This window comes from Furfurilactobacillus curtus (genome assembly GCF_054657915.1).
The window spans coordinates 861,815-1,092,500 of record NZ_BAAHXU010000001.1 but is presented as its reverse complement, the minus strand read 5'-3'; the positions used below and the strand labels follow the sequence as shown (position 1 = coordinate 1,092,500).

The window sequence follows — 230,686 nt, the reverse complement described above, 5'->3', positions numbered from 1 at the left end:
CATAATGCCCCCTTGAAGTGGGTCACTGATTGTTAAATGAAAGTCAATGATATAGGCCAACATAGTCTTGGCCCAAAACAGAAAAATCAACAGCCAAAATAGGCCAATTCGAGTATTTAGTTTTGCTTGCAACTTACGCATCGCATTTCTTTCCTCGTTCCGGTTCGTGATTAACATCGATTAAGTGTACCACGTGAGTTGGTGACCAAGATAAAAACAGCTTGTGACCTTACATAAACTTTAAATCGTTGACCGTCTTGCTCAGACAACGATCGTGTATAATAAAGATAAATTAATTTGGAAAGGGTGATGGATGTGGCTCGAGTAACGTTGTATTTAGTCCGCCACGGGCAAACGTATTTTAACATTTATAACAAATTACAAGGATGGAGCAACTCGCCATTGACAGCGATGGGTATCGCTGACGCCAAGGGTGCTGGTCAGCGGCTGGCTGAAATTCGGTTTGCAGCAGCGTATTGTTCTGATACGACCCGAGCCCAACAAACTGCCGCGATGATTTTGGCCGCTAATACGTTATCAAATCAAGTCAGTCCATTGAGTAGCCCCTTTTTTAGAGAACAGTTCTATGGCTCTTTTGAAGGCGAAAATATGAACTATGTCTGGGATCAAGTGGGTCGCCCACACGGCTTAAACGGGTTTAAAGCGATTGAAGAAAAGTACTCTATCGCCAAAGCCAAAGACTTAATGAAAGAAGCCGATCCCTTTCATGATGCAGAAAGTAACGACGAATATTGGGCCCGCATTGACCGTGGCTTTGATTTGATTCGCAATAATGCTGACCTTGACGATGACGACAATGTGCTCGTGATTAGCCATGGCAACACACTGCTTAGTCTTATGGAACGTTATGGTCAAGGCAAGTTCGATCTATCCGAACGACCAGCAAATGGGAGTGTAACACGGCTGTTGTTGGATGACCAACAGATCACAGTACTGGGTTACAACGAGAAATAAGCTGGTGAGTGCACAACCGCTACTGCGCTAGTGCTATTACCTGCGCCTAACGGGACTCAGTAGCTACCGCCCCAGTTCCACACTGAGTTTTATTGTCGTGATGCACTGGTGCAGAGGTCTGTGCCTAACCTGAGATTTCCCCTTGGCAAAATGCGCCAACTGGCAATCTCTTGTTAGTGCTCGACCTCTACCGCCCCAGTTTCACACTGAGTTTTTATTGTCGTGTTGCACTGGTGCAGAGGTTTGTGCCTAACCTGAGATTTCCCTTTGGCAAAATGTGCCAACTGGCAATCTCTTGTTAGTGCTCGACCTCTACCGCCCCAGTTCCACACTGAGTTTTATTGTCGTGTTGCACTGGTGCAGAAGTCTGTGCCTAACCTGAGATTTCCCCTTGGCAAAATGCGCCAACCGGCAATCTCTTGTTAGTGCTCGGCCTCTACCGCCCCAGTTCCACACTGAGTTTTAAAAAAGGAGAATTTATTTAGATGGCATTATTTGGTTTTGGTAAGCGGAAGAAGCAACAAGCCGCGATTGATTTTGAAAAGCAAACTGGCGAAGAAGGTAAGATTTACGACGACGCCAAAGCAGTTCGGAATGCAGTGTTTGTCGACGAACAGGGCATTAGTCAAGATCTAGAATTTGATGGACATGATGATCAGGCTACCCATTATGTTGGCTATGAGAATGATGCGCCAGTTGTAACCGCGCGTGTCACAAAATTGGACAAAGACATCTTGCAAATTCAACGGGTTGCCACCATTGATTGGGCGCGCAATAAAGGTTATGCACGGGCATTGATGGATCAAATTACCGAAGATGCTAAAGCCGATGGTTATCGTTCTCTTTACTTGGAAGCACAAGAGACGGCAGTTAGCTTTTATGCCAAACAGTCCTTTGAAGTTTTCGGCCAACCCTTCCTGGAAGCCAACATTTGGCATCGTAAAATGGAAAGAGAATTGTATCCAGAAGACTAATGTAGAAACAAGGTGAACCTATGAATCGGCCGAGCCTACGTGAATCGAATAGTGGCCATATCTTTAGCACGGAAAAGTTAATTTTTGGTATTGGAGAAATTAGTCGGATGACCGGTGTTTCGACGCGACAATTGCGCTACTGGGAAACGAAAGGGTATATCAATTCTAAAGATCGACAGGACGAACAACAGCAACGTGTGTATGGGTATGCAACGTTTTTGAAAGTGTCTGGGATAAAAACGATGTTGGATGAAGGATACACTTTGGCTGCGGCTTCAGCACAGACGGATGCTTTAATACAAGAAGGCTTGACGTTACGCAATTTTGTTTTAGATGCTTATCACGGCCTTGAAGAGATTAATGGACGAATGATGCTTGATTTGGGTGACTTTGATGATGCTGGACAGCTACGGCTCTACGCCTATGTTGAGGATCATCACGTTCATTATCAACAAGTATTAGTCAGTAAGGATCGCCGCCAATGATCATGTCAAAAGCACGTTTGGAAGCATTCAGTGACGGTGTGTTTGCTATACTGATTACCATTTTAGTTCTTGAATTTAAGGTTCCTAGTTATCGAACCGGTCACCTGTGGCAAGGAATTATGCACCAATGGCCTGAATTTTTAGCCTATGGCGTGTCGTACTTTTATGTTGGAACACTCTGGCTATTCCACCATGATTATTTTGCCAGCCTAAAAGTCATCGATCGGAATCTTAACCTATTAAATTTACTCTCAATGTTCAGCGTGACGCTGTTAGATTATCCAATGATTCTTGTTGCTACCGCTATTGCTAGTGGAAATTCGACTGACGTTCGCACTGGTTTCATGATCTACGCGACGGTGGCACTATTTATCTCAGCGGTCTATTATTGGCTGTATCGCTATCTTCATGATCATCAAGAATTAATGAGTACAACTAATTTAGTGATTGACCACAGTGTCCAATTGGATCCTGTGCGGTCTATGATTCTATATGGGTTAGCCATTATTGGTGCCATTTGGTCCAATTGGGTCGGCGGATTATTATTACTCGCCGGAATTATTTTTCATTTTATCGCCTATCTACACTTAAGTAAGCAGCACCAATCAACCAAGAGTACGGAGGCATAAATGTGTACCAGTATTTTTCAAATTGCCGTTGATGGCACGCATGTTTTATCGCGGACTATGGATTGGCCCACGCTCGATAATACACCGGCATTTGTACCCCGTGGTTATCAGTGGCAAAGCGATTTTGATCATCGCCAATATACCAATCAATATGCGATGGTAGGTGGGGCTTTTCAACGTCCAGAACGCATTGATTTGTCCGACGGTGTGAACGAATGGGGATTGACGGCGCAAAAACTAACGTTTGCAAATGGTTTTAAACATGCAGAGATAAAGCGGACCGACCGTGTCCAATTGGCGCCCTATGAATTTGCATTTTGGCTGCTGGGAAACTTTCACTCGATTGCGGAAATTGAAGCGCATATCAATGAAATTGAACTAATGGCAGACACTTTCAGCGATCATAAATTTGGACGTCCTGAGTTACACTTTGCGGTAGCCGATCGTACAGGCCGGATGGTCGCGATCGAACCCACGACGATTCCGATGCGAATTGTGGATGATCCTCTTGGTATTTTAACCAATGTCCCCAATTTTGAACGGCAAATTGATCGATTGAATGATTACATGACTTTTACACCAGCTTTTTTGGCGGAACAAGTACCATTAAATACGGCGAAAGTGACAACGGGGAATTTGTCAGGCAAATCAATTCCGCCTGGTTCCTACAGTCCTTCCTCTCGTTTTATTCGCGCTGCTTATTTTAAAGAACGCGCTAATCAACCGCTGGATGAGGCCGGCGCCATTATTAGTAGTTGGCACTTACTTGACGGTGTTGCCGTGCCTCGAAATACTGATCATCAGCAGACGTATTCAGTGTATCGGGCGGCAGCGGTCTGTGAAAGTCGAGCGTATTATTTTGAACCGTATAATCGTGAGACAATTACAAAACTTCAATTAACAGATGACATGCTAACGTGGAAGGAGCCAGTCTTTTATCCAGTTGAGAACGATTTAACAGTTGAGACGCTGAATTAGTCCAAAAATTGAGAGCGGGACATAAGTCGGTAAGTGACGAGCACTAAGGGTGACCTACGAATGATGATGGTTTATTCATCATTCGTAGGTCGCTTTTAGGCGGAGCCACTTGGCTTATGTCCCGTATTTTGGCTATTTAGATTTTAGTTTTGTCCCAGACTCTTTGGCTGTGGCGGACGATATGTCACTGCCTGATTGTCTTACCTGATTAAGATCAGGTACCAATATCATTTACTTGACCGCCTTAACGATCGAAGAACCGATAATGGCGCAAAACGGCATACACCAGTGCACCAAGGATAATCATAATTACAATTGTAATTTGCCAACCAAAGGGATGTGTTTCAAATGGCAGCTTTACATTTTCGCCAAAGAAACCCGATACGATGGTGGGAACAGTCATGATGATGGAATAAGCAGTCAAGAATTTCATCGTGTTATTCAAGTTATTGTCGATTAAATTTGAGTAGGCGTTCGAGACCCGTTCAACCACGTCTGAAGCCATTTGAGCCATCTCCAAGCCTTGTTGAGATTCAACAACAATATCGGTGATATGTTCGCGTTGGTCGTCGTTAACGGGCACGACCGGAAGCCGTTGAAGATCTTGCAGCATATCTGTGTTGGTCTTTAGAGAAGTCAGATAGTAAACCAAGCTCGTTTCCAAATCCATTAAATCATTAATTGCGCTATGTTCAGGATTTGTCTTCAATGCTTTTTGAATTTGGGCGCGGCGGCGGTCTATCTGGTTAATTTTGTCTAAGTAAGTGGTCGTTAATTTGTACATCAGTCCCAAAATAGCATCAATGGGTTGCTGTTCTTCAATGACCGGCAACTTCAAAACTGTATTGGCATTAATCACAATATTGTGTACATAGTCAGTGTCGCCACTGGTAAACGTAAAGACACGCCGGCCCTTAAATAAAAAGCCGACTGGTGCTGTAGCAGTTTCTGGTGATGTATCCGTGATGACGTTAAAGATAATTAATGAAATTCCATTTTCTTTATCGATTTCAATACGGGCTCGTTCATTTGGATCGGTGGCATAGCCATACATCTCTTCCGTTAATTTATAACTATGAATGAGGCGTTGATGTTCAGCGTCTGTTTCATCTTGCACGTCGATCCATTCAAAATGATTATTGATCTCAATCGGTGTCAGCATAATGTATCTCCTGTAAGTGACTTAACCGTAGAACCAAGGAATTGCGATGGTCAAGATAAGAACCACTAACAAGGCAATTTCATGGCGGCGTTTGTGGAGCCAGGTTAACGCGGCATATTCGCGAATTAGCCCACGAACGTAATAGTTGGAGCCGGTTGGTGCACCAATCCCCAAGCTAGGCAATTTAAGACTCGCGGCAATGATCGCAGCTCGAAATACGTGAAAGTTATTTGTGACAAAATCAATAACTGGTTTACCTTCATGAATTTCATCTAAGGCGTATTGGAAATTTTCGAAGGTACTCGTCGATTTTTCTTCCCGGCGAATAGCCGTTTGTGGATAACCGTGTTCAATTGCATAATCTGCCATGGCACTAGCCTCACTGACGGTTTCATCGGCACCTTGACCGCCAGACATGATGAGCATAGGCCACTGTTGAGTGCGTTGCTGTTGAGCAGTTGCCGCTTGAATGGCCACGTCGATACGAGATTGCAATAATTTGGAGAGTTGGTTGCCATGCAGTAGGCCACTACCTAAAACAATCACATAATCCGCGCCTTGTAAGTGTTGGCGGCGTGGATAAGTCCAAGTCGCGACTAAAAAATCGGCGATGGTGATCACCATATAGCCACCAAGTAAAGTTAGGGCGGTATTAATGTAGCGTAGCGGGGTTAGCCACCCATGAGGCCAGACATTGCCGGGGATAAAAGGAATCGCAGCTAAAAGAAGCGCGATGATGATCGTCAGATAACCAATTAGGCGTAAATGATGCCGCCAGCTTGAGACATGCCAAGCTAAGAGCATTAACCAGTCAAATAAACCTAGCGTTAACGCACCATATCCCAACAAACCTAATAACCGCCAACCAAGCTGATGGGTATCAACTAGTGACGTGAGCAAGATAATTGGTAAGCCTAACAAAATAGTGGCGCCGGTTACGATAAACCACGAATTTAGTAAGCGTCTGGGTTCACGACGATAACCAATGATGGCTAAGGTGATAGCAAGGATAAAGACAATCCCAGGGAAGTAGATTAGAAACGCAGTGACTTGATCTAATGAAAACATGAAAACTCCTTACTGAATAGACGAATTAGTGAGGCTCGGTTCTGGTTTGATGTAACTGATTGGCTGCTGGTCGATAAGATGAAACGGTTGTCGTTTGGCTCAGTCGTTCAAAAAGCAAGGGATAACGGGGCATAATTACGGCCAACAGACTGTCGAGTATAAGCGTTAGGAGGATTGCTCCGGCAAGTAATAGTTCACCGTTACTTGCCGGTCGACTGAACCATGGTTGTGCCAGAGCGATCAGGCCGATAAGGGGAATGTAACAAATGAGATTACGTACCGCAATTTGCCAAGGCCGTGGTGTTTGCCATTTTAGCGAGCAAATTTGTAGATGGACAGCGCGTAGCCCAATCGTTCGACCATTGAAAAGTTGTTCAGGTAACCAAATTAATCCCAGAACGCCGACTGCACTTAGTAGCCATCCGGGGACGACATAATTAAAGACGCGCATCACCAATGTCACGATCACGACGCCAATGCCGATCAATAGCCAATCTAAAACAAAGGCGGTGAGGCGGCGCATCAGGCCCACTTGCACGGCATGCCGACGATTAGTGGCCGCAATTTGAGCTTGAGTTGGTAACAACCAAGTAAATAAAGGTGCTAATAACCAACCCACGAGACCACCTGTCGTATTTAAAAGTAAGTCGTCCACATCAAACAGTCGATATGGGCGGATATAGAAGCCGTATAAGCCAGAAAGCTGAGTCAATTCAAAAAAGAGGCTTAGACCAAAGGACAGCATGACACTGGTCAATACATTACGTTTGAAATAATAGTGCAGGTAAAAGCCGAAGGGAATCGTTAGAACAATATTGAAGAAAGGCTGTTGAAACCCAGGTGCGTGAAGCGTAGTTAACCAAGTGGTCGGTTGATGTAGACTGAATCCCGTCGCACGAAAATTATAATAAACCAATAATGGATGTAGATTAATTGTCGGGGTGGTGAGAGCAGCGTCAGCCGCGCGCGTTGGTAAAGGTAAAATAATCAGAAAATAAGCGCATAGTAAATAGAAATAAAAGCTGTAATTGACGAACACTTGCCAGGCTGAAATTGCCCCATATCTAGCATAATGATACACCAATAAGGGGAATGCCATGCCAATTGCTAATAGTGGAAAGACAATGATGGCGACATGAATTGGTTCCAAATATTGGCCCATTTATTAGCCGCCTCCCTCGGTGAGTTTACCGCTCATTTTAGCATAATATTAGCGGTGCTAGTTATTATTCAAACAAGTATCAAACGTTCAGCTACCCTTGCAACAATTGATTTAAGGCCGCTAAGTAAGTCGCGATCAGTTTGCGTTGCTTTTTGTCAAAATGATTGGCTAATGTCTCCAATTGATTCAATTGCTGTCGTTCGATAGCTTGCCCATCTTTAACCGCGTTTTGGCCACTTGGTGTTAAGCAAAATTGTATGATGCGGTGATCATTAGCCACAGGTTGACTCGTCAATAATTGTAGTTTAATTAGTTTAGCGGTCGCTTTGGTCACAGCTGGTCGAGAAATGTTCAGGGCTGTTGATAGATCGTGATTGGTGACGGGTGGTGTTAACTGCTCGACTAAATGCAGTAAATGTCGTTGAGTTCTACTCAGCGCGACAGCATCTGTTTGCGATAATGACGTTGACTGACTGCTTTGGGGTAGATGTTGCAGTGTATTAATGAGGTCGCTGGTTTGAGTGGCTAGTGCTTTGGTCGAAATTTTAGCCATTACAGTATCTCCTATCGAGTGATGTTAGCAGATTAGATGAGATGAAAGGCTGTCGCATAGATTAATTGGCCAGTTAAGCAATGAGTTGTGTTTGAATTAATAACGTGAAGCATAAAATTTTCATCAGGAATTTGAAAGGGGGCCGTGAGACCATAATTGATTGCCGGTTGATAACCAAACCGTTCATAATAGGCAGGATCGCCAATGACGCTAATTGCGGTAAAACCATTTTTCAGCGCGCGCATTTCTAGTTCTGAAATCAGGCTGCTGCCGATGCCCCGTCCTTGAAAGGCTGGTGACACAGACAGTGGTGCCATCACGGCGATTTTAGTCGTTGGTTGTTCTTGAATGGTCGCCACAGAAAGGGCGGCGTGTCCAATAAGCGTGCCAGTCCTATGCTTAGCCACAATTTCCAAGGTGGGTGAATAATTTTTGTCATGGCGCAGGGCCATCGTCAATTCAGCCTCATTTCCATCTGAATGTGGTGCGCTAGCAAAAGCGATTTTAATCAACTGGTTAACTTCATTGTAATTTTGCGGTGTGATGGTTTGCAGTGTAATCACTCAATCGACCTCCTGTAGATATTCGGTTAATTTTAGCATACATCTGTGAAATGCCTTGATTTGATAATTGACAACTGACTGTGGCAGTCGTGACCAGCGACAAGTTTAATTCCAATAAAAAAACAGGTCCATGAACAAAACGTAATCGTTTGTCATCGACCTGTATCCGTACAATTTATATTGGAATTAACCCCGCAGAATTTCACCTAGAGAAGGTTGCTGTTTCGTGTCAATGCCATAGTGTTCAGCATAAGCCTTAACGGTGTCTTCGCCGAATTGTTGTGGATCAAGTGGCATAAATGCTGTTGCCACAGGATCTTCCGGATCGATCACGGCGTTCAGCACAATCGGCTTTTTGTTGCCGCTGGCTTGTAGTGATTTGATTTGATCGAAAGCTGCGTCTAATTCTTTAAGATTGGTAGCAGTGAGACCAACTGCGCCAAGTCCCTCGGCGACCTTTGCCCAATCGGCACCAGTTAAATCAACGCCGTAGAAGTGTTGTTTGGTTTCTTGTTGTTCGTACCAAATAAAGCCATAACGTTCATTGGAAAAGACGATGTTAATGACTGGTAATTGATAGCGTGCTTCAGTGATTAGGTCTTGAACGACCATTGAGAAACCACCGTCACCAGAAAAGCTCCATGCTTGGCCTTCTGGAACGCTCAGTGCGCCGGCCATCCCTGAAGGAACACCGTAACCCATGGTGGCAAATAATCCTGAGATGGCGAAACGCTGGTTTTCCGTCATTTTGACGCCACGAACCGCGAATTCAGATACGTTTCCAGTATCAACACCATATGTGTCATTAGAGCCGGCCAGCTCACGGGTCTTTTTCATGACTGCCTCTGGTTCAAGTCCTTTACTGTCATCACCGGCGAGTTGATCGAGCCAAGTGAGCCAGTTTTGACGGTTCGTACGGTTAGCACGCATCCAATCCGACTCTGGCATTGATTCACCGCTATCGAGGAGTGCTTGTAGATACGTCTTGCCATCTGAAATAACTGCATAATCAATTGGCACAACTTTCCCAATATCAAATGAATTATCGTTGACTTGAATGATTTTGACGTCAGTTGGCCAGAAACGAGCAAATGGATACTCGGATCCAATGAAGAGCACTAAGTCAGCGTGTTGCATGGCTTCAAAACCAGGCTTAGTGCCTAAACGACCGTTGGTACCTAAATAATTACGATGGTCGTTTTCCATGATGCCAGTGCCGGGAACTGTAGAGATAACTGGAATGTTAAACTGTTCAGAAACGCCATCGACCTGTTGACGGGCACCTTTTAACCCAGTCCCAATGTACATCAAAGGATGTTTGGCGGCTTTGATCATTGCTAGCGTGTCGCTCACCGCTTTCGGATCAACAACTTGCGTAAAGTTATTTGAAACGACGGTTGGCGTCTTAGTCGGCTCATAGTCAATTTCTGTGGCAGATAAGTTTTCAGGAATGGTGACAACGGCAACACCCTTTTGTCGGTAAGCTTCTCGAATAGCTTGGTTGACGACGTAAGGCAATTGTTCAGCGGTCGTAACAGTGCGATTATAGACGGATACATCAGCGAACATCGGATCTTCATCCATTTCTTGGAAGTAGTTGGTGTTCATGATAGATTGACCTACTTGGCCAACGAGGGCCAATACTGGTACATGATCCATCTTTGCATCGTATAAACCGTTGAAAAGATGTGTCGCACCCGGGCCTGCGGAACCAAAGGCGACCCCGATCTTGCCGGTGAATTTGGCGTCCGCAGCGGCAGCCATTGCCCCGACTTCTTCATGACGAACTTGAATATATTGAATTTTATCTTTTTCAAGGTACAGGCCTTCAACCGTGTGGTTAATGGACCCACCTGGGATTCCATAAATGTGATCCACATCCCAGTCTTCCAAAACCTTAACTAATGCTTGTCCTGCAATCATTTTTGCCATTTGATGCATCTCCACTTCGTTAAAATAGTCGATAGAAAGATAAAAGTCGTGACTAACTACAATGTCTATGATAATTCCGATAGAATGAAAGTGCGACTATTTGCACTTGATGCCGTTGAGGATTGTGAATGAAGGAAAAGGAGCATTGATCATGACTAAGTGGACTAGCAAATATTCTGTCCCTGCACCACTTGCTGGCGTGAGTGTCCGTCAGCTATTGAACGCTTGGCTCATTCCTAAGCGGATGCAGCACGACTTACGCGTGAACCACGATGTCGTTGTCAACGGGCAGTACCAGCCTTACAGTATGTCGGTACATACTGGCGATCAAGTGTCCTTGACCGTGCGAGCAGAAAATTTGGGGACACCGGTGCAAAGGTATTTGCCCGATGACCACGTTTATCTGCCAATATTATATGAAAATAATGATGTGTTAGTGATTAATAAACCCAGTGGTATCAAAAGCCACCCGAATCGCCCCGATGAGTCGGGAACTGTCATGAATTTTTTGACGGCCCAGTTGGCTAATGTCAACCAAACACCAGCCATGGTCCATCGCTTGGACATGGCGACGAGTGGAGCAATGATCATCGCCAAGACGCCATTAGTGGTGCCTATTTTAGATCGATTAATTGCCGACAAACGGATTTCACGTACATATCAAGCGTGGGTGGCTGGTCATTTTGAACAAAGTGCTGGTCAATTTAATGACCCGATCGGCCGTGATCTGAATGATCGGCGTAAACGTCGAGTTAACGGCGATCACGCTCAAACGGCACAAACAAGCTATCAAGTTTTGAAGACAACTACTTCCGCTAGTTTGGTGAGATTAACCTTAGGGACAGGACGAACGCATCAATTGCGTGTTCACTTGGCTGCCCACGGGCATGCAATTTTAGGTGATCCATTGTATGCTTCGCCAAAAGCTCTTCTGGCTGCGCCGCGATTGATGTTACACGCATATCAGTTACACTTGCTGTTACCGCTAGATGAAACCGATATGATGATTACGGCCCCGTTGCCCAAAGATTTCTCGTTGCTAGTTTGATGAAAAGGGGCCTGACTGAGTGCTGGATGTAATTAAGCAATTATACGGTCCGTTTTTTGACGGACAGAATTGGGCGACGATTTTAACCAGTCGTAGTGATTGGCTCATCGTTGGCTCATTGGTTTTGATTGAATGCCTCTTATCAGTGGATAATGCAGTCGTGTTAGCGGCACAGACGACCGGCCTCGATAATTTACAAGAACGAGAAAAATCGTTATTCTACGGCTTGTGGGGCGCCTATGTGTTCCGATTTTTCATCATCGGGATCGGAACCTATTTGATTCGTTTTTGGTGGATTAAAGTGATTGGGGCTAGTTATTTAATGTATTTGGTTTATCGCTATTTCCGTCACTTAATGACGCAACAAAAACGTCATCCACTGGGCCAAACGATCACCTCAAAAAAGCGGCGATGGTTTGGCCTATCACCATTTTGGACGGTGGTTATTCAAATTGAATTGATGGACATTGTCTTCTCGATCGATTCTGTATTAGCGTCCTTGGCAATTTCAGATAACGCTGTAATTGTATTAATTGGCGGGCTAATTGGTATCTTATGTATGCGTGGGATTGCAGAAGTGATCATGAATTTGATGCGCAAGGTTCCAGAGCTTGAGACGATGGCGTATGTCTTGATCGCACTGATTGCAGTCAAATTAGTCTTGTCTGTCCCACAGATTGATATTGAGGTTTCTTCACGTGCGTTTGGCTTGGTCATCTTAGCAGCTGTTTTAGTCACGTTACTGATTCATTGGCTCCGATCACGATTTCACCGTTGCTCAGATCGCAGGAAATAATAAACATTTCACAAGTAGTCGGCCATCGTGTTGGTCGATTTTTGTTTTATGATGACGTTATACAAAGAAAACAATGATGTTAGAGTGGAGATTATGCATTTTTTGAAAGTGAGGATAGGATCATGGCTGAATATCAAGCAAGTACTGCAGAACAAACGCTGAAGATCGATGACTTAGCGGCCTTGGAACCCTTGGTTAAGGCGAACATGGAGCCAGGTGCTTTTGGTTATATTCAAGGTGGTGCAGAGACGGAATGGACCATGGCCGAAAATACGCGAGCTTTTGATCATGCTCAAATTGTGCCCCGCGTGTTACAGGATTTAGAGAATCCAGATTTGAAAACATCATTATTTGGGATTCCCCTACAAACACCATTGATTGATGCGCCTGCCGCCGCTCATGGGTTAGCACATGAACATGGTGAATTAGAAACGGCTAGTGCGGTCGCGGCAGAAGGCACGATTATGTCTGCTTCAACCTATTCAAATGAACGAGTGGGCGATATTGCGAAGGCCGGTCACGGTGCCCCACAATTTTTCCAACTCTATATGAGCAATGATGATGGCTTTAATCACTGGATTTTGGATCAAGCAGTTGCCTCTGGTTACCGAGCAATTATTTTAACGGCTGATGCCTCATTAGGTGGATATCGTGAAGCTGACGTCAAAACCGGGTTTCAGTTCCCACTACCGATGATCAATTTAGCTGATTATTCAGCTAACGACGGCAGCGGCGAGGGGTTAAATATCATGCAGATTTATGCTAAGGCTAAGCGTAAATTGAGTTTAGCGGATATTGATGCAATTGCCAGCTACACGAATTTACCGGTTATTGTCAAAGGTGTTCAGTCACCAGCAGATGCAATGGCTGCCATTGGTGCCGGTGCTAGTGGTATTTGGGTTTCAAATCACGGCGGTCGTCAGCTCGATGGTGGACCGGCTTCATTTGATGTGCTGCCAGACATTGCCAGCGCAGTCAATCATCAAGTGCCGATTATTTTTGACTCAGGAATTCGTCGTGGCGAGCATGCCTTTAAAGCGTTAGCGAGCGGGGCTGATGTCGTGGCCTTCGCACGGCCACTTTTCTACGGTCTAAACCTTGGCGGGATCGATGGTGTTCGTTCAGTTATTCAGCACTTTAATCAAGAGCTGACGATTACCATGCAACTAGCAGGTACAAAGACTATTGAAGCTGTTAAACAAACAGAGTTGCTATGGCGGTGAGCATACTGTGGGTATCCAAAAACACTTAGGCGCACCCAGTCTTGTTCTTCTTCTGAGGTTAACGTATACTAACTTCATTCAAAATGAAAGAAACGGAGGGGAACATGGATGGCGCAAGCAGTCTCTTCACAAGCACAAATTGACGCGGCAACAGCTAGTGGTTTAGCAGTTCTGGATGTTTGGGCTCCTTGGTGTGCCCCTTGTAAAATGATGGAACCGGTACTTGCACAGTTAGAGCATAGCTATGGCGATCAAATTCACTTTTTGAAATTGAATGTGGATGATCATCAAGCATTAGCTGAACAATATAAGGTAATGAGTGTGCCTAGTCTGGTGATCTTTAAACAAGGAAAAGCCGCGGAAAAAGTTGCTGGTTACTATCCAGAAGATAAGTTACGGCGTTATCTGGACGCTAAATTGATGGAACTTTAATTAAAAATTGAGTTTAGTCAGCGCCTCTTCCTCGTGGGAGGCGTTTTTTTACGGTTCCGTCACTCGATTGATTGGTTGCGGTATAATGTAGTTCATCGTAAAAGGAGATGTCACTGTGAGTAAACGTCAGAAAGTTGCAAAGTCGTCGACTCGACGCCAGAATCGTTTCGTGCGGTGGCTGATCATCTGTTTATGTGCCATTCTAATTCTAGCTGGTGTGGTAGTGGGCTGGGAAGCAAGCGAGCAAAAAGAATTAGAGCATGTTCAAGTGAACTATAGTGATCGGCCGACCGTCTTTGTTTCGGGAGATTACAGTAACTGGCTGACGTTTGGTCCGATGAACCAACGTTTACAACGTTATGGATTAGCTCAAGCAGTATGGACGATTCACGTCGCTAAGAACGGTCATGCGACTATTGATAAGCATCGACCACTGGGCCATCGGAATCCGCTGATTTTGGTACTCTTTGCTGATAATCACAACGCCAAGCGAGAAGCTCACCAATTAACCGGTGTTATGCACCTATTAAGGCAGCAAGAGCACATCGACTCGGTTAATTTCGTGGGCCATTCGTCAGGCTGTAATATTATTTATCAATACTTAACTGGTCCGGCGGCCAATCATCGTCAACGATATCCACAGACAAACAAATTCATTAATATCGCAACAACATTTAGTAAACGTGAACAGGAAGCAGCTAATCGATTCCCTAGAGCGACGCGAGTTTTAAATATCGCCGGTAACTTTGCGAATACCGGCGGTGATTTAGGCGTTTCAGTGCATGGTGATCAGCAATTAGGTCGACTATTGCAGGACCGGGTTAAAACATATCGAAGCGTTACATTAAATGGTGGTGTGTCTGTCATTCATTATTTGTTACATCAAAATCCGCGAGTAGATCGGCTAATCGTTGAGTTCTTGTGGGGAGGGCGGTCCTAACCGCACACACGGCGCCATTGATTAATGAATCGCAATGACGAGGCTGTTATTGTGTTCTAAAAGTGAAACATTTTTATCGAAAATGTTTCACTGCTGCTGACAATCAAGGGGTATTAGCATAAAATAATAGTTTGTAAAGTTAGATTAGGAACTAACCAACCATAATTAAGAATGTGAAGGAAGGTAGTCATGGAAAATGATGATTTAATCAGTGACTATGAAAATGTGTATTTCTACGTTGGCCAATTTTTGAGTCAATATATTTCGCAACCGGACCGTCCCCATGGTTTATCTTACGGACATTTTCTTGTCTTAAAAGGGATTGCGGCAGATGAAAATTGCTTAATGACTAATTTGGCAACACGATTGGAGACTTCGCAATCCACGGTGGTCAGTGAATTGAAGCGATTGTTAAAATTAGGATTAGTCCGCCAGGTGGAAAATTTAGCTGATCGGCGACAGAAATTTCTTCAACTTACTGATGAGGGTGTGACGGTGTTGGCAGAATTGGAGGCTGAACACGCACACTTATTCGATCATATGGTGGAACAAGTCGGCTATGAGGAAGCTAAGCAGTTCATTCAAACTATCAAAAAGGCGCGGACAGTTCTAGCGGTATCTTAAGATGTCTTGAACTAAAAAATAAAATCCTGAGCGAAAAAGTGTGGCATATAAGCTGAATGACTGACTTATATACCACACTTTTTCGCTTTAAATTTAATTGTCAGTTGGGTTGGTCTGGATATTGATGAAGTTAAATACCATCTGCGCCATTTGTTCAGGAGATTGGGGAGGCTCATTTTGTAACCAGAGCAGAATCATTTCGCTTAACCCGCCAGCCAGATAAACAGTCCAATATTTGGGATTCTGGAGCGTGGTTTGCAATAACTGAGTTTCTACAAGGTTCTTGAGCCAGTCACGGAAATGAAAATATAAAATGTAGCGTAGATTGGCATTAATGAGTTGTTTAGCAGGTTCGCGAAAGCTATTAAAGAGTTCAAAGAAGCGAACAGTTTGAGCGAAAGGGTCGTGAATCTGTTCGCGAACGAGGGTATGCAAATATTGATCTCGACGGCGGGTGAATTCGCTAGCAATGATGTCTTCTGGTGATTTAAAATGACGGTAGAAAAAAGTTCGTGAAATGCCAGCTTGCCGGCATAAAACAGTGACCTTAATTGATGCTAATGGATGATCCGCCAATAAATCAACCAATGTTAAAAAGAGCTGCTGTGTTTTTAATTCACGATTAGATAAGAACATAAAATCCTTGGTCATCAGACACCTCAAAGGTTCAAGCGGCATAGCCATTAACATGCTATTTGATTACTTGTGTATTTGTCTACACCCGTTAACTATTCAGCAGTATCTTATCATACATTGATCAATTAACGTCAAGCATAACATTGGCTGTGTTTGGTGGAACTTGCTAGCTGTTAGTAATCAGTGATGCACAGCTAGTTAGGCGAAAGTTCAACAAAAAAACACGTTGAAACTAGCTCTTAAGTGAGATGGTTTCAACGTGTTTCTCGTTAGCTTGGTTGAGTCGACTACTCGTGAAAATTTAAAAAGCGAAGTCTAAGCATCACTGCAGACTCATTCGGTTGTTCTCTCGAGCGGCTTCTAAAAGGGCCATGAGTTCTTTTGAATAGTCTGTCAAATCGTCATAGATGAGTGCTTGGCTCTGATCACTGGCTTGCAGTGTATATAACCAATTAATTAATTGAGCATCGTCATCGTTTACATTAATAATCCATTGTTTCATTTTGATGCCTCCGGTTTAGTTGCTTACAACTAAAATGTCTACAATTAAATTTACCACAATTTGAATGAGAAGTGTCTGAATCCTTGAAAAAAATCGGCGCGTTCGGTCGCTTTTTTTGAAAGCGAATTGAGAAAATGTGGGACTAATTGAATCGACTTGTCATCGGTTTGCTTTGACATATTGCTTATGAATTAGATAAGATTATTGTTAAATTAAATGGAGGACAAAACATAGTGGAAAAGAATTTTTTTGAGCGGAAGGATGATCGACGACCAATGCCAATCATCGATGATAATGTTTCGATTGGTCGACTTTGGGGACTGTTTATTTTTCCGATTGGCGTTTTTACTTGCGTTGTATTAGTTTCAAAGTATTATCCGATGAATAGCGTATGGCTTCAATTCGTTGTACTGGCGTTAGTACCGACAATTGTTTTATTGAGTTCATATCGGCTAATTAGTGGGCAACGACCATGGGCATTGTTCGGACGTGTGACTGGTAAGGAATGGCGGCACACATTGATGATGTTTGTTTTGCAGGTTGTTTATGCCGTCGTCATGCAGTCTGTCTTTAGAGCACTTAATGTGACGACTGCTAAAAACCCAGCGGGGATCGGGCTGAATGGTGAACATCGTTGGTCGGTCTTTTTCCAACAGGCGTTTAATGATTTATTTGAACTGATGAATGAAGAGTTTTTAGGGATTTTTATTTTCTTGGCTTTTGCGGCCGTTCTAATGAAGCAATTTCATTTTAGACGTAATGTGGCAATCTGGGGTTCCTTGGCGGTTTCAATTATTGTTTTTGGCATGGTTCATTTTGCTGTCTATCAGTGGAATTTAATTCAGATGTTGGTTTTAATTGGCGTTACTCGTCTTTTTTTGACAGGAGCTTATTTGTATTCAAAAAGCATTTGGACTTCATTTGCAATGCATTATACTTTCGATACGATGTTCTTTTTAATGCTGGCGGGAGCGACATGGTTCAGGCACTTGTAGTAGTTGACATTAATGAGATTGTTTTAATACGCCCGCTGGTTCATCGACGAGAAAGATTGTAAAAGCACCCATAAAAAATAAACACTGATTGTTGCTCCATCGGCAACGACCAGTGTTTATTTTTAATCACAAAGCTACTATATAAATAGGCTAATAAGTGAGTTGTTTTGAATTAGATAGCTGGTTTATTGTTAAAAATAGTTAAGTGAACGGCCTTAACTTGTTGCCACAATTAATCAACTGGCATCCGTATCGTTAAGCGCTTTCAATAACTTTGAGAATTCAGCTTCGCGTGTCTGGCGAGGGATGAAGGTCCGAACCTCATTGATTGAAAAGCCAGTTTGAAGAAGGTGGTGTTGGTAATCGAATATAATCGGAAAATGCAATAATGTAGCATCATCATGAATAAAAGATAAAAGTTCATGGAGTGGCATTTCATCAAGATTATGGTGTTGTGTTAAGGCTAAGTATGAAGAAGATTGATGGGATAAAAGGCCGTCAACGCCATTTTCAGAAGCGGCCAACATTTGCTTTAAATCATTTAGATCAATTTTGGTACCAGTGCGGCTGATTGGATGTTCACGAAATTCAATCCCGTGTTCATTAAGAAAATTCACTGCCCGTCTAGAAGGTAAGTTAGAAGTAATAGTGTATAAGTCAATCATAATAATGGCCCCCTCATATTTGATTAACCTGAGTATAATACTTTTAGTAAACCTTGTACATCATTTAAGTTGTACAAAATAAATTTTTTTATGGATGGTTAAGACTGGTATAGAGCGGTTTAGACCAATGCTGCCATCAAGAAAATATAGTTCACCCGGTTTAGCATATATGGTGGAACTAGTTATCATTGGATATTTTTAAGCGCGAAAATGATGAAGAATTTCCAAAAAGAATTTATTCGATCAGTTGTATATACAGCAAAGTGGTATAGTATGGCTATCGATTTATTGATATACCGGCTTAATATTTTTTGTACAGTGAAATTGTCTAATGATTTTTAAAACCGGTTTTAGTTAAGTGAAATGTTTGGGGGAGTAACAAATGACAGATTTAGAACTGATGCGTGCATTTGATGAGGAATATCTTTTCGTGGGTCGCTTTTTGAGCGAGTTTATTTCCGCTCCAGATCGTGAATATGGTTTGTCGCACGAGCAGTGGCTGATTTTAGAAGCAATTGAAGAACATGATCGGTGGTTACTCGCCGATTTAGCTGACATGCTGCATGTAACTCGGCCGGCGGTTTCTTCGAAAATAAGTGTGTTGGTACGAATGAGCCTCATTGAACAACAAGAGGATCCCGAAGACCGGCGTAAGAAATTTCTGAAGCTCACCGACAAGGGGAGAAAAATCTTAAAAAAGCTCCGAGATATCCATGCCCAACGTTTTCAAGAATGGCTAGCGGTATTGGGACGCGAAGAAGCGCAACGAGCATTGCTTATTGTACAGAAAATTGAAAAAGAATTAGTACCGAATGATCCATGGACAAATACGCAACATTTGCGAAACCATGAATAAACAGTCAATGATAACGAATAGAGCCATATATAGAAGTAGTGTTTGGAATTAACCAGACACTACTTTTTTTGTTGCAAGTAAGCCAAGTGACGTGGCATACCAGGAGTGATGCTACAAAATGATTTAAAAAACATTGTGATAAAGATACCATTTATAAAGATGATGGTGTAATATTTAATTGATTATTAGCAATATAATATATTTTGAGTAACTTTTTTAGCGTGTAACATAGCTTTGGTATACAATTTAACAAATAATTTATTAAGGATGAAACGTTTATTTCGTTAGTCTTGATGGTCGTATCCTCAGATAAATGAGGTTAAAAATGATTGATTAGGAGAGTTCTTTATGACAGACAATGAATTATTTTCAGCTTTTGAACAAGAATATTTTTTTGTTGGACAGTTTATTAATGACTTTGTCGGGGTGCCGGACAAGGCCGCAGGAATTTCACATGAACAGTGGCTTATCATGAAAGCCATCAAGACACACGAACAGTGGCTGTTAGCGGATTTGGCCAAGATGCTACGGGTCTCTCGCCCGGCCGTATCGGCTAAAATCAGCGGCCTGATTAAGTTTGGTTATATTCGTCAGCAGGAGGATCCGACTGATCGACGTAAGAAATTCTTATACTTAACGGACAGTGGCGAAGCGATTGTTGAAAAGCTAGATCAAGCTCATCAAGATCGGTTTCAAAAGTTGGCTAAAACGCTGGGGAAGCAACGGTCAGAAAATTTGCTGAGCGCGATTCAAACGATTGAGTCAGCGATTACTGCTTGAGAGGCAGAGTTTCAAACGGACAGTGATGATCGACAATGGAATGGCCGAGCTTTTGCGATTTTACTGGAAACGATCAATACAGCTGGCGATCCTTGGCACCATTTCTTATTTGGCACCAAGCAATATTAATTCGAAGCAAAAAACGGTTTGATTTCCGATAATTCCAGGAAAATCGAACCGTTTTTTTGCTACTAACTAAGCGGGCCCCTAGCTCATTTTTTACCCGATAATTAATGACCTAAAATCAGATTTACGAGCTCTTCAACCGGCATGTTGCCGATATTGCTCTGATAGTCACCGGCAGTTAGGGCAGCTGTGAGACCTTGCTGAGTGAATGGCACACCAAGCATGACTGCATCAACGATCGCCGGATCGCCACCATTGATAAAATCACCATACGTTTTGAAAGCGGAAATTCGCTGATCGTTTACGCTAAAGTTGAAGGCCACCGTGCCAATATCAAAATGGTGACTGCGGTACTGGTCGTAACCAGGGTTCTTGCCGAAGTTCCAAGCATCAGTGTCATATTTACCGGCGAGACGCTGATCAATGATCGACCAGTCATGGTCATTAAGGTGGTAAGTTTCGATCTTTGACAAATCGTTAACGTTAAAAACACGTTTCAATAATTCTGTTCTAAATTGTTCAATGGACAGATTTTGAAATTCAGGTCGCAAATAAGACATGATATTAGTCACCCGACTATTCACTGAGCCAACTCCTTTGGAGGCTAATTTCTCCGCATCCGGCGTCAAAACAGCGGAAGCAGCTTCAAGATTCAAGTTGTACATTAAGGTGCCACCAGCTGCGAAGGCATCGCCAGCTTTAAACATCGTCATCCCAGAGAATTTTTGGTTGCCAAGCACCATATCATTTCGGCCACGAAGCTGTGCTTGAGTGGCCCCCATGGCTTGTAAGGCTTTTAAAATTGGATCTGCGAAGACATTGAAATGGCCAAAATCACTGGTGTCTCCGATAACAATATTTTCAAAAATTAAATTTCCGAAGTCGTGATAGACAGCGCCACCACCAGAAGTGCGACGCACAAGTTTGATGTTGTGATCTTTTAGGTAAGGCAGGTTGACTTCGTTATAGGCATTTTGATGAACGCCGATAATAACTGCTGGTTGGTTGACATAAATCATTAGACCATGGCCGGATAAGTGTAAATCATTGACTAGATAGTTATCTAAAGATTGATTAACGATGGGATCATAGACCGGTTGACCATTGCGCGTTACATCATATAAGAACATCTGTGTCCTCCAATTTAAAAATGTATTCGCTTACACATTTTATTCTACGACTTTTGGGAGTCATGAGACTAAATTAAATGAAGCTCATGGAGCAAAAAAAGCATGTTGACCAGCCCCAACATGCTTTGCTTGCGTGTAGCGTAGCTCGCAAACGTTCTTAGTGTACCATATTTAAATATTTGTTCTGCACATTTTCGTGCAGAAACATTTTATAAATAGTACAATTTGTTTGATGTATTAATAAAAATTAATGTGATAAGGCGTGATGGGATCATGATTTTGGAGATGAATGTGCATGCAAAAAGAAACTGAACGAGCCCGACCAGGCTTGCAGCAGTTAACAATGATGATGCTAGCGGTGAGCGGTGTTGTTTTTGCGACAACCGCCAAAGTGTTGGCTGATCCGATGATGCAAACGACTGTGTTAACTAACCAATCGAATACATTGTTTGGTAAAACCAGCCTAGGCGATACAAGTGCATCCAATCAGAGTGGTGAAACCGTAAATCAAAATCAGTTAGCCATCGAGCGCCAGGCAATGGCGTCAGCTGCTGAGGTTGTCAACCAAGCCCAAGCTACGAATAGTTCTGCCCAACAAGTTGTCAGTCAAGCGGTGAGTGAAGTAACCCAAACAACTAGTTTGGCTGATTCGGCCGTCAGTGCTTATCCAGAACAACCAGCATTGCAGCAGACTGCAATGCAAGCAAGCTCACAACAGCAACAAGTTGGTAGTGAGACGGTTAAAATTAGTCAAGTAGCTAATGCGTTAACTTCCCGGGCGACAGCTTTTGATCGTTTGGCACAATTCAGCGGAGACGATCAATTACTTGTAAGTGCTGTTAAGCAGGCAACTTCGATGGCTGGAGATTTAAGCTTATTGGCCGACCAAATGCGGTCGTTTGCCATTATTGCAAATGGTTGGCGAGTGATGGCTGGAAATAATGTTCAAACTATTCAACAGTTACTGTTGAACCTTCCAGCCCAGCAGAGTGGTTCCTTGACCGGCCAACCAGTCATGCTTTGGCAGCCGAACTTTGAACATTTTATGCCAACGGTCAGGGAGCCAGGGGTTAAGACATCTATCCTGAAGGCTTCGTCACCTCAAAGTTCGAGCAATCAAATGTACGTGAACGCTGTGACGATGCAATCACAAGCGATGCCTAAGGAAACTGGTGAACATTCACAGGGCATTCGGTTATCTGAACAGACAGCTGTTCAAAGACCAGGTGAGAGAAAGGCACATGTCAACAAACAGCAGGGGATCTCGTCAAAGACCCACCATCGACATACGAGAGTCATCAATCGAATAGTTAAATCGAAAAAAGTAAGCCGCCTGAACGAATTGAGACAAACACTGCAATTTATGGGCGTCTTAGCAATGATTCTAGCCGTAACATTGATTTATCGAATGATTATTCGCAAAGTTATTGTTATTAAAGATGGCCAGTATCTCATTTCCCGTAATGGTCAGGTTAGGTTTGCATCAGTTAGTGTTAATTCAGCAACTGTACTTTCGAGCTATTTTGCAGCTAAACATTTATTGAGTGGTGAGCATGGATATGTGATTGTTTCTGCTCATAAATTCAAGACAGCGATTCGTAAAAAAATTAGAAAATAAATTTTTAAAAGCCTGTCAAATAGGTCACGAAATCATTTATACAACTATTTCTTTTAAAAATAGTTTTGCTAAGGAAAGATATTGTTGTAGTATTGTTTTTATAAAATGTTTACATTTCTGTTGTGTAGGAGATAGTGGGATGAAACTTTTCGGTAGAAAGAAATATGATAATCTCGTTGATTCACTAGCCAAACGCGAAGAAGATGATACATCGGCCCAAACCAAGGATGCTGTTGCCAAAACGGTGGCTGCTCCTGATGCGCCTGAAAAATCTGCGGAGAGTGTGCAATCGCAAGCAAAGTCAAACGCTAAAGAGGAAGACTCCGTCGCCTCATTGTCTGGCTCTTTTGCCATGCTTGGTGGTGCCGAGATTGTTTTCGGTGGCGATCCGAGGTCGTCACAAACGACCATTAAAATTGACGCAGATCAGGATCAAGCAGAGGCAGTTAATCAAGCAGACGCCGATTCATCCGCTGAGCCAAGAGATGTACAGGACCAAGCAAGTGCTAGTCCGTCTACGGGTACTGATACTGGTAGTGATAGTTCCACTGAAGCTGAGTCAGTGGAGACAAAAGATGAGCCACAACAGCAGGAAAAAGATAACGAAGATGAAGTTCTTGCTGCGGTTAGAAAAGCGGCTGGTTTAGCGCCAAAAACGGATGAAAATACATCATCGATTACAAAAGCAGATGCAAGCGATGATCAACAACAAGAGGATGCCATGACAGACGCAGAAAAAGCCGCTAGTACGGCGACTAGCAACGTAGATTCAACAGAGCCAAGTGATGAAAAGGTAGCAGCCAGCCAAGTAAGCGAAGCAGCTAGTCAGGTTGATGATGAGAGCAAAGACCCTTCTGCCACGGTTAAATCGGAAAATGACGGTAGTGAGTCAGCTGCTGATATGGATCGAGATTTATCTGATCAGGATAGTGAGACAGAAGATCAAGTTATTGATGCTAGCAACGTGGATTTCAGTGCGTTGGAGGCCGAGGTAGTTGAAAGTGATGAAATTCACCCCATCGATTCTGATTTGGATGAAGAAAAGCATACTGACGATGATACATTGACATCAATCGACGAAGCTGTTGATGAAACTAATACTGATACCGCAACAGTCGATTCAATTGATCCAGCCCCAGAAGAAATTTCGGATTCGGTTCAAGCAGGTCAGGATGGCGTTTCCCAAGACACGGCTGCAAGTTCTAGTGTGGAACAGCCAACCCCATCAAAGGAACAGCCGGTCGCCAGCACCGCAGATTCTGTGGAGGTAACCATTCCGGAGGATCCGGATCGTGAACTGACGGAACCGGTTGCCCCAAGTGATACTGAGAATGAAGAGCAACCAGTGAGTGTTCAACAGAGCCAAACACTGGTTAACGCCACCATTTCTCAGCAATACAATAACGTGCTTTCACAAAATAGCTTATTACTCTCGCAAATTGAGCGGATGCAAGGCGTCAACGATAAGCTCAATAAGCAAATTAGTCGGTGGCAGGAATATCGTAATGAGGCGACTGGCTATATCAACAACATTACGATTAAGAGCCAGGATCAAGTCCTGAAGTTAAAGAAGAACCAAGAAAAAGAACTTGATGATGTTAACGAAGCCTGGTTACAGAAATTTGATGAACGGTCAGCAGAAGTCGATCGAAAGTATCAAGAGTTTGAAAAGCGGATTCAAGGCATCATCGCTACTGAAAGCCAAGAAAAGGCCGATCTGCAAGATCAGATTACTAAACTTCAAAAAGATAACATGACGCTCGACAGTGAAGTCACTACGCGCGGTTTTAAGATTAATGAACTCACCGCAAGCCTCGATGAGTTGAAACAAAGTAATGAAGACTTAGAGGCGGCCAAGCGTGAATTGACGGATGAATTAAGTAAGGCTGTCAATGATTTGAATATTGCGGCAGAGCGTTCACAGTCTGCAACTAACGAGGTAGCGGTACTCAAGAAGGAAAATGCCGACTGGAAGGACAATTTAGCTCAAGCCAAGGTTGAGTCACTAAACGCCTTTAATAAGTCAGAGAGTCGTATGGGCGCTACAATTGCTGAATTGACAGAAAAATTGGCTAAGGCGGAAAGCGATAAACAGCAAAGCCAGAATAAGTATTCAGCCAGTTTACAGCGGCAACATGAACTTGAAAGTACGGTCAGTGATCTGAACAAGCAAAATAAGACGTTGCTTGATCAAATCAGCGAAATGGAAGCCGGCGACACGAAAGACTATATGAGTGTGCCAACGTTTGAAAATGATTTTCCACAAATGTAAAGCCACGTTTAATTCATTATTCTTAATTAAGAAAGAGGTTTTTTTGTGAATTACTTTGTTAATGAAAACATTTTTTCACTCAACTCAGGGACAGAATTTTCTGCCGCAAAACGAATCCAACTGTTTAAGGAGCATCAAGTTCCCGCAAAAATGCTAACGCGCAATTATAATCCGCAGCTGGTTGATGATACACAGCGCATTGGTTTAGAACCAACGGATGTGTTGAATATGTACAATTACTTTCAAGAAGTTACTGATGTCGCCAAACAAGACGTTGATGTCCGTTACACAGAGGTTATCGACAAGAATACCTATCAGATTGAAGGCGTTGATCCTAATGAGTCAAAGCTGAACTATCATGGTCGTACCATTGGTAAGGTGCTTATCGCACCGGCAACAGTGGGTTTGGTGGGTGCCTTTGAATATTACAATGAGATGAATGATACGGTGGCCAAGGACATTTGGGACCGGCGGGGATTCAAATCGTCCACTCAGTATTACCATCCGGATGGTCAAGAAGGCCCGCAAGTATTCTTCGATTTAACGGGGAAACCTAAAATTGAAAAAACCCGCATGAACATCAATGGGGACTTACATACCACGATGTACAAGCTATTAGATTACAAAGGGCGGGCTTGGCGGTTTAACTCGGAAAATGAGTTCTTCGGTTTTTTCATGAATGAATTGGCGCAACAAGAACCAAGCGTCTTTATTAATGATCGTCCCTCGCTAATCAATGAGGTTGCCGGGATTAAGAATGCGGTTGGTAAATGGCAGTACTTGCATAATGCTCACGAAATTAATACGGCCCAACGAGGCGGCTCAAACAAGGTCTTTGACTACATGGAGCCACTCTTCAAGACCCATATGAATGATTTTGATGGTGTGATTGTACCGACACAGACACAGGCTAAAGAAATCACGAAATTTTTTGGTTTCCACCATGTGGCAGTGCTGTGGGATACTTTTAGTGAACCGCATGAACCTAAAGCTGCGACTGAACGGGATAAAAACAAAGTCATCTTCACTGGTCGCATTTCCCCTGAAAAACAACCCGCTCAAGCAATCGAAGTATTTGCCCACGCTAAAACCAAACGGCCTGATTTACAGTTAGAATTCTATGGCTATAGCGCAGATGAAAAATTGAATCAAACGCTAGCTGACTTAGCTGCCAAGTTGGGCGTTAGCGATGCTGTTCATTACAATGGTTATCAAAATGCGTCACAGTTTGCTGAAAAGATCGCCGATGCCGCGGCAATGATTAGCGTCTCGATGACGGAAGGCTTTGGTGATAACATTCTTGAGGCCATGAGTTATGGCATACCGGTAGTGGCTTATGACGTTAAATATGGTATTGCTGAATTATTAGATAAGACTACCGGTGCGACTGAGCCCTTAAATGCTAGCGAACCACTGGGTGAAGATTTGGCCAACTTATTAGCCGATGAAAACGATGCTAAGTGGCAAACGGCAATTGAGCAAACTCATGCTAAGGCGCAAGAGTTCAATGAAGAGCACGCTTGGCAACAATGGGAAACGACCCAGGCCAAAATCAAAAATCTGTTTGTGAAGTAGGGGAGTTAACGGATGATATTTTTTATTAATTCAAGCTTTAATAAAAAGAATTCAGGGATCGAACATGCCCAGTTAAAACGGGCCGGGCTTTTTCGTGACAATAATGAACCATTTAAATTAGTTTTTCGTGATTGGAATCCCCGGATCCACGACTTTCTTCACGATGTGGGTGTTACGGATGCGGAAACGCTGAATATGTTTGATTATTTTCAAGGGACTGAAACGGTGCCAACGAAAATTCTCCATGTTGAAGACCTTGATTTTGGTTTAACTGATTTGAGTTTCCTAAAGGAATCAAATAATCATCGTTATATCGTCACTCACGGTGATCAATTTATATCGCGTGTCAATTATTATGGCGATGATGATGCCGAACGCATTAGCTCTGTAGAACAATTCGATGGTTTTGGCAATTTGTATCGCGTTGACAATTATGACTTCCGCGGTTTTAAAACGTTATCTCAATGGTATACACCCGATAATAAGATTGGCACCGAGGTCTGGTACGATTTAGATGGGCGTCCCGTCATCGAAACGTTCAACCGTTATGACGGACGAGGTCAATATATCAAGACTGGCTGGCGTTTAACGGAGACTAGCGGGGCAGTTTATAGTTTCGCTAATATTGAGGAGTTAACCCTCCATTTCTATAATCGTCTCAATGAGGATTATTGGAATGAGGATGAACCAAACGTCTTTATTATGGATCGGACTCATTTAGCAGACTGGCACTTACTTAATTTAGACCGGCAAGCCTATACGGTCTTACATTTGCATAATTCTCACGCTGGGGATGCACAAGATCCAATGCACTCCGTGATGAATAACTTCTATGAATACGGGTTAACGAACGCTAATCACTATGATGCGATTATTTCTGCCACCAAGAAGCAGACTAATGATGTCCGTCGGCGCTTTAAGCCTAAGAGCAAGTTGTTCACAATTCCTGTTGGCGTCGTTCCCAATGAATTACTTGAACGAGAACGGGTGCCGATGGCAGATCGAGTGGCTGGTAAAGTCTTAGTCACTGCACGAGTGGCACCGGAAAAGCGGATTGATCATATTGTTGAAGCGGTGGGGATTGCGAAGCAACAAGTACCCAATATTTCCCTTGATGTTTATGGTTATATTGACCACCGAGACAATGATCAAGCCATTAAATCGATCAATAAAATGATTGAAAAATATCATTTACAAGATAGTGTGACAATTAATGAATATGCGGATAATGTCGGCGAATTACAACGGCAAGCGCAAATCTATGGTTTAGCTTCGATTATGGAAGGATTCAACTTATCCCTGATGGAAGCCATTAGCAATGGGATGGTTGGCGTCACTTACGATGTCAATTACGGCCCTAACGAACTGATTGTCGACGGTGAAAATGGCTACGTGGTGCCATACGAAGGCATTCAAGCAATGGCAGATAAATTTGTTGAATTATTCAGCAACCCAGATGAATTACAAGCGATGTCAACGCGTTCTTATGAATTGGCAGAACGTTATTCTGAGAAGAATGTGTGGCGTGCTTGGCAACGATTACTGGTGGACGCCAAAAAGAAACACTTAGAATACGTTGAAAACATCGATCACGGATTAGGTGATCAACGCAAAAAGTAATACGAATTTAGCTTTCCGGATTAGGCGATTCGTTTAAAAAGCAGCTCCATTGCCAACTAGCAATGGAGCTGCTTTTTGAATTTGCTTAGATTATTAAGGTTCTTAGTCTTTCAGGTAAAGCTTTTTGGCATCTTCATAGGATTGGCGGTAACATTCGAGGTTCTCCGCCTCGCTGAGGGACTGTTTGTTTTGCATGAGTAACTGGACATTCAATCGAGCGAAGGCCAAGGCAAAATCGTGAGATCGTGCGTCCTTTAGTTGTTGAGCTTGCTGGTCTTTTTGACTCTCAGCCAGTTTGGTTAGCTGTTCAAACGGATTGGGATTAGTGCTCGGAATATTGTTGTCAGGCATAGTGAATTTTCTCCTTAACTAAGTATTTTTATAACGCACTTATCATACATTTAAAATTATCTTTAAGCTACTACTATAATTTAAACTATTTTTTGGTCCCAATCCTATTATGAATTGTCTGTAAAATCGTGATAAAACGTCGCTTTTGCAGCTTATATTAAGAAACTATTATCTAAGAACATAGTGTACGTGTATAAAATTGCCGATAAAAAAGCTTTAAAATATTATAGATTTCGCTATAATATGTTGTGTACCATGCAATAAATCTTTTTTAAGGAACGTGGGGGCTATGAAAAAAATTCGCGAGAATAATGATCAGCCTGAAACGAAGAATACTCATTTCAGGAGTTACAAGGCTGGTAAGCAATGGATGTTTGCTTACAGTATCATCGCTGTCTTAGCCGGTGGTGGTATGGCCGTGACACAAGCAACTGCTGTTCACGCTGATGTGACGTCAACAACATCAAACGTCTCAGCCGTTCAATCTACTACTGGGGGCAACTTTGCTAAACAAGCAACCGCAACTTCCACAACACCGACTAGTGCTGCACCAACCAGTGCAACACAGTCAACAAGTTCAGTAGCACCAAGTAGTGCTGCTACGTCAAGTGCGACACCTTCGAGTGAGACCCCATCTAATGTTGTGGCCTCAACAACTTCTACTGGAACCCAGGCGAATGATGTGAAAGTTACTACGACTTCTTCAAGCCAATCAACCAATCAACAAACGACTGTGGAGACGCCAACAGCAAGTGACACACCAACAAATTCCACGCCAAGTGCAACTTCTCAAGCTGCAGTGCTAGCCGATATGACTAATGCAACTAGTCAGACTTGGACTTCAGATACTGCGGAAGGCGGAATTGTTACAACCGCTAATAATGTCACCATTTCTGCTGGTGATACATCGTTGGATATGTTAGCACCCGCCGATAAAGGTAATTGGGTTGCTGCCACTGGAACTGGCAGTCTGGCAACGGTTAACCCTGCGTCAGGAGTCTCCGTGGTTATTAGTGTTGCTGCTAACGACATTGATTACACGCAAGCTTATCCTGGTACTACCAAAGTTGGACCAGTTTGGCAGGTTAACGATGGTACGGACCAGACATTAAATGCGACAGCCGCCGCAGCCGCTGGACATCCTGAATTAGCCGGCACACCAATTTGGAATCCTGACACTGATCGCAATACACCAGGAACTTATGCGGTAGAGTGGCAAATAAACGGTAACCAGCCGAACATTGGTCACTCCTTGAGTGTGACTCTTGCTGGGTTCACTTTGATTACTGTGGTGCCAAATGGGCCAACTTCCAGCGAAATCAGTGATACAGCCAGTCAGGCCAGTAGCACCGCTGATTCAGCGTCGGTCGTTGCTAGCACTGCTTCCACTGTAGCCAACAGTGCCAGCCAAATTGCCAGCACAGCTAGCTCAGTCGCTAGTTCGGCAAATACGATTGCTTCGAGTGCTGCTAGTCAGTATCCAGACAACGGTAGTTTGCAAAGTTTAGCTACAGTTGCTTCCGACGCAAACAGTACAACAGCAAGTTATGCAACAAAAGCCAGCTCTGATGCTAAAGCTGCCAGTGATCTAGCTGCAACAGTTAGTGCAGCTGACACGCAAGCCGTTTCTGCCGCTGGTGCTGCTAACAGTGCCATTGCCGCTGGTGACCTTTCTGCCGCTTCTGGCTTTGCAAGTACAGCATCAGTTGCTGCTTCAGTTGCTGCTTCCAATGCAACCTTAACCAGCTCGGCGGCTAGTCAAGCAATGAGTGAAGCTCTCGAAGCTAGCAAGGCAGCGATTATTGCTTCTGCTGCTGGAAGTTCAGCTGGCAGCATTGCGGCTGGCTTGAATGATGATAGTTCGGCTGCTTCAGCTAGTTCGACTGCCAGTGATGCTAGCAGCACAGCTAATTCAGCTTCTGTTGTTGCTAGCACTGCTTCCACTGTAGCCAACAGTGCCAGCCAAATTGCCAGCACCGCTAGTTCCGTCGCTAGTTCAGCAAATACGGTTGCTTCGAGTGCTGCTAGCCAGTACCCGGACAATGGTAGTCTGCAAAGCTTAGCTACAGTCGCTTCCGACGCAAACAGTACAACGGCAAGTTATGCAACAAAAGCCAGCTCTGATGCTAAAGCTGCTAGCGATTTAGCTGCGACTGTTAGTGCTGCTGACACGCAAGCCGTTTCTGCAGCCGGTGCTGCTAACAGTGCCATTGCTGCTGGTGACCTTTCTGCCGCTTCTGGATTCGCAAGTACGGCATCAAGCGCTGCCTCTGTTGCAGCCTCTAATGCAACTTTGACCAGCTCGGCGGCTAGTCAAGCAATGAGTGAAGCTCTCGAAGCCAGCAAGGCGGCAATTATTGCCTCCGCTGCCGGTAGTTCAGCTGGTAGCATTGCAAGTGGTTTGAGCGATGCTAGTTCCGCTAGTTCGACCGCGGATTCTGCTAGTTCAACCGCTACTTCAGCAAGCAGTAAAGCTAGTTCCGCTGCTGTCGTTGCCAGTGCGGCATCAACTACGGCTAACAGTGCCAGCCAAATTGCCAGCACCGCTAGTTCCGTTGCTAGTTCAGCAAATACAGTCGCTTCCAGTGCTGCCAGTCAGTATCCGGACAACGGTAGTTTGCAAAGCTTAGCTACAGTTGCTTCCAGCGCTAACAGTACAACTGCTAGTTATGCGGTAGAAGCTAGTTCTGATGCTAAAGCTGCTAGTGGTTTTGCTTCAGCCGTTAGTGAAGCTAACTTGTTAGCTTCAACAGCTGCATCGATGGCGAATAGCGCGATCTCTGCTGGTGATATTCCGGCAGCAAAACAGTACGCTGATACCGCTTCTAACCAAGCACAAGTTGCTGCTGATCAAGCTGATTTGGCTAGTTCAGCTGCTGCCCAAGCCATGACTGAAGCCCAAGCGGCCAGCAACGCGGCCAAGATTGCCCTGGGTGCTGGGGATTCAGCAAGTAGTATTGCAGCTGGTTTAAGTGATGCCAGCTCTGCCAGCTCACAGGCTAGTTCAGCAAGTAGTCAAGCAAGCTCAGCTTCTGTTGTTGCCAACAATGCTTCAACAGTTGCTAATAATGCGAGCCAAATTGCAAGTACAGCCAGTTCCGTTGCTAGTTCTGCTAATAATGTAGCTAGTTCAGCTGCTAGCACCTATCCAGATAACAGTTCATTACAAAGTTTGGCACAAGATGCCTCAAGTGCTAATAGCGTAACCTCCAGTTACGCAACGGCGGCTAGTTCCGATGCCAGTCATGCAAGTAGCTTAGCCAACGACGTTAGTGCGGCCAACAAAGCCGCCTCTACAGCCGCTTCCTTAGCTAACAGTGCAATTGCAGCTGGGGATAATTCTGCAGCTTCTAATTATGCTGATTCTGCTGCCAGCGCGGCTGTTAAGGCCTCTTCTGATGCAGTATTGACCAGTTCAGCTGCTAGTCAAGCCTTAAGTGAAGCTAACAAGGCTAGTGATGCTGCGCAAATTGCTTCTGCTGATGCAAGTTCAGCTGGTAGCTTAGCAACCAGCATTGCTTCCTCAATTGCTAGCTCAATGGGATCTGATGCAAGTTCTGCCAACAGTACAGTTACTTCAGCTAGCAGCAAAGCTAGTTCAGCAGCCGTAGAAGCAAGTAGCGCTTCAACTGTTGCTAACAGTGCCAGCCAAATTGCCAGCACGGCTAGTTCAGTTGCTAGCTCAGCTAACTCGATGGCTTCGACTGCTGCCAGCACCTATCCATCAAACAGTGCGTTACAAAGTGCTGCTAAGGATACTTCAAGCGCTAACAGTGAAGCTTCCAGTTATGCTGTCTCAGCCAGTTCTGACGCAAGTGCTGCCAGCAGCTTAGCGACATTAGTTAGCTCGGCCAATGCTGACGCTTCTAATGCGGCTTCCTTAGCCAACAGTGCAATTTCAGCTGGCAACATTTCAGCTGCCCAATCCTATGCTTCAGACGCATCCACGGCAGCTTCCGTTGCCGCTTCAGATGCAACATTAACGAGTTCAGCTGCTAGCCAAGCGATGAGTGAAGCTGTTAAGGCCAGTTCCGCTGCTAGTGTGGCTGTTTCAGATGCAAATAAAGCTGGGAGTATTGCTTCTAGCATTGCTTCATCAATGGCCAGTGGCGCTAATTCAGCCAGTTCAGTCGCTAACTCAGCCTCTGTGTCAGCCAGTTCTGCATCAGTTGTTGCTAATTCAGCAAGCAGTATTGCTAGCTCAGCCAGTTCAACTGCCAGTTCTGCTAATGTGATTGCTTCTAGCGCAGCTAGTGCGAACCCGTCAAACAGCGCTTTACAAAGCTTGGCTAGTGATACTTCTAGTGCGACAAGCTTAACTTCAAGTTATGCTTCACAAGCAAGCTCTGATGCCAGTGTAGCTAGCAGCTTAGCCTCACAAGTTAGTGCTGCTAACAGTGTAGCTTCATCAGCGGCTTCACAAGCTAATAGTGCAATTGCAGCTGGTGATAGTTCCGCGGAATCTAACTACACGAGTGTTGCTTCTAGTGCAGCATCAGTTGCTGCTTCCAATGCCAACTTAACGAGTTCAGCTGCTAGTCAGGCGATGAGTGAAGCTCAAAAGGCAAGTTCTGCTGCCAGTGTTGCATCATCAGATGCTGATAAGGCAAACAGTATGGCCTCAAGCTTAGCTTCATCTAACAGCACGGCCAGTTCACAAGCAAGTTCTGCAAGTGACACGGCTAGTTCTGCCAGCTCAACTGCAAACTCAGCATCAGTTGCTGCCAGTTCCGCTTCTGTGGTTGCTAACAATGCAAGCGACATTGCCAGCACGGCTAGTTCCGTAGCCAGCTCCGCTAACAATGTTGTGTCGAGCACGGCTAACAACTATCCATCAAACAGTGCATTGCAGAGTGTTGCCAGTGACGCTTCTAGCGCTAACAGTGCTGCTTCTAGCTATGCAACCCGTGCCAGCTCTGATGCTAGTGTTGCCAGCAGTCTTGCTTCACAAGTTAGCTCTGCTAATAGTGTTGCTTCCTCTGCTGCATCACAGGCTAACAGCGCAATTGATGCCGGTAATGAATCAGCTGCACAATCTTATGCCACTAAGGCTAGTTCCGCTGCTTCAGTCGCTGCCTCAAATGCGACATTGACCAGCTCTGCTGCTAGCCAAGCTATGAGCGAAGCCCAAAAGGCAAGTTCAGCTGCAGCAGTTGCTACTTCTGATGTTACTAAGGCTAGCAGCATCGCTTCAAGCTTAGCTAGTCAAGGTAGTAACTACGCTAGCAATGCTAGTTCAAGTGCTTCATTAGCCAGCTCCGCTGCCAGTCATGCCAGCTCAGCCGCTAGTGAACTCGGTTCTAACAGCGCAATGTCAAGTTTAGCTAGTGATGCTTCGTCTGCTGCTTCACAAGCAAGTTCCGCTGCTTCACAAGCAAGTTCAGCCGCTAATACTGGTGATGAATCAGCCGCTTCAAGTGCCGCTAGTGTTGCTTCAAGTGCCGCCAGTGTTGCCGTATCTGATGCTAATAAAGGTGACAGTATGGCTTCAAGCTTAGCTAACCAAGGTAGTAGTTATGCAAGCAATGCTAGTTCTAGTGCATCTTTGGCAAGTTCCGCTGCTAGTCATGCTAGTTCAGTGGCAAGCAACAATGCTTCGAACAGTGCGATTTCAAGCGCCGCAAGCAATGCTTCATCTGCTGCTTCAGTTGCAAGTTCGGCTGCTTCAGTTGCTTCGTCTGCTGAGCAGACTGGTAATGAATCAGCCGCTTCGAGTGCTGCCAGTGTCGCTTCTAGCGCTGCAAGCACTGCCGTATCTGATGCTAGTCAAGCTGATAGTTTAGCCAACAGCGCTGCTAACCAGAGTCAAGGTAGTAGCTATGCCACGAATGCTAGTTCTAGTGCATCCTTGGCCAGCTCCGCTGCTAGTCATGCTAGCTCAACAGCAAGTAACCATGCTTCGAATAGTGCTTTATCTAGCTTAGCTAGTGACGCTAGCTCAGCCGCTTCAGTTGCAAGTTCGGCTGCTTCGGTCGCTTCTTCAACTGGTAATACTGGGAACAGTTCTGCTGCTTCAAGCGCTGCCAGTGTCGCTTCAAGTGCGGCTAGTGTAGCGGTATCTGACGCCAACAAGGGTGATAGCATTGCTGATAGCCTTGCTAGTCAAGGCAGCAGCTATGCTAGCAACGCTAGTTCCAGTGCTTCAGAAGCCAGCTCAGCCGCTAGTGTAGCAAGTTCTGAAGCAAGCAATCATGCTTCGAACAGCTCGTTATCTAGCTTAGCAAGCAACGCGTCATCAGCTGCCTCAGTCGCTAGCTCAGCTGCTTCACAAGCAAGTTCTGCAGCCGGTGCAGGTGATCAATCTGGTGCTTCGAGTGCTGCCAGTGTGGCCTCAAGTGCTGCTAGTGTAGCTAGTTCTGACGCTAGCCAAGCAACTAGCATTGGTTCCAGCTTAGCTAGTCAAAATAGCAGTTATGCAAGTGATGCAAGCTCAAGTGCTTCATTAGCCAGCTCAGCAGCCTCAACCGCCAGTTCTGATGCAAGTAACAATGCTTCGAACAGTGCAATCTCTAGCTTAGCAAGTAACGCTTCGAGTGCTGCTTCAGTTGCTAGTTCTGCTGCTTCAGTCGCAAGCTCGGCTGCCAGTGCAGGCAATGATTCAACTGCTTCGAGTGCTGCTAGTGTGGCCTCAAGTGCTGCTAGTGTGGCCGTATCTGATGCCAACCAAGCTAACAGTATTGGCTCAAGCTTAGCTAACAACAGTGCTTCAGCAAGCAATGCTGATTCAAGTGCTTCATTAGCTAGCTCCGCTGCTAGTCATGCTGGTTCAGTAGCAAGTAACAATGCTTCAAACAGTGCATTATCTAGCTTAGCAAGTAATGCTTCATCCGCTGCTTCAGTTGCTAGTTCGGCTGCCTCAGTTGCGAACTCTGCTGCTAGTGCCGGTAATGGCTCAGAAGCTTCTAGTGCTGCGAGTGTTGCTTCCAGTGCTGCAAGTACGGCTGTTTCTGACGCGAATGCCGCAGATAGTTTAGCTTCCAGCTTAGCTAATAACGGTTCCAATGCTAATGGCAACAATGGTAATGGTTCAAATGGCAGTGGCTCCAATGCTAACGGCAACGGCGAGAATGGTAATAATGCTAATGGTAACGGTACTGGTACAAACGGTAACGGAACTAACGGCAATGGTTCAAATACTAATGGCACCGGTGCAAATGGAACTACTGGTAACGGTTCAATGACCAATGGTGCTTCTGGTATGGGTACAACAGGAACTGGTGCAACCAGTAACGTCGCAACAAATGCTGCAACGACTGGGAACGCGGCCTCAAGCAAGACTGCTAATACCAATGCTTTACCAAATACTGGTGAATCAGACGAAGTTAATGCGGTTGCCCTCGGTGGGTTAGCATTAATGGCAAGTCTGACCATGTTTGGTGTTGCCCGTCGCCGTCGCGAGGACTAGGAACAAATTGATTTAGATAGTTTAGCCGACAATCAAGAAATCATTTTATGTAGAGAGTGGATGAAATTATGTTAAACAAAGGAATTAATAAGTTTAATTCAAAAAATATTCAGGCTAAAAATACACACTTCCGTTCATGGAAGAAGGGGAAAGTCTGGTTGTACGCTTCAGCAACGATTTTATCAATTGTTGGTGCTGGCGCTGCGACAACTAGCAAAGTCCACGCGGACACAACGGCAACAGTCGCGACAACATCAGCGGCTTCAACTGAAGCTACCAGTGCTGCGGCTACTTCAACGGCGCCAAGCTCAGCTGCATCAAGCTCAGCTGCGTCAAGCTCGGCTGCAACCAGTGCAGTGGCTACAGTAACCCCACAACTACAAACTAAGCCGATCACCCTTACTAAAGGGAGTTCGTTTAGTCCAGTACAAGCTTTTGTCGGAGCTACAGACAGTCAAGGCAATAAAGTAGGCCTCAATCAAATCTCAGTTGCCGGTACGATTGATCCTAATGTGCCAGGGGCATACAACTTGTTGTTTAGCTTTGTTGATCCAACAACCAAAGCGACAATTACTGGTGCGGCTCAAGTAACGGTTCAGGCAGAGGAAGTTGCCACAGCAACACCAGCAGTTACACCTGCTACACCTGCAGATGTTCCTGCCCAATCAGTGACTACGCCTACACCGGTTGACACGCCCGCAAGCGCAGCAACAGAAGCAACCTCAAGCGTAGCTTCCGTTACTGCGACTACCGCACCAGCCGGAATGAGCTTAGCTAGCAATGCGACAACGACTACGGAACAATCTTCTGTGGCAGGGATCAGTCTTGCTTCTTCTACTGCTAGCGAAGGATCTTCATTAGCCCTATCTAGTTTGGCTTCTGAAGTATCTAGCTCATTTGCTTCAGCAACGAGTGAACTTTCGTCATTCGCCCAAACTTCCCAAGGGAAAGTTGCTGCGAGCCAAGTATCTGACTTAATCAATTCTGCAGTTAGTACGTTGTCTTCAGCCGCATCCTTGGCTAGTGACCCAACGGTCGTTCAATTCCAGTCCGCTTTGTCTGCTGCCGTTGCAGCTTCCAACACGGCCTTAGCACAATCACTCGTGGCTTCCTTTAACGCAACTTCTCAAGGAGCTGCTTTGAAGGACTTGGCTGCGACTAGTGCTGCTGCGGAAGCAGCTGCCTCAGACAACGCTTCATTGGCTTCTTTGAAGGCCGCTATCGCTAGCTTGGCTTCTGGTGCAACTGTCAATTCCTCTGCTGCATCGGCTGCTTCCAGTGCTGCTACTTCATATATGGCAACTAGTGATGGACAAGCTCTGCTAGCTAATGCAAAATCTGCGGCTTCAGTTGCATCAGCTGCTAGTGCTGCTGCAGTTTCTGCATTTGCTAATACAGCTGATGGTAAGGCGATGTTAAACGCCTTATCTTCATATGCGGCTAACCCTGAATACAGTGCATTTAATGTGGCAATGTCTTCAGCCATTGCGGCAAAAGATACGACGTTAGCTTCTTCACTAGCATCCTCTTTCTATGCGACTGCCGAAGGTTCACAGTTTATTGCAGACATGAACTCATATGAGGCGACGGATGCCTATAAGACAATGGCTGATGCTATTTCAGCTGCACAGACAAAGGCATTGACCAGTGTGCAATCTTCTGTTACTTTAGCTAGTCAAACGCTTGCAGCCAGCGGATTTGATTTAACAGCAATCATTGGAAATATTACCGGAGGAATTTGGAAAGCTGTTTCCTGGTTCGCTACGAACATTAATCCGATCAAGTTAGTACCTAATTTAACTGGTATGGGACAATTCGGTGAAGCATTAGAGTCGATTTTAGGTTCTGCTGTAGGTTCTGCATTTTATGGAGCAATCGGTGCTGGAGTGGCGGGACAAGTTTCTAACTTAATCGCGGTTGTCCCATCCACCATTGCTAACACACTGTTTGCTTTAATCCCAATCCTTGGCTGGTATGGGAATGCCGGTGCTTGGTATGTCATGGGTGCAGTCGGTGGTATTGCTGGATGGTTCGGCGGTGCTGTGTCCTCAGCGCTAGGCGCCTATTATGGTGGGACTATGTCTGCTGGCCTCAGTAAAGATGGTAAAGTTGACACGATGACTAGTGCAACTGTGATTGGTTCAACAATAGGAGCTCTTATAGGACAAGAAGCCAATGCGTGGGTTTTAGGTTATCTATTGGGAAACTTAGTTTTAGGAGTTCCAGGATTCTTTACCGTTATTGCGGGGACTATCGGAACTATTTCTGCTATTTTTCCACCATTGTCCCTACTGATATCATTTTGGTTTGAACCACTTGTTCAGCTAATTGCGGCTGGAATAGGGTCTCCAGTTGGGTCAGTGATTGGAGGAGTTGTTGGTGCTGGTGTAGGGGCACTTGCCAATTTATTAAAACTCCAAATTAATTTGCCAGATGCAGAACAAGTAGTTAAAAATATTGCTGCTTTGCCTGGACTTTCAGACTTGCTTAACACCATCCAGACTGTTACTGAAAAGGCTGGTACGATCGTAACAAAGGCTGTTTCCGTTGCCAAAGGTGCTAGCTTTAGTCAACTGAGTGGATTCACTAGTGCCACTGATAGCAATGGTGCGACTGTGCCACTAAGTCAAATTTCCTTCAGTGGTTCAGTAGATCCATCGGTTCCAGGAGCTTACATTGTCGATTACAGCTATACCGATGCTGGCACACAGAAGGTTGTCAATGGCTACTCAATCGTAACGGTTACTGATGATGCAACAGCACCAGTAACAACACCAGTAACAACACCTGCGACGGTATAGACAAATGAATGGTTTGCTTAAATTAAAAAAGATAACATTGACCCAAGTAGGTCCCTTTGTTCCATTACATTTAGTTGTTGAAGCGAAGGATTCTCATGGGGAAGCGGTTAGTCCAAAGCAAATTACGATGGAAGGCTCGGTGGATTTACAAGTTCCTGGGGAATACCCAATCTTGCTTCAGTTCATTGATCCTTATACTGAAACTCCAGTTAAGGCCATGACGATGGTAACTGTCGTTCGAGCTTAATAGACTAATAAGCGCAAATTAAGAGTGCTACTAAATTTCGATTTTTGAATTTAGTAGCACTTTTTTTAATGGATATAATGAATTTGTGGCTCGGTGATGTTATTCTATAAAGGTACAATATTAGTTATTTCATAGATGCATTGTTCGTTTGGAGAAGTACTCAAGTGGCTGAAGAGGTGCCCCTGCTAAGGGTATAGACCGTGAAAGCGGTGCGAGAGTTCGAATCTCTCCTTCTCCGTTCAAAGAGAATCAAGCTGAATTATCAAATCCGGCTTGATTTTTTTTGCGTTTATCAACTCACAACGCAAGCTTTGTCAGCTTTAATGTGTCTGGTCCGAGCCCTAAGTGTAGTTGAGGACAATGGAAAAACCAGTGACGCTATTTTTTAAGGCGCTTACCATAAACATGGATGACCACGATATTCGGACTAAAATTTATCATTTGGCGTGTAAATAGCCTTTTTTTGCTTTAACATCGTTCGTAATCGAAACAATGTCTAACAAATAAAATGCTTTTACCTATTTATTAAATTCAAAAACTATAATATCATTAAGATGTTAACACTAAATCAATTACTCGGGTTGATCTGCGCTGGGCTGTTATCGAAATCGGAGTCGTCAACCCGTTAACTTTGATGATGTTTTTCACGAATTAAGTGAAAGAGGAAAGTAAAAATGAAAAATTATCTAGAAAAAAAGCACTTACATAGACAGAGCAAAATAACCAACTTTAGACGATGGAAATCTGGTAAGCAGTGGTTGTACGCGGCAAGTATTTTAACTTTAATGGCCGGTGGGGCCGCCGTTGAGCAGATTGAAACAACGAGTGTGCATGCTGATACGATTTCGACGACTCAATCAAGTGTTGCTTCTTCATCAGTGGCAATTAATAATCTTTCAAATAGCAGCGCAACAACTAGTCAAGCGAGTGTTGCCGTTAGCTCGGCGATAATAAGTTCTGATCCCGTTAGTTCGATGGAGTCAGGCACAGCAATTACGAGGTCTTCAGCAGCTACGGTAGCGGAGGTTAGCAGTTCGGCCGTGGAAAGCTCAGCGACTGCGGTCAACGTTTCTTCAACGGCACCCAGTCAAGTTAGCACAAGTGAGGCGGCTTTAAACAATAACGAGCCTGCTTTAAGTCAGTCCATATCACAAGTTGCTAGTTCAGGCCAAACCAGTGTACTCGACACGCCAATTAGCCAAGCGGATATCGCCTTGGCAACCGTAAGTAGTACGGCTACAGCAACTTCTAGCGCCGTTAGTTCGACCTCAGTAGTTGCCCCCGATCTTAGCGGTGTTGTAGCAGGAATTGGTGCTGCTTATAATGAGACGCTTAGCGGTGTGATTACGCAACTTATCGGAAGTGCTGGCGTTAGCAATGCTGTGACGTTATTAACTAATGTCATTTCACAAGCGGGATCATTTTTTAGCAGCGTTCCAGGGATTAGCAATGTGGTGACGGTTGCTAATGGTGTTTTAAATGGCGTTACTCAAGCGATCAACCTTGCAAATGGTTTAGGAATTGATCCCAGTGGGCTAGTGGTTACAGCAATCACCAATGGCATGAATGGGTTAGGGCAAGCGGCTCTGACAGCGCTGACTCCAATAATTAATAACATTCCAGTCATTGGATCAGGATTACTGTCGGTCGTTAAGCCGATTCTATCGAATCTATCTAACGTCAGTCCATCATTAGTCGTGTCTACCTTAGCCAGTGCTACTGGTCTAGGTGGTGTGTTGTCAACAGTTTCAAATATTGCAGCTAGTGTAGCACCACAAGTTATTAACGCCGTTCAAGGTGTCTTGAATACGGCCGTCAATGTGATTAATGGAGTGAAGGGTTTCATCAACAATGCTATGAATGTAGTAGCCCCAATCCTTCAACCAATTGAAAATGTTATTAATGGATTGATTGCGCCAATTCAAACAGTCTTATCTAATATTATATCTTCAATTAAAAATGCAATTTTTCCCAATACTTCATCTAACGCTACGACAAGTTCAAGCTCAGCAACGAATTCTAGCTCCAGTGCAACGACGAGTTCTAGTTCATCTGCAACATCTAGTAGTTCGGCTGTTTCAGTAAAGCCAGCTTTAGTTACAAAAGCAACGACCATTCGTCAAGGTAGTAGTTGGAATGCCTTACAAAATTTCGTGAGTGCTACAGGATCTAATGGACAAAAAGTCTCATTAAGTGAGATCACAATGCAGGGAACGATTGATCCACAAGTTCCGGGGCTGTACTATATCATGTTTCAATTTGCGGATCCTGTTACTAAGGCAATCATTCAAAATATGGCTGCCGTCACGGTTCAAGCGATCGACCCAGTAGCAGAAAGCTCGGCCGCAAGTGAGGTGGCACTTGCAAGCTCAGCCGTGGCACAAGACATCGTTGCGGTCAGTGCAGCAACAAGTGCTATCAACGCGTTACCACATTCAACAAGTAATCTAACCTCATTATTCCCATCAACGAGTAATTATCCAAGTTCACAAGTTGTATATTTATCGGCCGCTAGTTCGGCAGCCACGCCAGATGTGAGCGTCCTTGGCAGTGATGTGATGCAGTACGTTAATGAATTACGCTCAGCTAACGGACAGCCAGCTTTAACGTATTCAAGCAGTGAAGCCGCATTTGCTCAAACCCGGGCGCAACAAATTGTGACTGATTTTAGTCATGATAAATCTAATGGATCAACGGAAGACATCGGCGGTAGTCGCGGCATCACGGATCAAATGCAATCGCCACAAGAAATGGCTTACTTTATTGTCATGGATTGGTACGATGAGTCTGATAACCCAGAAGCAGTCGGAAATGGCCATTATGGTCACCGTGCCAATTTATTATTTGGAGGCCCAACTATGGGTGTGGGTTTTGTTAGAAGTACTGATCCGACCACTACATTTACTGATTATTACAGTTTTGAAGCGCCAGCTTATCAAGACGTCACGCTATATAACCAGGCGGAGGCGATGGCAAATGCCAAGAGCAATCCATCGACGATCCCCCTACCAAATATCACCTTTGTCTATGTTGATTCACCTGATTTTGATCTGTTGTACAACAAATTAACTCAGTTACAGCAACAACTAGCTAGTGATCAGGCCGCTTTGGCAGCCGCACAGAACAAATTATTGACGGTGTAATTTGTAAAACAGACTTTGTTGACAAAGACGAGTTCAGAAAAGTTTGGTTCAACATCCAATTTAAGATAAAGGACACTTTGCGGAGTGTTCTTTTTTTGTATACAGACTGATCCTAATGGATTTAGTGTTGTCGAAATTTTAAAAAAGCAGCGAATGACATTCAGTCGACTTTATCTTATTGCAAAACAATGATCTGACGACAGTCCTCCACAGCAGATAGTGAATGATTGGCTCAAGCTTGGCACAGTTCAGACTGTTCAACGTAAGGATTTATAACACGATTATTTATGAATAATGTTATAAACGAAAAATATACAAAAGAAAAATATAACTTTAAAAATACTTTATAAAGAATATAATTAAAATTAAGTGTTTATCAATTAGGTTGTTATCAATTGATAAATATAAACATCATAGCAATAGCTAAAAAGCAATAAAAAAAGATGTCTGAGGGGAGCAATACAATGAATTCAGAGACACACTTTAAAATGTATAAAGCCAAAAAAAGATGGCTAGTTGCCGGAATGGCAGCTGCAGCATTCTACTTGGCGGGGCCTACTGTAACTCAAGCGAAGGCGGACGCTCCTGAACAAGATCAAGCAGCGACATCATCGGCGGCAACAGCTAGTGATCAGTCAGCTCTGATCGCAACTTCAAATGCTACTAATAGTAGTGCAATGGCTAACTCAAATTCCGTAAACCCTGCAACTATCAGCAATTCGTCGACAAATGATAGCAGTGTGAGCCAATCGGATAACGCCGCGGTTGTAACAACAAGTAATGCAATTGCAACGGATCAACTCAGTGACGCGGCAACGATGGTGGCGAGTTCATCGGTGGATAGCTCGTCGTCGGCTAGCGGATCATCCCAAAATGTATCAGTTAGTTCAGTAGCAAATGCTACACCAACTAGGGCGTTGGTAACTATGGCTCCGACGGCTAGCGATGCAACGATTGGTGAAACGGCTGCTTTGACGGATATTACTAGTGAGTTTAGTAATCAAGAACCTGAAGGTGGTCAAGGTGTTGGTGCCAATGTCTTGGCAAATTTAACCGCTAATTATCAGGGTGCAGATTTTATAAACTTGACCGCACCACAACAGTCTGCTTATGCACAAACTTTGAGTGTCTATGCAGCGGGGATTAAAGCGGCGGAGAGTGATTTGATGACCTCAACGGCAGCCGGTTTTGCAGGGAACTATGCTGGTGTTACACCAACTGAGCAAAGTACAGGACTTAGCGTAGAAGGTCTAACAAGTCGCTTTGAACAAGTGAATGGCAATCTTAATCAAGCGTTTACATATGGCTATAATTTTGCTGCTTTTGGTGATCGTTATTTAAGCTCAACATTTGGTAATGTTGATGCTATTTCACCGAAAGATCTCGGTTACTATGGAATTGCCCTTGAGATACGCCAATTTTTAAGCAATCTCACGACTAATGTGTCGTATCAAGATGGTCCCAATCTTAATCTGAATTTGCAAAATCCAGTCGCATACCCGATGCCAAATGGGTTGGCTGATCGAACCCAGTTATTCAATAAAGTTCTGGCCCAACTAACACCAATTTATGTGGCTGGTGGTGAAGATGGTGTTCGAATAACAGCCGAAAATGCTTCACCTGTCGCCTTTGCTGACTACGCCGCCGCTAATTCAACTCAAGCTAGTGTTAAATTATTGGGCCTTGATTATGCATCAGGTATTTATACGGCTGCACAAACTTCTTTTGAAAATGATCGGATGAGTATCTATCCGATCATTGAAGCGGATGCCGAGGCAGATGTTCAAGCTGGGTTAACTGAATTTTCTGATAATTCTTGGTCTGATGTCTTGATCAAATGGGCGGCAAATGCAGCTAATAATCCGCTCTCGGTGACGATTCTAAGAACAATTGGATCGGAAATGGTGACAGTCGGTCGACAGGTATTTAGCGATTTAATTAGTACGGCAAAAACAGCGTATAGTGATTCAACAAGTTTTAACATCTTAACTAACAAGATCTCAATAGCTAATCCCTATGCTGATCAAAATGAGCTTAATACAATGTACCAAGACATTTTGGCCGTCATGCTTGGCAGAATTAAAAAAGTTGCAGCTTTGACTGATCCAACCGGCTTAACGGAAATTCAACAACAAGCCATTAATTCCGTTGAAAGCTTATCAGCACAACAAAATTTGGGCGCGGATCAGTTAGGGACCGGTACGACTTATGAACCGAATTGGTTCCCATATTATAAAGCCAATATTAATTCTGGTTTAGCCACAGAATTTGCTGGTGATCTATCAACCTTAGCTGCAATCGGACAGAATGCTTATACAGACGCGTTAGGTACTCGGCCGGCGTCAACTCCTACTACAACAGGCAGTCAACCGCATACCACCATTGGGGCCTGGGATGACGGCGTTCTATTTGCCGAACAACAGCTCAACCCACTAGCACTTGATGCAAACAGCGCCTTAGCAACTGATCCGACAACTTATGCCAGCTTTGCTGATGTTTTGGCTGCTTATAAGGGTACCGATTATGATTACACGAGTGTCGTTAAAGCGGCTTACAATTTCCAGCGCTCAAAATTAGGTCAATTGGATCTGAACTATGTGCGTAAGTTAGATGGCCAATCGATGATAATCGATGGCAAAGGTAGTGTCGATCTATGGGGCTTTGTACCAGATACGCTGTCTGTCAACAGTGATGGACAATCAGTTGAATTTACCAATGGCACGACTCAGACGAAGACAGCGTTGGATTTACCACCGGTTGACGGTGTGGTTTACACAGCCATTCCTTCAGATGCCGATAATCCAGCAGCTCAGTTATCTGGCAATCGGACAGCTACTGGTTATTACGCAAACGTTAAGACCATTAATTCAACGTTATGGTTAAAAGCAGCCAATACATTAGCTAAGGTGACGGTACTAGGAGACTTGACGAAAGGGCAATTGACGCTAACTGTAAGTCAAATCACTGCTCAACCAACTTTTGCAACGAATGGTACAACACAGACAACTGGCTCCCAAGTCTTTGATTGGACTTCGGCGACCTTGCCAGCCGGGTGGACCTTTGCTAACGGTAATTTGACTTACAGTGGTGAAATTTTGAATCCACAGGGCACGACGTTAAATTTGATCGATAAAGTCGGGGATACATTAACAGTGACGATTGGCTTTACCAACACGCAGACCGCAATTTTTAATTTTGTCGATGCGACAGACAATAACCAGTCAATCAATTCATTGACCAATGTGCCAACGGATGCTGATCGAACTGTTAGTGGCACGTTCAATCAACCAGTCGTGCCAACATTTAACAATGGTGCAACGTTGCAAGAGATTGTTAATCAGTTAACGGCTCTGCATTATCATTTAGTGACTGATTTAACTAGTCTGCCATTGACCTATGATGAAGATGATCAAACAACCCAATCCTTTACGATTGCCTTTGTTCATGATCAGACTGTTGTGACGCCCGATAATCCTAGTCAACCAGGACAGCCAATCGACCCAGCTAATCCGAATGGACCAAAGTGGCCAAGTGGAACTGACTTAGCCTCATTACAAACGATTGGCCAACGAACAATTACCTATGTTGACGCCAATACGTTAGATCCGATCAAAGTTGCACAGACCAATAATGGTGAAGTGGTTCAAAAAGTTACTTTTGATCGGCACGCTGTTGTGGATGAAGTGACCGGGACAATCCTTGGCTATGACACCAATGGTGATGGGGCAGTTGACGTTGAACCAGACAATGGCAATCAGGCTTGGCTACCAAAGACCGGTACGTATGCGGCAGTAACGAGCCCGGACTTAAGTGAATATGGCCTGATTAATCCTCACGACATCACCTCACCAACGCCCACTGGTTTACCTAATGTGCCAAGTGCTACCGCGATGCCAAATGATCAGTTATCGGTGACGATCGCTTACGATCATCAGTTAGTACCAGTAACGCCAGGTCAACATTTGGTTCCTGGTGATCCGATTAATCCTGATAATCCTAATCAACCAGTGTGGCCTGCTGGGGTTGCTGACAGTAACTTGACCAAAACCGTGACGCGGACGATTCATTACGTTGACGCTAACGATCCAAGTAAGTCAGTGGCGCCTGATGTAATTTCAAGTGTGAGTTACAACCGGACAGCGGTTGTTGATGCTGTGACTGGCCAACTATTAGGTTATGCACCTGATCCAACTACCGGCAAGCCAACGCAAACGGCCAGTGATGGCGGCTGGGAATTAGCCAGTGCTAGTGACACACTTGGCGCAGTATTATCACCCGATTTAACTAGCCAAGGGTATTCAGCGCCCGATCAAGCGATCGTTGCAGACCAAGTGATTATGCCAGACTATTCAGGCGCTGATCAATTTGCGGTGACAGTTATGTATGCACATGGTACGGTCCCAGTAACACCAACTCAGCCAGGCCAACCAGGGCAACCTCTTGATCCTCAGAATCCTGATGGACCAAAATGGCCTACTGGTACTGCTGCTACTGATTTAAGTCAAATTTCAACTCGGACGATTAACTACTTTGACCGGCAAACGGGTGCAGTGGTGGCTAAACAAGTGCAACAACAAGTAAGCTACTCGCGAACCGCAATTGTGGATCAAGTCACTGGCGCATTGTTAGGTTATGATACCGTTGGCAATGGACAGGTGACGACCACTGATGCCAACCAGGCGTGGGTATTAACCAGCCCTGATGATACTTTTGCGGCTGAAGTTTCGCCTGATTTAACGGCAGCGGGTTATCTACCTGCTTCACTGAGTCAAGTCGCTGCGCTCAAAGTGACGCCAGATAATGGCGGTCAAAGTCAGGTGGTCAATGTGTATTATGATCACGCAACGACGCCAGTCACCCCTAACCAACCACAACAACCTGGTCAACCAATCGATCCCGCTAATCCCGATGGACCAAAATGGCCGGCTGGGACAGATATTAACTCACTGACCAAGACGGTTACGCGAACCATTAACTATTTAGATCAACAGACTAATGCTGTAGTGGCCCCTGCGATTAACCAAGCCGTGACCTTGACCCGCACCGCGATTGTGGATCGAGCAACCGGGGTCTTATTGGGTTATGATCTAGATGGGAATGGTACCGTTGACACAACGGATGGGACAGCAGCTTGGCAACCGAGTGGATCTGCTGTGTTGGCAGCTGAGACCTCACCAGACTTAACGAGCCATGGTTACCAACCGGCAACGCTTAAACAAGTCCCAGCTCAAACCATCACTGGTGACTATGACGGTAACAGCAACTTAGTGGTGAATGTCTATTATGCGCACCAGTTGCAACCTGTTACACCGCAACAACCAGGTGTACCCGGTCAACCAATTAATCCGAACAATCCAAATGGACCAAAATGGCCAACCGGAACGGACGCTGATTCACTAAGCCAGACGATCACGCGAACGATTAACTATCTTGATAAGCAGATTAATGCGGTGGTTTCACCGCAGGTTAATCAGGCCGTTACTTTAACGCGTACGGCGATTGTCGACCAAGTTACCGGTAATATTGTCGGCTATGACACGACCGGCGACGGTAATGCCAATGTGACTGATGCTGCACAAGCGTGGGTCATTAAGGGTACGGATCAATTAGCTGCGGTAACCTCACCAGATTTAAGCGATTTAGGCTATCAATTAGCCAATCCGACTGTAGTAGCCGCTCAAACGATTGCAACCACCTATACAGGTACACCGCAGATTACAGTGAACGTCTACTATGATCACCAAACGACGACTGCGACGCCAGCCCAGCCGGGCGTACCAGGCCAGCCAATTAATCCCGATGAGCCAAATGGGCCAAAGTGGCCAGTAGGAACGGATCAGGCGGATTTAAGCAAAACTGTGACTCGTACGATTAACTATTTGGATCGACAGACAGGTCATTCAGTCGCTACCGCAGTGACCCAACAGGTAACTTTTGTACGTACTGCAATTATTGACAAGGTAACTGGTGCGTTGTTAGGTTATGACACCACTGGTGACGGCCAAGTCGATACGTCCGATGCAGATGAAGCTTGGCGGATCGAAGGATCTAACCAATTAGCCACGGTAGTTTCACCGGATCTCGTTGCTGATGGCTATCAGGCCGCTGATCCACAAAGTGTGAATGCATTGACACTAACGAATAGCTACAGTGGTGATCCGGCCATGATTGTGAATGTTTATTATGACCACGCAACACTGCCGGTAACGCCAACTACCCCAGGTCAGCCTGGTCAACCAATTAATCCGAATGAGCCAAATGGGCCAAAATGGCCAGCAGGAACGGATCAGGCGGATTTAAGCAAAACTGTGACTCGTACGATTAACTATTTGGATCGACAGACAGGTCATTCAGTCGCTACCGCAGTGACCCAACAGGTAACTTTTGTACGTACTGCAATTATTGACAAGGTAACTGGTGCGTTGTTAGGTTATGACACCATTGGCGACGGCCAAGTCGATACGACCGATGCAGATGAAGCTTGGCGGATCGAAGGATCTAACCAATTAGCCGCGGTAGTTTCACCGGATCTCATTGCTGATGGCTATCAGACTGCTGATCCACAAAGTGTGAATGCATTGACACTAACGAATAGCTACAGTGGTGATGCAACTATGGTTGTGAATGTTTATTATGACCACGCAACACTGCCAGTGACTCCAACAACACCAGGTCAGCCTGGTCAACCAATTAATCCGAATGAGCCAAATGGGCCAAAGTGGCCAGCAGAGACTGCTGCTAGCGATTTAAGCGAGACAGTAACGCGAACAATTAACTATTTGGATCAACAAACCGGACAAGTTGTATCTACGCCGGTTGTTCAACAGGTCAGTTATGACCGGACGGCGATTATTGATCAGGTTACTGGGCAACTTTTGGGTTATGATACGACTGGTGACGGAAAAGTGGATACGACAGATGGCCAGCAAGCATGGGTAAGCGTCGGAGCGACTCTTCTAGCCGCAGTGACTTCACCAGATTTAAGTGCTCAAGGTTATCAATCAGCTACACTTAAGCAAGTCGCGGCTCAAATGATTTCGGCAAATTACAAAGGAGAGATGAATCTCGTTGTGAATGTTTATTATGATCACGCAACCACTTCAGTAACGCCATTCTGGCCGGAACAGCCCGGTCAGCCAATTGACCCAGCGCAACCTAATGGACCAAAGTGGCCACAAGGCACAGCTGCTGATGATTTAACGCAGACGGTTACGCGAACCATCAACTATCTCGACCGGCAAACCGATTTGCCACTGGCTACACCAGTCGTGCAAACGGTCAGTTACCGTCGAACGGCCATTGTTGATCGGGTTACTGGACAGTTACTTGGTTATGACATCAATGGTGACGGACAGGTAGATACAGATGATGGGACTACTGCCTGGCAGGCGGACGGTTCAACTGAATTGGTGGCCGTAGTTTCACCAAACTTACAAAGTCTCGGGTATTCGGTAGCTAGTCAGTATATGGTCGATGAATTACCAATTCCAGCTGATTATCGTGGAGCGCGTCAATTAACTGTCAACGTGTATTATGATCATCAGGTGGTATCCACGACTCCAACTCACCCTGGCAACCCCGGTGAACCAATCAATCCGGCCGATCCAAACGGACCAAAGTGGCCAGCAGAGACCAGTCCTGATCAATTGACAAAGACGATTACACGGACGATCACTTATTTGAATCGGTCAACAGGCACTCCGGTAGCAACCCCAGTGGTTCAGACGGTCACTTATCATCGAACCGCGTTAGTTGATGCCGTGACTGGGCAATTACTTGGCTACGACATCGATGGGGATGGGATGGTTGATACGACAGACGCATTAAATGCTTGGGTCGTTGATGGAACGGATGTCTTAGGGACGGTTACTTCACCACAATTAGATGGTTTTGGTGAACCTTCCCTACCAGTTATCGGTGAAAAGGTCATTCCTGGTTCATACAATGGTGATCGAGCAATGCATGTGATTGTCTACTACACACCATTAACTCAGCCGGTTAACCCAGTTGAACCGACTCAACCAAGTGAACCAACAACACCGGTTGAACCGACTCAACCAAGTGAACCAACAACACCGGTTGAACCGACTCAACCAAGTGAACCAACAACACCGGTTGAACCGACTCAACCAAGTGAACCAACAACACCGGTTGAACCGACTCAACCAAGTGAACCAACAACACCAGTTGAACCGACTCAACCAAGTCGACCAAACAAACCAACGACACCAGTTGAACCGACTCAACCAAATCAACCAAGTGAATCAATCACCCCAGTTGAGTCAAGTGTTCCTGTTGAAGCAGTACCGGTTCAAACGAGAATGCAACGGTTTAATCACCAACCGCAACCAACTGCACCACAACGTGCCAGCTTACCGAAGACAGATGCGCAACGGCATGGCTTATTAACAACGTTATGGTTAGCAGTGCTTAGCTTATTCGGTCTGGGTAGTTTGCGGAGAAAAAAGAACGTTAAGTAATTTGTTTTTAAGGCTTAAACGTGTTACCAAAAAGACGTCGACTTATGCCGGCGTCTTTTTGGTAACATAAGACTTGAGGGAAAGTGTCTTTCCATATGATTAACTAAAATCTTAAAAGATAGTCTTTTTCGTGAATGTACAGTATTATTATGTACAGAATTTAACGCCAATGGTGTTTATAAGGGAGACAGAATTTGATTAGGAAAATAATTCGCGGGTTGCTGCTTTTAATTTGTCTCGGATCCCTCGGCTACATTGGGTATCAATACAACTGGCTCAACGTGCGTAGTAACGTGACACGGTATCAGACCACGCATCAAGTCGCTAAATTAAGCCACAGCAAGGTTAGCCAAGGGACACGTCAGCGTATTGAACGCCAAATCATGCGACAAACGCAATCTGATCAAGACTTAACTAAACAAGGATTTGTCAGCATTCCTAACGTTGGCATCTTGCAACCAATCTTTAATGACGCGTATTCAGATAAAGGCTTAGCAGCTGGGGCTAACTATGCGAATCGAAGCGCTGTTGATCCAGATGGCAAGACGGTTCCTGTCATGGGTCAAGGTAACTATGGCTTGGCCAGTCACAACTTTAATGACGGTAAAACGGGTTTTAGTGCGTTACAAGATAAGTTAAATGAAGACGCGCCATATTTAGTCAACGGTAAATTAAAGGGTAGCAATTGGTTAAAGGGCAAGATGTTGTATTTGGCCAATGACAAGGGGATCTACGCCTATAAGATTGGTCGGCAAACGTTGGTTAATGAAGATGACGTTAGTGTCTTGAATCCAACCAAGAAACCAGTCGTGACGATCATCAGCTGTCTGTTTCCCAGCACGCAGTATCGTATTATCACGAATGCCAAACTGACGAAGACCTATACGTGGCAGAAAGCGCCGGCCAAAGTGGTTAATCTATTTGACCTTGAGAAGCAAAATACCAATGTTCACGCCAGTTGGTTTAATCCTGGCACTGAGGAAGGTGCTAACGGGGACGCTGGTGGCAGTAAATAATTAAATCATGCTCTACGAATCATCGTGTCGATCAATTTGGTCGGCACTTTTTTTGTGGATTAACTGCTCCAACGACCAATTTTGTAGGTATCGGTCAAGCTGTTTTATGAAATAACATTATTTGACGAGCGACCTAACAGTGGACGTCGGGGAGGATTACAAGTGACAAGAGAATTGGCAAAGAGCATTCTAAGTGATTCATTTAATAGAATTGATTAGGCGCAAAAAAGCTGCCTCTCAGATTTGAGAAGCAGCTTTATTATTTCTAGTTGGGGTCAATGATTAGTGACGGCGCCGGTAGAAGCTCAGTGTAAACAGGGAAGTCAAGAAGAGTCCGATGCCAACCAAGATGGAGGTCTTTCGTGACTGTTGTCGGCCAGTATCAGGCGTTTTTTCAGCAGCCGGCTTTGATAATGATGAAGCGTTTTTATTCGCTGCCGGTGTTGACTTGCGATTGGTTGTAGCCAGTAAGTCTTCAGTGAGGCCAGTGCTTGGTGATTGGACCGTGTTCGCAGTTGCAGTACCGGTTCCACTTGGATCTGCTGGCGCGGTCGGATGCTCAGGACTTGTTGGATCAGTTGGACGGCTTGGGTCAGTCGGACCCTCTGGATCAATCGGATTAGTTGGATCTTCGGGCTCCTCAGGATTACCAGGTTCCGGATCAGCCTGTGCGTAAACGTAAATGACGGTTTGCTCATTAGCAGTAAATTCCCCGTTGGCATTGGCTGGTTTTTTCACCAATTGATAGCCTGGAAGCGGCGATGTGGTATAAGCGTCGCCGACGATACCGCTAGTCCGGTAATCGTGAATGAGGCTACCATCTTCATATTGGTGAATAACGTGAACTTGTCCCAATTGAACAGGTGGTTGTGGGTCTGGATCACCGTTACGGTAGACATAAGTTACCGTTTGCGGTTGATTCGTGTACTGTCCCTTTGCATTAGTAGGTTGAGTTACTAATGATAATCCAGCAATTGGTTCAGTTTGATAAGCTTCGCCCACCGGACCAGCCAATTCGTAACTGTGGATTAACGTACCATCTTCATATTGATGATTAACGGTAACTTGTCCCAGTTGAACTGGTGGCTGTGGATCTTCTGGCTTTTCATAGATGTAGGTGACTTGGATTGTCCCATCAATAAATTTACCAGTTGCATTAGCTGGTTGTCCATTGGCAGTTAAAGTGTAATCTGGCAATGGTTCCGTTAGGTAATCCTGGCCGACTGCTCCGGCCATTGAATATTCAGTGATTTTAGTGCCATCCTCATATTGATGGACCACGTTAACCGTTCCATTCGTCACCGGCGGCTCTGGATCAACATCCTTGTATTCGTAGACAATGGTTTGCGTCTCAGATGCGTAAGTTCCGTTCGCATTGTCCGGTGTGCTAATTAAGTCATAACCAGCTAAAGGTTCTGTCTTGTAGCTAGCGCCTACGACATCCGAAGAAGTGTATTCAGCGATAACTTCGCCGTTTTGATAACGATGAATGACGTGAATGGAACCGATCTCAACAGGCGGTGTTTCCCTTACATACGTGTAGGTCACCGTTTGCGACTCCGAGGTAAAGGTACCATTAGCATTGTCTGGATAACCATCGTCGGCCAACTTATAACCGGTCAATTGTTTAGTCGTATAGGCGGTTGCTACATCACCGGTTAGGTCTTCGGTTGAAATGGTTTCGCCATCCTCATATTGGTGAACGACGTGGACGGTTCCTTTTTCAACTGGATCTGGTGTCTTGGTATAAACGTAAGTCACCGTTTGTGGATCAGAGGTAAAGGTACCGTTGGCATTTTCGGGTTGACCATTTTCAGCTAATTGATAGTTCTCTAAAGGCTTAGTATTATATGGTTCACCAATGTCGCCAGTTAACGTTGCTTCATCAATTTTAGTGCCATCTTCATATTGGTGAACGACGTGGACGGTTCCTTTTTCAACTGGATCTGGTGTTTTGGTATAAACGTAAGTCACCGTTTGTGGATCAGAGGTAAAGGTACCGTTGGCATTTTCGGGTTGACCATTTTCAGCTAATTGATAGTCCTCTAAAGGCTTAGTATTATATGGTTCACCAATGTCGCCAGTTAACGTTGCTTCATCAATTTTAGTGCCATCTTCATATTGGTGAACGACATGGACGGTTCCTTTTTCAACTGGATCTGGTGTCTTGGTATACAAAATGTAAACGTCGCGTTCTTCTTTTTCAAAGAAGCCGGTTGCCTGGCTCTGATCGTAAATTTCATAGCCATCGATATCCTCGACATCGGCTGAATACTCATCGCCAGCAATACCAGTCAACCGCTTAGATGCAATGAGGTCAACGTCTTGTCGGTCTTTGTCCACGTAATGAACGGTGACAGCAGATGCTTGTGGGATTTCATCGTAGTAGTAGATCAGTGTTAAGGTAGGTGTGGATAAAGTACCCTGTTCAATGGGGTAATCCACGAGTTGATAGCCAGGGACTGATTTGCGTAAGTCAGTGATGTTGTATTGAGTGGATAGGGGAACCTCAAGAGTCTCAGGAGTAGCTACTTCTTCGTTAGTTTGTCGGTTACGATATTCAACGGTAATTTTTCCGTACTCAATTGGGTCATTTTGTTCATAATAGTATTTTAAAACAGTGGGTCCTGTTATTTCTGGACTTGCGTAAATGCCAGTTTCGGTTGTAGGACGTTCAACAAGATGCCATCCAGGAATTGCTTTGGGGGTATCAATGTAAGGACTGGTCCAAGTTTCACCTACAAAATCGCTCATTTCCTCTTCACTAGTTAATTGAATATCAGTTCCTTGTTTGAGGAATTGCATTCGCACGACATTACGTAGGCTATCTGGATCGCGAAGATAGTAATAAGTGATTGTTTTGACATTTTCGGAATCAAAAATTTCAGTGGCATTATCTGGTAGACGTGATTCATCCAATTTGTACCCTGAAACAACGGCTGGTTTTGAAATGTATTCTTCGCCATCTTCGCCGATAGCTTCAGTCATTGGTGAGACTTCTCGCTCATTTCCTGAGGACGGATCAACATAGACGTATTTAACGTTAATCTTTGCAGGGGCTTCATTGTCTGGTGTATAAGACATTTTAGTGAATTTGACTTGCTGCAAATTACTCATCGCACCGGTACTGGCTGCAATTGTGAAAGCTTTAGCAACGTCGGGCTCCGAGACGGTCTTCGTCCAAGTGTGAGCACCATAGGTAATTGTCAGTTGATTTCCAGCGGCAGTATAGGTCATTTTGAAATTCTGGAATTGGCCATTCATTTCTGTATCTGGGATTGCTTGTGCTTGGTTGAAGTCATAGCTTGGGTTACCGCTAGCGTCGGTTTGAACCCAGGCACCATACTGATTGGCTTTATCGATTCTTAAGTCAGCTGGCCAACCGAAGAAGTGAGATTCATCGTTTGAATTAGGATCTGGAGCACTATAGTCATTGAAAAAGGTATCCAATTTTAAACCAAAGGTATTCGGTAAGTTCATACCTAATAAAGCGCCATAATTTCCGATTGCTGATGGCTCACCAGCATGAAAGAAGAAGGCGATACCATCCGCGCCACTTGGACCAACTTTTGAACCCAAATCAACGGCGCCTTCAAAGGTGAAGTCTTTGGTAAAGTCTACTTTGTCCTTTAAGAACATGCTGCCTTTTTGTTGTGTTTTATCGGGGGTTAAGGTGACGACACCATTATTATAAGTAGCATTTGATTGGAGCCCAAAGTGATCCAAAAAATTTTCAGGCGTCACTTCGACAATGGATTTGCTTGCCTGATTAGAAATTTCTTGGCTAGTAGCTTGTTGTTTTGACAAAATTAATTCGTTTAACACAGAACTTGTCTTGGGCTTAAAGATCTGAGCGTGTGGCTGCTTATCGGTTTTGTCAGCACTAACAATTAGGGCTGGCATACCCGTTAAGCAGCTACCTGCTACTAATGGCAAAGTGGCAGCTAAAATCGTCTTTTTCATGTAGGCACCTCCACGGTGTTGGCATAATATTATCCTTTTTATAAGAAAAATGTAACATATAGAAATTGAAAACCCAAAAAATAAAACCGCTTTCAAAATTATTGTGATTTAAAACCACTGGTAGAACTTGTTACATGTAGTTTGAATATAAATAAAAAAATCTGCCAGGTTTTGTGATAACCTGACAGATCTAAATTGAATTAAACGCGCGGTTCTTTTCTTTGTGCGACATCATAATAAGCGCCAGCTGCCGTCGTTGGTGCCCCTGTGTGGAAGTGCTCTGTACTGAGGCCCGGACGTTTGACTGGTTCAGGATCCTCTTTAAGGCATTCGAACCGCCGACCTGCGCCATCTTCAATGAAGAAAACGCGGGCATAGTGATTTTGACTGGTTACTTTATGGCAGTCCGTATGGGCCGTCCCAAAAATATCATAGTAAGTCGTAAGGGTAGATCCTTTCTTTATCGATAATAGTTATTTAACAACAGTGACGGTCTTTGCTGATTGGCGAATGACGTAATCTGCCACGGAACCAAGTAGATTACCAGTTAGTCGGTGAGTTCCCAGCGCCCCCATCACTAACTCGGTGACATCTGGTTCACTGACTGCGTCAACTAGACGTTGTTTAGTATTACCCTCTAGCACTTGAATATCAAGGTCGCTTGGATTTAAGCCTTGATCATGGGCAAGTTGTTCTAGGTAATTGTGCGTGTTTTGTAATAAGTGGTCATTTTCGTGTTCAATTTCACCGTTCATTGTGACATTGCGGGTAATGATGTCATTGGCTGTCACACTAATATTGTAAGGGTTACTAGTGGAATGGATAACACTCAATAAACGCAAATTAAGACCATCCAATTTGGCTAGCTTAGCGGCATAGCTCAACACTTTACCAGCTTCAGAAGAGGCATCAACGGCCACAAGAATTACTTTATTCATAATAAAGACCACCTTATTGTTAGTTTGTGAACAGTAGAAAGCTTCAACTTCAGTATAGCATTGCACGTGCCTGACGAATAATTTTGGGGTTCTAAGGTTTAGTCCTGAAGGGTAAATGAAGCATTTTTGCAACCGTCCTCTTATAATGCAGGTGACAATGTTTTATAAAAATCTTGACAAGGGGGTCAGAAAAATGAAATTAATCTTTCATGGTCATTCATGTTTTGAATTGGTGCTATCAACAGGCCAGGTATTAATCTTTGACCCATTTATTACAGGCAATCCGCAGTCCGATCTCACACTGCCCCACCACGTTGACGCAATTTTTGTGTCTCACGGCCATGCCCATCATGTCGGGGATATGATTGAACTTTCGATTGCTAATCAAGCACCAATTATTGCGGTAACCGAACTAGCTAATTATGCTGAGGCGCACGGTGCCATCGCTTATCCCATGAATTTAGGTGGCAGTGCCTCATTGCCATTTGGTTTTGTTAAATTAATGCACGCACAGCATAGTTCTAGTCTAACGCTGAACGGACAGACCCATTACGTTGGCGATGCTTGCGGTTTTCTTATTCGTGCGGAGGGTAAAACCGTCTTTTATGCAGGCGATACCTCTAATTTTGGTGACATGGGCTTGTTCGGTAAGGCCTTTGATATTGACGTAGCAGTGTTGCCAATTGGCGGACGCTTTACCATGGGTCCTAGTGAGGCAGCAATGTGTGCGACAAGGTTGCAGGCTAAAACAGTAATTCCCGTTCATTACAACACTTATGACACGATTCGGCAGGATCCGAAAGATTTACAAGCAAAATTGCCAACTGGTGTTGTGCAGGTGCTTAAATCTGGAGAGACGTTTAACCTTTAAAAGTAAGGGAAGTGTGTAAACGATTATAACTCGTACAATGTTTCGGTGCTGTATAATTGGCTGTTGGAGCATAAAAGATGAGGAGAAACTATGGCAAAAATAATCGCTTATGTACGAACGAGCACCAATCATCAAGACCTTGGCATTGAATTTCAGCGGCAGGCTGTTTCCAAATTTCATCCTGAACAAATTTTTTCAGAACAGGTTTCTGGTCGGAAATCCAGTCGCCCGGAACTAACTAAAGCCTTAGCTTGTTTAGAGGAAGGTGACACATTACTCGTCTACAAGCTTGATCGTTTAGGGCGTAGTGTCCGACAATTGGTAAATATCGTGGCTGAGTTAGATGAGCGTGGGGCACGCTTTCGATCGATTCACGATAATTTAGATACCGGGACAACGAATGGTCGGTTTATGTTTAATATGCTATCAGCTGTGGCGGAATTGGAAGCCGATATGATTAGTGAACGAACTCGGGATGCCTTGAAGGTGACTGATAAGCCACTTGGACGGCGGCGAAAATTGTCGCCAGAGCAAGAAGATAAAGTTTGCAACTTACATGCCAAACGAAGAGTGTCTGTCAGGGAGTTGAGTGAACAATTTGGGGTCAGTGAATCATATGTTTATAAACTTTCAAAAAGTCGTGAACTGAGATAGAACGAAGCTTGATCATTTTTGAATCAAAATATAATCAGTTCGACATTATTAAGGGTTGAGCGGATATGCGAAAAAGTTTATAATAGCAAAGTATAAAGATAGTAATGATTCGGCTGGAAAAAACCAACGTTTTTTCGATTACGGACGTGACAAGATTTAATGAGGGCTAAATGCCGTTATTATCAAGTTGTCTTTTAATGTCTGACGGTAAAAGAATAGCTGGAAAAAACGTTGGTTTTTTCCAATTATATTGGACGGGCTAGAGCCGTGATTCACTACCTTTTACATACGAGAGTGGTTGTTAGCTGGCCAGTTGACGAAATGAGGGAATGATTATGACTGCAAGAGATTATATTGGACGTTACTACGAGCTTGGTGCATTAGTAAAACAAGCGAATGTGATTGATTCCGGTGATTTGAATGAGAGTGCCTGGCGAATTTTGTTCACGGTCTATCAAAATGATAGTGTATTTGGTGTCAGTGAATTGGCCGACAAGTTACAGGTTCGTCGTTCTGTATTATCTAGCCAATTAAAGCGTTTATTACAAAGTGGTGCGTTAATTACAGAGCGTAGTGAAGTTGATCGTCGACGTGAGCAAGTTCATTTAACCGATGATGGCAAAGAATTAGTGTTGGATGGAATTAAGCGAACAGATGCGCGGTTGAATCAATTAACTGAAGATCCTCTTCAGCCCGTCGCTGATTATATTGGTAAATAGTTATTGAATATAGATAGATTGAATAATAAACCGCCCACCATGTGTGGACGGTTATTTGTTTAATCGGGTTAGATATCTTTCCTAAGGAAACAATTAATTAAGAAAGGGTAAGGGTTTGCGATCTCGTGGTCGATTATTTGTTTACCAACGGTGAGTTTGCTACTGTTAATGTCAATGGAATTTTAAACTTATAAAGGATTGTGAGGGCAATATTGTGAGCTTTCTGGAATTGAAGGACATTCACAAGTCCTATTATGTGAATAAAGAACCATTTCCTGTCTTAAAAGGCATCAGCTTAAAATTCGAACGTGGCGAATTTGTGTCGATTTTGGGTGAATCCGGTGGTGGGAAGTCAACGCTGATGAATATCATCGGTGGCTTAGACCGTAATTATGAAGGCGACGTGTTATTAGACGGAAAGTCAATGCATGCAGCTAATGATCGAGAGCTGGATAACTATCGCCGGCAAACGATCGGGTTTGTTTTCCAAAGTTTTAACCTTATTAGTCATCTGACACTCTTAGATAATGTCATGGTAAGCTTGGAAATGACGAATCTATCACATAATGAGCAGGTCAAACGCGCGACAGGTTTGCTAGAACAAGTCGGTTTGAGCGAGCACATCCACAAATATCCAAATCAAATTTCCGGTGGTCAAAAACAACGAGTGGCGATCGCTCGGGCATTGGCATCTGATCCAGACGTCATCATTGCTGATGAACCAACTGGCGCGTTAGATTCACAAAACACCCAAGAAATTTTGGAGTTGATGGACGGGATTGCTGAAAGCGGCAAGTTAGTCATCTGTGTGACTCATAGTGAAGCGGTAGCGGAACATGGGACGCGCATTGTCCACATGGAAGATGGCAAGATCAATGAAGATCGAGAATTAAAGCCGGCCTTTCCAGTTGAGGGTAAACAATTATCGACCCAGACTAAACATCTGAGTTTCCGTTCAACATTAAAGATGAGCTTGAAACATATGCAATATAATACCAAGCGCAATCTGTTGATTATCTTTGGTGGTTCAATTGGGATCTTTAGTGTCATTTTGATGTTGGCACTTGGCAACGGGGTCAAGGCCTATATGAATGATCAAATAACGAGTCAGATCAATCCAACGACCATTCAAGTGGCGAAGAAGACAAATCAAGAATCTCTCAAAGCAGTGGAAATGACTAAGGCGGATCGTGCTCGAATTGATAAAGTTAGCGGTGTCACGAACGTTGTGCCTGGTAGTTACGTCGCTAATGGGGTTCAAGTTGCTTATCAAGGCAAGACTCAAAAGATTTTCCAGTTCCAGACATGGAATAAAACGGAAAAAGTTCGCGATATCAAATTAGGTCATAAACCAGGAACCAATGAAATTTTGATCACTAAGACGACGGCTAAAAAGTTGAGTAAAGACTATAAATCGTTGGTTGGCAAAACTTTGAATTTCAGCATGACAACTGTTGATGATAATAATCAACCCGTTGGCTTACAACGCAACTTAAAAGTTTCGGGAATTATTAATTCTGGTACCGATGCTGTTTCTTATGGGACATTACAGAACATGTATACGGAAAAGCACGTGACTTTGCGGCCAAACTTTGCGGCTGTTTCTACGAAGGATGTGCAAACAACAAAGTCCGTTCAAAATAAGATCAAAGCATTAAAGACTAACGGTAAGACAGCCTTTACGATCACTGGGGTTGGGGCAATCTTAGATAGCCTAAATACCTATATTTCTTTAGCCTTCTATGTTTTGGCAGGGATTGCAGCTATTTCGTTGTTAGTTTCTGCGATCATGATTATCGTCGTGCTTTACATCAGTGTTTCCGAACGAACCAAAGAAATTGGGGTACTACGGGCATTGGGTGTTCGACGCAGTGACATTCGGAATTTATTTGTTTCAGAAGCCTTCTTTATTGGGTTATTCAGCGCTATCCTGGGCGTTATCCTCGCCTGGCTGGTTGAGTTGTTGATTAATCACTTTGCCAGTGGTGCCATCCACTTCGCAATCATTCAGATGACAGGTGGTTATGTGATCTTCGGTCTGTTGATTAGCGTCATTATCAGCTTGTTGGCTGCTTTGGCACCATCACATCAGGCGGCTAAGCTTGATCCGATTGAATCATTAGCTGTGGAATAAGCAAAGTTAACATTTTTAAAACGGCACTCGATCCAATCACCACTGTTAGTGGGGTTCAAATCGAGTGCCGTTTTTAATTTGAGCAAATGAAAGAACATTATTTTCGACCATTGTGGTAAAAAGTAGCCTACAATACCAGCAGAGGTGAATGATACATGAAATATTTAGCGAGCCAAAGTCGCGATATTCGTGAGAACTTAGCGATTGAAACCTATTTAATGGAACATGCTGACTTATCAGAGCCGATCCTTTATTTTTATATCAATGATCCTTGCATTATTGTTGGACGTTACCAAAATGTGTTGGAAGAAATTAATCAAGACTATGTTGATCAACACCACATTATTTTGACCCGGCGAACCTCCGGTGGTGGTGCTGTGTATGATGACTTGGGGAATGTGAGCTTTAGCTTTATTGCCCAAGATGACGGGGACGCGGTCGGTAACTTCAAGCGGTTCACTGATCCAGTGATTAAGGCACTCCATGAACTAGGCGCCACTGGAGCAGCGATGACAGGGCGCAATGATTTGACGAACGATGGCAAGAAGTTCTCTGGCAATGCGATGCACGCCGAAAACGGGCGAATGTTTTCTCATGGAACACTGATGTACGACGTGGATCAGTCGGTCCTAGCTAAAGCGTTAAAGGTGCCGGCGGATAAAATTGCGTCTAAGGGAATCAAATCCGTCCGGAGTCGTGTAACTAATCTAAAACCATACTTCAAACCGGCATATCAACAACTGACGATTGAATCATTTCGTGACACACTTGCTAAGCAAATCCTTGGTGTTAGCGATTTAAGTCAAGCCACGCCTTATGAATTAGACGCGCAAGGCCAAATGGGGGTACAACAACTGGTAACCGATTATTTCAAGAATTGGGATTGGATTTACGGCAAATCACCAGTGTTTAGCGTTCAGCGGCGCCGTCATTTTCCAGCAGGTACGGTAGAATTTTCATTTGACGTGGATGAAGGTCGCATCACCCAGATGTTGATTAGTGGTGATTTCTTCGGGCAGGCAGCGATCGGTGAAGTAGAAAAGCAGTTAGTCGGGACTCGCTATGATCGGCAAAGTGTTGCTGACGTTTTAAACAAACTGCCATTGACTAATTACTTCGGCAAGATTAGCGCTGATGAGTTGGTGGATTTATTGACAAAACAAGCACCGGTCGTTTAAAGCGCGATGGGTGACCAAAAAATCCGTTTCTTCGTCTTAATTACATTGCGAAGGAAACGGATTTTTATTTTTGCCAAAGTAATTGTTGTCCATATTGGGCTAACAGTTGTTGATGGATGACCTGCATCATTTTGGTCGTCGTAGGCGCTGTTGCTAAAGACTTATTTGCGACCACACACAAGGTGCGGTAGTGAGGCTCATCAAAGGGATAAATATTAACATCGCCAGTCACTCGCTTTAAGGCTAGATCAGGCAATACACCAAAGCCAAGACCAGCTTCGACCATGGAAATAATCGAGGCATCGTCGACTGAATAAGTGAGTGAGTTCGGGGTCACATTGTAACGATCAAGCGTCAGCTTTGTGTCACGGTCATAATCGGACTGCTGTAAAATGAAGGTCTGATTCGCAACGTCATTACTGGTCACGACCTGACCATTTTTGGGGACATAGTCTTTTGGGGTGATACAAAAAATTTCATCCTTAATTAAAGCGTGAATTTGCACGTTTTCTTCAATAGGAAGAGCAGAAAAGCCCACATCTAACGTGCCTAAACGAACTCGTTCGGCAATGTCATTGAAATTACCTTGATAGATACTGACATTGATTTCTGGATAAGCTTGATGAAACTCACGGATGATTCCGGGTAACCAATTCAGTAAGACCGATGAGAACGCACCTAGACGCAATGTCCCTTGGGTTAAGCCGTTGATGTTAGCCGCCTCTTGAGTCAGTCGATGTTCAGAATTAAGTATATCCTGAATAATCGGATAGACCGTTTCACCATCTGCGGTCAGCGTGACACCTGTTCGTCGTCGAATAAATAGTGGAAAGCCAAGCTGATTTTCCAACTGGCTGATTGAATGGCTGACAGCGCTAGGGGTAATATTGAGCGCTGTTGCGGCGGCTAAGAACGTATGCCGCTCAACGACTGTCGCAAAAACTTGGTACGCAAAAGATGAAACTGCCATGATCTGCCTCACTTGTCGTTTGTTTTCCTGATCATACCAAGAATGAGCGTAAACAAAAAGCCCTAGGATTTATATTTCCCAGGGCCTTTCTTAATGACATCAGTCACCGGTGTATCGGCCGAATTAACGAACGATAACCTTCACGTTGGCTGATGCCTTAAGATTATCTCCAATAGTCAAAGGGCATCACCTCCTTTTTTGATGTACACACTGTAACGCGTGGATGAATGGAAGTCAATTGATATGAACTCAGAGAGCGTGAACCAGTACGGGTGAGCCCGAGCACCAACGGACAATCGCAATTGGGCGCATTTTGCCCGGTTGTGGTTGTTGGTTGGACACAGGACTCAGGCCTAGCGAGCACGTTTACATTTAGGTTAGTGCTGGATTACTTAGATTGGCCTGCTACAGTTTTATTCACTGCCGACCAATCTGAACTTCACGGGCATTCGGCTGGAACGCCGTGGGCCTGCTATGAACCCGGAAGTACACCGGTTTCACAGTCAGGCCTTATCGTAAGCGAAGACCGCTAACGATAACGACACAGGCTGAGCCGATACCCGCTCCGTTCAGATTGGCCTACTTTTCGGTTTACTAACTTATATTTTGAAGCTAGACGCCATTTGAAGTCTACCAAGATTGACGCATCCTTGTGTCTGCAAAATAAACTGATCAGCGACTCAGTTGAATATTTTGCCAATTGAGCCTGGAGAATATAGATCGGGCAGAGAGTTCCCAACATTGGTGAAACGGCTTTGCTTTATTAACAATCATGAATTTCCATCACATACCTCAAAGATAAACATAACAGGTGAGTTGCGACGGATAAGCTCATTATTAACGGAGTTGTAAGTTTGGACAAATGTTAAAAATAAATGATAAAGGGCGATACTTGCCTTAGTTCGGAAATTACTAGTCGCAAGCGGTTTCAAACGGCTTTTTGGGCCACCAAAAATGGCTAGTCGTTAAAAAATGAGGGCACCCCCCGAATCAATGTTTACACATTCTGAAAATAACGGTACTATGAATTGGTCAGGATGGGTGTATCAGTTACTTCTTTACGGCGTGAACGACCTGCCATTATTTTGCTTTTTCTGATACGGTCATCTGTTCAAAGAGGGGTGAGATCTAAGCTGCGGTAGTTAGCTTGAATGGGAGCATTCAAGTGGAACATATCTCCAATCATTTTAGAAAGAAGGATATATTGATGTACTTAGTTGTTAACATCATTGGTGTGCTCGTTTACCTCTGTATTGCATGGGCACTTTCCAAGAATCGTTCCAAGATTAAGTGGCGTTCAGTTGGGATTATGGTGGTCTTGAACTTAGTCATTGCTTGGTTATTGACGAGTTTCACCGGTGGTCGTGATGCGGTTAAAGGTGCTGCTGACGGCTTTAACTGGTTGGTTCAAGTGGCTTACCAAGGGATTAACTTTGCTTTACCTAACTGGGTTGGGGCAACCGGGACGCATCCAGCACCGGTTAACTTCATCACTAGTGCACTACTGCCAATCTTATTGATTGTGCCAATGTTTGATATTCTGACTTACATCGGGGTATTGCCATGGATTATCAAATGGATTGGTCGTGGCTTAAGCTTTATTACAGGCCAACCAAAGTTCGAATCATTCTTTGCCGTTGAAATGATGTTCTTAGGTAACACTGAAGCGTTAGCCGTTTCAAAGTTACAATTGACAACCATGAAAGCAGAACGTGATGTCACTTTGGCAATGATGTCCATGAGTTGTGTGACAGCTTCCATTTTGGGTGCTTATACGCAAATGGTTCCAGGTCAATTTGTTTTAACGGCCGTACCGTTGAACTGTATCAACGCGTTGATCGTAACGAACATGTTGAACCCTGTTGACGTTGCACCAGAAGAGGACACGATTGCTAAAATCGGGAACGTTGCTGACGAACCTGGCGAAAGCGAAGCTGCTGCGCAAGAAACTGGCGCTGTAGAAGCTAACGGCAAACGTGAACCATTCTTCTCATTCTTAGGGGATTCGATCCTCGGTGCCGGCACGTTAGTATTGATTATTACTGCTAATGTTATTGCCTTCGTGGCTTTGGCAGCTTTAATCGATCGCTTATTGGGTTTGATTTGGAAGCCATTATCACTAGAAAGTATTCTTGGGGTTGTGATGTTTATTCCAGCTTGGTTGATGGGATTAAACGTTCACACTGCCTGGGACTTCTCTCAATTAATGGGTTTGAAGTTAGTAACGAACGAATTCGTTGTTATGGGTCAAGTGACTGGCAAGATTAACCATTTTGCTCCTCACTACCGTGCCGTATTAACGGTCTTCTTAACCTCGTTTGCCAACTTTGGGACTACCGGGATGATTATCGGTGCCTTCAAAGGAATGGTTGATAAAGAAAAGAACGACATGGTTTCCAGCAATGTTGGTTACATGCTCCTCTCAGGGATTTTAGTTTCACTACTTTCTGCCGGGATGGTTGGTTTATTCATCTGGTAAACTGATTTTCGTTAAGCTTAGATCAAAACTTACTCGTCAAAAATGTCCTCGATTATGGAGGGCATTTTTTGTTGGCTCAAATTAGGACAATCTTTTAACTATCAACCGCTGAAGTTAAATAATTTCTCAAAGCCAGACTCAAATTCAGACATTTTTAGGGACACGCGGTAAGCTTGAATTGTGGAAACGCGCTCGCCATCACTGAAACCTGTGCCCAACCCAAAATCCTGTTCGGGCTAAGACCGCCCGCTCATGATTTCCCGTTGGTGCTCGGCTTCACCCGTGATGGCTCACGCTCTAAAAAACGCGCTCGCAAGTCTTGAGTCCTGTGCACAATCAACAATTACTACTGGGTGAAGCCCAGCCGTCCGTAATTGTCCATTGTTGCTCGGACTCAAGGCGGTCCTGCTCACGCTCTAATCAAAACGCGTTCGCAAGACCTGAGTCCTGTGCCCAACCAACAATCACTACCGGGTGAAGCCCACCCGTCCGTGCCTGTCCGTTGTTGCTCGGACTCAAAGCAGCCTTGCTCACGCTCTAAAAAATGGAGGTGGCATCATGACCATTTTTAATGAACACGGAATGATCACGAGTGCCAGCTTGTGGTTGCCTTTAGGGATCTTATTTATTGGACTCGTCGTCATGGACTGGCGACACCAGCGGATCAGCTTCACGCGCTTGCTATTTGAAGGTTTGCTTTGCGTGTACTTATGGGTGTTGTTCGACATGACCTTGTTCCCGATTAATATCAGCCGCAGCACCGCCACACTAATTGCCAGTGGTGAAACATTTCAAGGGGCGATTGCAACCCATCCTTTGGCGCTTTGGTATAATTGGCAACAGCCAAGTAGTTTGTACCAAATTATTGGCAATGGTTTGATGCTAGCACCTCTGGTTTTGTTAGTCGGTGCACTTAGCGTCCGGATCCGGCAACTTCGACGAAGCCTGACACTGGCCTTCGCGACTTCATTATTTATCGAATGTACCCAACTATTGATGAATTATTTCAATCTTGGCGATCGAACTTTTGACGTCAATGATTTAATTTTAAATACCTGTGGCGGCCTAATCGGTTGGTTATTCTTACAGCTCGGGCTGTTAATCTGGCGGCGAATTTAGTTCGGCAATCTGTAATCAAATTGAGATATCAAAAACAATCGTTAACTGGTGCTAAAACAAGGTATAACCTGGTTTTGTCGCATCGGCTGACGGTTGTTTTATTATGTTTTTTTCGGTAAACTTAACAAGTACGTGAAACATGGAAGTTGTTTCACATTAAGGAGTTTAGATGAATCCAGAACAATTTGTCACTGCGTTGCAAGATCACGGCCTGACTGTGACCGAACAACAACGGACACAATTTGACCAGTATCTAAAGCTATTATTAACAACCAACCAGAAGTTTAATCTCACCACCATCACGGAACCAGGCGATGTTTACTTGAAACATTTTTATGATTCATTGACCGTCGCGATTTATGTGCCGCAACTCCAAACACAAGCTGCTTCGCTATGTGATGTTGGCGCTGGTGCCGGATTTCCGTCGATTCCATTGAAAATCATGTTTCCTAAATTGCAGGTAACCATTGTAGATTCACTGAATAAACGAATTGGTTTCCTGCAAGAACTTGTCGACACATTAGGGTTAACTAACGTAACGTTGGTGCACGATCGTGCCGAAACGTTTGGCGCCAAAAATGCGCCAGCGCGCGAGACCTTTGACTATGTCACAGGCCGCGCCCTGGCACGCATGAGTGTGTTAAGTGAACTCTGTCTACCACTTGTTAAGGTTGGCGGACAATTATTGGCGATGAAAGCTAGTGGAGCTGATGACGAATTAACACAAGCCTTGTTTGCCATTAAAACTCTCGGTGGCAAGGTGGCTCACAGTGATCAGTTTGAGTTACCTCTATCAGGAGATCCTCGTGAAATTATCGTGATTGACAAAATTGCGTCAACACCTAAGCGATACCCACGGCGACCGGGTACGCCGAATAAAGAGCCATTATTAAGCCGTCATTAGTGTGATTTGGAAAGGAAAGCAACGTCATGGCGTTTTCATTGTTCGGAAATCGCGGTAAGAGTGAAGAGAAACCGCAACAACGAATTGAACAAATTCCACTGACCGATATTGTGCCAAATCGGTTTCAGCCTCGACATACGTTTGATGATCAGGCGATTGTCGAGCTGGCCCAAACGATTAGTGACCATGGGCTTTTACAGCCGATTGTGATTCGTGAGTACGAGGATCATCAGTATGAAATTATCGCTGGTGAACGGCGTTTTCGCGCTGTCTCAATGTTGGGGTGGGCGACCATTCCCGCAATCGTCGAAACCATGGATGATCACGAAACCGCGTCATTAGCTTTGATTGAAAATTTACAGCGAGAAGCGTTGTCAGCGGTTGAAGAGGCGCAAGCTTATCAACAATTGATGAAGCTAAATCAGCTAACGCAGACTGAGTTAGCCAAAGGTGTTGGTAAGAGTCAATCCGCAATTGCCAATAAATTGCGATTACTAAAACTCAGTGATCCAGTTCAAGTGGCCATTAGTCAGCACAAAATTTCTGAACGCCATGGGCGGGCTTTACTACCGCTCAATGCTGAACAACAAAAAACAATTCTTCAACAGATTGAAGAGCGGGACCTCAATGTTAAAGCAACGGAACGCCTCGTCACTGATCTGTTGACAGAACATCCAGTGACACCGCGGCGACCGAAGAAACGATTACGCGGCTTAACCGCTGATACCCGGATTGCCGTCAACACGATTAAAGAGTCAGCAAAGATGGTTCGTGATGCAGGCCTAGACGTACATGTGCATGAAGAGGCCACCGCTGATGGCTATCGAATCGTGATTGATTTACCAAAAGATGGCGGGCATCAGGCATAAACAGGAAGTTATTTTTTAGAAGCTGAGTTATCAAATTAGGTTACAAAGGATATGAGGAGTAAACGTTGATGGGATACGTAATTGCACTCGCCAACCAAAAAGGCGGAGTGGGGAAAACAACGACTAGTGTTAACCTAGGCGCCTGTTTGGCTGACCAGGGGCAAAAAGTCTTGTTAATTGATACGGACGCACAAGGAAATGCCACGAGCGGTAGTGGCATTCAAAAGGCCACCATTCAAAGAGATATTTACGATGTTTTGGTCAATGAAACGCCGATCTCAGAAGTGATTTTGGCGACCTCACATCAAGGAATGGACATCGTTCCGGCAACCATCCAACTTTCTGGTGCGGAAATCGAATTGACCAACCTAATGGCCCGTGAAACGCGACTGAAGGATGCCTTGCAGGAAGTTATTGATGACTATGATTTCATTCTCATTGATTGCCCACCGTCGTTAGGTCTGCTTACGATCAATGCGTTTACGGCAAGTGATTCCATTTTGATTCCTGTACAAAGCGAGTATTATGCATTGGAAGGGCTGAGTCAGTTGTTAAACACGATTAAATTGGTTCAAAAGCACTTCAATCGTAGTCTGCGCATTGAAGGTGTCTTATTAACGATGTTTGACGCCCGCACCAATTTAGGAGCAGAAGTTAACGCCGAAGTGCAAAAGTACTTCGGGGATCGTGTTTATAAGACGATTATTCCGCGAAATGTGCGTTTATCAGAGGCACCAAGTCATGGATTAGCCATTATTGACTATGATCCGAAGTCACGTGGGGCAGAAGTGTATTCAGAATTAGCAGAGGAGGTCCTCGAAGCGCATGGTAAGTAAGAAAACAACCAGTAAAGGTTTGGGGCGTGGGATTGAGGCGCTCTTTGAAGATAATGGGCTAACGGAAAACCTAAATGATGTCACCGCCGAAAATGTCCAAGAATTAACGTTAACGGACATTCGACCAAATCCTTACCAACCGCGGACAAATTTTGATCAAAAGACATTAAAAGAACTGGCGAGCTCAATTGAGAAATCGGGGGTTTTTCAACCGATCATTGTGCGTCAACCGGACGCTAACTTAGCCCGTTATGAAATCATTGCCGGGGAACGTCGATTTCGTGCCTCAAAGTTAGCTAACAAAGCCACAATACCAGCGATCATTCGGACCATGAATGAGCAAGAGATGATGGAAGTAGCTGTTCTAGAAAACTTACAGCGAGAGGACTTAACCCCACTCGAAGAGGCAGAAGCTTACCAGACCTTGATGACTAAGCTCAACCTGACTCAGGCTGAAGTTTCCGCCCGTTTAGGTAAGAGCCGTCCATATATTGCGAACTACTTACGCTTATTGGGACTACCGGAAGCAATTAAGACGATGTTAGCCAATGAAGAGTTATCAATGGGGCAAGCAAGAACGTTGCTTGGTTTAAAGGATAAACGTAAAGTGGTTGCACTCGCTCGCCGGGTCGTTAGCAATGGGATGACTGTCCGTGAACTTGAAAAAGTGGTTGCGGAAATGAACAGTAATAAACCCGCGAAAACAACCAGGGCGCAAAAAAAGTCGCCTTATGTCCAAGCTTCTGAGAATCAGCTTCAAGAAAAGTTTGGGACAAAAGTGCAAATTTCTAATAGCACGGCTGGGCAAGGACATATCGAAATTGACTACATGTCTAACGATGACCTGACCCGAATCTTGGAAATTCTTGGCATCTCGCTGGATTAATGATGTGAAAAGCAACGGAGGAAAGTAAATGTACGATAAAGGCGACGTTGTGGAAATGAAAAAGCCGCATCCGTGTGGCGCCAACGAATGGGAAATTATGCGGATGGGTGCGGATATTAAAATTAAATGTTTAGGTTGCGGTCATCTCATTATGATGCCACGGCGTGAATTTGAGAAAAAGCTCAAAAAGATTCTCAAAAAAGCGCCTACGACCGACTAAATTAAGGAAAGTGTGAGTTTTAAACATGGCTTTAACAGCAGGAATTGTGGGGTTACCCAACGTCGGGAAATCAACGCTCTTTAACGCGATCACCAAGGCCGGTGCCGAAATGGCTAACTATCCATTTGCGACGATTGAACCAAACGTAGGCATGGTAGCGGTTCCGGATAACCGTTTGGATCGCATCCAGGCGATTGAACCAGCCGACAAAGTGGTGCCAACGACTTTTGAATTTACGGATATCGCCGGAATCGTCAAAGGAGCCAGTAAGGGTGAAGGACTGGGTAACAAGTTCTTAGAAAATATTCGGCAAGTGAATGCGATTGTCCATGTCGTTCGTGCATTTGACGATGATAATATTACCAGTGTGACAGGTACTGTTGATCCCTTAGAAGATATCGATACGATCAATACCGAGTTAATCATCGCTGATTTGGATGCCGTTAATAAACGGTATGCCAAGGTGGAAAAAGCAGCCACGAACGCTAAAGAAAAAGATGCAATGGCTGAATATAACGTGCTTAAGCAGATCAAGCCCGTGTTAGAGGCTGGCAAATCAGTGCGAACCCTGGAATTCGACAAGGACGAGCAGAAGATTGTCGATGGCTTATTCCTGCTGACATCAAAGCCAGTCTTATATGTCGCTAATATTGCTGAAGATGATATGGCTGATCCTGAACAATCAGCCTATGTTCAACAGATTGAAACTTTTGCAGCGACTGAAGGTAGCGGCGTGGTGGCTGTTTCTGCCCGAACGGAAGAAGAAATTGCTGAGATGCCTGATGAAGATAAACCAGAATTCTTAGCAGCTGAAGGTGTTGATGAACCTGGCTTGAATAAACTTATCCGCGCTTCCTATAAGTTACTTGGTTTAGAAACTTTCTTCACGGCTGGTGGTAAAGAGACGCGTGCATGGACGTTTAAGGCTGGTACTAAAGCACCACAGGCCGCTGGGATTATTCATTCAGATTTCGAACGTGGTTTTATTCGCGCTGAAGTGATGTCATTTAGCGATCTGGATGAGCTAGGCTCTGTGCAAAAGGTTCGAGAAGCCGGTAAGCTACGGGTTGAAGGTAAAGATTACGTGATGCAGGATGGCGATATTGTGGAATTCCGCTTTAACGTTTAGTCTGTTTGGCAAGGGAAAGGAAGAACAACGTGAGTGAAGAAAATCGGGAACGAAATGCCAATGCGAAGCAAACTCATCATGGTCAAATTCGCACAGATACAGAACAGTACAATAGCCTTGGTTTAACCAAACGTAATCAAGAATTTATGCATCAATTGAATAAAATTCTAGATCAGCGTGGTTTTGGCGGGGATAAACGAAGTGTTGGTGTGACTGACACATTGGCTAAATTACAAGAGGGTCAAAAGACTGGGCAGACGGCTAAACAGCTATTTGGCACGCCAACTGCATATGCGGAAATTTTGATCAATGGACCAGAAAAGGCTTCAGCAGCGGCTGGTGAACAGGCCGGCTTTTGGCCGACAATGGCAGATAGCGCATTGAGTATTTTGGCGATTTTCTCCGCGATGTATGGAATATTGGGCCTGTTTTCTAAGAGCCCAGCAGCTAGTTCTGGCCAAATGGGAATCGTCGGGATTCTGCTGGTTTCGGTTGTCTTCGGACTAGGTTGGGCTTGGTTAACGCCCATTTTGAACCCAAATGACAAACGCAAACGCTTGCCATTGTGGCGAATTTTGCTCTATATGGCCGCGCTATTGGTTGGAATTTTAGTCTTGTTTGCGGCGGTTAGCTTGCTACCACCAATGCTCAATCCAATTCTCCCAGCTGCCCTCTATATTGTCTTAGCAGTGGCCGCTTTTGGTGGCGATTTATGGATACGGCGACGGTTCAATGTAACCGGTGGGATGTTTGCCAGTCAGCGGAATCAACGGCGTCGGTAATTTTGTAGCGGCAACGATATGAATTAAGAAAGAGGAAGGATCCCGCCGATAACAGGGTATTCCTTCCTCTTTCTTAATTTGTCGACCACCGCAAACTCTAGTAGAATGAAACAAAAGGGGCTGTGCTCCGCAAGGCGTTGAGCACCCCTTAGGAATTCGGTGGAGGAAATAACCATGAAGATTTTAGTTGTTGATGATGATAAAGAAATCGCCCAGTTGCTGGAAATTTACATTAAGAATGAAGGCTATGAGCCAATCTCAGCATACACGGGCAAAGATGCCCTAACCAAGTTGAATACGAATCCGGATATTGGTTTGATGATACTTGATATCATGATGCCAGAAATGAGTGGTATTGAAGTTGTGAAACAAGTTCGCAAAGACTCACAAATTCCGATCTTGATTTTGTCGGCTAAAACGGGCGACATGGATAAGATTCAGGGACTGATTTCCGGAGCGGATGACTATGTGACTAAGCCATTTAACCCACTGGAAATCATGGCGCGGGTTAAATCACTATTGCGTCGCTCTGAAGATCATGTCACCTCAGACACACCAGATGTTTTAGACATTGGTCCTTTAACAATCAATAAAGATTCTCATGAAGTTAAGACGATTGATGGGCAAACCATTCAACTAACGGCCTTAGAATTCGGAATCTTATACTTATTGGCTAGTCACCCGAATCGGGTGTTCTCAGCCGACGATATTTTCGAACGGGTTTGGCAACAAGAGTCTGTTGTTTCGGCCAAGACGGTGATGGTGCACGTCAGTCACCTACGCGATAAGATTGAGGAAGCAACGAACGGCGAAAAAGTGATCGAAACTGTTTGGGGTGTCGGCTACAAAATTGAGGCGCACTAATCATGATGAAATTAACACCACGCGAGAAGTGGTCACTAATCTTTGAAGGGGTGGTAACCGTCGTGTTGCTGCTCCTTTTAAATCTATCATTAGTCATTATTCTAAATGATGTCTTACATTCCAATCCAGGAATTGCCGGCGGGGTCTACATGATTAAACGCTCGTTGGTCATTGGTGGTCGTTACATTTGGAGTTATCAAAATCTGTTCATTGCAGTGATGATTATCGTTGATTGCACCGTTTTGTACTGGCGACTGATTCGGCGCTATCATCTGTATCAAATGAATCACATCATCGCTGAATTACATTATATTTCTGATGGTCATTTGGAGCACCGGATTACGTTTAAATTGAGCAAACGGCTACAGCGAGTGGTTGATTCAGTGAACTCATTGGTTGATTCGGCAACGCAGTCCATGAATGATGAACGGCAAGCGGAGCGTTCGAAAGATGAGCTCATCACGAATGTTAGTCATGACATTCGCACACCGTTGACTTCCATCATTGGCTACCTTGGCTTAATTGAAGATCACCAGTATCAAACAGAAACGGATCTTACCAAATACGCCCACATTGCTTACCTAAAAGCGACGCAAATGAAGTCGCTGGTGGAAGATCTATTTGAATACTTGAAAATGCGCGGTGCTGAGACAGAATTAAATGTCAGTGATGTAAACTTCAGTCAGATGTTAGAGCAACTGGCCGCCAGTTACGAGCTAGAAGCTAGCCGTAAGCATCTCACAATTTCTTCGTCGACCCAACCTGATAACATCATGATGGAGGCAGATGCGGAGAAATTAGGCCGCGTCTTTAACAATCTCATTTCCAATGCATTAAAGTACGGCGAGCATGCAACCTTTATCGAGTTGACAGCCAAGTTGACTGGTCGAGAAGTGATGGTGAAGGTCTCTAATGATGGCCGAGAAATTCCAACCGCCGCCCTGAATCAATTATTTGAGCGGTTCTATCGTGTTGAAGAATCGCGTTCCAAAGAAACCGGTGGGACCGGTCTCGGCTTGGCCATTGCACAAAGTATTGTTGAGCGACATGGCGGCTATATTTATGCGGAATCTGATGAGAACCTAACTAGTTTTATCATTCACCTGCCTGTCCATCAAGATCGACCACTGCCACGGCCGGTACGACAGGATCCAAAGCTAACGAAGTAGTTATTGTAAATGCTATCCGCATATTAGCCGGATGGCATTTTTAATAACATAAAAATAGTTGAGGCCCTGACTGACTAAATATTGGCTAAAAATTATTGCGAGGAAGAGAGATTTAGTTGAGGTTTGTTAACAATCGGTGTATATTGTGGATTTGTAATGTCCTTAATGGCCGATTAAGTCAATCAAATCAGCTGTTTAACGTGTTTAATTGAATCAATTAGAGTGAGAGAAAGAGGTGGACCAGGAGTGAAAATGTTAACCAACGAATGGAAATTCATCGGCAAGAACCGGCTGATTTTAATTTCAGTTTTGGCGATTATGGTGATTCCGTTTCTATATAGTATTTTCTTCTTAAAGTCAGTTTGGAATCCATATGGGGAGACACAGCACCTACCAGTTGCCGTCGTTAATAATGACCGTTCCGTCAACTATCAAGGCCAGAAGCTAAGCGTTGGTGATCAAGCGGTCAAAGCCCTCAAAAAGGATCATCAGCTAGGCTGGCGGTTTGTTTCCGCCAATAAAGCTAAGCAAGGCTTGAAAGATAAGAAGTATTATACGATTGTCACGTTCCCTAAAGATACATCTAAAAACGCGGCGTCAGTCCTTAGTAAACACCCGAAAAAGATGAAGATTGAGTATGAAACCAATGGTTCATTGAACTACATCGGGGAAGTTATCAGTCAAATTGGCGCTACCGGGTTGAATGAAAAAATTCGTCAAACAGTGATTAAGGCATATGCAGACGCCACTTTCCAGCAGATTAAAAAGGTTGGCCAAGGAATGGGGACTGCAGCCAAGGGTGCCAAGAAGTTATCTAATGGTCAAAAGACATTAGGTAGTGGGATTGACACGTATACGGCAGCTGTCAGTCAAGTTAACAATGGCGTGCAGACAATGAAAATGAGTGTTGGTCCATTATCCAGTGGTGTTAGTCAATTGGCTGCTGGGGGTAACACGCTTAATAATGGTCTCCAACAGTTGAATGGTAGTACCGGTCAATTGGCTGGCGGGGTTGGTCAGCTAGCCACTGGTTCTAATCAGCTAGGTGCTGGGCTAACGACCTATACGAATGGTGTCAGGAGCTTGAACAATGGACTCGGTCAACTAAATGGCGCAACGGGTCAATTGGGGAGTGGCACAACTCAGCTCATGAATGGTTCTCAACAACTGTTAGACAATGCGACGGCGCTTTCGACCGGAGTTAGTACCTTGGGCCAAGGTGCCACCCAAGTTAATGCGCAGTTAGCTAGTTTACGACCACAACTTCAAGCCGCTCAAGCACTGATGAACGGCATGTCTGATAGTCAGACAACGATGCAGAATGTCCAGTCACTTCAGCAAGAACTGCAAAATGCTCACTTGAAACAAACCTTAAGTGCTTTGCAACCATTGATTAGTAATGCCACGCAGATCAAAGCGCAAATTGCTCAGTTGAATGCGATGAGTGGGCAATTAAGCCAAGCTCAACAGGGTGCATCAAGTATCCAAGCTGGCAACCAACAAGCGATTGATGCGTTAAATGGCGTCGCGGCTTCGGAATCTGACCCAACTCAAAAGGCGAAGTTACAAGCAATTTCAGCTGGATTACAGAAGTCGGCAGCTGGTGCAGGTCAATTAAGTGATCAACTTGGCGCTGCTGGTAAAGGACTTTCAGGGTTGAACGGCATTGCTGATCAGCTTGGTCAATTGACGATTTCTGATGCCGATATTCAAACATTGACGCAGATGCAGTCCCAATTGGATCAGATTCAGAATTCAAATACGGCGAAGACCTTGTCGAGCAAGCAAACAGCACAAGCTTTACAACAGTTGCCAACAGTCTTAAATGATGCTTTGAAGCAAGGCGGAACGCTAGACGGTTTACAAACCTTTGCCAATGGAGCTAGTCAATTAAATGCCAAGGTCAACCCATCACAAGGTCAAAGCTTAGTTGGCGGTGTTTCCCAACTAAATGACGGTTTGAAGTCGCTCGGAAGTAACGTACCAACCTTAACGAATGCAGTTGCACAATTAGCCGCTGGTTCGGCTCAACTAAACGCCAATTCAGGTGCTTTAGTCTCAGGTGCCAACCAGTTACGTGGCGGCCTAGGTCAATTGAATGCCCAAGTCCCTCAACTAGTCAGCGGTGTGAGTCAATTGGCTAATGGATCTTACCAACTTTCAGGCGGTTTGAACCAGTTGAATAACCAAATTCCGGCATTGACTAGCGGTGTAAACCAGCTGGCTGATGGGACGTCGCAATTGAATGCGAATTCGCCACAGCTTCAAAGTGGGTCTAAACAACTGGTTACTGGATCTGTAGACTTATCTGATGCCTTGGGTAAAGGAGCTAAACAGGTTAACAGTATTCCACTATCACAACGGACGGCTAACATGTTCAGTGCACCCACACAGTTGAAGCACAAGAGTTACAGTTACGTGGCTAATTATGGACATGCTTTGGCGCCTTATGTCTTATCAGTTGCTTTGTATGTCGGTGCAATTGTCTTCAACTTTGCTTACCCAATTCGGAAGATCTCAATGGAGGATCAAAGTGCGACCGCTTGGTTCTTCAGTAAAGCTTCAGTCGGTTTAGTTGTTGCTGTGGTTCAAGCAGTTGTCGAAACGGGCCTTATGCTGTTGTTCGGATTGATGGCTGACAACCCTGGACAAATGTTTGCCGTGGCCATTGCATTCTCGATTGCTTCAATGTTCCTAGTCATGTTCTTGTCAATGCTATTGGATAATCCAGGTCGTTTTATTGCGATGGTCGTCTTAATGTTGCAACTTGGTGGTTCAGGTGGGACCTTCCCGATGGAAGTGACAAATGGCTTCTACAATGCCATCCATCCGTTCTTGCCAATGACTTATTCAATTCTTGGCTTACGGCAAGGGTTAACTTCTGGTCTCGGTGCCAATACGGCATGGAGCGCAGTTGGCTTGTTGCTAGTCATGGCGGTAGTGTTTGCCATCCTGTTATGGCTTTCGATGATTTTCCTACAGCGGATTCATCTGCAAGGCTTTTCGCAATTAGACAATAATCAAAAGTTACAAGAAGTCGAAAAAAAATAAAGGTCAATTTTTGAAAAGCTTTCATTTGCATTCATGTAGATGAAAGCTTTTTTACTGCTGTGAATTTAGTTAGGTGATGGAGTTGTTTTGAACAAAAATGTTCCAGTTATTTAAAATAAAACCGCTTTCATTAAATCTTATGTTCGGGAATCTCGATTGGTGTGGTTACAATGAACTTTTAAACATGGTAAAATATATTCGCATTGTTTCAAGATTTTGATCGCACCTTAAGTAGGTTTAACAAGACCAGCTCATTGCGAGCGGTTCGAGACACAAACGTGTTTCACAGATGGAGGATGCATTTTGAAAAAGGAACAGGCAAACTGGCTGGCTGTCCTAAAAGTTGCGATGCCGCTATGTTTAAGCTATATTCCCATCGGGCTAGCGTGTGGCGTCTTATTACATGCTGGCGGGTTGAATACCTGGTTGATCGGCTTAGTCTCCCTGATTGTTTATTCAGGTGGGGCTCAATTTTTGATTGCCACGATGTTAACGATCCATGCCCCAATTTCTCAAATCGTGATTATGCTCTCTTTCCTTGAACTCCGTTACGCGCTATTGGGGTCAAGTTTGTCACATTATCTCAAAAAATCATCGCACCGGTTTATCCTCGGTTTTGCGTTTTCTTTAAATGATGAAAACTACGCCGTGAACTATTTGAAGTTTGCTACAGATAAGTTCTGGACGCCGGGGAACGCACTGTTGGTGGAGCACTATGCGTTGTACACATGGGCGCTATCTAACGTGATCGGAAGTCTGATTGGTTCCTCACTGACGATTAACTTAGTGATCGTTGATTTTGCGCTGACAGCGTTGTTCTTATTCATGGTTACAATGCAGGTCAAGCGACGGTTGACGCTGCTCACAGCGATCTTATCTGGGCTGTTGTCGGCCTTCTTCTGTGTGACGATGCAGAGTACCCTAGGGATCGTTATTGCGACCTTGTTAGCTTCCACAGCTGGGTTTCTTGCGGATCGTGTCATTCGCTCGATGGCGCCGGACAGTTCATTACTTTATAAAGTGCGCGGCCCTTCAGGAACCCGAGAAACGATTAATGACCAAGAGTTGACTGAAGAACGTTTGTTAACGGAACAACACAAGCAAGCAAAGGATGCAAACGACCATGAATGATTTAGTGTTGGTACTCTGCGCGGGCGTTGCCGCTTTTATTCCTCGATACTTCCCAATGCTATTTTTCTCCAAACGGAAAATTCCTGCGTGGTTTAACGAATGGATGGGATTTGTCCCGGTTTCCTTATTTACTGCTTTGATTGTTAAACAAATTTTTGTGACCTCGACATATGCTTTTTCAATGGGAAACATTGCGGCCATGATTTCAGCAGTAATCGTGATCTTGATCGCGTACTTCACGCGATCAATGACCTTATCCGTTGTGTTAGGGCTACTTATTATGTGGGCCTTGACCCTATTCTTATAAGATGAAGACAAAAGAAAAGACAGGATTTCCGATTAATTTTCGGTCATCCTGTCTTTTGTGTTGCTCTGGTTATTCGTTTGCTGTTGCAGATGGTTGGTCGTACATATAATCACGGGTCATTGGCAATACGTGGCCAGAGGCGCCTTTAGTCAACAAGAACTGGATTACATCGATATTACCGGATTGAAATGAAGCAGCTGAGGCTTGTAAATACAAGTCCCACATGCGCGCGAACCGTTCATCAAAATGCGCGACGATTTCATCGCGATGCGCATTGAAATTTTGATCCCACATTTCGGTTGTTCGTTGATAATGACGCCGTAAAGGTTCCATATCATCCAGTTGTAGACCTGCGTCGATCATATGCTCAATATTTTCAGTTAAGCCAGGTACGTAGCCACCTGGGAAGATATATTTGTCCATCCAGGCATTTGTCGCACCGCCTTGTTGACGGGTGATGCCATGAATGAGCGCCACGCCATTTTGCGTCAGGTATTTAGCGACACACTGGAAATATTCACCGAGGTTTTCTTTACCAACGTGTTCAAACATCCCAACAGAAGTGATGTAGTCCCATGTTTCGTTGCCAAGTTCACGATAGTCTTCTAAACGAACTTCAGCAACGTCTTGCAGATTGTCATCAATGATGCGTTGCTTCACTAAGTCGTATTGTTCTTGACTTAGGGTTATGCCCGTTACCTTTAAGCCATATTCTTTAGCAGCGGTGAGCATTAATGTGCCCCAACCACACCCAATATCTAGCAGACGTTTGCCAGGTTGTGGGTCGAGCTTTTGAATAATGTGCCGAACCTTATTCATTTGCGCTTGTTCTAAAGTGTCATCGTCGTGTTCGAAGTAGGCACAAGAATAAGTCAGCGTTGGATCGAGCCACAGTTCATAGAAGTCGTTGCCCACATCGTAGTGACTTTGGATATCTTGCTTAGAGTGGGATTCATTGTGCGATTGTTTGGGCATAAACTTCTTAAACTTACTATTGTTGAAGAAGCTGTCCGCACTCTCGTAAGCAGATTCAATTAATTTTTGAATACTGCCGTTGATTTCAATACGACCGTCCATCACCGCTTCCCCTAACGCTAATGATGCGTTGCGGGTTAGTGAACGCACTGGAACAACCTCGTTAAAGGTGACGGTAACTTCCGGTGTGCCATCACCGCCATAGACGTCTGAAGTGCCATCCCAGTAATTCACGCGGACGGGGATGTTAAAAGAGTGACTTAAAAAAGTTTTGTAAAATGTCTTGTCCAGCATATTCCTGTCCCTTCCCATAAAAAAGTTACTAAATTAGTATAACGCTGATGACAAATTCACCCAAGGAACCAACACTCGATTTTGTGACAATCCTTACAAGTAATTTGAAAATATTGCTAAATAATAGTCGTCCTCGGACCAATTGAGTGCTAAATGTTTGTTTATTCAACGAACAAACTGCGGTCTAAAAATCGCCGGTCTTGAAAAAAGTAACCAAGGCTTGTGCTAGCGGTGAGACAACCGGCTGTCTTTGCTTTTAAGAAGCGAACATTTATGCTGAAAAATTTTCTTCGTTGACGTAGAATGCAGCTTATCTGTGGGTATTTGACAAGTCATTTACTTGAAAGAAGAACAATACGATGATGAACCGTGTACAACGTTTATAAATCGTTTTATTATACAACCAATCTATTTATCTGCTTAAACCCGTGAAGGGGGGCAAATCAACGACTGGCAGGTGCGGGGAAACTTGGATAAGGCCGTTGTAAACAATCATGATTATCAATAAGCGAATCATGCGGAGTAGTAACGAAAAACAAGTCCTTCAACAAATTATTAACGAAGGACCTATTTCACGAAGTCAGATTTCCCGAAACTTAGCGCTGAATAAAGTTACCGTCTCTGATATTTATAACCAATTATTGCATCGAGGTATTATTCGTGAAATCGGCCTTGGGGCAAGCACCAAAAGTGGTGGTCGCCGTCCGCTGATGGGCATATTAAACACTGATCGTGATTTTGTCGTGGTGATTTCATTGCAGAAACGCCAGCTTGAATTATTGGTCGGCAGACTTGATGCTAGCGAAATCAGTCGTCAACAGATTCCCGTAGCTGGGATCAATTTAACCGCGGTCATGGACCTGTTAACTGCCAAATTAACCGCACTAGTGACTTCATCAGCAAAAGTATTAGTAGGGATGATCTTTGCCGTTGATGGAACGGTCGCAAGCAACCGAATTATCACCACCGAGTTAAGTGGATTAGAACATTTTGATTTAGCTAAGTACTTTCGCGATCAGTTTCAGGTCCCCGTAATTATTGAGAATAAAGCCAACCTAGCCGCGATTTTTGAACGGGATTTTGTTTCGCGACCTGATGAAGCTAATGTGTTGACACTCTGGCTGGATCATCAAGTGCAGGTGGGAATCGTTGCAGACGGCCGTTTGTATCGGGGCCATGAGGGAAGGGCAGGAGAAATTGGCAGTGCATATTTAAATGAAGCGTTAGCAGTGAGTGTTGACGAGCGTGTGAGTCAACAAGCGCTGATAGATCAATTGCAACCATTGCTCGACTCAGGAACGCTTAGTGAAGCATCACTGAAGCAAGCGATTAAAGCGCATGATGAGGCTGTTATGGCATGTTTGACAACGTGGAGTAAAGACGTCGCGGTAGTTATCCAACGACTGACGATTAATTTTGCCCCCGATGTGATTGTTTTAAATGCAGAAATTTTAGACTGGGATCCCAGTCTGTTAGCCATGATCCAGCATGAATTAAAATGGTTAAAGCCGGTTATCACAATCCCCGTTATTTTGACGCAGGATCATATTGAAACCATGTTACTAGGCGGACTAGCTGCGATCATTCATCATGCCTTAGGGTTGGATGAATTGACATTGAGATTTAAACAGCCAAGAAATGAGCCATAAAGATGAACTAAGGTTTGTAAATTGGAGCATAGGGATGCCCCAGCCTGCTTCACGCAGAATACTGATTAAAACTTTCCAAAGTCAGATACTAGCGGTGGTCGAACTTTCCTGGCTGCGGTACAGTTAAGCTAGCATAGTTAACGGGGGAAAGTTATTGTGAGTTATTATCAGCGCCTGATCCAAAATGTAGCCTTGCGCCGGTGGACCGTGTTGGGGCTAATTATTTTAGTCTTATGGCTCATGCGGTCAATGATTAGTATCGTATTGTTGACGTTTGTCTTCACATTTTTAGTGACACGACTGGTTCAGTTCATTCAACGATTCATTCACATTCCTGGGCCAATTATTGTGATCGCAATTTATTTATTGGTTATTTTAGGACTATATACAGGCGTAACGAGTTATTTGCCAAAGCTTGTTAATGAGACTGTTAAAATGGCTGATACTGTGTATGCGTTTTATCGTAATCCTTCTCATGATACGAATTATGTGGTCAATTTTATTACGCAATATGCCAAACGTTTTGACTTCATGAATCAGTTAAAGAATTGGGCGACGATTATTTTAAACTATGTGGGATACATTGGCGGAATGGCGCTGACGTTATTTTTCTCATTAATCTTGAGTTTCTTTTTTACTGTCGAAAGCAAACGAGTGAAAGAATTTTCCCACTTATTCTTAGATTCAACGTATGGGTGGTTTTTCCAAGACATCGCTTACCTGGCTAAGAAATTTGTTAATACGTTTGGGGTGGTTATCGAAGCACAATTCTTTATCGCATTGTGCAACACGGTGATTACCACGATTGCACTGGCGTTCCTAGCCATGCCACAATTGCCGACGCTAGCTTTAATGATTTTTATTCTCAGTTTGATTCCAGTTGCTGGAGTGATCGTATCAGTGGTGCCACTAGCGCTGATCGGTTACTCGGTGGGTGGTTTAGACACAGTTGTTTATATCCTCGTGCTGATTTTAATTGTGCATACCCTTGAAGCTTACGTATTGAATCCACAATTTTACGCGAGTCGCACGGAATTGCCGATCTTTTATACATTTGTGATTCTATTGATTGGTGAACGGCTCTTTGGCGTCTGGGGACTTATTTTCGGGGTACCGCTCTTTACCTTTTTCCTGGATCTGTTAGGAGTAAAGTCGATAGGGCATCAACGTCCGTCGATCAAACAGTTACGAGCGCGACGAAACGCAAAACGACAGGGAAACTAGAATGCTGAAAAATGATGGCCGCGCTGTAAATTATGGCTTATTTCGGGTATAATCAACGCGTAATTACTTATACGAGAAAGAGGTAAATTTACATGGCTAAATTAGTATTAATTCGTCACGGTCAGTCACAGTGGAACTTATCCAACCAATTCACCGGCTGGGTTGATGTTGACTTGAGTGACCAAGGTGTTGCGGAAGCTAAAGCAGCTGGTCAAAAGGTTAAAGAAGCTGGTTTGGAATTCGATTATGCATACACGTCTGTTTTGACGCGTGCCATCAAGACGCTGCACTACGTCTTAGAAGGTTCCGACCAATTGTGGATTCCTGAGACGAAGACGTGGCGCTTAAACGAACGTCATTACGGCGCTTTACAAGGCCAAAACAAAGCTGAAGCCGCCGAAAAATGGGGCGATGAACAAGTTCATATTTGGCGTCGTTCGTACGACGTGTTGCCACCATTGTTGAGTGCTGACGACGAAGGGTCCGCCGCTAAGGACCGTCGTTACGCCAACCTTGATCCAAAGATCATTCCTGGTGGGGAAAACTTGAAGGTTACCTTGGAAAGAGTTATGCCACTATGGGAAGATGAGATCGCCCCAAAGCTGCTTGATGGCAAGAACGTCATCATTGCTGCTCACGGTAACTCACTTCGCGCATTGTCCAAGTACATTGAAGGCATCAGCGATGAAGACATTGTGAATCTGGAAATGGCGACTGGCCAGCCGGTGGTTTATGACTTTGACAAAAAGTTGAACGTATTAAGTAAGGAAAAGTACTAGAATTTAAAGTGTAAAAAAAAGCCGCTAATCCGTTGGGATTGGCGGCTTTTTGAGTGGAATGGGCGCTAAATGGACGCTACCTAGGTTGAGATACCGTTACATAATTCGGGCAAAGTAGGGTAAAAAATTACCGTTGCGCTAAATTCAAAGCGAATGGAGACCGTTGGAACGTCACTTGCCACCGGTTAAGAGCCAAATTGGGCGAAGTCTCGAGGTCCTGCGGCTTCAGAAGTGAGGTCTTTGGTGCCCAAGTCAACTAATTTGACATTGCATTTGCGCTATGACCAAGTCACCTCGACGATCATCTTCTAAATTTTTTGTCGTCCATTCATAGTTATTCTGCGTTAATGTCATCGCGTACATGATGTATATGCCACGGCTAACAACATACTCCCCCCAAAAAACCAATGTCACTCAGTAATTCAAGTAGCCACTATAATCAGGATTCTTAAGCTCAATTAATTCGCCATTGGCCCGCTTTTGCGCAATCGTTGTTTCACCCCATTCGGACATTGCCACCAAGACATGTCCAAGGCTCTTGCCCTGTTCGGTGAGTGAGTATTCCACTTTTGGTGGCACTTGCGCATAGACTTTGCGTGAGATAATGCCATCCGCTTCTAATTCCCGTAATTGTTGCGTCAACATTTTTTGGGTAATTCCTTCAACTTTCCGATGTAATTGACCGGGACGCTGAGGCCCATTGCCTAAGTGACAAAGCAGTAAAGGTTTCCACTTGCCGCCGATCACTGCCAGCGTGGCTTCGATTCCCAGTTGATAAATTTTTGCCATAATGCCCACTCCTGTCCAATGCTTACTTTTTGGTGCCTATGCAACAAGAAAGTGGGTACTAGTTAAATTAAGCGAACCCGCTATACTAAGAACTACTCACGTACACTAACAAAAAATAAGTACGGTGGCAAGGAGAAAAGCATGACAAACGAATTTCTTAATGAGTATACTTTTAAATCTGGTTTGACAGTCAAGAATCGGATCATCATGAGTCCCATGACAACGATGACCAGTTTTTATAATGGGATGGTCACATCCGACGAGATCGCCTATTACCAAAAACGTGCAGGTGGCCCTGGAATGATTATTACGGGTGTCGCTAATGTTTCAGAGAGTGGTAAGGGGTTTGAGGGTGAGCTTTCTGTTGCCAGTGACGATATGATTCCAGGTCTCGCTCAAATCGCCGCCGCAATTCATCACAATGGGACTAAGGCAATTCTGCAGATTTTTCATGCGGGACGCAAAAGCACTAGTAAGATTCTTCGTGGTGCACAGCCAGTGAGTGCGAGTCCACTGGCTGCAACTTATCCACCAGATTCTGAAACCCCACGGGAACTGACAAGTGACGAGATTGAGACAATTATTGACGACTTCGGACAAGCAACACGGCGGGCAGTAACTGCCGGTTTTGATGGTGTTGAACTTCACGGAGCTAATACCTATCTGTTACAACAGTTCTTCTCACCCAACTCAAATCAGCGCAGTGATCAATGGGGTGGTGATCGCACACAACGATTAGCTTTCCCGCTGGCCGTAATCGCGAAGGCTCGAGCAGCGGCTAGCAAAGCCACTCGTCCATTCCTTGTGGGTTATCGGTTGTCACCAGAGGAGATCGAGACACCAGGCATTCGGATTGATGATTCACTTTTCTTTGCGGAACAGATTCGTGACAAGGTTGACTACCTGCACATTTCGATGGGGAGTTACAAACGGAGCTCACTGAATGACAAGTCTGATACAGAGCCTTTATTGGCTAAGTTCGCAGCCATTGTTAGTGGACACACGCCGCTGATTGGTGTCGGTTCTGTGGAGACACCCAAAGACGCTGATAATGTCCTTGCTCTCGGTGCAGACTTCGCTGCCATTGGGCGTGAGCTCATTCGCGAGCCTCAATGGGTTCAAAAGGTTGAAAATAATGACGGTGGAAGTATTCGCACCGAACTTAGTCCCTATGATATGACAGAACTTGCGATTCCAGCTGTCATGCAGGTTTACTTGAGTGAATCCTTTAAACCAGTCATGCACTTCACAACTGACACGGATCAAGCGCAAGACTACCAAAATCAGCTTGCACCAATGGAAGGTTTCGAAAAGAAGCTGTAGTTCAAATCTGAGTCGCTCTTTCTTAATTGTCCAACGTTGCCAAGAGTGATTCAAAATTTATAAATAGGTGCCGTGAGTCAAGTAATAGTTATTTGGTTCACGGCTTTTTGTATGGAATGGGTGCTACTTTGGTTGAGATATCGTTATATAATTTAGGCCAATGAGGCCAATATTGATGCTCGATAGGGCCTATAAACAGAGTATTCAAAGCTTTGGCTATGACCTGTCATGACGCAAACCATTCTCAGTTATTGTATCTATCCATCGAAAGTGAAAAAGTAAACGACGACAGTGATTTAAAAGTTATGGAGGCGGAGAGAATACTTGCTTGACTTGGAGTACACTCCAAGTGCTAAGTTCAATATATAATTTTAAATGAACTGCTGGAGGTTTTATAAATGGCAAATGTATTGATCTTAGGCGCAAATGGCAGTATTGCAAAAGTGGTGGAGCAGCAGTTGTTAGCAGATTCAAGTGACAAATTGACACTATTCATGCGCACACCTAGTAAGTTAGGGCGACCACTTGTTGATGGTCGTGAGCGTGTCATCCAGGGGGACGTAACAGACTACGAGGCCTTGTTGCCAGCAATGGTCAATCAAGATATTGTCTATGCGAATTTATTAGGAACGGACAGTAAATTACAGGCGGAGACGGTCATCAAAGCGATGCAGGCTAGTGGTCTCAATCGATTGATTTGGATCTCTGTGCTAGGCATTTATGATGAAGTGCCTGGCAAATTTGGCACGTGGAATAAAGCTGAAATTGAAGATGATTACATTAAGCCTTACGCCGCGGCAGCAAGCGTTATTGAAGGTTCTTCTATCCAGTACACGTTAGTTCGTCCGGCGTGGTTAACTGACGAAGATGAAGTAAACTATGAGATCACTCAGAAGGGTGAGACTTTTAAGGGAACCGAAGTCTCTAGACAGAGTGTCGCAGACTTTGTCGTCAGGGTGATTGGTAACCCGATATTAGAAGTCAATCATTCTGTCGGTCTGGATAAACCGGGTACGGATGGCGACAAACCGGCTTGGTTTTAAGTGAGGACAGCCACATGAATCAAAAACTTTCAGAGCAAGTGGCACAGTTGGCTGATAGCTTAACCAAGGCTAAGTTTGCGACGATTTTAACTGGAGCCGGTATCTCCGTTTCCAGCGGGATTCCGGACATGGAAATGATGGACGATGTGTTTGGCTTGTTTGCAGAATCAACCTTGGAATCCCGTCCGGAAGTATTCTATCAAGCTTTTCACCGCAACTTTATTGATCCTATTTTTGCTCATGGGCCTAATATCACGCATAGAACAATTGCCGAACTCGAAAGAAATTTATTCATTCATGGTGTGGTGACCACCAATGTTGATTATTTACATGAATTGGCTGGAAGTCATAATGTTGCCGCAATTTGGAGTTCGCTCAACGTCAATCATTGTTTAAATTGTGGCCGGATTTATGAAATAAGTGTTCTTAAAAATGTGGTACCACACTGTCCAGTGTGCGGTGGGCTCATTTCACCAGACCCAGTATATCGTCACATTGCCACGTTGCCGGATCAGGTTAGACAGGCGGATGAGTGGATGGATAGCAGTGATTTGACGATTGTCGTTGGGTCAAATGGATATTATAGTCATACTTCAACGCGCCAAATCATTAATATTAATCCTAAGGCCAATGCGTTTGATCACGAGGCAAAATTGGTCATCCGAGCTTCGGCTGAGGACACTTTTACCGAGTTAGCTCATCAATTAGAATTGAAGGTTGAATGAATTGAAAACGATGAAAGAAATCACTGAAGCGCTGGGATTGTCTGCGGACACGATTCGGTATTATGAGCGGATTGGCGTTTTACCATCGATACCTAGAAATCACGCAGGTAACCGGGTTTTTGATCAGACTACCGTGGATTGGTTGATTTTTATTCAAAATCTTAAAACGGCTGGACTCTCTTTAAGTGGCATTATTCAATATGTCACTTTAGCCCAAAAAGGCGACGGGACCATTCAAGAGCGCAAACAAATTCTGCTGGAACAACGACAGCAGACTGAGGCTCGAATAATGCGACTCCAGCAGACACTTCAGGCCATTAACCAAAAAATTGAGCATTACGATCAAGTGATAACGCCAGTTGAAGCGAAGAATAAGTGAATTTTCAAAACTTAAAGAGCACGCGACGACAACTTGCTTTTTAAATTAGCGCCCAGACCAATATGGTTGTGGGCTTTTTTGATGTCTGAACGTGATTAACCAGCAGATTGAAGACGATTAAATGCAACTTGCAGAAATTGTTGATCAGATCTATTTGACTTTTTATAGCACATGTACTATATTTTGTCTCTGCGTTATTAAAACGGTAAAGTATAGCTATTTTTTAAGAATAGTACATGTCAATGAAGAGGCTAATGATGATGAAAAAAGTTCTTGTTTTAGGCGCAACTGGCAGCACAGGGTAGCCAATCGTGAATGAACTGCTCGCTAATCAATATGAAGTCCGGGTGTTTGGTCGAAACAAAGCAAAGCTGCAAGCATTGTGGCCGGAGGTAGAAACGGCAATTGGTGATGTCTTTAATCAAGCCGATTTAATTCAAGCCATGCAGGGAATTGATACCGTCTTTCAGTGTGCCGCGATTCCTTACAGCCAAACTATTGCGAAACAAATGTCGCTGGGTCAAACGGTGATGGATGCCGCATTAAAGACACACACAAATGTTATTTTTATCGATGGCATTTATGTTTATGGTGATGCCAATGGCTGGGTCAATGAGGAAACAATTCATCAACCGATAAGTCACAAAGGGTCGGTTAAAGAACAGTTGACCAAACTGATTTTCAGTGAGCGTTATCAAGGAATCGATAAAATGATGTTGAGGTTGCCGGATTATTATGGACCATCTATGCGTGCAGGAAGCTATCTGGGCCCATTGCTCATTGCGATGGCTCAAAATCAGATTGGGTGGTATGTTGGGTCTAAGCGAAAAGTACGAGAATATATCTATTTGCCTGATGCCGCCCAAATGGCCGTTGAACTCGCTAAGGTTAAGGCTAACTATAATCAGAGCTGGAATTTGCCCGGCCAATTGATTCGCGGGCGAGACTTTATTCGAATAGCTCGTAAAGTTTCAGGGGTGCGCCGGCCAATGTTAACCTTTACCAAACCATTGATCCGCATGGTTGGTCGATCAAATCCAGATGTGAAAGAAATTGTGGAAATGTATTACTTAACGCAACGGCCAATTTATTTAAATGGTGATAAAGTTAAACGAGCATTGGGATCAGTTCCTAAAACATCATTTGAAACGGGTCTTAAAGTGACGTTAACGGCATTAAAAAGTGAGGAAAGTTAAATGGCACAAACCGCCGCGCAAAAACGAGCCCAACAAAAATACAACGAAAAAAACAAAGAAAAGCGAAAAGTGGCCTCGTACCGGAATTCTGCTCGCACGTTTATCAGAAGTTATGCAACGGATGAAGATTTAGCAGAATTTGCGGATTTGATCAAAGAACGAGCGCGGATTAATAAACTGTTGCGTCGTCTAGATGGGGTGCGCAGCTATATGAATCGGCCAGAATTTTTGGAAAAACAACAGCTCAGTATTGAAATTTGGCGCCGCCCGAAAGACTTGCTGGCCGATCGTGAAGCAAATGGTGATCCGAACGTGGACTGGCAAAAATGGTTTACAGCTAAAATTGCGCCCCGTTTTTCTAAAGAAGAACCCGTTGTCGAAATGGTCCATAACGGGCGCCACCATTTTTACAATGGCAACCGCGCTTATGATGTTTTAGATTGGTTAGATTAAATGATTGAAAAGCTTATCCGTTAGTTGTCATCGTTTAATTTATTTAGGCTACGGAGAACAACTTGGCGTTTTTAAGTCAGCCATAAATCTAAAAAACGTTCGTACTAAATAAAGTACGAACGCTTTTGTTGGGGCGCCGACAAGACAATCGTATTCGACCAACGCTTTTTATAATCTAGTGAGTCAATCGTTCAGATTTTTTTGCTGTTTTCGCTTATTGGTTAAGAATAACGCTGGTAAAAACATCAGCAGACTGGCTAGCGTGGTAATCAAGAAAGCATTTTGAAAAGCATGCAGTTGAATCAGAATCATATGATGATGAAGGAACGTTGCCATCTCAGCTGGCTGAACGTGATAATGCCCCGTTTTAACTTGGTGTTGAAAATGATTGAGATGAGCATGGACATATTTACTGATCAGCGTAGCAACGAAAGCTGAGCCTAAGGCACCACCAACGTTTTGTGTAATTCGAGTGCCAATTGAGGCCGCGGGAATTTGTATTGGCTGTAACCCGGTATAAGCATCGGTCATCAGTGGGGATAGGATACCGCCAACGCCGATCCCACGGACAAAGAGGACGATGGCAATCCAGATGACAGACGTTTTTGCACCAAACACGGTAAAGGGAAGCGTGCCAACAAATGTGAGGACTAGGCTGACTAAAACCACATCGCGGGACCCAATCGTGTCAATTAAGCGACCGATAGTCGGTCGGGCAACGAGCATACCCAGTCCTTGTGGAATCAGCATTAGTCCGGCGTTGATCACACTCATGCCCCGAACTTGCTGGAAGAAGAGGGGCAGCAATAGCATTGGGCCATTCATGACGACACCCGCTAAAAGTAATGAAATCATCGAAGCATTAAAGGATCGATGAGCAAATAATGATAAGGGTAAGACGGCCTTATTTTGTGCGCGCCAAGACCAGAGAAAATAAATCGCAAAGATAACAAGACCTACTGACGCAAATGTAAGCGTACTGTGGTTGGTGAAACTCGCTTTAGTTGAGGCTTGGACCACACCGTAAATAATTGCGCTGGATCCCGCTGCCAACAGTAGGGTTCCCGGCCAATCAAGCCAGGCCTGTTTATTTAAGGCTGGAAAATTGGGTAATTTCCAAATAATGATCCCAGCTGATAGTGCAGCTACTGGCGCATTGATCCAAAAAATCCACCGCCAAGAAAGGTATTTAAGAATGATCCCACCAATGACTGGTCCAAGGATGGGACCGAGTAGAATTGGCAATCCAACGACGGCCATTAATTGACCCATATGTTCTTGACCAGCGGTCTGAACGAGTAGGGTCGTTAATAATGGTACGATGATGCCAGCACCAAATCCTTGAACTAGGCGGTCTAGATTAAGTGCATTGATACTACCAGCGGTTGCCGAAAGTAGCGAGCCGATTAAGAAGATAATTTCGCCAAATAAGAAGACGAATTTTCCATTGAAACGATTGATCAGCCACCCTGAGAAAGGCACCGCAATACCAGTTGCGAGGACGTAACCAGTAATGGTCCATTGAACGGTGGCCACGGTACTGTGAAAACTGGTGGTTAATGAATGAATCGCAATATTTACCATTGTTGAATCGAGCATTGGTGCCAGTGCCCCAATGACTAAAATCCAAGCCACGGCCAGCGTGTGTCGTGACAGTTTTTGTGTATTTGTTGCCATATCGAGATCTCCCTTAATTAGAAACGAAAAGTTTCTTATACTGCAATGGGTTATAATAGGCTCATGGCAACAGCTTGTCAATAAGATACTAAAAGTTTCTAATACTAGGAGATTAATTATGGCTGATAAAAGACGTCGTGGTGCTGAACTTGAGCGAGCAATTTTTTCAGCAACCATCAAAATTTTAGATGAAGAGGGGTTGCAAGGACTGACGTTTCAAAAAGTTGCTGAGCGTGCTGGTACCAGCAAACCTGTTCTTTATCGTCGCTGGAATTCTCCTTTAGAGTTAGTCGTGGCGGCCATTAGGGAACCAGTCGTTAAAGTTCGTGGAAGCTTTCGAGACTATGAGACAACGGGGAACAGTCTCGCTGAAGACTTGTTTCAACTATTACAACATTTCGCAGAGATGATCAGCCAGTATCGCCAGCCTTTTGTCGCCACAACTTTGACCGCACTCAGTCAAAGTAATAATATCCAGCGAACATTAGGTGTGGCTGAGGACAGTGATCTTGTTTCGTTGGATCGCGTTTTGCAACGGGCTCGCACTCGTGGGGAAGCTGTTCGAGCTGATATTAGTCGCAAAGCCAAATTGATTGCGTTTGAGCAGATTCGGTACGAGGGGTTGTTTATTCAGAAATCAATTGAGGATGAAGACCTGCGGACGCTGATTAATGATGTTTTATTGAGATTGTTTTTAAACGATTAGCCCATAAGTTGAGGACTACTTGTTCAGGTGAAAGTTTGTAGATTCAATCAGCAATTGTTTTGCCTAAACTTTAAAAGGATGGTTGAAAGTGATGCTAACAGACAAACAAATCGCGTGGGCGATTCACCAGATGGAGGATGAAATTGGACCGGTCAAGGAGTCGTTGAAATCACGGACACCATTTCAATATTTGATCTCAGTTATTTTAAGTGCTCAAGCGACCGATGCGTCAGTCAACCAAGTGACACCGACTTTATTCGATCGATACCCAGATCCGGCAACATTGATGGACGCGAATATTGAAGATGTCGAAACGATCATTAGGCGCGTTGGTTTGTTTCACAACAAAGCCAGAAACATTATCAAAACCGCTCGAATTGTTCATGAAGATTTACACGATGTAATTCCAACCGATCGCCAGGGCATTATGGCCCTGCCTGGCGCCGGGCGCAAGACAGCTAATCTCGTGTTAAGTGACATTTTTAAGCAGCCAACTTTCGCGGTGGATACGCATGTTTCCGCTATTTCTAAACGATTGCATTTTGTTAGACAGTCAGCTTCAACGTTGCAAGTTGAGCAAAAGATTGTCAGTGTGTTAGCTCCAGAAGAACTTTATCAGGCCCATCACACGATGATCGAATTTGGACGCAAATATTCGATGAAGTTAGCGTCTGATCAAGAGGTGAGTCAGCTGATTATCGATTGCGATAAGCTGAATGAGGAAAATGAGGGGCTGATACAGTAGCAATGGCGATGGTCACCATCCGTGTTTCAGATAGTGAAAAGGCATGGTTAGAGTAATATGGTTGATTTTTAAGGAGGGCCCCTCAATGACGTCTCAGCTTGAAGTCACGAAAGACATTCAACTATTCAACCTGCGCTTTGAAAAATTGACAAGCGTCAAGTTACTTTGATTATCCATTGCTTGTATCAACGTGTTGCTGGAATTGAAAATGTGCAACCACTAGAGAAAAGTTAACAGCTGACCACTTGGGTGAGTTGTGATTTTAGACCGACAACTATCGGGGGACTGTTGATATTTCAGACGATAAATTAGCGGTTTTAGTGTTCAACATTGGCCATTTGGCGAAGCGCCGATGACTGGCTTAAATAATCAAAAAATGAGGGCGCCTAATTATCCAGATTGACTTTGGATAATCAGGCGCTCTTTTTCTTGGTGCTATTTATTATTAGGCAACGAATAGAAAGTGATTGTCTTACTGAGATAATGAGATATCGCTGATTACGTTGAAATCATTAAAATTCAACACCAATTTTACAAACCTACTTGGTGATAGGTGACGCTCTTTACTATCAGCCTTTTAGAACAAGCTGTCATTCCTGCAAATCCGAATAAGTAATCTCACCGGCCTCTCGCACCTTAACGGCTAACGAGGTGAAACGTAGAATGGCAGGATCCTCGTAATTAAGTGATTGCTGAAATTGGTTGAGTGTTTTTTGCCATTGATCTGGTAAAGTGGTGGGGCTGACAATGAGGAAACGTCCCTTTAGCATCAAAGAAGAGTGATTTTCTTCGGCGAAGCAATAAATGGCCGCGTTGGTTGAATTTGCTAGATTTTTAACGGTCGAAGAGCTGTGCGTTGTGTAGAAGAAAATGTTATCTAACGATCGATCCAAGGATAAGGGGGTCAATGCCACGATGTTAGGAAATCCAAGTGTATCGATAGTTGCCACTTGAAATACTGAAGCATGATCTAACATATGTTCGGCTCGTTTTATGGTCTCTAACATCATGGCACCTCCGTTTGACGATTTAATCGTGTTTAACTAATCCTATCGTAATTAGCTGCTTGGATGAAAAATAATGCCTTAAGGATCTGAATAAAATTTGTCTAAGAAGTTCTAAAGATGAAAATCCTTGATAGAATGGCCAGCGATGACGGCAATAATAGGTTAAGCTTAATGATATAATCAAATTTTAATTTCGATGGAAATTTAACCGATCTTTTGGTTAGTAGGAATTAACCAGTCTGAAATGCTGGTTTATTGTGGAGGTGATTTCATGATAACGATCGGCTTTTGTTCGCCGTCGACACCAATTACGGCAATTTCACCAATTCGATTTGCTCGTGCGAAGCAATATTTAAAAGGCAAAGGTGCGAAAATGGTTGCTGGATCATTGACGGGTCAGTCGGATCATTATCGCTCTGGAACAATTAGCGCTCGAGCGGCCGAAGTTAATGAACTTATTCATAATAAAGACGTTGATATTATGATGATGACAATCGGCGGCACTAACACAAACGCGATTCTGCCGTATATTGATTACGAGGCGTTAAGGCAGTCGCCTAAAACCATCGTTGGTTATTCAGACGCAACAGCGTTACTGCTGGCAATTAAAACGCAAGCACCAGCATGTCGCGTTTTATACGGTCCAGCGTTAGTGTCATCATTCGGAGAATGGCCGCCGTTTGTCGATGAAACATGGCGAATGTTTCAAGAAATCGTGCAAACGCCAATTGGGGGACGAGTGACAATTCAAAAACCGCAGTATTGGGATGATGAGGCGATTAATTGGGATCGATTTTTGCAGACTAAGCAACAACGCCCCAATCAATGGCAAGCGACTGATCAGACGGTACTCACTGGGCGAATTATTGGTGGCAATCTTAATACTATGTATGGCATTTTAGCTTCTCCGTATTTCCCCTCATTATCTAAAACCAATCTATTGTTGATTGAGGACGCTGAAAAAGACGCAGCAACAGTCGAAAAAAACTTTGCTATGCTGAAAAATGCCGGAATTTTTTCACAGATTGGTGGCATTATTTTAGGCAAACACGCCCTATTTGACGACTTGGGAACAGGGTGCCAGCCAGTAGATATTTTGCAGGAGGTTTTGGGTGATTTAAAATGTCCGATTATTTATGACTATGACAGTTGTCATACGGTTCCGATGATGACGACTCCCTTAGGGGCCATGGCAATCATAGACGCTGATCAAGGCCAGGTGACTTTTTCTGATTTTTGATTTATTCAGATTTTTTTGAAATTGAGTGTGTTGCTAATTTTTGAGTACATTCTTTGCTAGGGAGCATGGGAATATTAAAAAAATGCTTGAAAGATCTGCTAATATTTTTATTTGCAGGCCTTTTTCTGTGCACGAAAATCATGACATTTGTCACATAAATAGATGACAAATACATCTAGCTGACCTCGTTAACCCTAGGTAAACTCAAGCGTATTAAGTAAGGATGGTGAATTTATGATGCAACCAATTATTGAAGTTGGACAACTCAAAAAACACTTTGGAAACGTAGATGTAATTAACGAGGTCAATTTTACAATCAAAGCTGGTGAAACCATTGGCTTAATTGGCGAAAATGGTGCTGGTAAAACGACATTAATAAAGATGTTGTTGGGTTTGGAACAACCAACCAGTGGTACGATCAGTGTTTTTGGAGAAAAAGCAGGATCTCGCCTTGCTCGTCAAAAGGTTGGCGCAATGTTGCAGGAAAATACGGTTTTGCAGAGTGTTAATGTCACGGAACTGTTGCAATTAGTCACGAGTTTTTATGCAAAACCACTCCCCGTATCTGAGTTATTGGAACGAGCTCAGTTGACACATAAACGCACCGCGATGACGGATACCTTATCTGGTGGGCAACAGCGCCGTTTGTCATTTGCTATGGCTTTAGCTGGTAACCCAGATGTGCTTTTTCTTGATGAACCGACCGTGGGAATGGATGTCGCCGCACGAGCAGTTTTTTGGCAACAGATTGAAGCGTTAAGAAAAAAGGGTAAAACGATCTTTATCACTAGTCATTATTTGACAGAGTTAGAGGCGATTGCCCAGCGGTTGATATTTTTGGATGGTGGACATTTGGTCTTTGATGGGAATCTTTCCACGTTACGGACACAATATCAAGGCACTAAAATCTCCTTGCAAACGCATGTTTCAGTAGCTGCATTAACTGAAGATAAAGCGAACATTTTATCGGTGAACCAACAGGAAAATCAGGTGACATTAACAGTTCGGGATAGCGATCAATGGCTACTTGCGCACCAAGGAGAATTAGCAGAGTTTCATCAAATTAAGATTCAACCAATGTCATTAGAGGCTGCATTTAACGAACTAATTGGACAAGGAGATCGTCATGCAAACATTAATTAAACAAACAACGCTTGGATTTAAGCGGGAATTAATCCGTAACCCTAGTTTTCTTTTCTTTTCACTTGTTATGCCGGCTGGATTCTATCTGTTATTTACTAAGATTATGACTAATGAATCAGCCACGGAACAGAGCCACTTTGCGGTGGCATATATGAATAGTATGATTGTATTTAGCCTTTTATTGGGGATGATTTTTTCGTTCGCAAGCCTTTTGGGCGAGGATCATCGTCAAAATTTGTTAACGCTAATGGCGATTACACCCGTTAATCCACTGACTTACTATGCGGCCCTAGTTATCGTGATGAGTAGTTTAAACGTACTTGTAGTATTAGTGATCGAAGTACTAGCGGTAGTAATGAATCATGTTGACTTAACATACTCATCATTACTAGTTACGGCTGGTTGGGCTGTGGTCGGTGGAATTCCTTTGATGTTAATCGGCGCCACGATTGCTCAAAGCACGCGGCCAGCTACCATTAGCGCATTATGTAATTTAGTGGTCTTTCCAATGGCCATCGTGAGTGGACTTTGGTGGCCGCTATCGTTGTTACCGGACTGGATGCAGCAATTTGGCAAATTGATGCCAACCTATGCTGTGAGTCAATTATTGAATTCTGCTACGGGACAGGCGACGTTTTCCTGGCGATGGGTTATGATGTTAGCCAGCTGGGTGGTCGTAATCAGCATCACCTTAGGCTTGATTTTAAAGTGGCATCAGAAACGGAGTTAACGCAATGGCTTGGTTGCGAACCTACATTCTCTTTCCCAAGCGATTTGGGATTTATCCTTATTTTTGGTTGATTTTTCTAGCCTACCCACTTGCCATCGCAATCAATGAGCATGGGGTTCGCCGCCCATTTACCCTCGTGTTATTATTAGCGTTTTTAGTATGCTATCGAAATGGTTACGAGGTAACCAAACGCTTGCCTTGGGCGATCTTAGGACAACTAGTGATTAGTATTTATTTCGGTGTGGTTGCACAGTATCTGTGGTTGTTTGTCTTTACAGCGTGGCAAGTGGGGTCTTTACCACTAGCCAAAGGAACTCGTCGGCCTTATTTGGTTGTGTATTACCTCACGGCTGGCGTAACGTGTTTGACTTCATGGGCCCAAAATAATTCTAATCTTAATCAGTTGAACTTTTCTGTAGGGATTGATCAGTTGGTTTTATTGGCATTCATTTTTAGTTCTCCAATTGCGGCGATTTCAGTTTTTAAAACGGTGGCTGAATCTGAGCGAACTCGCCAAATTACGCGGCGAGTCGAAAATTTTATCCGCCAAAATGAACGACAACGGATCAGCCAAGATTTGCATGATACATTAGGACAATCATTTTCCATGATTACGATTAAAGCCGAGTTGGCGCGTAAGTTGGTCGTGATTGATCCTGATCAAACAGAGATTCAATTGGCGGACATTGAACAAGCTTCTCGAGAAAATCTGCAACTAGTGCGAAATATTGTTAACAATTTGCGTCAATTGAGTATTGCGGAAGTCCTGATTGCGCAACAGTCTAATTTAACCGCCGCTGGTGTCACGCTACTAACGGACCACGAAGAGATTAGTCAGAGCTGGCCACGTTCAGTCCAGGTGACAATCGGGGCCATCATCCAAGAAGCGATTACGAATATCATTCGCTATGCGCAAGCTAATCGGTGCTGGATCACCTTTAGTCAAAAAGAGAGTCTGGTCCATGTAGAGATTCGTGATAATGGTCGAGGGATTGAACAACGTCGGATCGGTAGCACGGGAATTTCTGGCATGAAACAGCGAATTAAGCAATTGCCAGATGGACATTTTCATTTAATCTCTGATGTAAAAGGAACGACGGTAGCGTTGGCATTTACGTTAAATGAAGGAGCATAAATTATGGTTAATTTGTACCTTGCCGAGGATCAAGCGATGCTCAATTCGGCATTGACAACGATTCTGAATTTAGAGCCAGATTTAACTGTGATCGGAACTGCTATGACGGGAACGGCTGCCTGGCAAGAAATTAATCAGTTGCGTCCCGATCTGGCGATTCTAGATATTGAGCTGCCCGGAGAGAGTGGTTTAATGATTGCTCAACAAATCGATCAGGGTGAGTTGTCAACGAAGACCTTGATTTTGACGACGTTTGCTCAGTCGGCCTATCTGCAACAGGCGTTAGCAGCAAAAGTGAACGGTTACCTTCTAAAAGATAGCCCCAGCGCAGAACTCGTCTCAGGCATTCGGGCAATTATGGCCGGGCAAACAGTGTACGCGCCAGAGTTAGTCCGGGGCATGTATGCTGCTTCACAGAATCCGCTCACACCACGAGAGATGGAGGTCTTGATGGCAGCAGCGAGTGGGGAAACTACTGGTGAAATTGCGCAACAGGTGTCATTGTCTGAAGGGACAGTGCGTAATTATTTTTCAGCCATTTTGAGTAAATTAGGTGCTCGTAATCGACTTGATGCTGTTCAATTAGCGCAAGCGAACAAATGGCTATAAATTAGTTCGTTTGGTTAAATAGGCAAGGGCATAATTTTAATCATTGATGAATAACGCGTTAAATTGGTGGAAAGTATGCGAATTAAAAGAGCGCTTCATGTGCTGGTGTTGTTTTTCCAACATCAGCACATGAAGCGCTCTAACACTTGATCCCGAAAAATTGATGGATTTTGGCCATCATGCTATTTTGTGTTGTTCAGTTAACCGATAGTCTGATATTTTAAATCTTCTACAATGAAAGACTATCGCCATTCTTGCTTGAGTTTAAAGAAACTTCCGCGGATGGACCCAGCTAACTTGGATTTTTGATGGGCAAATTTAAACTTGTCGACTAATTCAGTGGGTACATCCATCGCTTCACAGAGCTTAATTCCGACGGCCCGCTTAGGCTTATCGCCATCTTTTTCATACAGGACATTTAAAATCATTCCATTTTGATAAATGAATTCTGGCCAGTAGAGATGATCGTCTTCATACACGGCGACTTCAATAATCGGTGAACTAAATTCTAAATCGCGCTCGGTCTTGAGCAGTTGTTTCATCCACTCAACTTCAGTCTGTCGTTCTGACGCTGGGTAAACAGTATATGCAAACTTGTACTTGTTCCAGAAATAACGGGCCTCGTTTGCCCGTAAACCGGCTAGTGATTCAGCAACTGGCGACGTCTCTAAACCGGTGGTCGCCACATTTTTAAAATCAACTTGATAAGCCACGTCCCAATCCTCAATTCATTCGTTTTTCATAGTGTAGCACGCTTATCCTTTGTTGCAATGGCGATAAAAAGAAATTAACTGTGATTAAATCCAGCGATGACACCTTGTATGAAACTGATGATAAAATCCCAAACACTAGGAAAACTAAACGTAATAAAACAAGCAATGGATAGAATGTATACTTTTGTTGTTATCACTTGATTGAGTTTGCGCCAGTTGATTGAGAAAAATAACCAAATGAATAATCCAATGCCCAACGGTTGCAACCAATTACGTAAGCCGTCCACTGACAACTTGAGTAGCCCAGCGATTAGTGAACCGAGACTAATGACCATAAAGATCGTTATTACAGCAATATCACCACGTTTTGATGGCTGTTGTTCAAGATTCGCAAGTAGACGCGGGTCATCCTTAATTAAATCATCTAACGTTATGTTGAAAATCTCACTGAGCCGGACAACATTGGCGAAGCTGGGGAGGGCGGTCTCATGTCGAGCTCCACAAGCCTGATTTCTGTGCCTAGCCCACTGTCATCAATTGGCCAGGTGCGCCACTTGATGACAGTCAGCTAGTGCTCGAAATCACCCGGCTTGTTCCACTCTGAGTTTCTCCCACTTTGAGACCGACTCCCGCGAAATTGCTAATTTTTTTGATAGATCTGTTTGGGACCAGTGACGCTGCTCACGCTGTTGCCGGATTTGTTGACCAATGTTCATCAAGACCCCTCCTAACTTGATATCATTAGTGTAGCAGTCATGACTAAATTTGGTCGCTAAAGGGGGCGGACTTTTTGGTTGCGTTAGGTCATCAGTAATAAAAACGGTATTTAGCGCTAGTTACGATTCCGTAAGTTCGCTTAACTCCGGAAACCAAATGTCAATTTCATGAGCTGCGGCCTCGATACGATCAGAACTATGAACGACGTTTTTGATGGCGCCATCATCCCACAAGCGGCCGAAATCACCACGAATGGTGCCCGGCAGTGCCTCGCTGGGCTTCGTTGCACCGGCCATTTGGTGGCACGCGTGGACCACATCAGTTCCCGAAACAATCAAGGCAACTAGCGGACCGGATTGCATGTAACTGACTAGACCAGGGAAAAAGGCTTCATTTACCTTATCCGCATAATGTGCCGTCAACTGAGCGGTAGTGGCTTTTTGGACCACTTTTAAAGCCGTAATCGTAAATTGGCGCCGTTCAAGCCGGCTGATTACGTCACCGATATGTCCCGTTGCAACGCCATCAGGTTTAATCAACATTAAGGTTTGTTCCATTTTGCTCACTCCTTCGTCTTTGTTTTCAGTATAAGCGAGGTAATGGTCAAAAGACGACTAATGTGCGTTAAAACGTGATCTTTAAATTGTCTGTCGATATTGACGCCATAATGAAAGATCACCGGCGACTAAGGCGAAATCGTATTTATACATGGTGAATTGGGGTAGTAGGTAAGTTTTAGGTAATAAAAATTCGCCGATCATTAAGGTAGTCAGGACGATCGCCAGAGCGGTTAAATAGATGGTGTTCGTCCGCTCATCCATCGGGCCAATCTGTCGGTATAAGCGCCAGCCCCAAATTAAGGCTAAGACACTCAAAAGGCTACCGAGACCGACGAAAAGATTGAAATTAAAATTATTAAGCGCGCACCACTGTTTCAGTGGGTAAAAGAACCATTCTGGAATGTCAGCGATAGATTGAATTTTCATGGTGATTAATTCCTTTCATAACTAAATAAGTCATTAATGTCGACTTCAAAAAAATTGGCTAGCCGAAAAGCGAGTTTAAGCGTTGGCGAGTAATGGCCTTTTTCCATGACGAGAATCGTTTGCTTGGAAACGCCGACAGCTTGGGCTAATTCGGTTTGCGATAAATGGTGTAACACTCTAAATTCGTAGACGTGATTGTTAATGTCATCCTCATGATCATGCTTCATACTGAGCCTCCTTTAGTTGCATAGTAATATTTAGTTGCCAAAAAGTAAAGTTTTATTTACCACGTGGTGATCAAAAAGGCTCCAATGTGTGCGATTACCACAAGGGTCCAGAACTAGTTTTCAACTTTATGCCTTTAAATACAGTTGCCGATATCGATACTTGGCAAGTAAGCCCAAGCCGACGATCAAAAGGATCAACCAAATTGTTGAAGTTGCCAGCGTCTGTTGATTAATCACGCCATTTAAGAGTTGACGACTTGCATTGGCAATCGGTGTAAATGGTTGGCGTTGAGCAAACAGTCGCACTGGCTTGGCCATTCCCGTTGTTGGCATCAACGCTGAACTAGTCATAACTAACATAATCAGGAGGTAGGAAAACCCGGTGGCCCCCGCCGTCCCATTAGCCCTTAATGAAAATGGTAGGGCGATGATGGTAATCGCCACACCAAAGCTCACCATTAACGCGAAGGCCAGAACAGTGGTTGTCAAAGTGATGGTCGGTCGATAACCGATGAGTAATGCCGTCACCAATAACGTTATTTCGGAAAGCAACATGAAAATTACTGACGCCACCACATGGGCATTTAAAATGGCCCAACGTTTGATTGGCAGCGTATTCAAACGATCAAGCATTCCGCTGACTTTATCATTATTGATTCGCATGCCGGTGTAGGCCGATGCACTAACCATCGTGAATAGCATGAAGCCGGGAACTGCGTAGTTGAGATACAGTTGAGTATTGTGACCGCTTCCCGTATCAATATTGCCGCCGAAGACGTAAACGAAAAATAGCAAGAGCATGATCGGCATGACGAAGACAGTAATTAGCGTATCGGCATCGGTTAAATTCAGTCGTGATACGCGTTGGGTCAAAGTAACCAATTGCTTAAGCGATTTCATGCCGATCATGCTGGGTAATGGTTAAAAACAACTCTTCCAGATTATGTTCAACTCGCTGCAATGATTCAATTGGTTGTTGAACAGTGGTGATCGCTTGTAGTATCTGAGCGAGCTGATCAGTAGCAAAGATGACGGTGTTATCGGTAAATTGTAGTGGCAGGCCTTGAGCGTTAAATTGCGCGTGAAGTTGGCTGACCACTGCTGGAGTCACGGTTAATTGGTACTGGGCTTGTTGCTGGTGTTTGAGTTGGTCCGGGGTGCCATCAAGCACGATTTTGTCGTGGTGTAGAAAGGCAATGTGATCAGCCAGCGCATCGGCCTCGTCTAAGTATTGAGTGGTCAAGAAAATGGTTCGTCCTGTTTGCTTAATCTCTCGGATCATTTGCCATATTTCTAAACGAATCTTGGGATCAACACTGGTCGTAGGTTTATCTAAAAAGGTAATTGAAGCATCACCAATTAAGCTCATGGCAATGTCTAAGCGGCGTCGCATGCTACCAGAATAAGTGGCTACCTTTTGATCAACAAAGCTGGCGAGGTCAAAACGAGCGATTAGGTCATTGAGTGTTTGCTTGACATCTGGAACGTCACGTAATTTTGCGCTGAAGGTTAGATTTTGACGGCCAGTTAGATTGGCATCGACAGTTGTTGCTTGAGCATTTACACTGATCTGTTGGCGAATTTTGGCGCCATGACCAGTCAGCGAAAGATCGCCATAAAAGATTCGACCAGCATCGCTAGGAATTAGGGTGGTGAGAATCTCAATGAGCGTCGTTTTGCCGGCGCCATTTTCACCTAATAGGGTAAAAATTTCACCAGAATTAATCTTTAGGGACACATCTTGCAAGATGTGTTTTCGGCCAAAGCTTTTTTGCAAGTGATCAATTTTGATCGCTACTGTCATGATTAGGCCTCCAATTGTTGGAAACGATTTTGGAGCTTTGCTTGAGCTTCCCGCATCCAAGTCTCACTTTGATACTCGCATAACAGATCTTCAGCAAAAGCAACTGGGCCATTACCGACGATCTGGCTTAAGGGCTGGTGATCACTAGCGGCCTCTTGAAACAATTGGAGTAATTCATCCAGTAATTGCATGAAGGCATTGGTGCCCCCGAACTGAATTAAGTAATCCTGTAAGACCAACATCGCTTCTCAGTACGGGGTTGGTAATTGTTCAATTTGGCGGCGATAAGTTTTGTAATGTTGCTTAGCTTCACGACTTGCTGACACGATTTGCTGACCATTGTTTAAACATCATTAACGATCCTTTTTCAGTTGATTAATTGTTTGCTCCAAAAATTCCCAACGTTGCCAATATTGATTTAAATAATCTGTGCCAGCGGGGGTAAGTTGGTAGAATTTCCGGACGGGGGCCCTTATCTGAGGCGTTTGTTGACTTGTAAAAGTTGTTTTTTTCGAGTCGTAGTAGCACGGTATAGGGTCCCTTCGGAAATGTCGGTAAAGCCTAATTTACTTAGAAAATGGGTGATTTCATAGCCATACGTTTCACTCCAGGCAATTTTTTGAAGAATAATGCCTTCGAGAAGACCTTTCAGCATTTCTGACATGAATTGATGTTCCTTAGCTTTGGTACTCAGCATTAATTAGTACCGGTACATAGCAATGTGAAGTAGATGGGCTGCCAAGAACCACCAGCCTAATTAATGACGCAACACTAAAAAACTCAGTTCACGCTAGTAACGGGTGAACTAAGTTAAATTTGACGCGTTGGTTTAACGTTTGAAAAGTCCGGCGAAAAAGCCTTTAGCCACGGAAGATACGCCGGTTAGCTCGGGATAAATTTCAATGAATTGTCCCTGATGTGATTGACCATCATTGATAATCTTACTCATTTGGTTGGCAACATTTGCCGATGAATGGAAACCTGGTAATTTAGTATTTCCGTTTAAGTCAGTCGTGGTTGGTCCAGGGTGAATGCTAAAAATTTCAACGGGCAAATGCTGCTTGTTCAGATCTAATGCCAATGTCTGCATCATGACATTTTGGGCCGCCTTAGAAGCTTTGTAGGCCAGCGGATTCCAGTGTGGATTTGGCGCTGTTGGAATCGTGACATTGATGATGCGACCGTTACTTTTAGCTAACTGTGGCAATAGCCCTTGGGTTAACTGAGTAGTGCCAAAAAAATTGACTTGCATCGTTGTGCGTAAATCATCCATAGATTCGGTTAGACTATCTGCTTGACTGCCGGGAATGCCAGCGTTGTTGATCAGCAACGTCAAATTGGGGGCATGCTTGGTCAAGGTCTCAATCGCTGCCGTAATGCTAGTCGGTTCGTTTAGGTCTAAAGTGATTGCGGTTGGGTTCTCAATTCCGGCACTAGTTAATGCGCGGATGGCATTTTGACCGTGAGCGGTGGTGCGAGAACTAATGATGACTTGCCAGCCCTGTTGGCCGAGTGCTTGTGCTAGAGCAAAGCTAATCCCTTTATCACCACCGGTAATAAAAACTGTTTTCATAAGAACATCTCCTAGTTTTAATCAAAACGTTTATGCGTTAAGGTTAGCCTACAACCTCAACCATAGTCTAGGTCAATGCTTTTAAGCAAGAAGGTCGATAACATGGAAACTTATTCAATTCATCAAGTCGCAGAACAATTACAACTTAGTATTTCAACCATTCGTTATTATGATCAGCAAGGATTATTACCCTTTGTGACCAAAAATAAAGCGGGTCACCGGGAATTTACCGTCGCTGATTTAGGCTTCATGCGGACGATTACCTGTTTAAAGCAAACGGGAATGGTGTTACGAGACATTCGTCAATATATTTTGTTGTGTATGGCTGGTGCCAGTAGTATCCCAGCCCGGCGACAATTATTGGCCGCCCATCGACAAGCAGTCATGGATAAGCAGGCACAATTGACCGCTGGGTTAGTGGAGATTGACCAGAAGTTAGTGCGCTATGAAGCGCCAGATGCCAAACAGTTAATTAATCAGCAAGTTACTTTTGCGATTAGTGAGAAAGAGCAACATGGTTTAGCTAATCCATTTGCAACCGATGCGTTAACGAAGTAGGGAGGTTATGGCGATACTGATGGCAAATTACTAAAGGGGAAGATGAACCCATGCACAAGATTCGGTTAGATACTTTACAACCTGAACAAGTCGCCGACTTTTGGCAGTTAGCGTTTGCTGATCCGACGTCGGAATGGACAAAATGGAATGGCCCGTATTTTCATGACCAATTGCCGAGTCAAGCGGAATTCGTCGAACAAATCGCTTCTGAGTCATATATCAATCAACCTTTTCGTCAAGTGATTTGGGTCGGTCAACAAATGGTGGGGCTGGTGTCAGCCTACTATGAAGATGACCCCTTGAAGCGGTGGTTAGATATTGGCATCGTCATCTATGATCAAAGTATTTGGCATCAAGGAGTCGGTGCACAAGCCCTTCATCTGTGGGTTAACCAACTCTGGCAGTTAACGGATTTACCTCACCTTGGCTTAACCACTTGGTCAGGTAACAAGCGGATGATTGCCTTAGCGGAAAAGGTTGGATTTACGCGAGAAGCAACGATTCGAAAAGTGAGATATTGGCAGGACCAGTATTGGGATTCGGTGAAGTACGGGCTCCTACGCGAAGAGTGGCTTGATAAAGAAAACGCTTACTAGAAAATAAGTTTAATTTACTTATTGCAATCAGACGCTTAGCGCTGTACGCTGAACTCGTAAAAAAGTAAACAGGCGATGACGTTCGCCAAAAAAGCAATCAAGCTGATGACGCCTACCACATGTAATTGTGTGGTAGGCGTCTTTTCTTTTTGTCGAGCTACACCAGCTTGTTACCTGTGCCTAGCTCAGCCTGATCAATTGGCAAAGAGCGCCAACAGCTCAGGCTCCACTAGTGCTCGGTAACACCCAGCTGGTTTCGCTTTGATTTGTTTGTCGAGCTACACCAGCTTGTTACCTGTGCCTAGCTCAGCCCGATCAATTGGCAAAGAGCGCCAACAACTCAGGCTCCACTAGTGCTCGGTAACACCCAGCTGACTGCGCTCTGATTTCGTAGATAGGAAGTGGTGAAAATGGTCGAACGGATACAGATTAATCAGCAAAATAATTTTCAATCACTTGAACAAAGCTATGTTGGTCAAGGCCTGAGTGATCAAGAACGTTTAGCCGAACGGAATGCTAGTGGTGATAACCGGATGGTGACACAGGGATTTTCTTGGCGTCAAAGCTTATTAACGCGATTATGGGGCCCAATTCCATGGTTATTGGAATTCGCCATTATTTTTGAAATTGGCTTAGGAAAATGGATTCAAGCGCTGGTTGTGATTGGGCTATTATTGTTCTCCGCGATTGATGGGGCAATTCAAGAACGAAGGGCACAACGCGCGTTAAAGATTGTCCAAACGGATCTGGTGACGACTAGTCGAGTGTTGATTGACCAACATTGGCAGTCGCGTACATCGGATGAATTAGTTGTTGGGGATTTAATTCATCTGACGGCTGGTGATCTGGTGCCGGCTGATTTACGAATCGTAGCCGGCCAAGCACAAGTGGATCAATCGGCAGTGACCGGTGAGACGGTTGCTGAAAGTCGTCGTGTCGGTGAGACACTCACAGCTGCTAGCTTAATCGTCACTGGTGATATCATTGCCCAAGTGTCGGCGGTAGGCGCGGCTAGTAGTTACGGGCGAACGGTAACCTTGACCCAGACGGCTGCGGCCCCGGGACGATTAGAGCGATTATTGTTTACGGTTGTTCGGTATCTGGCATATTTAGACGCTGGTTTAACAGTTCTGCTCGTTATCGGGGCAGTGATTTATCACATGAACTGGCAGGAAATTTTGCCGTTACTCGTAATCCTGATTATTGCGACCATTCCCGTTTCGATGCCATCAAGTTTTACGGTTGCTAACGCGGTTGAAGCGCAAGTCTTAGCTAAGAAACATATTTTGGTCACGGGCTTAAGTGGTATTCAAGAAGCTGGGACGATGGATGTCTTACTAGTGGATAAGACCGGCACACTGACGAAGAATCAGCAACAGTTAGTCAGTGTCGTCCCTGTGGGAGACGTCAAAGAAGCACAACTCATCCAATGGGCCAAAGCAGCCACCAATCCACAAGCCAAAGATGCGATTAGTCTGGCATTGAAGCAGGCAACCAAAGCAGTCAAATTGCCTTTTGAGATTCAAAAACAGCTGCCGTTTAACGCGACGACAAAAGTAGCCCAAGCTATTATTTCCGACGCAGAAATAACGGAGACTGTCACGCTAGGTGCGCCGCAAGCGATTCTTAAGACAGTAAATCCTAAATTCACCGATGAGACTATGGCTCGCCTGGCTAAGCAAGGTCAGCGGGTACTCGCGCTAAGCATCGAAAATGACGGACAGCCACAGTTAGCCGGATGGCTTGGTTTCTCCGATACAATCCGATCCGATACGGCTGAGCAACTTCGGGCCTTACGATCCGCTGGTATTCGGGTCGTAATGCTCACGGGCGACGACCGCTTAACCGCTCAAGCGATTGGTCATGAACTGGGACTATCTGGAAAATATGTCGCAGGTGGATTTTCCGATGATGGATTAGATCATTTGGTTGGGATCGCCAATGTCTATCCTGATGATAAGCAGCGGCTGGTCAAACAATTTCAACAAGCTGGTCACGTTGTCGGCATGATTGGCGATGGCGTAAATGACGCTGCCGCATTGCGACAAGCCGACGTGGGGATGGCAGTCGCAAATGCGCGCGATATTGCTAAACTGGCGGCCCGTGTCGTCCTTGCTCATGCTGGATTAGATGACGTACTAACCGTGGTCAATAGCGGCCGGCGAGTATATCAACGGATGATGACGTGGACCATTACAAAATTATCGCGGACGGCTGTTTTAACGGCTTTATTGACCCTAGGATTCTTATTGACGGGTACCTTTCCAATCTCATTAAGTCTGATTGTGGTAATCGTCGTCTTGAACGATTTAGTGACATTAGTATTAGGAACCGACCAAACAGTAGCGTTGTCGACCACTCCGCGATGGACGTTGCCACGGGTAGCAAAATTAGCAATGATGTTGGCGAGTGGTTGGTTAGTAGTTGGCTTGGGCATCGTTGGTTTGAATCACTGGTTGTGGCATGCTTCGGCCGGCTGGTTGAGTTCCATCTTATTCATGTACTTGATGTTTTCATCAATGATGACGATTTTAATGACGCGGACGAATCAGTCTTGGTGGCAGAACCAGCCAAGTCGCTCTGTGGCAGGCATGATTGGCTTTGATGTGATTCTAACGAGTGTGATTGCCGCAAGCGGCTGGCAAAGTGGCGCGGTGAGCTGGTCGGTGATTGGCTTGATGATTCTGCTAGTTGTATTGGTTGGCACTGGCTTAGATGTGATTAAACAGCATTTTTATCAGCAAAAGATCATGAATCGTGGCGCTACCTAGGTTGCGATTAAATAATTGTTGTTAGCAAAGGCAAAGTAGAAAGGAAATTTAGTCATGAAACAAGTGATTGAGGTTGTTAAGGCACGAGAAATTTTTGATTCACGCGGGAACCCAACCGTTGAGGCAGATGTTGTCCTGAGTGATGGGACTTGCGGTCGCGCCGAGGTTCCTTCAGGTAAATCTACCGGTGAAAATGAGGCGGTTGAATTACGTGATGGTGGTCAACGGCTAGGCGGTAAAGGAGTTAGCAAGGCGGTCAACAATGTTAATACTGAAATTAATGAAGCCTTACACGGACGGTCACCGTTTGATCAGAGCCAAATTGATCAAGTTATGATTGATTTAGATGGAACGCCAAATAAAGCGCGTCTGGGTGCAAACGCAATTTTAGCGGTCTCAATGGCGACAACACGGGCAGCAGCCAGCGCGAATCAAGAGCCGTTGTATCGCTATCTTGGTGGGGTGGATTTAGAATTGCCGCAAACCTTCCATAACGTGATTAATGGTGGCGAACACGCCGATAATGGCATTGATCTTCAGGAATTTATGCTGACACCGATTAAACGGACAAGTTTTCGCGATGGTCTTGAGAAGATTGTGACGACTTACCATCAGTTAGCCAAACTCATTGAAGCGGCTGGTTATTCCACGAGTTTGGGCGATGAGGGTGGTTTTGCGCCAGATTTAGATAACAGTGAAGCAGCGTTGAAATTATTGCATGAAGCCATTGTGGCTGCCGGGTATCAACCCGGCATTGATATTGGGATTGCTTTTGATGCGGCGGCTAGCAGCTTTGCTCAACCAGATGGGCAGTATCAATTTGAAGGTCAGAGCCGTTCAGCTGATCAAATGGCCGCTTACTATGAAGGATTGTTAGATGACTTTCCAGAGATTGTGTCTATTGAAGATCCATTTGGTGAAAACGATTGGGAGAACTTTACTAAATTTACCCAAGCTAATGGGCAACGTGTGCAGATTGTCACTGACGATAATATCTGTACTAACCCGGTGTTGATTCGTAAGGCCATTGAAATGGGGATGGCCAATTCGTTGCTCATTAAGCCCAATCAAATTGGTACGGTCACTGAGACATTAGAGGCCATTAGATTAGCCCGTAAGAATAATTACACGACGATGATGTCACATCGATCGGGGGAAACCGGTGATCCATATATCGCTGACTTGGCTGTGGCGACTAATTCAGGTCAGATTAAGAGTGGTGCGCCAGCTCGCAGTGAGCGGGTAGAAAAGTACAATCAATTTTTACGGATTGAAGAAGAATTGGGCGCCACTGCTCGTTTAGCTCATTTTCCGAACCAAGTTTCCTTAGACTAGTGTGAACGCGATGGCCTAAAAGCAAAATCGACCTTAAAGGATGCCAGACTTGGCGTCTCTTTAAGGTCGATTTTAATATAGTTGCAGGATAATTAATAAATTAGTCAGCTGCCACCGGTTCAATTGGTAAGTGCATGCCTTTCCAGCCTTCTAAGGCGCTGGCTAATTCAAAAGCTTGATAGCCATTAGAGAGCAAAATTAGCAAGGCAGTTTTACCCAATGTTGTGCCGGCTGTCCAGTCATAAACGACGTAAGTCTTATCTTTAGGCAGCGTAGCTAGTTGGGCAGTCAAATCTTTGGCGGCAATGGCCCGCGCACCCTTGATTTGATCCTTTTTGATGGCAGCCGGTGCATTACGAATGTCGAGAACAACGTAGGGAGAATCAGGATCGTCTAAGTGCTCGACGATTTCTTGATGACCAATGTAGAGGCTGAGGTAAGTTTTTAAAAAATCGATTTTTTCATTTTCCATAATTATGACATCTCCTGTGAGTGAGTTAATGATTGAATACCTTGATCAAGAGTCCCCAGTAACTGGGTGAGCGTGGTGCGATCAGCTGGATTAAGACCGGTCATCATCGTATTAACCGTACTAAAATTGTGTGGTAAAAAGGCCGCCAGTTTTTGTTGACCAAGTGAAGTACTTTTTACCACAGTAGCACGTTTGTCAGCTTGAGATGGTGTTTGAGTCACGAAACCTTGTTTAACGAGAGCATGAACAAGCTTGCTGGTCGTTGCCTTAGTAACACCCAATTTTTCAGCGATGGTTGAAACACTCAAGCCTTCAGTACCTGCTCGTTTCAAGAACATCAGAATGATGAATTTAGACTCCGATAAATCAAATTGAGCCAAGACGTCATCGTAAGCGCTTTGTAGGCGTCGAGCGACTTCTTGAAAGCGAAGAAATAAAACGACCGTCTCCGCATCTAGGTTTCCATACTCAGCGTTCATCTCTGTGACCCGATGACTCGTTGGCCGATCCTTGAAATCAATGTGATCCATGCAAACCTCCTCGTAATTTAGTTAGCCGGCTGACTAAATGAGTATAAAACTTTTCACTAACCTTGTCAAAATTGCGCAATAAAACTAGTGAGAAGCTTAAGCAGGGCCTTCTAAGCATAAAAACGGGTGAAGCAGCCAGGGTATTAATCAAAGAAAAGATAATAAATCACACTTGTCAGTTACCCAATTATTTAATCCTCAGCGACCGCTTGCCGAGATGGCTATTGTTGATAAATTTGTTTTAAGGCGTTAATGTCGCCATCACTCAAGGCTGTTTTACCTTGATCAATGGGATACATGACTGAGTTTTGATCAGGACTGTGATCTAGACCTAAAGCGTGGCCTAGTTCATGAACCGACACGGATAAACTAACTGATTGGTCATAGGTGATATTGAGTTGGGCGGACCCATGATTGATCACCACATCAGAAGCGCCTGGACCAACTTGTTCAATGAGTTGTGGGCCGCCTTCGCCGAGCTCGATCGAGCCGAGTTGTGCCGCGGTCATTTGCTTGTGGTAGGTGCCGAAGGCCAGTTGATTCTGCAAGTTAGTTCCTTTACCGGGACGAAGCTTAACGACACCGGTTGCATTGTAAAGTTTAACGGCTTGCTCAAATACGGTGTGAACATTATTCGGCGTGCCGGTGTCGTAGTGATAATAATACGTTGAACTTATTTTCTTGCCTTGCATAATTGGTAAGATTGGCGTCGCGTTAACTGCACTGGTGGCTGAATGGTTAACTGCGACGGAACTTTGTTTAGTCGTTGACTGGCTGGTGGCCTGAGAGGTCGAGCGAATCGATGGTTCATTGAGTTGCGTGATTTCTAGACGGGCATTTTGATAAAGCTGATTGAGTCGTTGTTGCCACGCATTACGTGTCACTTGCGGAATTGGGCTATGGGGGTTACCAAATAAAAAGGCGCCGGCAGCCAAAATAATCATGAAACTGATAAAGCCGCGATGTTGGTGCATAAATAATCCTCCAGAAAATTTCTACCAAGTTTAACGCTTGGTTCAATTAAACGGGCATTAGTTACTTCAATGTGATAAAAAATTAAGTGTCATTGTTAGCTGGAAGGGTAGCTATTTAAACGACCGGGTCTGATGATTCATTATTGAGGTCAATATGGTAGAATAGCTTTAAACTTAATCGAAAATTGTCACTAGGGGCGCTATTTGCTGAGATGGGTTAAAACCCGGTCCCTTTGAACCTGATCTAGTTAACACTAGCGGAGGAAAGTGGCTGACGTGTCGTGAGTTCTGTAAGTAACGGCAAGCTGGCCCTTTCTGTCTGGAAGGGCTTTTTTGGTGGCTAAGATTAGATTAATTGTTGTTGTCACTAAAGCAAGCGAGGACTGTTATATGCAACGAGGCGTTCAATTACGCAAAGGGTTATTCACCATCTTTAGTAGTCTGATTGGATTAGTTTTATCCACCATTGTCGTATTTCCCAATATGGCCCCGTTCCAACACATGGTTGATGTTATCTTGGCAATTTTAGTCGGGCCAGTTTACGCGACGGCGGCCGCCATCATTGTTGGTTTGATTCGCATGTTACTTGAAGGACGACCAGCGGTTGCCGTTACAAGTATTTTAGTCGGACCATTGCTGGCTTGGCTCGCATATCGGATATTTAATCGGTCGACGCTGGCCGCTGCATTTGGTGAGACACTCGGTGTCGGCTTATTTGGCGCAATGATTTCTTTTGTCGTGATGCAGGTCGGTTATGGTTTGAAATTACCCAGTTTCTGGTTTTATGTCCCATATTTCACGCCATCGGCTCTTGTTGGCAGCCTATTGGGTGCCTTCGTTGTTAAAGCATTACGCCAGTTGACGATGATTAAAAAAAGCGATTTTTTAGATAAATGATGAAAATAGTAATACTTATAGAGCAACACCATTGAATGGGTTTCTCGAGTTGAATCACCTAACCATAAGACCGATAATCATAGTGAGTTGAAATTAACGCAGAAAGCGAAGGAAATTCAAATGAAATCGACAATGTTTATGGAACCCGGGAAAGTTGCGATTGAAAATATTGACCGGCCAACAATTCAAGCGCCGGACGATGTTATTTTGCATGTGGTTAGAACTTGTGTCTGTGGTTCAGATCTATGGGCTTACCGTGGTTTGGAAGATAAACCTCACCATTCAGAAAATGGCGGTCATGAGGCACTAGGAATCGTCGAAGCAGTCGGCGATAAGATCACAACTGTTAAACCAGGTGATTTTGTCATCGCCCCATTTACACATGGTTGTGGCCATTGTGCGGCCTGTCGAGCAGGCTTTGATGGTGATTGTCAAAGCCACACGGACAATTTTAGTCATGGCGTGCAAGCTGAGTATGTTCGGTTTGAACATGGCGAATGGGCCTTGGTTAAAGTTCCTGGTCAACCCGTAGATTACAGTGAAGCGATGCTTGATTCATTATTGACGTTAGCAGACGTGATGGCGACTGGCTATCACGCCGCCCGGGTGGCCAATGTCCAAGCCGGCGACACAGTTGTCGTTGTAGGTGACGGCGCGGTTGGCTTATGTGGTGTTATTGCTGCCCAGATGCGTGGGGCCAAACGAATTATTGCGTTAAGCCGCCACGAAGATCGACAACAATTAGCCACTGAATTTGGCGCAACCGACATTGTTGCTAGTCGGGGTGATGAGGCTGTTAGCGAAGTACTGGCGTTAACGAATGGGGCCGGTGCTGACGCAGTCTTGGAGTGTGTTGGTACTGAATTGTCTAATGAAACAGCGATGCAAGTTTGCCGCCCCGGAGGCATTGTCGGACGTGTTGGCCTGCCTCATGAACCTAAAATGGATATGTCTAGTTCTTTCTATAATAACCGAATTATCGCTGGGGGCCCGGCATCCGTGACCACGTATGATAAGTCAGTTCTCTTAAAGGCCGTTTTAGATGGGCAGATCCATCCGGGTAGAGTGTTTACAAAGCGGTTTGGATTAGATGAGATTGATGCAGGTTATCAGGCAATGACCAATCGAGAAGCAATCAAATCTTTAATCGTTGTCGATTAATTGCATACTAATTATGGATAAACAGGTTTGTCATCGTAAAGTCGGCTAGCGAAGAAGCCCTTAAGCCTCGCTAGGCGATAGATAAAACCCTTTATTGATTTTCCAATCAAAAGAAACCCATTTCCTTGCTGGAAGGTGGGTTTCTTTTAGGTTCTGCTTCATTTACTAATTCATCCAGATCAACTGTCACCATCTGCAGTTTAATGATCGAGTAAATTAGCTTTCCGTGTTTTATAATCTTCGTCGCTGACATTACCCTTGGCGTATTCTTCATCCAAGATTTCAAGCGCTGATTTATAGTTGCCATAATGGTGAGCATCGCCGTGATGGTGCCGCGGATTCCAACCAAAGAACATGTGACCAAGCCACATGAGTGCGAAGATAAACATAAAGAGAAAGAACGGAATCATCATAAAATTCCACCAGCCAAAACCACCATTCATCATTGGAAACATCCACGCGTGCGACATCATCATTAATTACCTCGTTTGATTTAAATAAACTGATTTTGACAGACAGTATACGCTCTTTTCGATGGTTCGACGAAGATTACGGCTTTTAAATTTTGACCACTTGATTGGGGCGTATACGTTGAATTCATTTTGCGGGACGTTTACGATGACGATACAATTACTTTTAAAAAGAGGTTAATTATGAAAGCAGCTGTTTTAAATGCTTATGGACAAGTACCCCAATATCAAGATTTTCCAGCTCCAACACCACAAAACGATAATGAAATTTTGGTTCGACCTAAGGCGGCATCGATTAAGCAATTAGATATCATCAAAGCCGCAGGTAAACACTATACGAATTTTGATCCACTACCAGCAGTGATGGGGATGGATGGCGTTGCCCAGTTGAATGATGATGTATTGGTGTACGCAAATGGCGTGACCGGTATGATGGCCGAACAGGCGATAATTGATAAACGCACAATGTTGCCGCTACCAGATGGCTTGGACATAGCGGTCGCGGCATCGATCCCTAATACGTTATCTGGATCCGATGGCGCTTTAACCATTCAAGGAAAAATCAAATCCGGTGATGTCGTCTTGGTTAATGGAGCAACTGGTGCGACTGGTACGATGGCTGTGCAGATGGCCAAGTATCGTGGCGCTAGTTTTGTCATTGCCACTGGTCGTAATGAAGCGACTTTGGCTGAGCTCCGGCAGCATGGCGCCGATGCGACAATTAATTTGCAGCAAGACGATGAACTTGTTAAAGCTGATTTGAAACAAATATATGCCCAAAGTCCAATTGACTTGGTTGTTGACTATTTGTGGGGTCGGCCCGCAGAATTGATTTTATCAACTTTTGGTGAATTACAATTGAGTGTACCAGTGCGTTATGTTAGCATCGGTCAAATGGCAGGAGCGACGATTACGTTGCCTTCACAATTATTGCGCAGTCGTAATGTGACATTAGTTGGGTCTGGCATCGGGAGCATTCCAGCTCCAATCTTACATGATTATCTGCAAAAGACGCTGCCAGAAATTTTTGATTATGCTGCGGCCGGACATCTTTATCTACAGCCAAAGGTGGCTTCATTGAATCAAGTGGCGCAAGTATGGTCAAAAGGGCAAAGTGTACTGGAAATGTGACTAATGGACTCATAAATTAAATAGACTTGGTGAGATCTGCTCGCGATGATTAGAGATAACGTGCGAGTAGATCTTTTTATAACTAAAAAGGAATATTTTTTGTCAAGTAAGTGTAATCGTTAAGTGATGCTATTTAGGAAAACCACTGATATAATAATTATCTATAGCTAGAATTAATTTATTTGTTAAACATAATTTATATGTGAAAATATTTCGATGATGCGAGTCTGATTTGTGAGGTTGTGGTTGTCTTGATGAATTTAGTAATTGAATTAACTGAACTTGCGATTGTTTTCTTAGGAATCTCGGCTACGACTGTTGGAATCGTATTCTTTCGAACACGTCGACGCGTCAATCGCTACTATGACGATAAAAAGCTGCGGTATTTTATCCAACAACAGGTAGATTATCAGCATCGGGTGACTGGATATGAATGTTTATTACGACAACAAAACCAAGCCAATGAGTGGGTGTTACCACAAGATCTGGAACACGTCCCTTTACAACGGGTCATTACGTTATTGACTGAGACCTTTGACCATTTGCCAGACACTGATCCAGAACTTTACTTATCGATTAATTTATCTTGCGAACAAATTATGAGTCCAGAATTTGACTATTTTGTACGCTGGGCGGTTAGTAAAATTGCACCATTTCATTTGGCGATTGAATTTCATGCAAATCGACGACCATTTTGGTTGCAACGGCGTCATTTTCGACAAAAAATTACGGCGGCGCGAGCGGCTGAAGCTAAGTTTGTGGTGGATAACGTCGGGTCTGATAAACACGAACTTCGGCGGATCAAGTGGTTATTACCAGTGGTCGATATGATTAAATGTCCAATGGCTCAATTTCGAAAATCAACTCCTGAAATTTGGTTGGATCTAAACTTACAATTTTGGAATCGACTGACACAAGAGCACCACATCGAGTTGGTTTTAACCGGCATTGAAAGTAAACAGGATGAAGCATTAGCCACACAGCTTAAAATTAAATTACGTCAAGGATACCTATTTGACCGTCCCCGTGATATTCAACAACCTATGAAAGGAACAAATCAGTGAAAGAAAATCAGCGACAACAACTTTACACAGACGCTTATTTTGAGCGTGGACATTGGGGATTAAAGATTTGCCAAACTTTGGTTGCAGTGCTGGGCTGGTTGATTGTGTTATCCCCATTAGTGTTAATGGTCATCAGCGCTATTAGCTTTTATCAGCCCACTTGGTGGCCATGGTGGCATTTACAATTAGCTCAGCGAGAAATGCTTTATTATGCGGTTGTGCTAGGGTTTATCTTTGTGTTGGTCGGCATTTTTACGGTTTCCATGACACTCATTCAAAATCGCAAACGGCAACAATTGGTGGAGCAGTGGCCAACGTTTGATCCATTAAACCAGCAACGTCGCAAGGTTGAATTAAATGCGTTTATGACAAAACGTTTTGGTTCATTAGAAGCGCGACATGCGGTTCGTCAGTATACGGTTAAACCAGAACAAAATTTGGCCACTGATCAAATTCAACAACTTTTTCATCAACAACATTTGGGAAAATAATCTCGGGGGAATTGGCTTGCACGAAAACGTTTGGCAAATCTTATTTTTAATTTTATGTCTTTATCCAATCATTGGTGCCTTTTTTTGGTTTTGGGGCGCGATGGCCTATCGTTTTTTGAAGACGAATAAACGAGATTTAGATTGGCATGAATTATCAATGGATCAGCAACCTTATATCACGATCATGATTCCAGCCCACAATGAAGAAGTGATGATTAAAGATACAATCTCTTATCTGTTTGATCAATTAAATTATCAACAATTTGAAATTCTTGTCTTAAATGATGGGTCGACGGATCAAACGGCGGCCATTTTAACGCAATTGCAAACAAAATATGACCGATTACGTGTCATTAACATTGAGAAAAACAAGGGCAAGGCACATGCGTTTAATATTGGGATGTTCTTTGCTAAGGGGGACTATATTTTAAGTAACGATGCTGATACTATTCCTGAACCGGATGCGCTAATGAAGTATATGAATTTTTTCATTCACGATCAGGATTTAAATACGGCCGCTGTTACGGCAAATATGGATGTTCAAAATCGCTCAACGTTATTAGGTAAATCACAAACAGTTGAATTTTCAAGTATTGTGGGTGTGATTAAGCGCAGTCAGTCAGCAATTAATGATTCAATGTATGCTTATAGCGGCGCCAATACGATGTATCGTAAAGACACTTTAATTGAAGTCGGCGGGTTTCGACAAAATCGGGCAACAGAAGACATCAGTATTGCTTGGGATCATCAAGAGCATGGAACAGTACCGCGTTTTGCCCCTGAAATTATTTTTCATATGAACGTTCCAGAAACTATCGGAGACCTTTTTAAACAGCGCAAACGTTGGGCACAAGGTGGAACCGAAGTCTGGTTAACCAATTTACCAAGTTTCTTGCGGCATCCGATACAACATCGTTATCAGTTTTCAATGTTTATCGATTCAACGTTATCAGTTATTTGGTCGTTTTTCTTTGTTGGGTCAACGATTGCCTTTGTTGGACAACTTACGGTGGCCTTGGGGCGTGGTGACCGATCACAAGTAGTTAATTTGTTCTTGTTAGCTGGTATTTTTATTGGTTTTGAATTGATTGCGGGTTTATTTCAGTTAATTACAGCATTAATCTGTGGATCACAGTGGCGCTAAATTGAAATACCTATTATTTGTGCCATTATATATGCTGTTTTATTGGCTGGTAAATCCGCTAACTGTGATTACAACGTTTGTACCCGCTGTAAAAACAATCATGGGTTTGGGGTCTGGCACTTGGGTAAGCCCCAAACGCCAACAGCTGGCTCACAAATCAGAGAATTCCTAGAAACGAGTCGTTAGCACAGCATGTCATAAAAGCAGGGAGTTACTGATGCACCGATATTTTATTCAACCACAAGTTAATGGTGCCACTAACACGATATTTGGTTACGAACTGCTGATGAAGCACTTCGAAAACCAACAATGGCGGCCACCACGATTTTTTGCCGATATCCCAGCTACCGTGATTGCGGATACATTAATTCGGACCACACAGAAGCTGGCGTTGAAAATTGGGACAGTATCCATTAATCTTAATCGCACGCAATTACTGAATCCTGCGATTGTTGATGCTGTTATTACGGCCCAAGATCAATTGCGACCATTGCGATTAACAATCGAATTAACAGAAGAACCCGGCGACGATGATATTTCGCTGGACCAACTAATGGCTCAGCTGAATAAACTGTTAGTCCGTGGTATCGAATTATCACTTGATGATGTAGGCAGCGGCATCAACCAACGAAAGCAGGTTGAACCATTATTACCTTTGGCGTCGGAACTGAAATTTGCTTTGCAAAATTTGACCATTCCGTTAACGGACGTGAGGGTTCAAAATCAAGTTAAGACTTGGCATCAGTTGGCCATCCAGCGCCATTGCCGATTTATTTTGGAAGGGATCGAAACCGCCCAAGAAGCCCAATTAGTGGATGATTTAGGGATTGCTCTACGGCAAGGATATTATTATGGCCGCCCCCATATTCTTAAATTAGCACCGGCTGATCCGCAGTAAAATTGGAGATTGAAAATGAAAATTATTGTAATTGGCTGTACACATGCCGGAATTGCTGCCATCACACAGATTTTAACTGAACATCCTGATGCAAGCGTGACGGTCTACGAACGTCATGATAACGTTTCTTTTTTATCTTGTGGGATTTCGCTGTATTTAAGTGGACAGGTTAAACATCTTGAAGACATGTTTTATAGTAGCCCAGCTGAATTACGTGCGTTGGGCGCTACCGTGAATTTACAACATGACGTTCTCCAAATCGATAAGGAAGCTCGGCAAATTAGTGTTGAGAATTTGCAGACAAAAGCCATTTTCATGGATCATTATGACAAACTAATTATGGCCACTGGCTCTTCAGTGGCGGTACCCCCATTATTCGGGATCGATGAAGAACAAGTGTTGTTGTGTAAAGATTACGCCCAAGCTCAGGCCATTTATCAAACTGCTCAAATTCAGCATCACATTACGATTGTGGGTGGCGGGTATGTAGGCGTTGAACTGGCAGAGAGTTATGCGACAACAGAACATGAAGTAACCTTAATTCAGGGACCAAATCAGTTATTAAACAACTATGTGGATGAAGCACTGTCGGCGGTAGTCGTTGATCGTTTGCAGCAAGCCGGTGTAAACATCTGCCTTAATGAGCGTGTGTTGGCCTTTTACGGCGAAGATGGTCAGCAAGTCACGATTGAAACGTCGATCGGACAGCACCAAGCGGATCTAGTGATTGTCTGCACGGGGTTTGTGCCCAATTCTGAACTACTGCGAGGTCAGGTTGCGTTGGCACACAATGGCGCGATCCTAATTGACGATTATTTGCAGACCTCTGATCCCAATATTTATGCCGCCGGAGATGTCTGCGTGGTCAAATATAATCCAACTGCTGCAACGGCCTACATTCCCCTCGCGACAAACGCGATTCGTCAAGGAATGCTAGCAGGGCGCAATGTTTTTGGTTCAGTACAAAAATATTTGGGCACGCAAGCAACATCAGCGATGAGCGTTTTTGGCGATACCTTAGCTACGACGGGACTAACGCTAAAACGGGCACTGACAGCTGGATTTAACGCTCGCTCAGTCACTTACGAGGGGCTGTATCGTCCAGACTATATGCCAGACACCGCGCCTCTAACCATTGTGTTAGTGTATGACCTTGTTTCGAGACGCGTTTTGGGGGCTCAACTTTTTAGTCCTCATGAAGTTGCGCAATCGGCTAATACAATTTCTGTTATCATTCAAAATCAAAATACAATTGATGACCTGGCCTATGTGGATATGCTGTTTCAGCCACAGTACGATTATCCGTTTAATTATTTAAATTTGGTGGCGCAAGCGGCAATTAAGCAAGCTGCAGACCAAGAGAATAAACAGTCAGGAGAGCGCTCATGACAGCAAAGCTTTGGCTGGTACCGTCGATGTTTACCGGCGTCTTTTTTGTTTTGGGACTAGTCTTAACGTTTCAGCTGATTATTAATTTAGTCGTTACACTGGAGCAACAGCATGATTGGTCATTACGAATTGGGCAGACATTGCAGTTGCATTTATTGGGGGTTATATATTTTTCTGCTTTTGGTATTTACTTTGAGTACTTATCACAGCAGATTAACAACCAGTTTGCTTTTATTAATTTTAGGATTTTATTACTATTCTATGTTGTGATGTTTTTAGGCACTCGGGCTAGCACCTTTATCGTCGCCAGTGCCGTAGTTGGACACGCAATGTTCGACACATTAAACATGGATAGCGTAGACTACATGATCGCAGTGATCGCTTGCTTTATTCTGGCCAGTTGGTTGACGATGTTTATCGAACGGCGTCACTGGGGTGTTGTTGCCTGGACCCTTAGTCTCAATCTTTTTAATATTGCCTTGTGGTTATCACTCTATATTTTTTGGCCAAAGGTCGCACTCGTTTTAACAAAAAGCGATTTAGTTTTTAATATCATTGCATTTGTCATCCTGAGTCTGGGGCTCAGTATCGCAATTACCCGGATTTCAAGTGATCAAATGCGATTAAATTTATTACGTTATCGGGCGACAACGGATCCTATTACTGAATTGAAAAATGTTCAAACATTTACACATGATTATCGCCATGTGTTTTTGAATAATCGGAGAAATGAGATGCCACTTAGTTTATTGGCAATTGATGTTGACCATTTCAAACAGTTGAACGATCAGTATGGGCACCTTGTTGGCAACCGATTGTTAAAAGAGCTCGGTGAATTGTTCGAGGCGACTTGTGCTGAGTTTACGACGGTTTCAGCTTATCGAGTTGGTGGGGAAGAGTTCGAGGTTATCATTTCACAGCTGAGTCAAGCTCAAGTTAGAAAATTGGCAGCTGAGATTCGTCAAGTAATTTTACAACATGAATTTGTGCTGGAGTCCGGATCAACTATTGATATCACGATTTCTATGGGCATTGCACATTTGGAATCAAAGGACTTGTCGCCAGATGATTTGTATGGACGCGCAGATCAAATGTTATATCGTTCAAAAGGACAAGGGCGCAACCAAATTAGTGAAGCTGTGGCGGATTAGATGTAGAAATAATTACAATTTTGATCGAAAAATTACAATTTTGCCTAGACTAAAAATGGGACCTAAGCCAGATGACTTAGATCCCATTTTTAGCGATGAGGCAAAACTAGAAGCTAAATTTCACTTCCAATTTAATTAGCCTAAGCACGAAACATTAACCACTTGACTGATGTATCGCTCATTGCTTAACTACTGGCGCGTTCATCTAATTTAAAGGGCAGTAATTGAGCTGCAGGTGGTTGCGTATCAGTATTCAGCAATAAATTAACGCCAGCTACCCCCATATCGTAAAAGGCTTGGGTAATGCTGGTCAATTGTGGCCGAACCCACTTGACCAAATCAGTTCCATCAATGCTGACAATGGCAAGCTGATTGGGGATGTTTAAATGAAAATCCGTGGCCTGGTTGAGTACACCGACGGCGGCCAAGTCACTCATGGCAACAACCGCGTCAATGGGCGGTGTAGGCCCCCATTGGCGCATTGCCACAAGTCCGTCAGCATAAGTGAAATGGCCTGCTTGAATCCATTCTGACTCAATGGGCAATTGGTGATTAGCCATGGCGTTCCGATAACCGGCTAGGCGTTTTTGACCGACATAGGAGGTTGCTTCCACGGCAGCTAAACCAATACGAGTATGGCCCTTGTTGATTAGATATTCGGTGGCCCGTTGACCAATTTTAAAATCATCAGAAGCAACGAAAGCATCTTGTTCATGGCCAGAGGTAGTGCTCAAGAAGACATGAGGAATCGGTGTTTGGTCTAAGAGTTGGCGATTAGCGTCGTTTAATTCCAAGGCTAAGATTAGGATTCCCCGTACCGAGCGTTCGATGACGGTTTGAATCGCCTTTTGTTGCAAGCGATCATCATTGACACCGGCGTATAAGATAATGACGCTCAAGTCACGAGCAAAAGCCGTATCTTGAATACCGGCAATGATTTGATCGGCAAAGTTTGTTTGGGTGCTGGAGACGATTACCCCGAGGACTTGGCTTTTTTGAGTGACGAGTTCCACTGCAGCAGAATTTTTCTGATAGCCTAAATCACGAGCGACGGTCATGATTTTTTCGGCCGTCGCCGGCGAATAAAAACGATCTTTGTGTGCTAAGACGCGGGAAACAGTGGCAATGGAAACGCCCGCGGCGGCGGCGACGTCTTTAATGGTGACACTCATGCATGGATCCTCCCAATCTGTTAAATGATTACCGTCAGTGTAACATATTGGTCTATACTTTTATAGATTTTACACAAACGTTTGTGTTTCTTTCAAAATGGTATTGTAACCGGTTTCATAAGATGGTATTTTAGTTTACGTAAACGTTTACTCAAATTTAGATTAACGGCTTGATGAAGTCGATTGGAGGAATCTAACATGGCACTTAATGCCACTCAGGAAGCAACTACGGGTGAGATCCCGGCGACCCACGAATTACCGCGGCTCAGTTTAGCAAAGGTGTTTGCGATGACGTTTGGCTTTTTTGGCGTCAACATGGCATTTTCACTACAGTCCTCACAAATGGGACGCATTTTTCAAACGATCGGCGCTGACCCAACCAAATTAGGATTTTTCTTTATCCTGCCACCATTGGCTGGTATGGTTGTACAACCGCTGATCGGGAAGTATTCGGACCGCACGTGGAATCGATTTGGGCGACGGATGCCGTACTTGTTAATTGGAGCACCGATTGCGGCCATCGTCATGATTTTATTGCCCAATGCAGGTTCGTTTGGATTTGGCTACGGCTCATTGGCGGCCTTACTATTTGGCGCTTTCACGATCTTGTTTATGGATTTATCTTCAAACGTCTGTATGCAACCCTTTAAGATGATTATTGGTGATATGGTGAATGAAGATCAAAAGGATTTGGCTTGGTCTTGGCAACAATCATTTTCCAACTTAGGCGGAGTGGTTGCGACGATCGCTCCCTTCGTGTTGACGATTTTCGGGGTGGCCAATATTGCCCCGAAAGGCCAAGTACCAGCTACTGTCAAATGGGCCTTTTACATTGGCGCGGCAGTCTTATTGTTAACGTCTTTGTACACCATTTTGTCAGTGAAAGAATACGAACCAACAACTTATGCGCGTTATCATCAGATGAACGAGAATCAGTTAAAAACTAAGCAGCCAAGCCTCTGGTCACTCGTCAAAAAGGCGCCTAAAGCATTTTGGGAAGTCTCGTTTGTGCAATTATTTGCTTGGTTTGCGTTCCAATACTTGTGGACCTATAGTACCGGTGCGATTGCAGCGAATGTTTGGCATACGAGCGATCCAACCTCTGCCGGCTATCAGGCAGCTGGTAACTGGTATGGAATTTTAACCTGTGTGCAATCCATTGCAGCCGTTGTTTGGGGGATGTTGATCCTATCTAGAACACGCCCCAATCAGCGGAAACTTTGGTACCGGATTGGATTAGGTATGGGTGGTGTAGGGTTCATCGCCGTCTTTATGATTCATAGTCAATGGTTACTCATTTTGCCGTTTTGCTTGATTGGGATCAGTTATTTAACGATGCAAACCCAGGCTTTCTCACTCTTCACCGAAGCGTTAGATGGAACTAATGAAGGCGCCTATATGGGGTTGTTCAATTGCGGCATTTGTTTGCCACAGATCATCGCCTCGGTAGCCAGCTTTGCATTATTCCCATTCGTTGGTAAATCAATGCCAGCCATGATTTTTGTTGGTGGCGTGGCCTTACTATTAGGCGTTTTAGCCGTGAGCGTCATTCATCCGGTCTTATCAGACAAAACGAGCGCAATCAATAATTAATGTTATTTTTGGCAGAAATTGAGGAGGAACATCATGATTCAACAAAAAGTTGCCACGCATCAGTGGTTTCAAGATTCAGTCGTTTATCAAATCTATCCGCGAAGCTTTCAAGATAGCAACCATGACGGAATTGGTGATTTAAATGGCATTCGCAGTCGGCTAGATTATTTACAGAAACTCGGCGTTGATGTGCTGTGGTTAAATCCAATTTACAAATCGCCGGATAAAGATAATGGCTATGACATCGCTGACTATGAGGCGATTCAACCGGTCTTTGGGACGATGACTGATTTTGATCAATTATTGGCCGACATTCATGAACATGGCTTAAAGCTGATGATGGATCTGGTGGTCAACCATACCTCTGATCAGCACAAGTGGTTTCAAGCTAGTAAGCAATCACAAGACAATCCATTTAGTGATTTCTATATTTGGCGTGATCCAGTAGATGGACATGAACCAAATAATTGGGGATCATACTTTGGTGGGCCAGCGTGGACCTATGTTCCAGAGCGAGGCCAGTATTACTTACATTTGTTTGCACCAGGACAGCCTGATCTGAATTGGGAAAATCCTGCTGTTCGTGAGCATGTCTACGACTTGATGCGCTTTTGGCTAGATAAAGGCGTTGATGGGTTTCGGATGGATGTCATTAACTTTATTTCAAAACCGGCTGGCCTCCCAGATGCGCCACAACCCACCGGTGCTAAGTATGGGAATGTGGAACCGATGGTGGCTGATGGGCCATTGTTAAATGATTATTTACAGGAAATGAATCGTGAAGTGCTCAGCCACTACGATGTCATGACTGTCGGCGAAATGCCAAGTTCGGTGCCAGCAGATGTCGTCAATTATGCCAATTTAAACGGTTCCGAACTGAATATGGTCTTCCAATTCGAACATGTGACCTTGGCAGCTAATCCAGATGCGCGGTTGGGCAAATGGAATGATCAGTCAGTGAAATTAGTTGACTTGAAACATGCGTTGAATCATTGGGAAATGGATTTAGATGGCAAAGGGTGGAACAGTCTATACTGGAACAATCATGATCAACCACGGGCTGTATCACGATTTGCAACGGATGATCCAAAATATCGAGTGGCAGCAGCCAAGATGTTAGGGGGGACGCTACATTTCCTGCAAGGTACGCCGTACGTGTACGAAGGCGAAGAAATCGGGATGACTAATGCGCACTTTACCGAGTTAACCCAATATGAGGATTTAGAATCGATTAACGGTTATCATCAAATTGTTGATGAAGAACGGGCAACAGATGCCACCCATATGTTGAAATACTTGGAAAATATTTCACGCGATAACGCCAGAACCCCGATGCAATGGGATGCGAGCCAAAACGCTGGTTTTTCTGACGCGACACCATGGTTTGGCTTAAATCAAAATTACGTCCAAATTAATGTCGCGACAGCCTTAGCTAAACAAGATTCTGTCTTTTATTTCTACCAAAAATTAATCCAGTTACGGCATCAATATGCCATCATCCGCTATGGTTCATTTGAACCATTGGATGAAGAAGATCCGCAAGTTTATGCTTATCGTCGGCACCTAGATGGGCAGACTTTACTTGTTGAAAGTAACTTCACGACTGATACATTGACCCGTAATTATGATCATCCTGGGAATGCGACCGTTCTAATTGATAACTATGGTCAAGATGCTGGGCAGACCTTGCGGCCATACGAAATGAAGGCCTACTTGTACTCAGATGCTGAGAATTAAATTGTCGATCAGGTGTAAAATCGCGTGATGTTATTTGTTAAATTGATTCCCTGTTGAGGCATAATAATCATATTATGTGAATCATGGGGGACAATAATGAACAAGAGTCGTGTTGAGGCATTTATCGATGCAATTATTGCCATCGTGTTAACGGTATTGATTTTGGAAATTCATGTGCCAAATAAGCCTAGTCTACAGGTGTTTTTTAGTGAGTGGCGGATGGCTTTCTCATACTTGATGACGTTTATTCTAGTGATGTTTAGCTGGTATGTGCAGCACGGCATGTTTTTAACGATTAAACGAGTGAAGTTACCGGGTTTCATTGGCATCAGTATTTGGTTGTTCTTTCTATCATTTCTGCCGGTGACAACCTCCTTTGTCGGCCGTTTTCCACAATACTGGGGTGCTGAACTGGTTTATATTGTTGAAAATATCATTTGGCTATTGTCTGCTCAGTTGATGGCATACTTACTGAGTCGTGATAATCAGGACGTTCCTGGATTAGCCGCCTTTACGCAGCGTCAGGGCGGTCGGTACATGCTAATTGGCAATGGTCTATGGGATATTATCGCCATTGCGGGTATCTTTGTTCTGCCAGAAATCGGAGTGTTGACGCCGATAGCAACAGTCGTCGTTCAAATTATCGCGGACCGATTGCATCGAAGAAGATTAGCTAGACTTGGTTGATGGTTAAAACCATGCTTGAGCTTATGCTCCTACGTAAACGTGCTCGCCAGACTTGAGCCCTGTGCACAACCAGCAATCACTACCGGGTGAAACCCACCCGTCCGTGATTTCCAGTTGTTGCTCGGCCTCACCCGGTCTGGCTCACACTCTGGTGTAAACGTGCTCGCCAGACTTGAGCCCTGTGCACAACCAACAACCACAACCGGGCCAACAATGCCCAATTGTGATTGTCCGTTGTTGCTCGGCCTCACCCGGTCTGGCTCACACTCTGGTGTAAACGTGCTCGCCAGACCTGAGCCCTGTGCACAACCAGCAATCACTACCGGGTGAAACCCACCCGTCCGTGATTTTCTGTTGTTGCTCGGTCTCACCCAGTCTGGCTCACACTCTGATAAAAAAGTCCTTGCATTAGAATTTGATAAGTAGTATTTTAATAATCAAACAAAACGGGAGGCGTTGTCATGATGAAATTAAATAATGAAATCAACCACAACGCCGCAATCAGCAGCACAACATCCTCCTCAACCACAGTCTGGTGGTTGGGGGTTTTGTGATGCACGCGTTGCATGATAAAACGGCCAACCACGACACCTGAAAAGGTGGCAGGGTTGGCCGTTTTATTTTTCTCTTAACAAAGACAGGTCCCAGAGGAGAGCAGCTTATGGATAAAAAAACGGTAGAGCCAACGTTAAAACGTTCATTAACGTCAAACCAAATGCAAATGATTGCGCTAGGAGGCACCATTGGTGTCGGTCTATTTTTAGGCTCTACCGCCACCATCAAGTGGACAGGGCCATCAGTTTTACTTGCATATGCTTTCGTAGGATTTTTATTGTACTTAGTGATGCGAGCGTTAGGTGAAATGATTTACGTTAATCCAACGACGGGTTCGTTTGCTGATTATGCTAGTCATTATATTCATCCTGTTGTCGGTTACTTGACCAAGTGGAGTAACGTATTCCAATTCGTGGTTGTTGGTATTAGTGAAGTAATCGCCGTTGGTCAATATCTAAGTTATTGGTGGCCAAATGTACCGCAGTGGTTGGCCGGCGTGGTAGTGATTATTATGCTAACATTGGCTAATTTAGCCTCGGCACGCGCGTATGGCACGTTGGAATTTTATTTTGCCATGATTAAAGTCGTTACCATTATTATTATGATTGTGATCGGGATTTTAGTTATTTTCTTTGGCCTAGGTAACCACTGGCATGCGATTGGGCTAAGTAATCTGTGGGCTCATGGTGGTTTCTTTACCGGTGGTGTTAAAGGCTTCATCTTTGCAATGTCAGTAGTCGTTGGCTCATATCAAGGAATTGAGTTACTCGGAATTACCGCTGGTGAAGCAGCCAATCCGAAACACGCGATTGTTGCGGCCGTTAAATCAATCGTTTGGCGAATTTTAATTTTCTACGTTGGAGCTATTTTTGTCATCGTAACCATTTTTCCGTGGAACCAGTTGTCGGCTTTAGGTTCACCATTTGTGGAAACATTCTCGAAAGTCGGCATTGCCGGAGCGGCTGGTATCATTAACTTTGTGGTCTTGACCGCCGCAATGTCAGGGGCTAATTCAGGTATCTATAGCTCAAGTCGAATGTTATATAAATTAGGTCATGACGATGAAACTTGGCGGGGCTTCAGCAAGTTATCGCGTCATTATGTGCCACGCCGTGCGACTTTAGCCATTTCGGCCGGAATTTTTATTGGCTTGACGTTGAACACACTATTAGCAAATTACAGTCATGCGTCAGCTAACTTATTTGTGATCGTTTATAGTTCAAGTGTGCTCCCAGGAATGGTACCATGGTTCGTTATTTTAATCGCCGAATTACGTTTTCGAAAGGTTCATCCAGATGCGATGGCAGAACATCCGTTTAAGATGCCGTGGTATCCATTTTCAAACTACTTTACGATTGCCGCGTTGTTAATTATTTTAGTGTTCATGTTTTTGAATCCGGATACGCGTCTTTCAGTATCAGTCGGGATCGTCGTCTTGGTCTTACTAACGTTACTGTATTACGTTCGGTTATGGCGTAATAAAAAGAATGTTGAGGCCAAGGAAGGATCTTCAGAAGATTTTTAGGTAATCATCATTTCCAAACTAAACCGCCATGAGCCGGATATTAGCCAAGCAATGCCGCTTGTCGACTGATGTCTTGCTTTTGACGGTTTTATTTTTGACTAGAAGGATTGCTTTTTTTAATAAGATGACGTATTCTAACGTTATTCACTTACAAAAAGTAAGTAATGGGAGGATCGGTTATGGTAGACGTAAATAAATTACAATTCGGGGTTGAAACCTTTGGGGACATCGTTGCTAAAGAAGATGGCAGCTTGTTAACCGCGGGTGAATCCATTCGGCAAATCGTTAAGGAAGGCGAGCTTGCTGACAAGTTGGGAATTGATGTAATTGGCGTTGGTGAACACCATCGACCGGACTACAGTGTGTCGAGCCCAGAGATTGTCTTAGGCGCAATCGCCGCAGTGACTAATCACATTAAGTTGGCTACTGCAGTGACAGTGTTGAGTTCTGATGATCCGGTTCGCGTGTATGAACGTTTTGCGACATTGGAAGGTTTATCAGCCGGCCGGGCCCAAGTGATGTTGGGACGAGGTTCGTTCACGGAATCTTTCCCGTTGTTTGGTTATGATCTAAAAGACTATGACGATTTGTTCAATGAAAAGTTAGCTTTGTATGATCAACTCATTAAAGAAAAACCAGTGACCTGGTCTGGTAAGTTTACCGAATCGCTTAAGGATCAAGATGTCTATCCAAAAACGGACTATGATGGGCTAGAGACCTATATCGGTATTGGTGGTTCACCGGAATCAATTATCCGAACAGCTAAATATGGTTACAAGGTAATTATTGCGATTATCGGTGGCCAAGCGGATCGATTCGCGCCTTATGTCGACCTTTACAAGAAGGCAGCCGAGCAGTTCCATCAACCAGTTCAGCCAGTTGCTGTTCATTCACACGGTTTTATTGCGGATGATGAAGATGAGGCCGTCGATGTGGCCTGGAAAAACATCAAGGCGAACTTTGACCGGATTGGTTTGACCCGGGGATGGGCACCAATGAGCCGTGAACAATTTGATAATGAAACTCAAGTTGGTTCATTTTATGTGGGTAATCCAGAACACGTCGCCCAGCGTATGGCGCGGACCATTAAACTGCTCGATTTGGGACGCTTTGACTTAGTTTATGGCGCTGGCAATCAGACAGCTGCTCAACGTGAACGCATGATTGAACTTTATGCGACCAAGGTGATTCCACGGGTTAAAGAACTGTTGGCGGAGGATAAGTGATCATGGCTGAAATTAAAACGGTTGGTATCTTAGGTGCCGGAAAGGTTGGCATCACCTTAGCGCAATTGGCACTCGCTGCCGGTTATAATGTACGGATCTCCGGTTCTGGATCGGTTCAAAAGATCGCATTGACGATTGAAACATTGGTGCCTGGCGCGGTGGCTGCGACTAATCAAGGTGTAGTTAATAAGAGCGATTTGATTATTTTAGCTATTCCACTGAGCCGTTATCAGAACATCAATCCCAAGCTTTTAAAAGATAAACTTGTAATTGATGCGATGAATTATTGGTGGGAAACTGATGGTATTCGGGAAGAAGTCCTCGATCCGTCGTCTACTTCTAGCGAGCAAGTCCAGGCTTATTTCAATAAGAGTACGATCGTCAAAACATTTAATCACATGGGCTATCACAATCTTCAAGACGACGCTCGCCCGCTAGGTGACCCAAAACGCAAAGCACTATTCGTAACTGGGGGCCAGCGTAAAGCTGTTGATGAAGTGGCTGACTTTGTTCAGGTTATGGGGTTTGATACGGTAATCCATTATCAGCTAGCCGATGGCATTATGACGGAACCAGGAAGCGAACTATTCGGAGCTAGTTTGTCAAAAGCAGACCTGGAACAGGTCATTGATCATTTTGATGAAACGGAATTTGGTCAGCAAATTACCCAAGCGCACCAACATTAATTAAAGATCTTTTCAAAAAAGGAACCAGCAAGCTTTGCCTGCTGGTTCCTTTTTTACGATTAATGTGATTAGCGAGCGTGTAACACTTCTGGTCCATCAGGCCGGCCAACAATCACCGTGTTGACCGTGTCTAAGAAAAGACCTTGCTCAACGACTCCCACCATTTGAATCAACTCACTGGCTAATTCATGGGGATGATCAATTTCACCTAAACTGAGATCCACCACGTAGTTTTTTGAATCAGTGAGGACGTGTTCACCGTTACGCATACGAACTTTCGGGTTGTAGCCCTTAGCAGCCAATTTTTTAACGACTTGGGAAGAGCCATAAGGGATCACTTCTAATGGCAGTGGAAAACTGCCTAATTTATGGGAAAGCTTGCTTTCGTCGACGATCCACATGTTCTTGGTTGAGTTAACGGCGACGATTTTTTCCCACAGATGGGCGGCGCCACCACCCTTGATTCCTTGGAAGTCGTCACTGATTTCGTCGGCACCATCAATGGTTAAATCAATGTGATCCACGTCATCAACACCTTGAACGGGGATTCCTAGTGAACGAGCCTGTTCACGTGTACGATCCGAAGTTGGGACACCAACCACGTTTAAACCTTCTTCTTGAACACGTTTGCCTAAGGCGTCTACCATGTACTTCACAGTGGAGCCGGTACCAAGGCCAACCACCATGCCGTCTTCAATAAAATCAACGGCGCGTTGGCCAACTTGCTGTTTTAGTTCATCTTGTGTCATTGCCATAATGAATTACTCCTTAACGATTAGCGAATTAGGGTTGGTTTATTGTGCCGCAAATACTGTCTAGCATACGGATCAAGGGGCAAGAGCTTCACGTGTTCCGCTTGAGCGAGGGCAGCAATGTGGTCAATCAGCTGACCAGCTAGTGCCTGACGATCTGGATAACTGTTTGCCACCCAAATATGTTCTACCGCCCAAGTCTGTGGATCAATAACGGGAAATGTGGCTGCGGCTGTAAGCCGATCATTTTCAATTAATGTTATCTGCTGCTGATCTCGTTGGAATTGCATGAATCTCCTACCAAATTATTCCGGCGGTATTAGTTTGTTTAATTGCCATGTACCATCCTATCATAATTCATGCTCAGTGTTTTGCTCTGATTTTTTTGTCGAGCTACACAAGCCTGATGTCTGTGCCTAGTCTAGGCCGACCAATTGGCAAGAAGCGCCAATCAGTCCACCTCAACTAGTGCTCGACATCACCCAGCTTGTTTTGCTCTGATTTTTTGAGAATAGCAGAATGCTATCATCTCCAGAGGGCTTACTCTATAATGAAAGGTAAGTGACTAAATTAACTAAATGAGGTGCAATTTAATGGCAAAGACACGTGGTTTTGAGGTGGTCAAACGGTTGGCAGACGATCCAGTACCGCTACCACAACGGCAAACAAAAGCTGCTGCCGGTTATGATCTAGCAGCTGTGAGCGATTTTACCTTACCATCAATTTGGCGTGGACACTTTTTAAAGGCTTTGTGGCATATGCGACATGGTAAGGCGCTAACACCAGAGCTGTTAACGACAGCTGATCAAGAATTGAAGCCCTTTTTAGTTCCCACGGGGATTAAGGCTTTTATGCAGCCAGATGAGGTCCTTTTGCTCGTGAACCGTTCATCTGGGCCCTTAAAGCGTCGTTTAATTTTGCCAAACGGGGTTGGGGTGATCGATGCGGATTACTATAGCAATGATAGCAACGACGGTGAAATTTTTGTCCAACTGATCAATTATGGACTGACTGACGTGACGATCAAAAAAGGTGAACGAATCGCTCAAGGAATTTTTGTGCCATTCTTAACCATCGACGGTGAAACCACACCCCAGATGGAACGCAATGGGGGTTTCGGTTCTTCAGGAAAACATTAAAGATTAAGAAAATTCAAATCGGTTGCGAACTAATTGCACTCAGGCGGGCATGTGGTAGACTGTAATTATTGATTGGTTAACATTGGTCAAACTTGTATGAAAGGAAACAATTGTGGCGAAAACAAAAACCCAATTTGTCTGTCAAAACTGTGGCTATTCCTCACCACGCTATTTAGGGCGCTGTCCAAATTGTGGCGAGTGGAATACGTTAGTTGAAGAAAAGATTAGTGACGATATTCCTAATCGTAAAGCGCGGGTTAGTTTTACTGGTCAGACAGCGACGGCTCAACCAATTAAGGACGTCAGCTTAGCTGAAGTACCCCGTGTGAAAACAGCGCTAAAAGAATTTAATCGCGTGTTAGGCGGCGGCGTGGTTCCTGGGTCACTAGTTTTAATCGGTGGGGATCCAGGAATTGGTAAATCAACGCTGTTAACGCAAGTTTCCGGACAATTAAACGATACTGGAGGCCGAGTACTATACGTTTCTGGCGAAGAGAGTGCCACCCAAATTAAAATGCGTGCGGATCGTTTAGGCGTTGGTGGTGATGAATTTTATTTGTATCCTGAGACGGATATGAATAATATTCGCGAACAGATTACCGCCTTAGACCCCAAATTTGTCATCATTGATTCTGTCCAAACGATGCAAGAACCGGATATTACTTCGGCAGTCGGTTCTGTGGCCCAGATTCGTGAAGTGACAGCGGAATTGATGCAGATCGCCAAAACGAATCAAATTACAATTTTTATTGTTGGTCATGTGACGAAAGGTGGCGCGATTGCTGGGCCAAAGATTTTAGAGCACATGGTTGATACAGTCCTGTACTTTGAAGGTGATTTGCACCACACGTACCGCATTCTGCGGGCCGTCAAAAATCGTTTTGGCTCTACGAACGAGTTAGGAATCTTTGAAATGCGTGAAGATGGACTGCGCGAAGTGGCAAATCCATCCGAAATCTTCTTAGAGGAACGGTTGTCCGGGGCGACTGGATCCGCGATCGTCGTGTCAATGGAAGGAACTCGACCGATTCTAGTCGAGGTACAGGCACTGATTACACCGTCTGTCTTTGGCAATGCGCAACGGACTGCTCAAGGACTTGATCGTAATCGAGTTTCTTTGATCATGGCAGTGCTCGAGAAACGCGCTAACTTGATGCTACAAAACCAAGATGCTTACTTGAAAGCAGCTGGTGGTGTCAAGTTAGATGAGCCAGCAATTGACTTAGCGATTGCCGTCTCAATTGCTTCGAGTTACCGTGATAAAGAAACACGATCAAGTGATAGCTTTGTTGGCGAAGTCGGCCTAACTGGTGAAATTCGCCGGGTGAATCGGATTGAGCAACGTGTCGCCGAGGCGCAAAAGTTAGGTTTTAAACGTATTTTTGTTCCAAAAAACAACTTACAGGGCTGGACCCCACCGTCTAATATTGAGGTTGTGGGCGTTACGACCATCAGCGAAGCATTGAAGCTAGCGCTGGCCTAGCACGTCGTTAGTTGACTTGAAGGGAGGTGAAAACAATGAAAATGACCAAAAGACTTGTGATTCAATTATTATTTGTGATTGCTGGAATCGGGGCAGGCTTTCGTTTTCTCCCAGTGTTTTGGGGGCTCGTCGGTTTGTCTGGTAATGGCTTGATCAATAACTTTTTGACTAACATTGTGTTTGGTGCAATTATTCTGTATTTACTTTCGTTTCTGTTAGTCGGTTATATTGAAAAACTGGTGAATCGTGCGGAGAAATATTTAGCGAAGCAAAGCCCGATCTACTTACTGTTTGGTAGTTTGGGGACCATTGTCGGTTTGGTTTTTGCGATTTTGATCTCGACGATTTTCTTTCAAACGCCGATGTTTCTAACGAATACACTGATTCCGGTGGTGCTGATGCTGCTACTGGGATACTTAGGATTCCGGTTAGGCACAACGCGAACCGATGAGTGGCGGCGGTTATTTTCGCTCAGCTTTCGACGCAATAAACGAACCAATGAAAGCGGCGAAATCATTGATGAAAGTGAACCGAATTATCACCATTACAAAATTTTAGATACTAATATTTTGATTGACGGGCGAATTTACGACATCATCAAAACTGGTTTTCTCGAAGGCACCTTGTTAGTTCCTAATTTTGTGTTGCAGGAACTCCAATATATTGCGGATTCTAGTGACAGTATCAAACGTGTGCGCGGTCGGCGTGGACTGGATATTTTGAACAAGCTTCAAAATGAAAAGATTATGCCGATTGAAATGTACGAGGGTGATTTCAAAGACATCCCCGAGGTTGATGACAAGTTGATCGAATTGGCGAAACAGATGCAAGCAGTGGTGGTTACCAATGACTACAACTTGAATAAAGTGAGCCAATTTCAAAACGTACAGATCATGAATATCAATGCGTTAGCGAAATCGTTGAAGCCCCGAGTGATTCCGGGCGAACAGCTTAACGTGATGGTGGTCAAAAATGGGACGGAACGTCAACAGGGTGTAGCTTACTTGGATGATGGCACGATGGTTGTCGTGGAGGACGGTCGCTACTACATCAATGAACATCTTGACGTCACGGTAACAAGTGCCTTGCAGACGGATGCTGGCCGCATGATTTTCGCAAAACCAACACATTCAACGCGTGGGTTAAACGAAAAGCCCAGTAGCGGTGCACCAAAACCAAATTCAGCGCCATCTAAACCGAATAAGAAGAACTCACGGAAATCGTAATGTCAAAAAGCGCTGGCTTAACCCGGCGCTTTTTTGATCTAATCAAGATTGCTTAAACATACGGTTAAGTCGACGCACTTCGGCCTGGGCAATCGACATACTGATGAACCAAACGATAATGTAGATGACGAGATAAATAAGCGAAAATAGCGCAAGCCAAGCGATGGATTTTGGAAACCAGCCACAAAGGATGGCCAAGGGTGTAAATCCAAGATAGCTCAGCACAAAATGGCCTACAGTTTGGCGCGTTATACTCCATGAATCAACTTGGAAAAGTAGATTAGTTAAACTAAAGACGATGCCAATTAATGCCCATAAAACGCTAGAGACAATTGTGGCTATCAGTGGTGAGGAGAACTGTGCAATAAATGTCGGTGTTGAAGGTAAATAGCTTTGTGATCGATAAATGACAGAAAAAAATAAGCTGATTATGAAACCGACCGTAATACCTATTGGAATACCACACAAAATGGCTGCGATTATTTTTCTCATTTTAAAAAATCCTTTCGTAATCGTTGTGTGTATCGACGCGAAGCATAGCTGATCTCATCATTTTTGAAGATCACCTGAAACATTCCAGCACGGGTCAGCTTGAATTTTTTGATCCAACCACTGCGGACGAGTTCACTACTAGAAATTTGTAAAAAGGTAGGTGATGGCAACGCTTGAACTAATTGATAAATTGGTTTGTGAACGATATAGCGCTCTCCACTGTTTAGCTCCGCGACAACGCGTTTATCTTCAGTATACAATCGGCTAATTTGGAAGGCCGAAACTAACTTAGTTTCGTGACCGCGATAACCGATTAATTGCCAAGGGGCAGTTAAATCTTTGATTGCTTGACCTAACTGCAGGATTTCTGGAGTCTTCATGGGGGCGTGGATTGTGATATAAGGTTCGAGAATACTTGAAACAAATGCAAATGAGATTTTCATGGCATCACCATCTTTCTAAATTATTGTTAACATACCGCAATGATGTTCTTAGCGACAAGCTTTGTAGATAAGTGGTTGTTTTAGGGGATGACTGGTCAGATTACCTCTATCGGAAGAAAGAATGCGCAAAAAACGTTTGATGAATGCCTGATCAAAAATCCAATCGGATTTGGAACACCAATAAAGCTTATCAGAGGTTGCTGGAGGGCAAAGCGGTCTACTGGTTGGTATAAAGATCGGCAGTGTTATTCTTCACATCGAGTTATAAACGGACAAGATGCTTTTAGATTGGCCAACAGTGAGCGATATTGCCAGAGCTTAATCTTGATACTATTCTAAACTGCCAAGATACTAAACTTTCGCGTAAACGTGCTCACCAGACCTGAGCCCTGTGCACAACCAACAACCACTACCGGGTGAAGCCACCCGTCCGTGATTTCCAGTTGTTGCTCGGTCTCAAGCCAGTCTGGTTCACACTCTCTGGGCCAGGCGTTATTGAAAAAGCCTGCCCAAAAAGGTAACATAAATGGCAGACACACTAATTTATTAAGAAAGAGGCGCTGATTGTGGCCAAGGATAAAATTCGGGTGCGTTATGCACCGTCACCAACCGGACATTTGCATATTGGAAATGCCCGAACCGCGTTATTTAACTACTTATTTGCGCGGCATAACAACGGAACGTTTGTGATTCGGATTGAAGATACTGATACGAAACGAAACGTGGCTGACGGTGAAAAAAGTCAGTTAGACAACTTGAAATGGCTGGGAATTGACTGGGATGAAGGTCCTGACAAACCTGGTGACTTTGGCCCTTATCGGCAATCTGAACGTAAAGAGATTTATGTAAAGCTGATCCAGGATTTGCTTGACCAAGGGTTGGCCTATAAATCATACAAGACTGAGGAAGAATTGGCTGCTGATCGAGAACGTCAGCAGGCAAATAAGCAAGCGCCGCACTATGTTTATGAATATGAAGGCATGAGTGATGAAGAAATTGCGGCAGCTCAAGCGAAGTCTGAAGCTGATGGGTTAACACCGGTCGTCCGTTTTCGCGTGCCAAAGAATCGTGACTACGCATGGGAAGACATTGTTAAGGGGCATATTTCCATCAACTCAGATACCATCGGTGGCGATTGGGTGATCCAAAAGCGTGATGGGATGCCGACCTATAACTTTGCTGTTGTGGTTGACGATCATTTGATGGAAATCAGTCACGTTTTACGTGGAGACGATCATATTGCCAATACGCCAAAACAATTGATGATTTATGAAGCGTTCGGCTGGGAAGCACCAATTTTTGGTCACATGACGCTGATTATTAATACTGAAACTGGTAAAAAATTATCGAAACGTGACGAAACAGTCCTTCAATTCATTGAACAGTATCGTGAATTGGGCTACTTGCCTGATGCAATGTTAAATTTCATTACCTTATTAGGTTGGTCACCGGTGGGTGAAAATGAAATTTTCACGCAAAAGGAACTGATCAAAATGTTTGATGAAAAGCGCTTATCAAAATCGCCAGCTAAGTTTGATGGCAAAAAGCTAGAATGGATCAACAATCAATACGTGAAGGCAGCTCCTGAAGATGAAATCTTTGACAGCAGCTTACAAGAGTTGATTCGGGCTGGCTTGGTTGAAAATGATCCAAACCAATTACACCTGGAATGGGTACGCAAGTTGGTAAGCCTTTACAAACAACAAATGTCCTACACAGCGCAAATCGTGGACATGAGTAAGGATGTCTTCTTCCAAGAACCGGCTCAAATCACGGATGAAGCCAAAGAAGAGTTGGCTGCCGATACCGCGAAGACGGTGCTGACCGAATTCGTTCAACGAGCTGATAAGTTAGCTGTATTTGATGCTTATCAGATTCAAAAGACAATTAAGGAAATCCAAAAAGACACCAAAATTCGTGGACGCGCGCTATACATGCCACTGCGAATTGCGGCGACTCACGAAATGCATGGGCCACAATTACCAGAATCAATGGAGTTGTTAGGTCGTAAAGCAACCATACGAAACATGCAGGCCATTATTGAATCATTATAAAAATTTTGCTAAGAAGCCATCATTCAGCAGGATGTTACACTGGATGATGGTTTTTGTGTGGGAAAATTAGCTAAGGCGGTTATTTAGTGGTTGTGTAATTGTCCAGTTAGCCGGCCTTTGCCTAGCAGAGCAATCAAAATATGGTAAAATCACATTAATTACAATTGGCTTAAGGAGGCAACGGTGTCATGATTCAAATTTTTAATACGCTTTCCCGAACAAAAGAACCGTTTGTGCCGCTACACGAGGGCCAGGTGAATATGTATGTGTGTGGTCCAACCGTGTACAATTACATTCATATCGGTAACGCGCGCTCAGTCGTTGCCTTTGATACGATTCGTCGTTATTTTGAATACAAAGGTTTTACCGTGAATTATGTTTCGAATTTCACTGATGTAGACGATAAGATGATCAATGAAGCTGCTCGTGAGGGAATCACGGTGCCAGAGTTAGGTGATCGTTTCATTAACGCTTATTTTGAGGACACTAAGCCCCTTAACGTTGAACGAGCGACCGTAAACCCACGGGCAACGGACAATATCGATGACATTATTGCGTTTGTGGCTGATTTGGTGGCAAAAGGGTATGCTTATGAATCTGCCGGCGACGTGTACTATCGAGCCCGTAAGTTTGAGCATTACACGCAACTGGTCCATGAATCGCTAGATGACTTGGAAACAGGGGCTAGTGACCGTGTAGACGATGGCGATAACGCCAAAAAGGAAGACCCGATTGATTTTGCTTTGTGGAAGGCCGCAAAACCAAATGAAATTTCATGGTCATCACCGTGGGGCATGGGCCGTCCTGGTTGGCATATTGAGTGTTCAGTAATGTCCACTAAGTACTTAGGCGATACGTTTGATATCCATGGTGGTGGACAGGATTTAATTTTCCCACACCACACCAATGAAATCGCTCAAAGTGAGGCCCATACAGGGAAGCAGTTTGCACGCTATTGGATGCACAATGGTTTTGTTACTGTTGGTGATGAGAATCAGAAGATGAGTAAGTCACTGGGCAATTTTATTACGTTGCATCAGATGAACGAGCAAGAAGACCCACAAGCGGTACGGTTCTTCATGGCGACGACGCAGTATCGTCGGCCAATTCAGTACACCAGTGGTAACTTGGCTGACGCTAAGAACAACCTTAAGCGTCTTAAAAACACTTACGATAATTTATCCTATCGGCTTTCAGATGCAAAAGAGGGCCATGACGCCCCTGTCGAACAATTAGCACATGAGCAACAGGTTGTGTTTGAAACGGCGATGGATGACGATTTCAATGCGCAAAATGGTATCGCAGCAATTTATGAATTGGCGAAAGTGATCAACGTGTATTTAACGCGGGAAAAGGTGCAAGCGGCAACCTTGATTCAACTGAAAACGCTATATGCCACCCTCTTACGGGTCTTTGGAATTGAATTTGAGGAAGAATCACTCGCTGATGAAGAAATCCAAGGATTGATTGATGAACGGTTGCAAGCACGTGCCAACAAGGATTTTACCCGTAGCGATGAAATTCGCGATCAGCTTAAGGCACGGGGCATTATTTTGGAGGATACGCCGCAAGGAACCCGTTGGCGGAAGGATACAGATGACTGAAATTAACTATCGTGAACTAAATGGCATGGCGTTGGCATACATTGGTGACGCCGTATACGAAGTGTACATTCGCCAACATCTAATTGAACTAGGCTATACAGTGCCGACCAAATTACATCATCATGCGACCCATTTTGTGTCGGCAAAAGCACAGGCTGCGTTAATTCGCTTATTGGAAATTGATGAAATCTTAACGGATGAAGAAACGGCGATGTTCAAACACGGCCGTAACGCAACGACGCGACATAGCGCTAAAAATACTAATATTGTGACGTATCGAATCTCAACGGGTTTTGAAGCGATCTTTGGTTATCTAAAGTTGACCGATCAGCGTGAGCGACAAGATTGGCTGGCCCAATGGTGCATTGAGCAGGTTGAGGCCGGGCGCACTGAAGAAACAAAGGGAGCAAAGCATGCCAAATAAACGTCAAGCAAATCAGCATCGGCATACCGTCAAGCGACGTGAAGAACCTGCCAAATCAGAACCAGTCGCTAATGAGACAGGTGATTTTATTATTGGTCGACATCCGGTAGAAGCCGCATTAAATTCTGATCAACAAGTGAATAAAGTTTTCATTCAAGAAGGGTTACACGCAGATATCCTGCATAACATTGCTAATTTGGCTAACCAGCGCGGCTTGATTATCAGTACCGTGCCAAAACAAAAATTAGATCAAATGACGGCGGGACAAAATCACCAAGGCGTCGTGCTAGCAATACCACCATTTGATTATGCTTCGCTGGATGATTTATTTGCCAAAGCGGAAGCTGCAAATGAGCCGCCATTTTTCTTAATTTTAGATTCTATAGAGGACCCGCATAATTTGGGGTCGATTTTGCGGACAGCTGATGCAGCCGGCATTCACGGAATTATTATCCCTAAACGGCGAGCGGTTGGACTAACTTCGGTGGTGTCAAAGACGTCCACCGGTGCGATCGAACATATACCAGTTGCACGAGTGACAAATCTAGTTGCTACGGTCAAGACCCTTAAAGATCGCGGATTGTGGATTTTTGGCACTGACATGGCTGGCACCGATTATCGCCGGTGGGATGCGACCGGACCGACTGCCCTCATCATTGGTAATGAGGGAAAAGGGATTGCACCGCTCTTAAAAAAGTCTGTTGACGAGATGTTGACAATTCCAATGATTGGCCAAGTACAGAGTTTGAATGCTTCTGTTGCAGCTTCACTATTGATCTACGCGGGCTTTAACTCCCGCCATCCTTTAACATAATTATTGATGAGAATATGAGTTTTTTTGATGATGACCTTTACCCGCCACTGATCACTTGGTGTTGGGTAAAGGTTATTTCGTTTTTGGAGGGAACCCGAACCATTTTTCCATTGTGAAGTGTAACGCGGCAAATTTAGACGATTGCTGTTAAAGTGGCGATGTTTTGTTTGGTTTTTCTACGAATGACAGAAGTTCAAATTATAAGAAAGCCGATGACTCAGCAAAGCCTTAAATTGTTAAAACGTGTGTTTGGTTGGCTAAAGGGGACTGCTTTTTTAAATTAAAATCATCAAATGGTGATGCTCTTTACAGGAAGCAGGTGCAGAAATGGTTGGTTGGGATCGTGAAACAGAAGACCTCGTAATTAATGATGCCGATACTGGCGATCGACAAGCGTTTGAACGGTTATTTAATCAGTATCAGCCGCTGGTAGTTAAGTATTACTATCTATTGCATTTTAAGGGGATTTTAGTTGATTACGACGATTGGCAGCAGGAATCACGAATCGTCCTGACTGAAACATTGAAACGATATCACGGTCGCAAGTTCGGCGAGTTCGGCGCCTATTTTAAGACGAATATTCGGAACCGTGGTTTTGATTTAAAACGCCAGCAGAATGCACTTAAACGACGGGCCACGGAATTTAGTGAATCAATCGATGATGAGAGCCAAAATAATTTAGTCGACCAGTTGCGGGCATTTGGATTGACTGGCAGCCACCAATTAAATTTGCAAGTCTATTTAACGCGACTGAAGGCGTTACTGTCACCATTAGAAACGTTTGTCTGGCAAGGACTAATTAACGGAATATCGATTGCATATCTCGCTTATGTTGGTGGTGTTGATGAGGACCGGGTTACCAATGCGATTAATCGCTGCCATATTAAAGCAACCCGAGTTTTTCGAGCTATGCAGCGAGAATGATGTAAGAAGATTACCCAGTCTTGTTCACACTTAGTTGGTAAAAAAAGTGCTTATGACCGGCGCAGTGATGTCTCTAAAAAAACCAGGTTAAAATTGAGGGTGATCGCCGGCTGATCAAAGATGTAGTTGTAGCATCCGACGCTGACATAGTCTGAGTTAGCACTTGTCTAAAATTCTAACCCACTAAAAGTTGTCATCATGGACTGATTTATTCAATTGACACCGTCAGAATCGCGTGCTAGTCTGATTTAGATATTAATTGTTGAAGATCGCTTATTTTGTGGTGATCTAAATTTTGTACTGGAGGTGCCAGAGATGGCCAATCGTAAAGTCGCACTGGCATGTTCAGTGTGTGGATCACGAAATTACACTATTTCATCCAATCCTAATCGGACTAATCGGCTTGAAGTTAATAAATTCTGTAAACACTGTGGTCAATATACATTACATCAGGAGACAAAGTAGGAGGATAACTCATGCATTTATGGCGCTTTTTAAAGAGTGTGATCGCTGAATTGAAGATTGTTCGGTGGCCAACTGCCAAGGAAAATCGGCGTGATTCTTCGATTGTGCTCCTCGTCTCAGTGATGTTTGCGCTATTCTTCGCACTAATTGACTGGGGCATGCAGGCCCTTGTGACTTGGCTGGCTTAGCCAATTGACACAAGCATGTTTCTTGTATTTGGTCAAAGTGGTCAAATAGCATTATTTTTGATATACTGAGTTTGTTGGAAAACTTCGTTGCGTGCGAAGTTTTTTTATTTTGTCGATTGTTGGATGGAGGAATAGAACATGGCGGAAACCGCTGAAAAACTATGGTATGTGTTACACACGTATTCTGGCTATGAGAATAAAGTGAAAGCAAACTTGGAATCCCGGGCACAATCCATGGGAATGTCTGATTACATCTTTCGTGTCGTAGTACCAGAAGAAGAAGCACAACAGATTAAAGATGGTAAAGCTAAGACAGTGGTTGAAAATGATTTTCCGGGTTACGTGCTCGTTGAGATGATCATGACGGATCAAGCTTGGTATATCGTTCGTAATACTCCTGGCGTCACTGGCTTCGTGGGTTCTCATGGCGGTGGGTCAAAGCCAACCCCACTATTACCAGATGAAGTGAGCTTAGTATTAAATCGTATTGGCGTTGATGCGCGCCATCAAAGTGATTTTGATGTCGAGGTTGGCGAATCTGTCCGGATCGTTGATGGGGCCTTTTCTGATATGGTTGGTAAAGTAACAGAAGTTGATGACGAAAAACAAAAATTAAAGGTTAATGTTGACATGTTTGGGCGAGAAACTTCAGCGGAATTGAACTTTGCCCAAGTCGATAAAATCCAGTAATCGCTTGTCAGTAGTTGATCAACATGGTAAACTACTACGGTATGTGTTTACACATGCCGTGGGAGGCGCAAAACTTATGCGCCATCAACGACCACAATCAAGGAGGAATTGAACATGGCTAAAAAAGTAGCTAATGTTGTTAAGTTACAAATTCCTGCCGGTAAAGCAACACCTGCTCCGCCGGTTGGTCCTGCTTTAGGTCAAGCAGGAATTAACATCATGGGATTTACAAAGGACTTTAATGCCCGCACTGCTGACCAAGCAGGATTGTTGATTCCAGTTGTTATCACGGTGTACGAGGATCGTTCATTCGACTTCGTCACTAAGACCCCGCCAGCTTCTGTTCTACTGAAGAAGGCTGCTGGTGTTGAACATGGTTCTGGCGAACCCAACACGAAGAAGGTTGCTACGGTAACTAAAGCGCAAGTTGAGGAAATTGCCAAGACTAAGATGCAAGATCTAAACGCTGCCGACGTTGAAGCCGCTATGCGCATGGTCGAAGGTACTGCACGGAGCATGGGCTTTACTGTAGAAGGCTAAGCCTAACTTTGACGGTACGGATACTCGGCAAAAGCTGAATGTATCAGGTGGAAGAAAAACACCGAGCAGAAATGAGCGTTAAGAAACGGCACACAGTGAGTGAGATGTCATTTATCGACTAGAGTGACAGCTCATGCATAGTGTCGAAATTCCTGCTGAGCGTTTTTCGCCATTACCACATTTGCAAGGAGGAAAACACAATGGCCACTAAAAAGGGCAAGAAGTATCAAGAAGCTGCCAAGCAAGTCGATAAGACAAAAGCTTACAGCGTAGAGGACGCCGTTGCCTTGGTGAAGAAGATCGACTTCGCGAAGTTCGATGCTACAGTTGAAGTTGCCTTCAACTTAAACTTAGACACCAAGCAGGCAGACCAACAGTTACGTGGGGCAATGGTTTTACCTAACGGAACTGGTAAAACACAACGCGTCATCGTATTCGCAAAGGGTGAACAAGCCCAAGCTGCTAAAGATGCAGGTGCTGATGAAGTCGGTGATACTGATTTGGTTCAACGTATCTCTGATGGTTGGTTAGACTTTGACGTTGCAATTGCAACACCAGACATGATGGCTCAAGTTGGCCGTTTAGGTCGCCAATTGGGGCCTAAAGGCTTAATGCCTAACCCTAAGACGGGTACGGTTACCATGAACGTTGCCCAAGCTGTCAAAGACGCTAAGGGTGGACAGGTGACTTACCGGACCGATCGTGACGGAAATGTTCACGTTCAAATCGGTAAAGTATCATTCTCTGAAGACCAACTTGTTGGTAACTTCAAAGCGATTGAAGACGTGATTGTTCGTGCACGTCCAGCCGCTGTTCGTGGGACTTACGTACAACACTTATCTGTTGCTTCAACGTTTGGCCCAGCCGTAACGGTTGATTTAGCTAGCTTCTAATTCAAGCATTGACGTGAATGAGTTGCTTTGCTAAGATGATCTAGTAATTTAATTTTACCTAAGACTCAGGTGGCTTTGTGCCTTAATATCCTGCCGAGGCAAAGCGATTCGTGTGAATGACTTTGAACCCGCTGTCTTAGATTAGGACAGCGGTTTTTTTAGGTAAAAAATCAATCATGGAGGTGTAAAACGTGAGTAAAGAAGCAATTGCAGCAAAAGCTGCCATCGTTGACGACGTTGCGAAAAAATTAACGGACGCCAACTCAGTTGTTGTTGTTGACTACCGTGGTTTAACGGTTGAAGAAGTAACGGATTTACGTAAGCAATTGCGTGATGCCGACGTTGCTATGGAAGTTATCAAGAACAAGATCTTAACTCGTGCCGCTGAAAAGGCTGGCGTGGCTGATTTAAACGATTCTTTCGTTGGACCAACTGCTGTTGCCTTTGGTAATGGGGAAGATTCCATTGCCGCAGCGCGGATCTTAGCTAAATTTGCTAAGGATCATGATGTCCTTGAAATCAAGGGCGGTATGATGGAAGGTAAAGTTGCCAGCGTTGAGGAAATCAACACATACGCAACCTTGCCAAGTCGCGAAGACTTACTGTCAATGCTGGCTTCCGAATTGCAATCACCAATTCGCAGCTTTGCCTTTGCAGTTAAGCAAGTGGCTGATAACAAAGATGACGAACCAGCTGCTTAATTATTTAAGCTCGACTGATCATTACCTGATTAATTTACCGGCTTGACCGGAACACATTTAAAAATGGAGGATTACAATCATGGCTTTAGACTCACAAAGCATTGTTGATCAATTAAAAGACGCAACCATCGTTGAATTAAACGACTTGGTTAAAGCAATCGAAGAAGAATTTGGTGTTAGTGCTGCTGCTCCAGTTGCAGCTGCTGGTGCTGCTGGTGGCGACGCTGCTGCTAAGACTGAATTTGACGTTGAATTGACTAGTGCCGGTTCAGCTAAGATCAAAGTTATCAAGGCTGTTCGTGAAGCAACTGGTTTAGGCTTGAAGGACGCTAAGGACTTAGTTGATGGCGCACCTAAGAACATTAAGGAAGGCTTGTCTGAAGACGATGCCAACGCTTTGAAGGCTACTTTGGAAGAAGCCGGCGCTACGGTTACTGTTAAGTAGTTCCTTTCGAAGAAGATAAATTCATACTGCGTAAGCGATTCTGCTTGCTAATTTGAATTTGATTAAAGTCTTGCCATATTTTACTTGGTAAGGCTTTTTTTGTTGCAGTGATGGATAAAGGGTCACTCGCTGATAGTTAGCGGGTCCGATTACTTGAGATGGAGACTTAGTTAGATTAAGCTAAAAAAATCTTCATAGGGGGTACCAACATGAATACACAGACTGAGACACGTTTTTTTCTTGAGAAGAAACAATCGGCTATTGATTTACCCTTAATTGACACACCAACTCAATCTTTAGCCAATTATTGGTTCATTGCATTGGCAAGCATCGCCATTATTTTATCTCAGGTTGCTACCAACTTTGTCAAGACGGCTAATCCAATTGAATTAGGACTGGTTGGTCTGTATCAAACTTTTGGCCCTTTACTACTCTTTTTATTGTTATTTCGGTATGGCGCCAAGCAACCGCTAAAAACATTGTATCGTCGTTTTTCAGTACGTGATCTAGGGGTAATGCTCCTATTCACTGTTATCAATTTAGCTTATGGGCAGTTGGCGTCTTCCTTTATCCCTAGCGTCGCTAATAAAAGCATTGTTGCCAGTACTGGTCATGGGAGTCTAGCAAATAAAATCCTCCATTTCACAACTAACTCGATATTAAACGTACCTGCCTTGATGATTGAAGAATTATTTGGCATTATTTTATTCTTAGCATTGGCAGCGATGATTAAAAAATATGCCCATCAGCGACGGAATGCCAGCATGTGGATTGCACTCGTGATTTCAATGTTTATGTTTGGCCTCATGCACTTTTATGTATACGATTGGCATTTGGCACAAATGTTCTTCATCATTGGCGTTTCCCGTTTGATTACAACAGGACTTTATATTCGAACCAAGTCGATCTGGCCGGCCTTTTTTGCCCACTGGTTAACTGATACGTTCATTATGTTCGTGACTACATTTACGCTGTGGCAGTAAAATAGCCATAAATCGCTTTTTGTGTTTAACCCTTCATATGCGATAATGAACAGTGAGCGGTGGACGAGTGGATCGGCTCATCGTATCTCTTAGTTAGAGAGGAGGGCGACCATAGTGCAAGAAACGAAAATGACGGGCGCCCGATTTTTATTTGTTACCTTACTTAATTTATTAATCACCGTTGCTGAAATTGCTGGGGGACTAGTGTCTGGATCATTGGCCTTACTGTCAGATGCTTTTCATAATTTAGGCGATTCTTTGTCGATTGTTTTAGGCTATGTTGCTCAAAGAATTAGTGGCAAGCAGCAGAATCGCCAACGAACATTTGGCTATCGACGAGCAGAAATTCTCGCAGCCTTTGTCAACGGTTTATTCTTAATTGGTGTTTCTGTGGTATTAATGGTTGAGGCAGCGCGTCGCTTTATGAAGCCTGAACCAATTAACGGCGATATCATGTTAATCGTCGCCGTTATCGGGCTACTTGCGAATTTGATCTCTGCTATTTTGATGCACCGCGGAGCTGAAGAAAGCCTAAATATCAAGGCAACCTACTTACATGTCTTGGCTGATGCTTTATCTTCCATCGCGGTTATTATTGGTGGGGTGTTAATCGTTGTCTTTAACATCACGTGGATTGATCCTTTGTTAACCTTACTTGTTTCATTTTATATCATCTATGAAACGTGGCCGGTGATTCATGATTCGATCAGTATCTTGATGCAAACGGCGCCACAGCTAGACTATGATGCGATTGCTGCTGATATTACCACGATTCCTGGCGTCATTCGGGTTCATCATATTCACGCATGGTTGATTGATGAAAATAAAGTGGTCTTTTCGGCGCACGTGAATATGCAAGATGTGATGCTTAGTGAAGCGGAACAAACGGTAGCTCAGATCCGTGATCTATTAGTACAAAAGTATCATTTATGTCATGTCACCATTCAGCCAGAGGTTCATCATGGCGCTAACGACGCGTTATTCGTGAACAAGGATCGTCTATAAAAGGTAGCATTGTCAAAATAAAAAGCTGTTATCCACAGTAATGTGGGTGACAGCTTTTTGTCGAGCATAGATTCATTGGGCTAATTATATTCTGAGTGATTATTACGCGGTTGCCAGTTGAGCAAATTGTTGTTGGTACCAACCGGACCATGGTATCTCTGAATGGCCATTAGTGTAAAAGCGCAATCCAATCTCATGCAAGAGTTGGCGATAATCATCACTATTAAAGTTCACACTAGTGGTTAAGCGTTCCTCAGGCGTAAATGATTGATTCAAAGTTAACTCGTGATTAATGTTATCAATGTATCCGTGCTGGTGATCATAGGTGGAAATCAATTCTAGGTTACTTTGTTGCCATAAACCAATATAAAACTTGGCAAAATCGGTCACTGCCGTTGTTTGAGCGGAATGATCGAGTTCGTCAATAGCTAGCAGTTGTTCTGCCATATTAACGCCTCCAAATTATCATTCAGTGTCATTTTAGCACTTTTAGAAGTTGAACAGGATGATTTGAATTTACATACGATCAAGAATTGATCCAATTTTAGCTGGATTATTAACGGTTTAGCTCGATAATGGTCGACATTTATGATAGAAGAAGTGGCAACGGATAAATATTGCGAGATCAGCAAAAACGCCAAGGCAGTCGTATACCTTATTGAGGGGTCTAGTAAGTTGAAATTCAGTAGTTGTTTGAAATTACTGTAGCACGTTTACTAGGAGCGTGCTAACTTGGATGCCTGTAATTTATTTGGCGACAATGTGCAGATTTGTGGCAGGAAGCCACCAGTTGTGCAAAAATTTTATTCATCTTGAAGCCTTAGTTGAATCGATTTGTTGGTCTTCAGGCCTAGGGAGGACGCTACGATTCAGTTATAATTTTGGGGCGTCGCAAACGTCAACCTGCTCAATAAATTTATTTTTACAAGACTAAGGCATGGTCAAAAAACCGCTTCCTATGATACAATTATTGTGTAGTTTGGTTCGGGAATGATGGTTAGATCGGCTCATGCTTGTTCGTGACAGTCCCCATTTGTACCAGTGCCAATTTACAAACTTTATAAACTGCGTACAGACGCACAGGAGGACTCAACAACATGGCAGAACACGGTACTGTTAAATGGTTTAACGCTGACAAAGGCTTCGGTTTCATCACCCGCGAAAGCGGCGACGATGTTTTCGTTCACTTCTCAGCAATCCAAGGCGATGGCTTCAAGACGCTTGAAGAAGGCCAAGGTGTTACTTTCGATGTTGAAGAAAGTGACCGTGGACCACAAGCTGCTAACGTCGTAAAAGACTAATTAATAGCAGAATTTTGGCGGTGTCGGGCTTCCAGTAGGAAGGCGACACCGCTTTTTTTTAATCCATCATCATGAAACGGAAGTGATTAGTGTGCAGACAGCTCAATTAGTCATGAATACCGCCCTGCTGGCTGGGGAAATTTTGTTAAGCAATGGTTCGGAAATTGCTCGGGTGGAGGATACAATGACGCGAATTACGACTAATGCTGGTTTTAAACAAGCAGATGTTTTTGTGTTATTGACCGGGATCACGATGTCCTTACCAGAAGTGGGATTGACACAAGTACGGCCAATTCACACGCGAACCATTGACTTAGAAAAAGTTGATCAGGTTAATACGTTATCACGTCAGTTCGCCGCCCAAGAAATTGATTTAAGAACATTTAATCGACGTTTACATCAAATTAGTGCAGCCGTCGCGACGTTCCCTTTTTGGTTACAAGACTTGGCGGCAATTGTGGTTAGTGTCACGCTAATGGTAGCCTTTACGCACATTGATGACTGGGTGACGGTTGGCTTAACAGCACTGGCTGGTGGGGTTGGATATGCTGTCTTTTACTACATAAATCATGAGGTGCGCATTCGTTTTCTGTCTGAATTCTTAGCGGCTTTATTAATTGGCTTAATCGCGGATCTGGGTTTGATGTGGCTAGGCCTGAGTCGTCCTGCTCGGGATGCGGTCATCATCGGGGCACTCATGCCATTAGTGCCTGGCGTGCCACTTATGAATGCTTTTCGTGATACAATCGCTGGCAATTTTTTGAGTGGTCCGGCACGAGCCATGGAAGCAGTGCTTTCGGTTGGTGCGATTGGCGTTGGCATTGCGCTGATGGTGAGTTTGAGATAAGTCGTTTAAATAAAAGAGGGATGAAAGCATGCAATTATTATGGGCTGGTCTTTTGGCGTATTTAGCGACTGTGGGTTTCGGCATCATTTTAAACATTCCGCGACGAGCATTGAATATTGCCGGCTTAATCGGGCTAACTGGCTGGGTCGTTTATACAGCAATTGAAGCTTTGCCAACTAGTTACAAACAATTGTCGCTAATGGCACTCGGGATGTTGGCTGCTAGTATCGCGATCGGGTGGTTGAGTAGTTTTGCTGCGCGACATAAACATATGCCGGTTATTTTATTCAACATTCCTAGCTTGGTCCCGTTAGTTCCTGGCGGCCAGGCTTATCAGATGGTCCGTAATTTGGTCCTGGGTCAAATGACCGAAGCAATGGGATATCTCGGCCAAGTGGTTGTCGTAGCAGGAACGATCGCTTTGGGATTTCTACTAGCTGAATTAAGTGAACGTGTGTGGCGTCGCGGGCAACGCCGGTGGAAGTTAACACAAAACCATTAAAGAGGCATGCTAAAAAGGTCACTTCATAATAGAAGTGACCTTTTTAGCATGCCTCTTGAGTTATTCATTGTTTAGTTAAATTTGACTTTTGTCGAAGATTACTGATTGACCAGACGGGACTAATGTTCGTTCATGACTCAGATTGTTTTGCTGTGAGTGTTTTAGTATCCGTAACCTGTGTAGCCACCAGTATTCTTAGAATCTTTCCCAGTGGCATTAGCTGTATCCCCCGAGGTGTTTGAATTACCAGCACCGTAATTAGGGTTGAGTGAGCTGTCAGAGCCACTGTTGTAGGCCTTGTCATATTGCGAGGCCGTATTTGTGTCTTTGCCCCAAGTTGAAGCGGTGTCGGCTGTTTCACCGTAAGAAACTGATGGCGCATAAGCCGCTAGTGAGGCAGGGACATAGCTAGCAAAACGTTTACCTGTTTTTGCTTTTGGTAATTGCAGTTGTTTTCGGACCTCGTTGGTGATGCGTTGCTTCTCCGTCGTTGGCAGCACTTCAAAACTTTGGCCGGCGATATCGTCACTGACTCCCTGAACGTGGTCTGAGACAACATGTTTCGTAGCAGGGCGATAGTTATTAGCCAAAGCAATCATATCGCCAAAAGTGAAATCGGTTCGTGACTGACTCGCAATAGAATTTAAAAAGTCTTGATTTAATAAGTTCGATAAGTTGCCACTCTTCTTTAACAATGCGGTAATTACGATTCGCTGACGCAGTGTTCGGCCATAGTCACTCTCAGGATCTTGATAGCGCATTCGGGTAAATTTAAGCGCTTGTGCACCATTAACATGGATCTTTTTGCCCTTAACGAATTTTTGGTTTTCATAAGTGAATGAGAGTGGCGGCACAATGTCGACACCGCCGACTTTGTTGATCACTTTTTCTAAGCCACCCATGTTGAGGAGGGCGTAGTAGTCAATTGGCACGTTAAAGAGTTTTTCAGTTGTTTTAATAGCTGTTTTTGTCTGACCGAAGTAGTAGGCGGCATTGATCTTAGTTGGAAATTCGTTTTCATAACCGACAACCGACACTAGTGAGTCACGTGGAATGCTGATCATCGTGGTCGTCTTCTTTTTTGGATTAACAGTAACTAACATCATTGAGTCGGTTCGCCCGCCAGCCCATGCCTTAGAGTTTCGTCCCAAGGCACCGACGTCGGTGCCCATCAACAGGATTGAAATAGGTTTACCCTTCTTGATTTTGGCACTAACGTCTGTTGCCTTGGCGCCATTAACTGAATTAAACATCTCATTAGAAGAATGTTTTAAATTGTTGTATAGCTTGAAGCCAAAACCGCCAATAACCAATAAGAGCACTGCAATAATTGCAAAAAAGGTGTTTCGAATGGGATGGCGATGACGTCTAGGCGGTTTAGGGTCGTTATTTTGAGGTGACGCCGAAGATGAGTCTTCGATAAAATGATTGCCATGCGTTCGCCGATCATAGCGATTTAAGCGCGAGTCTTGATTGTCGTTGTTCATAAATTCCTCCGGGTTAGCTAGGTCTGATCACCATTGCAGACGAGCACGGTTAGATAAAAGAAGTCGATCGTGATCTAAAAGTCGTGATCAGCCAAAATAACTGGCCACAAATTAAATGGACTTGTTATTGATAAAACAAGTTTGTTGGGTGGCAGTAATGGTAGCTGCAAATCGTCATTCATTGTACCAGTTGGTAACAATGACCACACTCATTCTAAGGATTTGTAATCTGATTATCTCGACTTAAGCCATTTCTTTAGAAATCTTTTCCGGTTCACGACAAACTAGGGGCTAAAATAAGGATCAAAATTGTAGTAGTCTTGGCATTACAACATTTTTTAAGGAAGCCTTAACTGGTTAAAGGAGCGTAAAGCTCATGAACGAACCACGGCGATTCGGCAAGGGTGTGCTATACTTTGTCAATGGTCTTTTGACCGAATTTAGACCCCGGTAAACGGGGGGAGGTTCAAAATTTATGTTGATTGAGAAAGAAAGGGGCCGCGGACTCATCTTAACCGTGACCACCATCTTGTTTTTAATGTTAGCGGCAATGGCAATGCGGCAATCGCAGTTGCTTGGGTTGATTGATTCAGAGATGGTCAATCGCATTCCACGTAATAGTGCTTTCGCCACAGCTGTGTTTTCAGCAATTACGAAACTAGCTAGTCCGTCATTTGATTTAGTCTATATGGTGCTGATCGCCGGTTGCTTATGGTTCTTCCATTATCGTATTCCAGCCTTGTGGGCATTAGGATACGGTTTGGGAGGGAATGTTTTAGGCACACTGATTAAGCACATTGTGGCTCGATCCCGTCCGATCGGTCATTTACCCGCTGATGATGGTTATAGTTTTCCCTCTGGACATGTGTTGGGCACCTTCATGGTGGCAGCTATTTTGTTTTTAGTGGTTCTACCAGTGATCAAAAGCCGATTACAGCGCCTGCTAATTCAAACGATTCTATGTATTTGGGTGTTGCTGGTGATGTTCAGTCGAGTCTTCCTACAGGCACATTTTCCGACAGATACGATTGGCGCCGTATTGCTTGCGTACGCTTGGTTGCAGGTGGCTGAATACTTGTACATATGGTTAGCGCCCCAGTTAAAACAATGGTCTTGGTTAAAAACATCAAAGCTTTAATGAGCAAAAGTCTACATGACAATGTAGGCTTTTTTTGTTGTGCTAAGTCACTTTGTTACCCCCACTTAGCATAATTTTGTTAATTGGATCAGTTTGCCAACTGCCCAATTCGGCTAGTGTTGATCATTTATTTGATCCCCATGGAGCGACTGAGCGTGTTGCTGTATCGGCTAGTATGCAATAAGAATTATGAAGAGGCGTTTAACAAGTGCTCCTAGTGGTAACAGATTCGAAAATGTTATAAATTGTACGCAATAGGTTTATTAAATGAACTAATGATAATAAATCAATAAATTGTTTTAGCGTTGTCTATTTTAAACCGAGTTTTATAAGCCCAACTAACAGCATTAATGACGTTAATAAAATGTAACGAAATAGTTATTAAATATGATTAATTTGAATCAATATAATGCCTTAATTATTGACCTATTAATGCTACAATTAGTGATGTCACAAATAAGATAACCATTTATTTAAACGTTCTTTTTTAGCCTTAACTTAAGCGAGTAAATAGTTTTATTTCTTCAGTTAACTTTTTTGTGCTGAATGGATGACTGGACGAACTTAGGCCTCGGAGGAGCATATGAGAAAGCAGAATCAAGCACAATCGGAACATTACAAAATGTATAAGAAGGGCAAGCAGTGGCTATTTGCGTTAGTGACGCTATTTGGTGTCGGCATTACGGCCAACCTGACGACTGTCCATGCGGCCACTGATAGCGGCCAGCCGGCTGAAGCAGCAGCCAGTCCGACGAGCAACCCCATGCAAGAAATCTCCTTAACGACGAGCAGTGCCTCAGGGGTTGCCTCAGCTGCCTCAGCACCTGCTAGTCAACAGTCATCTGGTGACACATCATCAACGACTTCACCAACTGATAGTGAAGCGAAGTCCGTTACGACTGATTCCACGACGAGTACTGAAGCACAGCAGCAATCGGCAACCATCCAGGCGACCGCTAGTGATCAAAAAATGGCGACTTCAACGGCGCCTGATTTAAGTGTAGCTTCACAGACGACGACACAAGCGGCTAGTTCGACGACTAGTGACCAAATAGCACTGCCAACTATGGCACCAACAGCGGTCCGCATGAATACAGTGGCTGACGGAATCGAGCGAGTTAGTTTGTTAGCGACGGATGCTGTGTCAGCCGCTGATCAGCCGACTGCACCGACGCTAACTGGGGCGCCTTCTTTATCTAATTTTTATGTGAATGGCGCTACTGTTACCTATAATCAGAGCACAACCTTATCTTTGAACCACATTTATAACCCCTCAGGTAGTCAGCAACTATACGGAGTCTATGTTGTATTACCGCCGTCAGTTATGGGGGCCTCATTATCTGTGATCCAACAGGCAGCTAATAACCTGGTTACAACGATGCAAAATGAAAAATATTCGATTGCTTCTATGACCGTCTATCAGTTGCCAAATTCGGTTAGTGGGCGGGAAGTCTATTACTTACGTCCTAATGATGGTGCTAATGCCGCTGGTGCTATAACAGCCGTTGAGTTTGACTTTCCAATTCAAACCGGATTAGCTACTGATCCAGCCGTGCCCGTAAGTTGGCAGATGAATGCAAACACTAATGATCAGTTAATAACGAACACGGTTATGTTTGCTGGGGCAAGTAATTATACGTCAGGTGGTTTCTATCCGACCGTTAGTGCGACAACGGTCGGTATAATCGGGGCTGTCGACCAGAATGTACAAGGAATTGTATACTCCGGTATTGCCCGAAGCTTTTCTTATAAACACTCAACAATCGTTGACACATACAATGTGATTGATGGTACCACTGGCAAACAGATCACTTCAAAAGCAGTTCAGGGTCTGGATGGCAGCAGCTACTCACGAGCTACACCATCGACAGGAACGAATACAAACGCAGTTGATACTTTAGCTTCATTGGGCCTAAGTTCAACACAGTATGATCAGGCCAGCATGACGATCAATTCGGGGACGTTTTCTGATACTGAATATTTCTCTGGTGATACGACTGGGACGGGTTCCAGCTTTCCGGGCAGTACGTACACGATTACCGTCTATGAGAATGCCGCCAAAGTTGCTGTTAATTATGCCTATGAGCAGTTGGATGCTAATGGAAATCCAGTTTTGGGTAGCGATGGTAAGCCAATTCTGACACCGATGACGGGGCTAGATGCAAGTTCATACCCAACGGAGGCAACTTATCCAAATGGCACCGTGTTAAACGGCACTGATGTTAATTATGTAATTCCCACGAGTGTGACGACACCACCAACGGGTTATACTTTTGCGTCAACTCAAGGCTCTTTGACGGGGGCTTTGCTGAATACGCCACAAACAGTAACAGTTATTTTTAAACAAGATCCGGCCACTGTTACTGTGAATTATTATGCAGTAGATCCGAATGGCAATCCTTACTATAGTTATGATGTTAAAAATGATGACGGCAGCGTGACTACACAGTACACGACGGATTCAAGCACACCGGGAGCAAAGCCGTATTTGCTAAATCAAAGTGGTGAAGTTCCTCCTCTGGACGGCTTTTTTGGTGACACCTATACGACAAATGCTCCAGCGCAGGTAACCGATCTTGTAGCCGGTCTGCCATATCATAACTATTATCAACTATACGGAACCATTGATGCTAATGGCGTAGTGACAAAGGGTGCGGCCTCTATTTCTGGTAATTATGGGGCAGGTTCAAATACCATTGGTTTCTACTATGTCAGGCAGGTACCCACTAGTGAAACGTATACGGATACGTTAGGAAATGTGTTGGCAACACCGATTAATCAGGCCTGGATTGATGGTCAAACAATTTCCTTATCTGAAATTAAGAGTTTTGACGGGACCACCATTGATTGGGATAAGTCAATAGTCTCTCTGGTTGATACCATAACACCGTCTGCACCTGAATCTATTCGGGATTTTGTTACTACAACTTCCGAACTTTCTCAGCCAGCTACTGATGCCCAAGTTTTAGCAGCTTGGCCAGGATTTTTACAAGCTTTTTCTGCTACAAAAGTGGCTGCAGGAATGCAGTTTGCTGCTGTTACGATTAATTACGTGTATAAGCTAAATGTGACTGATGTTATCCTGCAAGGTGGCAGTAAAGTTTACGATGGGCAGCCAATTACGGCAGCCGTCACGGCAGTGACCACCATGCCAAATGGACTAGTGACGACTGGCTTGAGTCAAGGGACGGATTACACCGTTAGTGGTTCAGATTCCGAGCTGACGAATGTTGGATTATACACGGTGACGCTGACAAAAGAAGGTTTGGCAAAGTTAGAAGCACAGAATCCTAACTATGACTTTACGGGGATCACCGCCAGTGAGGTGACTACAACCTACAAGATCACACCAGCCGCAGTGACTGATGTCACCCTGCAAGGTGGCAGTAAAGTTTACGATGGGCAGCCAATTACGGCAGCCGTCACGGCAGTGACCACCATGCCAAATGGACTAGTGACGACTGGCTTGAGTCAAGGGACGGATTACACCGTTAGTGGTTCAGATTCCGAGCTGACGAATGTTGGATCATACACGGTGACGCTGACAAAAGAAGGTTTGGCAAAGTTAGAAGCACAGAATCCTAACTATGACTTTACGGGGATCACCGCCAGTGAGGTGACTACAACCTACAAGATCACACCAGCCGCAGTGACTGATGTCACCCTGCAAGGTGGCAGTAAAGTTTACGATGGGCAGCCAATTACGGCAGCCGTCACGGCAGTGACCACCATGCCAAATGGACTAGTGACGACTGGCTTGAGTCAAGGGACGGATTACACCGTTAGTGGTTCAGATTCCGAGCTGACGAATGTTGGATCATACACGGTGACGCTGACAAAAGAAGGTTTGGCAAAGCTAGAAGCACAGAATCCTAACTATGACTTTACGGGGATCACCGCCAGTGAGGTGACTACAACCTACAAGATCACACCAGCCGCAGTGACTGATGTCACCCTGCAAGGTGGCAGTAAAGTTTACGATGGGCAGCCAATTACGGCAGCCGTCACGGCAGTGACCACCATGCCAAATGGACTAGTGACGACTGGCTTGAGTCAAGGGACGGATTACACCGTTAGTGGTTCAGATTCCGAGCTGACGAATGTTGGATCATACACGGTGACGCTGACAAAAGAAGGTTTGGCAAAGCTAGAAGCACAGAATCCTAACTATGACTTTACGGGGATCACCGCCAGTGAGGTGACTACAACCTACAAGATCACACCAGCCGCAGTGACTGATGTCACCCTGCAAGGTGGCAGTAAAGTTTACGATGGGCAGCCAATTACGGCAGCCGTCACGGCAGTGACCACCATGCCAAATGGACTAGTGACGACTGGCTTGAGTCAAGGGACGGATTACACCGTTAGTGGTTCAGATTCCGAGCTGACGAATGTTGGATCATACACGGTGACGCTGACAAAAGAAGGTTTGGCAAAGCTAGAAGCACAGAATCCTAACTATGACTTTACGGGGATCACCGCCAGTGAGGTGACTACAACCTACAAGATCACACCAGCCGCAGTGACTGATGTCACCCTGCAAGGTGGCAGTAAAGTTTACGATGGGCAGCCAATTACGGCAGCCGTCACGGCAGTGACCACCATGCCAAATGGACTAGTGACGACTGGCTTGAGTCAAGGGACGGATTACACCGTTAGTGGTTCAGATTCCGAGCTGACGAATGTTGGATTATACACGGTGACGCTGACAAAAGAAGGTTTGGCAAAGTTAGAAGCACAGAATCCTAACTATGACTTTACGGGGATCACCGCCAGTGAGGTGACTACAACCTACAAGATCACACCAGCCGCAGTGACTGATGTCACCCTGCAAGGTGGCAGTAAAGTTTACGATGGGCAGCCAATTACGGCAGCCGTCACGGCAGTGACCACCATGCCAAATGGACTAGTGACGACTGGCTTGAGTCAAGGGACGGATTACACCGTTAGTGGTTCAGATTCCGAGCTGACGAATGTTGGATCATACACGGTGACGCTGACAAAAGAAGGTTTGGCAAAGTTAGAAGCACAGAATCCTAACTATGACTTTACGGGGATCACCGCCAGTGAGGTGACTACAACCTACAAGATCACACCAGCCGCAGTGACTGATGTCACCCTGCAAGGTGGCAGTAAAGTTTACGATGGGCAGCCAATTACGGCAGCCGTCACGGCAGTGACCACCATGCCAAATGGACTAGTGACGACTGGCTTGAGTCAAGGGACGGATTACACCGTTAGTGGTTCAGATTCCGAGCTGACGAATGTTGGATCATACACGGTGACGCTGACAAAAGAAGGTTTGGCAAAGCTAGAAGCACAGAATCCTAACTATGACTTTACGGGGATCACCGCCAGTGAGGTGACTACAACCTACAAGATCACACCAGCCGCAGTGACTGATGTCACCCTGCAAGGTGGCAGTAAAGTTTACGATGGGCAGCCAATTACGGCAGCCGTCACGGCAGTGACCACCATGCCAAATGGACTAGTGACGACTGGCTTGAGTCAAGGGACGGATTACACCGTTAGTGGTTCAGATTCCGAGCTGACGAATGTTGGATCATACACGGTGACGCTGACAAAAGAAGGTTTGGCAAAGTTAGAAGCACAGAATCCTAACTATGACTTTACGGGGATCACCGCCAGTGAGGTGACTACAACCTACAAGATCACACCAGCCGCAGTGACTGATGTCACCCTGCAAGGTGGCAGTAAAGTTTACGATGGGCAGCCAATTACGGCAGCCGTCACGGCAGTGACCACCATGCCAAATGGACTAGTGACGACTGGCTTGAGTCAAGGGACGGATTACACCGTTAGTGGTTCAGATTCCGAGCTGACGAATGTTGGATCATACACGGTGACGCTGACAAAAGAAGGTTTGGCAAAGCTAGAAGCACAGAATCCTAACTATGACTTTACGGGGATCACCGCCAGTGAGGTGACTACAACCTACAAGATCACACCAGCCGCAGTGACTGATGTCACCCTACAAGGTGGCAGTAAAGTTTACGATGGGAACGCGATTATCAATGCCGCGACGGTTACCTTACCAACCGGTCTGACGGTGCCTGAATTAACTCAAGGCATCGATTATCTAGTGACCGGTGATAGCGACAGTTTAATCAATGCAGGTAAGTACAAAGTCGTATTGACACAGGCAGGGCTAGAGAAACTTGCAGCAGCTAATGATAACTACGACTTTAGTCACGTTGAACCAACCGATGTGACGGGGCAGTATGTTATCAATAAAGCTCAAGCGACAATTACTGGTAACAATCTGACCCACATTTACGATGGCAATACGGTTCAGCCAACTGCGACAGTGACTGGCGCAGTTAATGGGGAAACGATCACCTATGATCCACTGACTGTGGTTGGACCAAATGTAGGTCAATACAACTTCACCCCAACTGCTAGTGATACTGCGGTGAATAAGAATTACAACTTTACCTACAAATTAGGCACAGTAACGATCACGCAGGCGGCGTTGACACAGACTGATGTTGATTTGACCAGTGGATCGAAGACTTATGATGGTCAAGCCATTACCGATGCAACCACGGTTGTGTTACCAACTGGTTTGACAGTCCCCGAATTAACACAGAATACTGATTATTTGGTGACCGGTACAGATGAACAGTTAATCAATGCAGGTAATTACACCATTACGCTGACGCAAGCGGGATTAGACAAACTTGCGAAAGCAAACACCAACTATGACTTTAGCCACGTTGAACCAAATCAAGTGACGGCTCAGTATGTTGTCAATAAGGCCACAGCCACCATTGCCGGTGTTACAGATAGTAAAACCTATGATGGGCAAACTGCTCAACCACTCGCGACGATAACCGGTGCGGTCAATGGTGAAAAACTTGTTTACACGATTGGCGAAGTTGGACCAAATGCGGGCACGTATGACTTTACGCCGACAGCGGACAAGGATGCAGCTGTTAACCAAAACTATGATATTACGGTGACTGGCGCTCAATACACGATCAATAAAGCTACGGCTACGATTACGGGCGATAATGTGACCCACGTTTACGATGGCAACACGGTTCAGCCAACCGCCACGATAACTGGTGCGGTCAATGGTGAAACACTTAGCTATGATCCACTTGCCGCCGTTGGACCGAATGTAGGTCATTACAACTTCGCCCCAACTGCGAGTGATGTAGCGGTGAATCAGAATTATAACTTTGTGTATAACCCAGGCACGGTAACCATCACGCCAGCTCCGTTAACGCAGGCAGATGTTAGCTTAACCGGTGGCGAAAAGACGTATGATGCCGCGGCTATTACCAATGCAGCTACGGTAACATTGCCAACGGGGTTAACAGTACCGACTTTAATTCAAGGTACCGACTATGATGTGACTGGGCTGGATGCTAATTTGAAAAACGCCGGCTCGTACACCATTACATTGACGCAAGCCGGTTTAGACAAACTAGCTGCCGTAAATGATAACTACGACTTTAGTCAAATTAATCCGGCACTTGTTAAAACAAACTATGTTGTTCATAAGGCAACGGCGACATTGACTGGTAATAGTCAAACCAGTGTCTTTAACGGGCAGCAAGTCACACCAATGGCTACGGTAACTGGCGCAGTCGACGGTGAAACGATCACCTATGCGCCTATTCAGGCAGTCGGTCCAGATGTGGGAACGTATTACTTTATCCCTCAAGCGACTAATGATGCAGTCAATGCTAACTATGATATTAAGGTTGTTGCCGGGACGATTGTAATTCAGCCAGCCATAGTGACCGCTGTCACGCTAGTAGGTAGTACGAAGACCTATGATGGACAGACAATCACGAAAGCCGCCAGTGTCAAATTACCATCTGGCTTAGTCGCACCTGAACTAATGCAAGGCGTTGATTATACTGTTACTGGATTAGATCCAGACTTGACGAATGCAGGCAGCTATACGGTGACATTAACGGCCGCTGGCTTAGCCAAATTAATGGCGGCTAACAGTAATTATGACTTTAGTAAGATCACTGCTAACCAAGTTACGACCACTGCTGTCATTAACAAGGCCAATGCAACGATCGCCGGTAACGATGTCACCCATGTTTATGATGGCAATACTGTAACACCAACGGCGACGGTAACTGGTGCGGTCAATGGTGAGACAATTCGGTATAATGCGCTAGATCCAGTTGGTCCTAATGTTGGTCAATATGCCTTCACCCCAACTGCCAGCGATAATGCGGTGAATCAGAATTATAACTTTACCTATGAAGCAGGGAAGGTAACGATCACCCAAGCGCCGCTACCCCAAGCTGAGGTTGCCTTAAAAGCTGGCGCTAAGATTTATGATGGTCAAAGCATTAATAATGCGGCTACAGGAACCTTACCAGCTGGTTTGACGGCGCCTGAATTAACACAAGGTATTGATTATCTAGTGTCGGGTGCTGACGACCGTTTGACCAATGCCGGTACTTACAAAGTCACGTTGACACAAGCCGGCTTAAACAAACTAGCTGCTGCCAACACGAATTACGACTTTAGCGGCATTGACCCAGCCAAAGTAACTGACACGTATACCGTTAGCAAAGCCCATGCCACCATCACTGGCATTACGGATAGTAAAACTTATGATGGTGGGGTTGGCCAACCAACGGCCATGGTCACTGGGGTGGTGGCTGGTGAGCAACTCGTTTACACGATTGCCTCAGTTGGGCCAAATGCGGGAACGTATGACTGTGTACCAACGGTAGGTGAAGATGCCGTTAACCAGAATTACGAAATTACGGTGGCTGGTGGCCAATATACGATTAACAAGGCCAATGCAACGATCGCCGGTAACGATGTCACCCATGTTTACGATGGCAATACTGTAACACCAACGGCTACCGTAACTGGTGCGGTCAATGGCGAAACCATTCAATATGGTGCATTAGATCCGGTGGGTCCTAATGTTGGTCAATATGCCTTCACGCCAACTGCCAGCGATAATGCAGTGAATCAGAATTATAACTTCACTTATGAAACAGGTACGGTGACGATCACTCAAGCAGCACTAACCCAGGCTGACGTGACCTTGCAAGGTGGCTCGAAGACTTACAATGGACAATCAATTACCAACGCCGCCACGATTACCTTACCAACTGGTCTGACGGTACCGGAATTAACCCAAGGCACTGATTATCTAGTGTCTGGCGCCGACGACCGTTTGACCAATGCTGGCACATACAACGTCACCTTGACGCAAGCTGGATTAGATAAGCTGGCGGAAGCTAATGCTAACTATGACTTTAGCCAGATCAATCCAGCCCAAGTTAAGGGGCACTATGTCGTCAATAAGGCGTTAGCAACCTTAACGACCGATTCAGCTACCAAAGTGGAAGGTAACCATGATCCGCAATTGACGGCGACTGTGACTGGTCTAATCGGTCAGGATCAGTTGAATTACACGGTTAGTCGAGTAGCCGGTGAAAATCCGGGTCAATATCAACTAACGGTGGCAATGGGCGATAATCCAAACTACGATGTGCGGATAACTAACAGCGGCTCGTTGACGATCTTGGCCGCGGTCACAGTGAACTATGTCGATCAAGATGGCAACTCGATTGCTCCGGATCAACGTCAGACACTGACTGGTCAGGTCGGAAGTACGCTGACAATCACAGCACCAACGATCGCCGGGTACACGTTGATGCCAGGTCAACCAACGCGTTACGTGGTGACGAATATGACTGGTCAGACGGTGACCTTGCAGTATCGCCAGAATGCGTCGGTTACGGCTCATTACTATTTGGTTGGCACAACTCAGCAGCTAGCGGACAGTGAGACGCAAACGAGTGGCGTTGGGTTAGCTTATACGACCAAGGCCAAAGCGATTGCGGGATATACGCTGGTCGCTACGCCAAGTAATGCGACAGGACTGTATGCTGGTGAGCCAACGGACGTTAACTACTACTACACCGTTGATTACACGGTCGTTGCGCAAACCCCAGATGGCACTGCTTTGCCGGTTGGGTCAATCTCGGGAACCGGGACGCCAGGGGAAGCCATTACCGGTTTGCCGACGTTATCAGGTTACACGTTGACCCAGACACCGGTGGTTCCGGATCAGCCGGGTCAGGTTGTTGCGATTTATACACCAAATACCGAACAGCTACAGGTTAATTACTGGCTCAACGGCAGTAAAACAGCGATTTTACCAAGCCAAACGGTCAGTGGTCCATTTGACAGCGCTTATCAAATAACGCCGTTAGATATTCCAGGCTATACATTAGTTTCAACGCCAGCTAATGCCAGCGGTACGTTTGGACTGGAAAATGTAGATGTTACGTACTATTACGAACTTAATTACACGTTGCAACCCGTCGATGAAAATCGTCGTCCAATTGATGGAGCGTCCTCAGTTAGCGGGCATGGCATACCAGGACAAAGCATTGATTTATCAACATTACCGTCCATTCCTGGTTACACACTAGTCAGCCAGACGGTGAACGTTCCTGATCAACCTGGAGTAGTTAATGTTCAATACGTTAAAAACAGTGAGCCAATTGATCCTGGCGATGGTGGTCAACCAGTAGGACCAAGTAAGCCTGTTGATCCAAATGAGCCAGTCGGGTCTAATCAATTCGGCAACGGTGGTAGCACAACACCTGGTCAGAATGGGTCTAGCACGGTTTCAACAGGCCATGAAGTGGATCAAATAGGTTCGACTAATCAGGAGCAAAGTGATGTGTCACAGCTGACCAACTTGCCGAAAACGGCAGCGCGTCAGCAAATTAACTGGGCATTACTGGGTGCTAGCTTCATGTTTAGTGGCTTTGCGTTCATTCTGCTAGGCAAACCACGTCGCAAACAGAATCGTCGATCAACCAGAGTAAGCGGCAGTCGGCATTAATACGTCTGTTGTTTGGTCAAAAGTCGAAGTGATTTAAGTAAGTGAGCACCTTTAAGCGGTCGTTATTTCCCAAATTTTTTTGGAAATAGCGGCCGCTTTTTGGCGTTCAATATCAGACTGAGTTGTTGCATTAACTAGCGCTTATCAAACAGTTACTGGTTTAGTATGATAGTTAATGAAGATGATCTTAATTTAATGAGGTAATGAATGATGCGAAGTCAACAACAGAATCAACGACGTACCTGGATATGGGTTTCACTCGCAATTGTCTTAGTCGTGGCTGGAATCTTGATCGGGGTTTTTTTAGGCCGTGAGGGCAATTCATCGAAAACAAGTGCACCGGCAACGTCACAACGTCGCTCAACATCTGCTAGTTCGGTTACCAGTCAAAAGAACTCGGCTTCATCTGAATCATCAACTGCTGAGTCGAGCAGTCCATCTTCAACTGAAAGTGTGACAGCTGGTCCATATTCTGTATCGACGGAAGAGTTGAATGCGATTCGTACCTGGGATTTTCATGGCGTTAATGTGCCACGATCAGTGAATTTGTCATTTAATGACGACTCTGGGGCGGGCACGATTACGATTGTTGGGGCCGGTGGCGGCAGCTTTGGTGCTACCTATGTGGAGATCCCAACAAAAACAATTCGCGTCTTTTCCGCTAGCACGAATGCGATTCGGTCGGTTAAGGTAAATAGTGAATTGCAATTTAATGCAACTACTGCGGATACATTGTCATCTGCGGGTTCTTTATACGCTTTTAAAAATAAGCAAGGCGGCATTTCTTTGGCGACACCGAATTATGCTGGAAATGTTACCAACGATGAAATGGACGTCATGATCGAATTAACCAATTGAATTTTGCATTGATAAAACAGTGACCCAAGTTCAAGGTCACTGTTTTTTTTAGACAGTTTGATTTATACAAGACGCATGTTTATTAAGTTACTCAAAATTTCTCATTAACGTTTCTTTTTTTCTTGCTAGACGGATGAGAGTTCGGTATAGTCTAAAACGTAATCGTTACTGTTTGGGCAAAAGAAAGAAGGCACTAATGTGAAGCATTTCGGACGAATCATTGGTTTAACATTATTAGCAGCCATTGCAGCGGTTGTGATGACAGCGTGTGGAACTAAAAAAGCAGTCACAGACACGACGAGTTCCAAGCCGATTCATGTCGCCGCTAGTGTAGATTTTTATGGGCAAGTTGCACAGGCAGTCTTAGGCGACCACGGGACTGTCAACTCGATTATTAATAGTCCTAGCGTGGATCCTCATAATTTCGAGCCGACGACCAAGGATGGTCAAACGGTGTCGAAAGCCAATGTGGTCTTAGCCAATGGGATCGGTTATGACAATTGGATGACTAAGTTGGCTAAAAGTAATGGAAATGGCAAGCAAACCGTCGTTAAAGTTGGTGAAAATGTCTTGAACAAACGCGTTGGCGACAATGAGCACGTGTGGTACCAACCAGAAACAATGCCGAAATTAGCTAATTATTTGGCCGATAAGTTTGGCAAGATTGCGCCTAAATATAAAAAAGATTATCAACGTAACGCGCAACATTACATTAAGTCCTTACAACCTTTGCAAACCGAAATTGATCAATTGAAAGCCAAGAGCAATGGTCAAAAGGTGGATGTCAGTGAACCGGTGTTTGATTATGCATTGGACGCCCTCGGCTATCAACGCAATAACCACAAGTTTGAACTGGCCGTTGAGAATGGGACCGATCCTTCACCGAAAGAGATTCGTTCGATGGAAACTGACATTAAGCAGCACAAAATTGCCTTCTTTGTGAATAATAGTCAGGCCAGTGATAAAACCGTCAGCGCGATGGTGGCACTAGCTAAGAAAAACCAGGTACCAGTACTGAACGTAACCGAAACATTACCAAAAGGAAAAACCTATGAAGCATGGATGATGGATCAGTATCAGGCCTTGGCAAAAATCCAAAACCAAATTCACCAATAAGGGCTTAATTTTGTTTGTTTAATTCGCTTTTATTACCAGTACATTTAAGGTAACTTAGGCACGGGATACGGAAAATGAAAGTGATCGTCATTAGTAGGGTTGCCGGTGGGTCGTCGTTTGCGATCCCGATTGCGGCGACTAAATGAAACCAAATCCATTATCATGATTGAACGTGGACCAGATATTTCTTGATGTTTGGGAAGCCGGCAAGGAACTTACGGGACACGTCCCTGCAACCGTCTGGATTCCGTTAAGCCAGCTACGAGATCGATTGTTCAGCTGAGTTATCGGCTTGCTCAACTAGTCTATCTGACCCTATCACCCAGGGCTCACCAATTATAACGCTGCTAGTATTGAGGCCAGAATAATTGATGAATTAGGTGAATAAGGTCGAGAGTTTACTGGACTTAAAAGGGTTTGGGACATAACTTATAAAAGGCGTTGCGATTTGTTGTTTTTGTGCACCATGTCTCCATGGTCAAAACGTGCGACAAACGTCTGAAAGCTATACCTAGCAATAAAGTGAGCACCTTCCAAAGTATGGAAGATGCTCATTTTTTCGCTAGCGCTCGCTCTCAATTCGGCGTTATGTCACACTCTTTTTTGATTGTTGCTTAGATTCATTTGGTCCGGTTCACACCCGATGCGTTAGTCGATACGTTTTGTTTTGAAGCCGTTGAAAGGCCAAAAAACGCTTTCGTTCCCGTTCGATGGCACGGTAACGCTGAGGTTGCTTTCGATAGAAGTCTTGATGAAAGTTTTCCGCCGGCCAGAACGTTTGCGCAGGCTGAATTTCCACGACGATTGGGTGATGGTACCGGCCACTGTCGATGACACGCTGTTTGCTAGCCTCAGCAATGGCGCGTTGCTGGTCATTTTGCACGAAAATAATTGGTCGATAGCTGATCCCGCGGTCATTGACTTGCCCTTCGGCATCAGTTGGATCGATGAGTTGCCAGTAAATGTCGACCAACTGGGCGTATGTGATTTGGCGGGTATCAAAGATGATTTCTACCGCTTCAACATGCCCTGTTGTTTGGCTCATCACTTGCTCATAGGTCGGGTGATTAACATGACCGCCGGTATAACCAGAGACGACCGAAATAATGCCAGGTCGTTGATCAAATGGCGAGACCATGCACCAAAAACAACCACCAGCAAAAATAGCTCGTTGCTGGTAGGGAAGATCGTCGGCTTGATGCGCGGATAAATCAAACGTTGCGACGGGACGTGTGGGTTCCACGAGTTGCTGATAGAAATCAGTGACATCTGGTGATAAATTATTGCGAACGGCTAATGGTCGGAGGGTAACTTCTAAATTAGCGAGAGCCTGTTTAGCTGATTGACCTTGCTCAATCGCATTTTTCGCGACCACCAATTGTTGACGTTCAAAGTCGCGTGTTCCGGACGTTAAAATGAGGTTGTATAAGCTACTTAATGACGCTTGATCGGACATAAATTGCTCACCTCCCAGTCAGCTTTTCTTAATTGCTGACATTGTAACCGGTTTGGAGGAAAGTGGCGATCATTTAGATTGAGATGATTAATGTGAACGTAGGTGAGATAAGACTTGGGTAACGCTGTCAGTGCGAAGGGCAAGCAAACCAAGTCCATAAACAAGCGCGCCAATGCTAATCTCCAGCACAAAGTACGGGAGTGTTGCCGGTAGATGGTGCTGGCAAATGATGACAATGACATTCATTACGGCTGCCGCCACTAAGAATTTCCACAGGTTATGAAACAGTAGTGTGAATTTTAACTGATGACGAACGAGTAAAAGCTCCACACCGGTTACAAACACTTCAGTTCCCACAGTTGCATATGCTGCGCCGTAAACGCCAAACCAATGGATGAAACCGAGGTTTAAAAAGACATTCAGTAAGGCCCCAAATGAAACAGCTAGTGTGTAATCTCGTACCCGATTGACCGGAATGAGATATTGTTTTCCAATCGCATTATTCCACGCGATTAGGACAATACAAGGTGCCTGAATCATCAATAAAATGCCGGTTAAGCCAAAGCGCGGTGTTAGCAGCCAGTTAACGATTGGACTGGCGACCGCGTATAGTCCGAAGGCGATCGGGATCGCAATTGCTGAGACATACTGGAAGGAGCGATACAAGCTGCGATGCACAGCATTTAAATCGTGTTGGGCAAAAAGATTGGAGATATGTGGGAGGACGACAGCCGATAGTGAAGTGACGACAATCAAAGCAATGTTAATGATCCGGTCAGAATAATCCATAAAGCCGGAAGCTTGTACGGAGACCATGTGTTTTAAGAAGGTTTTATTCATTAAAATGTACAGTTGCATGGAGGCAGTAGGGACGAAGAGGATTAATGAAGGCCGCAAATGACGCCAAATTTGGAGGCGTTGATGGGGTACATGGGTTAGTAAGTCGTGTAGATAAGGCCATAGTGATAGGTTGCCCAATAAACCGCTCAAGGCTAAAACCAAGATGTAAATCCACAGATCCTGGGGTTGTTTAACCCACGTAAAGATTACGATCAATGAAATAATTCGGACAAAGGCGTCACGCACAACGGTTTTTCGAAAGTCTTCTAACCCCATGAAGAACCAGGAGATATCTACTGCACTACCGATAAGGGTAATTGATTGCAACAAGAAGTAGCTTTGGTATTGCGGTTGAAACCACACAAAAACATAGAAGGCAAGCAACGCCGCCATTGAAATGACGAATTGAATGCCTTCTATTTCCCAAAATAATTGTGAACGCTTTGTGGCGTTGTCCCGCACCATCGCAATTTCCCGGGTGCCATACAGGCTAATTCCTAGCGAACCCAGTAATGCGAAGTAACTCATAATAGAACTTGTATAAGCATTGATTCCGACGCCGGTTGGGCCGAGATGGCGAGCCAAGTAAGGGATGGTCACCAGTGGAATGATAAGGACCAATAATTGATAGGTCACATTATAAAGATAATTTTTTAGAACACGCATCAACTTGTTAAGACGATTAAATCTTACTCCTTCACACTTGATAGTTCATGGTGGATGACAGCTGGTTGAACCACGATTTCAGTGGATGAAATGTGGTTGAGCACGTGAAAGGACTTTACATGATCGGGATGTTGATCGGCAGCCGCTGGGTCTTGTGTAATATCACCATACATTCGTTTTAAGATGCTGTCGGCACCAACTGGAATACGGGCTTGACCATCACCAAAGGGGACGGATTTAAACGCCGCCAGTTCATCAGCCGTTGCCCATTCGTGACCCCAATCAAACCAAGAAGCATAGTTACCATAAACGCGGGTCTTAGATGAATGAGAACTGGTCATGACATAATGACGCATTGCTTTTAAGGTGCGGGTTGGAATCACAGAAAGGACGGTTGTTAGTAAACCATACAAAAGCTTGCCTAAACGATTATCGATATAAAGGTTGATATAGCGAGAATGAACCAGACGGTCTAATAAATGAAAGCTGATTTTTTTCAAGGTTCGCCCAATCACTGAATTGGGCACGGCATCATATGGCACGATATCGAGGAATACGGTCCGCGATGAAAAAGGATAGTCCTCTTCAATCTGCGTTTGTTTATCAATGAGCTTGCACCAAGTGATGCCATAATCCGCATGGGTCATATCACTCAAGATTTCATAACGTGAGTCCTGACCAAACCGCTCCTGCACAGCTTGAATGAACTGTTCTAGATCAGATCTCAGCATGCCGATGTCAAGATCATCATCCCAAGGAACGATGCCAGCATATTTAACCGCGCCCACCATTGAACCACCAGTTAACCAGTAGTTAATGTGCTCTTCATCACAAATCTTAATGACGAGATTGAGTAAGTTATATTCGTATTGTTGAAGTAACTTTAAGTCCAAAGAGCTCACCTTTCCATTTCATCTCAACGCCGACTAGACCTAGATAAAGTATGGATTAAAAACTAATTGTAACCCGAACTGATATCAAAGTAATTTTAACACTTTTTTATAGAATATAATCAGGAAATCGATATCTCAGACAAATTAGTATAGACCAGGCGTAAAGTGACGCTACTAGTAGTAATAGAGTGACTTTATGAATGATTGGCCGGTTAATAATTTTAACAAAACTAAATTGTAGAGAAACTTGTTGTGTAGCAGGTTTGAGCGATCTAACTTGTGGTAAAGATCGGTATTGACCAGATTTTAAGACCGTCAGTTTTCGTGTCGAACCTGTCGGATTGTTAATGACAAGGGTTTGTTTTCCAGAAGAGAAATGGTGCAGTTTTTGCCAAGCGTGATCTTTGGCCGACCATGTTAATCTTTGAAGACCGGTATGGCTTTTAAAAAGGATCTTTAATGAAGCGGGTTTATTAATGATTTGATTGGTGCTTTGAATGCGCAATGCATTTGCTGATGCAGGCAAATTAATTACTTGGGTGACTGTTTGGCCGGGATGAATGACCAAAGTACCATAGCCTTTTTCCTGCTGAACGACAGGCTGATTAAGCGCGGCGGGTCGCGTAAACGACCAACTCGTTTTTAATCCTAAGAAGGCACAAATAGTCAAGACACCTAACACGGTCCAGCGTAACTGGGATTGACGTTTGGGCGTGAGCGTAATCACCGGTTCTGTGGCGATATCAGTCAACCCAGCCGCTGCCAAGCCAATGATTAGTGGTAATACGATTAAACTGTAGCGAGCTTCGACTTCCCAAAAAAATATGTGAAAAGTATAAATACCTAAAAACATTAGCAAGCTGAAGCGGGTGAATAACGTAAATGGCTTGCGCTGTGTGATTAATCGCCAACATTCCACCACGAAACCTAGCCACATGACCGAATACAAGGCTGCTAGCCAAGTGTTTAGCAGACGCTTTTGACTACCAAATAAATAGCTATACCAAGCGTCATAATGCTGGACTTGTTGAAATAAATCAGTGGCATCCAAGGGGCCGTACCCCCACATCAGATTGGTTTTGAAAATGAATTGTTTAGCCAAGCCAACTGGCCCCATTTTAGTCAGACGCTGACGAATGATTGTATTCACTAATTTCTGTTTTTTTGTATAGGTTGGCTGAGCTTGAATGAGATGCGTATCTTGTTGATTTGTAGCACCTTTAGTGGCTGAATTTAGTCCCATCATAGTCCAGGTTAATACCGGCATCTTTTTAGTTGATGGTTGAGTATAACCAAAATGTTGTTTCAGAGTCGGAGTGGTTGAATACGCTAAACCAGCACAAATTAAAATAGTTAATGACAGGGTTATTTTAGTGCGAAGTGGGCGCTTGGCAGTCATTAAAATCCAGATGATGGCGATTACGGTGACAATGTTGTTGCCTTTGATCCAAAAGCCAGCCGCTAATAAAATTCCCAGGCTGATCGCGTTTAAACTAATTGATCGCGGTGTTTTGGCTTGTAATAGTCGAATCGATAACCAGATGGCCAATAACGGAAAGACGTAAGCCAGACCATCTGTATAATAAAATAAAGCAAAAGCATAGAACGGGAAGTAACCAGCACTGATCAGTAGCGTAAGTGTGGCAATCGTTGATGAAGCGTAGTGCTTAACGACTTTGTATAATGCTAAAAAGCCTAAGTCAGCCCACGCAAACATGACTAAATTAATGAATACCCATTGGTTGATATGGAATAAGTGGGCAATTTTGAAAATGATGAACTGAAGAATGGTCACCGGAACATTATTTTCTGCTAAGTTATGGAAATAAGCGATCCAGGTTCGACTCCCGTGGAGCATATTGATTGCCTGAATGCGAATATCCATCCCGTCGTAAATGTTATCACCAAAGATGGTAAAAGCTGACCACAGTTGAATTAAGAGAGAAGCACTGATGATAGTGCCCAAAATCCAGCGACGCTGACGAACGTTCAAATTGGTCATCCAACGGCTAACGACGATCAGTGTTAAAAAAATCGTTAGGGTTAGTAGAAGGATTAGTGGACGACCCAAAAACATTTTTTGATGAAAGCTATCTGGTAATTGTGAGCTATTTAAAATGACGATCGCGATGGCTAATAATGCTGCGCTACCAGCTAAAATTTGGTCGACACGTTGTTGAAAAGTATGAGTTTGCATAGTTTGTCCTGAATTTGTTTAAATTATGTGAAGAAAGTTTCAGTGTTGAGTATAGAGGTTCATCTGGATTTTTGGCAACTCTAATTCACGTAATTTACGAGCACTGTTTTGTCACAATTTTTAATGCATGAGGCTATTAATAAAACGCTTTCATTTGGAGAGGGTTTACATTTAGTAAGTATGTGATATACTTAGCGAGTAATTTAATATGGTTAGTCTTCAGGGCGAGGTGAAATTCCTGACCGGCGGTAAAAGTCCGCGACTCCCATTTGGGATAGATTCGGTGTAATTCCGAAACCGACAGTAAAGTCTGGTATAAAGAAGATTAGGCGCAGTGCGTGCACTGGGCTATTCTGTCTGCGTTTCTGAAGTGAAATGTGGGCAGATTTTTTGTTTATGACGCTCTGAAAATGGCCAAAACTCATTTATTTTCAGGAGGCCTTTTTCATGGGAAGTACTCGTTTACGGCGGTCGATTAGCGTGGCGATTCTTGGTGCGTTATCTGCCATTTTGATGTTCTTACAGTTTCCAATCTTACCTGCTGCACCGTATATGCAACTTGACTTGAGTTTACTGGTGATCATGCTGGGATCAATCTTATTTGGCGCCCGCGATGGGGCGTTGATTTCGTTGATTGCCGTCCTGATTCACATGTTCGTCCGGGGGATGAATCCGCTATATGTGATTGGCGATTCAATTGCATTTGTGGCTAGTTTAGCTTATGTGTTACCACTGTATGGCATGTTGCACGTACACTCGTTAAAAAAGTCATGGCGGGTGGTGATTGGCATTGTGTTAGCAACGGTGTCCTTGACCGTGGTTATGGCAATGTTCAACGGTTGGATTATGTTTCCGATTTATATCCAAGCTGGCGGATTGCCACAATCAACGAATATCATGGCATTGATCACTAGTGTCGTCGTACCATTCAATTTGATTAAGGGTGTCATCATTGGTTTGTCATTCTGGTTAGTTTACTGGCGTCTAGAACCGTGGATGAATCGGCAACAAGCTAGTGTAGCCTTTAAATCGAAGCATACACATTAGTTCATTTCGACTGAGGATATGTTTCAAAAATAATCAATTTTAGTTGAGCGCGGGACTCGGGTCAGTCTGCGATAAGCTCTCTGTGGTTGTCAGATGCAATAATATAATTCATCTGACAATTATGAAGAGTTTATCGCACAAGAAGACCCATGGTCCCGCGTTTTGGCTATTTAGATTTGAAGTGCAGTTTAGATTCTGTTTTTTTCTGAGACTCGATTTTTGTTGGGCCCGGTTAATTAGTAATGACGAATTGCATGACGTTTACTATGTAAAATTGTCTTTTAAGGTTCTGTCAAATCTGCTAGCGTGATATTATTAATCTTGTTGTTACTTACATAACGAGTTATGAAAACTAAGGTAGTTTAAAGATGGCAGAACAAGTACTGGAACTAAGCGAAAAAAGGACACCTAAGCTTGTTATTGTTGTTCCTTGTTACAACGAAGAACCTGTGTTATCAAAAACATTTCAGGTGTTAGAAACGATTTTAAATGATTTAATGGTTAATAGGATGGTCAATGACACGAGTCGATTATTATTCGTAGACGATGGTAGTAAAGATGCTACCTGGCCAATGATTGACGCAGAGCATCATCAGCAGCCGTTGGTGACGGGAGTCAAGCTGAGTCGTAATTTTGGCCATCAAGGGGCCTTACTTGCTGGTTTAACAACTGCCAGTCAAGATGCAGATCTGATGGTGACCATTGATGCTGATTTACAGGATGATCCCCACGCCATTATTGAGATGGTATCTAAAAGTGAAAACGCCGACATTGTTTACGGTGTTCGAAGTTCACGAACAACAGATACATGGTTTAAGCGGTGGAGTGCGGGACAATTTTATCAGGTTATGCATGCGTTAGGGGTAGAAATGATCCCCAACTCTGCTGATTTTCGTCTGATGTCAAAGCGAGCGGTTCAGGCATTGCTATCCATGCCTGAGCGAAATGTGTTTCTACGCGGGATGGTCCCGTTAGTGGGCTTTCCCAGTGCGGAAGTGGAATATGCGCGTCAGCCACGACAAGCAGGAACCTCTAAATATCCGTTACGAAAAATGTTAAGCTTTGCTTTTGATGGAATTACCTCATTCTCCACCGTTCCAATTCGTTTGATCATGAACTTAGGTATTATGATTGTGATCATTGGGATAGGATTGCTTGTTTATTCATTGATCCAACAAATGATGGGACACGTCGTCGCTGGTTGGTCGTCATTAATGATTTCAATTTGGGTAATTGGCGGTATCCAGTTAATCTGTCTGAGTACGATTGGTGAATATATTGGTAAGATTTTTTCCGAAGTTAAGCGGCGCCCGCGGTTTATTATTGAAACGGATACTTATCATTAATAGTTAAGCGTTGCAACGAGTACGTTTAATTTCAGTAATTAAGTAAACATAAAACGATCATCATTTTTCAACTTGAAGAATGATGATCGTTTTATGTTTGACTGATTTAAGGCGAATTAAGTTACTCGATGGATTTGATCGTTTTCCACCAGAGGAAGCCACCAAGGAGAATTGCCAAAAGCGTAATGAGGTAAATAAGCAAGCCTATTGTCCGCGAATAAAGCGGCTGAGGGAATTCTGCATTAATGACATATTTAAGATATTGATGAGGGTGACCACTAATTGAGTCTGGTGCCAGAGGAATGATCGAACTATTGATTACTGGAATTTGAATTGAATGATTTGTCTGGTTTTTAACGACAAGTTGAGCTTGACCAGCTCGAATCGTACTCGTTTTTTCTTCCCGATTGGTTAAAAGACGATCATGACCGTGAGATAGATAAACGGAGATAGATGGTCCTAATTTTTCAAGATCGTTAGTAATCAGTTGATTAGCAGGATGGTTAAGCTGAACTGGCGTTTTAATTTGTTGATGAGGTGATAGCGTCAACGAGCGAGCTTGAAAATAACCAGGGATTGCCTGCTGTGCCACTAATTGAGTAGTTGGTGAAGGAACGGATTCAAAGCGATTATGGAAAGGAATGTAAGCATTGGCGATCACTAGCCCGACTACGACACAGGCAACGAGCCAATGGCTGTATTTTTGTTCTAACCGCCATTGTGGGAAGGTTAGCTGTGCCATATAGCGTAGTCCGTTGGCAGAAAGTGCAATTAAAAAAGGGCTTGTCAAGAAAGCGTAGCGTGATTCGACCTCCCAGAATAAAACATGCAGGAAGAAGATGCCTAATAATGACAGCTGAAATAAACTAGCTAAGAATGGTGTCTGACGCCAACTTAAAGTGATCCCAATTAAGGCAGTGATTAACAGGTTGAGGTAAACCACTTGAGTACCGTTGGCTAAGAGCGCCCGAACTGTTCGTTCATGATGGAGATATTGTTGTGGAATTTTTTGAAAGGTGTCGGGCCAAAATAAGGCACCTTGTGTGCCGGTCGACCACATGGTGGTAATTTTAGTCAATAGCTGATGGATTAAACCGGTAACGCCAAGCTGTTGAATACGATGGCGTAATGCGATTTGAACGGCTTTTTGGTTGGCAGTTGATGAACCTAAGCGACTCGTTTGATTGATATCTGTTTGTGAAAAAGTTCCTTTTGAAGCTGGATTAAGGCCCATTAATGTCCAAGATAGCATTGGAAACGTGAGCGCTGTTTGCTGCCGATAGCCAGTTTGTTCAGCTAAGTGATGACATAATTTGCTACCACCAATGAGTAGACTTAGGCTAAGTACAGAGATTAAGAGCACCTGCCCAACTTTTCTAAGCGTTAGGTGTGTGAAGCATAACCAAGCGATCAGCCCAGCAATACCGAACACGATAGTATTGCCTTTAATGAGATACGCACAGGTAAATGTGATTAAGGTGGCCACTAACCACCAAACTTTATGACCGGTGGCTGTTCGGGCATTGCTAATGAAAGTTGCTAGCAACAATATATATGGTAAAACAAGTGCATCAGTATAGAAGTCTAATCCGTAAAGATAGAATGGGACAAACAAAAAACTACAAATCACAATTAGTAAGCCAGTTAGTGCACCAAAGTATTTACGGGCTAGGCGCCATAATAACCAAATGGTTAGATCAATGTGCGCAAATAACCAACCGTTTAAAAAAATACCGAAACCAATGCCATGAGTGGCATGACAGGCAGTCATCAAGCCAGCTAAAATTAGAGTGATATTAACATTATTGGGATACCAAGAGAAATATGTAAACCAATGATGTGATCCCGTCGCTAAAGCAGCGGCTTGCAGTCGAATAGCCGCTGGATCGAGCGAACCCAACCCCACAACGTTAAGCATGAGCCAGATTTGGAGACCTAATATGAGCCCACCTGTCAGTAGGGTTAGGCGAAAAATCATCCCTTGATGTCGGGTTAACCACCGAGTGAGTCCCCAGAGTAGAAAGACTAATGTTGAACTGGCAATTAATAAACAAGTTGGTGATAACCATTGGATCGGAACCTGGCGGTCAATTGGGTGTAGCAAGGCCACTAACAGAATTATCGCTAGGGCAAGCCAAGTAATAATTGAGATGAGTTGAACAGCTTTTCGTTGCATGAATTTATCCTTTAAAAATAATGACGTTAGGTTGAAGCCTTGTGCTAAGTCAGCCTACAGAAAAAGAATACTCGCAACTTTAAGTTTATGCTATCCTGAATAAAGATTTAGTGAAGGTGTGTGCAATTGTGACTAAAAAGTTCAGTCGAGAGACTCGAGTATTTATCGTCTTATTGATCTGTGTCGCTGTAATCGAGCTCGTGTGTGCAGGTTTGTTTTGGGGAAAATTTGATTTACTTACATATAATTTTCCTTGGTCTCAAGTTGTTGTTAAGAATTGGGCAGGTATGTATCGCCCTAGATTTCAAAATGCCTATTTAGTTAATTATCCACCGCTTATTCCGACATTATTGTGGCCGTTTGGAAAGTTAATTCATCATTTTGGCGTTGCGTTGGTAGGCCAATCTCCGTTACGGACCACATTGGCGTTTCTACTGATTAAGTTACTTCCCTTGATTTTTCATTGGTTGACGGCTATTTTCGTCTACTGGAAAAGTTCGGATAAGTTACATGGTTTGTGGTTAAGTGTGCTCATTTTGGTCAACCCGGCGATTTGGTTCAATGCTGCTTTTTGGGGACAAATGGATTCGGTGTTGGTTTTTTTGATTGTAATTAGTTTTTACTACCTGCAACAACGTCAATATTTGGTGGCCACGCTATGGTTTTCGGTGGGGTGCCTAGCCAAATTACAATTCATTTATTTGGTGCCTATTTTCGGACTTGTTTTACTAACCCAGCTCCCGAGGCGATTGATATTAGGATACGTCAGTTTGGTGATCGGCGTTAATATTGTTAGTTGGTTGCCTTTCATGATTAACATGCATAGTGTGTTATTGCCTTTCAAAGTTATTCTCGGCGGTGCGAACCAATATGATGGGATCGTTGTTAATGCGTTTAATTTTTGGTCCGCAGCGTTAAAGGCTCGAGTCTGGTATAAGCAATTGCTAATCACGGATCATATCCTTGGCCCAGTTACGTATAACATGGTGGGTCAAGCAATTTTAGTACTCATCATCTTGGGTTTAATTGGTTTGTTTTGGGGCATGTGGCGACACCGCTTGCCGGAAATTCCATTGTCGGTCATTGGGCTTATCTATACCGGCGCAATCTTCTTTTTCACCATGGGACAACATGAACGGTACCAAATTCCGATGTTAGCTTTTGAGTTATTATGGTTGATGAGCAATCGTGAGTCAATGCGGTTACAGTCGATAAAATGGGCTTGGTTTGCCGGCTTAACGAGTATGATTTTTATTAATGAAGCATTCCTTTATTTTGCAATGTATGTCAACATGAACCTGGTTCTATGTTACCGTTTGATTCGTCTTGGCGGCATTATTAACACGCTAGTGTTTATTGGGCTACTGGCTAGCCTAATTTGTCAGTATCGGAGGCCAAATCAAAATGGAACAGATTGATCGAACAAAAGTCTCTAAAAGAATTGTTGGTCTAGATTTAATCCGCGTGATTGCCATTTTCTTGGTCTTGTTAAGTCACGCGATTCCTGCTAACACGCATCCAAATACATTGTCAGTGGGTGGGCAGATCATTAATGCAACTTTTGTCAGCATTGGTCACCTCGGCGTACCTATTTTCTTCATGCTATCTGGTTATTTTTTGATTGACCGTGATTATGAGACAACCAGTGCAATTAACTGGTTTTATCGCCATAAAGTTGCTCCGATGGCGATTTGTTTTGTCTTGTGGATTTCGATCTATCAACTCTTTTTGTGGGGCGTTTTGCACCGATCGTTAACATTGATGGGCTGGCTGGAAGATTTGCTGTTTTTTTCACGCCAAGGTGGTAATCCTAATGGGCTGGGAATTTATATTTGGAATGCTTGGTTTATGCCAGCCATTCTAGGACTTTACCTAGCGGTTCCCTTTATCTCTCGAGCCGTGTATCATTTTCCCCGAAGAGGACTGTGGTGGATCTACTTGTTGGTCGTCAGCCAAACGATGGTCATGCCAACGGCGACGCTGTTACTTAATGCTTTTGGTAAGCCAGGGTTTTCTATTTCTCAACTAGATCTTAGTTACTTTGGCGGCATCAGCGCGACTTATTTTTTTGCCGGCTATTTGATCAAAACCAGTCAGCGACAATGGTCAAAGTGGTTATTGATGATTAGCGGTGTAACCTTAGCGGTAGCAATTTGGCTGACTCAGTATCAATTTCAATTTACAGATTATGCAAAATATACGGGTGGCCAATTAGAAATGCCATACCAATTCTTATTGTTGTTACCGTGTGCGGCGGCTTTTGTACAGTTAGCTGCTCGTTGGCATCAATCAACTCATCAATGGTTGAATCAAGGAATGGCTTATTTGTCTGGATTATCTTTTGGTGTCTTCTTGTGTCATCGGCTGATCAGCATTGCACTTGATAAAACGGGGTGGTTGACAGGACAATCATTGACTAAACAAACCTTGCTGAACATGCTGATTCTATTGGCTGGTGGTTACTTAATCGCGATGATCATCCATAAAATTCCTTGGTTAGACCGCTGGTTATTGTTGAACCACTAGACTAAATCAAATTAACGCTGGAATAACCCAATTTCTTTATGCCCAGACGATGGTAGTACAGTGGAACGCTATTTTTTAAGCAGGATGAAAATCCTGTTTTTTTTATCGCCGACGACTGATCCGTTATTTTGAATTGGCAACGTTTTGCTAATGTTTACGATATGATAATGTTGTAAAATCGAGCGTGGAATTTGTCGATCAATTTGGGCGATCGATGTGGGGCGCTGCAAGTCAGTTCGGTAACCTGACCAGCCAAGGTCGTAAACAAGATATTGACTTTGTGCGGTCATAACTGAATGATTTAGACTTTCTCTTTGAATAGGAAAACGTTTGGGATTCAAGTTAGTTTCTTCAAAATATTTAATTTGATGTGAAAGTTTCGTGTACCGACCAACGCCAATATCTAGTGTATTGAAATAAATCAAACTGGCTGGTCGATGCTCATGTTGACTAATGTAGTTGCCGAAGTCTTGTGGCGCATATGGTTGTTTTGTCATCACAAACGGGGCGCTCATGGCAATTTTGTTAGTTGCAAACGGGGCAATGCCAAATAAGGTCACTAAAACAAAAAGCTCAGCTGTCGCCCAACGTTTTGATTGCAGCTGCCTGTTAAGCGCAATTGGTAAAGAACATAATCCTATGGCAGCTGTCGTCAGGAACATATAAGGATAACCGTGCAAAGACCAGTAACTTAATAACAAGTTAAAGGTCATCGTTAAGCTAATGATTAAAAGCAAGGCGTGTGTATTAGGATCCTGTGCTAAAAAGATGCAGGTCAAGGCTCCTACAATTAAGATAAGAGGCTGGTTAATCATGGCAGTAATGATCATTTGTAACACAAGCATTAAATGAGCACCAAGACTAATTGAACTGGTATTTGAATATGCGGTGATATTAGTTAAAAAATAGATATGCCATAATTGGGACAAGCCATGCTGCCACTGGAAATAAATTAACACGATAAAGCAAACTAATAAGCTGCCTAGCAACATTGAACCGAGCTGAAATAACAATTGGCGGGTCTGGTGACGTTGCGCGTAAGTAATTAATATGATGATCCCAAATGCGAACCATGGTGCAATTAACGTATATTTAATCCAAAAAACAATCCCACCACTAACGCCAATTATAAAGGCTTGTCTGAAAGATAGCTGTTGTTGCTTTAGCAAAAAAATAACATAGTAAAGACTTAGAAGTAGCCAAAAAATGGCGAACTCTTCTGGACTCCCACCAGTTTCAAATGATGTTGAACCAACCAATAAAAAAGGCAGCAATAGAGCCAAGCTAGCTGATTTCCAATCTGCAATTGTCGGATAATAAAGGTGGATAATGGCGAACTCGACGACCCAAATACCGATTAAATTGAGGAGCTCAATAACAAATAATCCAAGATAGCCTTGTGTAGCAAGTACATTGGCCAAAAGGTAATAGAGATACAATAGTGGACCACGCTGTTCAAATAGGTCCTTAAAGGGTAGCCGCCCACTTAACCAGCCTTGACCGATAGTAAGCATTGCGTTGGTATCAGGCCACCAATTTCCCCGGCGTAATGGACTACTGCCTAGAAAAACAAGACAAAATAACGTCAGGCAGATGACTGCCATTAATAGTGAGATTAGATGAGGCTTTATTCGCAATTGTTTGGTCATGATTAATTCTCTCCGAATTGAAAGCCATCCATGTAATGATGGCTGATAGACAGCTATTTTATAAGTTTGAATTAAGCCTAGCATAAAGCTAAATAAATGCGGAAATAATATGACACCTTTAAGTGATTATAAACTAGGCTAATGGGGGCTTTAGGTGAGTGTGAATTGTGTTTATGTGGCTTAATAAGGGCTTGCCAGCTCACATTGATTCTGGTTAGACAGGTCTTCATATCTAAAGTACAATATCAGTATTGAAGTTATGAGAATGGAGTAGATTAACAGTGGAGACGAGCGCATTTATTACTTTTGAGGGGCCAGACGGGGCCGGTAAAACCAGTGTTTTGAATGCGCTGATTGAACATTATGTCGTTAAACTAGGTGATCGTTTACTAAGTACACGAGAACCAGGTGGCAACAAAATTTCTGAAGCGATTCGTGCCATTATTATGGATACAGACAACCTTGAAATGGATGCGCGAACCGAAGCGTTATTATTTGCGGCGGCGCGACGACAACATTTGATGCAGACTGTGCGACCGGCATTAATGGCTGGTAAGATTGTTTTTTCTGATCGCTATGTGGATAGTTCCATTGCCTATCAAGGAGCTGGACGACAAATCGGTGAAGTAGCAGTCGCAGAAATGAACCATTTTGCCACTGAAGGTTTGACACCAGATTTGACCATCTACTTCGACATTCCATCAGAAGTAGGTTTGGCACGGATTCATCAGTATCGGGCAGATCAGGTGAATCGGTTGGACAACGAAGCCTTGGCTTTTCATCAACGTGTTCGGCATGCTTTTCTGCAGATGGTTGAGGCACAACCAAAACGAATCGTTTTAGTGGATGCAAATCAACCGTTTGATCAGGTGGTCATCCAAACAGAACGAGTATTGGCCGAACGTTTCCCAACAGTATTTAGTTAAGGTATAAAGCCAGTAAACTAAGGAGTGTGTGGTTATGAAAATGATTGTCGCGATTGTGCAGGACAAAGATAGTAACCGGTTGAGTAATCAATTCATTGAACAAAACATTCGGGCGACCAAGTTATCGTCTACCGGTGGTTTTTTACGTTCGGGTAACACAACTTTTCTAATTGGAATTGAAGATGATCGTGTTGATGAAGTGTTGAATTTGATCAAGGAAACGTCTCATACACGCGACCAGTTTATGACACCACCTGTCAACATGGATGTGTCTATGGACCAGACGGCCTCGTATCCAGTCGAAGTGACGGTGGGTGGAGCGACTTGCTTTGTCTTGCCTGTGGAGGCATTCCAACAGTTTTAAATAGTAAACCTTAGAAATTGCGATGAGGTCTTATGCAAATTAAAAATGAAGTCTTGAAGAATGCTGAACAGCGACAACCCGTCCTGGTTCAGCATTTTCAAAATGTAATTAAACATCGAGAATTGGCACACGCTTACTTATTTGCTGGACCAAGTGGCAGTGGTAAAGCCGAATTGGCCATGTGGATTGCAATGCGACTTTTTTGTATTAATGTCCAAGATGGTGAACCTTGTGGTGTTTGTGAAGAATGTCAGCGGATCACGGCTCATGAACATCCGGATGTCGTGATTGTTGAGCCGGATGGCAATGCGATCAAGGTTGACCAAGTACGCTTTCTTAAAGCCGAATTTTCAAAGAGTGGTGTTGAGGGTAGCCGTAAAGTATTTATTGTTGCGGGGACTGAGACGATGACAGCTAGCGCGGCGAACAGCTTGTTGAAATTTTTAGAAGAACCAGCAGGCGACATGACAGCATTGTTATTGACCACAAATCCACAACTCGTTTTGCCGACGGTTATTTCGCGAACCCAAGTCATCGAAATGCAACCTTTAAGCGAGGATCAGGTGCGCGTCCAATTTAGTAGAGTGGGGCTACCGGCGGATTTAATTGGTCTTACCTTACAGTTGACTCACGATCCCAATGAAGTGGCTGACTGGTTAGTAGATGATTGGTTACAACAAGCAGTTGCTAGCGTCTGGCAATGGTTTAGTCAGGTAGCTAAGCCGGATTTAAATGCCTTCGTTTTGGTTAGCACAACCTTGGTCCCCTTAGCTAAGGACCGGCCGCATCAACGTTTATTGTTAGATATGATGCTAAGTGGTTTTCGCGATTTATTGATGACTAATGTTGCTGATAAAAAATTTACACCACGATTTGCCAAGCACGACAAGGAGTTAGCAATTCTTGCAAGTCAGTATAACGAAACTAATCTTCTGGAAATAACTGATTTAGGGTTACAATCAAAACAGCTTCTTGAACGGAACGTCAACTTTCAAAACATCGCCGAATCGTTGACATTACAGGTTATTGACCGACTGTCAGAAGCAATCACCTAGTAAACTAATCATTTTGATGGAGGGATCTTTGTGGACAAGCGACAATCAATGCTGAGTGATTTCGATCATCTAGAAGAACAGGCGGATGCCATTTTAGGACAGCTAGCCGCGTTAAAAGCACAAGTGACGGCTCTTTCAGAAGAAAATGCGGAATTAACGGTAGAAAACCAACATTTACGTGAATTGTTAAATGAAGAAGATGACACACATGATGAACAACAGCGACTATCCAAGTCTTTGCGGAATTTGGAACGATTGTATGAAGCTGGCTTTCATGTTTGTCGTGAATTTTATGGTCAACGGCGAGAAGCAACGGAATCTTGCGCATTTTGTTTGGAACTGATTTATGGTGAACGTGAGCGGGCCAATAAGGCGAGTTAGGGGATTAAGGGATTTATGACGGCAACTAGCCAACAAAGTTTTAGCATTCATTCTGTTGGGACACTGTACTTGGTGCCAACGCCGATTGGCAATTTACAGGATATGACATTTCGCGCGGTTGAAACGTTGAAACAAGTCGACTTAATCGCGGCGGAAGATACGCGAAATACACAAAAATTATTAAATAATTTTGAAATTAATACGAAGCAAATTAGTTTTCATGAGCACAATACGAATGAGCGCATTCCAGAGCTACTCGATTGGCTTTCACAGGGTCAAGACATTGCTCAGGTCAGTGATGCAGGAATGCCATCGATTAGCGATCCAGGAGAAAAGTTAGTGGCTGCTGCGATCGATAGTGGTATTCCAGTGGTGCCATTGCCCGGCGCTAACGCTGGTTTGACGGCCTTAATCGCGAGCGGTTTGGCACCGCAGCCGTTTTATTTTTATGGCTTCTTGAACCGCAAAACAACGACTCAGGCGGACGAATTGGCTGAGCTAGCACAGCATTCCGAGACGATTATTTTATACGAGGCGCCGCATCGATTGAAAAAAACGCTCCTGGCTATTCAGGCAGCTGTCGGTGACGAACGACCAGTAGTGTTATGTCGCGAGTTAACGAAGCGATATGAAGAATTTGTTCGTGGAACGGTTAGCGAAGTGCTGGTTTGGCTGGCCGAGCACCAACCACGGGGGGAATTTGTGATTTTACTGGGTGGAAATCCGCAGCCAATCACTAATGAAGTGAGCGACCCGTTACTTGGCTTATCCATTACAGACCACGTGGACATGCTGATTGGACAAGGATTAAAACCAAATGAGGCCATTAAACAAGTCGCCAAAGCGCGGGAACTTAAAAAGCAGGCCGTTTACGCTGTGTATCACCATCTGAATGAGGATAATTAATGACCAAGGAAAATCAATTTACTGAAATTCATCAGGTAACTTACTATGAAACAGATTTAACTGGACAAGTGACGCTAGCCATGCTGGTCGATATGGCTGTTCTAGCTTCTTATGATCAGGCAGAAGCATTAGGTGTCGGCACTCAAACAATGCTTAAGCAGGGGCTAGGCTGGGTGATTACCCAGTATGAAATGCAAATCATTCGTTTGCCAAGGGATCGCGAACAATTAAGCATTACAACAGAAGCTGTTTCGAATGATCGATACTTTGCAAACCGGCAATTTTTCGTGCGCGATATTGATGGCAACTTATTGGTGCATATTAAAGCGGTCTATGTCGTCATGGATTTAATGGCGCGAAAAATGATCGCAATCCCTGAAGCAATTATTGCGCCTTATCAAGCGCCAAATGTCAAACGAATTCCACGTCTGGCAAGGCCTCAGAAGATTACCACTGACGAGACTTTGATCACAAATGACTATCATGTTCGCTATTTTGATCTGGATACTAACCATCACGTTAACAATGCTCGTTATTTTGATTGGCTACTCGATCCGTTGGGCGAAGACTTTTTGACCAATCATCGTCTACAGCATGTGACGATTCGGTTTGAGAATGAAGTCCGCTATGGGCATACGATCACAAGTGCTGTGACCACGCCACAAATAGTTGATGGTGCGATTGCCACTAAACATCGAATTATGGGGAATGATGAAGCAAAGGATCAGACGTACGCTGAAGCTGAATTAACATGGCTTGTTGCGGAAACAGTGGACGAACCTGTTTGAGAAACCGTTTTCGTCAATAATTTGGTGTGCTAAGATAGAGTTGTTATTTCAATGTCGGGAGGAAAATTAAATGTCCATTTTAGTCGCAGGTGGGGCCGGTTATGTTGGTTCACATATGGTTGATCGGTTAATTGAAAAAGGAACCGATGTAGTTGTGATTGACAATCTGTCCACGGGTCATCGGGCAGCTATTAATCCAGCGGCTCATTTTTATGAAGGGGATACGCGTGATCGAGACTTTTTGACCGAGGTCTTCACAAAGGAAAATATTGATGGTGTAATCCACATGGATGCGTTCTCAATCGTTCCTGAGTCCATGAAAGACCCGCTCAAGTACTTTGACAACAACGTTTATGGCATGATTACCCTCTTGGAAGTGATGCATGAACAAGGCGTTAAACGGATGGTCTTCTCCTCGACGGCAGCAACGTATGGTGTGCCTGAACGAATTCCAATTCATGAAGATGATCGTAAGGAACCAATTAACCCTTATGGTGAAAGTAAGCTGATCATGGAACACATGATTCACTGGTGTGATGTGGCTTATGGGATCAAGTGGGTCGCTTTGCGATATTTCAATGCGGCAGGCGCCAAACCAGATGGCTCAATCGGAGAAGATCACCATCCGGAAACCCATTTATTGCCAATTATTTTGCATACTGCACTTGGCGACCGGGATCATATTGATATGTTTGGTGATGATTACGATACACCTGATGGTACGAATGTTCGCGACTATGTTCATGTCTTTGATTTGGCTGACGCGCACATCTTAGCACTCCAATATTTGGCAGAAGGTAATGAGAGCCGTGCCTTTAACTTAGGTTCATCTACTGGTTTTTCGGTTAAACAAATGGTTGAGGCAGCGCGCGATGTTACCGGTCGTGAGATTCCTGCCAAGATTGGCCCACGGCGGTCTGGGGATCCGGATTCCTTAGTTGCCGATTCAGCGGATGCTCGGAACATTTTAGGTTGGCAGCCTCAGTATGATGACGTTCATGAAATCATTAAGACAGCCTGGGCATGGACCCAAAAGCATCCTCGTGGTTATGAAGATAAGTAGCCTTTACTATAACGAAATTGTTAGCTGAGTTTTAACATAAAACGTCTTGTCGAGCAGTACGCTGCTTGGCAGGACGTTTTATGTTAGCCGCTCGTCATTGAACGGCGAAGCAAGATGCTGATTCAGGTGATTTTGATTTGACTGAGTTAAGTGATGCGCCTGACCGTTATCAAAAGTTGTTGTGATTAACCTACGTCTCACGCAGACTCTGATTGTGTCTAACTAGGGCAAACGCTGGTTTTGTGTTAAGATAATGGCTGTTTAAGAAACTATGTAAATGGAAAGTTAATTGATGAAGGAGATCCATGAAGGTATTAGCATTTGATACGTCCAACCGGCCAATGAGCGTGGCTTTATTAAATGACGATCAGGTGGTGGCAAAGCAAACGACGGCCACGCAACTTAATCATAGTGTCCAGCTGATGCCAACGATCTCGGCGTTAATGGCTGAACAAGGCTGGCGCCCGCAGGATTTAGATCGGGTGGTTGTCGCGGATGGTCCGGGTTCTTATACGGGATTACGGATTGCGGTGACAACTGCTAAAACACTGGCGGCCACGTTAAGCCTTGAACTGGTCGGTGTTTCGAGTTTAGCGGTTATTGCAGCTGGTGCGCCAGCAACTGAACAATTGATTAGCCCGATTTTTGATGCGCGGAACACGCAGCTGTACGCTGGCGTTTATCGATTGATTGATGGACAATTGACTTCAGTAGTTGCCGATCAACATACGGATATTGCAAGTTGGCAGACGACGCTACATCAGTTAGGCGAGCCAGTCACCCTAATTGGTGAAACCAGCCGCTATCAAACAACCCTCGATGAGGCGCTTGGCGATCAAGTAACTTACGTGTCCGGTGATGCCAATTTACCTGATGCCGGGCGCCTCGGGTTATTAGCGCGGCATCTGCCACCAGTGCAAGATGTGGATCAATTCATTCCAAATTATTTGCGGCTCTCGCCTGCTGAAGCCCAGTGGGCCGCTGCTCACCCAGGAGAAAAGCACACGGATTATGTTGAAGAAGTGTAAAACTGCATTGGAACAATGGTATCGGCACCACTTTGCCCGAGAAGTGCAGGAACAGCAAGCTGAGGATCTGGATATCAAGAACCATCATTTGACGATTCGTGACACCCAGTATTTTTTAGGACGCGCTCAGTTTCCTGATGTGCCGGAAATCGTCGAAGTGGAACGGGAAGTGTATGATGGTAAGACACCATGGGATGCTCAGGCGTTTGCTAACGAATTAAAACGAAAACAAGATCGTTTGTATTTGGTCATTCGTAAAAATGATCATTTATTGGCTTTCGCGGGCTGTTCTTTCGATCTACAGCGGCAAGATGCTCACATTACCAATATTGCGGTCTTACCTGATTGGCAAGGCAATGGTCTGGGTGAATTTTTGATGCGTACGTTAGTTCGTAAAGCTCGCCATATGGGGATGCGACAAGTAACCCTTGAAGTTCGGAAGAGCAATTTGCGTGCCCAACAGCTTTATCAAAAATTGGGTTTTAAACAGACTGGCATTAAACGTGGTTATTACTTTGGGGATCATGAGGACGCCTTGGACATGCGATTATCGCTCAGTCCGGCGGTTGAAAATCATGACCAAAGCTAGGGCACAATTGACTGTATTTAAACCAACTGATCCATTAGCTGACGCAAAAACAATTTTTGAGCTCGCTCAGGCGGCTTACACAACGGGGGCACCATGGCCACTGGCCGTGATTGCCGAAAATCTTGTAGCGCCGACGAGTCAATATTGGCTCGCCCAAGTGGCTAATCAACCGGTGGGATTTCTCAGCGGTGGTTTCGTGATTGATGAAGCCGAGTTGACTAATGTTGGCGTGGTTAAGGATTGGCAAGGTCATGGGATTGGTCGACAGCTTATTTTGCAGTGGCTGACAACACTACCTAAAAATACGGTTGTTACGCTCGAGGTTCGAGTGCACAATCGAGCAGCAATCGGCTTGTATCAAAGTTTGGGATTCAGCAAAATTGCAACGCGAAAGCGCTATTATAATCGACCGGTTGAAGATGCACAGATTATGCAACTCATCCGAAAGGAGCATCATGTTGGAGACAAATGAACGTGAATTGATTTTGGCTTTTGAAACTAGTTGTGACGAAACCAGTGTGGCGGTTGTCGAAAATGGCAACCGCATTTTAAGCAATTTTGTAGCCACCCAGATCAAGAGCCACCAACGCTTTGGCGGTGTTGTTCCTGAGGTGGCTAGCCGCCACCACATTGAGGAAATTACGATCGGCATTCAAAAAGCGCTTATTGAAGCACAAGTCACACCAGCCGAGCTGACGGCGGTTGCCGTAACTTATGGACCCGGATTGGTAGGATCATTACTAATTGGGGTGACTGCTGCGAAAACATTTGCTTTTGCTCATGAGCTACCGTTAATTCCGGTTAATCATATGGCTGGTCATATTTATGCGGCTCGCTATGTGGAGCCATTGGTGTTTCCATTATTAGCGTTACTTGTTTCCGGTGGTCACACCCAAATCGTGTACATGAAAGCGGCCAATGAATTTGAAATCATTGGTGACACGAGAGATGACGCAGCTGGTGAAGCTTATGATAAGGTTGGCCGCGTGCTTGGCATCGCGTATCCTGCTGGTAAAGAGTTGGATCGTCTGGCTCATTTAGGTCAAGATACATTTAAATTTCCACGGGCGATGATTCACGAAGCCAACTACGACTTTAGCTTTAGTGGTCTTAAAAGTGCGTTTATTAACACGGTTCACAATGCGGATCAACGTGGCGAAACGCTAAATCGAGAAAACCTAGCGGCGAGCTTTCAGGCCAGTGTGGTGGATGTGTTGGTAGGCAAGGTGATAGCGGCTGTGCAACGTTATCCCGTGCAACAATTAGTTTTAGCAGGCGGTGTGGCCGCCAACCATGGTCTTCGCGAAGCTTTGAGCGAGCAATTGCCTAAAGTGGTGCCCAACACACGATTAGTGGCGGCACCATTGGCTCTGTGTGGCGATAATGCTGCTATGGTTGGGGCCGCGGCACATGTGGCATTGGCACAAGGTGTTCGAGCAGACATGACCTTAAACGCTGATCCAAGTCTAGAATTTCCTTGGGCAGCTGGTGTGGAAGCATAGTCATCGCCGTTTCTTGCAAAAAAGGATGAAACCACGGATTTACTCCGAGATTTCATCCTTTTTTGGTCGAATGAGTGATTGAATCATTTGAGTCTAAAAACTTCGTAACTGGTAAAATTTGTGAATCACTAGACATCTGTTGAACGGGTGCTTAATCTAAATGATGATTTTGGTTAAATTGTTCCAACGTCTCACTGGCCACTGTCCACTGTTGTTCGATTGTTTCATTTTCTTGATTAAGGGCGTCTAGTTTATGCTGTAAATCGGTCAGCTTCCCGATATCAGCTGCGTTTTCAGGCGCTTGCATTGTGGTGGTGACCTGACGTATTTCGGCATCTAGTTGGTCAATCTGTTCTTCCAATGTGTCGACTAAGCGTTGATGCTTTCGCTGCTCACGTAGGTCGGCTTTGCTAGCTTGGTAGGCCGTGTTAGCAGCGTTAGTCGTGGGTTGTTGATTAAGCTCACTTGGGGTTTGCTGACTCAAGGCAGCTTGATAGTCATCATAATCACCCTCGAACCAGCGCGTACCACTAGCAGATAGTTCAACGACTTCGGTTGCGACTTGATTAATGAAGTAACGGTCATGTGAGACGAATAAGACGGTGCCCATAAACTCATTGAGCGCTTCTTCAAGCACTTCTCGTGAATCGATGTCTAAGTGATTGGTGGGTTCATCTAGAATCAAGAAATTGTCGTGATCGAGTGACAGCTTGGTTAAGGACAACCGCGCTCGTTCACCCCCACTTAATGCGCTAACAGGTTTAGCAACATCATCACCAGTGAACAGAAAACTGCCTAATAGTGTTCGAATTTCACGTTCTGCCATGGTTGGATGGTCATCCCAAATTTCATTTAAAACGGTCTTTTCATCATGGAGAACGGCTTGTTCCTGATCGTAGTAACCAATGGTGACATTGGCTCCAATTTTGATCGTGCCTGCTAAAGCTGGTCGCTGCGATAAAATTGTTTTTAAAAGCGTCGACTTACCAACGCCATTTGGTCCGACAATACCGACTGCATGCTGTTTAATGACGTTAAGGTCAATATGATTCGCTAATGGCATCTCGGCAGTATAGCCAATCTGCAAATCAGCAACTTTCAAGACTTCTTTGCCACTGTCATGCTCAGGCTGGAAGCGAATGCGAATTGAACGATCATCATCCTTTGGTGCTTCTAGGCGATCCATTTTGGCTAATTGTTTGCGACGGGCCTGTGCTCGTTTTGTTGTAGAGGCGCGCACGATATTTTTATTAACAAAGTCTTCCAATGCACTAATTTGGGCTTGCTGTTTGTCAAACGCACGTTGTTGTGTTTTGATACGCGCTGCTTTTTGTTGTAGATAAGCAGAATAATTTCCTTTGTAGTGAGTGAGGGTGCCTTGGTTCATGTCATAAATAGTCGTAACCACATGGTCCAGAAAGTATCGATCATGAGAGACAATCAGGACAGCTCCGGGATATCCCTTAAGATAATCTTCCAGCCAAGATAGGGTTTGAATATCTAAGTGGTTGGTCGGTTCGTCTAAAATCAGTAAGTCTGGTTGCTGCAATAAGTACTTTGCTAAGGCTAGCTGTGTTTTTTGACCACCTGAAAATTGCGTGACGTTGCGATCATACGTATCTTCATCAAAGTGAAAGGCATGTAAGACACCGCGGATCAGGGCTTGATAGCCATAACCATTGTGGTCGCTAAAATTTTGTTGTAGTTGATCATATTCGCTTAAATAACGGTGGTAAGTCGTACTTTGATGATCTGCTGTGGGATCCGCAATCAGCGCTTCTAATTCGTGTAATCGATGTTCTTGTTGACGCTGTAAACTAAATACAGTGAGCATCTCGTTCCAGACAGTATTATTTGAAGTTAGCCCGGCATCTTGGGGGAGGTATCCCACCGTAACTGCTTTACCAGTGGAGATGGTGCCAGCATCAGGTTCATTTAAGCCTGCAATCATTTTTAATAAGGTTGATTTGCCAGCGCCATTGCGACCAACTAAGCCGACACGTGCGTGATCTTCAACCGTCATAGAGACATTTTCAAATAAGGTATCGGCGCCGAAACGACGTGCGACTGCTTGTACTTGGAGAACATACATAGTCGAAAACTCCTTCACTCATCAAACGATTTCATAACTACCATTCTAACATGTCGAGCAATGAAGCGGCATGGGTTACCAAGCGGCTGCGCTGATTGAGCTTGTGAAACAAGTGGTTGGTAAAGGATTAATGACGATGATTATAAAAGTTCGTGATTTTAATTAATATCAACAGTACGAAGTTTTAGGAAAAAGACAGTCGATTCAAAAGCTTTCAGATCAAGGTAAATCAGGATTTTATTAAGCCAAACGGCAAGAAACTTTGTGAAAGAAACAGATAAAAGAATGAAATTTACTTCACAATAAGTGACCCTATGCTATAATTGGTCTACACATTAGTTTCACAAGCGATACTAATCGAACAAAAAGGAGTGAACCGTCGTGGCCGAACAACGAATTCCACGTGCGACAGCAAAACGGCTGCCGATCTATTACCGTTATTTAAACATTTTATTGGATGCGGATAAGACCCGCGTTTCTTCAACCCAGTTATCGGAGGCGGTTAAAGTCGACTCTGCAACTATTCGTCGCGACTTTTCATACTTTGGTGCCCTCGGCAAAAGAGGCTACGGTTATGATGTTGCAAAGCTCATTGAGTTCTTTAAAAAGATTCTGAATCAAGATCAATTGACCAATGTTGCATTAGTTGGGGTGGGGAATTTAGGCCATGCATTATTGAACTTTAATTTTCATCAAAACAGCAATGTTCGTATCAGCGCAGCCTTTGATGTTAACGACAATATCGTAAACACAGTTCAAAGTGGTGTGCCAATTTATCCATTATCAGAAATGGGCCGTCAATTGCAGGATCAGCAAATCTCGATCGCCATCGTAACCGTTCCAGAACGTACAGCACAGGATGTGACGGAACAATTGGTTAAGGCCGGAATCAAGGGGATTCTGAACTTTACGCCACGTCGCTTGTCTGTACCTGACTCAGTGCGGGTTCAAAACGTTGATTTGACTAATGAATTACAGACACTCATTTATTTCATTGATCATTATGCTGAGATTCTACCAACTGAGGGTGAACAAGGATAAACAGTTGTGATTATTAGCTGAATACAAAAGGATGAACGTCGGTTGCTTTGCGAAGTGACTGACGTTTTTTTAAGCATCGCCCAGCTTAATCCTTATGCCTTGTTGACAGCTATCAATTAGCAGTGTGGGTCCGGGGCTGCTAATTTTTTTGACTAAGTTTGACCAAAAGCCTTGCATTCAGAATCGGGGATGGTTATTATAGACCTTGTTGTTAGCACTTAGACATTAAGAGTGCTAAAAGCGTTTATTTCAACGAAAATTATTGGAGGGATTAACGTGTTAAAACCATTAGGAGATCGTGTTATTTTACAAGCTTCTGAAGAAGAAGAACAAACCGTTGGCGGTATTGTCTTGGCAAGTAATGCGCAAGAAAAACCAACGACTGGAAAAGTTATCTCTGTCGGTGCTGGCCGTGTATTGGACAACGGTGACTCTGTTGCACCATCCGTTAAGGAAGGCGACACAGTAATGTTTGACAAGTACGCCGGGACCCAAGTGACTTATGACGGTGCAGATTACCTAGTTCTCCATGAAAAAGATATTGTCGCAATTGTTGAATAATTTTCGACCTAAATTGCGTAAATAAAGACGAAATAAAAAATAGTTGAGGTGGAAATTCACATGGCTAAAGATCTAAAGTTTTCTGAAGATGCCCGCAGCTCAATGCTTGCTGGGGTTGATAAATTAGCGAACACGGTTAAAACCACACTTGGACCAAAAGGTCGCAACGTTGTACTTGAACAAAGTTATGGTTCACCAACCATCACTAATGATGGTGTAACGATTGCTAAAGCAGTTGAATTGGCTGACCATTTCGAAAACATGGGTGCAAAGTTGGTTGCTGAAGTTGCTTCTAAGACTAATGACATCGCTGGTGACGGGACGACAACTGCTACGGTGCTCACACAATCCATCGTAAACGAAGGCATGAAGAATGTGACTGCCGGTGCCAACCCAGTTGGGATCCGGACAGGGATTGAAAAAGCGACCAATGCAGCCGTTGATGCTTTACACAAGATGAGCCACGACGTCAAAACTAAGTCAGACATTGCTCAGATTGCTTCGATTTCGGCTGCAGATCCAGAAGTTGGTGAATTGATTGCTGACGCAATGGAAAAGGTTGGCAATGATGGCGTTATCACCATTGAAGAATCTAAGGGGATCGAGACTACTTCGGATGTAGTTGAAGGGATGCAGTTTGACCGTGGATACATGAGTCAATACATGGTTACCGATAATGACAAGATGGAAGCTGACTTGGATAACCCATACATCTTGATCACGGATAAGAAGATTGCTAACATCCAAGACATTTTGCCATTACTGCAATCAGTTGTTGAACAGGGCCGTGCTTTACTGATCATCGCTGATGACATTACTGGTGAAGCATTGCCAACGTTAGTCTTGAACAAGATGCGTGGTACGTTTAACGTCGTTGCTGTTAAGGCCCCTGGCTTTGGTGATCGGCGCAAAGCGCAGTTGGAAGATATTGCTGCTTTGACTGGTGGTACTGTGATTACTGACGACCTCGGCTTGAACTTGAAAGACACGACTGTCGAACAGTTGGGTCAAGCTGGTAAAGTTACTGTTACCAAAGATAACACGACGATCGTTGAAGGCGCTGGTAACAAGGCCGACGTTGACGAACGGGTTGCCAACATTCGAACTGAGTTAGAAGCAACGACTTCAGACTTCGACAAAGAAAAGTTACAAGAACGTTTAGCTAAGTTATCTGGTGGGGTTGCCCGAATTAACGTCGGTGCTGCAACTGAGACCGAATTGAAGGAACGTCGTTACCGGATTGAAGATGCGTTGAATGCGACGCGAGCCGCAGTTGAAGAAGGCTTCGTTTCTGGTGGTGGTACTGCATTAGTTAACGTTATCGAAGCAGTCGCTGCATTGGAAGAAGAAGGCGACGTTCAAACGGGAATTAATATTGTTCTGCGTGCGCTTGAAGAACCAGTGCGTCAGATTGCTGAAAACGCTGGTAAAGAGGGCTCAGTGATCGTTGAAAAGCTGAAGTCACAGAAACCAGGGATTGGTTACAATGCTGCAACTGATGACTGGGTGGACATGGTTGATGCTGGGATCGTGGACCCAACCAAAGTAACACGGTCAGCCTTGCAAAATGCTGCGTCCGTTTCCTCCTTATTATTAACGACCGAAGCCGTTGTGGCTGAAGAACCAAAGCAGGATAACGGTGCTGATGCAGCAGCTGCTGCTCAAGCTGCTCAAATGGGCGGTATGATGTAGGCTAAAACGCCAACCGTTGATTGATTAAGACTGTTTAATAAACAAGGTGCTCACCAATTTTAGTTGGTTGAGCACCTTGTTTGCATTTATCACGTAATCTGTTTAATTTGGACTAGCTCTTGTCTAACACCTTTTAATTTAGTCGAAAGGGAATATCTAATTACGATTGTTTCTATTGCTTATCAGTGTTCGACAACAATGACTTGTTTGACACTAATTTTTCACATGGCCTTTATGCAAAATCTAGTGTAAGATAAGTTAGCTGAAAGCCGCAGAATATTGCTGGCTTTTTTGACGTTTGTGGGCGAGAAATTTGTGACGCAAATGTCGTTGTCAGTAACTTTAATTTATAGAAGGTAGGTGCAATGTTGTACCTGCCAAAGGGAGTTTCAAAATGTGGCGGTATTTAAAGCGATTGCTCATTGGTAAACCGCTAAAAACTTTGGATGAAGGCGGTCAGGCACTGACCAAATTTAAGGCCTTGGCGTTGCTTTCATCAGATGCATTGTCCTCTGTTGCGTACGGGACTGAACAGATCACCACGGTGTTGGTCACATTATCGGCAGCAGCTATTTGGTTTTCTTTACCAATTGCCGGCATTGTCCTCATTTTGTTGTTGGCGATCACGTTGTCTTATCAACAGATCATTCACGCATACCCATCAGGTGGGGGCGCCTATGTGGTTGCGACGACTAATTGGGGCCGTCCAGCTGGGCTAGTGGCTGGTGGATCCTTATTGGTGGACTACATGCTGACCGTGGCCGTTTCGGTAACATCAGGTACCGAAGCGATCACCTCAGCAATTCCAGCCTTATATCATCATCAAGTAGCAATCTCGATTGTTATCGTGTTATTTGTGATGACGCTGAATTTGCGTGGTATGAGTGAATCAGCCAACTTCTTGACGATTCCGGTATATTTCTTTGTGGTCATGATTTTAATCATGATTATCGTGGGAATTTATAATATTGTGACTGGTCAAATTACCTATCATGCCACTGCGGCAGTCGGGGCTCCCGTCCAAGGAATGACGGCGTTACTCTTTATTAAAGCCTTTAGTTCAGGTTCGTCTTCATTGACTGGGGTGGAAGCAATCAGTAATGCGGTGCCAAACTTCAAGAAACCAAAAACGAATAATGCAGCGGCGACATTAGCCATCATGGCCACGATTCTTGCGTTCTTCTTCGGGGGGATCACCTTTATCAACTACTGGTTAGGGATTAAGCCGATGGCGACTCAAACCGTGCTTTCACAAATTGGTGTCGGCATTTTTGGTCACGGCTTGATGTATTACTTGTTACAAACAGCCACTGCGATGATTTTGGCCGTTGCAGCTAACACTGGGTTTTCAGCGTTTCCAATTCTGGCCTTTAACTTGGCTAAGGATAAGAACCTGCCACATGCCTACATGGACCGCGGTGATCGACTAGGCTATTCCAACGGAATTATCACCTTGGCCGCCGGTGCGATTGCATTAATCGTGATTTTTAATGCTCAGACGACGTTGCTAATTCCGCTTTATGCGGTCGGGGTCTTTGTCCCATTTGCGTTATCACAATCAGGCATGATTATTCATTGGCGTCGAGAGAAGACTGGCTTTTGGCAAGGGAAAGCCTTTATTAACTTTGTCGGGGCATTCATATCTGCAGCCATTGCGATTTTCTTATTTGTGACTCGTTTTGGCAATGTTTGGCCTTACCCGCTGGTGATGGCCTTGCTTATGTGGGTTTTTCATAAAATTCATCAGCATTACAAAACGGTTGCTGAACAATTAAGGGTTGCCGAAAATATTGAAACAGCTCCTCATCACTACGATGGTGCGACCGTGATCGTTTTGGTTTCTAACGTTACTCGAGTTACCAAAAATGCGATTGACTATGCTGAATCAATTGGAGACTACGTCATTGCGATGCACGTGTCCTTCGATCAAAATCCAAATAAGGAAAAAGAAACCGTCACGGAATTTAAACGGGATTTTCCTAACGTCCGTTTCGTTGATATTCACTCATCGTATCGCTCCGTTTCTGGGCCGGTTTTGCGTTTCTGTGATGTTATTGCCAAACGAGCGGCTGAGCGTAATTATACGACGACTGTTTTGGTCCCGCAGTTTGTACCACGACGACCCTGGCAAAACATTTTGCATAACCAAACAAGTTTACGGTTAAGGTCTGTATTGAATTCACGCGAAAACATCATCGTTTCAACCTACAACTATCATTTAAAACAGTAAGCATTTGCCTGATTAAATCAGGCAATAAGTTTGGTGCTGGGGATGCTTATCAAAAAGCGAGCGGGACATCAGCCGGTAAACGACTTATGTTCCGCTTTTTGGTGGTTTAGCACTTGTTTTTGTCTCAACCGCCTATTTAGCGATATTTACGTATTGTTTACGTAAACAATACAGCTTCATCATGATCATTTTACATTGCCTCAGTATGCTTAATGTACCGAGTCAGTTGTCGCTGATTTCGGCAATAAGAGAGAAGAGGTTGAACCATGAAAAAAGCAGTTTTAGCGAGTGTACTTGGGTTAAGCTTAGTTATGACGTTAGCAGGGTGCGCATCAGACAAAAAGAGTAGTGCAGCCCAAGCTGATCAAAAGCTGTCGGGGAAAGTGGTTGCAGTTGGATCAACCGCTTTACAACCATTAGTTGAACAAGCTGGTCAAACCTTTCAAGAAAAAAATAGCGGTGTTACCATCAATGTCCAAGGTGGCGGTTCTGGCGCCGGCTTAGGTCAAGTTCAAAAAGGAGCAGTTAACATCGGCAATTCAGATTTATTTGCCGAAGAACAAAAAGGACTTGATCGGACAGGGATGAAGGACCATAAGTTTGCGGTTGTTGGGATGGCTCCAGTTGTTAATAAAGATGCCGACGTGAAAGATATTAGCAAACAACAGTTGATTGATATTTTTACCGGTAAAATCACGAACTGGAAAGAAGTTGGTGGGGCTGACCAAAAGATTGTGGTTATTAATCGGGCCAAAGGATCAGGCACCCGAGCAACATTTGAAAAATATGGGCTCGATGGTGCTCAAGCAATGCAAAGCCAGGAACAAGATTCTAATGGAACCGTTCAAAAGATCGTTGCTACGACGCCTGGGGCCGTTAGCTACTTAGCCTTTTCCTATGTCAAAGACACGTTACAACCGTTGTCAATTGATCGTGTCGCCCCAACCGATGCCAACGTTGCAACAAACAAATGGCATATTTGGTCGTATGAACACATGTACACCAAAGGCAAAGAAAGTGCGACGACTAAGGCCTTCCTGACCTACATGACGAGTTCGTCGGTTCAAAAGGGATTAGTGAAAAAATTAGGCTATATTCCATTGACGAGTATGCAAGTCAATCGAACTGTTGACGGCGCGGTGCAAGATCGTAAATAAATCGCTTTAATTTAAACCAAAAAACTGATCATGTGACTTCGGTGAAGAAATCACATGATCAGTTTTTTGATTGATAAGGGATCCACGCGGTGGTTGGCATTGTCTCGAGAATTTGTGCGCGACCGTTGGTTTGATTCATTAAATCAGTTTCAAAAGTGTCGTCGGACGATTCGAGTAGAAGTGTTAAGGTAACGGCTGCGCCATAATCGACATGATCAATGTTGACGACCCGCTCAGTGAGCCAATTCATCAGCGGCTCAGCTTGATCATAGTTGAGGGAGATTTGATACGCAGTTAATGATTGTCGTTGCAAACGCGGGGCTTGATTGACTACGAGACTAGCTGAGCTACCGTATGCACGAATCAGGCCACCAGCGCCTAGTTTGATGCCGCCAAAAAAGCGCGTGACAATGATAATGACGTTGTGCAAATTGTCATTCGTTATAACATTTAACACTGGGGAAGCAGCTGTGCCACTTGGCTCACCATCATCGCTTTGCCGGGTAATTTCATTGTGGTCGCCTAAGACATAAGCGTACACGTGATGGGTTGCTTTAGGCAGTGATGACTTAACCTCGTTAATGACTTGATTGGCGGCAACTTCAGAGGAAATTGGTGCAATGGTAGCTATGAAACGTGATTTCTTAATCGTTTGTTCGATGGTTGTTTGTTGAGCAACGGTGATTAAAGTGGGTTGATCCATTGAGATTTTCTCCATCAAATTAAGTTTGTTTTCCGTATGTCATTAGGTAGCCAATAGTCTGAAATTGGGAGGAAAACTTGATATGCAAGCTGGATTATTATACGGGCGCCAGTTGACCGCCATTGATTTGCCCCAAGATGCTGATGTGACAAGATTTAACCACCGTCCAAGTATGATCGAACATGGTCGCTGGATTATTTGTCAACGTTGCCATGAACGCTCATTGAAACAACAAGTTCGTTTACCGGCAGGCGGCTATTATTGTCCCGCTTGTTTCTTATTAGGCGCTGTTCATAGTCAGCAACCGTTGTTTTCGTTACCGGAGCCTAATTATTTCACACCGGTAGCTCAACCGCTATCGTGGCGCGGAACATTGACCCGGTTACAAAAACAATGTGCGACTCAAATTAACGATGTGTTTCGGCAAAATCAGCAGCATCTATTATGGGCGGTAACAGGAGCAGGTAAGACAGAAATGCTTTTTTTAGGACTAGCTGATGCGATTCGTATGGGTAAGCGAGTTGCGATTGCTTCACCACGAGTGGATGTTTGTTTAGAACTGTATCCGCGCCTGCAGGCAGCCTTCACTGAGGTGCCCATTGCATTATTGTACGGCCATCAGACGGAACCGTATCAATATCGACAGGTCACCATCTGCACGACCCATCAGCTATTGCGATTTTACCACGCCTTTGACGTACTGATTGTTGATGAGGTGGATGCTTTTCCGTTTGCACAAAATCCCCGTTTGGGTTTTGCAGTTCAACAAGCCGTAAAGCCACAATCAGCTTTACTCTATCTAACAGCCACGCCCAGTCGCCAACTTTTGTGGGAAGTTCACCGGGGGAAATTGTCGATTAGCTATTTGCCGCTGCGATTTCATGGTCATCTGTTACCAGAAATTCGTTTGCGATTGGCTTTACGTTGGCGAGCTAATTTAAAACGAGGAAAATTACCTAGGCAGCTGTTGATGGCGATTAAGCAATGTTGTGAACAGCACCGCCGTTTTTTACTATTTGTTCCCCACGTGAGCCAATTGGCACCGATAGCAGCGGTTATTCGGCAAAAATTGCCAATGGCCGAGTTTGCGACCGTTCATGCTAGTGATGAGCAACGAGCGGTCAAAGTAGTGCAAATGCGCGAGCAAAAGCTTGATTTTTTGATTACCACCACGATTTTAGAGCGCGGGGTAACTCTACCAGAAATTGACGTTTTTGTCTTAGGTGCCGATGATGATGTGTTTTCAAGCGCAGCACTGGTCCAAATGGCCGGACGCGCTGGTCGCAGTGCAAAAGATCCGACCGGGCGCGTTATTTTCTGGATTGCCGAGCAAACGCTCGCACTCAAACGAGCGCGTCAACAGATTCGGCTCGTGAACCGAAAGGGGCGGCGATTACCAGAATGTCAGTCTGCTTGATGTGTCAGCGGCCAATTCAAACACTAGTTTCCTTGCAGATGTTGCTGCACTGGCAAAAATTGGTTCAGCCGACTATCTGTGATACCTGTTGGCAGCAATTCACTCAAATTAATCACCAACCACTTTGTCCGCAATGTGGCCGTGTGCAAGATTCGCCAGTGATTTGTTATGATTGTCGGCGCTGGCAACAAGTGTTAGCGGAGCCGATGATCAAAAATCGGGGATTATTTATTTATGATACAGCGATGCATGATTTTATGGTGCAGTATAAGTTTCGTAGTGCATTACATTTAGCTGCCGTTTTTACCGAAAAAATTGCCCAAACGATTGCGCAACAAGCGGTGGACTTAGTGGTTCCCATGCCGGTTGCAGAAACAACTTTTACGCAACGGGGGTTCAACCAGACGATAGCACTGCTAGCCCAATGCCCTAACGTTGTTTCAGCTTTAGCCGTGATCGACCAGGCAAAAGGCCATCAGGTTAGGCGCAACCGGCAAAATCGAATGAGCGTGCAGCAACCATTCGGGTTAGTGGCTGATCTCCGTTCAAAATTACGCAATAAGCGCGTGCTAATCTTTGATGATGTATACACAACCGGTCGCACCATGCAATTTGCTGTCCAAGCAATCAGACCCGCTCAACCCCTATCAATCACAGCTCTGACGCTGGCACGATGAACTTGCTCTTTGAAGATGAGATGGACTCGGTCTCATACGCTTTTGTAAACGCGCTCGCCAGACCTGAGCCCTGTGCACAACGGACAATTGCAACCATGCAAAACCTGCCTAACTGCGATTGTCCGTTGTTACGCGGGCTCACTCGGTCTGGCTCACGTTATGAGAACGATATTAATTGAGTGTTCATCTTTGGTTGGGTATAATGGGGTTACAGATAGCGATAGAGTGGTCCTAACGTTATCGGATCAATTGCCACAAAAAAAGACAATTGAATTGGCGACGCGACATTCGCGTTTAAGCCTCCGCGAAAGCGGGAACTTAGTTCGGAAGGGAGCGAAGTTTTATGTTAGATGTACAGACTCGTGGAGAAAACATCTCAGTAACCGATGCACTCAGAGACTATGTTGAAAAAAAGGTCACCAAGTTGGAACGGTACCTGGATCCTAACGTAAATGCGGTTGCCCATGCAAATTTACGGGTGTACCCAAATAAAACAGCGAAAGCTGAAGTTACCATCCCACTTCCATATTTGACGTTACGCGCTGAAGAAACATCGGATGATCTATACAAGAGTATTGATACGATGTCCGATCGGCTTGAACGACAGATTAGAAAGTACAAGACTAAGGTAAACCGTAAGTCCCGTGAGAAAGGTTACAAAGGCTTAGACTTCCGTCCAGAAGAAGAAGCTGCGATGACGGCGCAACCAGAGACTAGATTTGACGTAGTTCGAACCAAGAGCTTGCAACTAAAGCCAATGGATAATGAAGAAGCTATTTTACAAATGGACCTGTTAGGTCATGACTTCTTTATTTACGAAGATGCAGAGACGAATGATGTCAATGTCGTTTATCGGCGCAATGATGGTCGGTATGGTCTGCTGCAAGCAGGCGCTAATGAATAATTCAAATAAATTAGGAGCTGCGGTTGATTGCCGTGGCTTTTTTTATGTTAATGAATAAGAAAGAATTGCTTGCGTCGCTCAACGCATTTACCTCTGATTTTAAATTGTGTCACTTTTCATTCGCCGACGAAAATGATAAACTTAGAATTTGATATACTGCATTATTTGTAACGTTTAATGAGGGAAGGAAAAGTTACAACATGCCAAATGTCTTACAGAGATGGGTTGAATCTGACACCCGTAAAATCCGGCGGCTCGGCCATGTGGCTGATCAAGTGATGGCCTATGAGGATGAGTACGCAAAATTAAGTGATGAAGAATTACAAGCTAAAACACCAGCGTTTCAAGAACGTATTAAAAATGGTGAATCTTTAGATGATTTATTGCCAGAAGCCTTTGCTGTTGCCCGTGAAGGGGCCAAGCGGGTCTTAGGCTTATTTCCATTCCGGGTTCAAATCATGGGGGGGATTGTTCTCCATCGTGGTGATATTGCCGAAATGAAGACTGGTGAAGGAAAAACATTAACGGCGACGATGCCCGTATACCTCAATGCATTGGGTGGCAAGGGTGTTCACGTGGTGACAGTTAATGAATATTTGTCAGCTCGTGATGCCACAGAAATGGGTGAGCTCTATAATTGGCTTGGCCTGACAGTGGGGATCAATTCATCAGAGAAATCGTCTGAAGAAAAACGGGCGGCTTACAATGCTGATATTACCTATTCCACCAATGGGGAAATTGGTTTTGATTATCTGCGTGACAACATGGTTGTGTACAAAGAGGATCAAGTTCAGCGCGGCCTTAACTTTGCCATCATCGATGAAGTTGACTCAATTTTAATTGATGAGTCGCGGACCCCATTGATTATCTCTGGTGGTGCCACGACCAGCTCTAGCTTGTATGAACGAGCGGATCGCTTTGCCAAAACACTGCGAGAAAAGAGCGATTTTAAGGTCGATTTGGAATCCAAGACAGTGTCTTTGACGGATGAAGGGAATCGAAAAGCTGAAGAATACTTTGATTTAGATAACCTATATGATACGGAAAACACTGCGTTAACGCATCATATTGACCAAGCTTTACGGGCTAACTACATCATGTTCAATAATATTGATTATGTGGTGCAGGAAGGCGAAGTCATGATCGTGGATTCATTTACTGGACGGATCATGGAAGGCCGTCGCTTCTCTGATGGCCTACACCAGGCCTTGGAAGCGAAAGAACACGTTGAGATTCAAGAAGAGTCGAAGACGATGGCTAACATTACGTACCAAAACTTATTCCGGATGTATAGCAAACTTTCAGGGATGACTGGGACGGCGAAAACCGAACAGGAAGAATTTCGTGAAATTTACAATATGGAAGTTGTGACGATTCCGACGAACCGCCCAGTCGCACGTAAAGATGAGCCTGATTTACTTTATCCAAGTTTGAAGAGTAAGTTCAAAGCGGTTGTTGAAGAAATTCAGCGCTTGCATGAAAAAGGTCAACCCATGCTAATTGGGACGGTGGCTGTGGAAACATCTGAATACCTATCTCATCAATTGGACGGGTTAAAGATTCCCCACAATGTATTAAACGCGAAGAACCATGCTCGTGAAGCCGAAATTATTATGAACGCGGGACAAAAGGGCGCGGTTACCATTGCGACGAACATGGCCGGACGTGGGACTGATATCAAATTAGGACCTGAAGTCAAAGAACTAGGTGGTTTAGCGGTCATTGGGACTGAACGGCATGAGTCGCGACGGATTGATAATCAATTGCGGGGCCGTTCTGGTCGTCAAGGTGATCCGGGCTTTTCACAATTTTATTTGTCCTTAGAAGACGACTTGATGTTGCGATTTGGTTCTGAACGGGTCAAAGCCATTTTGCAGCGGATGAATGTGGAAGATGACGATGCGGTGATTAAGAGCCGTTTGATCACCCGCCAAGTTGAGTCAGCGCAAAAACGAGTTGAAGGGAATAACTACGATTCGCGGAAAAACGTGCTTCAATATGACGATGTGATGCGTGAACAACGGGAAGTCATCTATAAGCAGCGTCAATTAATCATTACCGAAGCGGATGACTTGAAGTGGGTCATGATGCCGATGATCGAGCGGACCGTTAACCGGATCGTCGATATGCATACCAACGGGGACCAAAAGAATTGGGAACTGGACAATATCGTCGATTTTGCCACAGCGGCGATGGTTAACGAAGATGTTATTACGACAGAAATGTTAGCGGGAAAGACTGCCGACGAGATTAAGGCCCTCTTGATGGAACAGGCCAACCGGGTCTTTGAAGAAAAGCAACAACAACTCTACGATCCTAATCAGATGCTTGAATTTGAAAAAGTGGTCATTCTACGTTGTGTGGACTCACATTGGACCGATCATATCGACACATTGGATCAATTGCGTCAGTCGATTCAGTTACGTGGTTACGGTCAATTGAACCCGTTAATTGAGTATCAAAGTAATGCGTTTACGATGTTTGGGGAAATGATCTTTGATATTGAATATGATGCGACGCGTCTGTTCATGAAGAGTGAAATTCGCCAGAATATGGAACGTTAATTTAAGCATATGAGGCAACCGGAGACTAGATTACTTGAGGCTCCGGTTGTTGTGCAATTAAGGGTCAAAAATTCATAGAAATAAGGAGTGGTTGGAATGGAATTAGCCGAAGCTCGGCAAAAATTAGCTGACATGCAACAACAAATCACGAACTTTAGGGGGTCACTTTGACCTCGAAGCCTTGAATGAAAGCATTTCAGAAAACGAAGCTAAAATGGCTGAACCAGATTTTTGGAACGACAACGTCGCTGCTCAAAAATTGATCGATGCGAATAACGCGTTAAAAGCGAAACATGACACATTTATGGAGTTACAAGAAGCAGTTGAAAATTTGGCGGTTACCATCGAGTTATTAGAGGAAGATGACGACCCTGAAATGGCTGCTCAACTAGATACTGACGTGGCGGATACTGCCAGACGGCTGCAGGCGTACCGGTTAACTCAACTGCTTGATGAACCTTACGACGCAAACAATGCAATTTTAGAAATTCACCCTGGTGCGGGGGGAACTGAATCCCAAGATTGGGGTCAAAACTTGCTACGTATGTATACGCGGTGGGCTGAACAGCATGGGTTTAGCGTCGATATTGAAGATTATCAGGCTGGCGATGTTGCCGGTTTGGATAGTGCGACGGTGTTGATTTCAGGTACGAATGCCTATGGCTATCTACGTAGTGAAAAAGGCGTTCATCGATTTGTCCGCATCTCGCCCTTTGATTCGGCTGGGCGTCGCCACACCTCATTTGTGAGTGTGGATGTGATGCCAGAGCTAGATGATTCAGTGGAAGTTGATTTAAATCCGGATGATATTCGGATGGAGGTCTTTCGTTCCAGCGGAGCTGGTGGGCAGCACATTAACAAGACATCATCGGCCGTGCGACTGATCCATGAGCCGACTGGTATCGTGGTTTCGTCACAAGCACAGCGGTCACAATTTCAAAACAAAGCGACGGCGATGGCGATGTTGAAAGCGAAACTCTACGAACGTGAGGAGCAAAAGAAGGCCGAAGAAAAGGCCAAACTTGAGGGAACTCAGATGGAAATTGGCTGGGGGTCGCAAATTCGTTCGTATGTTTTCCAACCCTACACCATGGTGAAAGACCACCGTACTAATTATGAAACGGGTAATGCGCAGGCAGTGCTTGATGGTGACCTTGATCCATTTATTGATGCCTACTTGCAGTGGAATTTAAAGCAAAAGAATCCTGAATAGCTTGATTGAGAGAGCGGGACACGAGTCACTTGACTTGTGATCCCGTATTTTTGACGATTTAGGTTGGAAGTGATATTTAGATTTTAGCTTTGTCCTAAACGCTTTTTGTTGACCCGTTAATGCTCAGGATCATCCCAGGCTGGTTCCACTCTGAGTTTATTGCTATACTCTCTGCAGAAGCACGCATGGCACCAATAAGAGAGGATCAAAGCATGAAACGAATTTTAGTGGTTGATGATGAACCAAGTATTGTGACGTTGCTGCAATATAACTTGGAACAGGCAGGTTATGCAGTTGATACTGCCGCCACAGGAGCGGATGCCTTAACTAAAATCACCGCCAACGCATATTTTTGTGTGTTGCTCGATTTAATGCTCCCTGAGTTAGATGGTATGGAAGTCACCAAGCGCGCGCGACAGGCGGGTAATGACACACCTATTATTATTGTCACAGCCAAAGGAGAAGAATTTGATCGCGTTTTTGGACTGGAAATTGGAGCCGATGATTATGTCACCAAACCATTTTCGCCGCGAGAGATCTTGGCGCGGATTAAGGCCGTTACGCGACGCAGTGAACGTGTTACACCAACAGAACAGCAACTCGTTCGGAAAATCACAATCGGAGATTTGTCGGTTGATGAAGATCGCTTGCGGGTTACACGATCTGGTGAATCAATTGTTTTAACGCCAAAAGAATTTGAATTATTAGATTATTTAATCCATCGGCAAGGCCGTGTCTTAGATCGGGAAACTTTGTTAAACGGCGTGTGGGGATTTGACTACGCTGGCGACACGCGGATGGTAGACATGCATATCAGTCATCTGCGTGAGAAAATTGAAGCCGATCCTAAGCACCCGCGATATTTAAAAACGGTGCGGGGCTTTGGGTATCAATTTGGAGATTAAATCATGCGAACGTTTAAATTACGATTATTGGTAATTGCCGGACTGATGAACTTTATCTTGCTGGCAAGTTTATTGGCCACCATTAATGATGGGCAGTCCAGTCAACGTGGCTGGGTGATCGCCGGCCTGGTTATCGGAGCCATGTTAATTGAATTGGGGATTATTTGGCGATTAGTGGCTGCCCAAGAACACGTCGTACATGACCTAACAACCCAAGTTATGAAACTAACCGCGCCGGACCAAACGCATCGTATCCTACTGCCCGCCGATCATGCCTATGCAGATTTGGGCCAAGCAATCAATATGGCTGCGGAAGCGTTGCGTCATCAAAGTCATGTCTTTCAGCGTCAAGAAAATGAACTAGATAATTTATTGAAATATCTACCGGTGGGGGTAATGGTCATTGATCGACGTCGGCAAACTCAGTTAATGAATCCAATGGCCGTCCAATTACTTGAAACCGAGCAATTGCCATTACCACATTTGTATACGCAAGATATTAAACAATTTGATTTAACTGCCCAAATTGAGGCGGCGTTACGAGAGCAAGCTAATCGTCGCCAGACTTTAACCCTCACATTACCGGCCACCAAACGAACGTTAGAGGTTTCAACGATTTTTACAGAACCGCGACCCTATCATCCACAAGTGTTGGTTCTGCTTTATGATTTAACCGAGGTTGCACGGATTGAGCAGATGCAGGTTGATTTTGTGGCGAATGCTTCTCATGAATTAAAAACCCCGTTAACTGCAATCACGGGCTTTTCAGAGACTTTATTAGCTGGGGCGGATATGGATCCACAAAAACGTCGCGAGTTTTTGACAATCATTAATGATCAAGCACATCAGCTGATGCTATTGATCGAGGATGTTTTGTCTGTTTCACGATTGCAGAACCCAACCAAACGAGCATTGGTCATGACAAAAGTTGACATTAAGACGTTGATTGATCAACAGATCCAGTTACAAAGTCAATCGATTCGCCGCCGTTCATTAACTGTGGTGAATGCCATTTCGCCACAGTTCAAAGTTCAAACTGATGCGGCTAAATTTGATCAGATTGCAAACAACTTGCTGTCAAACGCGATTAAGTATAATCATGATGCTGGCCAGATTACCATTAATGCCACGGCAACGCCAACTGGCTGGCAGCTGACCGTTACTGACACCGGTCAAGGAATGACTGTTGAGCAACAAGAGCGAATTTTTGAACGTTTTTATCGAGGAGATCCTTCACGCAATAAACAACGAATTCCTGGTACAGGGCTGGGGCTAGCAATTGTCAAAGAGTTGACAGAGTTATTAGGTGGGCACATCGTCGTTAGTAGCCGACCTGAGGCGGGGACAACCATGACGGTTCAATTTCCAGAAAAAATTAAGTAATAATTTCCCAGTGATTTTAGCGTTTGCGCTAGCATTTAGTCAGAAATGACAAAGCTAGCCCAGACGCTTTTTCATATTTACAAAACCTTTACATAACGTCCTTAGCTTCTTTACATTGGCCCGCTAGACTTAGTTAGAGTTGATGGGGAGCAATACGTTGGCGCCAAACGTGTTCATTTCCGCATTGATTTCAGGAGGGTACTATGAATAAACGACAGTTTTGGCTGGTTGTGTTAGTCGTTGGCATTGCAGGACTTTTAACCGCCGGCTACCAGACACGCCAGCGCGCCATGCGCGACGGTTCAATTACCGTCGTTGGTTCGACCGCGTTACAACCATTAGTCGAAGCCGCCGGTGAACAATATGCAGGCGATCACTTAGGCGTATTTATCAATGTCCAAGGTGGTGGCTCGGGAACAGGACTGAGTCAGATTCAGTCCGGTGCAGTAGCCATTGGGAATTCTGATGTCTTTGCGGAAGAACAAAGCGGGATTCAGTCAAAACAACTCGTCGATCACCGTGTCGCGGTGGTGGGGATCGTGCCAATTATTAATCCTAAGGTTGGTGTGACTAATTTGACAACGACGCAACTGCAACGAATTTTTGATGGTACCTATACGAATTGGCGCCAACTTGGTGGTACCAACGTTCCTATTACCATCATTAACCGAGCGCAAGGTTCTGGAACACGGGCGACGTTTGAACGTTGGGCCTTGGCTGGGCATCAGGTTAAAACGGCGCAGGCCCAAGATTCGTCGGGAATGGTTCGCTCGATTGTCAGTTCTACGCCAGGCGCCATTAGTTATGTTGCTTTTTCCTACGCAGATAAATCAGTGAAGAAGGTCGCTTTAAATGGTGTTAGCCCAACCAATCGCAATGTCACCACTGGTAAATGGCCAGTGTGGTCTTATGAACATATGTACACAAAAGGGCAACCCACCGGTGTGACTAAATCCTTCCTCAACTATATCCAATCACCGCGGATTCAAACCACGCTGGTTCAGCAACTAGGGTACATTAGTATGTCTCAGATGCAAATCAAACGCAGTGTTAGTGGTGAAGTGACACCGGTTCGCTGACAAATAAGGGGTAAGAGTGAAATGGATAAAATCAAAACAGCCTTACAACAGACTTCTCAAGCGACACGAACCGAACGCCGCGGGCGAGTGATTAGCTTTTTAGCTTTATTGTTAATTCTGGTGGTGGTGGTTGCCATTTTCTGGTTCGTGGCGGCCAAGGGGTTAGCAACTTTTTTTGAAAATCATGTTAACCCATGGGACTTTTTAACTGGAAAAACATGGGATCCATCGGTCTCGGTTCACGGAAAACCCCAAGTTGGTGCGTTACCGATGATTGTTGGCTCATTTTTAATCACGCTATTATCAGCCGTCGTTGCCACCCCATTTGCAATCGGAACGGCTGTATTCATGAATGAGATTGCACCGAAAAATGGCGCCAAGATTCTCCAACCAGTCACTGAATTGTTGGTTGGCATTCCATCAGTGGTTTATGGATTTATCGGCTTAAGTGTGGTTGTTCCGTTTGTCCGTCACACATTTGGTGGCAGTGGTTTTGGTATTCTATCGGGAACATTTGTCTTATTTGTCATGATTCTCCCAACAGTAACCTCAATGACTGCAGATACGTTAAAATCAGTCCCTCGTTACTATCGTGAAGCGTCATTGGCGCTAGGTGCGACCCGTTGGCAAACGATTTACAAGGTCGTTTTACGGGCAGCCACGCCGGGGATCTTAACGGCAATTGTCTTTGGCATGGCGAGAGCTTTCGGTGAGGCGCTGGCAGTTCAAATGGTTGTTGGGAATGCAACGTTATTGCCACATAACCTTGTTTCACCGTCATCGACATTAACGTCTGTGCTGACGGAAGGAATTGGTAATACAGTAATGGGTAGTTTGCAAAACAACGCCTTGTGGTCACTGGCTTTGGTCTTACTCGTTATGTCACTGGTCTTTAACGTTGTTATCCGTTTGATTGGTCGGAAAGGGGCACTTCGCTAATGAATGCAAAGACAGCAGATAAAGTGGCCACTGGCATTTTTTATGGTATTGCGGGAACTGTGATCCTTATCTTGATTTTCTTACTGGGCTATATTCTATTAGCCGGTTTTCCCAAACTCACTTGGCAATTTCTCACGACACCGGCCAAAGCTTTTAGTGCTGGCGGGGGCATTGGCATTCAGCTCTTTAACTCATTTTATTTACTCATCTTAGCGATGCTCATCTCATTTCCAATCGCATTAGGCGCAGGCATTTATTTGAATGAATATGCGCAGAAAAATTGGGTGACGACATTGATTCGCTCCGCAATCGAAATTTTGAGTTCGCTGCCATCCGTGGTCGTTGGTTTATTTGGCTTCTTACTCTTCGTCGTTCGGTTCAAAATGGGCTTTTCAATTCTTTCTGGTGCTTTAGCGCTAACATTCTTCAACTTACCACTGCTGACTCGCAGTATCGAAGGCTCCTTGGCAGCAATTCCCAACTTGCAGCGAGAGGCGGGATTAGCATTAGGGCTATCGCGATGGGAAACGGTAACTCACATCATTTTGCCCGTAGCGGTACCCAGTATTTTAACTGGTGTTATCTTGAGCGCAGGTCGCGTTTTTGGTGAAGCTGCCGCTTTGATTTATACATCTGGCCAATCAGCGCCAGCTTTAAATTTTGCGGATTGGAATCCATTTAACATCGCCAGTCCATTGAACCCAATGCGTCCTGCCGAAACGTTAGCCGTTCATATCTGGAAAATTAACTCAGAAGGCATCATGCCAGATGCCAGCGCTGTTTCAGCCGGCTCTTCAGCGGTTCTAGTGTTGGCAGTGCTACTATTCAATGTTTTAGCTCGTTGGGTGGGCCAACGCGTCTATCGACACTTAACGGCGGCGGATTGATACGAGGAGGAAATGGTTATGATGACCGAACCATCAGCATCTACAACGCAAGCACCTGAGCGAAACATTTTTCAATTTGATGAGCAACAACATGAAATCGCACTCTCAACACACAATTTACATGTTTATTATGGTGACAATGAAGCACTCAGCGAGGGCGATCTACAGTTTGAACGCTACAAAATCACAGCCTTAATTGGCGCGTCAGGTTCAGGGAAATCAACTTTTTTGCGATCGCTTAACCGGATGAACGATGGTGTTGCCCGGGTTGACGGACAAATTATGTATCGTGGCTTAGACATTAATAGTAATCAAATTGATGTGTACGAGATGCGGCGGCACATTGGGATGGTGTTTCAACGACCAAATCCATTTGCTAAGTCGATCTACGACAACATCACGTTTGCATTAAAGCAACGTGGCTTACGAGATCGTCATCAACTTGATGAAATTGTCGAAACGTCCTTACGGCAAGCCGCGATGTGGGATCAAGTCAAAGATGAGTTGCATAAGAGCGCCCTTGCTTTATCGGGCGGGCAACAACAGCGTTTGTGTATTGCTCGCGCAGTTGCGATGAAACCGGACATTTTATTGCTAGACGAACCGGCAAGTGCGTTAGATCCCGTGGCGACCTCACAGATTGAAGATACGTTACTGAAATTAAAAGAACACTATACGATTATTATCGTCACGCATAACATGCAACAAGCCGCCAGAATTAGCGACTTCACTGCTTTCTTTCATCTAGGCAAGGTATTGGAATATGATGAAGCGCGTAAAATCTTCACCCGCCCTAAGGTTGCCATCACTAACGACTATATTTCCGGTAACTTTGGCTAAGTTGTAACTGACTTGATTGAAATTGCAGGTGGTCATGAGAGGAGAATGACATGGCAACACCCATCATTGAGACTGATAATTTACATTTATTTTATGGGCAAAAAGAGGCACTAAAGGGAATTAATTTGTCTTTTCAAGAAAAGGGCATTTCGGCTCTAATTGGTCCGTCAGGTTGTGGTAAGTCGACTTTTTTACGTAGTTTGAATCGAATGAATGACCTCATCGATGGGGTGACGATTACCGGCAATGTCCTTTTTAAAGATCAAAATATTTATGCGCCCGGGGAAGATATTGTGGCGCTCCGAAAACAAGTTGGTATGGTCTTTCAACAACCCAATCCGTTTCCCTTTTCGATTTATGAAAATGTGGTTTATGGGTTACGCTTAGCGGGCGTGCGTGACAAACAGGTTTTGGATGAAGCCGTGGAAAATAGTCTTAAACAAGCGGCCATCTGGGATGAAGTTAAAGATGATCTCCACAAGAACGCGTTGGCACTTTCCGGTGGGCAACAACAGCGAATTTGTATTGCGCGGGTCTTAGCCGTTTCTCCGGATGTCCTTCTACTGGACGAACCGACCAGTGCGTTAGATCCGGTTTCAAGCCACGTGATCGAAGAAACTTTATTAAAGTTAAGGTATGACTACACAATCATCATGGTGACGCATAACCTGCAGCAAGCGTCACGGATTGCAGACCGCACCGCCTTCTTTTTACAAGGTGAACTCATTGAGGTTAACGACACAAAAACGATGTTTATGGAACCAGCGCGACAGGAGACTCAAGATTATATTTCAGGGCGGTTTGGTTAAGGCGGAACCCCCTAAATAAGGGGATAGAGGTGCAAAAACGATGAGACGACTATTTGATGATGAACTAAATGATCTAGACACTGGGTTTACAGAGTTAGGGATGTTAGTTTCAGAAGCGATTGGAAAGGCAGTAACGGCGTTTGTTAACCACGATCGCACCGTTGCTCAAGCTGTCATCGATAATGATCATCAGATTAATGATCGAGAGGTTAGCTTAGAAAAAAAATCGTTTGAAATGATTGCGTTATATCAACCTGTGACAACAGATCTACGGGAGATTGTCACCATTTTGAAAGCTGTATCAGATTTAGAACGAATGGGTGATTATGCGCGTAGTGTTGCTCAATCAACGATTCGAGTGAAAGGCAATAAACGCGTGGCTGTCATTGAACAACATATTTCTGAAATGGGCCGGATTGTTCAGCAAATGGTCGCTGATGTTTTAGATGCTTATGTGAAAGATGACGATCAGCGGGCTCGACAAATTGCCTTAGTGGATGCTAGAGCTGGCGATTATTACCAATTGATTTATCGAGAGAGTATCGATCAAATGCGACAGGATCCTGAAGTAGTTGTGGGTAGTACAGATTACATGGCTGTCGCTCAATTTTTGAAACGGATTGGTGATTACGTGACCAATATTTGTGAATGGATTGTCTATTTACAAACCGGAAAGATCGTAGAATTAAATCCGCGTAATACAACTGACACACCAACCGACGAGTAATCGATTTTGATCAAATTTAACAATCTGTAAACTAACAAGCTACCGACCATTAATTTTGGCGGTGGCTTTTTATTAAATATCGCCAGGCTTGTAGGCTTCTTTTCGTTCAATTAAAATATTTGATAATTTGATCAGGAGCCCATATTAAGTTTGATGCCGATGTGAGACGATTTAGATGGGTGAGTCGTGGACTTTATGTAGGACGCATACCTTGTTAAAACACGTTCGCCAGACCTGATCCTAGTGCCCAACCAACAACCATAACTGGGTGAAAACCACCCGAGTGATCTTGTCCGTTGGCGTTCGGGATCACGCGGGTCTGGTTCACATTCTGGTCAAAACGCGCTTGTCATCACGGAAACCTGGGCCCAACCAGAAACCCTGCTCGGGCCAAGAACGCCCGCTCATGATTTCCCGTTGGTGCTTGTCTTCACCCGTGATGGCTCACGCTCTAGTTTTGAAAAATTGGTCAGATGACTTTTAATGCGATAAAATTAGGACATTCAAATTTATGAGGAAACATTGAGGTGATTAACGTGGCGCGAGAAAAATTAACAAAGTCAGCAACTGATCGGTGGATCGGTGGTGTCTTCGGCGGTTTGGGTCGCTTTCTTCATATCAATCCAACCATTTTACGGATTGGCTACTTGCTGCTAGCTTTATTTTTACCTCCACATGGACTAATAACCTTGCTAGCGGTTGTTCTTTACGGCGTTTTACTTTGGTGGATGCCAAGTGATCAACGTACGAGTGATGCTAGCGTCTTTAACTTATTTGGCGATTTATTTAGTGGGCAAAATCGACCTAAGGACTCTCCACGGCCTCGGGGTCGTAAAGAGATTCATGCTGAAGAACACGACGTCCACGACCACCGAGAAAGGTAGGAATGGCATGAAATTTTGGCAACGAATTTTGATTGATGCCTTGTTATTCTTGGCAATTGCCGGCTTTTTTAGAAACAGTTTTCAAGTTTCAAGTGTTTGGTACGCTTTAGTGGCCAGTCTTGTTTTAGCAATTTTAAATGCCGCCATCAAACCATTTTTAGTGATCCTGTCCCTACCGATTACGTTTCTAACATTGGGCTTGTTTTCAATTGTGATTAACGCCGCCATGTTGGAACTAACCAGCTTTTTTGTTGGCGCACAGAATTTTCAAATTGCGAATTTTGGCATGGCAATGTTAGCGGCAGTGATTATGTCGATCTGTAACGCAATCATTTCTAGTTATTTTAATGCAGAATAAGGAGGCGGTTTGTTATGGCAGATAGTGTAACGGTTCGTGAATTGGTCGAAAATGCCCGCCTCACCGTTTATGACGGGGCTGATTACCTTGATGAACGGCGGATTACAACCCCGGATATTTCGCGGCCGGGTTTGGAGATGACCGGATATTTTAATTATTATCCTCCGGAAAGAATTCAGTTGTTAGGCATCACGGAAACCTCATTTTCTAAAAAAATGAGTCACGATGAATTGCTCATGATTATGCGAAAAATGGCAGATCCAAAAACGCCATGTTTTGTTGTATCAACGAATATTGAACCGCCGGCAGAACTTATCCAAGCGGCGGATGAAGCACATATTCCTGTTCTTGGTAGCAAACAAACTTCATCGCGAATTTTGTCGAATATGTCGATTTACCTTAGTGGTGTTTTAGCAAAACGACAATCAATTCACGGTGTATTGATCGATATCTATGGTTTAGGGGTCTTGATTACCGGTGACTCAGGCGTTGGTAAATCAGAAACAGCATTGGAATTGATTCGTCGTGGTCATCGATTAATTGCCGATGATCGGGTAGACGTTTTCCAACAAGATGAACAAACTCTCGTCGGGGAAGCACCAAAGATTTTAAACCACTTGATGGAAATTCGCGGGATTGGGATTATTGATGTCATGAATCTTTATGGTGCTGGTGCTGTAAGAAGTTCGGCAAAAATCCAACTCATTGTGCACTTACAAAATTGGACCACAGATGCACAATTTGATCGACTTGGGAACGCCGAAGATGAACGACAAATTTTTGATGTGCAAGTGCCAATGATTTCAATCCCCGTTAAAACAGGACGTAATTTGGCAATTATTATTGAATCGGCAGCGATGAATTTCCGTGCTCGTTCGATGGGCTATGATGCGACCAAGACGTTTGACCACAATTTAAATCAGTTGATTCAGGAAAATTCTAAACGAGATGAAGCTGCTGCCGGGGATCTACCAACATCCGCTCAGCCCCAAGATGATCAGAAAGCCCAAGGTCACTAAAGATGCAGCAATTAATAATGGGAGCATTGAACCCAATTGCGTTACAATTAGGGCCTTTACAGATTCATTGGTATGGCGTCATTATCACAACTGGCGTATTTATTGCCTTGTGGCTTTCCGTTCGTGAGTCTAAACGGCGAGGCATTGATCCTGATGATCTGTATGATTTTTTGTTATGGGCCTTGCCAGCTGCGCTGATCGCGGCGAGGACTTACTATGTGGTGTTTCAGTGGTCTTACTACAAAGATCATTTAAACGAAGTCATCGCCATTTGGGATGGCGGTATTGCGATCTACGGCGCGCTGATTGGGGCCGCCATCGTGGTGGTTTGGTTTACCCATTCTCGTGGAATCCCGACATTTCTATTTTTAGATGTGTTGGCCCCGACCGTCATTATGGCCCAAGGAATTGGCCGCTGGGGCAATTTTATGAACCAAGAGGCATTTGGCAAAATAACCACCTTGGCCCATTTACAAGCACTCCATTTACCAGATTTTATTATTACCCAGATGAATATTGAGGGTGCTTATCGAACTCCTACTTTTTTGTATGAATCGCTATGGGATTTAATTGGTTTTGTTTTGTTGATGGCCACCCGACATCGAGAAGGCTTATATCGTCAAGGTGAGGTCTTCTTCATGTACGTTATTTGGTATTCGTTTGGTCGCTTCTTCGTTGAAGGGATGCGGACAGATAGCCTAATGCTAGGGCCAGCTCGTGTGTCCCAATGGCTATCTGTGGTGCTGTTTGTTGGCGCATGGTGCTGGCTGATTATTCGCCGACGCCGCCAAGTCCCACTGTATTTAGCAGGCATCAAATCAACTGTAAAGTAACTTTTTTAGGAACCGTGTGGCAAGTGATCACATTAAAAGGAGGAAGTTATGGCATCACGAATCGCAGTGTTAGGCGCCGGCTCTTGGGGTAGCGTGCTGGCCAATTTATTGACCGAGAATGGGCAAAATGTCACGCTTTGGTCACATAAACCTGCTCAAGTTCAAGAATTAAATGAGCGTCATACAAACGCCGCTTACATGCCAAACTTTGAGTATCAACATCAATTAAAAGCAACAACTGACATGAAAACTGCGATAACTGGTGCAGAGGTTGTTTTGTTCGCAGTCCCAACTAAGGCTATTCGTGAGGTTAGCGTCCAAGCTGCCAAAATTTTAGTTAGCAATGAGCAAGCAGTCACTGTCGTTCATGCGACAAAGGGCCTCGAACAGAACACGTATAAGCGTGTTTCAGAGATGTTAGCTGAAGAAATTCCGGCGGCTCAACGTAATGCAATCGTGGTATTGTCGGGGCCAAGTCATGCAGAAGATGTGGCTAAAAAGGATATCACGTTGATTACCGCGGCTTGTGAAAATGAGGATGCGGCAAGAAAAATTCAAAAACTCTTTATGAATGCATATTTCAGGGTTTATACTAATACTGATGTAATTGGTGCTGAATTTGGTGCAGCGTTGAAGAACATTATCGCGATTGGTGCAGGGGCCTTACATGGTCTTGGCTACGGCGATAATGCGAAAGCTGCCTTAATTACTCGAGGACTGGCAGAGATTAGTCGGCTCGGACAGACATTTGGTGCTAATCCATTGACCTTCATTGGCTTGTCAGGAGTTGGCGATCTGATTGTTACAGCGACAAGTGTTAATTCACGCAATTGGCGAGCTGGTAATGAGCTAGGTCAGGGGCAGACGCTGGACGAGGTCATTGAGACCATGGGCATGGTTATTGAAGGTGTGGCAACGACGAAAGCCGCTCACGAATTGGCGATTAAGCGACATGTTGAAATGCCAATTACCGATGCCATTTACGATGTTTTGTATAATGGTGCGGAGGTTCGTTCTGTGATTACGGGTCTCATGCAACGCGACGGGCGTGCTGAACTCGGTTAATATCGCCAGTCAAAACCGGTCGATCATCGACCAAAACACGAAAGGAATTTGTTGTTATGCAAAAAGTTAGGAAAGCCATCATCCCTGCAGCGGGTTACGGTACGCGGTTTTTACCAGAGACGAAGGCAATCGCTAAGGAAATGCTGCCAATTGTTGATAAGCCAACGATTCAATTTATCGTTGAAGAAGCCCACAAAGCTGGCATTGAGGAAATCTGTGTCGTGACTGGGCGGGGCAAACGCTCGATCGAAGATCACTTCGATTCTGCACCTGAATTGGAAGCAGATTTGGCGAATAAAGGTAAAGATGCCATGTTGGAGGCAGTTCAATCGAGCAATGACAGCAATCTTTATTTCATTCGGCAAAACCATATGCGCGGTTTAGGGGACGCGGTCCTGACTGCCAAAGACTTTATTGGTGACGAACCCTTTGTTGTGTTACTTGGTGATGATTTAATGGAAGACCAAGTGCCATTGACTAAACAATTGATTGATCGGTATAACGAAACAGGTGAATCAACCTTAGCTGTCATGCGGGTTCCCCATGAAGAGACTAACAAGTATGGGGTAATTAACCCAGCTCAAGAAGTTAGCGACGGTCTGTTTGAGGTAAAGAACTTCGTTGAAAAGCCTAAGCCTGAGGATGCGCCATCTAACTTAGCAATCATTGGTCGTTACTTGTTAACACCACAAATTTTTGATGCATTGGAACAAACACCTTATGGCAAAGGCAATGAGCTACAGTTAACGGATGCCATTGATTTGTTGAATAAAACGCAACACGTGTATGCGCATGAATTCAAGGGTGATCGCTTTGATGTCGGTTATAAATTTGGTTTGATTCGGACCAACATTGAATTTGGTTTACGTCATCCAGATGTGAAGGATGAACTGCGGGATTATGTCTTACAGTTAGCTGAGGACATTAAAGCGAACAAGCGTTAATTCAAGCGAGATTTAATTTAATTAATACGCCCCTTCTACGAAAAAGGAAGAGACGTATTTTTCATAAAATGATGTAAACATGCACGCCAGACCTGCTTCCTGTGCCCAACCAACAAGCACGATTGGGCCAAAATCACCCATTCATGCCTGTCCGTTGATGCTCAGGATCAAAGCGGACTGGCTCACGTGCTAAACAAAATGATTGTGTTACTTACAAAAAGATAGTAAGATGGATGCACTGATGAGCAGGTAGCTGCGGAAAGGAAGCACAGTATGGCAAATAATTATGATGTCATTGTGATTGGCGCTGGCCCTGGCGGCATGACGGCAGCGTTGTATGCCTCAAGAGCAAATTTATCCGTTTTACTGCTTGATCGAGGCATTTATGGTGGTCAAATGAATAATACGGCCGCGATTGAAAATTATCCGGGCTTTAAATCCATTCAAGGACCAGATTTGGCGAGTGCAATGTATGAAGGTGCCACTCAATTCGGAGCTGAGTACGGTTATGGTGCGGTTGAATCGATCACAGACCATGGTGATACCAAGACCGTCAAAACGGACACAGATGAGTACACTGCTAAGGCGATTGTCATTGGAACAGGTTCGCAGTATCGCAAACTTGGCATTCCAGGTGAAACTGAATTTTCGGGACGCGGTGTTTCCTACTGTGCGGTATGTGATGGCGCATTTTTCCGCAATAAGCATGTGGTGGTCGTAGGTGGTGGTGATAGTGCCATCGAAGAAGGCATCTATCTGACGCAATTAGCTGATAAAGTGACGGTGGTACATCGACGGGATCACTTACGTGCTCAACAGGTTGCACAGGATCGAGCGTTTGCGAATGAAAAGATGGAGTTTGTCTGGAACACCGAAGTGACCAAAATTGTCGGTGACGATATGAAGGTAACTGGTGTGGAACTCAGTAACAATCAAACGGGTGAAACCACCACAATGTCCGCAGATGGTGTCTTTATCTACGTCGGTAATTTACCGATGACAGCACCATTTAATGGATTAAGTATCACTGATGAAATTGGTTGGATTCCAACGGACGGCGAAATGCATACAAAAGTACCGGGAATCTTTGCGATTGGTGATGTTCGCCAAAAAGATTTGCGCCAGATTACCACAGCAGTTGGGGATGGTGGGGTGGCTGGTCAACAAGTCTTCAAATATTTGGAAGACTTGAAAGCCAAACACGCCGTTGTTTAATAACTGGCTGCATTTAAAATGATTATCAATTTAATTTAGCGGGGAACATCGTGTGTTTACCACGGTGTTCTTTTTTTCGGGCAAAATTTATTTGTCGATCTCCATGACTCTGATTCTTGAACCTAACCAGCCAGCGTTAGTCTCCCGGTTTATTCCTTGATATTACGAATATATTTAATGTGTTTGATCCGAAAAGTAATTAGCTTTTACAGCTGTCCCAAATGATTGATTGGCCGACGTTTGTAGCTTAAGCCCAGATCGTAATAGAATTGTCTGGCTTGTTTCGCGCGAGGGACTTAATGCGGTATACTGAAAACGCATACGAAAACAACATCATGAATGGAGATGCGATTGTGGACTGGAAAGAAACTTATCAGACTTGGACGGCTCAGACCGATCTGGAAGCTCATTTAAAAGCGGAATTAACTGCCTTGGCAGGCAAAGATGAAGAATTAGAAGATGCCTTTTACCAACCAATGAGTTTTGGGACGGCTGGCATGCGTGGCGTGATGGGTCCTGGTATTAATCGGATGAACATCTACACGGTACGGCAAGCAACAGAAGGCTTAGCAACTTATATGGATACTTTGGGTGAAGATGTTAAGAAGCGTGGTGTGGCCATTAGTTTCGATTCACGGCATCACTCCACGGAATTTGCTCATGAAGCGGCACGTGTTTTAGGCCAACATGGCATCAAAACCTACATCTTTGAAGGCTTACGCCCGACACCCGAATTATCTTTTACAGTTCGGCATCTACACACGTTTGCGGGAATTATGATCACAGCTAGTCACAATCCCAAGCAATTTAACGGTTACAAGATTTATGGTGAAGATGGCGCCCAAATGCCACCCAAGGATTCCGATTTAATTACCCAGTACATTCGTCAGGTGACCGATTTGTTTGAAATTGCGACCGCTGATGAGACCAACTTAATGACTACTGGCTTGGAAACCGTTATTGGTGAAGACGTTGATCAGGCCTATTTGGATAACGTTGCCACAGTGACCATTAATCACGATTTGGCCAGTGAAGAGGGTAAGGATATGACATTTGTCTTTACGCCGCTCCATGGAACCGGTCGAATGCCTGGGGAGCGTGCTTTGCGTAACGCTGGATTCCAAAACTTTATCACGGTCCCGAGTCAAGCAGAGCCAGATGGCGATTTTCCGACGGTTGATTTTCCTAATCCTGAATTTCCTGAAGCCTTTGATGAGGCCATTAAATTAGGTAAAGCACATCAAGCAGATATTCTAATTGCGACCGATCCTGATGCTGACCGGCTGGGGACAGCCGTTCGTCAACCTAACGGAGATTACCAACTGCTAACCGGTAATCAGATTGCCGCGTTGATGTTGCATTACATTTTAGCGGCCAATCAACAGGCTGGTACGCTACCATCCAATGGGGTGGCGGTAAAATCGATTGTTTCAACGGAATTTGCCACGAAAATTGCCGCCAGCTATAATATCGATACCATCAATGTATTGACTGGCTTTAAATTTATTGCCGAACAAATTCAACATTTTGAAGATACCGGCGATCATACCTTTATGTTTGGTTTCGAAGAGAGCTATGGCTACTTAATTAAGCCATTTGTTCGTGATAAGGATGCCATTCAGGCCTTAACGCTACTCGCCGAAATTGCGGCCTATTATCGTCAACAAGGACAGACCCTCTATGATGGTTTAGAGGCGCTCTATGCCGAATACGGTTATTTCCGGGAACAGACATTGCAGCAAACATTTGAAGGTATTACTGGTCCACAAAAGATCGAAGCAATTATCAATAAATTCCGTACGCAAGCTCCCAAGCACTTTGCCGGGATTGACGTTGCTGCAACAGACGATATTGCTAGTGGAATCAAGACTTACGCAGATGGCCATACCGAAGCACTGGCGTTACCTAAAGCTGAAGTTTTGAAATATTGGTTAGTTGATGGCACTTGGATTGCGGTCCGCCCATCTGGTACGGAACCTAAAATTAAGTTCTATATCGGCACGAATGGTGCGACGTTATCAGCAGCTAATCAGAAGCTGCAAAATTTTGTCGATGCAATCAATGCATTTGTCGCTGATTGAGTCGATCAGTTAAAATAGCTTTGCGAGGTCAAACGACTGTCGCAAAGCTATTTTTAGCAGTGAAGTGAAAATTTCACTGTTTTGAGATCCGGATCGCGTGCGAAAGTATGTTCGGTATGCTAGAATAGTTTCGCTATGTTACCATGAACAACTTAATTGTGAATTATCAATAAAGTAGAAGAAATACAACCACTCACGCAAGGGGGATGGACAGCCATGATTGAACGACAAGCCGATCGGAAGTTTGATCTTGTTTCAAAATATCAACCAACAGGTGATCAACCACAAGCGATTGAACAATTGACTGATGGGATTGAATCTGGGAAAAAAGCGCAGATTTTACTGGGGGCCACGGGGACCGGGAAAACATTTACGATTAGCAACGTGATTGCTAATGTGAACAAGCCTACCTTAGTTTTGTCGCATAATAAAACGCTGGCTGGTCAACTCTATGGTGAATTTAAGGAGTTTTTCCCCAACAACGCAGTGGAATATTTTGTTTCCTATTATGATTATTATCAGCCTGAGGCTTACGTGCCATCCTCTGATACGTACATTGAGAAAGATTCGTCCATTAATGATGAAATTGATAAACTACGTAATGCGGCAACTAGTTCACTCTTAGAAAGAAACGACACGATTGTCGTTGCCTCTGTGTCCTCGATCTTTGGTTTAGGCGATCCTCATCAGTATAAGGATCACGTCATTTCGTTACGTGTGGGTCAGACCATTGAACGTAACGACTTCATGCGTAAATTGGTGGATATTCAGTTTGAACGTAACGATATTGACTTTCAACGTGGTCGGTTTCGAGTGCACGGAGATGTAGTCGAAGTATTCCCTGCGTCAGAAGATCAACGCGCTTTGCGGATTGAATTCTTTGGTGATGAAATTGATCGAATGCGTGAAGTTGATGCCTTGACCGGTGAAGTGGTGGGCGATCGGGATCACGTCACGATTTTTCCGGCAACCCACTTTATGACTAATGATGCCATTATGGATCATGCAATTGAAACAATTGGTAATGAATTGGATGATCGGTTAAAGGTCCTAAAAGACCAAGGCAAACTACTGGAAGCCCAGCGTCTCGAACAACGCACCACCTATGATATGGAAATGATGCGTGAAATGGGTTACACCAGCGGAATCGAAAACTATTCACGGCATATGGACGGTCGGCAACCAGGTGAACCGCCATTTACGCTGTTGGATTTCTTTCCGAAAGACTTTTTGCTGGTTGTGGATGAAAGCCACGTAACCATGCCTCAAGTTCGCGGTATGTATAAGGGGGATCGCTCTCGGAAGCAAATGCTAGTCGATTATGGTTTTCGTCTGCCCAGTGCTTTAGATAACCGGCCGCTTAAGATTGATGAATTTGAGCAACATGTGAATCAAGTCGTATACATGTCCGCCACACCAGGAGATTACGAACATGAACAAACGGATACGGTTGTCCAACAAATTATCCGACCAACTGGATTGCTGGATCCGACGATTGAAGTTCGTCCGATTATGGGCCAAATTGACGATTTGGTCGGAGAAATTAACAAAAGAATCGAACAACATGAGCGAACATTTGTGACCACGATGACCAAGAAAATGGCCGAAGACTTGACTGATTATCTAAAAGACCTCGGCATTCGTGTGCGATATCTTCACAGTGATGTGAAAACCCTGGAGCGGACACAGATTATTCGTGATTTACGACTAGGTAAATTTGACGTGCTTGTTGGGATTAATTTGTTACGAGAAGGAATCGATGTACCTGAAGTCTCACTAGTTGCGATCTTAGATGCAGATAAGGAAGGTTTTCTTCGTAATGAACGATCGTTGATCCAAACAATCGGTCGAGCGGCCCGGAATGCTCACGGTAGCGTCATTATGTATGCTGATTCGATTACCGGGTCGATGCAAGCGGCTATCGATGAGACCAAACGGCGGCGAACAATTCAAGAACGATATAATGAAGAACATCACATCACACCAACGACAATTGTGAAGGCCATCCGCGATAACATTACGGTCGTTACGCCAAGTGGAAAAGGGCAAAAGGAAAGCTCACTTAGCGAAGATGATTTTGACAACATGAGTAAGACCGATCAAAATGCGATGCTGGCAGGCTTAAATAAGCAGATGCAAGAAGCCGCCAAGAAACTTGATTTTGAAGAGGCAGCGACATTGCGTGACACCATCATGGAATTGAAAGCTAAACAATAGTGTGGTAAGCAACCAACAGTGAATTTTTAACGAGGCGGGACACGTATACATGGCAAATGACAAAATTGTGATTCATGGAGCACGAGCTCATAACTTAAAAAATATTGACGTGACCATTCCCCGAGACAAATTAGTGGTAATCACCGGGTTATCCGGATCAGGAAAGAGCTCGTTAGCGTTTGATACGTTATATGCGGAAGGGCAACGGCGGTACGTTGAAAGTTTATCCGCGTATGCGCGCCAATTTTTAGGCCAAATGGATAAGCCTGATGTTGATTCAATTGACGGGTTGAGTCCGGCTATTTCGATTGACCAAAAAACAACGAGTAAAAATCCGCGATCAACAGTTGGTACGGTCACTGAGATCAACGACTATCTGCGTTTGTTATGGGCCCGAGTTGGGACGCCGGTTTGTCCAAATGATGGTACGATCATTACCAGTCAATCGGTTGAACAGATGGTTGATCAAGTGCTGGCTTTGCCTGAACGAACCCGGCTTCAAATTTTGTCGCCAGTCGTGCGCCGTAAAAAGGGACAACACGCTAAGATCTTTGAAAAGATTAAACGTGAGGGTTTTGTTCGCGTTCAAGTGGACGATGCAACGTACGATGTTGACGAGGTGCCAGAGTTAGATAAAAACAAATATCACAATATCAATATTGTGATCGATCGGGTGATTGTTCGTCCTGATAGTGACAGTCGCAGTCGGTTATTTGATTCGTTTGAAGCTGCGTTGCGGCTAAGCGACGGCTATGCGACCGCCGACATAATTGATGGACAACCACTCCAATTTTCCGAACATTATTCTTGTCCAGTCTGTGGTTTCACGGTTGGTGAACTAGAACCGCGACTCTTCTCATTTAATGCCCCAGTAGGCGCTTGCCCTGATTGCGAAGGACTAGGTGTGAAACTTGAGGTGGACGAAGACTTAGTTGTCCCAGATAAGACAAAGACCTTAGCAGAAGGGGCAATTGAACCGTGGAATCCAATCAGTTCCATGTATTATCCTAGTATGTTGGCTCAATTTGCTGAACAAAACCAGATTGATATGGACACGCCTTTTGCTGATTTACCCAAAAAACAGCGTGATTTAGTCCTCTATGGCTCTAAGAAGTCTTTTCATTTTCACTATGAGAACGATTTCGGTGGCGTCCGCGATGTAGACGCAGAATTTGAAGGCGTAATCAACAATATTTCGCGGCGTTACCGTGAAACAAATTCTGATTTTACTCGTGACCAAATGCGCCAGTATATGACAGAATTGACTTGTCAGACGTGTCACGGCTATCGGCTCAACCGACAAGCCTTATCGGTTAAGGTAAATGGCCGACACATTGGTGAAGTATCCGCCATGGCAATTGGTGACGAAGTGCCATTTTTTAAACAGCTTGAGTTAAGTGAACAAAATCGCGTGATCGCTGAACCGATTGTCAAAGAGATCAGTGATCGTTTATCGTTTCTGGAAAATGTCGGTTTAGATTATCTAACAATGAGTCGCTCAGCGCGTACCTTATCTGGGGGCGAAGCGCAACGGATTCGTTTGGCGACCCAGATTGGATCTAATTTATCGGGTGTATTGTATATCCTTGATGAGCCATCAATTGGCTTACATCAACGCGATAATGATCGATTGATCAGCTCGTTAAAGAAGATGCGTGATTTGGGTAATACGTTAATCGTCGTTGAACATGATGAAGATACGATGCGCGCCGCCGATTATTTGATCGATATTGGCCCTGGTGCCGGCGAAAATGGCGGCCAGGTGATGGCTGCAGGGACCCCCAAGCAAGTTGAACGCAGTCGCAAGTCCTTAACCGGGAAATACTTATCCGGCAAAGACTTCATTCCCGTTCCATTAAAACGTCGAGCTGGCAATGGTAAGGCGATAGTCCTAAAAGGAGCTGCTGAGAACAATTTACAAGATATTGACGTGCGCTTTCCGTTGGGTGAATTAACCGTCGTGACCGGGGTCTCTGGTTCTGGCAAATCGACATTGGTTAATTCTATTTTAGAAAAAGTATTGGCTCAGAAATTGAATCATAATTCTGCTAAGCCTGGTAAGTACAAGAGTATTGCTGGCGTGAATAACATTGAAAAAATTGTCGACATTGATCAGTCGCCAATCGGACGGACGCCGCGCTCTAATCCAGCCACGTATACTGGGGTCTTCGACGATATTCGCGATTTGTTTGCTCAAACAAATGAGGCCAAACTCCGCGGATATCAAAAAGGGCGTTTTTCGTTTAACACAAAAGGCGGCCGGTGTGAGGCGTGTCACGGGGATGGCATTTTGAAGATTGAAATGAATTTCCTACCTGACGTTTATGTGCCATGTGAAGTTTGTCATGGATCACGTTACAATTCGGAAACCCTTGAAGTGACTTATAAAGGTAAAAATATTGCGGATGTGTTGAACATGACAGTGTCCGAAGCGTTGGCCTTCTTTGGCGCCATTCCTAAGATCACACGGAAGCTACAAACGATTGTTGATGTTGGACTAGGTTACGTTCACCTTGGTCAATCAGCAACCACCTTGTCTGGTGGAGAAGCGCAGCGGATGAAGTTGGCGTCAGAGTTACACAAGAAGGCGAACGGACGCAATTTCTATATTCTAGACGAACCGACGACTGGTTTACACACCGACGACATCAAACGCCTATTAGGTGTGCTTCATCGATTAGTTGATAATGGCAACACGGTTTTAATCATTGAGCATAATTTAGATGTGATTAAAACAGCAGATCACTTGATTGATTTAGGCCCAGAAGGTGGTGCCGGTGGTGGATCAGTGATTGCAACGGGAACGCCAGAAGAATTGGCTGAGGTTTCAAATAGTTATACAGGACAGTATTTGAAACCTGTTTTGAGGCGTGATTTAGAGCGTACTCGTGAAGCTATGGCCAAAACTAAAAATTAAGGGTGCAGCTGAATTAAGTTATTTTAAGACTGTTTTTCGAGTATGGTAAGATCAGGCGATGAATGACAAGCTAATAAGAGCGAACTTCGAATAGTGATGATCCATCACTGCTTGAAGTTCGCTCTATTACGTTGTGCGATCCGCATGTGTGGTCCCACTTTTATTGATTCGATTGATGGTTTTTATCTTTACCCAGTTCGCACATATGCTTGCATCGGGCGTTTAGTCTCTGATAAACTTATTTTGATTAAGTTTATATAAGCATTTAGGGAGAGAATACTAATAAAATGCCATCATCTACGCAACTACGACGTTCTTTGGGGCTTTGGTCGGCCCTAGCGTTGGTCATCGGTACCGTCATTGGATCTGGAATTTTTTTCAAGCAGGCCTCGGTATTGCAACTGACGGGTTCAACCGATTTGGCCATGTTAGCCTGGCTGTTGGGCGGATTAATTACACTAGCAGATGGATTGACGTTATCTGAAATCGGTTCACAAATTCCAACGACTGGTGGGTTATATCAATATATGGCCCATATTTATGGTGAGTTTTGGGGATTCTTATCCGGATGGATGCAGGTAATTGTTTATGCACCGGCCATCGTTGGCTCGATTGCTGGCTATCTAGGACTGTTGGCCGTAAACTTTTTTGGATTATCCGCCAGTTGGAAAGCCCCGATCGCGATTGGGACGATTGCCTTGATTGCGGCCTTAAATATGTTAGCTAATCGTTACGGGGCTACTTTTGCCATCGTGACTACCATCTGTAAGTTGTTACCAATCATTGCGATTATCTTTTTTGGGTTATTTTTTGGTCATGAGCAAGCTTTTGGGGCAACAGTGTCTGGAATCCATCATAGTGTTGGTAATTTTGGTGTAGCCGTTTTAGGAACAATTTTCGCTTATGACGGGTGGATCTTGATCACCAATTTGGGTGGCGAGATTAAACGACCAGAAAAGCTGTTACCATTGGCCATTATTTTGGGAATTCTGATTATTATTGCGCTGTACTTAGGCGTTACTTGGGGAATTTTTTCCTCATTGGCGGCCAATAAGATTAATGCGTTGGGACAGAATGCGACCGCTTATTTTGCTTTAAATGCGTTTGGCTCAATTGGCGGACGACTGGTCAATATTGGCATTATGATTTCTATCATTGGTGCCTTGAATGGTAAAATGATGTCCTTTCCCCGAATTTACTACGCAATGGCAGTTAAACGGCAGTTACCTTTTGCTAAACGATTTAGCCATTTGAACCGGGCCACACAGACACCTGTGTTTGCGACGGCAACGTTGTGGGTGATGACTAGCGCAATGATTTTGTTGGTTGATACGGATCGATTATCAGAACTTTGTATTTTTGTGATGTACAGTTTCTATATTGCGGCCTTTGTCGGCGTTTTTGTTTTGCGGCATCGGCAAGGTGGCCGGCCAAGCGGATTCAGTGTACCTTGGTACCCGTTGGTGCCAATTCTGGCCATTATTGGTACTGGTTTTGTCGTAATTAGCGAGCTGGTTTTTGACATTGTTGGCACCGTTACCTCGATGGGGTTTATCGCTTTGGGGGTGCCACTGTATTATTGGCTTAAACGTCACTATCAGGGAAAAACGTTTGATTCAACTTTATGATTGACAATTTGGAGTGGGGCATAAGTCGTCGGTAAGTGATGCGCAATAAAACGCGGCATTACGGGGCTTATGGCCTGCATTTTAGTTATATAGATTTGAAAATAAAATTTACTTTTTGCTTTTGACCAGTTGGTTGCTTGGTTGAAGGACTTTAATTTTGGTAACAAAAGCGGTCGTATGGATAATCGTCGTTTAGCTTGGTGGTAGAATGGGAGCCATCTTAAGCGAGGTGAGGCCGGAATAATGAAAGAAGAGCAGGCTCATTTTAATTGGCGGCGTTGGTGGCTAGTCGGCCTTGTGATTTTAATTGGTGGCATTGGCGTGATTGCGGTGCATTTTGATGCGCGGCTATATCAGCAACCCTTGGCACGAATTACACGGGTGACGAATCATCGGCCGGTTAAACAAACCGATGAATTTGAAAATCAGGATAGTCAAACTAATCAGCAATTAACTGCGGTGTTGATTAATACACAACATCGTGGTCAAAAATTACACATAACTAATACATTCAGTCGATCAGCGGCGATGGATCAAGCCTATCATGTTGGTAATCAAGTTTTTGTAACCTTACCCACTCATCATAATCCGAGTGTGATTAAGGGAATTAAACGCGACACGACTGTGGCATTCTTAGTCTGGATCATTTTCAGCTTTTTGTTGATCTTTATGCCTCGCGCCGGCGGGTTGGCAGTGTTGTCTGTCTTATTGAATGCGGGATTATTTTTTGGGGCAATTGAACTGGATTTAACTTTAAAAAATGCTAATGTCTTTGTGATTTTCAGTTTTGTTGCCATCATTTTTGCTTTTTTGACGTTGTGGTTAGTCTTGGGTTGGCGCAGACAAATGTTGATTACATTTGTTGCAACCTGTTCAGGCACCGCCTTAGCCATGCTTATTAGTCTGAGTGTCTTTGCTTTGACTCATGAGCGTGGTATGCATTACGAAGGGTTACAGTATGTGACGACCCTACCAAGGCCCCTATTCTTAGCGGAAACCTTGCTAGGCTCTTTAGGCGCGGTAATGGATGAGTCAACCGATATTGTCGCGACCCTCTTTGAATTACGCCGTGAGCGCCCCAGCATTTCCGCACGACAACTATTTATTTCAGGCCGTAATGTTGGTCGATCAATCATGGGTCCGCTGATTAATGTCTTGTTACTGATTTTTGTCGCAGAAACATTTCCTATGACCTTATTGTTTTTAAAGAATGGTAATAATTGGGGCTATACGTACATGATGAATATGTCATTAGGTGTTATTCAAACCTTAATCAGTGGTTTAGGGATCGTCTTAGCGATTCCGGTGGCGAGCTTTGTGGCCAGTCGATTAATGTCTCGAATAATTCCGGCCAAAGACAAGGGGGGGCATGATGACAACATTTAGTGGATTAGCCTTGATCTTACTCTTAGCGATGTGGCTGGTGGGTGGCAAACAAGGATTTTTAGCATTTATCAGTTTAGGTTTCAACTTTGCTTTGCTGTTTATGACCATTGTCCTCATTCAATTTCATCTGCCGCCGTTGCCAGTTACTCTCGTGATGGGGGTGATTATTTTAGCGGTCACGATTTTCTTTGGTAATGAAGATGATTATAGTACGACAACCGCCTTTTATGCTGCCGTGGTGGTCATGGTATTGTTGATGTTACTAATTATTCCAGTCGAGCACTGGGCTAGTGTTGCTGGTTTTGGTGAGGAAGACAGCGATGATTTAGAGGGGATGTCCTTGCTGATTGGTATTTCGTTTGTAAAAGTCAGTATTGCCACTGTGATTCTCAGCACACTAGGAGCCATTGCTGAAGCCGCGATGGCGATTTCGTCTGGTCTATCAGAAATTGAAGAGCAACAACCCTCAATTACGGGCAAACGCCTGTTTAACGATGGGATTAACGTGGGTAAACAGATCATCGGCACAACTTTCAACACGTTAT

At 44.2% G+C, this 230,686-nt stretch carries 195 protein-coding genes, 1 tRNA gene, 2 pseudogenes, 3 riboswitches and 1 other annotated feature (2 of these 202 cut by a window edge); of the genes and pseudogenes, 149 read left to right on the top strand and 49 right to left on the bottom strand.

Going from position 1 to position 230,686, the window contains the following annotated elements; genetic code table 11:
• A protein-coding gene (locus ACYQ0Y_RS05385; RefSeq protein WP_407884837.1) for an LTA synthase family protein crosses the window boundary here: on the bottom strand, nucleotides 1-141 show its beginning. It extends 1,947 nt beyond the left edge of the window; the window shows 141 of its 2,088 coding nt (coding positions 1-141); it begins with the start codon at nucleotides 139-141; the stop codon falls past the left edge of the window.
• A gap of 174 nt (nucleotides 142-315) precedes the next feature.
• On the opposite strand from ACYQ0Y_RS05385, the gene ACYQ0Y_RS05380 reads away from it, so the two are divergent.
• From ACYQ0Y_RS05380 to ACYQ0Y_RS05360, 5 genes are all read left to right on the top strand, one after another.
• A complete protein-coding gene (locus ACYQ0Y_RS05380) occupies nucleotides 316-975 on the top strand; it encodes a histidine phosphatase family protein (protein ID WP_407884839.1) in 660 nt (219 codons plus the stop codon).
• A 485-nt stretch (nucleotides 976-1,460) separates the two neighbouring features.
• A complete protein-coding gene (locus tag ACYQ0Y_RS05375) occupies nucleotides 1,461-1,949 on the top strand; it encodes a GNAT family N-acetyltransferase (protein WP_407884841.1) in 489 nt (162 codons plus the stop codon).
• 20 nt (nucleotides 1,950-1,969) lie between these two features.
• Nucleotides 1,970-2,434 (top strand): MerR family transcriptional regulator, encoded by a 465-nt coding sequence (locus ACYQ0Y_RS05370; RefSeq protein WP_407884842.1) that lies wholly within the window; start codon nucleotides 1,970-1,972, stop codon nucleotides 2,432-2,434.
• Entirely contained in the window at nucleotides 2,431-3,063 is a 633-nt protein-coding gene (locus ACYQ0Y_RS05365; protein WP_407884844.1) for a TMEM175 family protein, read from the top strand. Before ACYQ0Y_RS05370 ends, ACYQ0Y_RS05365 begins: the two co-directional genes overlap by 4 nt.
• A complete protein-coding gene (locus tag ACYQ0Y_RS05360; RefSeq protein WP_407884846.1) occupies nucleotides 3,064-4,041 on the top strand; it encodes a linear amide C-N hydrolase in 978 nt (325 codons plus the stop codon).
• Nucleotides 4,042-4,285: 244 nt separating this feature from the next.
• Here ACYQ0Y_RS05360 and ACYQ0Y_RS05355 read toward each other — a convergent pair whose 3' ends face one another.
• The 6 genes from ACYQ0Y_RS05355 to spxB all read right to left on the bottom strand — a co-directional run bounded on the left by ACYQ0Y_RS05355 (nucleotide 4,286) and on the right by spxB (nucleotide 10,481).
• Nucleotides 4,286-5,203 (bottom strand): magnesium transporter CorA family protein, encoded by a 918-nt coding sequence (locus ACYQ0Y_RS05355; protein WP_407884848.1) that lies wholly within the window; start codon nucleotides 5,201-5,203, stop codon nucleotides 4,286-4,288.
• Between the two features lie 21 nt (nucleotides 5,204-5,224).
• Complete coding sequence (locus ACYQ0Y_RS05350) at nucleotides 5,225-6,271, bottom strand: YdcF family protein (protein ID WP_407884850.1); 1,047 nt, start codon at nucleotides 6,269-6,271, stop codon at nucleotides 5,225-5,227.
• Between the two features lie 25 nt (nucleotides 6,272-6,296).
• Complete coding sequence (locus tag ACYQ0Y_RS05345) at nucleotides 6,297-7,433, bottom strand: VanZ family protein (RefSeq protein WP_407884851.1); 1,137 nt, start codon at nucleotides 7,431-7,433, stop codon at nucleotides 6,297-6,299.
• Nucleotides 7,434-7,524: 91 nt separating this feature from the next.
• Complete coding sequence (locus ACYQ0Y_RS05340) at nucleotides 7,525-7,986, bottom strand: MarR family winged helix-turn-helix transcriptional regulator (protein WP_407884853.1); 462 nt, start codon at nucleotides 7,984-7,986, stop codon at nucleotides 7,525-7,527.
• 32 nt (nucleotides 7,987-8,018) lie between these two features.
• Nucleotides 8,019-8,549: a GNAT family N-acetyltransferase gene (locus ACYQ0Y_RS05335; protein ID WP_407884855.1), complete on the bottom strand. Its 531-nt coding sequence runs from the start codon at nucleotides 8,547-8,549 to the stop codon at nucleotides 8,019-8,021.
• A 186-nt stretch (nucleotides 8,550-8,735) separates the two neighbouring features.
• Nucleotides 8,736-10,481 (bottom strand): pyruvate oxidase, encoded by a 1,746-nt coding sequence (gene spxB, locus ACYQ0Y_RS05330; protein ID WP_407884857.1) that lies wholly within the window; start codon nucleotides 10,479-10,481, stop codon nucleotides 8,736-8,738.
• Between the two features lie 151 nt (nucleotides 10,482-10,632).
• On the opposite strand from spxB, the gene ACYQ0Y_RS05325 reads away from it, so the two are divergent.
• The 6 genes from ACYQ0Y_RS05325 (at nucleotide 10,633) to ACYQ0Y_RS05300 (ending at nucleotide 15,544) form a co-directional block, all read left to right on the top strand.
• The gene (locus ACYQ0Y_RS05325) at nucleotides 10,633-11,529 is read left to right on the top strand and encodes an RluA family pseudouridine synthase (protein WP_407884859.1); all 897 of its coding nucleotides are present in this window, start codon (nucleotides 10,633-10,635) and stop codon (nucleotides 11,527-11,529) included.
• Between the two features lie 19 nt (nucleotides 11,530-11,548).
• Nucleotides 11,549-12,325 (top strand): TerC family protein, encoded by a 777-nt coding sequence (locus ACYQ0Y_RS05320; RefSeq protein WP_407884861.1) that lies wholly within the window; start codon nucleotides 11,549-11,551, stop codon nucleotides 12,323-12,325.
• Between the two features lie 122 nt (nucleotides 12,326-12,447).
• Nucleotides 12,448-13,548 (top strand): lactate oxidase, encoded by a 1,101-nt coding sequence (locus ACYQ0Y_RS05315; RefSeq protein ID WP_407884863.1) that lies wholly within the window; start codon nucleotides 12,448-12,450, stop codon nucleotides 13,546-13,548.
• Nucleotides 13,549-13,656: 108 nt separating this feature from the next.
• Complete coding sequence (gene trxA, locus ACYQ0Y_RS05310; protein WP_407884865.1) at nucleotides 13,657-13,980, top strand: thioredoxin; 324 nt, start codon at nucleotides 13,657-13,659, stop codon at nucleotides 13,978-13,980.
• Nucleotides 13,981-14,095: 115 nt separating this feature from the next.
• Nucleotides 14,096-14,920 carry an alpha/beta hydrolase gene (locus ACYQ0Y_RS05305; RefSeq protein ID WP_407884867.1) on the top strand — a complete coding sequence of 275 codons (825 nt, stop codon included), beginning with the start codon at nucleotides 14,096-14,098 and terminating at the stop codon, nucleotides 14,918-14,920.
• Between the two features lie 189 nt (nucleotides 14,921-15,109).
• A complete protein-coding gene (locus ACYQ0Y_RS05300; RefSeq protein ID WP_407884869.1) occupies nucleotides 15,110-15,544 on the top strand; it encodes a MarR family winged helix-turn-helix transcriptional regulator in 435 nt (144 codons plus the stop codon).
• Nucleotides 15,545-15,637: 93 nt separating this feature from the next.
• On the opposite strand, the gene ACYQ0Y_RS05295 is transcribed toward ACYQ0Y_RS05300, so the two are convergent.
• Together ACYQ0Y_RS05295 and ACYQ0Y_RS05290 are read right to left on the bottom strand one after the other, a co-directional pair.
• Nucleotides 15,638-16,195, bottom strand: a complete 558-nt coding sequence (locus ACYQ0Y_RS05295) for a TetR/AcrR family transcriptional regulator (protein WP_407884871.1) — start codon at nucleotides 16,193-16,195, stop codon at nucleotides 15,638-15,640.
• 307 nt (nucleotides 16,196-16,502) lie between these two features.
• Nucleotides 16,503-16,682 carry a hypothetical protein gene (locus ACYQ0Y_RS05290; protein WP_407884873.1) on the bottom strand — a complete coding sequence of 60 codons (180 nt, stop codon included), beginning with the start codon at nucleotides 16,680-16,682 and terminating at the stop codon, nucleotides 16,503-16,505.
• A 233-nt stretch (nucleotides 16,683-16,915) separates the two neighbouring features.
• Here ACYQ0Y_RS05290 and ACYQ0Y_RS05285 point away from each other — a divergent pair, with 233 nt between their 5' ends.
• Nucleotides 16,916-17,677: a CPBP family glutamic-type intramembrane protease gene (locus ACYQ0Y_RS05285; protein WP_407884875.1), complete on the top strand. Its 762-nt coding sequence runs from the start codon at nucleotides 16,916-16,918 to the stop codon at nucleotides 17,675-17,677.
• A gap of 236 nt (nucleotides 17,678-17,913) precedes the next feature.
• Here the strand turns inward: ACYQ0Y_RS05285 and ACYQ0Y_RS05280 are convergent, their stop codons facing one another.
• Nucleotides 17,914-18,342 carry an ArsC/Spx/MgsR family protein gene (locus ACYQ0Y_RS05280; RefSeq protein ID WP_407884877.1) on the bottom strand — a complete coding sequence of 143 codons (429 nt, stop codon included), beginning with the start codon at nucleotides 18,340-18,342 and terminating at the stop codon, nucleotides 17,914-17,916.
• Nucleotides 18,343-18,724: 382 nt separating this feature from the next.
• Between ACYQ0Y_RS05280 and ACYQ0Y_RS05275 the strand changes: the two genes are divergently transcribed.
• Nucleotides 18,725-19,198, top strand: a complete 474-nt coding sequence (locus ACYQ0Y_RS05275) for a MarR family winged helix-turn-helix transcriptional regulator (protein WP_407884879.1) — start codon at nucleotides 18,725-18,727, stop codon at nucleotides 19,196-19,198.
• 348 nt (nucleotides 19,199-19,546) lie between these two features.
• Nucleotides 19,547-19,978 (top strand): MarR family winged helix-turn-helix transcriptional regulator, encoded by a 432-nt coding sequence (locus ACYQ0Y_RS05270; RefSeq protein WP_407884881.1) that lies wholly within the window; start codon nucleotides 19,547-19,549, stop codon nucleotides 19,976-19,978.
• A gap of 230 nt (nucleotides 19,979-20,208) precedes the next feature.
• On the opposite strand, the gene lplA (ACYQ0Y_RS05265) is transcribed toward ACYQ0Y_RS05270, so the two are convergent.
• Entirely contained in the window at nucleotides 20,209-21,234 is a 1,026-nt protein-coding gene (lplA, locus tag ACYQ0Y_RS05265) for a lipoate--protein ligase (RefSeq protein ID WP_407884883.1), read from the bottom strand.
• Nucleotides 21,235-21,529: 295 nt separating this feature from the next.
• On the opposite strand from lplA (ACYQ0Y_RS05265), the gene ACYQ0Y_RS05260 reads away from it, so the two are divergent.
• From ACYQ0Y_RS05260 to ACYQ0Y_RS05245, 4 genes are all read left to right on the top strand, one after another.
• Nucleotides 21,530-22,852: a hypothetical protein gene (locus ACYQ0Y_RS05260; RefSeq protein ID WP_407884885.1), complete on the top strand. Its 1,323-nt coding sequence runs from the start codon at nucleotides 21,530-21,532 to the stop codon at nucleotides 22,850-22,852.
• A 139-nt stretch (nucleotides 22,853-22,991) separates the two neighbouring features.
• Nucleotides 22,992-25,124: a hypothetical protein gene (locus ACYQ0Y_RS05255; RefSeq protein ID WP_407884887.1), complete on the top strand. Its 2,133-nt coding sequence runs from the start codon at nucleotides 22,992-22,994 to the stop codon at nucleotides 25,122-25,124.
• 45 nt (nucleotides 25,125-25,169) lie between these two features.
• Nucleotides 25,170-26,699, top strand: coding sequence for a glycosyltransferase (locus ACYQ0Y_RS05250; protein WP_407884888.1), 1,530 nt, complete (start codon nucleotides 25,170-25,172; stop codon nucleotides 26,697-26,699).
• A 12-nt stretch (nucleotides 26,700-26,711) separates the two neighbouring features.
• On the top strand, nucleotides 26,712-28,319 hold the full coding sequence (locus ACYQ0Y_RS05245) for a glycosyltransferase family 4 protein (RefSeq protein WP_407884890.1): 1,608 nt from the start codon (nucleotides 26,712-26,714) through the stop codon (nucleotides 28,317-28,319).
• 102 nt (nucleotides 28,320-28,421) lie between these two features.
• Here ACYQ0Y_RS05245 and ACYQ0Y_RS05240 read toward each other — a convergent pair whose 3' ends face one another.
• The gene (locus ACYQ0Y_RS05240; RefSeq protein WP_407884892.1) at nucleotides 28,422-28,670 is read right to left on the bottom strand and encodes a hypothetical protein; all 249 of its coding nucleotides are present in this window, start codon (nucleotides 28,668-28,670) and stop codon (nucleotides 28,422-28,424) included.
• Between the two features lie 289 nt (nucleotides 28,671-28,959).
• Here ACYQ0Y_RS05240 and ACYQ0Y_RS05235 point away from each other — a divergent pair, with 289 nt between their 5' ends.
• The 7 genes from ACYQ0Y_RS05235 to ACYQ0Y_RS05205 all read left to right on the top strand — a co-directional run bounded on the left by ACYQ0Y_RS05235 (nucleotide 28,960) and on the right by ACYQ0Y_RS05205 (nucleotide 51,762).
• Complete coding sequence (locus tag ACYQ0Y_RS05235; RefSeq protein WP_459935460.1) at nucleotides 28,960-36,075, top strand: Ser-Ala-175 repeat protein; 7,116 nt, start codon at nucleotides 28,960-28,962, stop codon at nucleotides 36,073-36,075.
• 68 nt (nucleotides 36,076-36,143) lie between these two features.
• Nucleotides 36,144-38,876: a bacterial Ig-like domain-containing protein gene (locus ACYQ0Y_RS05230; RefSeq protein WP_407884934.1), complete on the top strand. Its 2,733-nt coding sequence runs from the start codon at nucleotides 36,144-36,146 to the stop codon at nucleotides 38,874-38,876.
• Between the two features lie 37 nt (nucleotides 38,877-38,913).
• Entirely contained in the window at nucleotides 38,914-39,123 is a 210-nt protein-coding gene (locus ACYQ0Y_RS05225) for a bacterial Ig-like domain-containing protein (RefSeq protein ID WP_407884932.1), read from the top strand.
• A 150-nt stretch (nucleotides 39,124-39,273) separates the two neighbouring features.
• A tRNA-Ser gene (locus ACYQ0Y_RS05220) sits at nucleotides 39,274-39,361 on the top strand.
• A 436-nt stretch (nucleotides 39,362-39,797) separates the two neighbouring features.
• Nucleotides 39,798-42,266, top strand: a complete 2,469-nt coding sequence (locus ACYQ0Y_RS05215; protein ID WP_407884930.1) for a CAP domain-containing protein — start codon at nucleotides 39,798-39,800, stop codon at nucleotides 42,264-42,266.
• 464 nt (nucleotides 42,267-42,730) lie between these two features.
• Complete coding sequence (locus ACYQ0Y_RS05210; protein WP_459935459.1) at nucleotides 42,731-50,746, top strand: mucin-binding protein; 8,016 nt, start codon at nucleotides 42,731-42,733, stop codon at nucleotides 50,744-50,746.
• A 194-nt stretch (nucleotides 50,747-50,940) separates the two neighbouring features.
• Nucleotides 50,941-51,762, top strand: coding sequence for a class A sortase (locus ACYQ0Y_RS05205; protein WP_407884969.1), 822 nt, complete (start codon nucleotides 50,941-50,943; stop codon nucleotides 51,760-51,762).
• Between the two features lie 282 nt (nucleotides 51,763-52,044).
• Here ACYQ0Y_RS05205 and ACYQ0Y_RS05200 read toward each other — a convergent pair whose 3' ends face one another.
• Nucleotides 52,045-55,725, bottom strand: a complete 3,681-nt coding sequence (locus ACYQ0Y_RS05200) for a MucBP domain-containing protein (RefSeq protein ID WP_407884967.1) — start codon at nucleotides 55,723-55,725, stop codon at nucleotides 52,045-52,047.
• 473 nt (nucleotides 55,726-56,198) lie between these two features.
• Nucleotides 56,199-56,663, bottom strand: coding sequence for a universal stress protein (locus tag ACYQ0Y_RS05195; RefSeq protein WP_407884965.1), 465 nt, complete (start codon nucleotides 56,661-56,663; stop codon nucleotides 56,199-56,201).
• 193 nt (nucleotides 56,664-56,856) lie between these two features.
• Between ACYQ0Y_RS05195 and ACYQ0Y_RS05190 the strand changes: the two genes are divergently transcribed.
• From ACYQ0Y_RS05190 to lplA (ACYQ0Y_RS05170), 5 genes are all read left to right on the top strand, one after another.
• Nucleotides 56,857-57,534 (top strand): metal-dependent hydrolase, encoded by a 678-nt coding sequence (locus tag ACYQ0Y_RS05190; protein ID WP_407884963.1) that lies wholly within the window; start codon nucleotides 56,857-56,859, stop codon nucleotides 57,532-57,534.
• A gap of 90 nt (nucleotides 57,535-57,624) precedes the next feature.
• The gene (locus tag ACYQ0Y_RS05185; protein WP_407884961.1) at nucleotides 57,625-58,188 is read left to right on the top strand and encodes a recombinase family protein; all 564 of its coding nucleotides are present in this window, start codon (nucleotides 57,625-57,627) and stop codon (nucleotides 58,186-58,188) included.
• Nucleotides 58,189-58,523: 335 nt separating this feature from the next.
• The gene (locus ACYQ0Y_RS05180; protein ID WP_459935458.1) at nucleotides 58,524-58,907 is read left to right on the top strand and encodes a MarR family transcriptional regulator; all 384 of its coding nucleotides are present in this window, start codon (nucleotides 58,524-58,526) and stop codon (nucleotides 58,905-58,907) included.
• Between the two features lie 214 nt (nucleotides 58,908-59,121).
• Nucleotides 59,122-61,041, top strand: a complete 1,920-nt coding sequence (locus ACYQ0Y_RS05175; RefSeq protein WP_407884560.1) for an ABC transporter ATP-binding protein/permease — start codon at nucleotides 59,122-59,124, stop codon at nucleotides 61,039-61,041.
• Between the two features lie 155 nt (nucleotides 61,042-61,196).
• Complete coding sequence (lplA, locus tag ACYQ0Y_RS05170) at nucleotides 61,197-62,219, top strand: lipoate--protein ligase (protein WP_407884561.1); 1,023 nt, start codon at nucleotides 61,197-61,199, stop codon at nucleotides 62,217-62,219.
• 64 nt (nucleotides 62,220-62,283) lie between these two features.
• Here lplA (ACYQ0Y_RS05170) and ACYQ0Y_RS05165 read toward each other — a convergent pair whose 3' ends face one another.
• Complete coding sequence (locus ACYQ0Y_RS05165) at nucleotides 62,284-63,189, bottom strand: LysR family transcriptional regulator (protein WP_407884562.1); 906 nt, start codon at nucleotides 63,187-63,189, stop codon at nucleotides 62,284-62,286.
• Between the two features lie 1,207 nt (nucleotides 63,190-64,396).
• Here ACYQ0Y_RS05165 and ACYQ0Y_RS05160 point away from each other — a divergent pair.
• The 14 genes from ACYQ0Y_RS05160 to ACYQ0Y_RS05095 all read left to right on the top strand — a co-directional run bounded on the left by ACYQ0Y_RS05160 (nucleotide 64,397) and on the right by ACYQ0Y_RS05095 (nucleotide 78,935).
• Nucleotides 64,397-65,668, top strand: a complete 1,272-nt coding sequence (locus tag ACYQ0Y_RS05160) for a NupC/NupG family nucleoside CNT transporter (protein ID WP_407884563.1) — start codon at nucleotides 64,397-64,399, stop codon at nucleotides 65,666-65,668.
• 558 nt (nucleotides 65,669-66,226) lie between these two features.
• Entirely contained in the window at nucleotides 66,227-66,787 is a 561-nt protein-coding gene (locus ACYQ0Y_RS05155) for a VanZ family protein (protein ID WP_407884565.1), read from the top strand.
• A gap of 169 nt (nucleotides 66,788-66,956) precedes the next feature.
• A complete protein-coding gene (gene rsmG / locus ACYQ0Y_RS05150) occupies nucleotides 66,957-67,691 on the top strand; it encodes a 16S rRNA (guanine(527)-N(7))-methyltransferase RsmG (protein WP_407884567.1) in 735 nt (244 codons plus the stop codon).
• 26 nt (nucleotides 67,692-67,717) lie between these two features.
• Nucleotides 67,718-68,560: a nucleoid occlusion protein gene (noc, locus tag ACYQ0Y_RS05145; protein ID WP_407884569.1), complete on the top strand. Its 843-nt coding sequence runs from the start codon at nucleotides 67,718-67,720 to the stop codon at nucleotides 68,558-68,560.
• A gap of 68 nt (nucleotides 68,561-68,628) precedes the next feature.
• Nucleotides 68,629-69,396 carry a ParA family protein gene (locus ACYQ0Y_RS05140; protein WP_407884571.1) on the top strand — a complete coding sequence of 256 codons (768 nt, stop codon included), beginning with the start codon at nucleotides 68,629-68,631 and terminating at the stop codon, nucleotides 69,394-69,396.
• Nucleotides 69,386-70,282: a ParB/RepB/Spo0J family partition protein gene (locus ACYQ0Y_RS05135; RefSeq protein WP_407884573.1), complete on the top strand. Its 897-nt coding sequence runs from the start codon at nucleotides 69,386-69,388 to the stop codon at nucleotides 70,280-70,282. The genes ACYQ0Y_RS05140 and ACYQ0Y_RS05135 overlap by 11 nt, the downstream gene beginning before the upstream one ends.
• A gap of 28 nt (nucleotides 70,283-70,310) precedes the next feature.
• On the top strand, nucleotides 70,311-70,502 hold the full coding sequence (locus ACYQ0Y_RS05130) for a DUF951 domain-containing protein (RefSeq protein WP_407884575.1): 192 nt from the start codon (nucleotides 70,311-70,313) through the stop codon (nucleotides 70,500-70,502).
• Nucleotides 70,503-70,527: 25 nt separating this feature from the next.
• Nucleotides 70,528-71,631 carry a redox-regulated ATPase YchF gene (ychF, locus tag ACYQ0Y_RS05125; protein WP_407884577.1) on the top strand — a complete coding sequence of 368 codons (1,104 nt, stop codon included), beginning with the start codon at nucleotides 70,528-70,530 and terminating at the stop codon, nucleotides 71,629-71,631.
• A gap of 29 nt (nucleotides 71,632-71,660) precedes the next feature.
• The gene (locus ACYQ0Y_RS05120) at nucleotides 71,661-72,413 is read left to right on the top strand and encodes a DUF1129 domain-containing protein (protein ID WP_407884579.1); all 753 of its coding nucleotides are present in this window, start codon (nucleotides 71,661-71,663) and stop codon (nucleotides 72,411-72,413) included.
• A gap of 174 nt (nucleotides 72,414-72,587) precedes the next feature.
• A complete protein-coding gene (gene croR / locus ACYQ0Y_RS05115; RefSeq protein ID WP_407884581.1) occupies nucleotides 72,588-73,277 on the top strand; it encodes a response regulator transcription factor CroR in 690 nt (229 codons plus the stop codon).
• Nucleotides 73,278-73,282: 5 nt separating this feature from the next.
• Nucleotides 73,283-74,446: a sensor histidine kinase gene (locus tag ACYQ0Y_RS05110; RefSeq protein ID WP_407884733.1), complete on the top strand. Its 1,164-nt coding sequence runs from the start codon at nucleotides 73,283-73,285 to the stop codon at nucleotides 74,444-74,446.
• A gap of 252 nt (nucleotides 74,447-74,698) precedes the next feature.
• Entirely contained in the window at nucleotides 74,699-77,497 is a 2,799-nt protein-coding gene (locus ACYQ0Y_RS05105; protein ID WP_407884735.1) for a YhgE/Pip family protein, read from the top strand.
• Nucleotides 77,498-77,800: 303 nt separating this feature from the next.
• Complete coding sequence (locus tag ACYQ0Y_RS05100; RefSeq protein WP_407884583.1) at nucleotides 77,801-78,628, top strand: AzlC family ABC transporter permease; 828 nt, start codon at nucleotides 77,801-77,803, stop codon at nucleotides 78,626-78,628.
• On the top strand, nucleotides 78,621-78,935 hold the full coding sequence (locus ACYQ0Y_RS05095) for an AzlD domain-containing protein (RefSeq protein WP_407884585.1): 315 nt from the start codon (nucleotides 78,621-78,623) through the stop codon (nucleotides 78,933-78,935). The genes ACYQ0Y_RS05100 and ACYQ0Y_RS05095 overlap by 8 nt, the downstream gene beginning before the upstream one ends.
• 69 nt (nucleotides 78,936-79,004) lie before the next feature.
• On the opposite strand, the gene ACYQ0Y_RS05090 is transcribed toward ACYQ0Y_RS05095, so the two are convergent.
• Complete coding sequence (locus ACYQ0Y_RS05090) at nucleotides 79,005-80,204, bottom strand: class I SAM-dependent methyltransferase (protein ID WP_407884587.1); 1,200 nt, start codon at nucleotides 80,202-80,204, stop codon at nucleotides 79,005-79,007.
• Nucleotides 80,205-80,698: 494 nt separating this feature from the next.
• Between ACYQ0Y_RS05090 and ACYQ0Y_RS05085 the strand changes: the two genes are divergently transcribed.
• The 3 genes from ACYQ0Y_RS05085 (at nucleotide 80,699) to ACYQ0Y_RS05075 (ending at nucleotide 83,856) form a co-directional block, all read left to right on the top strand.
• A complete protein-coding gene (locus ACYQ0Y_RS05085) occupies nucleotides 80,699-81,853 on the top strand; it encodes an ROK family protein (protein WP_407884589.1) in 1,155 nt (384 codons plus the stop codon).
• Between the two features lie 156 nt (nucleotides 81,854-82,009).
• Nucleotides 82,010-83,077, top strand: a complete 1,068-nt coding sequence (locus ACYQ0Y_RS05080; RefSeq protein ID WP_407884591.1) for an AI-2E family transporter — start codon at nucleotides 82,010-82,012, stop codon at nucleotides 83,075-83,077.
• Nucleotides 83,078-83,169: 92 nt separating this feature from the next.
• The gene (locus ACYQ0Y_RS05075; protein ID WP_407884593.1) at nucleotides 83,170-83,856 is read left to right on the top strand and encodes a 2,3-diphosphoglycerate-dependent phosphoglycerate mutase; all 687 of its coding nucleotides are present in this window, start codon (nucleotides 83,170-83,172) and stop codon (nucleotides 83,854-83,856) included.
• Between the two features lie 414 nt (nucleotides 83,857-84,270).
• On the opposite strand, the gene ACYQ0Y_RS05070 is transcribed toward ACYQ0Y_RS05075, so the two are convergent.
• The gene (locus tag ACYQ0Y_RS05070; RefSeq protein ID WP_407884595.1) at nucleotides 84,271-84,645 is read right to left on the bottom strand and encodes a winged helix-turn-helix transcriptional regulator; all 375 of its coding nucleotides are present in this window, start codon (nucleotides 84,643-84,645) and stop codon (nucleotides 84,271-84,273) included.
• A 141-nt stretch (nucleotides 84,646-84,786) separates the two neighbouring features.
• On the opposite strand from ACYQ0Y_RS05070, the gene ACYQ0Y_RS05065 reads away from it, so the two are divergent.
• The 6 genes from ACYQ0Y_RS05065 to ACYQ0Y_RS05040 all read left to right on the top strand — a co-directional run bounded on the left by ACYQ0Y_RS05065 (nucleotide 84,787) and on the right by ACYQ0Y_RS05040 (nucleotide 89,764).
• On the top strand, nucleotides 84,787-85,968 hold the full coding sequence (locus tag ACYQ0Y_RS05065) for an NADH-dependent flavin oxidoreductase (protein WP_407884597.1): 1,182 nt from the start codon (nucleotides 84,787-84,789) through the stop codon (nucleotides 85,966-85,968).
• Between the two features lie 398 nt (nucleotides 85,969-86,366).
• On the top strand, nucleotides 86,367-87,011 hold the full coding sequence (locus ACYQ0Y_RS05060; RefSeq protein WP_407884599.1) for an NAD(P)H-binding protein: 645 nt from the start codon (nucleotides 86,367-86,369) through the stop codon (nucleotides 87,009-87,011).
• A gap of 14 nt (nucleotides 87,012-87,025) precedes the next feature.
• The gene (locus ACYQ0Y_RS05055; protein WP_407884601.1) at nucleotides 87,026-87,736 is read left to right on the top strand and encodes an SIR2 family NAD-dependent protein deacylase; all 711 of its coding nucleotides are present in this window, start codon (nucleotides 87,026-87,028) and stop codon (nucleotides 87,734-87,736) included.
• Nucleotides 87,737-87,746: 10 nt separating this feature from the next.
• Nucleotides 87,747-88,115, top strand: coding sequence for a MerR family transcriptional regulator (locus ACYQ0Y_RS05050; protein WP_407884602.1), 369 nt, complete (start codon nucleotides 87,747-87,749; stop codon nucleotides 88,113-88,115).
• A gap of 311 nt (nucleotides 88,116-88,426) precedes the next feature.
• A complete protein-coding gene (locus ACYQ0Y_RS05045) occupies nucleotides 88,427-89,311 on the top strand; it encodes an NAD(P)H-binding protein (protein WP_407884604.1) in 885 nt (294 codons plus the stop codon).
• On the top strand, nucleotides 89,312-89,764 hold the full coding sequence (locus ACYQ0Y_RS05040) for a hypothetical protein (protein ID WP_407884606.1): 453 nt from the start codon (nucleotides 89,312-89,314) through the stop codon (nucleotides 89,762-89,764).
• 183 nt (nucleotides 89,765-89,947) lie between these two features.
• Here ACYQ0Y_RS05040 and ACYQ0Y_RS05035 read toward each other — a convergent pair whose 3' ends face one another.
• Entirely contained in the window at nucleotides 89,948-91,441 is a 1,494-nt protein-coding gene (locus tag ACYQ0Y_RS05035; protein ID WP_407884608.1) for an MDR family MFS transporter, read from the bottom strand.
• Between the two features lie 118 nt (nucleotides 91,442-91,559).
• Here ACYQ0Y_RS05035 and ACYQ0Y_RS05030 point away from each other — a divergent pair, with 118 nt between their 5' ends.
• Nucleotides 91,560-92,147, top strand: a complete 588-nt coding sequence (locus ACYQ0Y_RS05030; protein ID WP_407884610.1) for a TetR/AcrR family transcriptional regulator — start codon at nucleotides 91,560-91,562, stop codon at nucleotides 92,145-92,147.
• Nucleotides 92,148-92,238: 91 nt separating this feature from the next.
• Complete coding sequence (locus ACYQ0Y_RS05025; RefSeq protein ID WP_407884737.1) at nucleotides 92,239-92,892, top strand: endonuclease III domain-containing protein; 654 nt, start codon at nucleotides 92,239-92,241, stop codon at nucleotides 92,890-92,892.
• A 590-nt stretch (nucleotides 92,893-93,482) separates the two neighbouring features.
• Here ACYQ0Y_RS05025 and ACYQ0Y_RS05020 read toward each other — a convergent pair.
• On the bottom strand, nucleotides 93,483-93,899 hold the full coding sequence (locus ACYQ0Y_RS05020) for a pyridoxamine 5'-phosphate oxidase family protein (protein ID WP_407884612.1): 417 nt from the start codon (nucleotides 93,897-93,899) through the stop codon (nucleotides 93,483-93,485).
• 271 nt (nucleotides 93,900-94,170) lie between these two features.
• Here ACYQ0Y_RS05020 and ACYQ0Y_RS05015 point away from each other — a divergent pair, with 271 nt between their 5' ends.
• The 5 genes from ACYQ0Y_RS05015 (at nucleotide 94,171) to ACYQ0Y_RS04995 (ending at nucleotide 98,756) form a co-directional block, all read left to right on the top strand.
• Nucleotides 94,171-95,139, top strand: a complete 969-nt coding sequence (locus ACYQ0Y_RS05015; RefSeq protein WP_407884614.1) for a S66 family peptidase — start codon at nucleotides 94,171-94,173, stop codon at nucleotides 95,137-95,139.
• A gap of 234 nt (nucleotides 95,140-95,373) precedes the next feature.
• Complete coding sequence (locus ACYQ0Y_RS05010; protein WP_407884616.1) at nucleotides 95,374-96,282, top strand: ABC transporter ATP-binding protein; 909 nt, start codon at nucleotides 95,374-95,376, stop codon at nucleotides 96,280-96,282.
• Complete coding sequence (locus ACYQ0Y_RS05005) at nucleotides 96,266-97,012, top strand: ABC transporter permease (RefSeq protein WP_407884618.1); 747 nt, start codon at nucleotides 96,266-96,268, stop codon at nucleotides 97,010-97,012. Before ACYQ0Y_RS05010 ends, ACYQ0Y_RS05005 begins: the two co-directional genes overlap by 17 nt.
• Nucleotides 97,013-97,016: 4 nt before the next feature.
• Entirely contained in the window at nucleotides 97,017-98,147 is a 1,131-nt protein-coding gene (locus ACYQ0Y_RS05000) for a sensor histidine kinase (protein ID WP_407884620.1), read from the top strand.
• A 3-nt stretch (nucleotides 98,148-98,150) separates the two neighbouring features.
• Complete coding sequence (locus ACYQ0Y_RS04995) at nucleotides 98,151-98,756, top strand: response regulator (protein ID WP_407884621.1); 606 nt, start codon at nucleotides 98,151-98,153, stop codon at nucleotides 98,754-98,756.
• 242 nt (nucleotides 98,757-98,998) lie between these two features.
• Here ACYQ0Y_RS04995 and ACYQ0Y_RS04990 read toward each other — a convergent pair whose 3' ends face one another.
• The 10 genes and pseudogenes from ACYQ0Y_RS04990 to ACYQ0Y_RS04945 form a co-directional block, all read right to left on the bottom strand.
• Nucleotides 98,999-99,469: a phage tail protein gene (locus tag ACYQ0Y_RS04990; protein ID WP_407884623.1), complete on the bottom strand. Its 471-nt coding sequence runs from the start codon at nucleotides 99,467-99,469 to the stop codon at nucleotides 98,999-99,001.
• 581 nt (nucleotides 99,470-100,050) lie between these two features.
• Nucleotides 100,051-100,185 carry a helix-turn-helix domain-containing protein gene (locus ACYQ0Y_RS04985; protein WP_407884625.1) on the bottom strand — a complete coding sequence of 45 codons (135 nt, stop codon included), beginning with the start codon at nucleotides 100,183-100,185 and terminating at the stop codon, nucleotides 100,051-100,053.
• A gap of 120 nt (nucleotides 100,186-100,305) precedes the next feature.
• The gene (locus tag ACYQ0Y_RS04980) at nucleotides 100,306-100,743 is read right to left on the bottom strand and encodes a nucleoside-diphosphate kinase (protein WP_407884627.1); all 438 of its coding nucleotides are present in this window, start codon (nucleotides 100,741-100,743) and stop codon (nucleotides 100,306-100,308) included.
• An 81-nt stretch (nucleotides 100,744-100,824) separates the two neighbouring features.
• Nucleotides 100,825-101,172, bottom strand: a complete 348-nt coding sequence (locus ACYQ0Y_RS04975; protein WP_407884629.1) for a DUF2178 domain-containing protein — start codon at nucleotides 101,170-101,172, stop codon at nucleotides 100,825-100,827.
• A 5-nt stretch (nucleotides 101,173-101,177) separates the two neighbouring features.
• Nucleotides 101,178-101,399: a helix-turn-helix transcriptional regulator gene (locus tag ACYQ0Y_RS04970; protein ID WP_407884631.1), complete on the bottom strand. Its 222-nt coding sequence runs from the start codon at nucleotides 101,397-101,399 to the stop codon at nucleotides 101,178-101,180.
• 126 nt (nucleotides 101,400-101,525) lie between these two features.
• The gene (locus ACYQ0Y_RS04965) at nucleotides 101,526-102,299 is read right to left on the bottom strand and encodes an ABC transporter permease (RefSeq protein WP_407884633.1); all 774 of its coding nucleotides are present in this window, start codon (nucleotides 102,297-102,299) and stop codon (nucleotides 101,526-101,528) included.
• Nucleotides 102,286-103,203, bottom strand: a complete 918-nt coding sequence (locus ACYQ0Y_RS04960) for an ABC transporter ATP-binding protein (RefSeq protein WP_407884635.1) — start codon at nucleotides 103,201-103,203, stop codon at nucleotides 102,286-102,288. Before ACYQ0Y_RS04960 ends, ACYQ0Y_RS04965 begins: the two co-directional genes overlap by 14 nt.
• A gap of 2 nt (nucleotides 103,204-103,205) precedes the next feature.
• Nucleotides 103,206-103,445, bottom strand: coding sequence for a DUF1048 domain-containing protein (locus tag ACYQ0Y_RS04955; RefSeq protein ID WP_407884637.1), 240 nt, complete (start codon nucleotides 103,443-103,445; stop codon nucleotides 103,206-103,208).
• A gap of 111 nt (nucleotides 103,446-103,556) precedes the next feature.
• Nucleotides 103,557-103,867 (bottom strand): annotated as a pseudogene (locus ACYQ0Y_RS04950) (PadR family transcriptional regulator).
• Between the two features lie 165 nt (nucleotides 103,868-104,032).
• The gene (locus ACYQ0Y_RS04945) at nucleotides 104,033-104,776 is read right to left on the bottom strand and encodes an SDR family NAD(P)-dependent oxidoreductase (RefSeq protein ID WP_407884639.1); all 744 of its coding nucleotides are present in this window, start codon (nucleotides 104,774-104,776) and stop codon (nucleotides 104,033-104,035) included.
• A 102-nt stretch (nucleotides 104,777-104,878) separates the two neighbouring features.
• On the opposite strand from ACYQ0Y_RS04945, the gene ACYQ0Y_RS04940 reads away from it, so the two are divergent.
• From ACYQ0Y_RS04940 to eno, 4 genes are all read left to right on the top strand, one after another.
• Entirely contained in the window at nucleotides 104,879-105,334 is a 456-nt protein-coding gene (locus tag ACYQ0Y_RS04940; protein ID WP_407884641.1) for a MerR family transcriptional regulator, read from the top strand.
• 50 nt (nucleotides 105,335-105,384) lie between these two features.
• Nucleotides 105,385-105,930, top strand: a complete 546-nt coding sequence (locus ACYQ0Y_RS04935) for a GNAT family N-acetyltransferase (RefSeq protein WP_407884643.1) — start codon at nucleotides 105,385-105,387, stop codon at nucleotides 105,928-105,930.
• Nucleotides 105,931-105,992: 62 nt separating this feature from the next.
• Nucleotides 105,993-106,052: riboswitch (Fluoride riboswitch) on the top strand.
• A 288-nt stretch (nucleotides 106,053-106,340) separates the two neighbouring features.
• Nucleotides 106,341-108,701 carry an HAD-IC family P-type ATPase gene (locus ACYQ0Y_RS04930; RefSeq protein WP_407884645.1) on the top strand — a complete coding sequence of 787 codons (2,361 nt, stop codon included), beginning with the start codon at nucleotides 106,341-106,343 and terminating at the stop codon, nucleotides 108,699-108,701.
• 54 nt (nucleotides 108,702-108,755) lie between these two features.
• The gene (gene eno / locus ACYQ0Y_RS04925; RefSeq protein WP_407884647.1) at nucleotides 108,756-110,036 is read left to right on the top strand and encodes a phosphopyruvate hydratase; all 1,281 of its coding nucleotides are present in this window, start codon (nucleotides 108,756-108,758) and stop codon (nucleotides 110,034-110,036) included.
• A gap of 100 nt (nucleotides 110,037-110,136) precedes the next feature.
• Here eno and ACYQ0Y_RS04920 read toward each other — a convergent pair whose 3' ends face one another.
• The 3 genes from ACYQ0Y_RS04920 to ACYQ0Y_RS04910 form a co-directional block, all read right to left on the bottom strand.
• Entirely contained in the window at nucleotides 110,137-110,508 is a 372-nt protein-coding gene (locus ACYQ0Y_RS04920; RefSeq protein WP_407884649.1) for a rhodanese-like domain-containing protein, read from the bottom strand.
• Nucleotides 110,509-110,510: 2 nt separating this feature from the next.
• Nucleotides 110,511-111,038 carry a MarR family winged helix-turn-helix transcriptional regulator gene (locus ACYQ0Y_RS04915; protein ID WP_407884651.1) on the bottom strand — a complete coding sequence of 176 codons (528 nt, stop codon included), beginning with the start codon at nucleotides 111,036-111,038 and terminating at the stop codon, nucleotides 110,511-110,513.
• A gap of 221 nt (nucleotides 111,039-111,259) precedes the next feature.
• Nucleotides 111,260-112,012 carry a matrixin family metalloprotease gene (locus ACYQ0Y_RS04910; RefSeq protein WP_407884653.1) on the bottom strand — a complete coding sequence of 251 codons (753 nt, stop codon included), beginning with the start codon at nucleotides 112,010-112,012 and terminating at the stop codon, nucleotides 111,260-111,262.
• Nucleotides 112,013-112,195: 183 nt separating this feature from the next.
• Nucleotides 112,196-112,295: riboswitch (TPP riboswitch) on the top strand.
• 53 nt (nucleotides 112,296-112,348) lie between these two features.
• Here ACYQ0Y_RS04910 and thiW point away from each other — a divergent pair.
• Nucleotides 112,349-112,909 carry an energy coupling factor transporter S component ThiW gene (gene thiW, locus ACYQ0Y_RS04905; RefSeq protein WP_407884655.1) on the top strand — a complete coding sequence of 187 codons (561 nt, stop codon included), beginning with the start codon at nucleotides 112,349-112,351 and terminating at the stop codon, nucleotides 112,907-112,909.
• A 120-nt stretch (nucleotides 112,910-113,029) separates the two neighbouring features.
• On the top strand, nucleotides 113,030-114,070 hold the full coding sequence (locus ACYQ0Y_RS04900) for a zinc-binding dehydrogenase (RefSeq protein ID WP_407884657.1): 1,041 nt from the start codon (nucleotides 113,030-113,032) through the stop codon (nucleotides 114,068-114,070).
• Nucleotides 114,071-114,270: 200 nt separating this feature from the next.
• On the opposite strand, the gene ACYQ0Y_RS04895 is transcribed toward ACYQ0Y_RS04900, so the two are convergent.
• Nucleotides 114,271-114,546, bottom strand: coding sequence for an SHOCT domain-containing protein (locus ACYQ0Y_RS04895; RefSeq protein ID WP_407884659.1), 276 nt, complete (start codon nucleotides 114,544-114,546; stop codon nucleotides 114,271-114,273).
• A 177-nt stretch (nucleotides 114,547-114,723) separates the two neighbouring features.
• Between ACYQ0Y_RS04895 and ACYQ0Y_RS04890 the strand changes: the two genes are divergently transcribed.
• From ACYQ0Y_RS04890 to ACYQ0Y_RS04860, 7 genes are all read left to right on the top strand, one after another.
• The gene (locus ACYQ0Y_RS04890; RefSeq protein WP_407884660.1) at nucleotides 114,724-115,671 is read left to right on the top strand and encodes a quinone oxidoreductase family protein; all 948 of its coding nucleotides are present in this window, start codon (nucleotides 114,724-114,726) and stop codon (nucleotides 115,669-115,671) included.
• A gap of 254 nt (nucleotides 115,672-115,925) precedes the next feature.
• Nucleotides 115,926-116,735 carry an EAL domain-containing protein gene (locus ACYQ0Y_RS04885; RefSeq protein WP_407884662.1) on the top strand — a complete coding sequence of 270 codons (810 nt, stop codon included), beginning with the start codon at nucleotides 115,926-115,928 and terminating at the stop codon, nucleotides 116,733-116,735.
• Nucleotides 116,732-117,226, top strand: a complete 495-nt coding sequence (locus tag ACYQ0Y_RS04880; protein ID WP_407884664.1) for a hypothetical protein — start codon at nucleotides 116,732-116,734, stop codon at nucleotides 117,224-117,226. The genes ACYQ0Y_RS04885 and ACYQ0Y_RS04880 overlap by 4 nt, the downstream gene beginning before the upstream one ends.
• A 16-nt stretch (nucleotides 117,227-117,242) precedes the next feature.
• Complete coding sequence (locus ACYQ0Y_RS04875; RefSeq protein WP_407884666.1) at nucleotides 117,243-118,370, top strand: glycosyltransferase family 2 protein; 1,128 nt, start codon at nucleotides 117,243-117,245, stop codon at nucleotides 118,368-118,370.
• Nucleotides 118,371-118,587: 217 nt separating this feature from the next.
• On the top strand, nucleotides 118,588-119,268 hold the full coding sequence (locus ACYQ0Y_RS04870; protein ID WP_407884668.1) for an EAL domain-containing protein: 681 nt from the start codon (nucleotides 118,588-118,590) through the stop codon (nucleotides 119,266-119,268).
• A gap of 15 nt (nucleotides 119,269-119,283) precedes the next feature.
• Nucleotides 119,284-120,657 carry an FAD-dependent oxidoreductase gene (locus ACYQ0Y_RS04865; protein ID WP_407884670.1) on the top strand — a complete coding sequence of 458 codons (1,374 nt, stop codon included), beginning with the start codon at nucleotides 119,284-119,286 and terminating at the stop codon, nucleotides 120,655-120,657.
• A complete protein-coding gene (locus tag ACYQ0Y_RS04860) occupies nucleotides 120,654-121,808 on the top strand; it encodes a GGDEF domain-containing protein (protein WP_407884672.1) in 1,155 nt (384 codons plus the stop codon). Before ACYQ0Y_RS04865 ends, ACYQ0Y_RS04860 begins: the two co-directional genes overlap by 4 nt.
• Nucleotides 121,809-121,993: 185 nt before the next feature.
• On the opposite strand, the gene ACYQ0Y_RS04855 is transcribed toward ACYQ0Y_RS04860, so the two are convergent.
• A complete protein-coding gene (locus tag ACYQ0Y_RS04855; RefSeq protein WP_407884674.1) occupies nucleotides 121,994-122,980 on the bottom strand; it encodes a LacI family DNA-binding transcriptional regulator in 987 nt (328 codons plus the stop codon).
• A gap of 198 nt (nucleotides 122,981-123,178) precedes the next feature.
• Here ACYQ0Y_RS04855 and ACYQ0Y_RS04850 point away from each other — a divergent pair, with 198 nt between their 5' ends.
• The 6 genes from ACYQ0Y_RS04850 (at nucleotide 123,179) to ACYQ0Y_RS04825 (ending at nucleotide 130,989) form a co-directional block, all read left to right on the top strand.
• Nucleotides 123,179-124,573 carry an SLC45 family MFS transporter gene (locus ACYQ0Y_RS04850; protein WP_407884676.1) on the top strand — a complete coding sequence of 465 codons (1,395 nt, stop codon included), beginning with the start codon at nucleotides 123,179-123,181 and terminating at the stop codon, nucleotides 124,571-124,573.
• A 33-nt stretch (nucleotides 124,574-124,606) separates the two neighbouring features.
• Entirely contained in the window at nucleotides 124,607-126,310 is a 1,704-nt protein-coding gene (locus ACYQ0Y_RS04845) for a glycoside hydrolase family 13 protein (protein WP_407884678.1), read from the top strand.
• A 96-nt stretch (nucleotides 126,311-126,406) separates the two neighbouring features.
• Nucleotides 126,407-126,997, top strand: a complete 591-nt coding sequence (locus ACYQ0Y_RS04840) for a TMEM175 family protein (RefSeq protein WP_407884680.1) — start codon at nucleotides 126,407-126,409, stop codon at nucleotides 126,995-126,997.
• Between the two features lie 661 nt (nucleotides 126,998-127,658).
• Nucleotides 127,659-129,077 (top strand): amino acid permease, encoded by a 1,419-nt coding sequence (locus tag ACYQ0Y_RS04835; protein WP_407884682.1) that lies wholly within the window; start codon nucleotides 127,659-127,661, stop codon nucleotides 129,075-129,077.
• Nucleotides 129,078-129,256: 179 nt separating this feature from the next.
• Complete coding sequence (locus ACYQ0Y_RS04830; RefSeq protein ID WP_407884684.1) at nucleotides 129,257-130,303, top strand: LLM class flavin-dependent oxidoreductase; 1,047 nt, start codon at nucleotides 129,257-129,259, stop codon at nucleotides 130,301-130,303.
• Nucleotides 130,304-130,305: 2 nt separating this feature from the next.
• Entirely contained in the window at nucleotides 130,306-130,989 is a 684-nt protein-coding gene (locus tag ACYQ0Y_RS04825; protein ID WP_407884686.1) for an NADPH-dependent F420 reductase, read from the top strand.
• A gap of 68 nt (nucleotides 130,990-131,057) precedes the next feature.
• Here ACYQ0Y_RS04825 and rpiA read toward each other — a convergent pair whose 3' ends face one another.
• Nucleotides 131,058-131,738, bottom strand: a complete 681-nt coding sequence (gene rpiA, locus ACYQ0Y_RS04820; protein ID WP_407884739.1) for a ribose-5-phosphate isomerase RpiA — start codon at nucleotides 131,736-131,738, stop codon at nucleotides 131,058-131,060.
• Between the two features lie 26 nt (nucleotides 131,739-131,764).
• Nucleotides 131,765-132,031 (bottom strand): GNAT family protein, encoded by a 267-nt coding sequence (locus tag ACYQ0Y_RS04815; protein WP_407884688.1) that lies wholly within the window; start codon nucleotides 132,029-132,031, stop codon nucleotides 131,765-131,767.
• A gap of 303 nt (nucleotides 132,032-132,334) precedes the next feature.
• Here ACYQ0Y_RS04815 and ACYQ0Y_RS04810 point away from each other — a divergent pair, with 303 nt between their 5' ends.
• From ACYQ0Y_RS04810 to ACYQ0Y_RS04800, 3 genes are all read left to right on the top strand, one after another.
• Nucleotides 132,335-132,880 carry a dCTP deaminase/dUTPase family protein gene (locus ACYQ0Y_RS04810; protein WP_407884690.1) on the top strand — a complete coding sequence of 182 codons (546 nt, stop codon included), beginning with the start codon at nucleotides 132,335-132,337 and terminating at the stop codon, nucleotides 132,878-132,880.
• 112 nt (nucleotides 132,881-132,992) lie between these two features.
• The gene (radA, locus tag ACYQ0Y_RS04805) at nucleotides 132,993-134,363 is read left to right on the top strand and encodes a DNA repair protein RadA (RefSeq protein WP_407884692.1); all 1,371 of its coding nucleotides are present in this window, start codon (nucleotides 132,993-132,995) and stop codon (nucleotides 134,361-134,363) included.
• 35 nt (nucleotides 134,364-134,398) lie between these two features.
• Nucleotides 134,399-135,589 (top strand): PIN/TRAM domain-containing protein, encoded by a 1,191-nt coding sequence (locus tag ACYQ0Y_RS04800; protein WP_407884694.1) that lies wholly within the window; start codon nucleotides 134,399-134,401, stop codon nucleotides 135,587-135,589.
• 42 nt (nucleotides 135,590-135,631) lie between these two features.
• Here the strand turns inward: ACYQ0Y_RS04800 and ACYQ0Y_RS04795 are convergent, their stop codons facing one another.
• The gene (locus ACYQ0Y_RS04795) at nucleotides 135,632-136,081 is read right to left on the bottom strand and encodes a DUF3021 domain-containing protein (RefSeq protein ID WP_407884696.1); all 450 of its coding nucleotides are present in this window, start codon (nucleotides 136,079-136,081) and stop codon (nucleotides 135,632-135,634) included.
• On the bottom strand, nucleotides 136,078-136,524 hold the full coding sequence (locus tag ACYQ0Y_RS04790) for a LytTR family DNA-binding domain-containing protein (protein ID WP_407884698.1): 447 nt from the start codon (nucleotides 136,522-136,524) through the stop codon (nucleotides 136,078-136,080). The genes ACYQ0Y_RS04795 and ACYQ0Y_RS04790 overlap by 4 nt, the downstream gene beginning before the upstream one ends.
• A gap of 566 nt (nucleotides 136,525-137,090) precedes the next feature.
• On the opposite strand from ACYQ0Y_RS04790, the gene gltX reads away from it, so the two are divergent.
• The 14 genes from gltX to ACYQ0Y_RS04720 all read left to right on the top strand — a co-directional run bounded on the left by gltX (nucleotide 137,091) and on the right by ACYQ0Y_RS04720 (nucleotide 148,254).
• On the top strand, nucleotides 137,091-138,578 hold the full coding sequence (gene gltX, locus ACYQ0Y_RS04785) for a glutamate--tRNA ligase (RefSeq protein ID WP_407884699.1): 1,488 nt from the start codon (nucleotides 137,091-137,093) through the stop codon (nucleotides 138,576-138,578).
• Between the two features lie 188 nt (nucleotides 138,579-138,766).
• Nucleotides 138,767-140,182 carry a cysteine--tRNA ligase gene (cysS, locus tag ACYQ0Y_RS04780; RefSeq protein WP_407884701.1) on the top strand — a complete coding sequence of 472 codons (1,416 nt, stop codon included), beginning with the start codon at nucleotides 138,767-138,769 and terminating at the stop codon, nucleotides 140,180-140,182.
• Nucleotides 140,175-140,606 (top strand): Mini-ribonuclease 3, encoded by a 432-nt coding sequence (locus ACYQ0Y_RS04775; RefSeq protein WP_407884703.1) that lies wholly within the window; start codon nucleotides 140,175-140,177, stop codon nucleotides 140,604-140,606. The genes cysS and ACYQ0Y_RS04775 overlap by 8 nt, the downstream gene beginning before the upstream one ends.
• Entirely contained in the window at nucleotides 140,596-141,420 is an 825-nt protein-coding gene (gene rlmB, locus ACYQ0Y_RS04770) for a 23S rRNA (guanosine(2251)-2'-O)-methyltransferase RlmB (RefSeq protein ID WP_407884705.1), read from the top strand. Before ACYQ0Y_RS04775 ends, rlmB begins: the two co-directional genes overlap by 11 nt.
• A 327-nt stretch (nucleotides 141,421-141,747) precedes the next feature.
• A complete protein-coding gene (locus ACYQ0Y_RS04765) occupies nucleotides 141,748-142,344 on the top strand; it encodes an RNA polymerase sigma factor (protein ID WP_407884707.1) in 597 nt (198 codons plus the stop codon).
• Nucleotides 142,345-142,659: 315 nt separating this feature from the next.
• On the top strand, nucleotides 142,660-142,809 hold the full coding sequence (gene rpmG, locus ACYQ0Y_RS04760) for a 50S ribosomal protein L33 (protein ID WP_407884709.1): 150 nt from the start codon (nucleotides 142,660-142,662) through the stop codon (nucleotides 142,807-142,809).
• Between the two features lie 11 nt (nucleotides 142,810-142,820).
• Nucleotides 142,821-142,997 carry a preprotein translocase subunit SecE gene (gene secE, locus ACYQ0Y_RS04755; RefSeq protein WP_407884710.1) on the top strand — a complete coding sequence of 59 codons (177 nt, stop codon included), beginning with the start codon at nucleotides 142,821-142,823 and terminating at the stop codon, nucleotides 142,995-142,997.
• A gap of 138 nt (nucleotides 142,998-143,135) precedes the next feature.
• Entirely contained in the window at nucleotides 143,136-143,687 is a 552-nt protein-coding gene (gene nusG, locus ACYQ0Y_RS04750) for a transcription termination/antitermination protein NusG (RefSeq protein ID WP_407884712.1), read from the top strand.
• A 114-nt stretch (nucleotides 143,688-143,801) separates the two neighbouring features.
• Complete coding sequence (gene rplK / locus ACYQ0Y_RS04745) at nucleotides 143,802-144,227, top strand: 50S ribosomal protein L11 (RefSeq protein ID WP_057811427.1); 426 nt, start codon at nucleotides 143,802-143,804, stop codon at nucleotides 144,225-144,227.
• 200 nt (nucleotides 144,228-144,427) lie between these two features.
• The gene (rplA, locus tag ACYQ0Y_RS04740; protein ID WP_407884715.1) at nucleotides 144,428-145,120 is read left to right on the top strand and encodes a 50S ribosomal protein L1; all 693 of its coding nucleotides are present in this window, start codon (nucleotides 144,428-144,430) and stop codon (nucleotides 145,118-145,120) included.
• A 39-nt stretch (nucleotides 145,121-145,159) separates the two neighbouring features.
• Nucleotides 145,160-145,288, top strand: a sequence feature (ribosomal protein L10 leader region).
• 23 nt (nucleotides 145,289-145,311) lie between these two features.
• Nucleotides 145,312-145,821: a 50S ribosomal protein L10 gene (gene rplJ / locus ACYQ0Y_RS04735; RefSeq protein WP_407884717.1), complete on the top strand. Its 510-nt coding sequence runs from the start codon at nucleotides 145,312-145,314 to the stop codon at nucleotides 145,819-145,821.
• Between the two features lie 79 nt (nucleotides 145,822-145,900).
• Nucleotides 145,901-146,266 carry a 50S ribosomal protein L7/L12 gene (gene rplL / locus ACYQ0Y_RS04730; RefSeq protein ID WP_407884718.1) on the top strand — a complete coding sequence of 122 codons (366 nt, stop codon included), beginning with the start codon at nucleotides 145,901-145,903 and terminating at the stop codon, nucleotides 146,264-146,266.
• A gap of 209 nt (nucleotides 146,267-146,475) precedes the next feature.
• Complete coding sequence (locus tag ACYQ0Y_RS04725; RefSeq protein ID WP_407884720.1) at nucleotides 146,476-147,249, top strand: CPBP family intramembrane glutamic endopeptidase; 774 nt, start codon at nucleotides 146,476-146,478, stop codon at nucleotides 147,247-147,249.
• 129 nt (nucleotides 147,250-147,378) lie between these two features.
• On the top strand, nucleotides 147,379-148,254 hold the full coding sequence (locus tag ACYQ0Y_RS04720; RefSeq protein ID WP_407884741.1) for a cation diffusion facilitator family transporter: 876 nt from the start codon (nucleotides 147,379-147,381) through the stop codon (nucleotides 148,252-148,254).
• 102 nt (nucleotides 148,255-148,356) lie between these two features.
• Here the strand turns inward: ACYQ0Y_RS04720 and ACYQ0Y_RS04715 are convergent, their stop codons facing one another.
• Nucleotides 148,357-148,701 (bottom strand): hypothetical protein, encoded by a 345-nt coding sequence (locus tag ACYQ0Y_RS04715; RefSeq protein ID WP_407884722.1) that lies wholly within the window; start codon nucleotides 148,699-148,701, stop codon nucleotides 148,357-148,359.
• Between the two features lie 650 nt (nucleotides 148,702-149,351).
• Here ACYQ0Y_RS04715 and ACYQ0Y_RS04710 point away from each other — a divergent pair.
• The 3 genes from ACYQ0Y_RS04710 to ACYQ0Y_RS04700 all read left to right on the top strand — a co-directional run bounded on the left by ACYQ0Y_RS04710 (nucleotide 149,352) and on the right by ACYQ0Y_RS04700 (nucleotide 150,904).
• On the top strand, nucleotides 149,352-149,555 hold the full coding sequence (locus ACYQ0Y_RS04710; RefSeq protein WP_407884724.1) for a cold-shock protein: 204 nt from the start codon (nucleotides 149,352-149,354) through the stop codon (nucleotides 149,553-149,555).
• A gap of 112 nt (nucleotides 149,556-149,667) precedes the next feature.
• Complete coding sequence (locus ACYQ0Y_RS04705) at nucleotides 149,668-150,402, top strand: threonine/serine exporter family protein (RefSeq protein ID WP_407884743.1); 735 nt, start codon at nucleotides 149,668-149,670, stop codon at nucleotides 150,400-150,402.
• A gap of 28 nt (nucleotides 150,403-150,430) precedes the next feature.
• On the top strand, nucleotides 150,431-150,904 hold the full coding sequence (locus ACYQ0Y_RS04700; protein WP_407884725.1) for a threonine/serine exporter family protein: 474 nt from the start codon (nucleotides 150,431-150,433) through the stop codon (nucleotides 150,902-150,904).
• A gap of 161 nt (nucleotides 150,905-151,065) precedes the next feature.
• Here the strand turns inward: ACYQ0Y_RS04700 and ACYQ0Y_RS04695 are convergent, their stop codons facing one another.
• A complete protein-coding gene (locus tag ACYQ0Y_RS04695; protein ID WP_407884727.1) occupies nucleotides 151,066-152,391 on the bottom strand; it encodes an LCP family glycopolymer transferase in 1,326 nt (441 codons plus the stop codon).
• A gap of 475 nt (nucleotides 152,392-152,866) precedes the next feature.
• Between ACYQ0Y_RS04695 and ACYQ0Y_RS04690 the strand changes: the two genes are divergently transcribed.
• From ACYQ0Y_RS04690 to ACYQ0Y_RS04675, 4 genes are all read left to right on the top strand, one after another.
• Complete coding sequence (locus ACYQ0Y_RS04690) at nucleotides 152,867-153,529, top strand: phosphatase PAP2 family protein (protein WP_407884729.1); 663 nt, start codon at nucleotides 152,867-152,869, stop codon at nucleotides 153,527-153,529.
• 583 nt (nucleotides 153,530-154,112) lie between these two features.
• Complete coding sequence (locus ACYQ0Y_RS04685; RefSeq protein ID WP_459935457.1) at nucleotides 154,113-164,402, top strand: MBG domain-containing protein; 10,290 nt, start codon at nucleotides 154,113-154,115, stop codon at nucleotides 164,400-164,402.
• A gap of 207 nt (nucleotides 164,403-164,609) precedes the next feature.
• Complete coding sequence (locus ACYQ0Y_RS04680; RefSeq protein ID WP_407884015.1) at nucleotides 164,610-165,260, top strand: hypothetical protein; 651 nt, start codon at nucleotides 164,610-164,612, stop codon at nucleotides 165,258-165,260.
• Nucleotides 165,261-165,518: 258 nt separating this feature from the next.
• The gene (locus ACYQ0Y_RS04675) at nucleotides 165,519-166,376 is read left to right on the top strand and encodes a metal ABC transporter solute-binding protein (RefSeq protein ID WP_407884029.1); all 858 of its coding nucleotides are present in this window, start codon (nucleotides 165,519-165,521) and stop codon (nucleotides 166,374-166,376) included.
• A gap of 634 nt (nucleotides 166,377-167,010) precedes the next feature.
• Here the strand turns inward: ACYQ0Y_RS04675 and msrA are convergent.
• The 4 genes from msrA to ACYQ0Y_RS04655 form a co-directional block, all read right to left on the bottom strand.
• The gene (gene msrA / locus ACYQ0Y_RS04670; protein WP_407884013.1) at nucleotides 167,011-167,832 is read right to left on the bottom strand and encodes a peptide-methionine (S)-S-oxide reductase MsrA; all 822 of its coding nucleotides are present in this window, start codon (nucleotides 167,830-167,832) and stop codon (nucleotides 167,011-167,013) included.
• Nucleotides 167,833-167,919: 87 nt separating this feature from the next.
• Nucleotides 167,920-169,338, bottom strand: coding sequence for a flippase (locus ACYQ0Y_RS04665; protein WP_407884012.1), 1,419 nt, complete (start codon nucleotides 169,336-169,338; stop codon nucleotides 167,920-167,922).
• A 23-nt stretch (nucleotides 169,339-169,361) separates the two neighbouring features.
• The gene (locus ACYQ0Y_RS04660) at nucleotides 169,362-170,231 is read right to left on the bottom strand and encodes a LicD family protein (protein WP_407884010.1); all 870 of its coding nucleotides are present in this window, start codon (nucleotides 170,229-170,231) and stop codon (nucleotides 169,362-169,364) included.
• Nucleotides 170,232-170,337: 106 nt separating this feature from the next.
• A complete protein-coding gene (locus ACYQ0Y_RS04655; RefSeq protein ID WP_407884008.1) occupies nucleotides 170,338-172,428 on the bottom strand; it encodes a glycosyltransferase family 39 protein in 2,091 nt (696 codons plus the stop codon).
• A 211-nt stretch (nucleotides 172,429-172,639) separates the two neighbouring features.
• Nucleotides 172,640-172,758, top strand: a riboswitch (FMN riboswitch).
• 117 nt (nucleotides 172,759-172,875) lie between these two features.
• Between ACYQ0Y_RS04655 and ACYQ0Y_RS04650 the strand changes: the two genes are divergently transcribed.
• Together ACYQ0Y_RS04650 and ACYQ0Y_RS04645 are read left to right on the top strand one after the other, a co-directional pair.
• The gene (locus ACYQ0Y_RS04650) at nucleotides 172,876-173,475 is read left to right on the top strand and encodes an ECF transporter S component (protein ID WP_407884006.1); all 600 of its coding nucleotides are present in this window, start codon (nucleotides 172,876-172,878) and stop codon (nucleotides 173,473-173,475) included.
• Between the two features lie 368 nt (nucleotides 173,476-173,843).
• Complete coding sequence (locus tag ACYQ0Y_RS04645) at nucleotides 173,844-174,821, top strand: glycosyltransferase family 2 protein (RefSeq protein ID WP_407884004.1); 978 nt, start codon at nucleotides 173,844-173,846, stop codon at nucleotides 174,819-174,821.
• 121 nt (nucleotides 174,822-174,942) lie between these two features.
• Here the strand turns inward: ACYQ0Y_RS04645 and ACYQ0Y_RS04640 are convergent, their stop codons facing one another.
• A complete protein-coding gene (locus tag ACYQ0Y_RS04640) occupies nucleotides 174,943-176,997 on the bottom strand; it encodes a glycosyltransferase family 39 protein (protein ID WP_407884002.1) in 2,055 nt (684 codons plus the stop codon).
• 128 nt (nucleotides 176,998-177,125) lie between these two features.
• On the opposite strand from ACYQ0Y_RS04640, the gene ACYQ0Y_RS04635 reads away from it, so the two are divergent.
• Complete coding sequence (locus tag ACYQ0Y_RS04635; RefSeq protein ID WP_407884000.1) at nucleotides 177,126-178,415, top strand: hypothetical protein; 1,290 nt, start codon at nucleotides 177,126-177,128, stop codon at nucleotides 178,413-178,415.
• Nucleotides 178,402-179,523 (top strand): acyltransferase, encoded by a 1,122-nt coding sequence (locus tag ACYQ0Y_RS04630; protein ID WP_407883998.1) that lies wholly within the window; start codon nucleotides 178,402-178,404, stop codon nucleotides 179,521-179,523. Before ACYQ0Y_RS04635 ends, ACYQ0Y_RS04630 begins: the two co-directional genes overlap by 14 nt.
• Nucleotides 179,524-179,591: 68 nt before the next feature.
• On the opposite strand, the gene ACYQ0Y_RS04625 is transcribed toward ACYQ0Y_RS04630, so the two are convergent.
• Nucleotides 179,592-181,172 (bottom strand): hypothetical protein, encoded by a 1,581-nt coding sequence (locus ACYQ0Y_RS04625; RefSeq protein WP_407883996.1) that lies wholly within the window; start codon nucleotides 181,170-181,172, stop codon nucleotides 179,592-179,594.
• Nucleotides 181,173-181,453: 281 nt separating this feature from the next.
• Between ACYQ0Y_RS04625 and tmk the strand changes: the two genes are divergently transcribed.
• The 11 genes from tmk to tsaD all read left to right on the top strand — a co-directional run bounded on the left by tmk (nucleotide 181,454) and on the right by tsaD (nucleotide 189,774).
• The gene (tmk, locus tag ACYQ0Y_RS04620) at nucleotides 181,454-182,098 is read left to right on the top strand and encodes a dTMP kinase (RefSeq protein WP_407883994.1); all 645 of its coding nucleotides are present in this window, start codon (nucleotides 181,454-181,456) and stop codon (nucleotides 182,096-182,098) included.
• Between the two features lie 34 nt (nucleotides 182,099-182,132).
• Nucleotides 182,133-182,462, top strand: a complete 330-nt coding sequence (locus ACYQ0Y_RS04615; RefSeq protein WP_407883992.1) for a cyclic-di-AMP receptor — start codon at nucleotides 182,133-182,135, stop codon at nucleotides 182,460-182,462.
• Between the two features lie 32 nt (nucleotides 182,463-182,494).
• Nucleotides 182,495-183,517, top strand: a complete 1,023-nt coding sequence (holB, locus tag ACYQ0Y_RS04610) for a DNA polymerase III subunit delta' (RefSeq protein WP_407883990.1) — start codon at nucleotides 182,495-182,497, stop codon at nucleotides 183,515-183,517.
• Nucleotides 183,518-183,547: 30 nt separating this feature from the next.
• The gene (locus tag ACYQ0Y_RS04605) at nucleotides 183,548-183,898 is read left to right on the top strand and encodes a DNA replication initiation control protein YabA (protein WP_407883988.1); all 351 of its coding nucleotides are present in this window, start codon (nucleotides 183,548-183,550) and stop codon (nucleotides 183,896-183,898) included.
• A 15-nt stretch (nucleotides 183,899-183,913) separates the two neighbouring features.
• Nucleotides 183,914-184,804: a 16S rRNA (cytidine(1402)-2'-O)-methyltransferase gene (rsmI, locus tag ACYQ0Y_RS04600; protein ID WP_407883986.1), complete on the top strand. Its 891-nt coding sequence runs from the start codon at nucleotides 183,914-183,916 to the stop codon at nucleotides 184,802-184,804.
• Nucleotides 184,804-185,592, top strand: coding sequence for an acyl-[acyl-carrier-protein] thioesterase (locus ACYQ0Y_RS04595; RefSeq protein ID WP_407883985.1), 789 nt, complete (start codon nucleotides 184,804-184,806; stop codon nucleotides 185,590-185,592). The genes rsmI and ACYQ0Y_RS04595 overlap by 1 nt, the downstream gene beginning before the upstream one ends.
• Before the next feature lie 70 nt (nucleotides 185,593-185,662).
• On the top strand, nucleotides 185,663-186,655 hold the full coding sequence (galE, locus tag ACYQ0Y_RS04590) for a UDP-glucose 4-epimerase GalE (RefSeq protein ID WP_407883984.1): 993 nt from the start codon (nucleotides 185,663-185,665) through the stop codon (nucleotides 186,653-186,655).
• A gap of 305 nt (nucleotides 186,656-186,960) precedes the next feature.
• Entirely contained in the window at nucleotides 186,961-187,683 is a 723-nt protein-coding gene (gene tsaB, locus ACYQ0Y_RS04585) for a tRNA (adenosine(37)-N6)-threonylcarbamoyltransferase complex dimerization subunit type 1 TsaB (RefSeq protein ID WP_407883982.1), read from the top strand.
• Nucleotides 187,667-188,272: a ribosomal protein S18-alanine N-acetyltransferase gene (gene rimI / locus ACYQ0Y_RS04580; RefSeq protein WP_407883980.1), complete on the top strand. Its 606-nt coding sequence runs from the start codon at nucleotides 187,667-187,669 to the stop codon at nucleotides 188,270-188,272. The genes tsaB and rimI (ACYQ0Y_RS04580) overlap by 17 nt, the downstream gene beginning before the upstream one ends.
• Nucleotides 188,259-188,744: a ribosomal protein S18-alanine N-acetyltransferase gene (gene rimI / locus ACYQ0Y_RS04575; protein ID WP_407883978.1), complete on the top strand. Its 486-nt coding sequence runs from the start codon at nucleotides 188,259-188,261 to the stop codon at nucleotides 188,742-188,744. The genes rimI (ACYQ0Y_RS04580) and rimI (ACYQ0Y_RS04575) overlap by 14 nt, the downstream gene beginning before the upstream one ends.
• Complete coding sequence (gene tsaD / locus ACYQ0Y_RS04570; RefSeq protein ID WP_407883976.1) at nucleotides 188,728-189,774, top strand: tRNA (adenosine(37)-N6)-threonylcarbamoyltransferase complex transferase subunit TsaD; 1,047 nt, start codon at nucleotides 188,728-188,730, stop codon at nucleotides 189,772-189,774. The genes rimI (ACYQ0Y_RS04575) and tsaD overlap by 17 nt, the downstream gene beginning before the upstream one ends.
• 151 nt (nucleotides 189,775-189,925) lie before the next feature.
• Here the strand turns inward: tsaD and ACYQ0Y_RS04565 are convergent, their stop codons facing one another.
• Nucleotides 189,926-191,161, bottom strand: coding sequence for an ABC-F family ATP-binding cassette domain-containing protein (locus ACYQ0Y_RS04565; RefSeq protein WP_456237531.1), 1,236 nt, complete (start codon nucleotides 191,159-191,161; stop codon nucleotides 189,926-189,928).
• A 180-nt stretch (nucleotides 191,162-191,341) separates the two neighbouring features.
• Nucleotides 191,342-191,782, bottom strand: a pseudogene (locus ACYQ0Y_RS04560) (ATP-binding cassette domain-containing protein); the annotation flags it as partial.
• Between the two features lie 465 nt (nucleotides 191,783-192,247).
• Between ACYQ0Y_RS04560 and ACYQ0Y_RS04555 the strand changes: the two are divergent.
• The 5 genes from ACYQ0Y_RS04555 to ACYQ0Y_RS04535 all read left to right on the top strand — a co-directional run bounded on the left by ACYQ0Y_RS04555 (nucleotide 192,248) and on the right by ACYQ0Y_RS04535 (nucleotide 198,547).
• Complete coding sequence (locus tag ACYQ0Y_RS04555) at nucleotides 192,248-192,907, top strand: redox-sensing transcriptional repressor Rex (protein WP_407883972.1); 660 nt, start codon at nucleotides 192,248-192,250, stop codon at nucleotides 192,905-192,907.
• A gap of 276 nt (nucleotides 192,908-193,183) precedes the next feature.
• Nucleotides 193,184-193,468 (top strand): co-chaperone GroES, encoded by a 285-nt coding sequence (gene groES / locus ACYQ0Y_RS04550; RefSeq protein ID WP_407883971.1) that lies wholly within the window; start codon nucleotides 193,184-193,186, stop codon nucleotides 193,466-193,468.
• A gap of 60 nt (nucleotides 193,469-193,528) precedes the next feature.
• Nucleotides 193,529-195,160, top strand: coding sequence for a chaperonin GroEL (groL, locus tag ACYQ0Y_RS04545; protein WP_407883969.1), 1,632 nt, complete (start codon nucleotides 193,529-193,531; stop codon nucleotides 195,158-195,160).
• A gap of 394 nt (nucleotides 195,161-195,554) precedes the next feature.
• Nucleotides 195,555-197,390, top strand: coding sequence for an APC family permease (locus ACYQ0Y_RS04540; protein ID WP_407883967.1), 1,836 nt, complete (start codon nucleotides 195,555-195,557; stop codon nucleotides 197,388-197,390).
• A gap of 266 nt (nucleotides 197,391-197,656) precedes the next feature.
• Nucleotides 197,657-198,547 carry a phosphate ABC transporter substrate-binding protein PstS family protein gene (locus ACYQ0Y_RS04535; RefSeq protein WP_407883965.1) on the top strand — a complete coding sequence of 297 codons (891 nt, stop codon included), beginning with the start codon at nucleotides 197,657-197,659 and terminating at the stop codon, nucleotides 198,545-198,547.
• Between the two features lie 58 nt (nucleotides 198,548-198,605).
• Here the strand turns inward: ACYQ0Y_RS04535 and ACYQ0Y_RS04530 are convergent, their stop codons facing one another.
• Complete coding sequence (locus tag ACYQ0Y_RS04530; protein ID WP_407883963.1) at nucleotides 198,606-199,250, bottom strand: YigZ family protein; 645 nt, start codon at nucleotides 199,248-199,250, stop codon at nucleotides 198,606-198,608.
• Between the two features lie 82 nt (nucleotides 199,251-199,332).
• Here ACYQ0Y_RS04530 and ACYQ0Y_RS04525 point away from each other — a divergent pair, with 82 nt between their 5' ends.
• The 26 genes from ACYQ0Y_RS04525 to ACYQ0Y_RS04400 all read left to right on the top strand — a co-directional run.
• Complete coding sequence (locus ACYQ0Y_RS04525) at nucleotides 199,333-200,667, top strand: ATP-dependent helicase ComFA (protein ID WP_407883961.1); 1,335 nt, start codon at nucleotides 199,333-199,335, stop codon at nucleotides 200,665-200,667.
• Entirely contained in the window at nucleotides 200,652-201,344 is a 693-nt protein-coding gene (locus ACYQ0Y_RS04520) for a ComF family protein (RefSeq protein WP_407883960.1), read from the top strand. Before ACYQ0Y_RS04525 ends, ACYQ0Y_RS04520 begins: the two co-directional genes overlap by 16 nt.
• Before the next feature lie 343 nt (nucleotides 201,345-201,687).
• A complete protein-coding gene (hpf, locus tag ACYQ0Y_RS04515; protein WP_407883958.1) occupies nucleotides 201,688-202,248 on the top strand; it encodes a ribosome hibernation-promoting factor, HPF/YfiA family in 561 nt (186 codons plus the stop codon).
• Nucleotides 202,249-202,448: 200 nt separating this feature from the next.
• Nucleotides 202,449-204,812 (top strand): preprotein translocase subunit SecA, encoded by a 2,364-nt coding sequence (secA, locus tag ACYQ0Y_RS04510; protein WP_407883956.1) that lies wholly within the window; start codon nucleotides 202,449-202,451, stop codon nucleotides 204,810-204,812.
• 96 nt (nucleotides 204,813-204,908) lie between these two features.
• Nucleotides 204,909-206,025 (top strand): peptide chain release factor 2 gene (gene prfB / locus ACYQ0Y_RS04505; RefSeq protein ID WP_407883954.1). Its coding sequence is split into 2 segments (ribosomal slippage): nucleotides 204,909-204,980 and nucleotides 204,982-206,025, totalling 1,116 coding nucleotides; the frame shifts between segments, so codons are not numbered across the junction.
• Between the two features lie 212 nt (nucleotides 206,026-206,237).
• Nucleotides 206,238-206,930: a response regulator transcription factor gene (locus ACYQ0Y_RS04500; RefSeq protein ID WP_407883952.1), complete on the top strand. Its 693-nt coding sequence runs from the start codon at nucleotides 206,238-206,240 to the stop codon at nucleotides 206,928-206,930.
• A 3-nt stretch (nucleotides 206,931-206,933) separates the two neighbouring features.
• Entirely contained in the window at nucleotides 206,934-208,313 is a 1,380-nt protein-coding gene (locus tag ACYQ0Y_RS04495; protein WP_407883951.1) for a sensor histidine kinase, read from the top strand.
• A 203-nt stretch (nucleotides 208,314-208,516) separates the two neighbouring features.
• Nucleotides 208,517-209,392, top strand: a complete 876-nt coding sequence (locus ACYQ0Y_RS04490; protein WP_407883949.1) for a phosphate ABC transporter substrate-binding protein PstS family protein — start codon at nucleotides 208,517-208,519, stop codon at nucleotides 209,390-209,392.
• A 21-nt stretch (nucleotides 209,393-209,413) separates the two neighbouring features.
• The gene (pstC, locus tag ACYQ0Y_RS04485) at nucleotides 209,414-210,331 is read left to right on the top strand and encodes a phosphate ABC transporter permease subunit PstC (RefSeq protein WP_407883947.1); all 918 of its coding nucleotides are present in this window, start codon (nucleotides 209,414-209,416) and stop codon (nucleotides 210,329-210,331) included.
• Entirely contained in the window at nucleotides 210,331-211,218 is an 888-nt protein-coding gene (gene pstA, locus ACYQ0Y_RS04480; RefSeq protein WP_407883945.1) for a phosphate ABC transporter permease PstA, read from the top strand. The genes pstC and pstA overlap by 1 nt, the downstream gene beginning before the upstream one ends.
• Nucleotides 211,219-211,239: 21 nt before the next feature.
• Nucleotides 211,240-212,058, top strand: coding sequence for a phosphate ABC transporter ATP-binding protein PstB (gene pstB / locus ACYQ0Y_RS04475; protein ID WP_407884028.1), 819 nt, complete (start codon nucleotides 211,240-211,242; stop codon nucleotides 212,056-212,058).
• A gap of 50 nt (nucleotides 212,059-212,108) precedes the next feature.
• On the top strand, nucleotides 212,109-212,867 hold the full coding sequence (gene pstB / locus ACYQ0Y_RS04470) for a phosphate ABC transporter ATP-binding protein PstB (RefSeq protein ID WP_407883943.1): 759 nt from the start codon (nucleotides 212,109-212,111) through the stop codon (nucleotides 212,865-212,867).
• Between the two features lie 40 nt (nucleotides 212,868-212,907).
• The gene (phoU, locus tag ACYQ0Y_RS04465; RefSeq protein ID WP_407883941.1) at nucleotides 212,908-213,594 is read left to right on the top strand and encodes a phosphate signaling complex protein PhoU; all 687 of its coding nucleotides are present in this window, start codon (nucleotides 212,908-212,910) and stop codon (nucleotides 213,592-213,594) included.
• A gap of 536 nt (nucleotides 213,595-214,130) precedes the next feature.
• Nucleotides 214,131-214,478, top strand: coding sequence for a PspC domain-containing protein (locus tag ACYQ0Y_RS04460; protein WP_407883939.1), 348 nt, complete (start codon nucleotides 214,131-214,133; stop codon nucleotides 214,476-214,478).
• 7 nt (nucleotides 214,479-214,485) lie between these two features.
• Nucleotides 214,486-214,836: a phage holin family protein gene (locus ACYQ0Y_RS04455; RefSeq protein ID WP_407883937.1), complete on the top strand. Its 351-nt coding sequence runs from the start codon at nucleotides 214,486-214,488 to the stop codon at nucleotides 214,834-214,836.
• 14 nt (nucleotides 214,837-214,850) lie between these two features.
• Nucleotides 214,851-215,855 (top strand): HPr(Ser) kinase/phosphatase, encoded by a 1,005-nt coding sequence (hprK, locus tag ACYQ0Y_RS04450; protein ID WP_407883935.1) that lies wholly within the window; start codon nucleotides 214,851-214,853, stop codon nucleotides 215,853-215,855.
• Between the two features lie 2 nt (nucleotides 215,856-215,857).
• The gene (gene lgt, locus ACYQ0Y_RS04445; protein WP_407883933.1) at nucleotides 215,858-216,688 is read left to right on the top strand and encodes a prolipoprotein diacylglyceryl transferase; all 831 of its coding nucleotides are present in this window, start codon (nucleotides 215,858-215,860) and stop codon (nucleotides 216,686-216,688) included.
• 48 nt (nucleotides 216,689-216,736) lie between these two features.
• Complete coding sequence (locus ACYQ0Y_RS04440) at nucleotides 216,737-217,753, top strand: NAD(P)H-dependent glycerol-3-phosphate dehydrogenase (protein ID WP_407883931.1); 1,017 nt, start codon at nucleotides 216,737-216,739, stop codon at nucleotides 217,751-217,753.
• Nucleotides 217,754-217,809: 56 nt separating this feature from the next.
• On the top strand, nucleotides 217,810-218,697 hold the full coding sequence (galU, locus tag ACYQ0Y_RS04435; protein WP_407883929.1) for a UTP--glucose-1-phosphate uridylyltransferase GalU: 888 nt from the start codon (nucleotides 217,810-217,812) through the stop codon (nucleotides 218,695-218,697).
• Nucleotides 218,698-218,970: 273 nt separating this feature from the next.
• Nucleotides 218,971-219,912: a thioredoxin-disulfide reductase gene (trxB, locus tag ACYQ0Y_RS04430; RefSeq protein WP_407883927.1), complete on the top strand. Its 942-nt coding sequence runs from the start codon at nucleotides 218,971-218,973 to the stop codon at nucleotides 219,910-219,912.
• Nucleotides 219,913-220,265: 353 nt separating this feature from the next.
• Nucleotides 220,266-221,993: a phospho-sugar mutase gene (locus ACYQ0Y_RS04425; RefSeq protein WP_407884027.1), complete on the top strand. Its 1,728-nt coding sequence runs from the start codon at nucleotides 220,266-220,268 to the stop codon at nucleotides 221,991-221,993.
• A 216-nt stretch (nucleotides 221,994-222,209) separates the two neighbouring features.
• A complete protein-coding gene (gene uvrB / locus ACYQ0Y_RS04420; protein WP_407883925.1) occupies nucleotides 222,210-224,210 on the top strand; it encodes an excinuclease ABC subunit UvrB in 2,001 nt (666 codons plus the stop codon).
• 49 nt (nucleotides 224,211-224,259) lie between these two features.
• Entirely contained in the window at nucleotides 224,260-227,127 is a 2,868-nt protein-coding gene (gene uvrA / locus ACYQ0Y_RS04415) for an excinuclease ABC subunit UvrA (RefSeq protein WP_407883923.1), read from the top strand.
• Nucleotides 227,128-227,414: 287 nt separating this feature from the next.
• Nucleotides 227,415-228,755, top strand: coding sequence for an APC family permease (locus ACYQ0Y_RS04410; RefSeq protein WP_407883921.1), 1,341 nt, complete (start codon nucleotides 227,415-227,417; stop codon nucleotides 228,753-228,755).
• Nucleotides 228,756-228,998: 243 nt separating this feature from the next.
• Nucleotides 228,999-230,141 (top strand): YibE/F family protein, encoded by a 1,143-nt coding sequence (locus ACYQ0Y_RS04405; RefSeq protein ID WP_407883919.1) that lies wholly within the window; start codon nucleotides 228,999-229,001, stop codon nucleotides 230,139-230,141.
• Nucleotides 230,128-230,686, top strand: partial view of a YibE/F family protein gene (locus ACYQ0Y_RS04400; protein WP_407883917.1) — the 5' portion only. 245 nt of this gene lie beyond the right edge of the window; 559 of the gene's 804 nt are visible here — the first part of the coding sequence; the start codon lies at nucleotides 230,128-230,130; its stop codon lies beyond the right edge, outside the window. Before ACYQ0Y_RS04405 ends, ACYQ0Y_RS04400 begins: the two co-directional genes overlap by 14 nt.

What these genes read in the sequence shown, in the direction of transcription:
- ACYQ0Y_RS05375 (WP_407884841.1), top strand. Translation starts at nt 1,461, where the DNA reads ATGGCATTATTTGGTTTTGGTAAGCGGAAGAAGCAACAAGCCGCGATT.
- ACYQ0Y_RS05370 (WP_407884842.1), top strand. Translation starts at nt 1,970, where the DNA reads ATGAATCGGCCGAGCCTACGTGAATCGAATAGTGGCCATATCTTTAGC.
- ACYQ0Y_RS05365 (WP_407884844.1), top strand. Translation starts at nt 2,431, where the DNA reads ATGATCATGTCAAAAGCACGTTTGGAAGCATTCAGTGACGGTGTGTTT.
- ACYQ0Y_RS05360 (WP_407884846.1), top strand. Translation starts at nt 3,064, where the DNA reads ATGTGTACCAGTATTTTTCAAATTGCCGTTGATGGCACGCATGTTTTA.
- ACYQ0Y_RS05355 (WP_407884848.1), bottom strand. Translation starts at nt 5,203, where the DNA reads ATGCTGACACCGATTGAGATCAATAATCATTTTGAATGGATCGACGTG.
- ACYQ0Y_RS05350 (WP_407884850.1), bottom strand. Translation starts at nt 6,271, where the DNA reads ATGTTTTCATTAGATCAAGTCACTGCGTTTCTAATCTACTTCCCTGGG.
- ACYQ0Y_RS05345 (WP_407884851.1), bottom strand. Translation starts at nt 7,433, where the DNA reads ATGGGCCAATATTTGGAACCAATTCATGTCGCCATCATTGTCTTTCCA.
- ACYQ0Y_RS05340 (WP_407884853.1), bottom strand. Translation starts at nt 7,986, where the DNA reads ATGGCTAAAATTTCGACCAAAGCACTAGCCACTCAAACCAGCGACCTC.
- spxB (WP_407884857.1), bottom strand. Translation starts at nt 10,481, where the DNA reads ATGGCAAAAATGATTGCAGGACAAGCATTAGTTAAGGTTTTGGAAGAC.
- ACYQ0Y_RS05325 (WP_407884859.1), top strand. Translation starts at nt 10,633, where the DNA reads ATGACTAAGTGGACTAGCAAATATTCTGTCCCTGCACCACTTGCTGGC.
- ACYQ0Y_RS05315 (WP_407884863.1), top strand. Translation starts at nt 12,448, where the DNA reads ATGGCTGAATATCAAGCAAGTACTGCAGAACAAACGCTGAAGATCGAT.
- trxA (WP_407884865.1), top strand. Translation starts at nt 13,657, where the DNA reads ATGGCGCAAGCAGTCTCTTCACAAGCACAAATTGACGCGGCAACAGCT.
- ACYQ0Y_RS05300 (WP_407884869.1), top strand. Translation starts at nt 15,110, where the DNA reads ATGGAAAATGATGATTTAATCAGTGACTATGAAAATGTGTATTTCTAC.
- ACYQ0Y_RS05295 (WP_407884871.1), bottom strand. Translation starts at nt 16,195, where the DNA reads ATGACCAAGGATTTTATGTTCTTATCTAATCGTGAATTAAAAACACAG.
- ACYQ0Y_RS05290 (WP_407884873.1), bottom strand. Translation starts at nt 16,682, where the DNA reads ATGAAACAATGGATTATTAATGTAAACGATGACGATGCTCAATTAATT.
- ACYQ0Y_RS05280 (WP_407884877.1), bottom strand. Translation starts at nt 18,342, where the DNA reads ATGATTGACTTATACACTATTACTTCTAACTTACCTTCTAGACGGGCA.
- ACYQ0Y_RS05275 (WP_407884879.1), top strand. Translation starts at nt 18,725, where the DNA reads ATGACAGATTTAGAACTGATGCGTGCATTTGATGAGGAATATCTTTTC.
- ACYQ0Y_RS05270 (WP_407884881.1), top strand. Translation starts at nt 19,547, where the DNA reads ATGACAGACAATGAATTATTTTCAGCTTTTGAACAAGAATATTTTTTT.
- lplA (WP_407884883.1), bottom strand. Translation starts at nt 21,234, where the DNA reads ATGTTCTTATATGATGTAACGCGCAATGGTCAACCGGTCTATGATCCC.
- ACYQ0Y_RS05260 (WP_407884885.1), top strand. Translation starts at nt 21,530, where the DNA reads ATGCAAAAAGAAACTGAACGAGCCCGACCAGGCTTGCAGCAGTTAACA.
- ACYQ0Y_RS05255 (WP_407884887.1), top strand. Translation starts at nt 22,992, where the DNA reads ATGAAACTTTTCGGTAGAAAGAAATATGATAATCTCGTTGATTCACTA.
- ACYQ0Y_RS05245 (WP_407884890.1), top strand. Translation starts at nt 26,712, where the DNA reads ATGATATTTTTTATTAATTCAAGCTTTAATAAAAAGAATTCAGGGATC.
- ACYQ0Y_RS05240 (WP_407884892.1), bottom strand. Translation starts at nt 28,670, where the DNA reads ATGCCTGACAACAATATTCCGAGCACTAATCCCAATCCGTTTGAACAG.
- ACYQ0Y_RS05235 (WP_459935460.1), top strand. Translation starts at nt 28,960, where the DNA reads ATGAAAAAAATTCGCGAGAATAATGATCAGCCTGAAACGAAGAATACT.
- ACYQ0Y_RS05230 (WP_407884934.1), top strand. Translation starts at nt 36,144, where the DNA reads ATGTTAAACAAAGGAATTAATAAGTTTAATTCAAAAAATATTCAGGCT.
- ACYQ0Y_RS05215 (WP_407884930.1), top strand. Translation starts at nt 39,798, where the DNA reads ATGAAAAATTATCTAGAAAAAAAGCACTTACATAGACAGAGCAAAATA.
- ACYQ0Y_RS05210 (WP_459935459.1), top strand. Translation starts at nt 42,731, where the DNA reads ATGAATTCAGAGACACACTTTAAAATGTATAAAGCCAAAAAAAGATGG.
- ACYQ0Y_RS05200 (WP_407884967.1), bottom strand. Translation starts at nt 55,725, where the DNA reads ATGAAAAAGACGATTTTAGCTGCCACTTTGCCATTAGTAGCAGGTAGC.
- ACYQ0Y_RS05195 (WP_407884965.1), bottom strand. Translation starts at nt 56,663, where the DNA reads ATGAATAAAGTAATTCTTGTGGCCGTTGATGCCTCTTCTGAAGCTGGT.
- ACYQ0Y_RS05190 (WP_407884963.1), top strand. Translation starts at nt 56,857, where the DNA reads ATGAAATTAATCTTTCATGGTCATTCATGTTTTGAATTGGTGCTATCA.
- ACYQ0Y_RS05185 (WP_407884961.1), top strand. Translation starts at nt 57,625, where the DNA reads ATGGCAAAAATAATCGCTTATGTACGAACGAGCACCAATCATCAAGAC.
- ACYQ0Y_RS05180 (WP_459935458.1), top strand. Translation starts at nt 58,524, where the DNA reads ATGACTGCAAGAGATTATATTGGACGTTACTACGAGCTTGGTGCATTA.
- lplA (WP_407884561.1), top strand. Translation starts at nt 61,197, where the DNA reads ATGAAATATTTAGCGAGCCAAAGTCGCGATATTCGTGAGAACTTAGCG.
- ACYQ0Y_RS05165 (WP_407884562.1), bottom strand. Translation starts at nt 63,189, where the DNA reads ATGGCAGTTTCATCTTTTGCGTACCAAGTTTTTGCGACAGTCGTTGAG.
- ACYQ0Y_RS05160 (WP_407884563.1), top strand. Translation starts at nt 64,397, where the DNA reads ATGTACTTAGTTGTTAACATCATTGGTGTGCTCGTTTACCTCTGTATT.
- ACYQ0Y_RS05155 (WP_407884565.1), top strand. Translation starts at nt 66,227, where the DNA reads ATGACCATTTTTAATGAACACGGAATGATCACGAGTGCCAGCTTGTGG.
- rsmG (WP_407884567.1), top strand. Translation starts at nt 66,957, where the DNA reads ATGAATCCAGAACAATTTGTCACTGCGTTGCAAGATCACGGCCTGACT.
- noc (WP_407884569.1), top strand. Translation starts at nt 67,718, where the DNA reads ATGGCGTTTTCATTGTTCGGAAATCGCGGTAAGAGTGAAGAGAAACCG.
- ACYQ0Y_RS05140 (WP_407884571.1), top strand. Translation starts at nt 68,629, where the DNA reads ATGGGATACGTAATTGCACTCGCCAACCAAAAAGGCGGAGTGGGGAAA.
- ACYQ0Y_RS05135 (WP_407884573.1), top strand. Translation starts at nt 69,386, where the DNA reads ATGGTAAGTAAGAAAACAACCAGTAAAGGTTTGGGGCGTGGGATTGAG.
- ACYQ0Y_RS05130 (WP_407884575.1), top strand. Translation starts at nt 70,311, where the DNA reads ATGTACGATAAAGGCGACGTTGTGGAAATGAAAAAGCCGCATCCGTGT.
- ychF (WP_407884577.1), top strand. Translation starts at nt 70,528, where the DNA reads ATGGCTTTAACAGCAGGAATTGTGGGGTTACCCAACGTCGGGAAATCA.
- croR (WP_407884581.1), top strand. Translation starts at nt 72,588, where the DNA reads ATGAAGATTTTAGTTGTTGATGATGATAAAGAAATCGCCCAGTTGCTG.
- ACYQ0Y_RS05110 (WP_407884733.1), top strand. Translation starts at nt 73,283, where the DNA reads ATGAAATTAACACCACGCGAGAAGTGGTCACTAATCTTTGAAGGGGTG.
- ACYQ0Y_RS05105 (WP_407884735.1), top strand. Translation starts at nt 74,699, where the DNA reads ATGTTAACCAACGAATGGAAATTCATCGGCAAGAACCGGCTGATTTTA.
- ACYQ0Y_RS05095 (WP_407884585.1), top strand. Translation starts at nt 78,621, where the DNA reads ATGAATGATTTAGTGTTGGTACTCTGCGCGGGCGTTGCCGCTTTTATT.
- ACYQ0Y_RS05090 (WP_407884587.1), bottom strand. Translation starts at nt 80,204, where the DNA reads ATGCTGGACAAGACATTTTACAAAACTTTTTTAAGTCACTCTTTTAAC.
- ACYQ0Y_RS05085 (WP_407884589.1), top strand. Translation starts at nt 80,699, where the DNA reads ATGATTATCAATAAGCGAATCATGCGGAGTAGTAACGAAAAACAAGTC.
- ACYQ0Y_RS05075 (WP_407884593.1), top strand. Translation starts at nt 83,170, where the DNA reads ATGGCTAAATTAGTATTAATTCGTCACGGTCAGTCACAGTGGAACTTA.
- ACYQ0Y_RS05070 (WP_407884595.1), bottom strand. Translation starts at nt 84,645, where the DNA reads ATGGCAAAAATTTATCAACTGGGAATCGAAGCCACGCTGGCAGTGATC.
- ACYQ0Y_RS05065 (WP_407884597.1), top strand. Translation starts at nt 84,787, where the DNA reads ATGACAAACGAATTTCTTAATGAGTATACTTTTAAATCTGGTTTGACA.
- ACYQ0Y_RS05060 (WP_407884599.1), top strand. Translation starts at nt 86,367, where the DNA reads ATGGCAAATGTATTGATCTTAGGCGCAAATGGCAGTATTGCAAAAGTG.
- ACYQ0Y_RS05055 (WP_407884601.1), top strand. Translation starts at nt 87,026, where the DNA reads ATGAATCAAAAACTTTCAGAGCAAGTGGCACAGTTGGCTGATAGCTTA.
- ACYQ0Y_RS05050 (WP_407884602.1), top strand. Translation starts at nt 87,747, where the DNA reads ATGAAAGAAATCACTGAAGCGCTGGGATTGTCTGCGGACACGATTCGG.
- ACYQ0Y_RS05040 (WP_407884606.1), top strand. Translation starts at nt 89,312, where the DNA reads ATGGCACAAACCGCCGCGCAAAAACGAGCCCAACAAAAATACAACGAA.
- ACYQ0Y_RS05035 (WP_407884608.1), bottom strand. Translation starts at nt 91,441, where the DNA reads ATGGCAACAAATACACAAAAACTGTCACGACACACGCTGGCCGTGGCT.
- ACYQ0Y_RS05030 (WP_407884610.1), top strand. Translation starts at nt 91,560, where the DNA reads ATGGCTGATAAAAGACGTCGTGGTGCTGAACTTGAGCGAGCAATTTTT.
- ACYQ0Y_RS05025 (WP_407884737.1), top strand. Translation starts at nt 92,239, where the DNA reads ATGCTAACAGACAAACAAATCGCGTGGGCGATTCACCAGATGGAGGAT.
- ACYQ0Y_RS05020 (WP_407884612.1), bottom strand. Translation starts at nt 93,899, where the DNA reads ATGTTAGAGACCATAAAACGAGCCGAACATATGTTAGATCATGCTTCA.
- ACYQ0Y_RS05015 (WP_407884614.1), top strand. Translation starts at nt 94,171, where the DNA reads ATGATAACGATCGGCTTTTGTTCGCCGTCGACACCAATTACGGCAATT.
- ACYQ0Y_RS05010 (WP_407884616.1), top strand. Translation starts at nt 95,374, where the DNA reads ATGATGCAACCAATTATTGAAGTTGGACAACTCAAAAAACACTTTGGA.
- ACYQ0Y_RS05005 (WP_407884618.1), top strand. Translation starts at nt 96,266, where the DNA reads ATGCAAACATTAATTAAACAAACAACGCTTGGATTTAAGCGGGAATTA.
- ACYQ0Y_RS05000 (WP_407884620.1), top strand. Translation starts at nt 97,017, where the DNA reads ATGGCTTGGTTGCGAACCTACATTCTCTTTCCCAAGCGATTTGGGATT.
- ACYQ0Y_RS04995 (WP_407884621.1), top strand. Translation starts at nt 98,151, where the DNA reads ATGGTTAATTTGTACCTTGCCGAGGATCAAGCGATGCTCAATTCGGCA.
- ACYQ0Y_RS04985 (WP_407884625.1), bottom strand. Translation starts at nt 100,185, where the DNA reads ATGAACATTGGTCAACAAATCCGGCAACAGCGTGAGCAGCGTCACTGG.
- ACYQ0Y_RS04980 (WP_407884627.1), bottom strand. Translation starts at nt 100,743, where the DNA reads ATGGAACAAACCTTAATGTTGATTAAACCTGATGGCGTTGCAACGGGA.
- ACYQ0Y_RS04975 (WP_407884629.1), bottom strand. Translation starts at nt 101,172, where the DNA reads ATGAAAATTCAATCTATCGCTGACATTCCAGAATGGTTCTTTTACCCA.
- ACYQ0Y_RS04970 (WP_407884631.1), bottom strand. Translation starts at nt 101,399, where the DNA reads ATGAAGCATGATCATGAGGATGACATTAACAATCACGTCTACGAATTT.
- ACYQ0Y_RS04965 (WP_407884633.1), bottom strand. Translation starts at nt 102,299, where the DNA reads ATGAAATCGCTTAAGCAATTGGTTACTTTGACCCAACGCGTATCACGA.
- ACYQ0Y_RS04960 (WP_407884635.1), bottom strand. Translation starts at nt 103,203, where the DNA reads ATGACAGTAGCGATCAAAATTGATCACTTGCAAAAAAGCTTTGGCCGA.
- ACYQ0Y_RS04955 (WP_407884637.1), bottom strand. Translation starts at nt 103,445, where the DNA reads ATGTTGGTCTTACAGGATTACTTAATTCAGTTCGGGGGCACCAATGCC.
- ACYQ0Y_RS04945 (WP_407884639.1), bottom strand. Translation starts at nt 104,776, where the DNA reads ATGAAAACAGTTTTTATTACCGGTGGTGATAAAGGGATTAGCTTTGCT.
- ACYQ0Y_RS04940 (WP_407884641.1), top strand. Translation starts at nt 104,879, where the DNA reads ATGGAAACTTATTCAATTCATCAAGTCGCAGAACAATTACAACTTAGT.
- ACYQ0Y_RS04935 (WP_407884643.1), top strand. Translation starts at nt 105,385, where the DNA reads ATGCACAAGATTCGGTTAGATACTTTACAACCTGAACAAGTCGCCGAC.
- ACYQ0Y_RS04930 (WP_407884645.1), top strand. Translation starts at nt 106,341, where the DNA reads ATGGTCGAACGGATACAGATTAATCAGCAAAATAATTTTCAATCACTT.
- eno (WP_407884647.1), top strand. Translation starts at nt 108,756, where the DNA reads ATGAAACAAGTGATTGAGGTTGTTAAGGCACGAGAAATTTTTGATTCA.
- ACYQ0Y_RS04920 (WP_407884649.1), bottom strand. Translation starts at nt 110,508, where the DNA reads ATGGAAAATGAAAAAATCGATTTTTTAAAAACTTACCTCAGCCTCTAC.
- ACYQ0Y_RS04915 (WP_407884651.1), bottom strand. Translation starts at nt 111,038, where the DNA reads ATGGATCACATTGATTTCAAGGATCGGCCAACGAGTCATCGGGTCACA.
- ACYQ0Y_RS04910 (WP_407884653.1), bottom strand. Translation starts at nt 112,012, where the DNA reads ATGCACCAACATCGCGGCTTTATCAGTTTCATGATTATTTTGGCTGCC.
- ACYQ0Y_RS04900 (WP_407884657.1), top strand. Translation starts at nt 113,030, where the DNA reads ATGAAATCGACAATGTTTATGGAACCCGGGAAAGTTGCGATTGAAAAT.
- ACYQ0Y_RS04895 (WP_407884659.1), bottom strand. Translation starts at nt 114,546, where the DNA reads ATGATGATGTCGCACGCGTGGATGTTTCCAATGATGAATGGTGGTTTT.
- ACYQ0Y_RS04890 (WP_407884660.1), top strand. Translation starts at nt 114,724, where the DNA reads ATGAAAGCAGCTGTTTTAAATGCTTATGGACAAGTACCCCAATATCAA.
- ACYQ0Y_RS04885 (WP_407884662.1), top strand. Translation starts at nt 115,926, where the DNA reads ATGAATTTAGTAATTGAATTAACTGAACTTGCGATTGTTTTCTTAGGA.
- ACYQ0Y_RS04870 (WP_407884668.1), top strand. Translation starts at nt 118,588, where the DNA reads ATGCACCGATATTTTATTCAACCACAAGTTAATGGTGCCACTAACACG.
- ACYQ0Y_RS04865 (WP_407884670.1), top strand. Translation starts at nt 119,284, where the DNA reads ATGAAAATTATTGTAATTGGCTGTACACATGCCGGAATTGCTGCCATC.
- ACYQ0Y_RS04860 (WP_407884672.1), top strand. Translation starts at nt 120,654, where the DNA reads ATGACAGCAAAGCTTTGGCTGGTACCGTCGATGTTTACCGGCGTCTTT.
- ACYQ0Y_RS04855 (WP_407884674.1), bottom strand. Translation starts at nt 122,980, where the DNA reads ATGAGTGTCACCATTAAAGACGTCGCCGCCGCCGCGGGCGTTTCCATT.
- ACYQ0Y_RS04850 (WP_407884676.1), top strand. Translation starts at nt 123,179, where the DNA reads ATGGCACTTAATGCCACTCAGGAAGCAACTACGGGTGAGATCCCGGCG.
- ACYQ0Y_RS04845 (WP_407884678.1), top strand. Translation starts at nt 124,607, where the DNA reads ATGATTCAACAAAAAGTTGCCACGCATCAGTGGTTTCAAGATTCAGTC.
- ACYQ0Y_RS04840 (WP_407884680.1), top strand. Translation starts at nt 126,407, where the DNA reads ATGAACAAGAGTCGTGTTGAGGCATTTATCGATGCAATTATTGCCATC.
- ACYQ0Y_RS04835 (WP_407884682.1), top strand. Translation starts at nt 127,659, where the DNA reads ATGGATAAAAAAACGGTAGAGCCAACGTTAAAACGTTCATTAACGTCA.
- ACYQ0Y_RS04830 (WP_407884684.1), top strand. Translation starts at nt 129,257, where the DNA reads ATGGTAGACGTAAATAAATTACAATTCGGGGTTGAAACCTTTGGGGAC.
- ACYQ0Y_RS04825 (WP_407884686.1), top strand. Translation starts at nt 130,306, where the DNA reads ATGGCTGAAATTAAAACGGTTGGTATCTTAGGTGCCGGAAAGGTTGGC.
- rpiA (WP_407884739.1), bottom strand. Translation starts at nt 131,738, where the DNA reads ATGACACAAGATGAACTAAAACAGCAAGTTGGCCAACGCGCCGTTGAT.
- ACYQ0Y_RS04815 (WP_407884688.1), bottom strand. Translation starts at nt 132,031, where the DNA reads ATGCAATTCCAACGAGATCAGCAGCAGATAACATTAATTGAAAATGAT.
- ACYQ0Y_RS04810 (WP_407884690.1), top strand. Translation starts at nt 132,335, where the DNA reads ATGGCAAAGACACGTGGTTTTGAGGTGGTCAAACGGTTGGCAGACGAT.
- ACYQ0Y_RS04800 (WP_407884694.1), top strand. Translation starts at nt 134,399, where the DNA reads ATGAAAATGACCAAAAGACTTGTGATTCAATTATTATTTGTGATTGCT.
- ACYQ0Y_RS04795 (WP_407884696.1), bottom strand. Translation starts at nt 136,081, where the DNA reads ATGAGAAAAATAATCGCAGCCATTTTGTGTGGTATTCCAATAGGTATT.
- ACYQ0Y_RS04790 (WP_407884698.1), bottom strand. Translation starts at nt 136,524, where the DNA reads ATGAAAATCTCATTTGCATTTGTTTCAAGTATTCTCGAACCTTATATC.
- cysS (WP_407884701.1), top strand. Translation starts at nt 138,767, where the DNA reads ATGATTCAAATTTTTAATACGCTTTCCCGAACAAAAGAACCGTTTGTG.
- ACYQ0Y_RS04775 (WP_407884703.1), top strand. Translation starts at nt 140,175, where the DNA reads ATGACTGAAATTAACTATCGTGAACTAAATGGCATGGCGTTGGCATAC.
- rlmB (WP_407884705.1), top strand. Translation starts at nt 140,596, where the DNA reads ATGCCAAATAAACGTCAAGCAAATCAGCATCGGCATACCGTCAAGCGA.
- ACYQ0Y_RS04765 (WP_407884707.1), top strand. Translation starts at nt 141,748, where the DNA reads ATGGTTGGTTGGGATCGTGAAACAGAAGACCTCGTAATTAATGATGCC.
- rpmG (WP_407884709.1), top strand. Translation starts at nt 142,660, where the DNA reads ATGGCCAATCGTAAAGTCGCACTGGCATGTTCAGTGTGTGGATCACGA.
- secE (WP_407884710.1), top strand. Translation starts at nt 142,821, where the DNA reads ATGCATTTATGGCGCTTTTTAAAGAGTGTGATCGCTGAATTGAAGATT.
- nusG (WP_407884712.1), top strand. Translation starts at nt 143,136, where the DNA reads ATGGCGGAAACCGCTGAAAAACTATGGTATGTGTTACACACGTATTCT.
- rplK (WP_057811427.1), top strand. Translation starts at nt 143,802, where the DNA reads ATGGCTAAAAAAGTAGCTAATGTTGTTAAGTTACAAATTCCTGCCGGT.
- rplA (WP_407884715.1), top strand. Translation starts at nt 144,428, where the DNA reads ATGGCCACTAAAAAGGGCAAGAAGTATCAAGAAGCTGCCAAGCAAGTC.
- rplL (WP_407884718.1), top strand. Translation starts at nt 145,901, where the DNA reads ATGGCTTTAGACTCACAAAGCATTGTTGATCAATTAAAAGACGCAACC.
- ACYQ0Y_RS04725 (WP_407884720.1), top strand. Translation starts at nt 146,476, where the DNA reads ATGAATACACAGACTGAGACACGTTTTTTTCTTGAGAAGAAACAATCG.
- ACYQ0Y_RS04720 (WP_407884741.1), top strand. Translation starts at nt 147,379, where the DNA reads ATGACGGGCGCCCGATTTTTATTTGTTACCTTACTTAATTTATTAATC.
- ACYQ0Y_RS04715 (WP_407884722.1), bottom strand. Translation starts at nt 148,701, where the DNA reads ATGGCAGAACAACTGCTAGCTATTGACGAACTCGATCATTCCGCTCAA.
- ACYQ0Y_RS04710 (WP_407884724.1), top strand. Translation starts at nt 149,352, where the DNA reads ATGGCAGAACACGGTACTGTTAAATGGTTTAACGCTGACAAAGGCTTC.
- ACYQ0Y_RS04705 (WP_407884743.1), top strand. Translation starts at nt 149,668, where the DNA reads ATGAATACCGCCCTGCTGGCTGGGGAAATTTTGTTAAGCAATGGTTCG.
- ACYQ0Y_RS04700 (WP_407884725.1), top strand. Translation starts at nt 150,431, where the DNA reads ATGCAATTATTATGGGCTGGTCTTTTGGCGTATTTAGCGACTGTGGGT.
- ACYQ0Y_RS04695 (WP_407884727.1), bottom strand. Translation starts at nt 152,391, where the DNA reads ATGAACAACGACAATCAAGACTCGCGCTTAAATCGCTATGATCGGCGA.
- ACYQ0Y_RS04690 (WP_407884729.1), top strand. Translation starts at nt 152,867, where the DNA reads ATGTTGATTGAGAAAGAAAGGGGCCGCGGACTCATCTTAACCGTGACC.
- ACYQ0Y_RS04685 (WP_459935457.1), top strand. Translation starts at nt 154,113, where the DNA reads ATGAGAAAGCAGAATCAAGCACAATCGGAACATTACAAAATGTATAAG.
- ACYQ0Y_RS04680 (WP_407884015.1), top strand. Translation starts at nt 164,610, where the DNA reads ATGATGCGAAGTCAACAACAGAATCAACGACGTACCTGGATATGGGTT.
- ACYQ0Y_RS04675 (WP_407884029.1), top strand. Translation starts at nt 165,519, where the DNA reads ATGACAGCGTGTGGAACTAAAAAAGCAGTCACAGACACGACGAGTTCC.
- msrA (WP_407884013.1), bottom strand. Translation starts at nt 167,832, where the DNA reads ATGTCCGATCAAGCGTCATTAAGTAGCTTATACAACCTCATTTTAACG.
- ACYQ0Y_RS04665 (WP_407884012.1), bottom strand. Translation starts at nt 169,338, where the DNA reads ATGCGTGTTCTAAAAAATTATCTTTATAATGTGACCTATCAATTATTG.
- ACYQ0Y_RS04655 (WP_407884008.1), bottom strand. Translation starts at nt 172,428, where the DNA reads ATGCAAACTCATACTTTTCAACAACGTGTCGACCAAATTTTAGCTGGT.
- ACYQ0Y_RS04650 (WP_407884006.1), top strand. Translation starts at nt 172,876, where the DNA reads ATGGGAAGTACTCGTTTACGGCGGTCGATTAGCGTGGCGATTCTTGGT.
- ACYQ0Y_RS04645 (WP_407884004.1), top strand. Translation starts at nt 173,844, where the DNA reads ATGGCAGAACAAGTACTGGAACTAAGCGAAAAAAGGACACCTAAGCTT.
- ACYQ0Y_RS04640 (WP_407884002.1), bottom strand. Translation starts at nt 176,997, where the DNA reads ATGCAACGAAAAGCTGTTCAACTCATCTCAATTATTACTTGGCTTGCC.
- ACYQ0Y_RS04630 (WP_407883998.1), top strand. Translation starts at nt 178,402, where the DNA reads ATGGAACAGATTGATCGAACAAAAGTCTCTAAAAGAATTGTTGGTCTA.
- ACYQ0Y_RS04625 (WP_407883996.1), bottom strand. Translation starts at nt 181,172, where the DNA reads ATGACCAAACAATTGCGAATAAAGCCTCATCTAATCTCACTATTAATG.
- ACYQ0Y_RS04615 (WP_407883992.1), top strand. Translation starts at nt 182,133, where the DNA reads ATGAAAATGATTGTCGCGATTGTGCAGGACAAAGATAGTAACCGGTTG.
- holB (WP_407883990.1), top strand. Translation starts at nt 182,495, where the DNA reads ATGCAAATTAAAAATGAAGTCTTGAAGAATGCTGAACAGCGACAACCC.
- rsmI (WP_407883986.1), top strand. Translation starts at nt 183,914, where the DNA reads ATGACGGCAACTAGCCAACAAAGTTTTAGCATTCATTCTGTTGGGACA.
- ACYQ0Y_RS04595 (WP_407883985.1), top strand. Translation starts at nt 184,804, where the DNA reads ATGACCAAGGAAAATCAATTTACTGAAATTCATCAGGTAACTTACTAT.
- galE (WP_407883984.1), top strand. Translation starts at nt 185,663, where the DNA reads ATGTCCATTTTAGTCGCAGGTGGGGCCGGTTATGTTGGTTCACATATG.
- tsaB (WP_407883982.1), top strand. Translation starts at nt 186,961, where the DNA reads ATGAAGGTATTAGCATTTGATACGTCCAACCGGCCAATGAGCGTGGCT.
- rimI (WP_407883980.1), top strand. Translation starts at nt 187,667, where the DNA reads ATGTTGAAGAAGTGTAAAACTGCATTGGAACAATGGTATCGGCACCAC.
- rimI (WP_407883978.1), top strand. Translation starts at nt 188,259, where the DNA reads ATGACCAAAGCTAGGGCACAATTGACTGTATTTAAACCAACTGATCCA.
- tsaD (WP_407883976.1), top strand. Translation starts at nt 188,728, where the DNA reads ATGTTGGAGACAAATGAACGTGAATTGATTTTGGCTTTTGAAACTAGT.
- ACYQ0Y_RS04565 (WP_456237531.1), bottom strand. Translation starts at nt 191,161, where the DNA reads ATGAACCAAGGCACCCTCACTCACTACAAAGGAAATTATTCTGCTTAT.
- groL (WP_407883969.1), top strand. Translation starts at nt 193,529, where the DNA reads ATGGCTAAAGATCTAAAGTTTTCTGAAGATGCCCGCAGCTCAATGCTT.
- ACYQ0Y_RS04540 (WP_407883967.1), top strand. Translation starts at nt 195,555, where the DNA reads ATGTGGCGGTATTTAAAGCGATTGCTCATTGGTAAACCGCTAAAAACT.
- ACYQ0Y_RS04535 (WP_407883965.1), top strand. Translation starts at nt 197,657, where the DNA reads ATGAAAAAAGCAGTTTTAGCGAGTGTACTTGGGTTAAGCTTAGTTATG.
- ACYQ0Y_RS04530 (WP_407883963.1), bottom strand. Translation starts at nt 199,250, where the DNA reads ATGGATCAACCCACTTTAATCACCGTTGCTCAACAAACAACCATCGAA.
- ACYQ0Y_RS04525 (WP_407883961.1), top strand. Translation starts at nt 199,333, where the DNA reads ATGCAAGCTGGATTATTATACGGGCGCCAGTTGACCGCCATTGATTTG.
- ACYQ0Y_RS04520 (WP_407883960.1), top strand. Translation starts at nt 200,652, where the DNA reads ATGTCAGTCTGCTTGATGTGTCAGCGGCCAATTCAAACACTAGTTTCC.
- hpf (WP_407883958.1), top strand. Translation starts at nt 201,688, where the DNA reads ATGTTAGATGTACAGACTCGTGGAGAAAACATCTCAGTAACCGATGCA.
- secA (WP_407883956.1), top strand. Translation starts at nt 202,449, where the DNA reads ATGCCAAATGTCTTACAGAGATGGGTTGAATCTGACACCCGTAAAATC.
- ACYQ0Y_RS04500 (WP_407883952.1), top strand. Translation starts at nt 206,238, where the DNA reads ATGAAACGAATTTTAGTGGTTGATGATGAACCAAGTATTGTGACGTTG.
- ACYQ0Y_RS04495 (WP_407883951.1), top strand. Translation starts at nt 206,934, where the DNA reads ATGCGAACGTTTAAATTACGATTATTGGTAATTGCCGGACTGATGAAC.
- ACYQ0Y_RS04490 (WP_407883949.1), top strand. Translation starts at nt 208,517, where the DNA reads ATGAATAAACGACAGTTTTGGCTGGTTGTGTTAGTCGTTGGCATTGCA.
- pstC (WP_407883947.1), top strand. Translation starts at nt 209,414, where the DNA reads ATGGATAAAATCAAAACAGCCTTACAACAGACTTCTCAAGCGACACGA.
- pstA (WP_407883945.1), top strand. Translation starts at nt 210,331, where the DNA reads ATGAATGCAAAGACAGCAGATAAAGTGGCCACTGGCATTTTTTATGGT.
- pstB (WP_407884028.1), top strand. Translation starts at nt 211,240, where the DNA reads ATGACCGAACCATCAGCATCTACAACGCAAGCACCTGAGCGAAACATT.
- pstB (WP_407883943.1), top strand. Translation starts at nt 212,109, where the DNA reads ATGGCAACACCCATCATTGAGACTGATAATTTACATTTATTTTATGGG.
- phoU (WP_407883941.1), top strand. Translation starts at nt 212,908, where the DNA reads ATGAGACGACTATTTGATGATGAACTAAATGATCTAGACACTGGGTTT.
- ACYQ0Y_RS04455 (WP_407883937.1), top strand. Translation starts at nt 214,486, where the DNA reads ATGAAATTTTGGCAACGAATTTTGATTGATGCCTTGTTATTCTTGGCA.
- hprK (WP_407883935.1), top strand. Translation starts at nt 214,851, where the DNA reads ATGGCAGATAGTGTAACGGTTCGTGAATTGGTCGAAAATGCCCGCCTC.
- lgt (WP_407883933.1), top strand. Translation starts at nt 215,858, where the DNA reads ATGCAGCAATTAATAATGGGAGCATTGAACCCAATTGCGTTACAATTA.
- ACYQ0Y_RS04440 (WP_407883931.1), top strand. Translation starts at nt 216,737, where the DNA reads ATGGCATCACGAATCGCAGTGTTAGGCGCCGGCTCTTGGGGTAGCGTG.
- galU (WP_407883929.1), top strand. Translation starts at nt 217,810, where the DNA reads ATGCAAAAAGTTAGGAAAGCCATCATCCCTGCAGCGGGTTACGGTACG.
- trxB (WP_407883927.1), top strand. Translation starts at nt 218,971, where the DNA reads ATGGCAAATAATTATGATGTCATTGTGATTGGCGCTGGCCCTGGCGGC.
- uvrB (WP_407883925.1), top strand. Translation starts at nt 222,210, where the DNA reads ATGATTGAACGACAAGCCGATCGGAAGTTTGATCTTGTTTCAAAATAT.
- uvrA (WP_407883923.1), top strand. Translation starts at nt 224,260, where the DNA reads ATGGCAAATGACAAAATTGTGATTCATGGAGCACGAGCTCATAACTTA.
- ACYQ0Y_RS04410 (WP_407883921.1), top strand. Translation starts at nt 227,415, where the DNA reads ATGCCATCATCTACGCAACTACGACGTTCTTTGGGGCTTTGGTCGGCC.
- ACYQ0Y_RS04405 (WP_407883919.1), top strand. Translation starts at nt 228,999, where the DNA reads ATGAAAGAAGAGCAGGCTCATTTTAATTGGCGGCGTTGGTGGCTAGTC.